We start from the raw sequence: 230,686 nt of genomic DNA on the forward strand, positions 1-230,686 counted from the left end.
CCAACAACCACAGCCAACAACCACAGCCAACAACCACAGCCAACAACCACAGCCAACAACCACAGCCAACAACCACAGCCAACAACCACAGCCAACAACCACAGCCAACAACCACAGCCAACAACCATAGCTAACAACATAGCTAACAACCATAGCTAACAACCATAGCTAACAACCATAGCTAACAACCATAGCTAACAATAAGGGGAGTTGGGATAATAAATAAAAAGTATATAGAAAAATATAATATGCAGCAAATTGCTTATTTGTGCGTTGGGGGGATAATCATTTACACTGTAAATACACCAGGAGGATAGTTTTGTGTCTGAGGTGAAATTGGAATTTACACTGTAAAGTGATAAAAGGAAAAGTCTATTTACAGTGTAAATAGACTTCATCTGTGGTTTGAATTTACAGTGTAAATGATTTATGCAGGTTGAGTGTGTTTATCCGTGATAAATCCTTGATAGCCACCAACAAATAATTCAGATAGCCGCTCTAATTGAGTTTCTGTTTCTACTCGTGTTGCGATCACTTTAATATTAAGACTGTGTGCAGTTCTACAAATTGAAGATAATACAGTTGATTTAGTTTGATCATTCAGTTGGTGGGTGTAGACGTAATCGATTTTTACGTAATTAGGTTGTAATTCTTTTAGGTAGGTTAAAGATTGAAAATTACGACCGTAGTTATCAATACCAAAACCAAACCCGTATTTACGAATAATAGAGCATAAAATACCAGCCGCATCTGTATGCCTGATACAGCTTATTTCTTGAATTTCAAAAAATAACCGAGAGCTGAGTAATGTGTTTTTTTGTAATAAATTATCTAACCACCTAATAAAGCTTGGATCGTTAATACAGCTGTTGGTGATATTTATGGCGAAAGGACCACTTGTCCTATCGCCATTTAATTTATTTATGATCGTAACAATAACGTGTCTGTCAAACCAACTACCTATTTTTAAGTCTTCTATCGCACCTAAGAACATACCTGCTGAATAGTAGTTATTGTTTTTCTTAATGGCGGTAAATACTTCATAATGATAATTGATACCATTTGATAGGGTGGCTGGTTGATATTTGTAAGTAAATAAGTCTTCACTGATGGCTTCTTCAAGTAATGCTTTCCATTGTTGCTTACCTAATGTGGTTTGATTATTTATATCTTTGATTATTGCCACTGATTCATGAGGCATTATTTTGGCTTGAGTTAATGCATTATCTAGCTGGGTTAATATCTGACTTGGCGTACTTTTGTTGTTATTGAAGACTAAACCAATAGCAACATTGTCATTAATGGTGTTAGTACTTAAGTCATTAAAGACGTTTATTAATGATTTACTATAAAGCGTAAGTTTTTCAATGGATATATTAGGGATAAGAACTGCAAATTCATCTTTAGATAAGCGAGCAAGTGTTGCATCGTTAAAGATTAAAACTTCATTTAATCGTGTTGCTATTGTTTTGACTAATTCATCACCTTGTTTGAAACCTTCATTTTGATAGCACTCATTAATTAAATCTGTTTGAATTAATCCTAAACCACCTTTATGTGATTCATTCAGCCATGAACTGAGTTGATGAATAAAGAAACTACGGTTCCCAAGCCCTGAAATAGTATCAAGATAAGCTTGTTGCCTTAATTTCATTGCTTCATCTGCTTGGTTTTTAAAGTTTGTGTCTAATTGATAACAAATTTTATTAAAAGATCGCACAATAATGGCTAAATCTGATTCATTCGGTATTGATAGTGGTGCTTGATTTAAATTATCTATTGTTTTAGCGCGGGCAGTTAACCGAGCTAATGCCGAGAAGTTCTTTAAACAAATAACATAAACTAACAAACTTGAGATAAGCGCAATCAGTATATTTGATAATACGGTTCGCGTGCTTATTTGCCATAATTGTTGGTAATTAAGTATGGGTTGTACTGTTATTGTTAATAAACCAAGCGATTGCTTTTCATGTTCAATTATTCGTTGTTCCGTATGGGATGGAATCGTAAAAATATATTGAAACCAAGCTGGTGAATGAATCGGCGATATAACGTTATCTTGACGGATAAGTTGGCGCGCATCGGCAGATGTCAGGTTTATTTGGCTATAGCTATCATTTGAAAACAGATGATTAACAATGGCTAATAATTTTTTTTCTTGAGTATTTGACATCATTGGAACATTTAGCTTTGTAAGAGCTTGAGGTAGTATAACTAAGGCTCTATTAATATCTGTTTGTGATGCGACGATATGTTGATGTTTTAATGTGGAATAGCTTGAATAAAGTTGTTGTGCAGTCACTGCGCTAACAACTGAGCAAACTAACACGGTTAGGCTAATAACTTGTCGTTTGAAAAGTGTCATAATTTGAGCACCAAAAAAAAGTTAAGTGCAGCACTCAGCGAGTAAACAGTTGATAAAGAGATGCTGAATAAGAAGATATCTATTTGATATAATTTATCAAAACTAATCGATATGCAGTTGATTGTTTGTCAACTAAAGTTCTTTTTCGCTAAATGTGTCTATTTCTTTATGCAATAAATATCCGTTTGCAATCTAGAAGTGTTTTTTGTTCAATTATTTATGATGACGTAACGATTTATTATTAAGTATTTTAAAGTAGGAGAGAGAAAATGGACTTAAGTGATATTCGCCGAGAATATACCAAAGGTGGTTTACGTCGCGATGATTTACCAACTGACCCCCTCGATTTATTTAATAAGTGGCTTCAACAAGCTGTTGCTGCCAACTTACCTGATCCGACTGCAATGACGATTGCGACGGTAAATGCTGACGGTCAACCATTTCAACGGATTGTTTTATTAAAAGATGTCGATAATGAAGGTTTCATATTCTATACAAATTTAAGTAGCCGTAAGGCTGAACAATTGCATCTAAATAATAGAATCAGTTTACATTTTCCCTGGCATATACTTGAGCGCCAAGTCCACGTTACTGGCTATGTAGAGCAACTATCAACACTTGAAGTAATGAAGTATTTTTCAAGTCGTCCAAAAGAAAGTCAAATAGCCGCTTGGGCGAGTAAACAAAGCTCTCGTTTGTCTGCACGTCAGGCTTTAGAAGGTAAGTTTTTTGAATTAAAGCAGAAGTTTTCGGCGGGGGAAGTTCCTCTTCCTAGTTTCTGGGGCGGATATAGAGTTAAATTCCAAACGATTGAATTTTGGCAAGGTGGTAAACATCGTTTACATGACCGTTTCATATATTCCCGTCATCAAGATAATGATTGGAATATTGAACGTTTAGCGCCATAAGCTAATGAATTAGCAGAGTAATCTATACTCTGCTAATTTTATTAATATTCACGTAATATGATAGATTGTTGTGTCTTCAACATACTTTCTGGAATATGAGAACCAAAGCCAGCATCAAGCGCTAATTCAATTAACTCACCTTTTGAATTAGCATTGAATTTATCTCGTAGGCGAACAACATAGTTTTCTACTGTTTTTACGGCTAATTGTAATGTTTTAGAGATATATTGTGGTTTCTTACCGTACAGCAGTAAAAATAACACTTCTGATTCGCGGGTATTCAATAAAATATTTACGGGGTGATGATTGAAATGATGACTTTTTTCTTGCTGCTTAATCGCGTCAGTTCGACAGAGCCAATGTCCAATTTCAAGTAGAGATGTATCTTTTAGTTCTATGCCTGAGAAAATGGTACCAATAATTTTATTATTATTGTCTCGCCATGCCGTTTTTGTAAATAAATGTGCTCGCCAAGACCCATCCGCATAAGGATGTATATCAAGAATGCGTAACCGTTTTTCGGTCGTCATTACTTGCAAGTCTTGTTGCTGAAAGATATATGCATATTTAGCGCTTAAATGGGGGATATCAAAATCCGTGAAGCCAATACAATCAAGTGGGTTTTTAAATCCTATGATTTTGGAGTATTCCTCATTTACATAAACAAAAACTGAATTTATATCTTTACAACCCCAACAACCAGGTAATTGGTTTAATATATCTAATGAGGGGTGAGTACTGTGAGTGTCCATTTCTTATGAGCTTTATGTCTATTATTAATAGTAATTTTCGTTAATTGTAATGAGTTTATTACATTGGGTAAATCTATATAGTATGTAATGCTCAATTTATAAGCGAAAATTTATTGAATAAAAAAAAGCCGATCATAGAGATCGGCAAAAACAAGACGTTGACTCCTAAGAGTATAATCCTGTACGACGTGTAGAAGAGATAATCAATAAGTGTTGTAATTTGATATCACATATTACAACCCTTATCGATTTTATCCTTACGGATAATTATTAATATCTCCCCAGTGCTGGGTGAAATATTAATGTAGCAACTATATCTAAGCCGTTGATAACAAAATAGGGGGGAAATCACCCGTTGACATTTGTTAATTGTATTGATACGCGTCCGTGATTGTATGTTATTTAAGTCATTTGAGGGGGCCAAATGAGCTTTTTACCAAAGCCTAAACTATTGTCAGTCATCTTCAGCATCGTCAATTTTATTTCCCAAATTGGTGCTGAAATAAATTTTGCTGTAGGAAAAATATTGTAATAAAGATTCTTTGCTCGCTTTTCTTCTTTATTTGTTAGTTTTTCTATATAACCTTTAAATTGGATACCTTTTATATCAATTATATTCTTTGGCTGAGGTGCTATTGTGCCAACGATATTCTTATTTAGTATCATTAATTGACTGTGATGGCTTTCTTCACTTGTCATAATAAATAGAGACATTTTATTTGAATCAAAAATATAATAACAATGAGCACACCATAAGTCAGACGGACTATTTGTGCATAGCGTTAATAAATAATTATTTTTTATAAAATCACATATATGTTTGGTTTCATTCACTATATACCTCGGCCTATTGATTAAATTAAAATATTAGGAAAAAGAAATATTTTTTAATTTATTTACACTAATAAAAATGAATAATTATACATAATTGACTTTATCGTTTATTTCACCAGAGGGCAATAATCCTTCTTCTCCGTGAATGGAACGATGATCAAGGCTTTGATAAGTGTTTTGAAGGAAGATTGTGTTTGTTTTTCTTAACGTATTGTTTATTAAAGATTTATTATTATGTTTATGTGGCACTAGTGTCAATAAATGACTATTTTACAATGTGCTAATCATATATTGAACGGGTTATTTTAATTGAAGTAACATTCTCCGTAAAAAATCCCATCTTGATCATCGTTCTGTTGCTGAGGTTATGAGCTTTTTCTTAAAAATAAGACAATGAATGACTAATGAGACAATAAAATCATAAGTAATAAAGTTGTTATTTAAGAAATAAGAGGCAAAATTATGTTGAAGTATCTACGTGATTTTTCTGTTTTTTTTATATTAAATATAACCAGTTATACTGTTTTAGCATCAATTTCTCATGATGTGGTTTTAACAAAAACCGTTACCAATATTACGCAGCAGAGTGAAGCATCAACATTGATTGATGCCAAGCCTGGTGATGTAATTGAATACAATATTTATGTCGCTAACAGTACCTATAGTGCTATTTCTAATATTAATATTTCTGCTTCTGTCCCTCATTTTACCACTTTAGCTACTGCTATTGATTGCAATGATGGCAATTTACCGTCTGCGCTAAGTTGCCAAATCTCGACGCCTGATGGTGTTAATGATTATGGATATCAAGGCGGCATTATTTGGCAATTATCTGGCAAGCTTGAGGCTGGTGTTACGGCTCATGTCAGCTATCAAGTAACGATTAAATAATTGAGCCTCTGTTATTTACCGTATAGCAAATTATGTTCTCGTTATAGCGTATGATTATCAATAAAGTGCTGTAATATTTGTAGGCTATTCGGTGAATGGGCTTGTTCTGCAACTAAAAAATCATAAATAGCATTTTCATGGTCAGCAATTAAATTAAATAATTCGTGGTATTGTTGAGCATTATCAGCTTGCTGTTGATAGCGTTGCTGGTAAGGGGCAACCCAAACAACCATCGTATCAATGAGTGCCGTCCATGGCAGGTGAATCCATTTATTAGCATCCTCTATACCTTGTTGTGCCATCTTTTGATCGTAATCTGGACATGTTATCCCTAAAGGTATTAATGCAAGTTTCAGTTCTTTAGCTGTTATAATTTCAACCTCTAATAAAGCCTGCCATTTGTTGTTATGGCGAGGGTCACTATACTGTTCAATAAATGTGGTAAAAAAACTAATACCATAAAGCTCACCTAAGTAAGCATTGTGTAACTGATTAAGTGTCATAGTTAATCCATTATGATGAGAATTTTATCTATAATATGCTGTTTTGTGGTGAATGTTGAGTATCAAGGAGATGAGATATGGCGTTGAGTATTTTTCCATCTTGGATTGGCGGTTATGAAATTAAGCAACATATTACTAATCCTAATATAGAAGTGGGTGATTATAGTTACTATTCAGGTTACTACCATCAACATCATTTTGAAGATCAATGCGTTCATTATTTGCTAGGGGATAAATCAAGTAATGAAGTATGGCAATCGGGTATTTTTGGTGAAGTCGATAAGCTTATTATTGGCCGTTTTTGTTCAATTGCCAGTGGGGTTGTTATTATGATGGCTGGGAATCAAGGTCATCGACATGATTGGATCTCATCATTTCCATTTGATTTTGCAGAATTTGGTGATGGGGTAAAAAGTGGCTTTGAACGAGCGGGAAATACTGTTATTGGTAATGATGTTTGGCTTGGCGCTGAATGCGTGATTATGCCGGGTGTTACTATTGGTGATGGGGCCGTGATTGGAACACGAGCAGTGATCACTAAAGATGTCGAACCATATTCGATTGTTGTTGGTAATCCAGGACGGTGCGTTAAAAAACGATTCACCTCATCACACATCAAGCAACTACTTGAAATGCAGTGGTGGTATTGGTCACAAACACAATTGAAAGCAGCAATGGCGATAATGTGTAGTGCTGATATCGATCGTCTTTACGATTATTATATAACAATGGATAACCCGTCAATAGATGAATAATTTGTTATTCATTATTAAAAAAGCGAATTTGTTTGTGATCGGTAATGTTTTCTTACTATTTAGTATTCGCTGCGAGAATGCATAACTGATAACATTATTTTCATTAAGTCTATACTCTCTTCCAATTGAAATAATGTTGCTTAATATGATGCTTATTTGAACTTTTTGATTGATATGTCACATATTACTCCTAGTGAAAGCTTGGAATATGAAAAAATTCACATGTGACATTCAACTTAATTTGATTAAATGGTGCGGATTTATGCGAATTAAATCGATTTTTAGTCTTTAAATTGATCTAAACCAGTAAAATTTAAATTTTTAAGTGGTTTTTGAAACAAAAGTTGAGACATTAAAAAAAAATTGAGTAGTATGGGTTATAACATACTTACTGAGTTGAATGATTATTACGCGCATTGAACTGAGTAAATATAAAACTGGATGTTGTTAATAAATCCGAAATTCGCCCTTAAATATTCTGATGAGATAACCATGAGCAATTCTTTAGTTCTTGTAATCAATTCTGGTAGTTCTTCACTTAAATTTGCATTGATTGATACGGTAACCGGTGAAGCTACGTTAAGTGGTCTTGGTGAGTGTTTTAATCTTCCTGAAGCCGTTGTTAGTTGGAAAGTGAACGGTGAAAAGCAAGAATTCAAACTTAATGGCCTTAACGGGCATCATCAACAAGCAATTGATCGTATTGTTGCTTTAGTTGATGAACTTGGTATGAAAGACGACATCGTAACAATTGGTCACCGTGTGGTACATGGTGGAACTAAATTCAATTGTACTGTTCATGTTGATGATCAAGTCATGGCTGATATTGAAGCGTTGAGCGATTTAGCTCCGTTACATAATCCTGCCCATGTATTAGGTATGCGAGCAGCAGCAAAAGCTTTTCCAACATTGTCACAGTTTGCAGTGTTTGATACCGCTTTCCACCAGACGATGCCAGAAAAAGCATACACCTATGCAATTTCTAAAGAAGTGTGTCAGCAATATAATATTCGTCGTTATGGTGCACATGGTACAAGCCACTATTACGTTACTCGTGAAGCGGCAAAACGCATAAATAAACCTGTTGAAGCATCAAGCTTTATTTCAGTTCACCTTGGTAATGGCGCATCTGTATGTGTGGTTAAAAATGGTGAGAGTATTGATACTTCAATGGGTTTCACCCCGCTTGCTGGTCTTATGATGGGAACGCGTTGTGGTGATATTGATCCAAGTATTCTTGAGTATTTATTGAAGAAAGGTTGGACGCAAGAGCGTTTACATGAAGAACTAGTGAGTAACTCTGGTTTCTTAGGGGTTTCAGGTTTAACCAGCGATTGTCGTGGCATTATTGAAGCGATGGAAGCGGGTAATCATGACGCTAAACTTGCGTTTGAAGTTTTCTGTTACCGTGCGGCAAAATACATTGCTTCATACATGGTTGCATTAGATGAATTAGACGGCATTATCTTTACTGGTGGTATTGGTGAAAACTCTTTACCTGTACGCCGTGAAATTATGCGTTTATTGAAAATTTTTGGATACCGTGAAGACGTTGCTGGTAATGAAGCTGCACGTTTTGGCGCTGAAGGTATTATTAGTCAGGAAAATACACCATTAGCAATGGTGATTCCGACCAATGAAGAGTTTGTGATTGCACAGCAATCGCTAGCACTGCTAAATGCTGAAGCATAAGTAGTTGCAAACCACCTTAGACGGAACGCTAAGGTGATATTCTGAAGTGGAACGCAGAATATAGTGAACAGGAAAACGGCTTTGGGCATATGCTCAAAGCCGTTTTACCTTGTAATGAGCATATTCATGCTCTAGTTTTTAATTCATAAATGTAAAAAGAGAAACAAATAAAAGAAAGATCAATTGTGACTATGATCACAAACATGACGGGTTTTCATCGTATACAGTGAGGGAATATTTTATGCGTTGGATAGCTGCTAATGAAACAATCTTCTTCAACATATCCTAATAACAAAGACACAACAACATCAGCGACAAGTGCTTGCACTACAATTTTAGTGGGTAATCAAGTCACCATCGATGGATCTTTTATTATTGCTCGTAATGAGGATCATGAAGCGATCAACGCTAAACTCTTTAATTTTCATCCAGCTGAAGCCTTACAACGTCAAGATTTCCATTCCATCGGATCTATGGGGAATAATTTCACCTATCCAGCAGCTAAAAATGCGCTGCAATATACTTCAAACTCTGATTTTGATACCAATGGTACTAGTTTTGGTGCGGCTGGATTTAATTCTGCTGGCGTTGGTATGACAGCAACGGAAACGGTGTTTAATAATGCACAAGTGTTAGCCATTGATCCCTATGTTATTGCCACCGGTATTGGTGAAGATGCGATTGTGAATGTTATCTTGCCGCGAGTACATAGTGCGCAAGAAGGTGTAGCTTTACTTGGTCATATTATTGAAACGCAAGGTACTGCTGAGGGGTTTGGCGTTGCGTTTGTTGATAAAGAGGGTATTTGGTATTTAGAAACCGGTAGTGGGCATCATTGGATGGCGGCTAAAATTCCAGCAGATAAATATTTTGTTTCTGCTAATCAAGGTCGATTAGTTGATTATATTGCCGATCATCCCGATTTTATGGCTTCTGCTGGGTTAGTTGAATTCGCTAAAAAACACCAATTACCGTCGGCTGAAAATCGTGGTGTCTTTAATTTTCATTGTGCTTATTCTCAAGATATTGAGCATGATAAAACATATAATTACCCACGGGTATGGACATTACAACACCTCTATACTGATGGTCTAACAACTAAAATAGATCAAGGCGCAACGTTTCCTGTTTATTTAACACCTAAGTATAAACTGAGTGTATATGATGTCATGCTAGGTTTACGTAACCACTATCAGGCGACGGATCATGACGCTTATGCTCATTGTAATCCTAATGATTCTTACCGTCCGATAGCTGTTTTTCGTACTGAGCATTCTCACGTATTACACGTTCGGCCCCAGTTACCCATTGCGATTGGTGAGGTACAATATATAGCTTATGGAATGACGGCACTTAGTGTGTATTTACCTTTTTATCAAGGCATGACATCTGTACCTGAAGTACTCACGATTGGTGAAAATACAGCAGATAGCCATTCTGCATATTGGAAGTTCCGTAAACTACAAACATTAGCAATGATGGATTGGAATAAGTTTGCCCCTGTTGTGCAGCAGGCTTACCATGATTTCGAGCAACAAACAGCCCATAAACAGCAACTGATGGAAGCTGAATATCTAGCGTTGTATGTTCTTCATCCTCAACAAGCAATTGAACGTATTAATACTTTTGAACATGAAATATTAGCATTAGCGCTAGCATTGACAGAAGAATTAACCAATGAATTGTTTACGTTATTAACGATTGAAACGGATAAGTTATATAATTTTTCTGGGGCGTAATAAACACAGAGACATAATTTAAAAGACCACTGTCATTCATAATGAAGTGGTCTTTTAGGTTAATGTTAACGTCTAAATAGGCCGTTAAATATTAGCAATCGCGATTTGCTCATCACACCAGCGATAAGTTATGTCGAGCGTTGTTGTTTGGCACCCTTGGCATTCTTGACTACAGATTTTCATCATTTCACAACGTTCTATTTTTCCTCTTTTAATTAAATCATCAAGTAAAATTAATAGCCATTGTGGTTCACTGTCAAATTGCTGGCTGAGTTGAGTCAGTGAAATAATCCTTGCTGTTCGCACGGCATTTCTTACTGCAATTAAGGATACCATTAGTGACAGCCTCCACTTTTATGTTGTGGGACTGTGGTTGGAATTGACATTTGCCAGTCAACTTTGTGACTTAAATAACGAATCCCAATAATGAAGCTAGTGACGAGTAATATTGCAAAAACTACCCAACCGATGGTGGCGATTGGATGTGCCATAAAGGTCGCGCTTTGGTAAAAACTGATAGCTAATGCATAAGCCACTGCGATTCCCCAGAAAGTAGAAAACCAAGCCCAGTTGCGTCCAATTTCTTTAGCAATAACCCCGATGGTTGATACGCAAGGTACATATAATAAAACAAAGATTAAATATGCGTACGCACCGACCATAGATCCAAATTGATGCTGCATTTGCCCCATAGCTGTTGTATTCATCGTGCCATCAGCTTCACTGGCTTTGATCGGGTTTTTCAATGTGGTTAATGAAAAACTATTCACGACACCATTAATAGTATCTTGCCATGCGGTTTTTAATTCTGCGGATAAATTGAAAGATTGGGAACCGTTAATAAGCTGCTTATTGGCTAATTCAGCGCTATAAAGGGTGTTAAGTGTACCAACAACGACTTCTTTAGCTAAGAAGCCTGTTAATAAGCCAACACTTGCAGGCCAATTTTGTTGGTTGACACCAAGTGGCGATAACACGGGTGTGACCCAACGACCAATATCTGATAATGCAGATTGTTGCTGTTGTCCAGGTTCAATAACTCGACCAGAAAATGTAATGCTATTGAGTGCCATCACAATCATACAAATGGGAATAATTAGTCGACATGCTTTGACTAAAAAGCCACGAAGACGGCTCCAGCTATGGATTAAGGTCGTTTTAACACTAGGCACATGGTACGTTGGTAATTCCATGATAAAAGGTGATGGTTCGCCGGTTAATAACGTTTTCTTTAATATAAAACCCGTTAGTACTGCCACTAAAATACCTAACAAGTAGAGTGAGAACACGATCAAGCTGCCCATACCTTGAAAAAAAGCAGCAGAAAAAACGCCAAAAATAGCCAGTCGAGCACCACAAGACATAAAAGGCGCCATCATTGAGGTGAGAATACGGTCTCTTGGTGTTTCAAGCGTACGCGAAGCCATGATTGATGGAATATTACAACCAAAGCCAACAATGAGTGGCACAAATGATTTACCGGGTAAGCCTATTGACTGCATCAAACGGTCGATAACAAAAGCCGCTCGCGCCATATATCCACTGTCTTCTAATACAGAAAGATATAAGAACATTAACCCTATTTGAGGGATAAAAGGCATTACAGTATTGATACCGCCGCCAAGTCCCTGTGATAAAATGGCTGTTAGCCAAATAGGCAAACCGAGATATTGGCATAGCCACGCTGTACCGTGAATGAAGATTGCAGCTGAACCTTGATCAAAAATAGGTTGGAGCCCTCCACCTATATTAATTGCAAACCAAAACATTAAATACATGACGAACAAAAAGATCGGTAACCCTAAATAACGATTCAACACTATTGAATCGATCCATTGAGTTAATTTGTGTTGAGTCGCTTGTTCATGGGAAGCACATTGATTGACGAGAGTAGCGACAGTTTGATAGCGAGAGTCGGCAATTAATAAATCAGCATGTTCATGGTATGTTTGATAAAGTGTATGTTGGTAGTGTGTTACACGATTTGGAATATTCGTATTAATTACATGATGTTGTGCTGAAATATCTGATTCTAGTAATCTTAATGCCAACCATTCTTTATTGTTATCTGCAATTAATGTATCAGGGATATCGGCTGCTAATTGTGTGATAGTTTGATGTAACGGTGCTGGAAACTCTGTTTTAAATTGAGATAACTGAGGCGTAATAAGTTGTTTTTCTATTGCTGCTTTTAATGGCTCGATACCTTTATTTTTATTGGCAATTAAACTAACTACAGGGCAACCAAGTTGAGCGGATAATTTTTCACTATCAATAACAATATTTTTTTGACGGGCAATGTCTAGCATATTAAGTACAACCAGACAGGGCACATTCATTTCAAGTAATTGTAATGTCAGATAAAGGTTTCGCTCAATATTAGCGGCATCAACAATATTAACCACAAGATCTGCTTCACCACTTAAAATATATTCACACCCAATTTGTTCATCAAGTGATCCTTGTTCATCAAAGGAACTCATAGAATAAATACCCGGTAAATCTACCACCGTGATAGTTTGGTTGTGGTAGTGATAAACACCTTCTTTTTTATCAACGGTTACACCCGCCCAATTACCTGTACGTTGTCTTGAACCAGTTAAAATGTTAAATAATGTGGTTTTACCGCAGTTTGGGTTTCCCAATAAGGCAATACTATTTGCCATTATTATTTCTCCGAACAGAATATGATAATAGAAAGAAATCACTAATTAAATGTGAGATTAAAAGTATATTAATGTTATTAATTTTATAATGAATTATAAATGTAAATAAAAATCAATTACATTTATATCGGGCTTGATAGCTATCGTCAAATATTATTTTTTATTAGTGAGTAAGTCTGTAATTTTAATTATTACCATTTAACAATAGTGTTAACTTTTATATATTAATCATAAGTTTATTTTAATGATATTTTATTGTTAGTACGAGAAACTATATGCTTCTTAATAACAAGTAAGTGTAATTATATCGATAGTTAGAATATTTATCTGTTGATATTTAAGGCTGTTGTAAATGGAAATGGTAACCTAAAATTACATTATTGAAGTGTCATGATGACTCGCCTTTAAGATAAGTCTTATGACTTCAGAAAATCACTCTTTAAGATAAATGGCCAATAAATGACTCAAATGTTATTTTTTATCATTATCTTTGTGATCTGATTAATATTTGGTAGCGGTTATATGCTACTGAAAACGAGAGTTCTGGTTTATTATCACTGTGTTTATAATCAGTATGTGAAATGTTTATATGTGGTTTGAAAGCAAGAAAAAAGCAGCTGTTGTGGATAAAGAAAAATTAATTTCTGAACTTCACGAACTTGTTTTAAAGCAATATAGTCAACATGATATTAAGTTAATAAAAAACATAACGTCAAAAGGTGGTATTGAGCTACATTTTGCTGTTGCTGGTGAAGATGTACTTCAGATGAGTATTGAATCATCTAATGTTTAATTTTTTATCACTAAAATCAGCCATAAGATATTTATGGCTGTATATATAATTTTTTGCTCTATTGTGTTGATTGTATATTTATATCGGTCGAAATTATCTCTCTTTTTATACTCAGTAACGGGTTTGTTACAATGTATTTAGATTGAATTAGTTATTCTTCTTCTATCTATGTTAATTGTCAGTGCTTAAATATTACAGTGCTATGTTAATAATTATTAATTGTATTGTGGGTATCATTATTAGTGTTGACGCTTTTATATAAAAGGGGGAGAATATTTTAACTTAATACTGCGCGTGGTATTCCTGTGCATGTTAAGGCAATTAAAGCATAAAAAAGCCGAGCCGATAATTCGGCTCGACATTTAGTATTATTTTTATATCGTTAAATGAATTCGATATAAGGTGAGTTAAAGTTAGTTAAATTAGGGAATATTGATAGTATTTGTGCTTCAGATAAACCAAGCCAACGGCATAATGAAGCATTGACTTGGTCTGCTGCAATTGTTGGAATAATACGACCATTATTATAATTATGCTGGCTATCGGCGGTTAATTGCGGCCATTCACCATAAACAGCTTTACCACGCACGGCACCTCCCGTTACGATTTGATGTCCCGCCCAACCATGATCAGTACCACTGGCATTTGCTTGTAAACGGCGACCAAAATCAGACATGGTGACACACGTCACTTGATCATTAAGGCCAGAATCTATCATATCAGTGTTAAAAGCACTTAATGCATCACTGACTTGTTTCAGCAGTTTAGGATGATCCCGTTGTTGGAATTGATGAGTATCAAAGCCATTTAGACCAACAAAGAACACTTGCTGTTGTTGGTGCATATCGTCACGTGCTTTAATCAGACGACTTACCATACTGAGTTGTTGAGCTAAATCAGATTCAGGGTAAGTTTCGCTATTAGGGTGTTTGGATAGAATCGTTTTAATGGCTTCATTTTCAGAAACATTACGAGACATTGCACTCGCATAGTTGCGCATATAAATGTTGTCATATTGACGTTGTGTGAAGTGAGAGAAATACCCGTCAAGGCGCTGTTCTTCATTCCAGCCTGAGTATGTTCCTGCACCTTTACCATTAATAACTGTTTGTTGCGATTTTTTGTTTCGTAGTAATTTTTGACCTTGGTTTACTGAAATTAGGGGGGATAAACTGCCAGTAGCACCAAGCATATCCATCATTTTTCCAGCCCAACCATAAGCATCACCTAGGTTTTCAGCACCCAATTGCCATAGATCTTGTTGTTGGTTATGTGCCATCAAAAATTGTGGCAATGTGACACGGCGATTACTTATATCATCGCGAGTTGTTGGTTGAACTAACTGACCAGAGTTAATAATGGCTGCTGCATTACCTGATGCAAATAATGGTAATAACGACGTCATATTATTATTAATACTTAGTGGTATACCATTAGTCGTGGTTAGATTTAGATCACTTAACTGATCTTTATTTAACTTCATTTTTGGTCGAGCAGCTTGGTAATCCTGATAAGCAGCACATCCAGGCGTTGGTACGATCATATTATAGGCATCATTACCACCCAAGAGAAAGACACAAACTAATGCTTTATTCGTATTCTCTGATGATTGACTGTTGTTTGTTGGTATTATTGATGATGCCAGTACTGATGTAGACAAAGTAGTTGCACTAACAACGGCCGTGGTTTTTAAAAAATGTCGACGTGATAATTTCATTTTAATTAGCCTTCACAAAAGAATTCAGGAGCCGTTGTTGCAATGTATATAGCATTAAGATAGCGGGTTTTGAGCTGGTAAGGCGCAGAGTGGCTTGATAACGTTTTATACATATAGTTTTGAAGGCTTTTTGACATTAGACCGCCAAAAAAACGTTCATTAATTAGTGCAACATATTCAGTGGTGCCCATTGAAATGTCATGAAAATCAGTTCGATCCCAGTGCCATTCTTTATAGTCAGTTTTGTTCCATTTTAAGAGGTTGTACCATATTCTATTATGCGTTTTGCGCATAATGTCAGCGGTTATAATGGTAAACTCAGGAGCGGTAAGACCTAAGTCAGCAATTTCACCTTGAGGGGCATCTGTTGGTTTATAAAAATTAAACACCGTTTCAGCACTCAATGCTGCTTGACCATAAGTTACTTCAGCCCATTGGGTGTCCCACCAATGATCTCCTGCAGCCTGCATGTTAAGCGCACGTAATTGGTTCGCAACCACAATTAAGGGTTCTTTTAGTAAGCCAAAATGTTGATGTTCACCTTGGGTTCCCTGTCCAGCAGCATTGGCTAAGCCAGCAAAAACGTCAGGATCGGTTAATACTGCTTTAATTGTTGCTTGTAAATCGCCACGAATGCCGTTGCCATTATCAATAAAGACTTCAGCTATACGCTTTATATAATTACGATTGGGGTTACTGGTTACAAATCGTTTAATCAGGTGTGTCGCAATAAATGCAGGGGTATTATTGTGGTTAAACAGCATATCAACTACCGCATCAAGATCTTGATGGATATCTTGTCCTGCAGGGAAATGTGTGCCCATAACGATTTTTTCATCCATATCATGTTGGCTATTATCTGCCAACATTGGATTGATCCAGTCATGTTGCCAATGAGGATAATTGATATACCAGCCACAAAGTAGACGTGACATGTTTTCAACATCATCTTGATCATAAGTGGGAATTTTATTGCCATTATTATCAAGAATCGGCTCACCATAATTATTAAGCTGCCATAATCCTATGGTGAATAATTGCATGCATTCACGTGGAAAATTTTCATCAGGAAAAGTATTGTTTTTGGGATCGTGTTTTTTACTGCCTGATAATGTTAAATATCGACCCATCATTGGGCTAATTGTAACGGCTTTAAATAAATCACGAAAATTACCAAATGCATGTGTAACCAGCATATCGTAATAATTCGCTAAGCCATCATTTACCGATCCAACCCCATGGGAAGAGACAACAAATAATTGACTTAATGCATAAGCCATACGTTGACGAAGTTGATCTTCACCTGTAACTGTACATTGCCACCATATACCTTGGCGCATGTCGTCTTGTGGATGACTGTAACTTGTCGTGTTAAAAAGGGCTTTCAGTTTTGGTAAATGATAAGTAGGCGGTATTGAAAATTGGTCATCAAACCAAGCATCAAAGCCATTTTTTTGGAGTTGATCTATTTGTCCTTTTTTAGGCCCGAACGAACCACGATAAAGAAATTTTGCGCATTGACGGCGGTCAGCGCTGTATATTCTAGTGTCTGTCATAATTATTCCAGTTGATACTTATTTTGTATCAATCTTATTAGTGAAGTATATGGATTCTTTCGAGATGATAATACTATATATATTTCACTAAGGAATGGATGCCTTTAAATGCTGACATATAACTGACTTTTTGTACTAATATATGGGCGGATATTAATGGTTACTATAAGTAGATCTTAAAATTAGTGCTGTTGATCATTTTTTATTTATATTTTAGGTAGGTGCTCTAATGCTTATGCAAAAGGGTTTGTTTTATATTAGTTCCTTATTAACTAAATTATTAATTAGAATAATAGCTCTATTTGTCTTTTTATGAATAATAAAAAACCCTCATAATTTATTTAATTATAAGGGTTTTTTAATGTCATTAATATTATTAATGTGCAGCAGGTTGCTGTGCTAGTTTTCTTATTTTAATTTCTTCAAATAAAGCAACAAGTGCCATTAATACACAACAAGCAATTGCAGCAGCTTTAATTGCCGCAAAGGTACCAGTCCAACCATCAAGGCCAAAGAAAGGGTTACCTTCAGCAATATAGCCAAGACCAATTTTTGCAAATGAGTCACCAATTAGGTAAGCAAACGTACCTTTAACCCCGTCAGCTGCCGCTAGGCCTTGTTTTGGTACAAAACCGATTGCTGCAACACCAATAAGAAGTTGAGGTGCAAATACTAAGAAACCTAAAGCAAATAGTGATGCTTTATAAGCAAAAATAGAGTCTGCGTGTTGGTAGTAACCTAGAGTAAATACAATACCGATCAAAGCAACACAAGATACAGCGCCACGACGACCATTAAATAAGTCTGACAGTAAGCCCCATAAACAGGTACCGACTAATGCTCCAATTTCAAACATGGTAAAGCCGGAGTTTGCAACATCTTTAGAGAAACCTAAAATTTGGTGTGCGTAAACTGTTGACCATTGGTCGATACCGCTACGTACGATATAAAGGAAGACGTTTGCAAAACAAAGGATCCAGATAACTTTATTAAAGAGAACATATTTCTTAAAAATTTCCATTTTAGTTAATTTGTTTTCTTTAACTGCATTATCTTCTTCTGAAATTGGTTCTTCGAAAATTTCTTCTACAGTACCTAAACCATAAGCTTCAGGGCTATCGTTGCCCATAAAGAAGCCGATGATCGCAATAATGATAGCGATAACGGCAGGGAAGATGAACATCCCTTTTACATCGCCACCAAAAAAGTAATCAGCACCAAACATAGCTACAGCGGCTGCTAATGCACCACCTGCGTTATGTGAGATGTTCCAGAAGCCAACACCTAGACCACGACGATTACGTGGAGTCCAGTTAGTAATAGTCACTACTGAGTTTGAACCACCACCTGACTGGAAAAAGCCTGATGCCGCATAAAGGATGGTCATCATAATAAATTGGCTAGAACTTGGTCCCATGACTAAGCCCATACCCAGAATACAAAAACCTGATAATAGGAGACCTAAAGGAAGAATGTTTTTTGCATTCTTACCGCCAGACCAATAGTTTAAAACTGTTTTACCAACACCATAAGTGATTGAAAATCCAAGGCCGATAGTACCAAGCTGAGTTAAACTCATGCCGTAGTCAGAAATCATATCATTCTGGGCAATATTGAAGTTTTTACGGACCAAATACATGGCCATATAACTAACGAAAACTACTAAATAGGACTTTAGAAAAGGAGAAAACCATAGTTTACGACGTTCTTTTGGCGATAGGTCAAGCGTGGGTTTGCGGACTCGTTGAAGTATTGATAATTCCATCGGTTGAATCTCGTTAGGGCTTAAATCAGATTTGTACTGAATAAGACAAATCACTATGGCGAGACCATACCGATGATACACTTAAATGGATTAAGAATTTTTCCTAGTTTTTTAATGGAATTTTAAATCTCAAAGTTAGATCACGTTTTTTGATATTTACAGTGAAATCTTTGGTTGCATTTTTGGTGTGGCAATGAAGGGTTATTTAACTCTTTCATTATGATTGTGTTTTTATAGAAATCAATAAAATAATATTAATTTATTGAAAATAGTATGGGGTAAAATAATTATAGTTAATTAGATTGTAACTGAATTATTTTTCTTCTTTTCTGTTTTAAACTAGAAAAATAATATTGATAATAAAATTAAAAACACAGTGCAAATAAAATTATCAATAATTTAAATGAAAATTCAATTTATAGTAGAGGATGGTTGGTTGTTATTTTTTTTAAAATACTAGGGTATTGATTGTCTTTGTAAATATAAAAAGAGAGCGCTTATTGTTAGTGATCTTTGATAAAGATCACATCTTTAAATTTGCCTATTTTCGATTTATCTACCATAGTTTAATTAACCTGAACTGAGATATATTATCGAGCTTACGGAGGAAAGAAGCTGTTTTCATCTAACTTAGGGATTCAGGTTCCGGTTGTTATTAGTAGACCTATTCAACCCGTTATTAATAGCAATCAAGTTGCAACGCGTAACAGTAAGTGAAATACGTAAAAGCTTCTAAGGTAACACTCTTAGTTGTTAACAATTTGGATAGCAATACCGTAAAAATCTTGCTTCTTCGTCAAAATATCGGTCCATACATAGTTATCGGACACGCCAAGCTCAACGTAATGAGTGACGAAGCGTAACAAACTTGATGTGCTGTGTAAGTACATTAAGTGCAACATCCCAGCCGCACTTGTATAGTGCGGCTTTTTTATTTTCTGTCGTTTATTGTTGAAAATATTATGGTATTGATATTTAAATATAAATTACTGTTATCCACAAAAAAAGTGGGTAACTATTTTATGTTAGTTAATCATGACTGTTATTGTTGCAATGTCATATTGAGTAAAGATCTGGCCTTAGTAGCTGAAGCGGCGGCAATAAAAGTGCATAGTAACTAAACAGTCGTGTGCTAATTGACGTAATATTGAATAAGGAATTTTAGATGTTAACGATGATTGATATTGGCATTGATAATGCGGTTGCTTTTACGTTATCAGGTAAAGTAACAGAAGATGATATGAAACGTGTGTTAATGGATGCAGAGGCGAAAACAGTCGATCATGGTGGAATTGTGATCTATGAAGAAATTGAAAGCTTTTCTGGAATTGAGTTAGCGGCAATTGTCGAGGAATTGAAATATCTTGTTCATGCTGGCATGAAACATATTAAGCAAGTTGCTGTGGTTGCTGATGCGAGTTGGATTGAAAAAGTGGTTAAGGTTGAAGATGCACTATTTAGTGATATCGACATTCAATACTTTACTTTTGCTGAAAAACCACAAGCGATCACGTTCTTGCAGTTACAATAAATCATATGTAACTAAAAATCCCCCTTGGTATCAGTAGTCAAAACACTTATGACAGTACCAAGGGATCTTGTTATAAACGTTTAAAAATCAATGAAGTATTAATGCCACCAAAGGCAAAGTTATTACTCATGATATAGCGACAATCAATATTTCTACCTTGACCTTGAATATAATCAAGCTCACCACAGCGTGGATCTGGAGTGTCTAGGTTGAGGGTTGGATTAAACCAGCCATTGTTCATCATTTCTATGCTTAGCCATGCTTCAATTGCACCACAGGCACCAAGTGTATGACCAAAATAACTTTTTAAGCTACTGATCGGGGTTTTATTGCTAAATATATTGGCTGTTGCTTGGCTTTCTGCAATGTCACCTTTTTCTGTTGCTGTACCATGCGCTGAAATATAACCGATATCTTGTGGTTGTAGTTGTGCTTGCTCTAAGGCCATTGCCATACATTGTTGCATGGTTTGTTGTTGTGGCTGGGTTATATGGGTTGCATCACAATTGGTTGCAAATCCAACCACTTCAGCAAAAATTGTGGCACCTCGATTGACTGCATGTTGGTATTCTTCTAATACGAGAGAGCCGGCCCCTTCACCAATGACTAATCCATCACGATCAGCATCGTATGGACGAGGGGTCATTTTAGGAGCCTTATTTTTAAGGCTGGTTGCAAAGAGGGTATCAAATACGGCTGATTCTGTTGGACATAATTCTTCTGCACCACCCGCAACCATCACGGTTTGATAGCCATGTTTGATCGCTTCATAAGCATAACCAATCGCTTGACTGCCAGAAGTACAGGCACTACTGGTCGGAATCACACGTCCTCGTAATTCAAAAAATAAGCCCACATTCACTGCTGTCGTGTGTGGCATCATTTGAACATAAGTGGTTGCAGTGATCTCTTTGGTGGTTTTTTCGTTAAGCATCGTGCCAAATGCACCAATAGCAGGAGTGCTACCAATGGATGAGCCGTATGCAATACCTGTACTGCCATTGGTGAGAATCGAATCACCAATTAAACCAGATTGAATGAGGGCATTTTCACTGGCGACTGTTGCTAGTTTTGATACTCGGCCCATTGCTCGTAGTTGTTTGCGGGTATAATGCTTAGGCACCTCAAAATCGGCAATTGGAGCAGCAAGTTTAGTATTTAAGCCATCATAGTCAGCGTAATCATCCATATAGATCACTGCATTTTGACCTTCACGCAATTTTTTCTCGATGGTTAACCAATCGTGTCCCAGTGCAGTGATGCCTGCCATTCCGGTGATAACAACGCGACGGTTCATACTAAACCTCCATTAATAGAAATAACTTGGCGGGTAACATAAGCCGCAATATCAGACATTAAATAACTGACTAATCCTGCGACTTCTTGTGGATCGCCCATACGACGTAAAGGCACTTGTGGTAATGCATGCTGTTTGACTTCTTCTGCAACCATGCCGGTGTCTATTAAGCCTGGAGCAACACAGTTAACAGTGATTTTACGTTTAGCAAGTTCAAGCGCGAGTGATTTTGAAGCGCCAATAATACCAGCTTTAGCCGCACTGTAATTGGTTTGTCCACGATTACCCGTCATTCCTGATACTGAAGACAGCGTTACAATGCGACCACCTTGGCGCAGTTGTACCATTGGCATCACACATGGATGAAGCACATTATAAAAACTATCAAGATTAGTATGAATAACGCCATCCCATTCTTGTTCTGTCATGGCTGGGAAAGCCGTATCGTGGGTAATGCCTGCATTACTGACCACACCATAGTATGCACCATGAAGTGCTATATCTTGTTCAAGATGTAGACGGCATTGTTGGCGATCACTGATATCAAACTGAATGATTCGCCCCTGACCACCGGCATTAATAATGCTTGTAAGGGTTGATTCTGCACCTGCTTGATCACGCATATAATGTACAGCAATAGTAAATCCATCTTGTGCAAGTTGGATGGCGATAGCACGCCCAATACCTTTACTTGCTCCCGTTACCAGTACTTGTCGGGTCATGAGTTACTCCTATTTATTTAGTGGTAAGCAGGGTTGTTATCTTTTCTGGGGAGGGAAGATACGCATTGAGTTGACTGCTGGCAATGGTTTGCTGTTGATTGACGATAGTACAACTAAAAACAGCCATATTATCATCTTGAATTAAGCGTTCTGCATAAATATCAAGCACACAGCCTTTATCAAATTGTGGCCACTCACTGTGATAACGGCGGCAACCTAATAAAAATCCAATCGGGGCGGGTTTGCCTTGTTGCCATGCATGATAACCCGCCCAAGCTGCAATAGTTTGGGCCATTAATTCAATACCCACATAACCGGCAATACCTTGGCGCTGGTTATCAAAAAAGAGATCATCTGATTTGATTGTGACTTGGCAATGCACATTTTCTACCCCAACACTGATTAAATCATCAATTAATATCATTGGAGTATCATGAGGCAGTAATTGTGCCAATGGAGGAGTATTAGTCATTAACATATCCAAAAATTAAACTGATGTTATTGCCACCAAAAGCAAAGGAGTTACTGAGGACTGCCGATGTTATTAGAGGTTGAGATCGTTTTACGAGTGTAATCGGCAGTTGTGGATCTTGGCAATCATCATTGATTTGTACAGGTAACGGTAACTGGTAAGCCAGAATATACCAACAAATAGCTGCTTCTACAGCACTGGCGGCACCAAGTGTATGTCCCGTTAAAGGTTTGGTTGAACTGACCATAACGTGGTGACCAAATACTCGCGCAATGGCTTTTGCTTCCATAGCATCATTCAACGGTGTTGCGGTGCCATGAGCATTAATATAACCAATATCATTTGGTGTTAACCCTGCATCCGTTAATGCATTTTGCATTGCGATTTCTGCGCCATGACCATCTGGGTGTGGGGCTGAAATATGATATGCATCAGAGCTATCGCCGCCGCCTAGAAAAGCAATATTTGATTGTTTTTTGATTGATAATTGCTGTTTTTTATCCTCTTCAGCAGGTGTGAGTGCTAACAACATAAAAGCTGCAGCTTCACCAATATTAATCCCATCTCGATTCATACTAAAAGGATTACAACGTTTAGAAGAGAGCGCATCTAAACCATGAAAACCATTAAGTGTTAGGCGGCATAAGGTATCTGCACCACCAACAATGACGGCATCGGCTAGTCCAGATTTGAGGAGGCGTTTAGCCGATAAAAAGCTACGGCCACTGGAAGAACAAGCGGTTGATATGGTGTAAACCAATCCGGTTAAACCAAAATAATCAGCAATGAATTGCCCCGTATTCGCTGGTTCTTGTTGATGATAATGATAATCCTCAGGCAAGTGGCCTTGTGCTGCTAATTGTTCTAATGCGTGTTCGCCATCACTGATCCCTGAGGTTGTTGTACCAATGATCACGGCGATACGATCAGCGCCATATTGGATAATCGCTTGCTGTATTTGGGAGCTTATTTGTTGTAATGCTGACAGTGCAAGACGATTGTTAGCCGTATTTTGATGTGGATATTGTTGCTCATTTATGGCAGCTAATGGGGCTGTTACTTGGCCAATAACCGTTTCACTGCCATCATTAAGCCAACCAGAAATTGTGCGCATGTCTGGGCTAGATCCTTGCACTAAACTATGCTGGATTTGTTCAGGTGTTGCCCCGAGTGCAGAATGAAAACCACAGCCGCGAATATAGACTGGGGTTGTGGTTTGATTATTTTTCATAAAATCTCATACCGAGGTTATTGACGCTGATAGTGTAATGTTTTTATGGTGATGGTGTAATTAGGCTGGTAATGGGTAAACGTAATCGTTCCCGTTAATTGATGGATGTTTTGATAATTAATTTCAGCCACTACGACACCCTTATTGTTGATAAGTTGACGTTGGTGTGAGGTTTGTTTTAATTGCCAGCCTATGTGTTGTAACGGTTGTTGCCATGCATCAAGTGGCCATAAGGTGATCATCATATTGAACAATACTTGTTTAGGATCGGGTAGAGTAGAGCCTAAGCCTGGCATCACATACGTTGTAATATGTTGGTCAGTATAATCTAAACTCAGAATCCGTGAGCCCCATGATGAAAACCCGGCAAGAGCTAATGCTTGTGGCGTAACTTGTAATTGCACGGGTAACTGATGGCTGGTTTGTTGCCATGTTGCAGTGATCAATTGACTAGCGGTGAGCGAATAGCCTAATTGCGCTGGGGTTGGTAAGGTCACTAAGGTATTGGGCGCAATATTGACTTGATTTGGTTGTGGCACCTGTATGGTTGTACACCCTGAGACTAATAATACGCTCAGTAACCCTATTAGCCCGTGATAACTAAGACGATGAAGGCAGTAATGTTGCATGTTATTTGGCTCCTCTATGTGATGTTGTGTTTGATATGGCTGAGGATGCTGGTGTCATAGCTAATGGGGCTAATAACCATGCAATAATAATCCCTGTGAGAACGGTAATACCAAAACTATGAATAGCTTGAGTGGCACTTAATGCTAATAGTCCAAACGAGAGTACCGTGGTTAATGCCGATAATGTGATAGCCAATAAGGTTGAACGACGATGGTGATTGTTGTCAGTGGATTTTAATTCTGCAAAAAAGAGACTGTAATCAATTCCTATCCCCAAAATTAAGATCAGTGCCAGTAAATTAAACAAGTTTAATGGTGTTCCACTAATACTAGTGATTGCAATACCTGCACATGCTGCTATCAATGATGGCGTGATCATTTGTAGCCCTTTTTTAAGCCCATAGCGCCATCCTAATAATAAGAAAATTGCGATGGTTGCTGCAATTAATAGCTCAGTGACTCGTTGTCGGTATTGTCCAAAAAGATGTGATACTTCATCGGCTTTATTGAGGTAGCTAAGTTGGCTATCTTGCGCGACCAATTGTTTGATGACATCAAGTTGATTGACACCAGAAAGCAAAATAACCGCACCGTATACAGACGATTGTGCTGATTGAATCTGACCAAGCCAAGTAAAGCGTAGTGGTTTAGATACTGGTGATGCTAAATATTCAGCAATCGTTAACGGCTGAAAGGTGGCGCTAAATTGTGGTGGGTGACTTAATTTGATTTTTTTATCTAGCTCTGGACCTTGCTGTTGATATAAGTGTTTCACTAACTCAAAATTGTGTTGTTGAGTTGCAATTGACGGTAAGTAATGCCCGATACTTTGGTAGCTATCAAGTTTGTGAGTCGTTACTAAGGTATTGAGTTGCTGGTCGACAATCGCTAATTTAGTTAATAGATCTTGTGCTGTTTTAGCTTTAACTAATAGCATTTGTTGGCCACTGCTAACTCCCGTGATCGCTTTAATGGTTGTTTCTTGTTGCTTGAGTTGTGCTGGTAGTGCTTGAAGCTGGCGAATATCATCATCATAGCGAATATGAAATAGTCCTAGAATAGAAACGACAGCCAATATTGATGGTATGCACCAGCGCACAAACGGTTGTTGCCACAGTTGTAACCATACATTGAGTAATTGCCGACAAGGTAAAGGTCGTGGTGAACACGGTTTTGCGGCTAAAGTGGGATACCAACACACGACGGTTGCATAAGCGGCAGTAAGCCCAATTGCTGAAAACAGTGACAATTGTTGTAACCCAGGGAAAGGTGCAACTAACATGCCGAGATAACCAATCAAGCTGGTGATTAGCCCTAAACTAATCGCTACAAAAATATGTTTGAGCCCTTGGTGTGGATCCCAATCATTTGCTGCGGCTAATCTATCAGTGAGATAGTGAAAAGCATAGTCAATCGAGACTCCAATCAGGCTAGCACCAAACACTAAACTAAATAAGTGTACTTTACCAAAAATGGCGACAGTACCGACAAATGCCGCAACCAAACCACAGCTGATTGACAATAATGCTAACACTAAAGGTAATGGGCTTCGGTAGATGACTACTAATAAAATAATGATCCCTAACAACGACCCTAAGCCGATAGTACTGATTTCTTTTTCAGCGCTTTGTGTGCCATGCGCCGCATAAAAAATAACGCCAGTATGCAAGATATCTACTTTATTTGTTGCGGTAGAATAGTCGTTAATGATCTGCTGTTGTAATTGGTTAAGTGCGGGTAATTGGTGTTGCAATTTAATACTGTACGGCGAGCCTGCGAGTTCAGCCGTGATCAATACGTAATGACGCTGCTGATATTTTGTAGTTAAAAAACCGTGATCAAGATTGAAATGACCACTTTGAGCGCTTAATTGAGTTAAATAATCACGAAATAATAAAAAAGGATCATGTTCAAGCTCTGCACCCGTAACGCCAGAAAACGGATTATACAGTGCCTGTAATACTTGGGTTATTTGTTGTTGAGGCTGCTGTGTTAACCGTTGTTGTTGTTGTGGCGTTAACAGCTGAAACCGTTTGGGGTAATAAAATTGCGCCCATGCTTGTTGTTGGCTATGACTCATTTTTGCATTAATAGTTGTAAACAAGCCTAGTTGAGTTAGCTGGTGACTAAATTGTTGTGCTGCTGTCAGCATGGTATCGCGACTTGAGCTGCCCACTAAAAATACCACCTTATTGCTCATGCTGGTGGCGATATGATCAAAAGCTTGTTGTGCTGCTGGATCTTGGTCATTTTGTGGTAACAAAGCCAAAATATTCGTTTCGATTGGCAACTGCTTATGCGCTGTTAATTGATAACCGAAGCTAACAACTAACAACAGCATAATGAATAACCATAAACGGCTAAGTTTAGAATTGGAAAACACGTTGTTCTTCTGTGGTTAATGTTGATGGTGTTGTACGTTGATGACTAAATGTAATCACAGTTTTATCACCACGAATTTCAGCCAAAGTAAGTTGATTGATAAATTTCCCCCCTTGTAGTGTGATGGTGGAGAAGACTTTATTTAAAGGAGCCTGCTTGGGGGTTAATACCAATTGCCACTTATTCTTCTGATCCGTTGTTGGTGTTAAGGTCGTCATGGCTAAATTAAATTGTTGATCTAATGTTGACGTATCACCGTTAAACAGTGCCAGAAATATATGGCTAAAATAAAATACCATGGGATTTTTATCCGCAGTCATAACCTGCGGAGGTTGATCATCAAATTGTTGACTGAGTTTATCTTGGGTTAGCACTAATGATACTGCCATTGGGGCTGTTTGATGCCACCATAAGCCGTGGTTAGCGGCAATAATAAACGTACCATTAGATATTAGTGGTTGGTTAAACATCGCCATGGTTCGACTTTGATTAAAATCACCACGAACAATTTTGGTGGTAGAAAGGGTTTGTTGAAGATCGCTTAATGTCATGGCTTGTGCTGATAAACTGGTTAGAGCTAATAACAGACACAATATCGTACCTTGAGTATGTTTTTTTAAACGAGTGAATATTAATAAATTAGTGCTCATCATGCCAAGCCTTTATTTTATCAGTAAAAATAGAAGGAGAGGCTAAGCGCATTTCTCCTGTTTCTATGCTAACAGCCACTTGCATTGTGTATGCTTTTGTCATTCGAGCATTGGTTTGTGCATCATAAATAACATAATCAACCCGAAGTCGGTTTTCCCATTCAGTAAGGGTGGCTGTAATACGAATACGATGATCAAAAGGCACCGGCTTAACGTATTTTACCCGCGTATCAATAATCGGCCACAGATAACCAGAAGCTTGCATTTGGTGATAGCTATAATCAATTTTCTCCATTAATAAACGTCGAACTTCTTCAAAAAAACGGAAGTAGTTACCGTGATAGATAACCCCCATTGGATCGGCATCTTGAAAAGCCGTGGTTAAGGTAAGTTCTGCGGTTAATAATGCCGGTGAAGTATCTTGACGCATAAATGATGTCATCCGTATGAGTACAATGATAAACCAGAGGCCTTAAACAGTGCTCAAGGCCTCTGATGATCAAATCTGAGTTAACAGATCGTTAGCGATCAATATAATGACCAATGTTGTTGTTGGATGCGGCTGATAAAAAGACGCAAGTCGTGCTCTAACGGACGGTCTTCAGTTACAAATTTAAATTCAGCCAATACCGCTTGTTGCATTGCTTGTAGTGCTGGGCTGATGTTGGTATCTGTTAGTTGTTGATCGCGCTTACGTAATTCAATTGCTTGGGTTGCCGCCAATAAGGATGCCGCTGTTACTTGTTCTGTCAGTTGTAATACTCGTAAACAATCACGAGAAGCAATTGTTCCCATACTGACTTTGTCTTGGTTATGACATTCTGTTGAGCGAGAGAACACACTAGCTGGCATGGTGTGTTTTAGTGCTTCTGCTGTCCAGGCTGAAATACCAATTTGAACCGCTTTAAAGCCATGATTTATCGGTTTACGCTCGCCGGTTGCTCCGGTTAGGTTAAACGGCAGTCCATTATTGAACTTGTAATCCATTAATTGTGCCATTTGGCGATCAAGTAAATCAGCAATATTAGCCACCGCTGTTTTTAGCGTATCCATAGCCATTGCAATATGACCCCCGTAAAAATGCCCACCGTGAAGGACACGTTCGTTATCACCATCAATAATAGGATTATCATTGGCGCTATTAAGTTCATTTTCAATCATCTGGCGTAGCCATGGCAAACTGTCTTGCAAAACCCCAATCACATGAGGTGCACAACGTAGAGAGTAACGATCTTGTAAGCGATCACTGTTACGTGGTGGACGCTCTGCTTGCAGATCTGAGCGCAACCAACTTGCAATTTGTTGTTGACCTGGATGGGGTTTGACGGCAAATAAAGCTTCATCGAAATGGAAACCATTACCTTGAATACCAACCGAGACCATTGCAGTAATTTTGGTCGCCAATTGCGCTAAATATTCTGCACGTTTATAAGCAATACAAGCCAACGCTGTCATCACTGAAGTACCATTCATCAACGCTAAACCTTCTTTCGGCTTGAGTTTAATTGGTGTGATGCCTAGCTCTTTAAATACATCGGCAGTAGGGCATATTTTTCCTTGATAAATAACTTCACGCTCACCAATTAATGCTGCGGCAAGGTATGATAATGGCGTTAAATCCCCACTGGCACCCACTGAACCTTCTTGAGGAATTCGAGGGCTAATATCATGATTGATGAGAGTCACAATTTGGTTGAGTAATGGATGACCAACACCGGATACCCCTTGGGATAGTGAACATAGTCGGGTTGCCAGCACGGCACGTGCTTGTTGACGATCAAGATCTTCGCCTAAACCACAACCATGAAAACGGGTAAGATTTAGGGGAAGATCATCGACAAGGTGAGTTGGAATCGCCACCGTGCAAGAGTCACCATAGCCTGTGGTTACACCGTAAATAACCCCTTCTTCTTTTAATAGTCGTTCTAGAAAGGCAACGCCTCGATCTATTTTGCTAGTAAAGGCACTCTCTGTGTTCATTTCAGCAGTGGCACCTTGGCTAATGGCGACCACATCTTCAATAGTGAGTCTGTCTGCACCAAAGCGAATGGTTTGTTGCGGTGTTGTCTGCGAATTATTTGTCATCTTTTTTTCCACTAAGCTGCCAAAAGTTAAAAAAGTTATACCACTGTAATGGTGCTTGTAAGGTGTAGTGCTCAAGGCGGATAGCATAGTGCTCAACAACCGTTTGTAAATCGGCATTACGAGTGGCGCGTGGCAAAGTTATTTGCTCACTGAACAGTTCAAAATATACATTAAAATGAGGGGTGGCTTGGCTGTCATCACGTAACCCAAATAATAGGTAAACAGGGGTTTTAAGTACAGATGCTAGTATAAAAGGACCTTGTGGAAACGGTGCTTTTTCCCCAAGAAAATTTGCCCAACTGACTCGTGTTTCATTAGCAACGGAGGTGCGATCGCCAACGATAACTACCCATTCACCACGTTCAACTTTTTGCTGAAGCATGATTGCAGTATCGGCGCCGAGTTGATTAACATGAATTAGATTGAGATTTGAGTCTGGATTAACGGCTTTAAGAACACTATTAAAATGTGCCGCGTGCTCAGTAAATACTAATGCATTAATTTTAATATTTTTATGCCGTTGACTGAGTGCTCGACATAATTCTAAATTACCCAAATGCGCGCCAAGGATCACCACGCCTTGATTACTGGCAACAATATTATCAAAGTGATGTTGACCATGAATGGTGAGGTTATCAGCATTATAATCGCCTTTCCAAGCGGCTAACTTATCGAGTGTTGTGTGTCCAAACGACAATAAGTGCTGATAGGGGGTTAGATTTTCAGGTAATGACAATTGTTGCTGCGCGGCAAAATGTTGTAGTTGCTGTAAATACTGTGTGGATGCCTGACGGGCTGTCTTACTGGTTAAATAATAATAACCAATTACCGGTTTTAATAACTGATTAACGACTTTGCGCCCTAATAAACGATAGATAGCCAATAACAGTTTGATTCCTAATACGGTGCCGCGCTCACTTCGGCTTGACCAGTGCTGTGAGTGAGATTGATGCCGTTTTAATAATCGAGGAATACGTGGCAGCATGCCTAAAAATAATTTGGTGTGCATCCAACTAATTTTGATGTTATCCCATAGGGCATCAAAATGTGAAATACCGCCTTCAGGATAGATAACTTTTGTATCAATAAACTTAATATCGCCGTTATTCCAATAGAATCGCACCATGATTTCAGTATCAAACGCCATTCGATGGCTGAAATTATAGTGGTTTAAGACTTGTATAATGGGATCTATGGGGTAGCAACGAAAACCACACATACTGTCTTTGATAGTAAATGATAGGGTTTCGATCCAGACCCAAAAATGAGTAATATAACGTCCATATAAGCGTGATTTAGGAACTGAATCATCGTAAATCGGCTTGCCAGAAATAAGTGCCGTTGAATACTGATGTGCTGTAACCAATAATTCATTAACAGCGGTTAAGTCATGCTGGCCATCTGCATCTATTTGAATGGCATGGCTATAATTTTGTTTTGCCGCATGTTTAATAGCAGCCATTACTGCATAACCTTTGCCCTTGTTGTGGGGTAAGGTGATGACTTCAACTAAGGGATTTTGTGATAGCTGCGTTAGAATATCTTTAGTTATAGCATCACTGCCATCATCAACCACAATAATGGGATAAGCAAAAGTTTGTAATGCATCAATGATAGCTGGCACAGTGTGACCATGATTATAACAAGGAATAATAAAACATGGATGGAACCAACTCATGCGGCTATCCCCATGGTTATTTTACCTGAAGAGTGAATGATGGTTTCATTCTCCGGAGTGAGCGAGCTAAAGTTAAAGTGTAATTTTTGTTTATCAGCAACCCACTCTAATGTCAGAGTGATCGTTGTATTGGGTAAAATAGGTTGTTGGAATTTAATGACATCCATGCCTTTAAATTCAGTCGGCATATCACTGAAATAATGGCTTGCAAAGTGAACTGCCCAATCAATTTGACTGACTCCCGGTAATAGCGCAAATGTTGAAAAATGGCCTTTAAAATCATCTAAATCATGATCGACACATAAGGTAATAACCGCATGATGATCAACAATATGGCTGCTAAGTAAGGTTGGTGCTTTTCTGTTCATTAGTCATTATTACTTATTAGTTATGGTCATTAAATAGGTGTTCAAGGTCGCGAATAAGACGTTTACCTTGGCTATTTAATGGAATCTCTGCAATGGGACGAAAACGGCGGGGAATCGCTATCGGTTCTATCCATTGGCGTAATTGCTGTCGTAATAGTAACCAAAATTTCCCTTTCCCAATCTGATTAAGCTGTTCCATACCCGAAGTTGTAAGTGTGATCACCGCGGCGATATGTAATCGTTGTTGTTGCTCTAGCGGGAATACGGCGGCTTCATCAATCCATGGCAATTGGCATAAACGTTGTTCAATTTCAGTTAATGATATGCGTTTTTCTTCTATTTTGATTATGCGGTCTGTTCGGCCTTTAAGTTCAAAGTGATCATTGTCAATGAGTACGCAGTGATCACAGGTTTGATACCAGTGCAGAGGATCAACAAAAGGAGAGCATATTTTTAAACACTGTTCTGCATTTAGAGCTATATTAACTACCGTAAATCGTTGCCATGGTGTTGTTGATTGTTGTTGTTGGCGATAACCAATGCCTCCTGTTTCGGTACTGCCGAATACTTCAAAAGGAAGTTTGCCAAGTAATTGTTGGCAATGTTGAGCCGCTGCTAATGCTAATGGTCCCCCCGAAGAAAAAATAGCGTTATAGGGAGCTGAGGTTACATCAGTATGTAAGCGCTTTAATAATGCAGGGCTACTGATTAAGACTTTATTGGGTGCAGCTTGTGCCACCACTTGCTCTGGATAGTCGAGATTAAAACAATCAAAACTACGACCACGGCATAACGGCCATAACACTCGAAATAGTAGACCATAAATATGTTGATGAGAGACGGTGCTACAAATGTGGCTCTGTTGTAATTGCGCACCCCAAATAGCCTCAAGTTGTGCAATTTCGTTATCCAGTAAATCTAACGTTTTGACAATAGCTTTGGGTATGCCACTTGAACCGGAAGTAAACAATGTCAGTTCGGTATCAGCAAGGGCTAATGGTGGAAAGACCATGTGAGATAATGATATTTGTTCTTGAGTATTGAGCAAGGAGCCAATATTGATGGTAGTCACTGATGAAGGAATGTGTAGTTCCTCATCATGTAGCAAGATATCAAAATGAGTATTTAATTCAGCCAGTGCTGCGGGCTGATGATTACTGGGTAAAATAAGTTGTTTTTTAGCATAAATTACCGCCATAAATGCAACTGCAAACAAATAGCTGTCGTGGCAACAAAGTGCAAAACGCGGCTGTTCAATTATGGCTAATTGTTGGCTTAAACTAAAAACATGGGCTCGAAATTGAGGCCATGAATATTGTTTTGTGCCATTAAATGCCACGTGAGTGAGATGATGAGTAGGGCGCTGCATTAAGGTCGATAATGATGTTAACGTCGAGGGTGTTATTGCTGTATGCATAGCCGTTCTCGTGTGCTATTAATGAAAGTTTGTGCTTACTTACTGTTGGTGTTTTTGTCTAAACCATTGCCGACATAGCCATTCGATTCCAAACAAACTGCCAGCAAAAATATAGCTAATAAAGCCATTATAAAATGTCCAGATATGTAATGGCATAAAACAGGTTATGAATGCAATTGCTCCATTGATAATAAAAAACACACACCAGATTTTAGTGACATTGCGAGTATAGCGTACGCCACTTGGTGGTAGGTTAGGTTCTTGCAGGCGTGCTAATCGCTCAATTAAGCTTTGCTGTTGCCACAAGCTACTGCTGAACAGTCCTAGCATCAATATATTGACGATAACAGGGTAATAGAGCAATAGTCCTTGCTGGCGAAACAATGTCCCTAACAGGATCAACGTAATACCAACGCCACCACTTAACCAGCCAATATATTTTAGCTCTTTGAGTTGCGTCTGCTTGGCTGCAATAATGCGAACAATAAAAAATACCGCCAGTAAAGCGCCAACCGTGGTTATTCCCCAACGGTTAATACCGTAATAAACAGCCATGGGATAAGCTATTAGGGCTAAGGCTGACAGTATAGTTAGCAGACGCATCACCATTATTCAGCCTTGAGTAAATCAGCAACCGCTATAACGACATCATTAACCGTACGAACATTTTTAAATTCATCAGGCTGGATTTTTTTGCCCGTGAAGTTTTGTAAACGTACAACCAGATCAACTGCATCAATGCTATCGAGATCAAGGTCTTGATAAAGGTGTGAGTCTAAATGGATATCGTTAGCATCGAGTTCAAACAGCTCAACTAAAAGTGTTTGAACTTGGTCAAAAATCTGGTCGTTATTAATTTGAGTCATAATGATTACGCTTTGTTCTGTGAGATGTAATGAGCAAGGTTAGCCACTGACGCGAAATGTTGGCGCGTATTGGTGTCATCTGCATCAATAACAATATTGTATGTTTTCTTAATTGCCAGCCCAAGCTCTAAAGCATCGATAGAATCGAGGCCAAGTCCATCATTAAAAAGTGGTGCATTGGTGTCGATGTCATCAACGCTAATATCTTCTAAATTTAATACATCGATAATCAATGTTTTTAATTCTGTATATAGTTGTTCCATATTACCTGCTTGTTATTAATGGTTAACGACAGCATAAATAGTTGTCACACATGAGTTGGAAAAATAGCATGGGTTAAATATTGATTTAATTGCCGAGCTGCTGCTGTTGACGATCGGTTTTGGTTTAAAAATGACGCTGTATTAATTTCGTCTTTTATTTCAATTAAAAATAATGGCTTATGATTCGGTACTTGATACCATTTTTGCTGCTTAGTTAAAAAACTGGGTGTAACAGTAATGTGCACAACCCGAATATTAACCTGACTGCGAACGGCTATTTGTGCTGCTCCACGCTGTAACTTTGGCGTTGTTAAGGGCGTAGTGCGTGTGCCTTCAGGAAAGACCAATAACACATTCCCTTGCTGTAAGCGCTGATTACATGTCTCTAACAATAATTCTGGATCTTTATTGGGAATATACCCCGCAGCTTTAACAATACCTTTAATAAAAGGGTTATGCCAGATTGTTGCCTTCACTAAGCAATCACACTGGGGTAATTGTGATGCTAATAAAACATAGTCAATCAGGCTGGGGTGGTTAGCAACAATTAAACATTGTTTATCTGCTTGAAGTGCTGCTAAATTTTCAAAGCGATAATCAATAACACCTAAAAAACGCATCGTACGACAGAAAAAATTAAAGGTACGTTGAATTGTCGTTTGTACTTTGATCTCTCGTTGTTGTTGCGGTGTTAGTAAAGTAATGACCGGAAAGACGATAAAAGTCAGTACCAGAGCACCTAATCCGAATAAGCTGAAACATCCAGCAGTTGCAATAATACGCCAGCTCTTATTGAGTCGTTGTGGTATTGAGAGTGTTTTCATTATTGATGCTGCCATTGCCACTGTTGTTTTTGCGCATTAATAAACCATTGGCTATCTTTATTAGCAAGATGTTTGATAACAGTGAGTGTCTGCGGATAACAATCGACACCATGATGATGTTCACAGATAGCGGGTGACATTGGTTGCCAGCATAGTTGGCTATTGTTGCCGTAAGATATCACCATTGCTAATGCAAAAAGTGGGTATTGATATTGTTCAAATTGTTGGTATTCATTTGGTAGAGGTTGATCATAATCAACCACCAGAACACGATGATCTGGATGCTCATTGAGGTAACATGCAACTTCAATCAATGCCATATGAAGAGTATTTTCACCACCGGTAAGTGATGTAACGGCAAGAGGTTGTTTGGTCGCAATAGTATATAAGCCTGCCGCGGTATTATGTACCGACTGTGAGAAAGCAATCGGTGATGCATCATCACCGTTGATAATGTCTTTAATTAAATTAACGGTGCGGTGTAATTCCCCATGACGGCTGGAAAAAACAATATAATCAACCGCCGTTTTCTCAGTGATCGTCATTGCTGCTTGAAGCGCTAATTTACTTATAGGGCTCATACGTCGACGTATCATTGGCGGGATTTTATCTGCTGCTGGTGGTTGAGCATGTAATAATTGAGGGTGGTTAGCCCATGCTTGTTCGTCTTCTTGTAAGACTAAACCAGGAGTAAGTGCAATCCAGTGGTCAATATTGAAGTGAATTGTATTCATAAGCTCCACATAAACAACAAAACAATCAGAATGATGAGTATAAATAAAGATAACTATTGATAAAGTTTATCATTAAATCAAGCAGATAACTGTGTATTTTATGATCACATATTTAATATTTTAGAATTTATTGATATTTATATTAGTCGTTTTTCTTAGGTTACTGATATATGTGTAATTATTAATATTGTTTGTTTTAAAACAGTGTCTATCAAAAGCGGCTAGTTAGAATAACCGTTGAATTTCCTTCTCCTTAATTACAGGTGTCGCGTGAGTCACTTTACTAAAGATCTATATAATGCATTAGCTGCAAAAACGGAAGCTCAAAAATTGGCTTTTTCGCCGATTGTTTTTCATACCGCACGTACGTTACGCGATTTAAATATACTACAGGTATTGGATAATGCAGGCAAAGATGGGCTAAATGCCCTACAAATTGCAGCAGCAACACAAGTCTCTGAATATGGTGTAAAAGTATTATTAGATATGGCGCTTAGTGCTCATATTGTGATTTGGCAACAGAATAAATACTGCTTAGCTAACCTTGGCTATTTTCTATTACATGATGGCATGACCAATGCCAATATGGATTTTACCGCTGATGTTTGTTATGCCGCAATGATGCACCTAACAGATTCTATTCAACAAGGAAAACCAGCAGGGCTTAAAGAATTAGGGGATTGGTCAACTATCTATCAAGGATTATCGCAATTGCCTGAACAAGCCAAACAAAGTTGGTTTGCATTTGATCATTTTTATTCTGATCGTTCATTTCCGTTGTTACTCGACAAAGTATTTACTCACCCACCAAAGCGAATCTTTGATATTGGTGGTAATACTGGCAAATGGGCATTGCAGTGTTGCCAGTACAATAAAGATGTAGAAATGACGATCATTGATTTGCCTCAGCAGATTGCTGTCGCTCTTGAAAATGCTAAACAGGCTGGATTTTCCGATCGTATTAAGGGATATCCTGTTGATATGCTTGATCGCACTCAAGCATTACCACAAGGTGCTGATGTGTGGTGGATGAGTCAATTTTTAGATTGTTTCTCCCCGATGGAAATTTTAAGTATTTTACGTCGAGTAAGACAAGCAATGAGTCATGATGCCAAAGTTTATATTCTTGAATTATTCTGGGATGCGCAACGCTATGAGGCTGCATCTTATTGCTTAAATGCCACTTCGTTATATTTTACTTGTTTAGCGAATGGTAATAGTCGATTTTATCGTAGTGAAGATTTTCTAGAGTTAGTGACAGAAGCCGGCTTTATCGTTGTTGAACGTGAAGATGATATTGGCTTAGGTCATACGTTGCTCACGCTACAAGCAGGACAAATTTAGCGAAAGGTAAGGGTAGCAATTGTGAAGCAGAAACAGCGTACGCAAGTGGTTATTATTGGTGCTGGCCCTTCAGGTTCAGTTGCTGCAGCGTTATTACATCAGCAAAATATTGATGTCATTGTTGTAGAAAAAAGTACTTTTCCTCGGTTTTCAATTGGTGAAAGTTTATTACCTGCCTGTATGGAAGTGATTGAACAAGCAAAAATGTTGGATGCTGTTACTGCCGCAGGATTTCAATATAAAGATGGGGCTGCATTTCGTTATCAAGATCGCTATACCGCATTTAATTTTAACGATAAATTCACGTCTGGTATTGGGACAACCTATCAAGTCCAGCGTGGGGATTTTGATAAGGTTTTAGCTGATGAAGCTGTTGTTCAAGGTGTTGAAATTCGCTATCAACATACTGTGGACGCCATTGAATGTTTAGCTAATAAGTCAGTGCTTACTATCATGGATGAGCAGCAACAAAAATACACAATAGATGCTGATTTTGTATTAGATGCCAGTGGTTTTGGGCGTGTACTACCGCGATTGTTGGGATTGGAAAAGCCTTCACATTTACCCTCAAGGCAGGCGATATTTTGTCATATAACCGATCATATTGATGCTGACCTCTGCTTGGTTGAATATGACCGCAACAAGATTTTAATTTCAGTGCACCCTCACTCGGCTGATGTTTGGTATTGGTTGATCCCCTTTAGTAATGGCACTTGTTCATTAGGGGTCGTTGCTCCACCGCATTGGTTAGCAAAATACGGTGGTGATCCACTTATGGTATTAAAGCAGTTAGTCATTGAAGAGCCAGGGCTTGCGAATGTGTTAGCACATGCTGAATATCCTCAAGTGGCTTCTACTATTGGTGGTTATTCTGCTAATGTGACGCAATTGGCTACGTCAAATTATGCCTTATTAGGCAATGCTGGGGAGTTTTTAGATCCGGTCTTTTCTTCTGGCGTGACCATTGCGATGAAATCAGCGCAATTAGCGGCTGGGGTGTTGGGACGTGCTTTTGCTGGCGAGAATATCGATTGGCAACGTGATTATGCCGAGCCTTTGATGTTAGGCGTTGATACGTTTAGAACTTACGTTGAAGGGTGGTATTCAGGTGAGTTACAAACCGTTATTTTTCATCCCACCCCTGACCCTAAAATTAAGCAAATGATTTGTGCCATTTTAGCGGGCTATGCTTGGGATACTCATAATCCTTTTGTTGCGCAATCACAGCGTAGATTAGCGGTTGTTGCTGCTATATGTGCTGATAATATTAAATAGTGTTACAAGCCGCTACATGTCAGTTTTTAAAGGTCAATGTAGCGGCTTTTTATCTGTGTTTATTAGCGAACCATATCAAGATACAGGTTTTCAACTTTAGTACGTGCCCACTCAGTTTTACGTAAGAATTTGAGGCTTGATTTGATACTTGGATCATCATTAAAGCAACGAATGTTAATTCGAGCTCCTAGTTCATTCCATCCATAATGCTCGACAAGCTCTATCAATACTTTTTCTAAGGTAATGCCGTGTAGTGGGTTATTTTTTTGTGTCATGGTATATGCCGTCTGAGTGACTAATTTAAAATATTGAGTTATTCGCTGTTAGTGTAACTGACAATGGCCTGATCACCCAGCGTCGTTTTAAGAGTCTTTGGTGCTGGCGAAACGAAAGGATGGTAACTTCAATATAGAGCAAGTGTGCTAATACTGTCTTTAAGTGAATCAAAATATTTTTATTAATAACCAGTCTTATTCAATCGCATTATTAATTGTAAATACCCAAATAACGCCAGCTTATATTTAAAAGAGTATGGGTTCGTCTTTTAATATGGTGCTTATTATACAGTAGGAGCAATATTTTGTACTCCGCCATTGGTGGCAAAATAAAGCGTCAACTTAAGTGATTTAATAAGATTGTAATAATTTAATTGGCGGTTGTTTATTTATGCCATTGATTTTTTTTCTTCTTTGTAGAGCACATTTTTGGCAGCCGCTGCCTGCCAAATGGTTGGTTGGTAATTGACAAAATTGGCCATGAATACTGCAAATAATAATGCCTTTCGTTCGCATGTTTTGATATTCAAACAATGAATAGTTATACCGATTACCATGAATTTTTTTTGCATCAACGATAAATTGTTTTGTGGTTTTTTTATGGCTGTTTTTTGCACATTTTGGACAGCCACTTCCGCGTAAATGTGCATCTGCACGTTGAGTGAAAATACCATGAATAAGACAAGTTATGTCTATTTTTTGAAGTGCGCTGGTATAGTTTATATTTGAATATTGATAACGATGAAGGTGAATAGTATTGGCTTTTTCAATGTAGACAGCTTGTGAGTAATGATACGACGAAACACATTTAGGACATCCTTTTCCTGCAAGATGTGCATTAGGACTTTGTGTAAAGTTACCATGAATACGACAGTGAATGATCCCCTTCTGTAAAGTTCCACTATATATAAATTCCCCATAGGTATATTTGCCACCATGAAGTACCGTAGATCGGCTAATAAAGGTTTGAATGTCCATTTTTAACTTACCAGAACAAGCAGGACAGCCATGCCCTGCAAGATGAACATCCGGCCTTTGTTCAAAATTCCCATGGATAGGGCAAGTAATAATACTTTTCGTTTTGGCGTTTATATAATCAAAAAAAGCATAACTATACCGTTGCTGGTGGCGATTTTTTGCTTTTTCAATAAAAAGAATATTCTTGTTTTTCATTATATTTTAGTTTCTAAATGGTATTTTTTTGATTGTTTTTTGTTACTAAAATGATTTTTTAAATAGTGGTTACTTTTTCTAATTTAAATAAGTAATTATGTAATGGCAGAGAAAACAACGTAATTTTCAATCAGCTATGTTAGTTAACTAATATTCCTATCTGTAAAAATAAGTTAAAGATTATTAATGGTTAATTATGCGGATTTTGCACATTATAATGTAAATGTTAGGTTGCAACATCAACTACCAAAAATGGTAATCATTGTTTGCATTTATTTTAATGGCTATCGCAAAATTGTTCACGTAGATTTCATAACACATTCGGTAGGCCTAAACGTATTGAAAAATAAGCCTATTAGTGAAAATGCTTATTATATATAACTGGGTTTTATATATTTAAGTAAGTGCAAAATTAATGTTTTATTGTGATATGAAAATATTTGAAATATATATTCAGTTTTTATACAGGCTCAATGTGTAGCCTGATATAAACAGAAAATAATTAATTATTTTATATTTTCTGTAATAAACATTGCAAAACTAAGGAGTCATAATAATTACGATACAGTCGGTGTAGAGGATTTAAATATGAAAGCAGACTCAGGTTGTAACGATATTATTTCTGCAGCAAAAAGCATATTACTCGGACAGTTAATACTTGGATTTTTATTTATAATATTAATTTGTATTACAAAAAATACGTTTGGTGTGAAATCTGCAATTATAGGTGTGGCGATTGCGGTTATTCCTTCATTGCTCGGACTTGGTAGTGCGGCATATAAATTGAAGATGAATAGAGACATTAGTATCAGATATTTAGCCAAGCTTAACTCATTAGTTAAATGGGTTTATACCGCGTTAATGATACTCGCTGTGGTTCGTTTTATACCCGTCGATAACAAAATTATGCTATTGGCGTATAGCGTTACATTTTTAGGGTGCTTTTTAACTCCGATACTTAACAAACCTCAATTTAGGATGACGTAAGGTGGAATCAGTAACTACCGCTCACGATTATATTGAGCACCATCTAACATTCTTCACTGTGGGTAAGGGTTTTTGGAGCATTAACATTGACTCCATGCTCATGGTTTGGTTGTTAGGTTTACTGTTTATCGGTGTCTTTCGATATGTTGCTTCACGAGGAACCAGTGGTGTTCCGGGTAAGTTGCAATGTTTCATTGAGATCACTTATGAATTTGTAAATGACCTTGTTAAGGAAATTTTTCAAACTAAAGATAAGTTAATAGGGCCATTGGCTTTAACTATTTTTGTTTGGGTTTTCTTAATGAATACCATTGACTTACTACCGGTTGATTTTATTCCAGCACTTGCTCGTCTACTTGGTTTTGAGCATTTCCGTGAATTACCTTCAGCGGACGTCAATGTGCCGATGTCGATGGCGCTTGGTGTATTTATGTTAATCATAATTTATACACTAAAAGCAAAAGGACTTAGTGGCTTTATTAAAGAACTCACTACACAACCTTTTGAAAGTCCATGGCTTTACCCTGTGAATTTAGTTTTGGAGTTAGTGACATTAATATCAAAACCAATTTCTCTCGGTCTTCGGTTGTTCGGCAACATGTACGCAGGTGAAATGATTTTCATCCTAATAGCATTGATGCCGTGGTGGATGCAGTGGGCACTTAGCGTTCCATGGGCATTATTCCACATTCTTATTGTGTTCCTTCAAGCCTTTATCTTCATGGTACTAACCGTTGTGTACCTTGCGATGGCAACAGAAGAACATTAATAAACTAAGTTCGATTTACGTTTTAACTATTTAATAATTTTGGAGTCATTCATGGATATTGTAAGTGCAGTTCTTTATGTTGCTGGTGCACTACTGATTGGTTTGGGCGCTGCAGGTGCGGCGGCTGGTATTGGTAACTTAGCAGGTAAATATCTTGAAGGTGTTGCACGTCAACCTGATCTTATGCCGATGTTACGTACGCAGTTCTTTATCATGATGGGTCTTGTCGATGCGGTTCCTATGATTGGTGTTGGTATTGGTCTTTACATCATCTTTGCTGTGGCTTAATAGCTAAAACTACCGTTATTTATCATAACGTTATTTAAATAGTGAGGATGGTATGAATTTAAATGCAACCATGCTTGGTCAAGCAATCTCCTTTGTGATTTTTGTTTGGTTATGTATGAAATATGTCTGGCCGCCGCTTACTGCGCTAATAGAACAACGCCAGCGTGATATTGCAGATGGGCTTATTCATACTGAAAACGCAGCGAAAGAACTTGATATCGCAAAAGCGAATGGTGCCAAAGTTCTTGAAGATGCGAAGAAAAGTGCGAGTGAGTTAGTTGAGCAAGGTAATAAGCGTCGAGCACAAATTATCGAAGATGCCCATGCAGAAGGCGAGAAAGAGAAAGCCCGTCTTGTAGCGCAAGGTCAAGCAGAGTTAGAAAGCGAACGTAATCGCATTCGTCAGGAACTACGTGCTGAAATGTCCGATATGGTCATTGAAACAGCAGAGAAACTGATTAATCGCAATTTGGATACTGATGCTAACCGCGATCTCGTTAATAAACTTATCACGGATATGTAAGCGGAGAGCACATTATGTCAGATCCACTAACCATTGCTCAGCCCTATGCCAAAGCTGCATTTGATTATGCAGTTGCTAATCAGGCATTGGAACAATGGGAGCAAATGTTGACCATCGCAGCAACGGTTGCTAGTCAACCAATCATTGCTCAACAGATTGAAGACAGTGAACAGTTTGGTGCTAACGATTCAGCAGCGTTTACTGACATGTTCTTGGGCGTTTGTGAAGGTCTACTGGATGAACATGGCCAGAATCTGATCAAAGTAATGGCTGAGAATGGACGTCTAAATGTGATCGTTCAGGTTGTTGAATTGTTTCGTGAGCTTAAAGATGATTATGAACGCATGGTTACTGCGCATGTCACCACAACTGAGCCATTAAGCATTCAACAACAAGCCAATTTAGTACAGGCGCTGCAGAAAAAATTAAATCGTAGTGTTGAGCTTGATTGCCACATCGATGAAACGCTAATAGGCGGCATACTGATCAACGCTGGAGAACTGGTGATTGACGGTACGCTTAAAAGCTCTATCAACCGACTCGCAACGAGCCTTCAGGCGTAATAGGTAATAGATATGCAACTAAACTCGAACGAAATTAGCGATTTAATTAGACAACGAATCGCAACCTTCAACGTGACAAGTCAAGCACGTAACGAAGGGACTATCGTCTCTGTAAGCGACGGTATTATTAATATCAATGGTCTTGCTGATGTTATGCAAGGTGAGATGATTGAACTTCCTGGCAACCGTTATGCGTTAGCACTTAACTTAGAGCGTCACTCTGTAGGTGCGGTAGTGATGGGCCCTTATGCTGACCTTGCAGAAGGCATGAAAGTAACAGGTACAGGTCGTATTCTTGAAGTTCCTGTAGGTAAAGGTTTATTAGGGCGTGTAGTTAATACCCTTGGCCAACCTATTGATGGTAAAGGCGCTATTGATAATGACGGTTTCGCACCGGTAGAAATCATTGCTCCAGGTGTTATTGACCGTAAATCGGTTGATCAGCCTATTCAAACAGGCTACAAAGCAGTTGATGCAATGGTACCAATCGGCCGTGGTCAACGTGAACTTATTATCGGTGACCGTCAAACAGGTAAAACAGCGATGGCGATTGATGCCATTATCAACCAGAAAGATTCTGGTATTTATTCTGTTTATGTTGCGATTGGTCAAAAAGCGTCAACTATTGCGAACGTAGTGCGTAAATTAGAAGAAAATGGCGCCCTACAAAATACTATCATCGTGGTTGCTTCTGCTTCAGAAGCTGCAGCACTACAGTACCTAGCACCGTATGCTGGTTGTACGATGGGTGAATATTTCCGCGACCGCGGTGAAGATGCACTAATTGTCTATGATGATTTGTCAAAACAAGCAGTAGCTTACCGCCAAATTTCACTATTGCTTAAGCGTCCACCAGGCCGTGAAGCCTTCCCTGGTGATGTTTTCTACCTTCACTCACGTCTACTAGAGCGTGCATCACGTGTAAATGCTAACTATGTTGAGCGTTTCACTAATGGTGAAGTAACAGGTAAAACTGGTTCATTAACTGCGCTGCCAATTATCGAAACTCAAGCAGGTGACGTATCAGCATTCGTACCCACTAACGTAATTTCGATTACTGATGGTCAGATCTTCTTGCAGACTAACTTGTTTAATGCCGGTTTACGTCCAGCGGTAGATCCTGGTATTTCAGTATCGCGTGTAGGTGGTGCAGCTCAGACTAAAATCATCAAGAAGCTGTCAGGCGGTATTCGTACCGCACTCGCACAGTACCGTGAATTGGCAGCATTTGCTCAGTTCTCATCTGATCTTGATGATGCAACACGTAAGCAGCTTGATCATGGTGAAAAAGTAACGGAATTGATGAAGCAAAAGCAATATGCACCGATGTCAGTTGCGGAGCAAGCACTTGCTATTTTCTCTGCTGAGAAAGGGTATTTAAACAACGTTGAGTTATCTCAAATTGGTGTGTTTGAAGAGGCATTAATGGCGTTTGCTAAGAGCCAACATGCTGAGTTGCTTGCATCAATTAATGAATCAGGTAATTACAACGATGATATCGAAGCAAGTCTGCATCAGCTTCTAAAAACATTCGTTGATACGCAGTCGTACTAAGTAACGAGAATACTTTCCGTCCAAACGACGCAGTATGAATGTAGATAGGAGCTAACCATGGCAAATGCAAAAGAGATCCGCACTAAAATCGCTAGCGTACAAAATACGCAAAAGATCACTAGTGCAATGCAAATGGTTGCCGCAAGTAAGATGCGTAAAGTTCAACATAACATGGAAGCTACCCGCCCTTACGCAGAGAATATGCGTAAGGTGATCGGACACTTAACTTCCGGTTCGTTGGAATATAAGCATCCCTATCTTGAAGAGCGTGAAGTAAAACGAGTCGCTTACATCATTATTTCCTCAGACCGAGGATTATGTGGTGGTTTGAACATTAATTTGTTCAAGAAAGCCATGGCCGATATGCGCCAATGGCGAGATCAAGGGGTTGATGTAGATACCACCTTGATCGGTTCAAAAGCAATTTCGTTTTTTCATCGCTTCGGCAACGTAATTGCACAAACATCAGGTATTGGTGATGAGCCAAAATTAGAAGATATTTTAGGCCCGGTTAATGCCATGTTGGAGTTTTTCGACGAAGGCAAAATTGACCGCTTGTTCCTGGTTTACAACCAATTTGTAAACACCATGGTGCAAATGCCAAAGGTAACCCAGCTGTTACCTAACCCGGAACTTGAAGAGACTGCATCTGAAGATGCGAATAAAGCAAGTCGCTGGGATTATATCTATGAACCTGATCCTAAACCGATCCTCAATGAATTGATGCTTCGTTATATCGAATCACAAGTCTACCAAGGCACCGTTGAGAGTATCGCTTGTGAGCAAGCAGCACGAATGGTTGCAATGAAAGCTGCAACAGATAATGCGGGTGAGCTGATTAATGATCTTCAGCTTGTATATAACAAAGCCCGTCAAGCAGCAATTACCCAAGAGCTAAGTGAAATCGTAGCTGGGGCACAAGCCGTTTAAACAGAATTTTAAGGACATCAAATGAGTATTGGTAAGATTGTCAAAGTCATCGGCGCTGTCGTTGACGTTGAATTTGATCAAGATAGCGTGCCTCGAGTATATGATGCGCTTACCTTAAGTGATAGTGAGCATGCAGCATTAGTATTAGAAGTGCAGCAGCAAATTGGTAGCGGTGTTGTTCGTTGTATTGCAATGGGTTCATCAGACGGTCTTCGTCGTGGTTTAGAAGTGGTTAATACTAATGCGCCAATTTCTGTACCGGTAGGTGAAGAGACCCTCGGCCGTATCATGAACGTATTGGGTACCCCAATCGATGAGTGTGGTGAAATCGGTGAAAAGAAAAAATATGCTATTCACCGTGCTGCACCTTCATATGAAGATCAATCAAACAGCTCTGAATTACTAGAAACTGGCGTTAAGGTAATTGACCTTATTTGTCCGTTTGCGAAAGGCGGTAAAGTGGGTTTGTTTGGTGGTGCGGGTGTAGGTAAGACCGTTAACATGATGGAGCTTATCAACAACATCGCCAAAGCACACTCAGGTCTATCAGTATTTACCGGTGTCGGCGAACGTACTCGTGAAGGTAATGACTTCTACTTCGAGATGAAAGAAGCCGGAGTGCTTGATAAAGTTGCCATGGTTTACGGTCAGATGAATGAGCCCCCAGGTAACCGTCTACGTGTAGCGCTAACTGGTTTAACTATCGCAGAAAGTTTCCGTGATGAAGGCCGTGATGTTCTTTTATTTATCGATAACATCTACCGTTACACACTTGCGGGAACGGAAGTATCTGCATTGTTAGGCCGTATGCCATCAGCGGTAGGTTACCAACCAACATTGGCTGAAGAAATGGGTGTACTACAAGAGCGTATTACCTCAACTAAAACAGGTTCTATCACCTCTATTCAAGCGGTATATGTACCAGCCGATGACTTGACTGACCCATCACCAGCAACAACCTTTGCTCACTTAGATGCAACCGTTGTACTGTCTCGTAATATCGCTGCATTGGGCCTATACCCTGCGATTGACCCATTGGATTCAACTTCACGTCAGCTTGATCCATTGGTTGTTGGTCAGGAGCACTATGATGTTGCTCGTGGTGTGCAGACAGTACTTCAGCGTTATAAAGAATTAAAAGATATTATCGCTATCCTTGGTATGGATGAGCTATCTGAAGAAGATAAGCAAACCGTATCGCGTGCACGTAAGATTGAACGTTTCTTAACGCAGCCTTACCACGTAGCGGAAGTATTTACCGGTCAAAAAGGTATTTTCGTTTCTCTTAAAGAGACTATCGCAGGCTTTAAAGGCTTATTAAGCGGCGAGTATGATGACATTCCAGAACAAGCATTCTTGTACTGTGGTGGCATTGAAAATGTACTTGAAAAAGCGAAAACCTTATAAGGCTTGAGGAGGCATTATGGCTATTGGCGTTACCGAGAACACGTTCCAGCTTAATATCGTAAGTGCTGAAGGACCGTTGTTCTCTGGTCCAGCTCACGCGCTGGCAGTTTCAGGCTCCGATGGTGAGTTGGGTATTCGCCCTGGTCACTCTCCTTTATTGAGCCGACTAAAACCTGGTGTAGCAAGCTTTGTCACAAATCTGAAGGATCCCGAAGAAATCCTTTATATTTCTGGCGGTATAGTTGAAGTTCAGCCCAACGTAGTAACTGTACTTGCCGATACGGCAATGCATGGGAAGGACATCGATCAAGCCCGCGCTGATGAAGCTCGTCGCGCCGCCGAAGAAAACATCAACAAGCATGCTGATGATGTTAACTTCGCAATGGCGGAAATGGATCTGGCAAAAGCAATGGCACAATTACGTGCGGTTGAATTGACCCAGAAACAGATGCGTCGTTAAATCAGTTGGAATAAAACGCTAACCGTGTGTTATGGCTAAATCACCATAGCGATAACATGTGGTTATTGTCTTATGCTTACTGGTTCCCGTCTCTATAGGTCTCCAGCCTAATACCAAGGGACAAAGTAATAGATATACAGGATGTTATTTATTATTGGTGAACGTAAGTTTACCGTCACTATCTAAAGCCCCTGCTCTGTACCGAGAGCTGGGGCTTTTTTTGTGTTTTTTAATGTTTGAGCGTGAATTGATGTTTCATAGATCTTGTTTAATAGTAGAGGATTATTTTTTTCTAAATCGTAATAACATTTTAGACAAAAGAATAAAAAATCTTTATTCGTTAATAATTTTATAGCGTCAATTTTTATTACACATAAGAATTTCAAATCCATATGTTCATTTAACACCGAATCAGGCTCAGTAATTGTTGCTACTGCTTCAAAGCCAAGGGAGAGTGCTAATTTTAAAAAATAGTCAGTACGAACATAAGAAAAGACATATTTTAGGCTGTCATTTTTAATAAGAGTATCAAATAAGCATAAGGAACATAGTCTATAAAAATCTCTAGTTGATGATATTTGTTCTAATAATAAAATGCTATTTATTTCACCATCAATGTTTTTTTTATATAATTGACTCCAACTATCACAATGACCATAAGTAAATATTTCGTTATTTGTATATAAATGTATAAAAAAAGCTTGCACTTGATTATCTAAATACCAAGTTCCTACATTGATTGGCCATTTATCGATTAGAGAAAGATACCCAATGTCTTGTTTTTCTAAAAAATCAGTTATATTTTTACCAAGATTATGTTTTTTATTTGAAAAATCAAAAGATATTTTTTTTGAGTTATTTAAACTATTTATTTCCTTATATCTATTAAGTTCTATTCCAAATCTAATGTTCATTGATTTTTCTATTTTGGTCTTTATATTAAAATCATTAATTGAATATATATAGGGTACAAGTAGCTTTAGCTTTCGCATAATTCTTACTTTTTTTTCCAACGAAGGTGAGGTTTTTTCATTCTCCCAACGACTTAAAGTAACCACATCTAATTTAGATAAAAAATCATCATTTAACGTTAGTATGTCAACAAGATCATTTTGAGATAACTCATTGTCATTTCTGTGTTTTTTTATAAGCGTAATAAAATTATCTTGCACTTTTTACCTCTAACATAAGATAAGCATAGTATTAACATAAGTAATATTAATGCTAATTACATGTGAAAATCAAATGTTTTAGTTATAATTTATAGCATTAAATTATCTCTTAAATTAAGGATGCTATTACGATGCGATATGCATAAGGGTAAGGTGTGTTTACTAACTCTAATGGTTGATTTTATATGTGTAGTCAAAAAATTGTAATAACAAAAGATACTATAATTGATGGTCTGAGTAATAATTTTTTCACTAATAATTATCAACCAATTTATAATGTAGAGGATAACTCATTAAATGGTGTTGAAGTTTTATTAAGATATAAAAGCCCATGTTTAGGGGATGTCAGCCCTGATATTTTTATCGCAAGTGCAGAACGAGATAATTTAATTAGTGAACTTTTTTTCTTTTCAGCTAATCAAGCGATAAAGGATTTAACCTATAACAATAGGCTAAAAAAAATATCTATTAATATTTCTCCAAGTACATTAAATGTTCCTTACCTATACCAGTGGTTAGATAATAAATGTAAAGAAAACTGTATTCCAAACAAAAATATAACGTTAGAAATAACAGAAAATGTTGAGTATATTGAAACAAAAACATCATTAGAAAATATTGAAAAATTAAATTTTCTCGGATTCGGCCTTTCTATAGATGATTTTGGTACTGGATATTCTTCTTTGTCTCGGTTAAGAGCCATACCATTCACTGAGCTGAAAATAGATAAAATGTTTATTGAAAACATTACTACAAATTATTCAGATAGAAAAATAATAGAGCATTTAGTTGATTTAACACAAAGCATGGGGTTACAAACGGTTGCTGAAGGTATAGAAAATTTAGAAACCTATCGCATAGTTAAAGAGTTGGGTGTAAATTTATGCCAGGGTTATTTCTTTCATAAACCAATGGCTATAGATGATATTTTAAATGTATCAATCTAGCTATATTTCAATGCTCAATTGAAAAACAAAACAGAGTTAGACTTTTAGCTTTAAGTCGTTTTTAAGTTGCCAAGTAAAACTGTACACCTTTATAGGTGTTTACATTAAGCTGCTGCTTCCATCATTACTGGAAATAAGTAGTTGTTATAACTATGACTCCGCTTGATACTGCAATATATTTGAGCATGTCCCTTTCTGCTTCTGCATAATTATTTGGGCATCTACTCTGTTTTGAAACTTCTCAAAAATCGTTCCATTGGGGCATTATCCCAACAATTTCCTCGTCGACTCATATTTTGAGTTAATTGGTATTTCCACAATGTTTACTTGAATTGAAGGCTGGTGTAATGACAACCTTGATCTGAATGAAATATCACATTTTATAGTCGGCCACGGCTTTCATAAGCCATTTGAAGAGAAATCACTGTTTGGGCTATCTGAGTTATGCTCAACCCACATTATTCGAGCAAATAGATCCATAACAGCGGTTAAATATAGCTATTTATTACCCGCCCAAACGTACGTCACATCGCCACACCAAACTTGATTTGCCGCTTTAACATTAAATTTTCTATTTAATAAGTTCGGGGCTATTTTAGAGACGTCATCAGATATTTTATATTTATGTTTATTCGGCTGGTTACTTATAATACTGGGCTCTTTCATTAAGCTAGTAGCTTTATAATACCCTCTTGGATTAGCTGGTCAGCTATTGTCCTTGCACCCGCAGAGCCTCTACTACGAGGTATTTCAAATAGCTTACATCATGGTTTTTTTCATTATGTACGCCATTTTAATTTTAAGAGTATTTTATCTTATTTAGGTGTACAAGTTCATTAAGCCATAACATTTATTAAAATTAGTAAATGTAAAACAGTGTAACTTTTATCTCATTTTAGATGAGGGGAGGTATTGCTCTGTTGTTGTTTTTATAATATATCTAATCTAAAAGTTAATGATAAATGAAAAATAAAAAGTGCTAAGTATATAATACTTAGCACTTTTTTATAGTTTCTATCATATTTACCACAACGTATGTAATTCAAATGACAACCATTTTTGAAAATGGCTTATTATGTATGGTTAATATTTTAAGTGTTAATTAATTTAACATTTGAAGTCGTCTATCTGAGCTAATAATTGAGGGGTTGTAATTTTCAATTCAGTGCGACTTTGTAAGCAAAAGAACAAGAAGTCTTTATTTGATAATAACTTAATGGCATCTATTTTAATTACTGTTGTGTGCTTTAAAATAACTTCATTGCAGGGGGGGGGGGCTGATAAATCACCTATGGTAGTAATTATATCCCCACCAATAGCTAAAAATAACTTTAAATAAAACTTAGTATTTGCAAATGCAAATACATAGTCAATATGGTTGTTATTTAAAAGTGTATTGAATGCACTTAATAAGCATAATTTGTAAAAAATTCTCGTTGAAGTTACCTGCTCAAGAAGAATGATTGAATTTATATTATTGTAATTGTAATTGTAATTGTTATATATGTTTTCGTTAACAAATGCATGAATGAAAAATGCTTCTGTTTTCTTATTTAAAAACCAGTGTCCAATACTTAATGTTGGGGAAGGATCTATGTTGATAATTTCTATAGTTTCAGGCATTAAATATTTTTCTATATGCGCATGTAAGTTTTTCTTATCTGAAATGTGCTCAAATTGTATATTCTGTGTTGTATCGATTCCGTTGAGTTTTTTATATCGCTCATATTCAATTCCAAAACGGATGTTAAGTGATGCATCTATCTTAGTAGTTTTGTCAAATCCACGTATACTATCTATATATTGAGTGAGCAGGTTAAGTGTTCTCATAATATTCATTTTTTTTTCAATCGATGGTACGGTTTTACCATTCTCCCAGCGGCTTAATGTAACCGTATCTAATTTTAGTAAAAAATTATTAGATGAAATAAACATATCGACAAAATCATTTTGAGATAAATTATTATCAATTCTATATTGTTTAAGTAAACTTTTGAAATTATCTTTCATACCCGACTATATCTTAAGATGATTAAAAAGGCGCTTAGGATGCTATGAGTGCATATAAAAATCAAATGTTTTATTAGATAATATTATTTAATATTTTCGATTGGATATTTTTTATCTATATAACGTAATGTGATTTTTATTTTTACCTAATTAATAATAGCATCAGTTATTTGATGTGTTTTAATATGCTATTACTATAGGGCTTGTTTTTTGAGAAAATAAAAAAGAATTTTGTTTGTTGTTGATTTCTTTGTTTTTTATCAATGTACTGAGTGTTTTTTAATAAGAGTTGAATAGTTGAATTATGTTTATAAAAATAATGTAGTATATAATATGTATCTTATTGGTATGGTTTTATAATAGTAGATTAATATATAAATGAAGATAAGGATTTATGGGGTGATTTCTTTGAGGTTAATTATTATGTGTGTCAAAGGCATCATTATTAATAAATTATACTTTAAATGAACTTATTGAATAATTAGTATCCGCAATTTTTATCGTTGAGTATATTTGTCGTTACATTAGATAAATATGTGCTATATATTTTTGTAATGATATTATAGTCATAAATCATAGCTGTATATGTAATAAAAAAGCATGAACAAATTCAGGTTTGTAATGCTATTTATTTGTTATTTTGTTGAAATTTATAGAAATAAAGAGATAGATATTGCAACACAATAGATGTTGTAAAAATGATAATAATATATTATCGTTAGTGATGATAGATATTACCACTTAATATAAATACTATAAAGGTAATGCAATTAAGTTGCGAAATGAATATTTAGACTAATAAATATTCATCTAAAGAAAAATCCGAGAATATTTATATTCTCGGATTTTTTTATGGATATATTTAATATTATTAATGACTGAAATACCGTCTGATTTATTACTTTTAGAGTTAATGGGTGACGTTTACGCATCTTAATTGAATATAACGATGAGAGGGGGTGATGGGGCGGGCAATGATATGTTACAAATAGATATGGTATGAATAATTCGGCACGTTCAAGAGCTATGACAGCTGAGCTGATGAAAAATTGTGATTAATTTAAAAATGCTATGAATGTTAGCAGTGATGTGGACTTTGAATGAGTTGCTGCTCTTAGTTTGAAAGATTCAATGGAATCTTTTATTGGTGGAGTCTCTGAACTAAGTCTACTTGGCTAATTCTATTCAAATTTTGTTCAAAAAATGAATTTAACTAACACCAGTCATCAGTACGAATACTAAATTAATCATCTGCCATGCATAGTAATCGTCGGTCTCATTTATAATTTTATTAGTTATCAAGTGTTAGGATTTAGTTTAAATGGCAGTTCATTGGTATCATATTTTTATTTCCTTGGTTTTTTATTTAAATTTTTCTATAAATAAAAAAGCCGTTCACTTTAAGTGAACGGCATATAAAAATATATTTCAATAGGTTATGGGATTATTTTAAGTAAAATGGGATAATATCACATTTCGCTTATAAGTTAATTTTTTGACCAACATGATGGGAAAGTGTACGTTTCTGGAACAAAGGCTGATTGTTGAAGAAAAGTAGTCGTAGTAGTTGATTGATTTACATATGTTGTAACCTTTGGATCTGCATTTGCATACCCTAATCCGTAGTTTCCTACATATTCGGTTCTACCATCCTGTTTCCACATCCATTCAACAAAATCTTTTGCAGGATAGTATTCAGGTGATGGTATTAGAAATGCTACACGAGTTGCAGTTCCGCGCTGTGGTTTGATATTATCAGCACCAACTACCCAATTGTCTCTCCCATCGACTTTAAGTTTAGACATTGCATCACAAACAAGTTTCAATTTTTCTAACCAATTTTTTCTAGTACTATATGTTGTATCCTTGTCACCCCATCTTATTGTTTGAAATTTAGTTACGCCTTTTCCAACTTGCTTGCTTCCAAGGGAGTGTATCTGTTTTTCTTTCATACCTAATATGGTTAACATATTATTTGATAACGCAGTTGAGAATGCTTCAGTACCACTGGCATCATACCCCTTTCTTGGGTGTAATACTAAAATACAACTTAATTCATCGGCTACTGGTGGAGTAACTGATAGAGGGCATAGCGAAACTCCTAAAATAAGTTTAGTTTTAGTGCTTGGTGCAATTATATCTGATATCTCTAGTGTTGCAGCAATAGCATACGCATTACTTTTTTTTGTCACAGTAATGGTATTACCGCTAATTGATACTGATAAATATGTTGAAGCTAAGGTTGGATCAATTAATATGCCATCAACACTTAAAGCTTCAAATTTGTACGTTAGATTATAATCATCGTCCGGAAGGAAAATGGAATCACCTGCTGTTTTTGACGTAATATAAATTTTTGTTGGTGTGTTAAATAATCCACTATAGTAAGGGTCCAAAAATTCCCATCCATGAGCAGTAAGATCATTCGTACATGAAAAATAACCGTCAGAAACAGATGCTGTACTGCCTGTTTCAAGGCTTATTGCATTAGCATCATGGGTTAAGTATTTGATGCCACTATGCCAACGATAATCAGTTTGGAATATTGGCATATCCGCTAATACATTGGTTCGCATCGCCTTTAATTCAGCAAGTGATGCTAATTTCATTCCTTTTGTTTTACAGTAAGCTTCTGCCAAATCTTTGCTGAAAGTTGGATATAAACCAGTGTAACCAGTAAATCCTAGCTCTTTATAGGAATCAGTATAAACGCCATCAATTACTGATAATTGGTTGAAAGTTAATGGGGGAGTGAAAGTAAGGTTCTGAACACTATCAACTATTGATTTATATTCATTAACATCAAATGTTAATAGACCAATGCCATACCCACCATTATGATCTGAAACTATATAAGTAATAACTTCTTTTCCTGATGAACCTGGTGTATAGAGGAAAGAGTGAGGAGAATCAATAATTACTCTTCCTGTTATTGATTTTGTGTCAATTAGTTGAATATCATCTCCATCAGGATCAGATATATAAGACGATATATCAATAGGAATATCAACTTCTCTTCTATCTAAAGCATCTATTCTTTGATCTAGTGCTATTGGACTATGGTTACTTTCTTGACCTATGGCGATATAAATAATACCTGGTCTTGCTATGTTTTTAATCGAATCAATTTCAGTGTAGAAAATTCTTACCGTACCAGTTGTTGCCGCAGGAGCTTGATATTTTATTGATGATGCATCTACACCTGCAATCATACCTATATCTGAAGAGCCTGTATCACCAATTAAATAGACAGATGTTGGATCAATCTCAAAACCAGATTCAATTAATAAATCTTTACTATTTAAAGTTAATAAACCACCTTCTATTACAGTACGTGAAACGGGAGGAAGAAAGTCTCCTCGAGTATAATCTTTTGTTACAACAACTTGAACGATAGCTTCGCTTGTTCCTTTATATTGTGATGATGCTGGTTTCACATTATATTTAAAGCGACAAACATTTTCGCTATCAGTTGTGGTGACCTTAAATGTTAAACCTTCTATATCATTTTCATTGAAAGAACACTTATTATCAATACTTTCAACACTTTCTATTATTAAACTTTGGTTATTTTCTGCCGTTACTTTGTTTCTAAGATCTACAACTTGTGTATTTTTTATTGGAGCAAAAGTTAGTAAGTCCTGAGCATTTATTGCGACAATTTCTTGTGGCAATTGTTCTTCATTTTCACCACCACACCCTATAAGGAATAGTGGTAATAAAATAAAAATTAAGCACTTTTTTATATTAAACATGTAGCCTCACTTATAAATAAAGCTGATTCAAAAAAGAGTGAACGGAAATCTGTTCCCGTTAGTATAAATAAGTCTTAAATTATTATTTATACATTAAATATCATCATGGTTAACGAAACATTAAATAGATGCTGGCGCGATTATAATTAAACCTATCGATCCTTATTAATAGCAATTTTTAATCCCTATTTTTTTAAATGCTATTAATTCTGTTTCTTATTGATATTAATATGTGATTCATCGGTTACATGGTGTAACTGAATAATTAAAACGTTTAATAATATAAGACGTTTAACGGAGTTAGTCTCAATGAATAAATTATTATTAGCAACAGTGTTGGCAGCGACATTTGGTTTCTCTGCAGTATCTCAAGCGGCTGTACCAGCTACTATTCCAGCAGCAACAGCACCTACACCAGCAGCTGGTGATGTTTCATCTGCTTTTCTTGAGTGGAGCGGTTTTGCTAAGGTTATTCCTGGTAACGACATCGTAATTACTGGTGCTCGTTCTGGTGCTGTTGAAGACGGTGTTCTAACTGTTAAAGGCGATGGTACGTTTGAGACAAAAACACCTATCATTCTAGAGTCTCGTTTGTACTGGGATCAAGGTTCAGGTTCTAAAACGGCTGGCGATTTATTCGCTACAAACTGGACAGTGGATGCTGATGGTATCACTGCTACTTGGGGTGCGAACTCTACAGCAGGTATGGATATTAAAATGACTGATATTGCATCAGGTACAGAGCTAACGTCTAAAGCTGGTGCTAACGGAGTTTCAACTGTTACTCTAAGTGTAAACAGTGTATCGCCTGTAACTTCAGCTACGCCTCTGAACTTGCTTGAGCCTCTAGTTGTAAACGCTAATGTTCTAGCTACAGTAGCATAATATAATATTAAGATTAGGCATCATAGATGTCTAATCTTTTATTTTATCCAGCTGGTTAATGATTTTCAGGAGTGTCTTTTGTCTAAAGAAATGTTAATAGTGTTAATGTGCACTTTTTTTGCTAGTAATTGTTTTGCTAAGACTGAATTTCCTGTTGATTTTCTACTCCAAGCTGATGTAACACCATCTGCCGCAGGGTTTAAAATTAAATCAGTTGTGATATCGCCAAATAATTTTACTGTTATTTATGATGAAAGTCATGAACGTTTCCACGATATTAATTCTACATTAACTGTTAATACTGATATACCTTCAAGTCGACTTGAAAGTTTTTATTATGATATTAATCTTGTGGAAAACAATGCTTCTTGTTTACTACATAATGGGAAAACTATTTATTATGAACCGCCAGTATTAGCTATGACTAATAATGTGGGGGATCTCGTCGAAGTGAATAGTCGCAACCCGTTATTATGGCAAGAGTTTGATGATGTTGTGTCTGGAACACAAGCTAGTGTAAAAAAAATTAATCTTTCCTTTTCAAAAATACCTGTCACTGATTTTATTAATAATTATAAATATTGTGAAGGTAAAATGACGCTAATGGTTGGGCTATCGATATGAGAGAAAGTCATCTAGTATTAACTGTCTTTTTTTTATGCCTATACTCATCTGTGGCATATTCTGATGATTTGAAATATGACAACATCCCTGATGAATTTAAGGAAATGTTTAATGAGGAGAACAAAGTTGTAAAAGTTGTTTTTCCTTCTGGTGATTTTGGAAAACAAGCGTTAATTAGTTCATATAACAAAGTACGGTTGAATAAAAACGATAAGTTAGCAATTGATAATTTCAAAAAGCTATTGAAAAATAATAATATTAAAGAAAAATATGTAAGTAAGATATTATCTGATTTGCTATCTAACGAAGGGATAATGAATACAAATGAGTGTCAAGGAATACCAAGCTCTTGTATTGTATCTACAGATAGCTATGCTTTTTTCTATAATATTGACTCTAATATATTAAGAGTGTTTCTTTCTGAAAATATACTTAAAGAAAAAAAATCAAAAGTAGTATATGCATCAAATATAAATAATAATAATGCATTGATTAATAGTTCTTCTGTTTTTATTAATCAGTATGATGATGATACATCTTTAAATATATCAGATAATTTTGTTCAAGGATTTAAATATGGATATTTACGTTCTGATTTTAATATCAATACTAATAATGATGATGTATTTGATCTCAATGAATTATCTTATAGTGTAAATAAAGATAATACTGAATTAAAAGCTGGATATTTTTCAGATAATAATTCAATGAATGCAACAGATGTAATAGAGTCATTTACAGATTCTGATACTGTTGATATTTCTTTTGGCTCATCACGAAATCTGCTTATAAAATCGAATCAAGCATATAAGAAAGTTAATATTTATGTACCTTCTGCTGGGTTATTATCCATACAAAAAAACGGTACGTATATTAAACAGTATGCGGTAAAAGCAGGACAGCAAGAAATTTCATATAACGATTTACCCTCTGGTGTTTATGAAATTAGAGTTACAGTTAAATCAGGGAGTAATACATTCTTTGATAAAACATATAATATATATAATATAAAGTCAGCAATGTTATCAAAAGGCGATTTTGATTATCGTGTTCAGGTTGGTATGTTAGCTAATGGAGAGAATAATGAAGGGTACAACAATGATTATGATTCTCATAATGATGAATACGATGATGATTATAATGACTCTATTTATTCATCAGCTAAACTAGCATACGGATTATCTGATGGTTTGATTCTATCTGGAGCTATCACGTTATCAGAAAAGAATGATGTTATATTTCAGTCTGCGGTTGATTATACGTTCATTAATGGTTCTCAAGTTACCTATAATAATAAAATTTATAGTGAGGGATCTAATTTAAATTCTGTTAATTTATATTCATCATGGATTAATATAGGTTATGAGGAATATCATTTTGATGAAGATGATAAACTTGCTTGTTTTACTGAAAGTTGTAGCTCTCGAACCAATATTAATATAAATAAGTCCATGTTGTTAACTGGTTCTTTATCGACAGGATTGTACTATAATTATTATAAATATGAAGAAGGTAGCAATACATCTATAACTAATAACTATAATTATAATTATAATTCATCTAATAATTTTGATTTTGATATAACGTATAACAAAAATGATGGTAGAGTTAGTAGATATAACCAATTTGATGATGAATTTCAATTTAATTTCAGATATACAATAAATTTTGATAATAATAGCCAATTGTCTTTTAATACTAGTGCACAAGAAGATCAATTTAATGATTTTACTTCTGAATTTGATACTGGAGATTTATTACCTGACGATAATATTTCTTTTTCAGCATTAGCTAGGACTGCATTTGTAAAAGATAGAGATCAAACTAATGATACATCTTTAGATATTATGGGTGATTATCAAAATAATAATTTTGATGCGAATTATTATGGCTCTATATCAACAACAGGAACTATTCAGCAAAATATTGCATTTAATAATACTCAGGTAATTAATTCTGATGGTATTGATTTTACAAGAGAACGATCAGAAGCTTATCTTAAGTTAGATATTAAAAAATCAGATGATATTAAAGATAATGACACATATGGTATTCTTACTATTGAGCAAGATAATCGTCGTAAATATGATGTTAAGATTAATCAGAATAATAAAATCGTACCGCTAAAGTCATATTCTCAATATGACAATAAAATTGATACTGAATCATCATCTTTAGAAAATACAGGTAAGAATAGATCCAGCTTTTTTATTCATCCTGGTAGTGTAATGACGACTAATATGAATTTAACTAAAATTGTTTCTTTTGTTAGTGGTTTTAAAGATATTATTGATAAAGATATTTTAGACGTTGAATGTGTTGGTGAGGGTTGTGTTGATGTTGAAAATATTGACGGTAACATTTTTAAAATTGCAGTTAGATCTGGACAGCCTTTTGTTTTAAAGAATAAAGAAAAAGTATTAACTTGTTTAACACCTCAAGTTCGCGATATTAGTGTATTAAATATAGGTATGAATTACTGTATTCCAGAGGATAATGATCAACTGTTAGTTATAAATGATCCTCTAACTGGAAAAGACATGCGTTATGTTTATTTAGGTATATTTGAAACTAAAAATAAATGGCGATATGCATCTTTAGATAAGGATAATCAATACAATATTATTGAGAAGAAATTTGGAGATGATAAGAACTTGGTTTATGTATCTTATGATCAGGAACAAATAGTAAGTAATGATATAAAAGAAAAATTATCAGACATCATGTTAACGGCTGACGTACCGAAAGATACAATTTCGAATTATGTATTATTATTAAACCAGGATTGGAATTAGAAATGAAAAAATTGATATTATTAGTGTTATTATTTCCTTCAATATCACATGCAATTGCTATTGATACGATGCTAAAAGTTTCTGATGAACATGGTGCAGGCGTTTATACAGTTACAAATAATCAAGCTGATCCTGCATTTGTTAATGTTAAGTTGTCTAAGGTTGAAGTTAAAAGTGGCAAGGTGGTTAAGACACCTTATACTAAATCTAATTTATTAGAGTGGGATGCAACATTAACTCAAAATAAATTTATCCTTGACCCATTAATGGCGAAAAAAGTAGGTGTGAGAGCATTATGTGCTGAAGGCTGTAATCCTGATCACGATACTGTTTTTGCTGTTCAATTTACACCGACACCTTATTCTAAAAATGGGAAAATGAAAGGTGTTGCTATAAGTTATGGCTATGAAAGCATATTTGTTATTCCTGCTAAGAATAAAAAAATATCATATTCAATTGAAAAAAAGAATGAATATGCGCTACTTAAAAACACAAGTAATACAACTTTAGAAGTATTTTTTAATCAATGTTCTGCTATGTTTAAAGCAGATTGCAGTACTAAAGTTATTATGCTTCCAGGGAAAATAAGAAAACTATTATTACCTAAAAATGCAAGAAAAGGCATGATTGATGTATTTATTTCATCAATTGATGATACTTTTTATAAAAAAGAGGTTGTTGCAAATGATAAGAAAGTTATTTTTAATAAAGTTATTAAATAATAAAAAACTTTTATTATTAATAGCGATGTATTCTTCAAATTGTTTTTCTTTTATTCTCGATGGTGAACTGACAGGTAGCGATCTTAAATTTAAAAATGTGGTTTCTAGTGTTTCCTCTGCTAGTTATAAAACATTAGCTAGCTGGGAGCCTGAAACTAACTTATTACCAGCAACTTCTTGGTCACCGGGGTTTAAATACGAGAGTAAAAATATCAGCTTGGTAGGGCCTAGTGGTGTAAAAGTCAATATCAGTGATGCAATTACGATTGTTGGCCTTGAATATAAAGCAAGCAATACATTAAAGGAGGACACTTTAAAATCACCAATAACTAAATGTGATTCGTTTGGAATTAGTGGTAGTACTACTTTTGTTGTTAATTCAACGGGTTCTACTGTATGTTCTGGTTCTGTTTTAAAAAGTAATAATGCAATGCCTTATCATTTTATTCGGCCTATATTATCTATCGATAAAACGAAAATAATTGATGCTTTTGATAATTTACCTACAGCAGATAGACGAGAAGGTATATATAGTTTTAATTTTGGATTTACATATCCTTATGGTTTTGTTATGCCTTTATCTGGAGTCCAGACGTGGCAAAATAAATTTAAAAACTTAGTGATTAATATAAATTACAAACCGGGCTATTTGATGGATGTTCGATTAGAAAAGCCTGGTATACACAAGTTTGATTTTGATATTAGTAAAACAGACAGTGCTTTTCTCGAAGGGATTGCAATGTTTAATGTTATTGCAACGGGGTCTTTTTCTACTGGGTTAGTCTTAAATATACCTACGGGTAATGATTTTAATTTAAAGCATATTAACGGAAAGTTAGGTGCTGCAGATATTCCATTAAATATTGTTTGTCCTAAATGTGATGTTCAAGAGCTAGTAAAAGATGGTAAAGAGCAAGTATCAACGACTAAAATTAAAGTTAGCGGCTCTAAAGTTAAATTACCAATTTTAGTTAAAATAAAAAAAGAAAGGCAAGATGTGGCCCTTGGACGATATTATGGTAATTTTACATTTACTTTTGGGTTAGATATATAATTAAGTTTATTTTTATTTAAATACGACTAGTAGATATTGTTCTCTATGAATTATTTATAGTTAATACTTTCAAATGAATAACTTTTAGGTAACGGTGTGTCAATAAAAAAGCATCAATTAAGAAAGCGGGTAAATAAAAGATTCCAAGCGGCCTATGATACGCATGGGTATTTATCGTTATGTTCTATTATTAATTCAAATTTACAGAAAAAAAGAAAGCAAAAAAATACTATAAAGCCTAAGAAAATATATGCTTTTAAGCAATATGAAGAAAATAGGATACATATTAAATTATTACCTCAACAACTAAATATTGCAATCTATAAGAAAGCATCAAATAGTTGATGGTAATAGTTGTGAACAACCAAGCCACAATAGGCAATATATCGCCTATTGTGGCTTGGTTATTTATTGGAAAATATATATTAATTTTATAGAGTTAAATTTTAAAATACCTCGCGACACAATGCATTAAGGCTATTGTTTACAAATAAGTCAATAAAAGTAATTTGCTATTAATAAAATCATCAATTGTGAGGGCTAAATCACAGTTATGAATGATAAAAGATAGTTTATGAGTATATATGTAACATTAGTCGGTAAAATCCTTTAAATAGCCACACATATAACAAGGCTAACTAAAGGATCATACTTATGAAAAAACGCTATATTGCTCTAATTGCTGTTATCGGCATTATTATTGGTTGGATAACCTTAGGGGGTACACAAGCTGTACTTCATGCAACCTCTAGCACTGAATTTTGTGTGTCGTGCCATACGATGCAAAAACCACTCGCTGAATATCAAGGTTCCGTTCACTTCAGTAATCAAAAAGGCATTCGTGCAGAATGTGCAGACTGTCATATTCCTAAAGATCCTATTGATTATTTAATTACCAAGGTTCGAGCTTCTAAAGACATCTATCATGAATTTGTTACCGGTAAAATTGATACAGATGCCAAATATGAAGATCATCGCTTAGCAATGGCTGAAACAGTATGGGGACAAATGCGTGAAAATGATTCAGCTACTTGTCGTTCTTGTCATAGTCTTGATGCGATGGAAACCTATGACCAATCAGCAAGTGCACAGAAAATGCATTTATATGGTAAAGAAAATAATCAAACCTGTATTGACTGTCATAAAGGTGTTGCCCACTTTGCACCGCAAGCTACGTTAGATACCTCCGCTTTTGATCACCTTTTTGACATGGCTAAAAATACTAAAGCAGACGCAGTAAAAGTTTATCCAATTGAAACCATTAAAATGGCTGATCTTGCGACGATTAATCCAACCGTTGAATTAACCACTGTCACGCATAAAGATAACCAGCGTACGGTTATGGTTTCTGGTTACCAAATGAAAGGTGCAGAATCTGTTATCTACATGGGTGAGGGTCAACGTTCAATTATCGCGACCTTAACGGATGCGGGTATTAAAGCATTAAAATTGGGTGAGGCTAAAACTGACGCTTACGGTAATCAATGGCGTAGTGCTGAACTAACGGGCACAATTGATGCTCCTGTTCTTGCTTCTAATCAACCGTTATGGGATTACGCAGAAGAATTGGATAACGTTTACTGTGCAACTTGCCACGCTAAAATTCCAGCGAATCACTTCACTGTTAACTCTTGGGGCCCTGTTGCAAAAAGCATGGGTGCACGTACAGATATTTCTGAACTAAACCTTGAGATCTTAACTAAATTCTTCCAAAACCACGCGAAAGACGTGGCAACTCATCAATAAGGGAGTGGTGACTATGACAACTATTACTCGTCGCGGCTTTTTAAAAGGCGCAAGTGCATCTGCTGGTGCATTAGCGATCACCTCTATAGCTCCATTATCGGTTAATGCTACTACGCTTGGCCGTACTGATTCATTGGTGCTAACTGCTGGTCGTATGGGGCCTTTGCTTTGTGAAGTTAAAGATGGCCAATTGGTATCGACTAAAAATGGATTAGCACAAACAGTGCCCAACAGCTTGCAACAAACGGGGCCTTCTCAGGTTTATACTAAAGCGCGTGTTAAGTACCCAATGGTGCGTAAAGGCTATTTAGCAAACCCAAGTGCTCCTCAAGGTGTACGCGGTAGCGATGAATTTGTGCAAGTATCATGGGATGAGGCTTATAAGCTGATCCATGAGCAACATATGCGTATTCGTAAAGCTTATGGCCCTGAGTCTATCTTTGCTGGTTCTTATGGCTGGCGTTCAAGTGGTGTCTTGCACAAAGCGCAAACATTACTTCAGCGTTATATGAGTATGTCGGGTGGTTATGCGGGTCACTTAGGCGACTATTCTACGGGTGCGGCTCAAGTTATTATGCCGCACGTTGTTGGCTCGATTGAAGTTTATGAACAACAAACTACTTACCCTGTAATTCTAGAAAACAGTAAAGTGGTTGTATTGTGGGGTTTGAATCCTATCAATACGTTAAAAATTGCATGGTCTTCAAGTGATGGTCAAGGTCTTGAATTTTTCCATCAACTTAAGAAATCAGGCAAAACTGTTATTATCATTGATCCAATGCGTTCAGAAACCGCTGAATTTTTTGGTGATAAAGCCCAATGGATTGCACCTAACCCGCAATCAGATGTGGCAATGATGATGGGTATTGCTTATCAGTTGATCAAAACACAACAACACGATACTGAATTCCTTGCTAAATACACCGTAGGCTTTGAGCAATTTGAAGCCTACCTCATGGGTAAAGAAGACGGCATCGAGAAAACACCACAATGGGCTGAAGCTATTTGTGGCGTTCCTGCAAAACAAATGGAGCTTCTGGCTAAAATTTTCAAAGAAAACCGCACCATGCTTATGGCTGGCTGGGGTATGCAACGCCAGCAACACGGTGAGCAACGTCATTGGATGCTAACGGTACTTGCTTCTATGCTTGGTCAAGTTGGCTTACCTGGCGGTGGTTTTGGTTATTCATACCATTATTCTAATGGTGGTAATCCAACCCGTGACGCTGGTGTATTACCTGCAATGTCGCCATCTCTAGGAACAAGTTCTGCAGGTGGTAATGATTGGGCTGTTCAAGGTTCGGTTACAGCTTTCCCTGTCGCGCGTATTGTTGAGTGTTTGGAAAAGCCGGGTACAGAGTACCAACATAATGGCCATACTCTAACGTTCCCTGAATTAAAGATGATCTGGTGGGCGGGCGGTGCAAACTTTACTCATCACCAAGATACCAACCGATTGATTAAAGCATGGCAAAAACCTGAATTGATCGTTATTTCAGAACCATACTGGACAGCGGCAGCTAAACATGCGGATATCGTGCTACCTATTACGACTTCATTTGAACGTAATGATCTGACGATGACAGGTGATTACTCTAATCAGCATCTTGTGCCGATGAAGCAAGTGGTTGAGCCACAAAACGAAGCGCGTAGTGATTTAGATGTATTTGCTGATATGGCAGAACACCTAAAGCCCGGCGGTCGAAATGTGTATATGGAAAACAAAACGGAGATGGAATGGCTGCGTGATTTCTATAAAACTGCTCAAAAAGGTGGCCGTAACGCACGTATTCCAATGATGAATTTCTCGAAGTTTTGGGAAGCGAATAAGCTTATTGAAATGAAGTGGAACGCGAAGAACGCTGAGTTTGTACGGTTTGGTGATTTCCGTAAAGATCCCATCATGAACCCACTAGGCACACCAAGTGGTAAAATTGAGATCTTCTCTAAAACGATTGAAAGCTTTAAGTTAGATGATTGTCCTCCACACCCAGTATGGATGGAGCCAACCGAGTGGATGTTTAATTACAATGATGGTGAATTGCAGTTAATGACATCACACTCAGCACATCGCTTACATAGCCAATTTAACTATGCTGATCTTCGTAAACAATATGCGGTACAGAACCGTGAACCTATTACGATCCATCCGGAAGATGCAAAAGCCCGTGGTATTAAAGATGGCGACTTAGTGCGCGCCTACAACCAACGTGGCCAAGTTTTGGTTGGTGCTTTTGTTTCTGATGGTATTAAAAAAGGCAGCGTATGTATCCACGAAGGTGCATGGCCTGATTTAGATCCTAAGACGGGTATGTGTAAAAATGGTGGACCAAACGTATTAACGATGGATATTCCAACATCACGTTTAGGTAATGGTAACTGCGGTAACTCTGGTGTGGTCAAAATTGAAAAATTCACAGGTGTTGCTCCAACATTAACTGCTTTTACACCACCAAAAAACGGTTAAAAATATAAGACGAATTAAAAGGCTGAATATAAAATATTCAGCCTTTTTTATACCTAATAAAAAATAATGTAAAGTAGGAGTGAGCTATCCTAAAAAGTATTATTATATACTGTTATAATTGAGTGGTTAATTATATTTAATTAATGGCAAATTCTTTTCGATATTATATATGATAATCTTATGATTCAAATTGAATTGATTTACTTAAGTGAGGTGGATTTATACGATGGATGCTTTTCCTAAGTATTATATTTGCATGTTATTGGAAAGGTTTTTTTTGAAATTTATAATGGTATTTTTAATCTGAACGAGCCATACTTAATATATAATTTAACGACAAAAAATATATACATGTATAGCGCTCTGATTAGTATATTCATTATTAATATTTTATTGGGTTTTTTTTATTGGTTTAAAAGAATAAATGATAGCCAGTATGAACTATTAGGAATGGCTATTTTTCCTTATAGCTTCTTTATTATATTGGGTTTAAAAAAGATCAAATCATATATTGTTAATAATCGAGATCTATTAAAGTAGTATCATTCTTATTGATGAAGTTAAAATTTTATCAATAACCCTGCCTAATCAATAGGCAGGATTATAAAGAAAATTAAAACAAATTTAGACCAAAGGCTGTTTTAATATCGGTTAAGACTTGTTGCGTTTGTTGATTAGCATGTTCGGTTCCTGCTTTTAGGACTTCAATGAGATAATCTTGGTTATTTAAATAATCACTACGACGTTTGCGTATTGGTGATATTAGGTCTTGTAAACATTGTTCTAAGATTTTCTTGGTTGTTCCATCACCTAAACCTCCTTGGCGATATTGCTGCTTTAACGTTTCAACATAAGCCCCATCTGGATGGAAAGCATCAAGGTAGGTGAATACAATATTACCTTCAACGCAGCCAGGATCTTCAACACGGAGATGATTAGGATCGGTATACATTGATTTTACTGCTTGTGAAATCGTCTTACTATCAGCACCTAATGTGATGGTATTACCCATTGATTTAGACATTTTATTTTTACCGTCAGTACTTGGTAAGCGAGCGACTTTGCTTAATAGCGGTTGACATTCCACTAAAATATTCTTACCTGCAATAGTATTTATTTTTCTAACAATTTCATTGGTTTGTTCAAGCATTGGTAATTGGTCATCACCGACAGGGATTAAGCTTGCGCGAAATGCTGTAATATCAGCTGCTTGAGATATTGGGTAAGTTAAAAATCCAGCAGGAATAGAACGGCCGAAGGCTTTAGACTGAATTTCACTTTTAACGGTAGGGTTACGTTCTAAACGTGCAATCGAAACAATGTTGGAGTAATACATGGTTAATTCAGCGAGAGCAGGAATCGCTGATTGTAGACAAATAGTGGTAAGTTTAGGATCAATGCCAACCGCTAAATAATCAGCGACAACATTAAGAATATTGTCTGCGACCTTTTGTGGATTATGGCCGTTGTCAGTAAGACCTTGCATATCTGCCACTAAAATATTTTGTTGATATTGATGCTGTAATTGAACGCGTTGTTGTAATGATCCAACGTAATGGCCAAGGTGAAGTTGACCTGTTGCACGGTCACCTGTAAGAATAATCGGTTGATGTTGATCTGGTGTGATGGATGCCTGAGTGTTCATGTGTTTCTCCGAAAAAGTGTGGGGCCGGAGAGGTGAGGAAATACGGATAAGATTAGGCGTATTCATTTGCAACCTTCCGGCGACAAAATGAAATAGAAATAAAAAGATAACTCTATATCAGCGCCGCTCTATGAAGAGCGCCACCAAAAGAAAAGGGGTGAGATAGTACGTGTTATCTTTTTCATGCAATGAACGTATCAAAATAAAGCAAATGAAACAAGTGGTTTCACTGGATAAATAAATGACGTTTTTTATTGATTGTAAATCTAACTTATTTGGTTGTTGAACGTAATGAATGGCTAACAATGGTTCTCTATATAAAGATATTTTTGTTATGGAGCAGACTGATAGTTGATGGTTATGACTTTATCGATGAGTTCTATTTATTTTAATGTGTCTGTTGGCATTCCTTTGCTCGTAGTTTTAGGATCACATTAAAAACCAGCCTCGGCGCTCTTTGCGGTAGATAATACCTTGAGATTCTAATTGTAATAGTGCCTGCTTTACAGTTAATCGGCTGGCATTAAAAATATCACTTAACTCTCGCTCTGATGGTAATCGTTTTGATTGGGTTGCAAATAAACCGCGATCAATTTGTTGAAGTATAGTGTCACAAATTATTGAGAGTTGTGATGGTTGTTGTCTACTCATTGTTGCCTTTGGTTATCATTGTTAATACGGTGCTTAATAACCAATAGCATAGCAATGGTATGTCATTATTGTGTCATTACAGTTGAGGTTATTTGTTGTACCAACGGAATAAATCTCGTATGAACACTATTATTTATTCTAAATAGACGGTCTATTCATTCAGGTTATGCGTTTATTTTTATTATTAATGTTATATATGTTTTTTTTGCAATAGTGATAATACAAATAGCGGCACTATTAAATGACTATGAATACAATATTAGTATCGGCATGAATTCATACGGCGAACAAGCAGTAACGGCTATGGGGACTAAATTTAGAGTTAATGAGAGTATCACTGTTGGATTAACATCTTATTATGATTCCAACATGATTTGGTGCGTCTGTCGGTGCTAATTGGTCTTTAACTAACATCATTCTTCATCGTAATTATAAGAATTAATGGATAATTTGTGTTTAATTTTTTTCGATTAAAAACATTTAGTTACGATTAGCGTCTTTGAATAAGATATCCGCTAAAGTAATGGTTATTACTTATAATAATGGTTACTAGGTGAGGTATTGTCTTTTCATTATAATTATATAAATAGATTGTATTTTTTATTAACAAAAAAGAGGGTTATTTTCACACTTGATGATTGTTTTTTTATCAATCAAAATGATAAATGAGAGGTTATTTAAATTAATTTGCATTAAAAAATAACAAATATTGCTTAATTATTAGTTAATGCACCCATAATAAATAGTATTTTATATTTTATTTTTGATCTTTACATATAAAATAAATCTAAATATTTGCATGAAAAAGCTATTTTCATTATTTTTTGTTTTTGTCTAATGTGATGATTTAAAAGGTAAATACTGGTGTTTTTTAATTTGTTTTACCTTCGAAGAAGAAACAATTCAGCCCTTGGTGCATAATAACGATTAATTACACCTAGAAAATAAATTTCATTTTTGGTTGTGATATATGTTTATATACTGCCAACTTTAATACTGATATTCGTCTGAATTAAGACAATAAGCATTGTTGATTTTAACATGAATCAAAAAATAGAGATTCAACCGCAAAATACGATCCAGAGTTATATTGATGAAATATCAACAAGTAACTTAGTTACTAGTAAATATTCAATGTCAATGACACGTGTGCAATGGCGAATTTGGTTATTAGCAACATTTGGTAAGTTTTTTGAGGGTATGATCGTTTTTATGATGGGGTTAACCCTACCATTATTAACCCTACAATTTCATTTAACAGAGCTACAGAAAGGTATAATTAGTTCCTCGATTCTGTTTGGTATTTTAATTGGAGCAAGTGCTCTGGGTGGGCTATCTGATCTTTATGGACGTAAGAAAATGTTCATTATTGAGATGGCTTTACTCTCTATCTGCTTGATAGGTATGGCGACAAGTCACTCTTATTTAAGTCTTTTAGTATTTAACTTTGGCATTGGCTTGGCTTTAGGATGTGACTATCCTACGGCGCACTTAATGATATCTGAAAGTATTCCATCCAAAAACCGTGGTAAGTTGGTTTTGGGTGCGTTTGCGTTTCAGTCTATTGGTGTTTTGTTTGGTATTTTAACCGGTATTTTTGTATTGACGTATGTTAACGACATCAATGCATGGCGTTTAATGTATATTATTGCTTTGATTCCATCATTAGCGATTACGATTGCACGTTTCTTTATTCCTGAAAGTGCGCATTGGCTTTTGTCTAAAAATCGTAAAGCTGACGCTGAAACATCACTTAAGCGGTTATTACATCGTTCGCAACAGTCGTCAATGCCAATTGTAGATACACCGTGTGACGAGGTTGAATTAACCTCTTGGTTACATGGATACAAACGGTTATTTAAAGAAAAATATCGCGCCAAAACAATTTTGGCATCGGTCCCTTGGTTTATTCAAGATCTTGGTACCTATGGTATTGGTATTTTTACGCCAGTGATTCTTGCGTCAGTGCTTGATCCTCATAAAGCAACTGGGGGCGATGCACTACATAACACGATTGCTAATACAATTTATTTAGCAAAAGGTACTGCTGTTATTGACTGCTTGTTAATTGTTGGCGTTATCTGTGCGATTATTTTTTCTGAATCTGTTGGCCGCATGAAGCTTCAGATTTATGGTTTTATTGGTTGCGCTATTGGTTTGTTGTGTGCAGCAATTTCAGTGAAATTGCATGGTGATTATCAAATGTACATGTTGTTTTTAGGTTTTATGTTATTTAATTTCATGAATAATTTAGGACCTAATGCACAAACCTATTTGATATCGGGTGAAGTTTTTCCAGTAAAAATCAGAGCTAAAGGGGCCGGTTTTGCTGCATCAATTGCTAAATTTGGTGCTATTTTAACGGCTTTCTTATTTCCGATTCTATTACATGGAATTGGTGTGTTTACGCTCTTATTGTGTTTAGTGGTCACGTCATTGCTTGGCGCATGGGTAACACATAAGTACCGTTTTGAAACATCAGGCAGAAATATTGAAAGTATGTAAACACTGATATCATCCTATTTATTTTAAAGCATCAGCCAATGGCTGGTGCTTTTTTTATATTTATACATTGCTGATGGTTACTACAAGCTGTATGAATAACCATCAATCTTTATGTTTTATTTATATTCTGTGCTTGAAAATATACCCTAACTTTATATTACCCTTGTTAATCTGCTCGCCTTATTAAATGAAACAAGGCTTTATGTATTGCTGTTATAAAAAGCATGCATATATGTAACATGTTATGCAAAATCAAAAACAGTCATTATTAGTACTTACGTGCTTATCTGTTGGGATTGTATATGGTGATATTGGTACTAGTCCATTATATGCATTTAAAGCGATGTTTAGTGGCTCACATGCGCTAATTATTGATTCTGCCAATGTGTTTGGTGTGCTATCGCTTGTCTTTTGGACGTTTGTTATTACTGTCTCTATCAAATATTTGGCTGTTGTTACGCGAGCGTCTAAGCGTGGTGAAGGGGGAGTGTTAACGTTAACGGCATTAGCACATAGTGCAGCCCCTGAGTATAGTAAAAAAATCATTATCTTTTTAGGCATGCTTGCCGCTGGTTTTTTCTTTGGTGAAGCCATCATTACACCTGCGATGTCGGTGCTCTCTGCGGTTGAGGGAATTACCGTTATTAATCATGATTTACAACCGCTGATCATTCCGATTGCCATTACTATTATCTGTGCTCTATTTGCGATTCAAAAATATGGCTCCGGCAGTATTGGACGTTTGTTTGCGCCTGTCATGCTGTTATGGTTTAGCTGTATAGGCATACTTGGATTTATCAGCATTGTTGCTCATCCTCAAATTCTATTAGCATTAAATCCATGGTATGCATTAACGTTTGTGATTAACCATGGTATCGAGACACTTTTTACTTTAGGTGTGGTCGTGCTGGCAGTTACTGGAGTTGAGGCGCTTTATGCTGATATGGGGCATTTTGGGATTAAGTCTATTCGTCTTGCTTGGTTTTTTATTGTGATGCCGTGTCTAGTGTTAAATTACTTTGGCCAAGGGGCATTAGTGCTGGCGAATGCGAGTACTGCTTCAAATCCTTTCTTTTTACTTGCGCCAACATTACTACGTCTACCGTTAATTATATTAGCGACGTTCGCAACAGTAATCGCTTCTCAAGCTGTGATTTCCGGGATTTATTCTTTGACTCGCCAAGCGGTACATTTAGGTTATTTGCCTCCAATGCGAATTTACCATACTTCGCATCAAGCACAGGGACAGATTTACGTACCATTAGCTAATTTATTATTGTTTATTCTTGTTATTACAGTGGTATTGGCCTTTGGTAGTTCTGAACGCTTAGCCGCAGCTTATGGTATTGCTGTAACTGCAACCATGTTGATTTCATCGATATTTACGTTAGTTGTTGCGCGTCATTTGTGGCAGTGGTCGCGGTTGATGACACTACAATATGGATTATTGATGCTGACTTATGATGCTTTATTATTTATAGCGACATCATTAAAGTTTATGGATGGCGGCTGGCTACCATTAACGATTGGTTCAATGGTGTTTATATTGATGGTGATTTGGTATTTAGAACGGCAGCGGTTGGGATCACTTTTAAAACAGCCATTATCAGCAGAAGCAATGGTAAGTGAACTTGAGCAAAAGCCGTGGACACGAGCTTCAGGAACGGCGGTTTATTTTTCACGAAATGAAGCTCAGGTTCCGTCATCATTAATCAATAATCTGAAATATAATGAGGTTTTACACCAACGGAATGTGTTATTAACATTTAAATATCCAGATCAACCACGAGTGCATCCTTTAAAACGGATGGAAGTGACACAGTTATCGGCAACTTTCTGGCAAATGATTGTCTATGTTGGGTATCAAGAATCACCGGATATTGAACAAATTTATACGGTTTCTCGTAGTAATGGTTTTACGTTACATTCGACGGATACATTATTTTTTATGTCATCAGAGCGAATAAAAGTAAAACCAACTTCATGGTGGCATGATACAAAAGCGCGGTTATTTATTTTGTTAAGTCGTAATGCGTTACGTACGTCAGAGCGATTACATGTACCGTCTGATAGATTGATTGAAATTGGTGTTCATGTGGAAATTTAGTTATGTAAAGAATAATAACGCTTATCTTTATAATTGATTAATAAAGATAAGCGTTTGGTTGTGTGTCATATAAGATTGAATTGAGATTGTGAAATAATGAGAAATAAATGAATAACGCGTTGTCATGGTTTGATGTAGCAAAAGCCAGTGTTTTATTATTATTGTATATATTAGTGACGTATTTTGGGGTCGCGTTTCGCGATGTTATTATTGAAACTGATACTGCAATGTTATTGCTATTATTAAATATTATCAGTGGTTTTTTGCTTCGAAAGCGAATGGCATATGTTATCACCGCGGCGAGTATTGTTGCTTTTCATTTCTTTGTGTTACCGGAACATAATTCATTTAAGTTTCAAAACTACCAACATATTATTACTTTTTCGGTGATGGCATTTAGTGGTGTGTTTGCAGTTCGAATAACACAGTCGCAGCAACAAAAAATACGAGAAAATAAAATTTTACGTGCTGAGCTGAACAGTAATTATAATTTAGCCTCTGTACTTGCGGCATTAAATGAAAGTCATGCTATTGCTAAGGCATCGATTATTCATCTCGAACAGCATTTACATATGCGGGCTCAGATATGGTTATTCTCACCGCAACTACACTGCTTAACCACACATGAAAAGATCAGTGACATATTCTATCAACCCTTAGTTGAACGTTTTATAAGCCGTCAACAACAACACGTTGAATATATTTCTCCTACCTTGAGTCTACATCCATTAGATGATCAATCTGGCATGTTTGGTGTGTTAGTGATTGAGTCATTATCAGAGCAAGTCTTTAATCCTATTTTGAGTACATTGATCAGTTTGTCGCTAGCCAGATCAGAAGCAAATGCGGCGTTAACTGTAGCGAAAGAAGCCACACAGTTAGAGCAAATGCGCAATACATTACTCGCGGCGGTATCTCATGATTTAAAAACCCCATTAGGGGCTATCATTGGTTCTGCTACGACATTAAGCGATACAACATTGCATTTACCCCAACAAACCCAACACGAGCTTTTACAATCGATCGCAGAAGAGGGTTATAGCTTAAATCGCAGTTTAACTAAGCTGCTTGATATTAGTCGTTATAGTATTAAAACATTAATCCCTAAGTGTGACTGGGTGGAGCCTGAAGAAGTGATTGGTAGTGCAATTAAGCGTGTTGAACAGGTCATCAAATCACATTCTATTAAATTAAGTGGCGATACTATTTTAGTCTCACTTGATTACACCTTAATTGAGCAGATTATTGCTAATCTTATTGAAAATGCGGCAAAATATAGCCCTGCTGGAAGTATAATTGATATTAAAACCGATTATCGGCGAGGGCATTTTATTATTGAAATTGCGGATCGTGGGTGTGGTGTTGCTCCTGTAGATCGACTACGTATTTTTGAACGCTTTTATCGCTCCGAGCAAGTCAAAGTAAAAGGGACAGGTTTAGGCTTGGCTATTTGTCAGTTAATTGTTGCCGCTCATAATGGCGAGATTAGCGTATTATCACGATCGGGTGGTGGTAGCCTCTTTGTGGTTAAAATTCCTTGTGAAAAATATGAGTTAACGGATATTTATGAGTAATGATAGTAAGATTTTAATCATTGAAGATGAAGCACCTATTCGTCGATTTCTTGATATTTTAACCACAGGACATGGTTATCAGGTTAAAACGGTTGAGACAGCACAGGAAGGTCTGAAACAAATCACGACTTGGAATCCACATCTACTATTATTAGATCTTGGGTTGCCAGACGCTGATGGGCTCGACTTTACTAAAGAATTGCGTTTATGGACTGAAATACCGATCATTGTTATTTCTGCCCGTGATAAAGAAGCAGATAAAGTACTCGCTTTAGATGCTGGTGCGAATGATTATTTAACTAAGCCATTTGGTAGTGAAGAGTTACTGGCGCGAATACGAGTTGCATTGCGAATGAACGCCACTATGAGTGCTGAGGATGTGATTCAATATCAGTTTGGTGACGTTATCTTGAATGTTGCCATGCAAACGGTGACACGGTTTGATGAATCAATTAAGTTAACACCTAAGGAATATAAGATACTAACCTTGTTAGCTAAGAACATGGGTAAGGTGTTAACCCATAAGCAAATACTAAAAGAAGTGTGGGGCGGTAATTATACTGAACATGCGCATTATGTTCGAATTCATATAGCGCAATTACGCCATAAAATAGAAGCGTCACCCGCGCAACCACAATATATCATTACTGAAAATGGGGTCGGTTATCGCCTTATTAATGATGATTAAGTGGGTTAAATAACACTAACAGTATTTTATTTATAAAAATTTTATATTTACCCTAATAATCCTTACATAAACATTAGATTAAAATTTATACCATCAAATTAGCCCGACTAATTGAGGATAATAATGTGTTTATTGAAGTGAAAATTGCTCTTGCTGTGGTTTTTTTTGTATGGATGTTAACCCGTAGTCTTTACAACAAAGCGACGTGGTTACAATTGACCATTGTTGGTTTACAGATATTTTCAGTGCTACTTTTACTTGAATTATCTATTACCCATTATTTCCCTGAATTTATGGAAGCTAAATGGTTGATTGGTATCTTTTTTGCCGCTGTTTTTGTTATTGCCGCTGCTAAAGAACGTTACCTATCTAAAAATGAACAACAAGAGATTAATTAAAATGAGTGAAATTAGTATTGGTAAGTTACTGATCGTTGCTGTGATTTTTATTTTATTGTTTGGTACTAAGAAGTTGCGTACATGGGGCAGTGATTTAGGTTGCGCAGTAGCGATGTAACGCTCTTAATTTTACCAGCTTGACCTTCCCCTCGATGTAACCTTTATGATGCAACTCAAGCATCGTTAATAGTGAATAGAGGTCAAGATGAGCTGTTGTAATAAAGCCCCAAAAGGCGGGGCAAGCTTGGGGTTATTATTGAAGTTTATTGCTGCGATTTTTGTATTGTTGTTAATTGCATCTTATTGGCAATAAGGTCAAACGAATGAAACCTTCAATCGTTATACAACCTCATCATCGTTGTTGCTATATCATAGGCTCCAATGTGAGTATTGAAGCGATGTTAGCCATATTGAAGGCCAACCAATATATTCGATCTGCGAAAGTGAGTTCATCGCATAAATTGCAGTTGATTTATGATTTTAGATATATTGAATTTCAGCAAATATTGACCATTATCAGCACTGTTGGTGTTAATTATAAGAATGGCTTTTTTCAGCGGTTAAAATATCAACTTTATAGTGATGCCGATCTACAGGCACGTGATAATCTAAAAATTACGCCGTTTTGTTGTGATAAAGTCGCGATTAGGCGCGAAAATCTTTAATACTGAATAAAAGTAATCATCGTGATTGATCAACAAATTCAAGTGATATCTTATTGATTAGTTTCTTTGTATAACAAACATATCATTTTTACGTTTTTTAACTATCAATATGGTTAAAAATGCGGCTGTTCACATTTTTATAAAGTGGTTGGATATACACTTAATTTTATATTATGGCTTTATCATTACGAATAACAGTCGTTATGGTTATCTGTGATCATAAAGTGTGTGGGCTATTGTTGTTATACACGGAGATAGAATATGACTATCGGTAAGTACCTCAGATGGAAAGATTCGCAAGGGAAAGTGTTTCGTCCTGTGTCATTAACGGGCACCGAGTTACTCAATGATCGCACTTTAAATAAAAGTACGGCTTTTACTCAAGAAGAGCGCGATGCTTTTCAATTGACGGGATTATTACCCCCGCGAGTACAAACGTTTGATGATCAACTTAACCGTGTCTATGACGGCTTTAGCAGTGCTTCCACTGATATTGAAAAATACCTCTTTTTACGCTCACTTCAAGATCGTAATGAAACCCTTTTTTATGCGTTACTCTCACGTCATGTAGAAGAAATGACCCCCATCATTTATACCCCAACGGTAGGTAAAGCTTGCCAAGAATTTAGCCATCGCTATCAAAAAGCGCGTGGGCTATATATTACCGAAGAAAACGTAAGTGCAATGGGTGAGATGTCTCGTCATTTTATGGGCAAAGATATCAAAATTATTGTTGTAACTGATAGCCAAGGTATTTTAGGTATTGGCGATCAGGGGGTTGGCGGTATGGGGATCCCGATTGGTAAGTTATCACTTTATACTTTAGGGGCAGGGATCCACCCCGCACATTGTTTACCGATAGTATTAGATGTCGGTACTGATAACCAAGAGTTGCTTGATGATCCTATGTATTTGGGTATTTCACGTAAACGTCTTCGTGGTGATGCCTATAAACGCTTTATTAAAACATTCGTACAACAAGTTAAACGCCATTTTCCAAAAGCAGTATTGCAATGGGAAGATTTTAGTAAAGCCAATGCGTTTGATAATCTGAGTGATTATGAAGACAGCTTGCCGTCGTTTAATGATGATATTCAAGGTACGGGCTCAGTTGTATTAGCGGGTATTTTAGGGGCATGTAAGATAAAGCAAGAGCGCTTAGTGGATCAAACTTATGTGATCTATGGAGCTGGCGCTGGTGGCGTGGGGGTTGCTGATCAGATTTATGCTGGGCTACTAAAAGAAGGCTGTACTCATCATTCTGCGCGAGCGAAAATTTTTATTCTCGACTCTCAAGGTGTGGTGTTTGATGATCGTGATGGTTTAGATGATTATAAACGTCGTTATGCTAAATCACGTTCAATTTCTGCTGGGTGGCATGCCGCTGAGTTGGGTAAAATAAGTTTAACCGAGCTTATTAATAATCATCCTGTCACGGTATTATTAGGTGCAAGTGGTATTGGTGGCGCGTTTATGGCGGAACATATTCAAAAGATGATGGAATACACACCACGACCGATTATATTCCCACTCTCTAATCCTACTGCTAATTGTGAGGCTATCCCTGAAGCGATTTATCATTGGAGTGATGGACAAGCGATCGTTGCAACGGGCAGCCCGTTCTCTGATGTTGAATATAATGGCCATCAATACCGTATTGGACAAGGCAATAATGTATTTATTTTCCCTGGGGTCGGATTAGCGTCGATTGTGTCGCAAACGGAAAAAATCACTCAAGATATGTTTACTACGGCATCTTATGCACTTGCTGAGTGTGTGAGTGATGAAGATATTGCCAGAGGTTGTATTTACCCTCGTATTAGTGCGTTGAAAGCAGTGTCTGTTCATGTGGCTCATTCAATTTTAACTCAGATGCAAGCAACGGATGCTTGTTGCCATTTACGAGATAAAGATTTGAAGCAAGCATTATCTGAGCATATGTGGGAACCGGTATACTTACCTTATCGACGCGTATAAGCACGTTATTTTATAAAATATTCAGATAAAGAAAGCCATATTCATGATTGGATATGGCTTTTTTATTTTATAAATCATTATATTAGTGTTTTTATGTTATTTGGGGCTTATCCGTTGTTATATCTCATGGCTTTATTATTTTATCGAAACGTTTCGATGGTGAGACTGTGAGCCAAATAGATATTTTGGGTCTTTTATTTGCGTTGAAAGCGATCATTCTCACACCTTATCTATTTCGCACTGGTGAAATTACTGAGGCCGTTTATTATTCACATCGAAACGTTTCGATGTGTTTTTCTGTCACTTAAAAATATCAATTCTAAGACAGAAAATTTGAGCGGTATAACGTGTAACGAGAAGGTCTACCAAATGAAAAAAACGACGCTAATTAATGCAGAGCTTTCATACCTTGTGGCAACACTAGGACACACAGATGAAATTACTATTTGTGATGCAGGCTTACCGATACCTCAACATGTAAAACGCATCGATCTTGCGTTAACTCATGGCGTACCAAGTTTTCTTGATACAGTGAAAGTAATGTTATCTGAATCACAAATTGAAGGGGTTATTATGGCCGCTGAGTTTGCTGAAATCAGTCCTGAACATCATCAAGCATTGTTAGCTATTTTAGATCAAGAAAGTACAACAACAGCTAAGCCGATTCATATTTCATATTTATCTCATGAGGAATTTAAGCAACGTACAGCGCAAAGCCGTGCGGTTGTGAGAACAGGAGAATATACACCGTATGCCAATGTTATTTTCCAAACCGGTGTCGTTTTTTAAATTATTGGGGCAGTGATCCTCGTTTATTTGTTTAACGTAACTAGAAGATATTTGATATGAAAAAGATAGCGGTTATTGGTTCGACCAATGTTGATTTAATTACTTATGGTGATCGTGTTGCTAAATGTGGTGAAACACTTGAAGCCGCCGCTTTTGCTATTGGTAATGGTGGTAAAGGTGCTAACCAAGCGGTTGCTGCGGCTAAATTGGGCGCACAAGTATTAATGGTATCAAAAGTGGGTGATGACCAATTTGCAGCAATGAGTTTAGCAAATTATCGCAGCCAACACATAGATACAAAATTTGTGACGAGTGTGAGTGGTGTTAGCACCGGCGTTGCGCCTATTTTTGTTAATACAACCACATCACAAAATTCTATTTTAATTGTAAAAGGGGCAAACAATTACCTGACTCCGGCAGATATCGATAGCGCAGAGACGGAATTAAAAACTGTCGATATGATTGTATTGCAACTAGAAGTACCTTTAGAAACGGTTTATTACGCAATTGATTTTGGTCAAAAACACAACATCACTGTTTTACTTAATCCCGCGCCAGCCATTCCTGAATTATCTCTAGAATATGTTTGTAAATGTGATTTTTTTGTACCGAATGAAACTGAACTTGAAATATTAACGGGTAAACCGGTTTCAACGATTGAAGAGATCAATCAAGCCGCGAATATGTTATTTGAACATGGTTTAAAGAATTTGATTGTGACGATGGGATCGCGAGGTTCACTGTGGATATCTAAGACGGGTGAGTATCTTGCTAAACCAATTAACGTGAATGCGGTTGATACATCAGGTGCAGGAGACGCGTTTATCGGTTGTTTTTCACATTTCTTTACTCAAACAGGGGATGTGACATCAGCATTGGAAAAGGCATCTATTTTTGCGGGGCTTTCCGTTACCGAAAAAGGGACGCAGTCCTCTTATCCTTCGATTGAAAGATTTAACGCTTATCAAGCAAACGAAATCTAAAACCAAGAAAAATCATGCTCTTTGATTAGAGTGATTATTTATGGAAGATAAATTATGTTTATTAAGAATAATACAATTCAACATGCTGATGGTTTTTTAAATAGAACACCGATATTCCAATTTTTATTATTATCATCAGTTTTTGCGCTTTGGTCTGCGGCGGCTGCTCTGAACGATGTATTGATTACACAATTTAAATCAATTTTTGATCTGTCTAATTTTGCTTCCGCACTAGTACAGTCAGCGTTTTATGGCGCTTACTTTTTAGTGGCTATTCCAGCCTCGATGGTTGTGAAAAAAACCTCTTATAAATTAGCGATTTTATTAGGTTTAGCATTGTATATTTTTGGCTGTTTGATGTTCTTCCCTGCATCTCATGCCGGTACATATACCATGTTCTTAGCCGCAATTTTTTGTATTGCGATTGGACTATCGTTCCTTGAAACATCATGTAATACCTACTCTGCAATGATTGGTGAGCCTGAGCGTGCAACATTACGTTTAAACGTTTCTCATACGATCAATGCGATGGGCTACATTATTGGTTTATTACTGGGTAAACATTTAATTTTCCAAGAAGGTGTTGATGTTGGTCATATGATGGCAACGTTAACTGGTCCTGAACTTGAAGCATTTAAATACCAAGTATTACAACAAACATTAGAACCGTACAAATGGCTAGTCGGTGTGATAGCAACTATCGCTATCTTAATTGCGATTACTGAATACCCTAACTGTAAAGCAGCGACAGACAGTAAAGATAATCAGCCATCGTTTGGTGAGACATTGTCTTACTTAATGGGCAATAAACGTTTCTTTAAAGGTATTGCGACTCAGTTTGCTTATGTTGGTATGCAGGTAGCAGTATGGTCATTCACCATTCGTTTGGCGTTAGAGTTAGATCATAATATGGTTGAGCATGATGCGGCTAACTACTTATTGTATGCCTTCATTATGTACTTCTTAGGTAAGTTATTAGCAAACTACTTATTCACTAAAACGGCACAAGAAAATGTATTAATGGGCTACTCAGCAATCGGCTTTCTTTGCTTGATGTATGTCACCTTTATTCCTAATTTCAGCGCTGTTTGGGTTGCAGTGGGTACGTCAGCCTTGTTTGCACCTTGCTGGGCTACAATTTTTGCTTCTACCTTACAATCTGTTGATACACGTTACACAGAAACAGCGGGTGGTTTTGTGGTGATGTCTATTATCGGTGGTGCGGCTATTCCTGTGATTCAAGGTCTACTTGCCGATAATATTGGTCTACAGTCTTCTTTCATTGTAAGTGCATTGTGTTTTGCTGTGGTATTTGTTTACTTCATGAATGAGAAGAAATACAAACAACAATTCAATTTTGTGGCTGCTAAAGCGTAATGTTCTGTTATGACCACTCACTCATGGGTGGTCAGTTTTGGGAGGAATTAAATATGTTTACCTTACCGTTATATAAAGAAAATTTCACGAAACAGAGAACCTTGATCGCTCAGTCTGAACATTTTGAGATCCATAGCTTTCTATATAATTCAGGTGTGCATGCTGTTGAAATTAAAAATGCAAAAGGGCATTTAGTCGTATTACCGTTTATGGGACAGATGATTTGGGATGCCCAGTTTTTGAATACTGATTTGTGCATGAAAAATATGTTCTCTGAACCAAAGTTTGCCAAAACAGTCGTTGAAACTTATGGGTGTTTTGCTTTTCATGCTGGCATGATTCGTATGGGGTGCCCATCGCCACAAGATGATCATGTATTACATGGCGAAATGCCTTGCGCAACAATGGATACTGCGTGGTTAGAAATTGATAATGATAGTGTTGTTATCAAAGGCTCTTATGAATATGTAATGGGATTTGGCGATCATTACTTAGCGACGCCTTCAGTACAGTTGAATAAAGATGCCAGCCTCTTTGATATTAATATGGTGGTGAAAAACCTTGCCTCTGTGAATATGCCGTTGCAGTATATGTGTCACATTAACGCCACATATGTTGAAAATGCAGTGATGACGCAGAATATTCCAGACAGTGCTTTAATGTTACGTGAAAGTGTACCTGCGCACGTACAACCGACATCACAGTGGTTGGCATATAACGAAGGTTTGAAAACATCAGCACCGATTTCAATATTAGATCAACCAGAAATGCATGATCCTGAAGTGGTGTATTGCATGGATGATATTGCTCGTTATGTTGATAAAGCCGTATTTAAGATGCAGATTGATGCTGATAAGTACCTGCAAACTGAGTTTAATACCCTCGACTTTAATTGTGCGACGCGATGGTTATTGTGCAGTGGTGATCAACAAGTTGCGGCATTTGCATTGCCTGCAACCTGTCGACCTGAAGGTTTCTTAGCGGCTAAAGAGAAGGGTACTTTGATTTATCTTCAACCGAATGAAGAGCGTTGTTTTAGCGTACGTACGGGTATTTGCCAATCGTTCTAAATCGTTATCAATGAGAGTTTACTCTCTCCTAAATGTTATTTAACGATGATAAGAGAGAGTAAAATGGATGCTTTTGATTTTTATTTTAACAGTTTATTTAACTAAAAATTAAAATCATCCATTTTTGTTATGTTCTACTAGAAAGGCTCATAAAGAGTCGAGGAAAATCCTATGAATAAGTTAGTGGTATTAGGTAGTGTTAACGCTGACCATGTTCTGCAAGTCCCTTCTTTTCCACGCCCAGGCGAGACGCTTCACGGTCGTAATTATCAAGTTATTCCTGGGGGAAAAGGGGCTAACCAAGCGGTGGCTGCTGCGCGTTTACATGCAGATATCGGCTTTATTGCTTGTGTAGGAGATGATTCATTTGGAATCAATATTCGTGAAAACTTCCGCATGGATGGCATTGATATTACGGCCGTAAAAATGGAGCCGAATTGCCCCACTGGTATTGCAATGATTCAAGTCTCTGATTGTGGTGAGAACAGTATTTGTCTTTCTGCTGAAGCGAACGCAAAGTTAACAGCTAGTGCAATTGAAGCTGATTTAGATCGTATTCGTGATGCTGATTATTTATTGATGCAATTAGAAACGCCGTTATGTGGCATTGAAAAAGCGGCGCAAGTTGCTAAAGACGCAAATACTATTGTGATCTTAAATCCGGCACCAGCGCGCGTATTGTCTGATGAATTATTAGCATGTGTGGATATGATCACCCCCAATGAAACCGAAGCTGAAGTGTTGACTGGGGTAACGGTTATTGATGCTGAAAGTGCACAACAAGCGGCGAATATTCTGCATGCAAAGGGAATTAAAACGGCAATGATTACCCTTGGCGCTAAAGGTGTATGGCTAAGTCAGGATGGACGTGGAGATATTATTGCAGGCTTTAACGTTGAAGTGACTGATACAACGGCGGCGGGTGATACGTTTAACGGTGCATTCGTGACTGGTTTGTTAGATGGTTTAGCTTTAGAATCAGCAATCAAATTTGCTCATGCAGCGGCGGCTATTTCCGTAACTCGTTTTGGTGCTCAAACATCAATTCCAACCCGTAAAGAGGTTGAAGATTTTCTCGCCCAGCAATAAGTAAACGTAATTACTCACCAAGGATCAATAACATGGCTACGATGAAAGATATCGCAAAATTAGCTGGGGTTTCTACATCCACGGTGAGCCATGTTATTAATAAAACTCGCTTTGTTAGTGATGAAATATCAGAGCGGGTTAATAACGCGGCAAAAGAACTGCATTATAACGGGCCATCAGTGTTGGCACGTAGTTTTAAAGTTAATCGCACTAAAACATTTGGCATGTTGGTGACAACATCAACTAATCCATTTTTTGGTGAAGTCGTCAAAGGTGTTGAGCGTAGTTGTTATCAAAATGGGTATAGCCTTATTTTGTGTAATACCGAAGGTGATCACCAACGGATGCGTGAATCTATCAATACCTTATTACAAAAGCGGGTTGATGGGTTGATCTTAATGTGTTCATCATTAGAAGGTGAACGTATTGATGTCTTTGAACAATATCCTGATATTCCCGTTGTAGTCATGGATTGGGGACCGATGTTGTTTACTAGCGACAAGATTCAAGATAATTCTCTACGGGGCGGCTATATGGCAACCCAATATTTGATTGAATCAGGTCATGTTGATATTGGTTGTATAACCGGACCATTGATTAGACATCAAGCTCAAATGCGTTATGAAGGTTATAAACGAGCGATGAATGAGGCGGGTTTAACCTTTCATGCTGAGTGGATCATTGAATCCGATTTTGAATGTGAAGGTGGCTATGATGCCTTTATGAAAATGAAGCAACATGGTGTGCTACCAAGTGCTATTTTTGTCTCTAATGACATGATGGCATTAGGGGTGATGAATGCGGCTAATGAGTGTGATATTCGTGTTCCTGATGATTTATCTGTGATTGGTTATGATGACATTCATATTGCTAAATTTATGTCGCCAGCGTTGACGACTATTCACCAACCAAAGTATCGCTTGGGGCAGGCCGCGGTTGAAACCTTATTAACCCGTTTAGATCATCAGGCAAGTGCAACACAAGTGATTCAAATTGAGCCTACATTAGTGACTCGAAACAGTGTCAAAATAGTCAATTAGAATAAGTAATAGCTTCGACTTTATCAAGCTAATAATAAGTGAGTAGATTACCGTTAGATGATAAGTTTCCCCGCTTGTCATCTTTTTTTTATCTTACATAGCATGATGTTATCTCAATAGATTATAATTTAACTATCGCTATTTTTTTAGATAGCGCTGAGATTTAAAATAGCATACTCAATAAGCGGTACTTTGAGAGAGGCGAGATAATCTATGCGCAAAGTAGATGATTCACTTGCAGTCTGGTTACAGGCGTTTAATCATGAATTAGCCGCTACAATGATTGCGGGTGTTGAATTTAGTACGATCAATGTACGAGCAGGGCTAGCGACCATAACTCGAACATACATTACTGAGATACCACATATAGATATGGTCGTTGATGACATTATCGAACATGTTCCTATTCGTGTTTACCACCCTCAACCTCAAGTAGCCTTACCTGTATTGGTGTATTTACATGGTGGTGGACATGTTGCGGGCAGCCTTGATGTTTATGACCCTATTTGCCGTAAATTAGCCTTAGCTTGCCAGTATATTATTGTGGCGATTGACTATCGTCTAGCTCCCGAATATCCCTATCCCGCTGCGATTAATGATGTGCGATTGTGCTTACAACATCTTTTTTCACGACTTAATAATATGGCGGTTAATTATATTCCCTACCTTGCTATTGGCGGTGATTCTGCTGGTGGCGCTCTGGCGGCAACCGTGTGTGCTATCGTACAAAATGACGAGGTACACATTAGTAAACAAGTGCTTATATATCCTAGCCTTGATTATACATTGTCTTCACCTTCGGTGATGATGAATGGTAATGATTATTTTCTTCAGATAAATAAAGTGCGATGGTATTTCGATCAATACTTTCAAAATAACCAAAATCGATACTCGGCATCACCATTATGGCTACCAGTATGTGCGAATTTCCCTGAAACATTAGTGATTACGACTGAGTTTTGTCCGTTACGGGATGAAGGCATTACTTATTATAATAAATTACGTCAGCAAGGTATTGAGGCGCAACATTATCATGTATCTGATATGGTACATGCGTTTTTAAATTTAGAAAATGTGGTACCACAGCATTGTCGGCAATTGTATACCGTCATGGGGCAATTTCTAACAGCAGAGAGAGGCATGATAAAAAGCCGTAAATAAATGAATTAATTACGGCTTAGTGGTTGGGTAATAGTTGCTTCATTATTCAAATATTGACTCTAGTAATAAATATAAACCGCGTAGTAAATCCATCTAACACCTTCCATAGTTTGGCTATATTTCATCATTTTCTTCTTATCCAGAATAGTGTGATTGCGAAGTAAGTCAATGGCTGTTGCTGTAAAAAAGTGCATATTGTGAATCTTAATCACGATTTGTTATTAATGAGTAACAACGGGTGTTTTAAACTGTATTTTTTGAATACTATTAGGTTATCAATAAAATACATAAGGATAGCCAATGATTCCTCGTCTTAAACGTTTAGCAAGCGCATTTGAACCGTTTATGTTGTTAATGGGTATCGTAGGGCCTTTAGCAACATTACCGCAGTTGTTTAAGTTGTTCTTTTCTCATACAGAACACGCATTGGGATTATCATTAACCACATGGGTACTTTATGCCCTGTTAGCAGCATTATGGGCTGTATATGGCTTTGTTCATAAAAACCCCCCGATTTGGGTTGGGAATAGCTTGGGGTTTTTAATGGATATGGCAATGGTGATTGGTATCTTTTGGCATACTGGCGGCACGTTTTAAGGCTATGTACGATTGTTGTATGTAGTTTGTTTACCAATGGTCATTGCTTTCATTCTTACATATATTCAGCTTTCAGTTGTGATATTGTGGCTAAAACTGAAGTTATGATCATTTTTTAACCGAAAAAGAGTGATGATGACGCTTTATTGCTTTCATTTTGTCCGGTACCGTAATTAAACGAAAATTAATAACGGAAGGATAAAGGAATAATGAAACATGCTAATTTAGCGGTATCTATTGCCGTAGCGTTATCGACATTGATTGTACCTACCTTTGTATTTGCTCAACCTAACTCTGCTTTGATTGTTAGCCATCAACAATCACAATCGCTGGTGGAATATCAAGCATTGCGCCAACGTTGGGCGGCGAGCTTTCTTGGTGATGCCACTATTCCCTTTGATGAAACTTTAAAACAAACTGTTATTACAACTAATAATGCTGCTAATCGATATTGGTCATCAATGTTAACCGCATCGACACGGACGAGTCTGTGGAGTGATGTGGTATTAGATGATCAAACTGATGTAGGTAAAAAGGTTTTAGGGGCTAATCTTCGAACCTCTTACCAGCGGCTATTTAGTATGGCAAAAGCTTATCGTTTACGTGATGGGTCGCTTCAAAATAATTCAGCGTTATTAAATGCGGTTATCGATGGAATGACATTTCTAAATCAACATTATTATAAAGTTGGTGCTAAAGAATGGGGTAATTGGTGGCACTGGGAGCTTGGTACGCCCAAAGATATACATAATACTTTAGTGTTGTTATATGACCAATTACCGCTGCAACTAATTACCGCTCATACTCAAGCAACCCGTTATTTTACGCCAGAGGCAACCCATTTAGGTGCTGGGCCTGGTGCTGATGTGTCAAGTAATCCTCATTACCGTTTATCAACAGGGGGTAACCGCACTGATAATACTCAAGTAGTTATTTTGCGTGGTATTTTGGATAACAATAGTGCTGAAATAGAAGCCGCTATTGCTGCTTTATCACCTGTATTGGCGGAAGTGACAACCAGTGATGGCTTTTATAGTGACGGTAGCTTTTTACAGCATTATGATATTGCTTATAACGGTACTTACGGCAATGTGTTACTTAATGGCCTCGGTGCACAATTAGATTTGGTTGCGGGATCACCTTGGCAAGCTACTGATCCTGTGCTTAAAAATATTTATCCAATTATTTTTAAAAGTTACGCGCCATTATTAGAGCGTGGCACCATGATGGAGTTTGTGAACGGTCGTGCTATATCTCGGCCAACAGAGCAAGGTCATCAGGTTGGGCATTTAGTGATTGCTTCACTGTTACATTATCTTGATGGTGCTGATCCACAAACAAAATTGCGGTTACAAGATTTAATTAAAACTCAAATTATTCAAGATACTTCCCTCGACTTTTTTACCTCGATTAATCACGTTGGAAATTACCAAAAAGCAAAACTATTAGTGGCTGATTCCAGTATTAATGGTGAGCAACAGTTACAAGGTTTCTTTAACTATCCAGCGATGGACAGAGTTGTCTATCGTGGTAATGATTGGAGCTTTAGTTTAGCGATGCACTCAAGTCGGTTAGGTAATTTTGAGTGTATGAATAATGAAAACAAACAAGGATGGTTTACTGGCGATGGCATGGGCTATCTCTACAATGGTCAGCTTGATCATTATCAGAATTATTGGCCAGCAGTAAACCGTTACCGCTTAGAAGGGACAACCGTCGATAATCAATTGATGTCTGATTGTGGTGGTCAGCGAAATCAAATTCGAGGTGGTCGTCAAACACAAATGGATTGGGTTGGCTCGGTGCGTTTTGATGATATTGGTGCTGCTGGAATGATGTTTAGTAATTGGAGTAACACGTTAACAGCTAAAAAGTCATGGTTTATGTTTGAAGATGAGATCGTAATGTTAGGCTCTGATATTAAATCAACTATTCAAGCTGATATTACCACCACAGTAATGAATCGAAAGTTGGCTGATAGGGGAAGTAGTACGTTATATGTTAATGGTAAGCGTTGGCAACCGCAGTTAAATCAATTATTGAAATTACGAACATTAACCCTTAGTAATGATGAACTTGATGATAGTGATATTAGCTATGTATTTCTAAAGCCAACAACGGTTACTGTTGATCAACAGCTAAGGACAGGAGACTGGAGTGATATTGGAACGCGCAGTGGACAAGTGAGTGCTAACTTTGTTTCTGCTGAAATAGCGCAAACTTCGACAAATGATCACTATGCATACGTCGTTATGCCTAATGCTAATAAAGACGATGTTCAGGATTTTATTGATGAAATGCCAATTAAAGTTCGTCGTAATGATAATTTAGCCCATATTATCATTCATAAAGATGAAGAGGTAACAGCGGCTAACGTCTGGACAGAACAAGGCGTTATGATCACCAAGCAAATCACGGCATTTTCAAAAATGGCACTAATAATTGAAAAAGATGATCGTGAATTAGAGATTGCAGTTAGTGATCCATTACAGACGCAGACAACGTTACATATGAAGTTAACAAAGCCTGTTCAAGTTGAAAGTGATGCAGAGCAACGATTACAACTTGATAGTCAAGGTAACCTGATGATCAATGTAGAAGGATTAGTTGGTCAAAGCTACCACTTCGCGCTGAAAGTCGTCTCCGCTGATTAATTATTCTGTCATTAATATCGCCGTTGTTAAGTTGCAGATATTGCTACTTAGTAACGGCGTTTTTTTCGCTTACCATTTCATAAGATAAAAACACTTGCGTTATCTTTCATTTTTATTCGTTTGTGATCTTTGCCGCTTTAATCTTTCGTTTTCTTTCGTATCATGGGTTGTCAGCATTTCGAAAGTATTTAAAAAGGTTAACTATGGCGCTGTCTTCATTTCATTCTCAACAAGCACGTTTCCATATGATGGCTAAGCCAACCAGTTACCGTTGTAACTTAAAATGTGATTATTGCTTCTATTTAGAAAAAGAAACGGTTGTGGGTAATGTCAATGATAATCGTTGTGGTTCTGCTGTAAGTGCTCCAGATTCAAGCTCGACGATTTCAAGTAGTGATCAAATGTCAGATGCCACTCTTAAACGGTATGTTCGACATTATATTGCAAGTCAAAATAGTACTGATATCGACTTTTCGTGGCAGGGTGGTGAACCCACACTCGCTGGACTGGATTTTTACCGTAACGTGGTTAAATACCAAGCTCAATATGGCGTTGGTAAGAATATTACCAATAGTTTTCAAACTAATGCGGTTGCTATTAATCGCCAGTGGGCGCAATTTTTTGCCAAACATAAGTTTCTGATTGGTGTTTCAGTTGATGGCACACCAGAAGTACATGATAAATATCGTATTTCAGTCAACGGTAAACCAACTTTTGAGCGAGTTAAAAAAGCCATTGAATTACTTTTAGAATATAAAGTTGAATTTAATATTCTTACGGTTATCAATGATCAAAATTGGAACAAAGGCCGTGAGACTTACCGCTTTTTAACTTCATTAGGCGCCCGCCACTTACAGTTCATCCCTATTGTTGAAGTACAGACACAATATCAAGCCAATAGCAGCGGTCATTATTCACCCCAAAAAGACGCACTATTAACCCATTTTTCTGTGCCTGCAGAGGGTTATGGTCAGTTTATGAGTGAAGTGTTTGATGAGTGGTTACAGCACGATGTTGGCACTGTGTTTGTACGTATGTTTGACAGTATTTTAGCGACATGGCTTGGTTATCCAGCCTCTGTTTGTGTGCAATCAAAAGAATGTGGTCAAGCAATGGTAATAGAAGCCAATGGTGATATTTATTCATGTGATCACTATGTATATCCCGCTAATAAACTAGGCAATATTGCCACCACCGAACTGGTTAAGTTAGCTACCAGTAAACAACAACAGCGTTTTGGGAGTGCTAAATCGCAAAAGTTGCCTCAACAATGTCAGCAATGTGAGGTTCATGGGTTGTGTTATGGCGGTTGCCCTAAGCATCGGCTAGTTAGTGTGGTGGGGGAAAAACATAAACAAAATTATCTGTGTGGTTCCTATAAGCAGATTTTTCGCCATACCGCACCTGCAATGCACATGATGAGTCAGGCGATTCAACAAGGTGGAACGGCAGCAGATGCTTTGCCTTATTTAGCACAATTACGCTCAGCATAAAATTGATTATTAAATTGAATTTTAAGACGTATTGCTGTGTGTTACAGCATTATATTACAAGGAGTATACAATGAATCTGTCCTCGACGAAGAAGACGGTAATTGCGAGTTTTGTGGCCGCGGCTTGCATGGCCTCTTCTGCTGTAGCAAATGCAGCCCCAACAACAGCCACAGCAAAACAACCCAATGTATTATTAGTGGTTATGGATGATTTGGGGACAGGTCAATTAGATTTTGCATTAGACAGTTTGAACAAAAAAACCTTAGCTGAACGGCCTGTGCCAGTTCGCTATCAAGGTGATTTTGATAAGATGGTCGATGCCGCTAAACGTGCGATGCCAACGGTGGCGAGTTTAGCGCAACAAGGCGTGAAAATGACCAATGCTTTTGTGGCTCATCCTGTTTGTGGTCCTTCGCGCGCAGGTATTTTTACCGGTCGTTACCCAACTAGCTTTGGCACTTACAGTAATGATGATGCACTTCAAGGTGTGCCATTAGATATCAAATTACTTCCCGCTCTATTTCAAGAAAATGGCTACAATACTGCCAATATTGGTAAGTGGCATAATTCAAAAATAAGCAGTAAAAATGCCGTTGCCGATAATAATAAAACTCGTGACTATCACGATAATCAGATCCCTGTAACACCAACAGAATATTCACCTGAGAATCGCGGTTTTGATTATTCCTACAGTTTTTACGCCTCTGGTGCCGCATTATGGAACTCACCTGCGATTTATCAAAATGGTAAAAATATTCCAGCACCGGGTTATTTAACCCATAACCTGACCAATGAAGCACTGCAATTTATTGAACAAAGTGGTGATAAGCCATTCTTTATTAACCTTGCCTTTAGTGTGCCGCATATTCCATTAGAAGAAGCGTCACCCGCGAAATATATGGAGCGTTTTAATACCGGTAATGTTGAAGCGGATAAATATTTTGCGGCGATCAATGCTGCTGATGAAGGGCTTGGACAAATTGTTGAATTGCTGAAGAAGAAGGGTGAATTAGACAATACATTGATTTTCTTCTTATCTGATAATGGCGCGGTACATGAATCACCGATGCCAATGAATGGTATGGATCGTGGCTATAAAGGCCAGATGTATAACGGTGGCGTGCGTGTACCGTTTGTGGCTTATTGGCCAAAGCATATTCCAGCGGGTGGCACCAATAATACCTTAATTTCAGCGTTAGATATTCTGCCAACGGCTCTAAGTGCTGCTGGGATTGCGATTCCAGAAGAGATGAAGGTTGACGGTAAAAATATTTTGCCTGTACTTGAAGGAAAAACAACACAGTCTCCACACCAATACATTTACTGGGCAGGCCCTGGCGCGAAACATTACAGTGAAGAAAATGATGCATTTTGGCATGGTTACTGGAAGTGGATCACTTATGAGTCAAATGACATTCCTAGCAATCCAAATCTAGAGAAGCTATCAAAAGGTTCATGGGCAATTCGTGATCAAGAATGGGCATTGTATTTCTATGATGATGGCTCCAATAAAGTGAAATTATTCAATGACAAGCTTGATCCAAGTGAATCAAAAGATCTTGCTCAGCAATATCCACAAAAAGTGAAGCAAATGAAACAAGCTTTTTATGAGTGGATCAAAGATAAGCCAAAACCAGTTGCATGGGGACAAGATCGTTACCAAGTGCTAACGGAATCAGCAAAAGGTTAATCACGCATCACCCACTATCGCACTGCAATTATGTTGATGTTATATCAACATGGCTGTAGTGCGTTATTGTTCATGGAGGATAACAATGATACATGATACTCAAGCGGCTATTTCACTTTCTGAATCGGCGTTAAATACCCCCGCCGATGTTACAGAGCCATTACCTTATGTAGCAAAACAAATTCAAGCAACTGAACGCCCCATTATTCCTTATGAGCATCCAACACCGGCAATGTATTTGACGTTATTTAAACAGCGACTTGTGCGTTTAAAAATGAAAGCGGCGACTTACTCTGATCATGATGCTGCAGTGGCGGCCTGTTTTACTAATGATGCGCTGAGTATTGAGAACAAATGCCAATATTTGGTGCGTTATGTTGCACAAGCGTTTGATCATTATGCGGTATGGGACTATAGCCATGCTTATTATCCGGGGCGCCCTAGCCAGCAAAGTGCACGTACCGATGCGATGGAAGGCACGAGTCGAGTGTTACCTACAATAGCTGCATGGGTCAGCCAGCATGGTTCGCAGCCGCTAGAGGGGCTAAATGGTCAGCCATTAGACCTTGTTGCAATGTTACGTAATGCTTTTTTAGCAGGAACCGACCCCCAGCATGCGGGATATTGGGGGGAATTGCATGACTATGATCAGCGTATTTGTGAAAGTGCTGATTTAGCGTTAGCGCTATGGTTGAGTCGTGACCATGTTTGGCAACCAATGAACACGGCTGAGCAGACCCAAATTATTACGTGGTTTAAACAAGTTAACCATTGTCAAACGGTTGATAATAATTGGCACCTTTTTCCGTTGACGGTGCAATTTGTCATTAAGGCATTAACGGGTGAAGACACTATTGCACAGGATAAATACCAACGCATTAAAGCGTTTCATGTGGGTGATGGCTGGTTCCGTGATGGTGCGAAAGGGAATTATGATTATTACAACGCGTGGGGATTTCATTACTCACTCTATTGGCTCGATCAAATAGATTCAAGTTTTGATAGCGGATTTATTCATCAAGCTCTTGCGGATTTTGTCAGTCAATATCGCTATTTATTTACCGCAGAAGGCCTGCCTTTTTTTGGCCGCAGTGCCTGTTATCGTCTTGCCGCCACCGCACCTCTGATTATGGCTATAGATCAACACAGTGAAGCTATTACTGCTGGTGAAGCTCAACGCGCCTTTGCTACTAGTTTGGAATATTTTATTGGCCATGGTGCAATGCAACATGGCGCGCCAACACAAGGGCTGTTTGATGATGATACTCGATTAGTTGATAACTACAGTGGCCCAGCAAGCAGTTTCTGGTCATTGCGAGCATTGAATATTGCATTATTTTGTGGAGATCGATGTGGCTTGTGGCAAGCAGATCCACAACCATTACCCATTGAACAAAGTAATTTTAATGTGGAATTTAAGGCGATTAATGCACAAGTCATTGGCGTTTTCGAAACGAAAGAGGTGGTAGTGATATTTAAAAATGATTATATCACCGAACAAAATCCATTATCTCGTCGTTTAGAGACCCAATCAGCCCGTTCTTACTGGCTAGAAACTATTTTAGGACGAGCGGAAAGGCCGAAGAATAACTTATTGCGTAAAGGCATTACCTGTTATTCATCCAAAATGTCTCATTTCTTTTAATTTCATTTTGTTATTTATTTTCGATTTGAAAGTGTTTATGTGATTCAGATCTTTTTATTTGTTTTTGTTTTCGAATATTATCTAAATCGAAAGTTAACGGAAGGTTTGGGGTTTTTATGTTTTTGGTTTCTTCGCGTGAAATGCTGTTGAAAGCGCAGCTAGGCGGTTATGCCGTTCCTGCTTTTAATATTCATAATCTTGAGACAATTCAAGTTGTACTTGAAACAGCGGCTGAGATGCGTTCTCCCGTTATTCTTGCTGGCACGCCTGGAACTTATTCTTACGCGGGCACTGATTATTTGGTGGGTATTTGTCTTAAAGCGGCAAATATTTATCAAACGCCAATTGCGCTACATATGGATCATCATGAGTCGTTCAGTGATATTCGTACTAAAGTAGAAGCAGGTATTAAATCAGCGATGATTGATGGTTCGCATCATAGCTTTGAAGGCAATATTGATCTCACCCGTAAAGTCGTGCAATTTTGTCATGGTTGGGATTGTTCTGTTGAAGCAGAGCTAGGTCGTTTAGGTGGCCAGGAAGATGATCTTATTGTTGAAGATAAAGATGCACTTTACACCGATCCTGATGCTGCGGTTGAATTTATTAATGCGACAGGCATTGATTCATTAGCGATTGCTATTGGTACTGCTCACGGTATGTATAAAGAGCAACCGCGATTAGATTTTGATCGTCTTGGCATTATTCGTAGTAAAACGGATACACCATTAGTGCTTCATGGCGCTTCAGGTGTGCCAGATGCTGATGTACGTCGTTGTATCGAACTCGGTATTACGAAGGTGAATGTTGCGACTGAACTTAAAATCGCCTTTGCTGATGCTGTAAAACAATACTTTATTGAGCACCCTGAAGCGAATGACCCACGTCATTATATTATTCCGGGTAAAGCAGCAATGAAGAAAATTATTCAAGATAAAATTCGCGTATGTGGTAGCGAAGGAAAAGCGTAATTAGCCACAGACTATAACCTCTCGCCAGGGATGACACAATGTAATGCCATTTCCCCCTTAAGCTGATCAGCTTTATTTGGCATTACATTTATAACTTTGAGTGATGATGTTTTTTGGCCATGATTGATTTTCATATCTCATCGTCATGGCCTTTTTTCTGATAGCGAATAATGGTTAATAGGTGAGGAAAAATGACATTTCCAACTTCAGCAATAAAGCGCAATATTGCCATTTTAGGTGAGTGCATGATTGAGCTGAGTGGTGCGCCTTTTGCAACTCAGCAACAAAGTTTCGGTGGCGATACGCTTAATACTGCGATTTATCTTTCTCGATTGCTTCCTCAAAGTTCCCCTAGTTATGTCACCGCATTAGGCATTGATAATTATAGTAACGCCATGATTGATGCATGGCAGCATGAAGGCATTGATTGCCGTTTTGTGATGCGTGAGCGCGATAAATTACCCGGCATGTACGCCATTGAAATTGATGCCGAAGGAGAGCGTAGCTTTCATTATTGGCGCAATGATTCCGCTGCACGCTATATGTGTGAACATGCTCAGTTTTCGCAGATTATGGCACAATTAAAAGACTATGATTTGATCTACCTCTCAGGGATCTCTTTGGCTATTTTGCCTGAACATGGCAAAATTAAGCTCGTTGAAGCCCTTGAAAAATTAAAAGCTTCAGGTTGTAAAATTGCGGTTGATTCAAATTATCGGCCACGATTATGGAATGGTGTGACCCATGCAAAAACATGGTTATCAGAATTGTATCGCTTGGCTGATATTGCGTTAGTTACCGCTGATGATGAAGATTTATTACGAGGCGAACTGGATACTCCCGCAGACATTATTGCTGATCGCTTGCACCGTTTAGGGGTTAGCCAAGTGGTGGTGAAGTTAGGCAGTAAAGGCGCGATGTGGTCACAAGCAGGTCAAAAAGGCTTGGTTGATGGTAATAAAATTGATGCTGTCATCGATACAACAGCCGCAGGGGATTCTTTTAATGCAGCTTATTTAGCGGCATGGGCCAAAGGTATGCCAATGATTGCTTGCTGTCAGTGGGGAAATAATCTTGCCGCTCAAGTAATTCAGTATCGCGGTGCCGTTATTCCTCTGCAATGTACCCAATATTTAACGGATTTAATGAGTAGTAATTATGATGACAAATGAATGGATTGATCGTTTGCGTGCATTGCGAGTTATGCCTGTCATTCAAATTGAACATGCAGCAGATGCTGTGCCTCTTGCTAAAATATTAGTTGAAAATGGTTTGCCTGCTGCTGAAATTACCTTTCGTACCGTAGCTGCCGCGGAATCTATTCGCTTAATTCGCACTGCTTATCCTGAGATAGTGTTATGTGCAGGCACTGTTTTAACGGTTGAACAAGTTAATGCAGCTATTGAGGCGGGGGCTGATTTTGTTATTAGCCCTGGGTTTAATCCAACCACGGTGAAATATTGCCTAGCCAATAATATCAAAATGATCCCTGGGGTGAATAATCCAAGCTTGGTTGAGCAAGCATTAGAATTAGGTGTGAGCGCACTGAAGTTCTTTCCTGCTGAAGCTTCTGGTGGTGTGAACATGCTTAAATCATTAGTTGGGCCTTATAGTCAGGTTCAGTTAATGCCAACGGGCGGTGTGACACCGCTTAATTTGGGTGAGTATTTAGCTATTCCACAAGTAATCGCTTGTGGTGGAACATGGATTGCACCAACCAAGGCAATTACTAATCATGACTGGGAGCTGATTGCCGGTAATGTACGTGAAGTGTGTGCAATGATTGCTCAGCTGAAGGCATAGGGATTGATGATGGCAGAAGTAAAACACGTGGCAGTACTGCTTGCTGATGGTTTTGAAGAAGGCGAAGCGGTGGTTTTTATCGATATTATGCGCCGTTTGGATATTAAAGTGGATGTATTATCTTGCATGAAAACCACAGCGCTTAATACTTACTTTGAAACTAAAATCAGCGCCGATTATGTGTTAACAGATAAATTTGATAAGACTTATGATGCGGTTATGATGCCTGGTGGACCACAAGGAACTGATAATTTATCCGCTAACGCCAATGTTATTGCTTTTTTAAAGCGTCATATTGAAGCCAATAAGTATATTTGTGCATTATGCTCATCTGGCGCCAAAGTACTTGCTGCGCATCATTTATTACAAGGTCGTACATATACTACCGGTGATAAGTTGGCGGAAAAGTTTGATGATGGTGAGTTTATTAAACAGAAAGTGGTTGTTGATGGGCAGTTTATTACTGGGCGTGGTTTGGGGGTGAGTTTTGAATTTGCCTTTACAGTGGCACGTTATTTATTAGCTGATAACCATGAAAAAGTTGATTGGCAAGCAAACCATATTTATTTTGATCACTGGCCGTTAAATAACGCATAGTGCTATAGTGATAATTATAGAGAGAAAGTAGTAAGCCTAGTTAAGTTAAATAACTAGGCTTTTATATATTTAGCGGAAACTTTTTAAATAACCATCTGATAATAAATTTATTAAAGATAGGTTACAATTGAAGGGACATATATTAATGTGCTTTTAATTGACGAATTATCTCTACCGCAACAGCCTGTGCTGATGCTGGATTTTGGCCTGTGATAAGATTGCCATCGACCACAATATAGCTCTGCCAATCAGGGCCCTGGCTATAATGTGCCCCTTGGCCAGTTAACATATCTTCCAGCAAAAAAGGAACCACAGTACTTAATCCAACCGCGTCTTCTTCACTATTACTAAAACCTGTGACATTTTTACCCGCGATAAGTGGGCTGCCATCAGCATTTTTAGGTGCTTTTAATGCTGCGGGGCCATGACAAACAAGGCCTGTTGGTTTGTGGTGTTGATAACTTGATTCAATAATATGTTTTGATGCCGCATTTTGCGATAAATCCCATAATGGTCCATGTCCACCAGGATAAAATACAGCGTCATAATCAGTTGGATCGATAGTTGATAAGAGTAAGGTGTTGGCTAACTGTTTGATTGCATTTGAATCATTTTTAAATCGAATAACTGATTCTGTTTGCATCTCTGCGGTATCACTTTTGGGATCGATAGGCACTTGTCCACCTAAAGGCGAGGCAAGAGTCACTGTATCGCTATTATCTTTAAATAGATAAAAAGGGACGGTAAATTCATCTAACCATAGGCCTGTTTTTGCTGTGGTTGTACCTAAATTTTGATGAGATGTTAATACGATTAAGATATTCATATTAGTTTAAGCCCTCGTTTAATCATTGAGATTAAAAATACATAATTTAATGCCTGTATTAGTTATAGGCTTAAATAATGTGGCTCACAAGCGTAATAATTACTCTTTTTATCAATATTATATCTAAGGAAAAATAATAAATAATGGCTTGAACATTAGCATTATTATAATTGTAGTGCAGTCAATGTTTTTAATCGTAGATATTATTAAGGGGATAAACAAAAAGGCCACTAAAGTGACCTTTTTGTGAAGAAATGAAAGACTATAATTAGTCAGCCATTTCCGCATTGTGGTAAACGTTTTGTACGTCATCACAATCGTTTAGTGCATCAAGGAATTTTTCAAACATTGCAATGTCGTCACCAGCCAATTCAGTCATTGTCTGTGGTACGAAAGCAATTTCTTCTGAATCAATGATAACGTCAGCCATTGTTGCAGCAAGTGCGTTTTTCACTTTAAAGAATTCAGTATGTGGAGCGTAAACAGTGATCTCGCCATCTTCACAAGTGATGTCAGTAACGTCTACGTCTTCCATCATTAGATTTTCAAGAACAACTTCTTCGTCAGTACCTTTAAATTCAAACACAGCTTGGTGTTCAAACATGTGGCCAACAGTGCCTGGGCTACCGATTTTTGCATTGTTTTTAACGAATGCTTGACGAACGTCCATGAAAGTACGGTTGTTGTTGTCTGTTAGACAGTCAACGATAACCATGCAGTTGCCTGGGCCAAAACCTTCGTAACGTGCAGTTGAGTAATCTTCACCGCCGCCGCCTTTTGCTTTATCAATTGCTTTTTCAATAACGTGGCTTGGTACCTGATCTTTTTTCGCTTTTTCGATAAGACGACGAAGCGCTAGGTTACTATCAGGATCCGGACTACCGTTCTTAGCACAAACGTAGATCTCTTTACCATACTTTGAGTAAACCTTGATCTTAGCGCCTTGGGTTTTTGCCATAGACAATTTGCGTACTTCGAACTTTCTTCCCATGAGGAATCACTCTCTTTTACTGTTTTAAACGGTCAATTATGCAAATATTTTACCAGCACCCCTTTATTCTGGCTAGTTAGATCTGTATTTATGCTAAGTAAAGACGTTTTTTTTATTTTTACGTTGAAATATTAAACCAACTTAAAAAAGAGTAATCGGAATACTTATTTTTGGAGCTAAAGATTTCAAATATAGTTTAATTTCTCGTAAGGTAATAAAACAAAGCAAATAAATCCTATATTTTCTTACAATATAAGAATTCCTCTTGTTGTTCGCGCTATAATTGGTTACAAATAATCATCACACAAATTAGAGATAACTTACCTGTGACTCATTCACTAAGCGCTAATGAAAAATTGTTACAAGTGCTGGTTCATATTGCGGCGTCAAATGTACCGCTTCAAGCACAGCAACTCAGTACCGAAATGGAAATGCCGATAAGTAGTTTATATCGCTATTTAGCGTTGCTTCGTGATTGGAATTTAATTGAAGAGAATCATGGGCGTAATACTTATAGTGCGGGTCCTGCTGCGTTACAACTGCAACGTAATTTTGAAATGAATTCACCATTACCTGATGGTGTAAGACCGATTTTAAAACGATTACAGCAGCAAACTGGTGAGATGTCAGCGTATATGGTTGCCGTAGGTTTTAATGCACTCTGTGTTGATAGTATCGATAGCCCTTATGCGTTGCGTTGTAGTTATGAAAAAGGCCAAAGCCAGCCATTGATTCGTGGTGCATCAGCTAAAGTTATTTTGGCTTACTTACCGTTAGCTCGCCAATTAACGATTTTAGAGCATTATGATATTACCGAACAAACACAGATAGATACGTGGATTGCTGAATTAGATCTTATTAAACAAGATGGTTTTGCAATCAGTACATCCGAAATTGATGCGGGTGTTTCTGGTGTGAGTGCACCGGTATTTGTTGGTAATAAAGTTGTCGGTGCGGTTAGTGTTATGGCGCTAGCAGAGCGTATAAATAGCCGTAAAAATAAAATTGTAATGAGTGTATTACAAGCAGCAAGAGCATTACCACCACAACACTAGCCTGTGTTGTTTGTGCAATGAAAGAGAGGGAAGATTGGCGTATGTTAGTTGATCAATTAAAAAAGTTATTTAAAAATGAGCCTCAAAAACCGATGGCATACCATCGTAAACATACGCTCATCAGCCCTTATGTCCAGCAATACCAGCCCGGTATTATGCTTGTTGGTGTCATTTCTGATCTGAGTCTTGATTGGGGACGTGGCTTACAAGGCGCGAAAGAAGGTCCTGCAAGTATTCGACGGATATTGCCTTACACCCATGCTCAAACAAAATTACCTTTTTATGATGCGGGTGATATAGAACAAAACAATAATGATCATAGTTTTGCTGCCGTTAGCCAACGACAGCACCAATTATTATTGCGTTGCTTACGTGATGGTCATTTTCCTGTTGTGCTCGGTGGTGGGCATGAAATCTCTATTGCTAGTTATCAAGCACTGTCTGATTTCAGTACCGAAGTAAAATCAGCCCCCGTGATGATTACTGAAGATCAGCAACCACAATTGTTACCGCAACGAGTGGGCGTGATTAATTTTGATGCGCATTTTGAACTAAGACCATCATTATCGTTACGGGCGGGATCTGCGTTTCATGCTGCATGGTGTTATAGCAAAGAACAACAGCGCAGTTTTGATTTTCTTGGTCTTGGTATTTGTGATCATGCTAATTCACAAGCAATGTTTAAATTGGCAGAAGATCTCGGTTGTCAGTGGCTACTTGATAATCAAATGACGACGCGTAATAAAAAACATGTTCAAGCACAATTAGATAGCTTTATTGATAGTGTTGATTGTATTCAATTGAGTATCGATCTTGATGTATTTTCTTCCTCGATTGCTCCTGGTGCGAATATGACGCGTATGCATGGTGTTAGCTTATCAATGGTGGAGTGGGCAATTAAATATATTATGGCGAGTGGCAAAGTTAAAATTGTTGATATTGCAGAGTTGAATCCAGAATATGATTACGATAATCAGACTGCAAAATTGGCGACTAAACTGATTCAAACCATTGTTCATTTTGTTTAACGCATTTTTATATATGAGTAACAGCATGAAAATGATGATTTTATGATCATAAAGATGCTCTTTTGATGGCTTTGGTTGAATAGTAATACAAAAGTCATTAATTATAATGTTTTTATAAAAAAAGCCTTTACAGCCACCGTGATGATAGGTATTATTCGCGGCATTGGAGAGATGGCTGAGCGGTTGAAAGCACTGGTCTTGAAAACCAGCATACGTTTATAGCGTATCTAGGGTTCAAATCCCTATCTCTCCGCCACATTCTAGAAATTTGATTTAATCGAGTTTCATACAGAATTGGAGCGGTAGTTCAGTTGGTTAGAATACCGGCCTGTCACGCCGGGGGTCGCGGGTTCGAGTCCCGTCCGCTCCGCCAACACAACGAATCCTCGTCAGAAATGACGGGGATTTTTTGCATCTGGAGTTTCAAAATCTAGATAATAAATGTTAGATGCGATAAATGACGGCATAAGTGTCAATATCGGCCTGTCACGCTGGGGGGCGCGCTGATTTTCGGAATGGCAAGTCCCGTCCGCTCCGCCAACACAACGAATCCTCGTCAGAAATGTGAGGATTTTTTGCATCTGGAGTTTCAAAATCTAGATAATAAATGTTAGATGCGATAAATGACGGCATAAGTGTTAATATCGGCCTGTCACGCTGGGGGGCGCGCTGATTTTCGGAATGGCAAGTTCACGTCCGCTTCACAACACAACGAATCCTCGTCAGAAATGTGAGGATTTTTTGCATCTGTTCTATGCTAAATAATTGTGGGTTATTACCCGTGATCTATTCGTCACGTGTTTGAGCATTAAAGACGGCAGTGAATATACGTTAAAACTCAACAAAAACAGTCACTTTACGACGCGCGGGCAGTAGATTCCCTATCTCGTTCGTAACCTCACTGTAGGGAATGACGGGTGGTTGTTCGTCACCTCGCTGTCGAGAATGACATAAGGTTAGTTAGTCGTGAATCAAACAACTACTTATTCACCGCTAAATACGCGCCTGCCGCGATCATAATGCTACCCGCTGTTTTATTTAACCGTTGCTGTGCGATGGGTGTCTTAATCACTTTAGCTAATCGTGAAGCGCCATAAGCAACTAACATAATGGCTGACATCAAGGCAATGGATGACAAAACAGAAATTAGAATGATATCAGTGCTGTTTAAACGGGTTAAATCAATAAACGTCGGTAAAAAAGACACATAGAACAAAATAACTTTTGGATTAGAGGCTGAAATCAAAAAGCCATGACCAAAACTGGCTAAAGGTGCTTGCTGTGGCTGTTGCTCAGTATCTGATTGTTGGTTTTGTGATAAAGCCGTCAACATTTTATAGCCGAGGTAAATTAAATAACCTGCGCCTAAATAACGAATAATCACAAACACTTCTGACCAATTGTCAGCGATAGTCGCTAAACCAAAGCAGGCTAATTGTAAATAAAGCAGGTCACTTGCTACCATCCCTAATGCCATCATGATGCATTGACGAGGACCTTCGACCATTGCTTTGGCGAGAATAGCAAATACACCAGGCCCGGGAGTAATAGCAAAAATAAAAATAGCAAAAAAGAAGGCAATTGCAGCTTCTAGTGACATCATATCATCCTTGTAAATGCGCTTTTTTCGAATGCTATCATGCAAACAATGTTTTGCCTTTAAATTTTTACACATTAATAGTTACAATGAAAAACATAATTAAGTCATTGTGTTTATTATTTTTTATTTATTTGAAAATGCTGTGCTACGATAATAATTCTTATTTTTAATCTCATCATTATTATTAAAATGCTGTTTTTTGCTTTTTTAATAGCCAAACAACACATAAAACATGGTTTTTTGGGGCGATTAGTTTCAGAATGTCGAGCTTATTGCATTAGCAAATCTTAAGAGTATCACTGCGTGGTTCTCTGTCTATAAGTCTTCAGAGGGAAAAGTTCTTGGATAAGCCTAAAATTATATGTGTAGAAGGTAATATTGGTGCTGGTAAATCGACCTTACTCCCTCAATTAGCTGTCGCCTTAAATGCAACTGCCATTTTAGAACCAGTAGATTCTGATCCTGAATTTCAACATTTATTAGGTGAATTTACTTGTGATCCATTTAACGTCGAGGCTCGCAGTAATTTTCAGTGCTACATCACGGCTCAACGTGCTGAACTTTTGAATAATTTGAATCCTCAAGGTGTCTATATTATTGAGCGTTCTTTACTTAGTGATTTAGTCTTTACTCATGCTTGTATTGCTAATTACAACAGCACGGCTGAAGATATTGCTAAGCATATGGCGTGCTATCAGCATTTGATCAGTCAAATCAATCAATACCCAACCATTGATTATTGTATTTATTTAAAAACCGATCCTGAAGTGGCTTATAGCCGTATGCGTCAGCGTGGACGTGCAGAGGAAATGGGATTAGATATTGGTTATATTAGTGATATTGATGCATTTCATGATGCTGTATTACCACAAGCATGTCGTAAGATGGGAACGACGTTAATTCATATTGATTGGAATACACCACTTGCTGTTGCTGATCTATTACCACAATTGAATGCTGCTGGTTTAGATATGAACTAATGTCACTGAGTAGTGATATAACACTAGAGAGGCTACAGTTAACTATTAACTGTAGCCTTTTTTGTGATTAGCTTTTTAGCATCTGCCAATATTTTTGGTAAATATTAACAGCGTCACCTACATCATCAGTGAACTCACCGTGGTCAACTTGTGCGTCAGTTGGGAAAATCATCGGGTCATTTTGTAATTCAGTCGGTAAAAACTGTTTGGCTTGTTTATTTGGGGCAGGGAAGCCTAGCTCTTCAACAATTTTTGCCTGATTTTCAGGACGCATAAAGAAGTCGATAAATTTAAATGCGAGATCTTTATGCTCACTACCTTTAGGGACGATAAAGTTATCCATCCATAAAATAGCGCCTTCGGTTGGATAAACAAATTTAAGCTCTGGCATTTCTTTTTGTGCCATAAAAGCATTACCGTTCCATTGCATTCCTACCATTGCTTCCCCGGTAACATAAGGAACATGAGGAGCATCAGAATTATAAACGACAACGTTTGAGCGTAATTGACGTAATTTCTCGTAAGCTTGCTTAATTTCTGCTTCATTGGTGCTATTAATACTATGACCTTGTGCCCGCAGTGCCATACCGAACACATCTCGAACATCATCAAGTAACATCACTTGTTGTTTGAAATTGGTGTTCCATAAATCTTTCCAGCTCGTTACCTGATCGGATGTGATTACTTCTGCATTGTAGCTAATCCCCGTGACACCCCATACATAAGGTAAAGAGTAATCATTGTTGGGATCAAATGGTTGTTTCATTAGACCAGAATAGATGTCATTTAAGTGATGCATTTTGCTTTTATCTATTTTTGCAAGCATGCCTTCACGGGCCATTTTTTCAATAAAATACGTTGAAGCAAATGCAACATCATAGCCTTTACTATCAAGTAGCTTGAGCTTGGTATACATCGATTCATTATTATCAAACGTAGAGTAATTGACGGTGACATCATATTCTTTTTCAAAGGCTTTGATTACATCTGTTGGCATATACTCAGCCCAGTTGTAAACGTTAAGCACATCATTTGCTGCCGAAACATTAAATGCTGAAAGTGCGAATGCTAGTGTGGTCACCCCTTTGAATATTTTCTTCATGTTATTAATTCCTAATTGACCAGGTAAGTCAGATCTGAGCGCGGATATTAGACAGAAGTTTGTTTGTGTCAAAAACAATCAAGCTAAATTATGAACTAAGTCACAGTAATAAATTGCTTGTGAAGCATCAAGACTCGTGACATTATCCGCGCGATTTTTAACCTGTATTTTTTTTGTGGGCAATTGGAATGTCAATCAACAGTCAATATATCGATAGTTACTACCAAGCAACCGTTAATGCGTTACCTGAACAACCCCTACTAGATCAAGCAATTGAAGCTGATGTATGTATTATTGGTGGTGGTATGACAGGATTAAACGCCGCGATTGAATTACGTCAGAAAGGATTCTCTGTTGTGGTGCTTGAATCACAACGCTTAGCATGGGGAGGGTCTGGGCGTAATGGAGGTCAGTGTTTAGTGGGTTATTGCCTAGGGTTACGTGAAGTTGATGAAACATACGGACCTGAGTGGGGTAAACAACTGTGGGATCTCTCTTGTGAAGCGGTTGATATTGCTCGTGATCGCATCGAGAAATTTAATATTGATTGTGATTTTCAACAGGGTTATATCGAACTGGCGTTGAAGAAAAGCCAAGAAACAGAACTAAAATCTTGGTATGACTTAAAACAGAGCCGTTATGATTATCCAAGTGCTAGCTGGTGGGACAAAGATAAAGTCAATCAAGTGGCACACACTGAGCGTTATTTAGGTGGCTTATATGATTCAAACAGTGCTCACATGCACCCATTGAATTACACCTTAGGTTTAGCACAAGCAGCGTTAAGCTTAGGTGCGACTATTTTTGAGAATACGCCAGCAATAAAATTGGACAAAGGCAATCCGCATATTATCCATACGCCAAAAGGTCAGGTTAAAGCCAAACAAGTTTTATTAGCTTGTAATGCGTATCTTGAAGGATTACATCGTAAAGCACAAAGCGTTGTACTGCCTGTTGTATCTTACATTGGTGTGACAGAGCAATTGGGCGATCGTCAACCTATCAGTAATATGATGGCAATGTCAGATTTAAATAACAGCCTTGATTATTACCGCCCAACACCGGATGGTCGTATTTTGTTTGGTGGTGTCAATCATCCATTCAACGGCGAGTACAGTGATTCAAGTGAGCGTTTACGCCAGCGCATGATTACTGTTTTTCCACAACTTGCTGACGTGAAGATGGAATACCATTGGGGCGGATTGTTTGCAGTTACTCGTTCTTATATGCCGCAAATCGATCATCTAGGCAATGATATCTATGTTGCTCATGGCTATACCGGTCACGGTGTAGGATTAACTAATATTGCAGGTAAGGTTGTTGCTGAAGCAATGGCAGGTACTGCTGAGCGCTTTGATGTGTTCGCTAAAATTAAACATGGTTGGATTCCAACCCCTGAAGTTTTACGCAAACCGGCACTAGCAATGGCTATCTGGAAAGCACGATTAGAAGACTCACTGGGTAAATGATTAAAATTTAGTTGCAATAAAATACAAAAAAGTAAGTTTATTTGCTATCTTGGTGCGGTTAATAGTGAATTATTTGCTTATTTAAACCAATCAGAGAGAGTCTTATGATCGAGCGTCAAGAAACAAAAGCCCGTATGAGTCGTGTTGTTAAGCACAATGGTACTATTTATCTTTGTGGTCAGGTTTGTGCTGATGCAACTAAAGACATTACCGAGCAGACACAGACGATGCTTGATAAAGTTGAAGTGTTGCTTGAACAAGCGGGCAGTGATAAAGAGCATATGTTATCAGCGACTATTTATATTAAAGATATGAGTTTGTTCGCTGAGATGAATGCGGTGTGGGACAATTGGGTACCTGCCGGCTATGCTCCTGCTCGTGCATGTGTTGAAGCAAGCATGGCACGTGATGTTTTATTAGTTGAAATCTCTGTGATTGCAGCTGAAAAATAAAATCATACCGAGTTATATTTATTAAGGTCGACAGTGTGTCGACCTTTTTTTATGTGTAAATAAATGATAAAGAGCCATTTTAGTATAAAAAACATTCGGTTGATCTTTTAAATTAAACTTTAGCTTTACACCATTCATTAACCTCGTTATCATGCGCGGCATTGGAGAGATGGCTGAGCGGTTGAAAGCACTGGTCTTGAAAACCAGCATACGTTTATAGCGTATCTAGGGTTCAAATCCCTATCTCTCCGCCATATTCTAGAAATTTGATTTAATCGAATTTCATACAGAATTGGAGCGGTAGTTCAGTTGGTTAGAATACCGGCCTGTCACGCCGGGGGTCGCGGGTTCGAGTCCCGTCCGCTCCGCCAACACAACGAATCCTCGTCAGAAATGACGGGGATTTTTTGCATCTAATGTATCTAAATTCTAATCAATAGAACGTAATATCCCTTTGCTTATGATTGCGACCCGTCACGCTAGGGGGGCGCGCTGATTTTCGGAATGGCAAGTTCACGTCCGCTGCACAATACAACGAATCCTCGTCAGAAATGTGAGGATTTTTGTATGTAGAATAATCAGATTTTAGGCAATGATACAAATTGCTTATTTTTTATATTTACAGTAGATCTGTCTCTGTTGCGGTTATCTTGCTCTTCTAATATTTAATTTATTTATATAATATATTGATAAAAAAATAATATAATAAGAGATGTTGTTTGTATTTGAAATAATACACAGTTAGATGAATTATATTATAAGACTATAATTTTTAATTGAATTAATATTGTATAACTTATCTGAGTTGCTGTGATAAGTGAAAATTATTCTATGTTTTCATGAATAAGAGTAATATAGTAGTTTTATTATATTAATAACAATTATATAAACAATTAATTTTTTTGTTATATATGAAAGAATTACTTATTATTAAGTTAAACATATAAAATTGAATTATATTATTTGTTTGTTTTATCTTGGTATAATTTATATAATAAATTATAGTCAATTTTTATATTTTAAAAATCCCCAAGGATAATCAATGATTCAACGAGTTATAGCATACGTTTATAAGAGAACCTTATTTAGAGTTTATCGTTCTTATGTAAATGATAAACATAAGAAAAAGTTAACGAATGAAAATTTTAGTATTATTTCCAATAACTGTATTGGTGGTATTACTTGTAGCGATTTAGATCAACCATTTAACTCACCTACTGTTGATTGTTTCTTTTATTCTAGCTGTTATATTAAATTTTGCCAGAATCTAAAATACTATTTTTCACAAGAACTTGTTGAGGTTCCTGAATCAAAGTATGCGGGTAAATGTAACTATGTTGTTGCGCATCTAGATGATATTGAAATTCACTTTATCCATGATCAAGATTTTTCATTAGCAAAAGAAAAGTGGGATCGCCGTAAGCAACGTGTTAACTTTGATAACTTATTCTTTACTATGTCTGATCGTGATCTATGCGATGAGAGCGATGTTGATGCTTTTTTGAATATAGATAAAGATCGTGCAATTTTCTTCTCAGCACAAAACCGTTCAAATGCGAATAACTTTATTTATTGTTATGATGAAAAAGGTGAAATTACAACACCTCTTTTTGCTATGTATCGTACTTTTGAAAAATACTTTAATATGGTTGAATGGCTTAATACGGGAAGTGTTAAAGCTGGTGAAAAATAACATAATATATAATAAGTACTAAATCTATTATTAGATTTAGTACTTAAATTTAAAAATACTATTTATTATTGCCATTTTATTAGTTGTTTATTATTCCAATTATCATCAAGTGTTGCATAGTGTTGTTCTAATACATGACGCTTTATTTTTAATGTTGGTGTTAAAATACCATTATCAATACTCCATGGTTCTTTGATCATCAATACACCTTTTATTTTTTGATGTGATTCAAGCTCAGTATTAATTTTTTCAATAATCGATTGGAGTTTTTTCTCATAACGCGATTGATCAAATTGAGTATAATTGTGGGCGATAGCTAATAAAATAGGTGCGGCCATTCCCGATCCAATTAAACAGACCATCTCAAAATTACCTAAATCCATTAAACGTTTTTCAATAGGGACCGGTGAAACAAATTTGCCTTTCGCTGTTTTAAATGTGTCTTTTTTACGACCTTGAATCGTTAAATAACCATCGCTGTCTACATCGCCGATATCACCAGTATATAACCAGCCGTCATTGTCAAAACTTTCTTGGGTTGCTTGTGGATTGTTATAGTAACCACTAAATAAGCCTTTACTACGAACTAAAATCTCTTTATCTGCTGCAATTTTTAATTCAATACCGGGACCTGCACGACCGACAGTACCAATTTTATCACTACGATAAGGATGATTAAGGGTGCTATAAGCAAATGATTCGGTCATTCCCCATGCTTCGGTAATATTAAGTCCAATACTTTCATACCAAGATAATAAGCCAGCAGATACGGGAGCAGAACCACAGCCGAGCACCCGTGCTTGATCGAGTCCTAATCCTTGCGCTAATTTACGTTTAATGAATGTCGAGATGAATGGGATTTTAAGTAGAATATTTAATTTAGGTTGTGGCAGTTTATCTTGGATCCGTTGTTGGAATAAGGTCCATAAACGAGGTACAGATACAAATATAGTCGGTTTGTGCATTTTTACATCGTCGATAAATGTATCGAGAGATTCAGGAAATGCGACCTGTAACCCTGACATAATTGAAGAGCCAAAGATATACACACGTTCGGTTATGTGTGCTAGTGGCAAGTAAGAAAATAGGCGTTCATTACTTTCTAAACCAATATGTTCAATAATTTTGTGTGATGACCATACAAATGCACCATAAGTTAACATTGCACCTTTAGGCATGCCTGATGTGCCTGAAGTGTAAACAATCGACATTAAATCTGTATCATGATGTGTTCGACGTTCAGTCGTTGGTGAATATTGTTCAATAAGGTCATCGAATTGATACTGACATGTCGGTGTGCCAGGGTAAGAAAAGGCAATTGTTGGTAGGCTAGCGTGGTTAGTTATGACGTTATTGATAACGGTTGGGCTGTCTAATTTTCCTATAATGACTAACGCTGCATCACTATGATCAATACAATGAGTAATGGTGTCAGCCCCCGCGGTAGGAAAGATAGGGACACTAACATAACCACCTAACATCATGGCTAGATCACAAATAAACCACTCGGCACAATTTTTAGAAATCAGCGCAATACGATCACCGGGCTGAATGCCCAGTTGCTGAAATGCAGTAACAAGCCGTAGTGCTTTATCAGCAACACTTGCGTAAGTGTAATTTACAAATTTACGATTAATAATTTGCTTTAAATAAACATCGTCAGGACACTCATTGGCCCATTTGATGATCATATCAGCAGGTGTTTGCAATTGAGCCATAAGCACTCCGATTGATAAATGGACCGAAATTCACCGTGTTACTATAATGTTAAATTTAAGCTGTTATATTTACTATAGTCAAGAGTGTATATACTAGTTAATTAGTCTTATATAGCCTTACAAGACGAGAAAATAAAGCTAAGAATTTGAATAATAACACTTTGATGAGTTGTATAAATAACTGGGCGTTGGACTTACTCAATTTAGGTGTCTTATGTGACATGAATAAATTGAGTAAGGATATTAGAAGAGAACAATGGTAATTAAGCGGAAATATAACCTTGGGCTTGGGTGTATAATTGTTGATATAACGCTGTATTCTTATCTTGAGTATGACAAATAGATAATAAATCCTCAATAAAATAGCCAACAGCTCGCCACTCAATAGCGGTAATTTTTTGTTGTTGTTCTGAGGATAAATCATCATAAATAGATGCAGCCCCAAAATCACCCACTAAAATATTAGCATTGTCGTCAACTAATACGTTATGTGTGTAAATATCACCATGAGCCACGCCTTGTGTCTGCATATGGCTAATTACATCGACCATTTGTACAATAATTTTCATGATTGCTTCAATTGACAGTGTAAATTCAGTTGGAAATGTATCGCGAGTGCATGTAGTTAAAGTAGGTGGTAATCCAAGATTATGATAATGGGCTGGAATTAATGCCATTATCAATGCGAGATAATCGGGTTCGCTAACTTGAGCTAATGATGCCACTAAATTGGGGTGTGAGCCTGTTTTTAAACATGCATTTAATTCATCTTGCGGGTAACCATCTGAAGTGACTTGGCCTTTAAATACTTTAACCGCAATGTCGTTATCTAGTTGATGTGGGTTAGATCGCCATTGAGCTAAAGAGATAACTCCAGAAGCCCCTTGTCCTAATATTTTTTCTAGTTGGTAATCATTTGAGGCAACATCAGGCAGTGAATTAGTAACCTGTTGATAACGATTGAAATGATTACCAGAAAAAGCAAGCCATGCTAATTTGGGTAAATCTAATAGTTGATCTGGAAAGGCGGTTAATGCATTTGCGGATAATCGAATTAATTGTAAGTTAACTAATCGCTTCATTGAGAGTGGTAGCGCTGTTAGAGCGTTACCTGCAAGTGCCAGTTTTTGTAAATGGATACAATCGCCGAGTGCTTCAGGTAAGGCTGTGATTTTATTATCGGTTAAGATTAGCCAGCGTAATTTTTTAGGAAGTGCACTTGCTTCAACAGTAGTGATCTGATTTGATTTAAAGCCGATCATTTCTAAATTAGAACAAGAGCCTAAAATCGTGGGTAATGCTGTAAAGCAGTTATTAGAAATAAAAATAATGCGTAATTTAGTTAGCTGGCTGAAACTATCAGGTAAATGGCTTAATTGATTGTTGGTTAGATCTAACACTTCTAAGCTGTTTGCAAGCGTGAGAATCTCTTCAGGAAAGTGAGTCAGTTGTTCGCTTAAAGCTAAATGAGTGACACCTTCAAGTTGGCCTGAGCGTAATTGTTCTAAAGTCTGCAAAATCGTCTCATTTTTAAATAGGTATAATTTATAATGCTATTGTAAAGATTTTAAAGGGTTAGATCACGACTACTGTATAAGTTTACGAAATCATGAAAATTGACGTATAAATTGATGGTTGTTTAAGCAATAATTCGAGTAAACTGATACTATTCAGCCATAGAGCATGGTTAGTTATCGGTAAATTACCGCAATGTTATGCGTGTAGAAAAATTATCATTGAGGGTAGTGTGCTAAAGAACGTTATTTGTCCAGTAATGCTAGTGTTAACATCAATCAGTTGCGCACGCGCAGAGCCGTTATATATTCCATCATCAACTTATTCATTATATCCACCAACAGGCAGTCGTACTGTTAGTGATGTTATGAACCGTTATTCGCCTTTTGTTGAGCCACGACTGAAACGGTATTTTGATAATGTTGGGTTAACTTATCCGCCGCAAAACATTGCTTTATTTGCGATGAAACAAGAGCAAAGCGTTGAGCTGTGGGCGAAAGAAAAGGGTAAATGGTCTTACGTAAAACATTATGATATACAAAAAATGAGTGGTCATATGGGGCCGAAAATGCGTGAAGGCGATAAACAAGTACCTGAAGGCGTTTATCAAGTGTCATTACTTAACCCTAATAGCCGTTATCATTTATCAATGAAGCTCAATTATCCTAACGCATTTGATCGAAAGTATGCGCAACTAGAAGGACGTACTGCACCGGGGAGTAATATTTTTATTCACGGTAAAGAATCCTCTATAGGTTGCTTGGCTATGGGAGATTACGCGATTGAAGAATTGTTTTTATTAGCTGAAAGGACGGGTATTAATAATATCGAAGTACTGATAAGCCCACACGATCCTCGAAAAGGTAAATTGCTCGCTGCAAACACGCAACCATATTGGACTAAAATTTTATATCGTGATATTGAACAACACGCGAGAAAATTTAATCGTTAATTATGCCGCTTTGCCCTAGTTAAGCGAAAAACATTTTGTAATACTACAGCGAACCAATATTCTTGACATGATTATATCGTGTTAAGGGTATTATCGTTGCATAAAATGATTAGAACAGAGCCAACGCATTATGCCCAAGCGTAGTAAAGAAGACACAGAGATCACTATTCAGACCATCATGGATGCTGTGATTGAGCAAATATTGACCTTAGGTTACGATAAAATGTCGTATACCACCTTGAGTAACCAAACGGGTATATCAAGAACAGGCATTAGTCATCACTTTCCTAAGAAGCAAGATTTTGCTCATGCACTTGATAGTCGCATCTACCATCTCTTTGTTGATAAGTTGGATTTAACTGGGGATTTGCAGGCATTTGCAACAAGTTGGTCTGCTGCATTAGATGATGAAAGTTTTCGCGCTATTTTACGATTATTGTTCCATCATATCTCCTCTGCTGAAACATCTCATGAATTTGCTCATCGTGGCATTGAACGTTTGTTTATGCTTTGTGAGCAACGTTACGGCAAAGAAAGTATTGGTGAACTAGAGTGTTTATTAGGACGCTCATTAATTCGTTTAGCACGTTAATTATTGCTTATTGAATAACTGTGATTATTTGACTAAATATTAATAGCCCACTTTTTGTGGGCTATTTTATTTGTAGTTAAAACGGACATTATTATTTGTGCTGAATAGATAGATAATTAAAATAACGTAATCATTTCATTATCTGTTAAAATTTATCATTTTAGAGTATGTACTCTATATTTGCGCATTGGCTGGAAAGAGGTTAAAGGTTAATACATGAAGATTAGGCCATTGATGGTGAAGCAACTCGCGATTGTATTATTAGCTATCGTCCCAACGGTACACGCTGCCCCCGTTAGTTTTAATGATGCATGGCATACTGTTGTTACGACAAATGATGGCTTAGCGGCTGATCGAGCCAGTGTTGAACAAGCACAATATATGCAAGATGCAGCTCGAGATATGTATTTACCTAAGGTTACCATAGGGGCTAATTATACTCGTTTAGATCATGATATTAAATTGTCGCCATCCGATCTTTTTGGTAGTACTTCAGCTTCACAGACTGAAATTGGTCAAGTGATCAATAATATTATATCTAATTCACAATTAAACTCGGCGTTGACATCTAATATTTCTGATCGTGATGTATTTACCAGCTCGATTCGTGCTATCTGGCCAATATTTACTGGTGGTCGAATTAATGCGGCACAAGATATTGCTGAAGGAAAAACAGACCAAGCAAAATACATGTTAGCCATGCAGCAACAAGCAAAGTTTGAAGACTTATCCCGTTTTTATTTTGGGGTAGTATTAGCAAAAAATGTATTACAAACCCGTACTGAAGTAGCGAGTGGCTTACAACGTCATTATGAAGATGCCATAAAGTTGGAACAGCAAGGTCAAATTGCGCGAGTTGAACGGTTACAAGCGCAAGCCGCTTATGATAAAGCTAAAGTCGAACAACAGAAGTCTTTACGTGATTTAGAAATCGCACAAGTAGCGCTAACGCAGCTATTAAAACAAACTACGCCTGCAATGCCATCAACCGGGTTGTTTATTAATCATTCATTACCACCGATGTCTGCTTTTGTTGATAAAACCTTAGCGACGTATCCCGGCTTACATATTTTGGATGCTAAACGTAAGCAAGCGGGAGGCTTGATAGATGTTGAACAAGGCAAATATTACCCTGAAGTGTATTTATATGGTGATTATAACTTGCATGACAGTGGTAGTTTAGCCGCAACACTGGCTCCTGATTGGGCTGTAGGGGTTGGGGTGAGTGTGCCACTGATTGATAACTCTGGTCGTTCAGGGAAATTAAGTGCAGCGCATTCAATGGTGACACAAGTTAATCACTTACAAGCGCAAGCACAGCAAGATCTAACGGTATTAGTTGAAAAAACGTACCGTGAAGCGAAACAAGCATTAGAAGAATATAACGGTCTTGCATCTAGCTTAGCACTGGCGAATGAAAATAGTGTCTTGCGAGAAAAAGCGTTTGGCCAAGGATTATCAACGTCATTAGATGTCGTCGATGCCGAGTTATTTGTTGCCAGTATTAAAACGCAACGGTTAGCGGCAGCTTATCAATATGTCGCGAGTCTAACGCGCTTACTTGCTATCAGTGGCGAGATGAATACATTCAAAAATTATCAGCAATATCAAGGGATCGAGGTTAAATTATAATGAGTAAGTTAAAAGCAATTGCAGTGGCGGTGCCTGTTATCGCAGTGGTTGGATGGCTCGGTTATACCTTCTGGCATGCTTACCAACCTCAACCCGAACGTATGCAAGGTCAAATTGAAGCCCAGCAATATAATATCGCCTCTAAAGTACCGGGGCGTATTGACAAAGTTTTAGTACGTAAGGGTGATGAAGTACAACCTGGACAGTTGATTTTTACTATTTTAAGCCCTGAAATTGATGCTAAATTAGAACAAGCACAAGCGGGCGAACAAGCTGCGGGAGCATTAGCTCAAGAAGCAGAAAATGGCGCTCGTATTCAACAAATTGCGGCGGCAAAAGATCAGTGGGGTAAAGCAAAAGCGGCGGCGGCACTGATGCAAAAAACTTATGTTCGTATAAATAACCTATATAAAGATGGTGTATTAGCAGAACAAAAGCGTGACGAAGTGTATACCCAATGGCAAGCGGCTCAATATACAGAAAGTGCTGCTTTCCAGATGTATCAAATGGCTAAAGAAGGCGCGCGTGTTGAAACTAAACGAGCAGCTCAAGAAAAAGTAAAAATGGCAGCAGGCGCTGTTGCTGAAGTTCAAGCTTATGTTGCTGATACAAAAGTAAGTAGCTGGCATAAAGGTGAAGTATCACAAGTACTATTACATGATGGAGAATTAGCACCACAAGGTTTCCCCGTGGTTAATATTATTGATATTAGCGATGCTTGGGCTGTATTTAATGTTCGTGAAGATAAATTAAAAGATTACCAACAAGGTAAAACCTTTAACGTGACTATTCCTGCACTAGGAGATAAAAGCTATCAACTGAAAGTGACCCATGTAGCGGTTATGGGTGACTTTGCGACGTGGCGTGCAACCGACACCGCGAAAGGTTTTGATATGCGAACGTTTGAAGTTGAAGCTCGTCCAACTCAACCTATTCAAGGGTTACGAGTTGGTATGAGTGTGATTGTTGAGTAATGATATGGTTGTCTATTCAGCAATAAAGAACGAGTGGCATACTATTTGGCAAGATAAATGGTTGCGAGCGTTAGTTATTTGGCTTCCTGGATTGTTATTTTTGACGATGTGGGCGATTTTTGCGACGGGTATAGCACGTAATTTACCTGTTGGTATTGTGGATCTTGATCATAGCCAAATGTCACGCCAGTTAACGCGTTATATTGATGCCAGCCCAAGTATGGCCGTGACACGCCAGTTTACCGATGATCACACAGCCAGTGCTGTAATGCGGGCTAATGACATTTATGCGATGGTGGTGATCCCAGATAACTATGAAAAAGACGTTAAGTTGGGACAAGCTCCCCAAATTACCACTTTTTATAATGGTCAATTTATCTTAATTGGTAAAGTTATTAGCTCGGCAATGCTGCAAGTTGAAGGCACCTATAATGCTGGTGTTGAGGCAATGAGGAACATGAGTTCTGGCGCGTCAGTGCCATTACAAGCATTAGGTCAAGCGGTGCCTATTCGTGCTCAGATAACCCCCTTATTTAATAGTAATAGCCATTATGGTCAATTTTTAGTTTCAGCGATTATTCCGTCTATTTGGCAAATTCTAATTGTAGCGACGACTGTGTTGGCATTAGTACATGAGGCTCGTGGCCAAGGATTATGGCGTTGGTTAGCACATACTCCGTGTCAAAAATTATTAGGTAAGTTACTTGCTTATTCTGGTTTGTTTTTAATTCAAGGTGTGCTGTTTTTATGGTGGATGTATGTTGCGCTTGATTGGCCAATGCATGGTCAATGGGGAATATTGATTGTCGCGCAGCTATTTATGGTGTTTGCTTGTCAAAGTATGGGGAGCTTGATTTATTTTGTAGCAATGGAAGCGCCACGGGCAATGAGCTTTGTTGCCGCTTATACTGCACCTGCGTTTGCCTTTATGGGGATCACCTTTCCTGCTACTGATATGCCGATTATTGCTAAAATGTGGCGTGGATTGCTACCCGTTAGCCATTATATTGAAGTGCAATTACAGCAAGTTGATTATGGTAGTGGTTGGTATCAAGCTTTCCATCAATTGGCGATATTAAGTAGCTTTATTTGTGCTTTATTTTTAGCGATGGGATTAATGTTAGTTCGCCGTAAAAAAGCATTGGCGACCATCGGCACTGTCGTGGGAGATCATCATGAGTTGGGGTGATTTATTTAAACATGAATTAAAAGCTATTTTCAGTAATTTTTCATTGGTATTTACTGTCTTTGGTGGGGTGGTGTTTTATTCATTTTTATACCCATTACCGTATATTAATGAATTACCACGAGAACAACGGGTGGCAGTGGTTAATCTTGATCATAGCCAAATGAGTCGTGAGTTAATTAGAATGGCGAATGCCACGCCACAAGTTCATATTACACAACATCTTGGCAGTATTCATGCTGCGACAGTTGCGCTAGAAGATCGGCAAGTGGATGGTATTTTGGTGATCCCTGAACATTTTTATCGTGATGTGATGATGGGAACCAGCCCAACATTGGCTTATGCTGGTAATGCTGCCTTATTCTTAGTTTATGGTACGGTAGTTGAAGGCTTAAATGATGCCGGCAATGGCTTAGCCATTAAAGCCAAAATAAACCGTATGATGTTGACCGGAGATGGTGCAGTTGAGGCAACTCAGCATGTGACAGCCATGAAGCTTAATATGCGGCCAGTATTTAATGTCACCATGGGCTACATCAATTATGTTGTACCTGCCGTTTTTGTGTTGATTCTACATCAAACCTTATTAATTGGTGTTGGAATGATGGGAGCAACAGAGAATGAAGCGCGCGCTGCGGGTAAAACAGGATATTGGGCGCACTATCCTATTTGGATGGTAATGACGGTACGCGCATGTTTATTTTGTTTGATTTATTTACCTTTAGTGATGTATTACTTTGGTTTTAGTTATGTTTATTACGGTGTGAATCGGTTGGCATCAATAGGTGACTTGATCATGATGACGATCCCATTTTTATTAGCCGTTATCATGCTTGGTATGGTATTGGGCCAATTATTGCCACGTTGTGAATTAGTCACATTAGTTGTACTTCTGAGCTCGTTACCACTGGTATTTAGTGCTGGATTTATTTGGCCACCGTCAGCGATACCTACAGCGATTAACTATATTGCGCAATTAGCGCCTTCTACGGCGGCAATCAATGGTTTCCTTGGACTTAATCAACTTGGCGCGACGTTTGCTCAAGAAATCGATCGCTGGGGCCAGTTATGGCTACAGTTTATTGGTTTTGCAGGGATCAGCTATTGGCTGATGCGACGTTCACGGTGAATAATTAAATAATAAAAAAGAGCATTTAGGTGCTCTTTTTTTTGCATTTAAATGTACGCTGTTTTATATTGGCGCTAGTTGCGTAAATAAGATGTGGCAAATGTTAAATTTACAGCCACACTTAGTAAGCAGAACGAGACTTTAATAGTAGGAGGTTGTCTTGAGTCATAAATCGATGACGAATAAAAAAGTAATGGTCGCTGTGGCAATGGTATTGTCATTCGGTGTTGTAGGCTGTGCTCAAAACCCTTATGGCGATGCTTATAATGTTGATGAAGCTCGTACTATGCAAACGGTTTCGACTGGAACAATTACCAAACTAGATGCCGTCACAATGAATTCTGATGGTGAAAGCACGATTGGTACACTTGCCGGTGCTGCTGTCGGCGGTATTTTAGGATCTAAAATTGGTGGTGGTTCAGGCTCTGATATTGCAGCCATTGGTGGTGCACTTGCTGGTGGTGCGTTAGGTAGTAGCGCTGGTGATGCGATTGGTAAACGCCAAGGTGTCAATATTGTCATCAAACTTGATAGTGGACGTACTGTTGCTGTTGTGCAACAAGTTGATCCTAATATGATCTTTAAAGTTGGACAACGCGTCGATCTTTATCAGCAAGGGCGTACAACACGAGTTGTTCCTGCCAATTAATTTGACCGCATGATTAATAAAAAGGCAGTGAAGACTGCCTTTTTTATTGGCTATTATTTAATAATATTATTTTAGATCTTGTGGTTTGTTATTCTGCTGGCGAGAATGTTGCTCTAGTTAGTGTTTCATGTTGATTTATGATCGTTAAATTAGTCTTTTTTTAACTAAAAAAAGTCGTTTTTAGCAAATTATTATGCTGTCAGTCATGATTTGGTCTTCATGAGTTGCTGTTGTTTTCATATATTTGATTTTATATTCTATAAAATTTAAATTTATTAGGTTTTTATCTGGTCGGATAAGTTTATGTATTAATGTTGCAAATGAATATTCCAAAGACTAAATAATGAACGAATAATTAAATTGTAACTAATTGTGTCGAAGAGTAGGCTGTGCGCTCTCTAAAAAACCTCTTTGAACGATACATATTTAATGAATAATCCTAAGCTCGATGCGACTTATAAACGCCTTCGTTGGCAAATAATTATCACGACTTTCTTAACCTATACAGTGATGTATATTTCAAGAAAAGCGTTTGCTGCTGCGGCACCGTTGTTAATGAAAGATCTTGGCATGACCGTAGTTCAGTTTGGTTTAGCCTCATCGATTTATTATATTCTATACGGCCTTTCAAAATTTAGTTCAGGCCTTCTTGCCGATAGAATTAACCCTCGTTTATTTTTAGCTCCAGTACTTGTTGTTATTGCCATTATTAACGTTGGTATTGGTATGACGAACAGTGTCACTATGCTGTTAGTGTTGTACTGTTCTACGGCTATTGTTCAAGGTTGTGGTTTTCCACCTATTGCGAAAGCGATCAGCCAATGGTATTCAAAATCTGAACGTGGAGGTTGGTATTCACTTTGGAATACTTCGCATAATGTTGGCGGCGCATTAGCACCATTAATTGCCTCTGCTGTGATTGCTTACACAGGTAACTGGCGTTATGCGTTTTATGTACCAGCGGCTATTACTGCCGTACAAGCTTTGATTGCCGCTATCTTGATGCGCGGTAAGCCTGAAAATTATGGTTTACCTAACGTTGGTGTATGGCGTAATGATGCGAAACAACTAGAAATAAATGAGCGTTCTGAAGCTGGATTATCAATGTGGGTAATGTTTCAACGCTACATTTTAACTAACCCAATTATTTGGTTAGCGATTGGTGGTGATTTATGTATCTACGTTATTCGTACTGTTTCAAGTGACTGGGTAAGTGTTTACTTCGTTGATGTGCTGCATTGGGATTTGGTTAAGTCTAATTCTTTAGTGGCTTGGTTTGAAGTCGGCGGTATTGTTGGTGGCTTAACCTCTGGTATCATCTCCGATAAATTCTTTGGTGCCGATCGTTGGAAAACAATTTTAATCTATAGCTTTGTGTTGATTGGCGGTATGGTAGGTGTTGCTCTAACTATCCATATGAGTTACTTACTTGTAGCGCTATGCTTCTTCATTATTGGTGCTGGTATTTATGCGCCACAGATGCTATTTGCTTTAGGTATTATTGAAGCGTCACATGCCGATGGTGCTGGTGCGGCAACGGGTCTTAAAGGTGGTGTAACTTATATTGGTGCAGCGCTTGCTGGTGCGCCGATTGCAATGATTGAAACAGCTTACTCATGGAATGGCGTGTTTACATTGTTAGCGGCTATTGCAGTAACATTAGTTGTGTTAATTTGCGTTATTATTCGTGTTGATAGTAAACGTCTACCTATGTAATCTTTTGATTTTATGGGTAATAAAAAAGCGACCATCATGGTCGCTTTTTTTGTATCTCGATATTAGTAATAATAAATGATGAAAAATTTATACTGCAGATTATCGAATAGAGTTCAACATAAAATCCATTACAGGATCTATATCGGCATCGATATCCAATGCTTTTGGCATAAAGCTTGGCGTATTTAAAATACCACGCTCAATCAGTTCATCAAGTAACGGTTTAAATTCAAACCCTGTTTTACCAATAAATAATGAGGTTAGGTCTTCTGTTTGGTACGCATGAATGGCATCTTTTAAGCCACGTAAGTAAAGGAAGTCTTTTGTAAAACCACCACCACGATAAGCACGAGCTGTAATGGTAAAGGCTTCATCATCACATACATCATAATCATGACGTAAACTATTAAAACAATCGTTAAAACTGTCGCCATTAACCATCATTTCAACTGCAACCACACGTAACGCCAATGTTTTTAGACGATGAAGTGGAAAGTTGCCAGATAAATGCTCACATAAAATCGCTAGGCCTTCTTGAGTATGGGTATTACCTGGTAAGCCTAGTTGTAAAATTTTAAGTGGTTGTCTTTCAGCATTAACTGAAGTAACAAGGTGAACACCTAATTCATGGTGGATCAACGCATCTAAATCATCTTGGGTAAAGCGACTATTTGGATTAACTTTAATCACTTTGCCACTTACCATTGCACGGGCAATTAATTGCTTTGATGATACTACTTTGCAAGGGATGTCATATTCAGCAGCCGCGATTTTAAAGGCTTCGATTGCTTCTTTAGCACTGATATTTGCAGGTTGTTGATCTTTATATTCACATGCATGAAGAATAAATTTCGCATTAGCAATATCACGCTCATCAGGTTGCCCGTAATAGCGCAATGAATTGTATAAAAATTCATCAGTGCCAATGCTGCATAGCAAATCAATACGTACAGCTAACTGATCGATAACTTTACGGTACATTTTTTGTACGTCAGCATCACGAATAGTTTCAACGGGTAAGCGATAAAGCTGCTCGCGGAATTTATACGGATCCAAATCCAGTTGACGGTAAGTAAACTGTGGCTGATAACTGTATGGCTTATTTAAAAAACGTCTTTTTTCTTGCTTTAGGTTAGTTGGGTTAATATAGCTTAAAGTATTGATACCTCTTGCTATTTTATACAGCTGACGGTCAAGGTTTAGCACTTCTTTTGAAAGGTTAGATGCTAATACATCACTACCAGTAAGCCCTTTAGCTTTAGTGCGTTTAGTGATAGTGAACGCTGCATGTTCAGTGATCACTGTCTTCATCGATTCATTCAATTTTTCAATCACGAGTGGGTAGGCTTCGCCTCCTTCTTCGTTCATGAAAATCTTTTTCACCTCAATCGGCATAATTAAGGTGTTTTTGAAGTGTTGCTTAATAAAAGCGGCTTGGTAGCCTAAACCTTTAAAAATATCATTCTCAAGTGCATTGACATCAATATTAGGTAGCTCAACATTGTTAAGCCCTTCTAATAGAACATCAATTTCTTTACGCCAGCGACGACGGTTAACCTGCATCGTGCCCACATTAAATGTCGGTGTTGCAGTATCAATGCGTTGATAATTGTACGAATGAATATCATAAATTAGGCATAGTCCAAATTGCAGCTCTAACGTCTCTACTAAACACTGTAGAATACGGTAGTAACTTTGGTGCTTAGCCAAGGTTATTTCGCGTTCAGCATCACTAAGAGGCGCTAGCCAAACATTTTTACCCCATGCGTCATCATAGATGCAACTTTCAGGTGCACGATTGAGATCATACTCATATCGTGAATCTTCACCTTGCAATACAATCGGTAATGAAGAAATAAAATCACCAGTAAAGGGATCTTCTTCAAAATAGCGTTCTTCTTCAGTCAATGCACACTGTGATTGCAATGACTGACGTAGTTTATGACCGTTATGGATCGCTGTTGCGATATAAGGTTGATACTCACTGATGCGAATCATTAAGCTACCATCATCGAGATGGGCTTCAAATGGCGTAAGAGTGCGGATTTTTTCTAAAATTTCTAACTCAGTAAGCTGCATCTGCAATTACCTTCCGAAAATCGTTTTTGCGAGTGATGCCAACCTCTTTTGCCATTACTACGCTTTCTACAAAATCGAGCACATTACGCTGTAATTTCACACGGTTTAAGCGATTAATACGGGTAATGCCGCCAGGGCTTAATACATTAACTTCAACTAATTTGCCGTTAATTACGTCTAAACCAACGAAGTAAAGGCCATCACGTACTAACTTAGGACCAATGTGCTTACAAAGGGCAAGTTCTTGCTTGGTTAATACGTGTTTTACTTCGCGACCACCGGCATGAATATTTGAGCGTACATCGCCTTCTGCAGGGATACGACGCATAGCACCGATAGGTTCACCATTAAGTAGCATGATACGTACATCGCCTTGCTCAGCGCCTTCAATGTAGTCTTGAAGAATAACGTAGTTTTGATCATCACCAATGTAGAAATCTAATAGTGATTTAACGCTTGATTTAGCGCTCTTTTCAATCAAGATAACGCCTTTACCGCCGTAACCATTTAACGGTTTAAGAATCATGCGTTCTTGTGGTGATTCATCAAGAACACGTTCAAGGTAATCACGGTTTTTAGACACGTGAGTAACAGGAATAAATTCTTTGTTTGGATCGGGTAATGAAGCGGTATAAAGTTTGTTATTAGCTACACGTAGGCCATCAATATCGTTAACGATAAAGGTGTGGTCGCGCACTGAATCAAGGAAGTTCAGTGCCATGGTGTCTAACGGTGGGTTAGCACGCATAAAAATAACGTCAAAGCCCGCTAATGGTAGTTCGGCGTTATTAAATTCAGCTTTGCGGTAGAAGCTTGGAATATTGTTTGAGACTTCACCTTTTTTTAATACGTTACAGAAAGCAATTGCCATACTGTCGCGCATGGTTAAGTTACTCGGTGTTGTAATTGCAACCGTGTGACCGCGGCTTGCGGCTTCGTGAATCAAACGTAAAGTAGAGTCGTTTTCTGCTTCAACGCGTTCCCACGGATACATAACAAAACAAATTTTCATAGCTATACCAAAAAGTGGCCTGTTAAATTATTGCACAGGCTAATATAAAGAAATAAGCCATCACACAGAGTGGGATGGCTTCATTTTGTTGGCGATTGTCTTGAAAATCCGTTTCTAAAAGTATTACTTAATAATCGAGATCGTTATCAGTGCCACTATCGCTATCATCATCTTCACCGAAAGAGCCTGTCGTATGTGCTCGTTGTGAAACACATAATGTATAACTACGTGTTTTATGACTGGTGTGGTTTAGGTATTTGAGCCAACATTTACCAAATTCAGACACTGCTTGTTGTTGGCCTTGAACTTCAGCTAAAAACTGAACTTCAGACTCATCAATAGGTTGGGTAGTGCCATCAAATAGCGCTCGCATAGAACGTCCATAGTTTTCTAATACGCTGGCTTCACTAATAGTAAAAACACCCGAGCGGTTAAAGCCGCGTGGGAAATTTTTATCGTCGTAAAATTTACCTTCACTTCTCATTCATAAAGTCCTTGATGTGATTTGCGCTGATATTTATCCAGACTTGCAAAGTTGTAAATCAATTATTTTTTATTGTTATGATGAAAATATTTGATTAATATTCAGCGATAATAGGTTGTACTATTCTATTAGGTATTAACATTGAATTTATTCGCTATATAATGCGCGATTTATACCGTTTCTTTTTTATTTAACCTACTCTTATTATTGAGAATTTTTCCGTGGATACTGAATTACTTAAAACGTTCTTGGAAGTTACCAAAACACGTCACTTTGGTCGTGCTGCAGATAACTTATATTTGACCCAATCTGCAGTTAGCTTTCGTATCCGCCAGCTTGAGTCACAATTAGGTAACCCACTATTTTCTCGTCAGCGTGGAAATGTGCATCTTACTGCTGCTGGTGAGCGTTTACAGCCTTATGCAGAAGCAATTTTGCAAACGTGGGGGCGAGCGAAACAAGATGTAGCGTTAACTGATAGTCTAAATACCCAGTTGGCGATTGGTGCCTCGCCTTTATTTTGGGAATTTGATGGTATCTCAGTTTGGATTAATCGTATTTATGCCACCGTACCCGGCCTTGCTTTACGTTTAGAGTCTGTAAAACGAGAAGGTATGGCAAAACGATTGTTTGATAAAAGTATTGATTTGTTCATTACCAGTGAACCACCTAAAATTGAAAACTTACATGTTCAAAAAGTACGTGACTATCAATTACAGTTAGTGACTCACCAACCTAATTGTAATATGCATAGTGTGCGTGACATGCCTTTAATCTATCTTGATTGGGGAACGCGTTTTTCGGTGGAACACAGTCGCATACCTGAATTACAGCGTACGCCTGTACTGCATACCCATTCATGCAAAATGGCACTCGATTATCTTTTGGCAAATGGTGGGGTTGGATATTTTCCTTCGCTTATTGTCTCAAGTAACGCTGATTTGGGTAAATTGTATGTTGTTGAAGACGCACCAATTATGGAGCAGAGTCTTTATTTAGTATGGCGCGAAGGTAGTGAAAAAGAAGCATTAATTAATGCAATTGTCGATGTTCCGTTTCAGAATGTGATCGAAAGCATTTGATTTGAATTATTTGTCATTACCAGTAAAATAACTTGTTGTACGGGAGCGATTTCCTGAATTAGTCTAAGAAAAAATACTGCTAGGGTAAGAAACAATGAACTATGGACCGGATTGTCTGTCATGTTTTTTGCATCAACTTAGCACTGTTTTGTCACAATAGAACATTACAATTGCCAGTGTTCTATTTTAATAATTATCTACTCTGGATGTAGTTCAGGAAACGCAAATGGCTAAGTTAAACCAAAAATTTCACAAAGGCAGCAAATCAAAATTCAATTCTGAATTTGCAGATGATTTTCAGGATTTAGATCTGCAATCTCGTGGTAAGAAGAAACGTCGTGTGACTCGTTCGCGTTTCGATAGTCCGGAGTACAGCGATTTCGATTATTAATAGTGATGTGTAATTCACGATAAAAGATCGGCAATTAAGCATTAAAAAAGGCGTACCTAGAAGGGTACGCCTTTTTGTTATGTAATAGTGTCACAAATTATATACTGTTGTGATAACTATAATAACTAGCAGTTATGATGTGCTTTTTTGCTCACTTAACGTAGCATAACGGTGCAGCAATTCAGTTAATACACTGACCCAACCAAACGCATTATCTGGTGCATTGACTAAGATTTTTTCTACTTCAGCACAGTGTTGTTCTAATGTTATCGCTTCTTCTAGCTGAAAAGATATCGCATAAAAATGCCATAATAATAAACGGATCATGCGCTCACTATTTTGTTTAGCATTATCAGAATCAGAAAATGCAACATTCACTTCTCCCAAGGCAATTGCGGTCATTCGTAACATCGCATCAAACTGGGTTGATTTTAAACGCTCGTCACTGTCGATTTCTTCTTGATCAAAGGTAAATATTTCCTGCATTACATCTTCTGGTACCATACGACCGATTACGCGAAGGCTAAATTCTTCTAATTCATGTCGCGGCATGGTTAAAAGGCAGTTTAAAGTATAATCACGTTGCATATAATTTCTCGCAGATACCACGACGCCGATCAGGATTGATCATGGGCGAATAAATAAAGAAGCGTATTTTGGAGTATTTATGTCTAAAAGGCTAATAAAACCCAAGCTGATAGATTAGCGCCGAAATATCTGACAACGTGATGACAACCAAATTTACACATTAAGTTATAATAATTTCATTTAAAATCAGTGTGCAGACACTGGTATCATTTAGCGAATGCTTTACCAATATACGTTGGCTACCACCGTGAATTATAAGGTGGTAATGACGAACTTATTACATTGAACAGGCTTATGACGTCAAATAATCAACAAGCACCTTCTCAAGTGCCTCAAACAAAGAAAAAACGCAGTGTTGTTGTGCGAACCTTAATTGGTGCTGCATTAATTGGTACTGCTGGTATGGCTTATTTAGGTTATAACTTAAACCAACAAATTAGCGCTAAGTTTGCAGGTCAATTATGGCAATTGCCTTCTGTTGTTTATGCGCGTGAAATGGCATTACAGCCTGGTGCGCCGATAACATACAATACCTTGGTAAATGAACTTAAAGTATTAGGATATCAAAAGGTTGCGCACCCAGATCAAAGTGGTGAATACGCAGCTAACGGTTGGAAAGTTGATTTTGTCCGTCGACCATTCAATTTTAAAGAAGGGCCGGAAGGGGCGCGTCATGTTTCGGTGTCGTTTAATAATGACAGCATTACTCGCATCATGGATTTAGATTCTAATCGTGAATTAGGCTTTTTGCACATAGATCCTAAAATGTTAGGGATGCTAGAAGCCCATTCAGATGAACAGCGTATTTATTTACCTGAAGATAAAATGCCTAAATTGTTGGTCGCAGGATTGATTGATACAGAAGATCGTCATTTCTATGAACATGATGGTATTTCATTAGTGGGTATCGCACGCGCCTTTGTTGCCAATATTAAAGCGGGTCACACTGTTCAAGGTGGTAGTACGCTAACGCAGCAATTAGCTAAAAATATGTTTTTAAGCAGTCAGCGTTCATTTTGGCGTAAATTCAAAGAAGCTTACATGGCGATCATTATTGATACTCGCTATGGCAAACAAGAAGTCCTTGATGCCTATATGAACCAAGTATATCTGGCTCAGTTTGGTGGTCATGGTATTCATGGTTTTGCTTTAGCATCACGTTATTATTTTGACCGACCATTATCTGAGTTACGGGTTGATCAACTTGCTCTATTAATTGGCATGGTAAAAGGGCCAACTTATTATAACCCTTGGCGTCATCCAGAGCGCGCTAAAGAACGTCGTAATATTGTCTTGGGCCTGATGAACAAAGATGGCGAAATCAGTGATAAAGTATATCAAGCTTCGATTAAGCTGCCGCTTGATATTCAGAAAAAAGGCCAACTGGCTAAACGTCAACCTGCTTATTTTGATCAAATTAAAACGGAACTTGAGCAAAAAGCAGGAACAGCGTTTGAAGCCGGTAAAGGATTACGGATCTTTACCTCGCTTGATCCTCAATCACAAAAATTAGCGGAAGAAGCTGTTGCTAAAGTTATGCCTGAAGTGCAAAAACGCGCAGGTAAAGACTTACAAACCGCAGTGGTTATTGTTGATCGTACTACAGGTGAAATTCGTGCGATGATCGGTGGAGATAAACCTGGATTTGCAGGTTATAATCGCGCAATAAATGCTCAGCGCCAAGTGGGATCCGTTATTAAACCTGCTTTGTATCTCAGTGCGTTGGAAAATCCAGCGCAGTTTAGCCTTGCAACGTCCTTAAAAGATCAACCGCTATCGATCAAAATGCATGATGGTGCCACTTGGAGTCCACGTAACTACGATCGTAAATACCGTGGTGAAGTGCCATTATTTGTTGCGTTGGCGAAATCGTACAATGTGCCCACTGTAAATCTGGGTATGGCAGTTGGTGTTGATAAAGTCACCGATACGTTAACCAAATTAGGTATTCCACGAGAAGATATCCCTCAAGTGCCTTCCTTATTCCTTGGTTCTATTAGTTTGTCACCGTTAGACGTTGCACAAATGTACCAAGGTATTGGTAATGAAGGCTATTTAGCACCATTAACGGCGTTAAATGCGGTAGTCGATGAATCGGGTAAGGTGCTATATCAAAACTGGCCAAAAGCGGCTGAAGTTGTTCCGCCACAAGCGGCATGGCTAACGATGTTTGCACTACAAGATACCGTTAAGTTTGGCACGGCTCATTCATTGAATAAACTGTTTCCAAATACTCATTTAGCGGGTAAGACGGGTACCACAAATAATGGCCGTGATAGCTGGTATGTGGGTATTGATGGCCGTGAAGTCGTTACTGTTTGGATGGGACGCGATGATAATAAGAGTACCCATTTAACGGGGGCGAGTGGTGCCTTACGTCTCTATACTAACTATATTCAACACCGTAAGCCTGAGCCATTATTGTTGCGTCAACCTGCAAATATTGAAGCTGAAAAATATAATATTGCCGCTGATGGTGAGTATATTCCAAGTTGTGCAGGTAAAACACGAATGCCTATTTGGGACCCACATGGTGATCTTAAACAAAATTGCCAAGTTGAAAAAGTAAAACATAAAGTTGAAGGTTTTTTCAATAATTTGTTTAACTGGTAATTAGTACTTACTACCAATAAGCCTCCAGTTATGGAGGCTTTTTCATATATAGAGGGTTCGTGTTTTAACGATTGATTCGGTAGAATGTTCGCTTGCAATATAAAATGAGTAACCGTGATGCGCTTTTTAAAATCGTCAATACACACTGATTTAACCAAGCTTGATCTTCAATCACCTACGTTGAGAATATATCATCGCCAAGCAACACGTGCGATTGTACTCAATGGTGATAATATTTTGATGTTATACACCGCACGTTATCATGATTACACGCTACCCGGAGGTGGCATTGATGCTGGGGAAGATCAGATTCAAGGATTAAGTCGAGAATTAGCTGAAGAAACGGGTGCGATGAATGTGCGCAATATTAAGCCGTTTGGGTTATATGAAGAGTTTAGACCTTGGCATAAAGCTGAATATGATATTGTTCATATGGAATCATTTTGTTATACCTGCTCGATTGATGAACAATTAGGTAAAACACAATTAGAAGATTATGAGCAGAAAAATGGTATGAGACCGGTATGGATTAATATTTTTGATGCCATTGCTCATAATGAACACACCATGCAGTTTTCTGATAAAAAGGGGATGTCAATTGAGCGCGAAACATTTTTATTAAAACGTATTGTTGCTGAATTGTTATCCGTATCAATAATCTAATAGTTAGCAAGACCCACAATCATTGTTTTTTTGTTGTGGGCCTAAATATAAACTTATTTGTTTTCAACACGCTTAAAGGTCACAGTGTGATTATCTGAGCTTAAAATCAGGGTATTATTATTAACTAAAAAATTAGATGGGCCTGTTAGCATTTGTTTTACAAAACCATCAACGGTTGCTTGCTCTGTTTGAATACACATTTTTTGAGTTGAAACTAAATTTTTGGTCGTAATATCCTGAGCCGTTACGCGTATTTTACCTGTTAATGTATTACAGCCAGAATAGCTAACATTAAGATTCTTATTAATAATTAGCTGTGGCTTAGTTGTTAATGCATCGATAGGTTGAGTATAACCATCAATAGAACTTACAGCCCAAGTATTGATAAGATCAGTTGTCGTTTTAGGTGAATTCGCACAACCTGTTAATAGGGTTGTGATAAATAGCGTTGTTAGTAACGTTTTTTTCATGGAGATTCTCTTAATCTTATTGACGAGGTGTACCGTAAGGTATTGAGATTTTATTTGTTTTCTATATTGATAATCAGCGTATAGAGGAAAAAAGTGTGGTGATTATCTATTGTTTGTTATATCCGTTTGCTATCAATGAAAAAAACGGACGTTAAGTGTGACAAAGATCGCTAAAAATGTAAATGTTCAGCTGTTAAATAATAGGATAATAATCGAGTAAATATCTACATGGTATTTATTATTTTTAATATGGTAGATTATCTGTTGCGAGTATTTTTAGGGGCTATTTTCTTTTTAGTTGCTGTTATTTAAGTTATTTATGTCATTATCGGGGGCTTTATGTTTCAAAAACAACATCTTGTGCAATTGGCTAATATGAAAATGCCTTTTGGTAAATATGCAGGTCGAGTATTAATTGATTTGCCGGATGAATATTTGTTGTGGTTTCAAAAGCAGGGGTTTCCCGAAGGGCAGTTGGGTACACTAATGGCATTGGCACTTGAATTTAAAATAGAAGGATTAGAATCTGTTATTCGTCCTTTAAGGCAGGTTTAGTCAGGTGTTGGAATGTAGTCATCGTCATGTTCATAATATTGTAATCACAGCTATTATTAGTGCTGTACTCTCAGGGTGCGCACAACCTAAAACAGTTAGCTCATTAACATTTCTTGATCCTAATTTTAAGCGCTGTGTTATTGCGCAAGGCAAAGAAAATATTCAACAGATCACTTCTTTAAGATGTAGCCATTTCAATATACGAGATGCGCGAGAAATACGTTATTTAACGGATCTAAATAGCTTGGATTTATCATCAAATCAATTGACTTATCTTGATGTTAGCCATAATCATCAATTACAACTATTGAGTGTTGAACATAATAAATTGAGCCATTTGAATTTGACGGATAATCCTCAATTAAAAATTGTTAATGTTAGTTTTAATCATTTAAAAACAATAGATGTGAGTGATAATCCGTTACTCATGTACTTAAATTATGATCAAACGTTGGTTAATGATGTTGATATTAGCCATAATCCTCGTTTACTTGCTCCCTTTAATACTATCAATGTGCCCAATGGGCCGACAATAATGGCAGAATAATAATGTTAAAAGCAATTCATCATGTCGCAATCATTTGTAGTGATTATGCGCGCTCAAAAGTATTTTATTCACAATTATTACAACTAGAAATTATCTGTGAAACGTACCGTGAAGAGCGGGATTCATATAAATTAGATTTAAAGTTACCCGATAATAGTCAAATAGAATTATTTTCATTTAATGGTGCTCCGCAACGTCCGAGTTACCCTGAAGCGCAAGGGTTACGTCATTTAGCATTTGCTGTTGATGATATCACCGCGACCGTACATTATTTGCAGACGAACGGGGTTGATGTTGAACCTATTCGTATTGATGAATTAACCAATAAAGCATTCACTTTTTTTAATGATCCTGATGGCTTGCCGCTAGAGTTGTATCAAATCTAATAAACATACTCGTGAATAAATCATTGTGTATCGATATTAATATTAATGACATCTTTAACTAACAACTATATGCATGAGTGTGTATAGTTGTTAATAGTTATCGATGATCAGGGATGAAATAGATGCGTAGGATTATTTTTAATCAGAAAGGTGGAGTAGGTAAATCAAGTATTACTGTTAATTTAGCTGCAATTAGTGCAGCTAAGGGATATAAAACATTAGTAATAGATCTTGATGTACAAGGTAATAGTAGTGCCTATTTAGGGGTTGATATAAACCATCCTAACGATAAAACGATTGCTGAATTATTAAATCAAACAGCATCTTGGTTCGCGATGTCGACACCTGCTCGTGATTATCCTCAAGCAACTGCATATGAAAACTTATTTATTATTCCATCGAGTCCTAAACTTGATAAATTAGAAGTGGAACTTGAACGACGTTATAAGATTTATAAGTTGCGCGAAGTACTTGATGCATTGGCCGATGATTTTGATCGTATATATATTGATACTCCACCGAATTTAAATTTCTATACCAAGTCAGGTTTAATTGCAGCAAATAAGTTATTAATTCCTTTTGATTGTGATAATTTCTCTCAGCAAGCTTTAATTAAGGTCATGGATAATCTAGCAGAATTACGTGATGATCATAATCGTGATTTAGTGTTAGAAGGTATTATCGTGAATATGTTCAATGCACAGGCAAAGTTTCCCCGCCAAATTATTGAAGAGATTAAAATGTTGGGCTTTCCTATTTTAGAACCATATTTACCTCAATCCATAAAAATGAAAGAGTCACACTACCAGCAATGTCCAATGTTACATTTTGATCCTAAGCATAAATTAACTCAACAGTTTATTGCATTGTATGATGGACTAGAAGCAACAGTAGCGTTAGAGAATAAATGATGAAATCGTCTAAATGGTAATTCAACGTTGAATTACCATTTAGTGATAATATCACTGGTTATGGAAAAGCACGTGCATATTCTTCCATAAAATCGCGACGAATATCTTGTTCAAGGTGGGTTGCACGTTCTGTTGGGCAAAACAACATAAAATGTACAATTTGTTCACCTGTGGTTGAGCTGCTGATATGTATATGAGGCTCAGACCCAGGTAGATCGACACCTGCATGTTTTTCTATGACACTATTATAACGGCGAGCCACATCAATAAAATCTTCACTGTGATGATCGATTTTAGCGATAATTATGGGTAATAACGGATAAAGATTAACGAAGTCTTTCACTACAATTGAAAAGTTATGATAAACATAGCGTTTCATAAAGTTGAGGTTTTTTACGGGATAAGTGAAAAACATGCTGTTTGGTAGAGTGGCTGTTTTACCCGTGTAATGGTATTGCCCATGATGAAGATCTATTTCTTGAATCACTGTTGCCATCATATTGTGTTCAATGACTTCTCCACAAATTTTTCCTACCTCTATCCAATCACCAATGCGAAATGAACGAGAGCTAGCTCGCTGAATAGATCCTGTAAAACACAATATTATTTCTTTAGACGCGACAACAATAGCAACCGCAATTGCTGTAACAGATAGTGCAAATTCATTTATTTCTGAGCGCCATAAGATGAATAAAACCACTAATGTTAAAATAAATGTGCCGTTTTTAGTACGTGACATCCATTTACGTTGAGTTTCAGTCACAAAAAATTCATCACCGCGTACTTGTGATAAAATAATTCGGCGAATAAGAGTAATGACGGTGATTATTAATGCAGTAAATAGCAGTTTATTGGTCAATAAATAAGTGAATATTTCAGTAATTATATCCATATCAATTCCCTGATATTAATTATGTTAATTAGTAATGTAAATACGTTATTATATATTGGTGTTTTAATTCAATATTTATAGCTTATTTTGTCAAATATTTATTATTTAAATAAAACTCATAATATCATGTGTATAGATATTTATGTAATTAATGAGTGTGAGAAATACAGTTTAAAGCGTGTTTTTTATTTTAATTCACTCTAAAATACTTAAATTTATAAAATATTATTATGTAAGACTTAATTATATTCTTCTTTTCCTGTAATATCCAAAAAGATATACACATTGTCTATTTATCTGTTTATTTTACTATAGGGTATCAAATGAGTTCCACATTACTTTCTTTTCTTCTTGCGTCTTCTATTGTACATCCTGCCATTTATTCTTTCTCTAATAATGATGTTAATAATTCAGTAAATGATAGCAATGTAATAAAAATTTATCCTAAATCAAGTGATGAAATATTAACGAATCCGGGTATCGGTTTTACTGATTTTCAACGAATAGTAAGTAACCAACCAACTAATCCTTTTTATGAAGGAGCACCTGTTCTTTCTTATCCCGATACAAGTACTGTATATTATCGTTTTTATTGGGATCAACTAACAAAATCAGATAATCCGAATCTCAATGAAGCCATGCTTCAAAGAAAGATTGATAATGTGTTACAAATAGCGGCATCAGTAAATAAAAAAGTTGTTATTCGCTTTATGGCTCTACGAGGTAAAGGCGATCCTATTTATGACGCTGATGTAAATAAAGACAGTAGTGGTATACCTTGTTGGTTAGTTCAAGAGTTATACGGCCATGGTTTAAACGGAACCAGCTGTCATTTATCAGACAAAGAAGCAGTATATATGTTTAAAAATCCTTGGTTTCTTCATCGAACCCAAGAATTTTTATCTGCATTAGGTAAGCGTTATGATAATAATAAAACATTATTACGTATTGATGTCGGAATGGTGGGTACATGGGGAGAATGGCATTTATATGGCTATGCGCCAAAGAATAGTGCAAGTGTTGGACTTCCAGATAATGGATATAAATTTAAAGATCTTCAACCTTATATTAATGCCATTATAACCTCTTTTCCACATACACCTAAACTTATGTTAGGCACTAATAAAGGTGATTTTCTTAGTTATGCAACGGTTAATGGGATGGGGTGGCGAGTAGATTGTTTAGGTGATTGGACTAAAGGTTGGAATCACATGGAAAATGGTTATCCAACAATGATTTCTCATATGACTGATACGTCAACCAATAGTCATCCTGACGTCTATTTTAATCAACGTTGGAAAAAAGCTGCGGTTGATTTTGAAATCTGCCAAGGATCATTGCAGGATTGGCACAATATCAATAATCCTCGACACCTTACATATAATCAGGTGCAAAAAACATTTGATTTTGCTTTAAAACAGCACGCATCATTAATTAACGCAAAATCAGCAGCTATTCCTGATGAATATCAACCATTGGTTAAACGATTTTTAAATAAACTAGGTTATCGATACCAATTAAACCAATTAGATGTAAATGATATTGTGCATACTGATGATTATTTGCAATTAAAGTCAACATGGCAAAATTTAGGGGTTGCTCCTAGTTATACCAATTACCCTGTAACTTGGCGTTTACGATCTGCAAATGGTAATATTATTGCTTATTATACTTCTAAGGCGAATATTGTTAATTGGCTTCCTGCCGATAATGATGATGATAAAAGCCCGATTTATATAGTGAACGAGAAGTTTAAAATTACTAATATCCCTAAAGGAAAGTATTTTCTTGATGTTGGTTTAGTGGACAAAAATAGCCATAAAGCGAAGATAAGTTTGGCAATTGATACCAAACTTACTGACGATAATGGGCAATATTATATTGCTAATAAAGAGCACTACAGTTCTTATATTCAACAATATGTGCCTAGTGATGATGGCCAATACGTACCTGATAATCGTGGTCAATACGTACCCGATAATCGTGGTCAATATAAGCCTAATAATGATCGACAAAAGATGGTTCATGCTAGCCACTTATATGCTATTCGCCATACTAAAACTAATTTATCTCAAAAGTTCAATACACGTGACATGACTATTGATAAACATAGCGAACCATATATTGAGCAGCAGAATTCGATAGGTCGCTGGAATGAGATAACAGTGATAAATATTATTTAATATGTGATTTTTACGGCTTATAGTATTATAAAAAACCTAAATTATTTAATAGTTTAGGTTTTTATATGTAAATTATCTGAAAGAATTTTGATATTATTACATATATAAATATTACTGAGTGAAGGGCAATAAAAATGCATATATTTACAGACCGCAAGCATATTATTATTGATACTCGATCATCTGATGAATTCTTAGATCATCATATAGAGGGTAGTGTCTTTGTTGGATTCAGTGGGGGAAATTTTAAACATTGGTTAGAATTATTATTACCTGATAAAAATGCAGATATTGAGGTTATTGCTACTGTTACAGATGCTAACAAGGTTATGACGACAGTTAATGAGCTTGGTTATAGTAACGCTAAATTAATGGAGCTACATTCTGCAGATGGTATGTTGGATCATATTTCAACGGATGAATTTAAAGAAATAAAACAGAATAATGATTCTGCTGTGCTTGATGTTAGAGAAGCGGATGAGTATTCACAAGGCTCTGTAGCTAATGCGGAGAAATTACCTTTATCTGAGATTCTTCAAGGCCAGCTTCCAAAGCAAGATAAACAATATATTGTCCATTGTGGAAGCGGCTATCGTTCTGTTATTGCGATATCGTTATTAAAGTTACTTGGGCGATGTAAATTGATTAATTTAGATGGTGGCTATCAACAATTGATGGCAAAAAAATAAGATGCAATTAGAGAAAAGGCAGCACTATTGATATAGTCCTGCCTTTTTTTATTGGTTACTTTTTATTGCTATTATCGACCAAGAAATGCATAACCTGTGGTAAATGCCGCTTCTTGGAACTGACGTAAACCTGTTGCACGGAAATCAATAGCCATAGGGTTACGCTTTAGTTTTTCTTTGATATCTGCATTAGACATAAAGTTAACATCAAGATCTTCAATTAACTGAATAGCAGATTCAAGCTTAAAGCCGACAGAACTTCCTGCAAATTTTCCGCGTGTTTCGCGTGTACGAATCACAACTTTCTCTACTTTATAGTCATCAAGTAGTTTTTTAAATGCAAATTGGAAATCTCTCATTTTTTGGTTATCAAGAGAATTATCCATAATGAACTTTTGAGTACGGCATTCTGGAATACCGATCATTCCGCCCTCTAAAGTGAGTAGGCAAATAATAGCTTCGTTGCTACGTAGTTCAACTGAACAAATTTTCATGTTTATACCTGAATCATAATATTTTGGTCGTTATTGTAGGCTAAAAAGCGGTGAGCTGTTAGTTATGTGGTGATTTTTTATTGATATTGTTGTTGAAACTTAAATTTGTACTCTTAGCAACGCTAACAACAACCCTGTCGTTAGCGTTGTTATTGCATTTTAGTTGCGCTTAACAGGCTTGTAAGCACAACCTGCTGCTTGGTACGTTTCTTTATCTGTAATTTCAAATGTAGTATAGAAGAACCAAGCAATAAAACGTAGCATTTCATCGCCATCATTCATTACCCATTCGGCAAACTCTTCAGGTTCGCCTTGGTCATTTTCTTGACTAAAAACGTGGTAAATACGTTTTTCACCGTCGATTTCCGCTAGACTAAAGTGGCCTATTAATGCTGTCGCAGCTTCAGCAACTTCAGGTTCTTCATTGCTTGCTAGCATTTCAAGGATTGTTGATACGGAATCAAGTTGTGCTAATTCTTTTACCAGTGTTTCAAATTCTTCTTGTTGCATGTTGTTATCTCATAATTACACTATGACGAGTATCATAACCTTAATTGTAAATAGAACCAAAATGTTCAACTTGCGTTAAGTACATACGCATATCAAATTCGAGTTGGTGGTATTGCGGTTCCATGTGACAGCAAAGTTGATAAAAGGCTTTGTTATGATCTTTTTCTTTTAAGTGTGCCAATTCATGTACAACAATCATCCGTAAAAAAGGCAGTGGAGCCTCTTTAAAGATGGTAGCGATTCTGATTTCATGTTTGGCTTTGAGTTTATTGCCATGTACACGTGAAATAAAGGTATGTAGGCCTAATGCATGATTAATCACATTGATTTTATTGTCATATCCGACTTTGCTAATGGGGGCCGATTTTTTCAAATACTGATTTTTTAATTCAATAACATAATCATAAAGGGCTTTTTCTGTTTTAATGGTATGCGATGCAGGGTAACGGTTAAGTAACAATGTCTTGAGTTGGTCCTTATCAATTAATTGCTGAACTTGATCCACGAGATGAGTTGGATAACCTTGGAGATATTTGAGTTGTTGCATGACCGATAGTACTCTTAACCAAAAGGTTTATGCTATAAGTAGCTAACTATCGAGGCAACTTTATTCTTGGGTAAACTGAGATAAAAATACTTGATGCTTGATAATTAACATGACTTTCAATTATAAAGGATGAGTCATTGTGTTCTTGAAAATTCCCCCACCCATCTTTGTTGTTATCGCATTACTTGCCATATATGGATGTAAGTTGTTTTTGCCATTATGGCAGTTTAAGACACTTTGGATAATCGTTATCCCATTAATTATCATTATGATGACTATTGGTTTTTCATCTGTATTAGCACTATCAAAAGCAGATACAACGATCAGTCCTTTTACACCAGAAAAAACAACTCGGCTTGTTACGCGAGGTATATATCAATATAGCCGTAACCCAATGTATCTTAGTTTATTATTATTGCTTATTGTGGCGGTGTTTATCAGTGGGGAATTATCCTCATTTTTTGTGGTGATAACCTTTGTATTAGTGATTAATCACTATCAGATTAAGCCTGAAGAAAAAGCACTAATGCATCTGTTTGGTGATGAGTATCGTAACTATTATCTACACGTCAGGCGTTGGTTATAGAGACTGATCTTATTTATGCCTTTACCATCTTGCTTATTTGCATACACTGTCTAGCAAGTAATAATAAGATGATTGTTATTATGAGAGATAATATTAAGTTTAAATGAATGAGGCTGTACATGAGTAAAGCAAAAATTGGTATCGTAACGGTGAGTGATCGCGCGAGTGCTGGTATTTATGAAGATATCTCAGGGCAAGCAATCATCGACACACTGAATGCTTATCTGACTTCTGCGTGGGAACCTGTTTATCAAGTTATTCCTGATGAACAAGATGTGATTGAGCATACTTTGATTGATCTGGCAGATAACCATAATTGTAGTTTAATTGTAACGACAGGTGGTACTGGCCCTGCAAAACGCGATGTTACGCCTGAAGCGACAGAAGCGGTATGTGATCGAATGATGCCTGGTTTTGGTGAGTTAATGCGTGCTGAATCGTTGAAATTTGTACCTACAGCCATTTTATCTCGTCAAACAGCGGGTCTTAGAGGCGATAGTTTAATTATTAACTTACCTGGAAAGCCTAAATCTATTCGTGAATGTTTAGATGCCGTTTTTCCTGCAGTGCCGTACTGTATTGATTTGATGGAAGGCCCATTCCTCGTTTGTGATGAAAATGTAATTACCCCTTTTCGTCCCAAGCAAAAGTAAAGATATAAAATGCTAAAGAGAGCGACATATTGATGTCGCTTTTTTATTGATCGCTATCAACTAACCTCTTTACTATGTTAAAAAGATAATTTGTATGTAGATCACGAAAACAGATAGTGAGTCTTTATTTATAATACCGTATTTAAGATATAAAAAGAAAAACCTCTCGGGATGTGGTGTTTTTTTATATATTTTTCAATCACTTATGATGAGTGATTAATATCGAATAATATTTGTTAGTTATTTGTTGTTATAAATGTTGATTTATTTGTTTTCTTCGCGAATTGTTTTTTTTTGTTATTTGTAATATTCTCACGCAAAATTTTACTGCTAATTTCATATAAGTGTTACTGCGTGGGTTTGAATATGGATGTTAAACAAAGTTGGGGTTTTATTTCTGCCTCTTTAGGCGTGATCTCTCTTTTATGGGGGGCGGTTTCATTAAGTGGTATTGTTGGTCAAGAGCATGTATTTACTGAAATGGGATCATTTCTAACCATGACAGGATCTGATTTGTATAATAGTACTTACACTGAAAATATGCTGGCAGCAGAACGTCATAAAAATTTCATAGTATTACTAGCGGGGATTGTAATGGCTATTATTGGCTCGTTATTAATGAGAATGCGTTTGTTTAAGTTCTAATTAACTTTTCAGTCATGGTTATTATTTAATAAGTATGGCTGATACTTTAATATGATTCATTTCATGTTATTCCTTTAATGCATTTGTTATATAAGTACTAACAGTAGCACATCGTTATGTTAGGTAAGGTATTTGTATAAAAGTTGGTGATCTAAAGAAAAGGCAATATTGTTTTTTAGTGTGTTATACCTGCAAAACCACCGATTCTTTATTACTTTTTGATATAAAAAAAAAGTTAAAAATAGCCTGTTATAACAAATATATTGTTTTTTTTTATAAATTTTTTTTTAATCACCTTTTAATTGTACGGTGTTTTATTTATATGGTTAATGACTCGCGTGTAAGTTATTGTTTTAAAGTATTATTTTTTTGTCTTAAAATGTTAACGCTTAAATATCTCTAAGGTGTATTTATTTATCATAAAAGTGACAAAAAGTTGACGATTTGGAGGGTTTTTACAGTACACTTATATAGTAGAAGTAAATATTTAAACGCGTAAATATTTAAATACGTAATTGTTCGAAAACAATGGGAATGACATCGCTCATTATGAAATTAGTAGTGCTAGAGGCTAGTTTAATCGATGAAAATACAAGCTATAAAAATAGCGGATGATGGTTATGCTGTATTAATAAAAGCCAGTGATTTTATACTGCTCAATATTACATTAACATTTCTTATTTCTTTACATGGTGTTAGTGAAACAGCTATTGGTTTGGCTGCTAGTTTTCTTTTTTCTGTCATTTTTTTACTGATAGGAGAATACAGTGGGTTATATAAAAAATATGTCCGTCAGGATTACTCTTATACGGTACTAAAAACGTTATTTACCTTTTTATTGTCATTTTTAATATGGCGAATGTTGTGCCAGCAGTTGAATTCGTTTGAAGGTAGTAATGACACACATTTAAATACTGCTATTGTTTGGCAATGGATTTTTTTATCTGTTAGTTGTGTGATTATTGTTAAGTGCTTAGTTATTTATATAATTAGTGAATTTTTGAAACGAAATTCACATGTTAGACGAATTGCTATATTAGGAATGACCAAAGGCGGCATTGCGATTGAACATGCATTAAGAAAAGACATTCGCTATCAGAAATTTGAAATTTCATATTTTGATGATCGTAATGTGAGCCGATTTGGTTATTTATCAAAATCAGAGCTTCATGGAAATGTAGACCAATTGGTACAGTTAGCTAAAAGTGGTGAGATTGATGAGGTTTACATTGCTTTACCTATGGTCGCTAAGAGTCGTATTCAGAACTATTTAAAATTACTGTCTGACACGATTGTTGAAACGTATATTGTTCCTGACTTATATACTTATGATTTAAATGTAAGTCAGATCCGTACTATTGGTAATGTTCAAACCTTTAGTGTTTTTGGTTCTCCATTTGAAGGTATGGGGGCGGTATTGAAACGCATTGAAGATATTATTATTAGTAGTGTGATTATTTTATTAATTTCACCGGTATTAATTGCTGTTGCTATTGGTGTTAAGCGTAGTTCTCCTGGGCCCGTTCTATTTAAACAAGATCGTTATGGCTTAGGTGGTAAAAAAATCCGAGTCTGGAAATTTCGTTCTATGGGTGTAATGGAAAATGACGCGGTTGTAACACAAGCAACGAAAAATGATCCGCGTGTAACTAAATTCGGTGCATTTATACGTCGAACATCATTAGATGAATTACCACAATTTTTTAATGTACTTCAAGGAAGTATGTCGATTGTTGGCCCTCGACCACATGCGGTTGCGCATAATGAAGAATATAGAGTTCTTGTTGATAAATATATGCTACGTCATAAGGTTAAACCAGGTATTACTGGTCTTGCTCAAATTAAGGGGTTTCGTGGTGAGACTGATACGCTAGATAAAATGGAAATGCGTGTTAAGTACGACCTACAATATATTCAAAAGTGGAGTCTTTCGCTGGATCTAAAGATTATCTTTCTTACGATATTTAAAGGATTTGTCAGCGAGACAGCGTACTAAATTATGCATTTATTTAAGACGAAGAATGTTCATTTATTGCTAGTAGGTTGCGTTTGCGCAACCTACAGTTTTGCAGCGAGTGCTGATAGTACTTTTCAAGACTCTAAGCACATAGATCCTTTTTTAGGTTTAGAATTTTCTTCATCAATCAACGCGGGCTATGGTTTTGATGATAACGTCTTGCATCAGCGCGATAGTAATATTTTTAGTTCTGATTATTATGCGTTAAAACCGACTTTTAGTATTGTGGGTCAGCGTAATACCAAAAATTTTGGGTTTTATTATTTAGGTGACTACCGAAATTACACTAATAACGTAGTGAAAAGTAATAGTTATGATGACCATCAACTTAATGGCGAGTTTAATTGGGAATTAGGTATTCGGCATCACTTATCTGTGACGGGAAGTTATAGTAAAAATCATGAAGCGCTAGGTACTGGCGTAACAAAAGGTTTTTTCTTTGATAACGATACATCAAAATCTGATATAGCGACATTTAATGCTTTTAATATTACGCATGATATTGGTCGAACCGATAAAAAAATAGATACTCAATATACCTATGGTGCCAAAGGTGCCAAGGGAAATATTATTGTTGATTTATCACAAGTTCGTACTAATTATAAGATTCTAAATAGTTATCAATCGGCGTTTAAAAATTATTTAGAAAATGAAAATGTTACAGAAAATGATGCTCGACTTATTTTTAGGCATCAATATACAGACAGAACACGTTTTGATTATACCTTGATGTATAAAGATTTTAATTATCTTGATCATGAACGTAATAATAATGAGTTGATTGGTGCTTTTTCTGTACTTAGTCAGTTAACAGGAAAGTCAAAAATAGAAGCAACAGTGTCTAAAGTGCAAAAGAAAATGCAAAGCACGAATTTTTCTGGTGTAAATTGGAATGTTTCTTATAAATGGCAACCTGTTGATTATTCAACAGTAATGTTAAAAACCTTAAGTGAAGTCAAAGAGCCTGATAATACTGGCGATTTTGTACAATCATTTCAAAATAGCATTAGTTGGAAGCATCAATTTTTAGGGCATATAACAAGTTTATTATCTTATAAACATACCTCTGATAAGTATCATATTCGAAAACGAACTGATCGATATGATGATGTAGCGTTAAGCTTACACTACTTATTTAGACCTAAAATCGAATTTATTTTCGATTATCAATATACATTATTTCATACTGATAATAGTACTGATCCGGTGTTCATTGATGGAAATACTTATGAGAGACGATTAGGTTATGAGCAAAATCAATTTGGTTTATCAGTCAAAGTGGCGATTTAAAATGAAGAAAATAGTGTCTATTATTTGGATATTAACCGTTAGTTTATTTATGAGCACTACTGTATCAGCTGCACCAAAAATAACAGGTAATGATTATTTACTTGGTGCTGGTGATCAGATTCAGATTTTAGTTTATAACGAAGCTGATTTATCGATGAAATTAAAAATAGATGAAAGTGGCAATATTATTTATCCTTTGATAGGTAAGTTGCAACTTGCAGGAAAGACACCTGATCAAGTCGCCCTAGATATTCGTGACCGATTAAAAAATGGTTATATTAATAACCCAATGGTGACTGTTTCTATGCTTGAATTCCGTCCTATGTATGTTTCAGGTGAAGTTAAAACACCTGGAAGTTATGAATATCAACCAGGACTTACGTTAGAAAAAGCCATTGCAGTTGCTGGTGGTTTTACTGATCGTGCAGATCGTAGTGACATTGATATTCGCCGTTCAAATGGTCAACTGTTGAAAAATGTTACGGTAACTCAAGCTGTCTATCCTGGTGATACAGTTATTATAGATCAAAGCTTTTTCTAGATTAGGGTAGTTATAAATGAGTTCATTATTCGTTGAAGATGGAAGCAAATTGGAAAGTACAATTGACTTTTCACGCTTACTTAAATCGACAAAAAAAAATTGGTGGAAAATCTTAGCTTTTACTATTTTGGTTACAGGGATAGCAACCCCATTCATTTTAAAATTGACACCAAAATATGAAGCTTACGCAACAGTATTGCTAAAAGCTGAATTGACCAATCCAACAACATTTGAAAAAGTGGTTGATTTTGATTCTACACGTAAAGAATATTATGAGACTCAATACCAGTTATTGAAATCTCGTCGTGTAATCTCACAGGTAGTTGATGATTTAAAGCTTTATCAAAATCCTGAGTTTATAGGTAAAAAACCAGTAAAAGATGACACTTTAGCAAAACAAAAAGAACGTAGTATTCAATATGTACTTACACATATGACAATATCACCAGTGCGTAAAACGCAGTTAGTTGAAGTGGGTTTCGAATCAACAACCGCGAAAGATGCCGCAGCTGTTGCAAATGATATTGTAAAAGTGTTTGTTAACTATTCTGTTGAAGATAATCGTGATGCGAGCTTAAATGTTTCTTCGTTACTTGAAACAGAAGTTAACGATTTAAATCATCAATTGAAAGCAAAAGAAGCAAAACTAAATGCTTTCTTGAAAAAAGAAGGGTTAATTACCTTCCGCGGTGTTGATGGTTTCCAGACTGAGCAGTTGTCATTATTGACTGATAGTTTAGCTACAGCAACAGCGCAACGTGTGAATTTAGAAGCGCTTTATAAAACTGTTTCAAGTTATCAAAAACAAGGTTTTAATGCCTTAGCCGCGATTCCTGATGTTTCTCGTCATCCGCAGATGGAAAATCTACGTCAGATGATTATTGAGCAGAAAACACAGCTGGCTGATCTTGAAAACCGTTATGGGCCTAAATATGAGAAAGTAATTCAAGCCCGTTCACAACTTGTTGTTCTTCAAGGTCAAGCAAGTAAGTTGATTAACCAAATAGCTGAAGGTATCAAAGAGCAATATCAAGCATCAGTTATTAAGCAAAATCAATTACAAGCTGCAGTTGATAAACGTACTAATGCATTCCAGCTATTAGGTGAAAAAAAGACACAATATAACAATATGATGGATGATATTAGTCAAACACGTACGTTATATAATCAACTGCTACAACGTCAAAATGAAACGCAAGTGAGTGGTCAGTTCTCTGAGCCGACAGCAAAAGCGATTGATAGTGCTATTGTGCCATTAAAGCCGACAAAGCCTAATAAGAAGCTGCTGATTGTTGTTGTTGCTATTATGTCATTGCTTATTGCGGTTCTTTTCGTGATTATCATGGCAGCTCTCAATAATAAAGTCATGTCGATTAACGAAATAAAACGCCGCTTAGGGCTTGATGTTGTTGGGGAAATTAAATCTTATCCTCAAGCTGTTACGCCTAAAGCAGTGCTGGATAACAGCGCTCAATTCTCGACGTTAGATGAAGCGTCATTAGGAATTCGTAGTCAATTATTGCTATTAAACACTGATGCTAAAATGTTAGCAGTAACATCAGCAACCTCTCAAGAAGGTAAGTCGCTAGTTGCGACATTAGCAGCTAAAGCGTTGGCCATTGATACCAAAGTGCTATTAATTGATATGGATTTACGCCATCGTAATATCACTAAATCGTTAGGTTATGCTGATAGTAAAGGTTTAACTGATATTTTGTATCATAATATCGCAACTAATGACGCTATTGTTAACCATCATGGGATTGATATTTTAGCTGTTGGTAGTGATACGACACGTTCTCCATTAGTTGTATTGACGCATCAGAAATTAGCCGCTTTATGTACAGAATTACGCCAATGTTATGATTATATTATTATAGATACACCTGCAGTTACTGACGCTAAAGATGCTATTTTGATTAGTCAGTTTACCGATTCGGTATTATTTGTGGTGGCATCAAATGAGAATAGCGCTAACGTTTCACTATCAGCGTTAAAGCAACTTAAGCAATACAAAGCAACAGTACTTGGTTGTGTGCTTAATAAAGTGAATACGAAACTGCTTGAATCTAATGAAAATATAACGACAACTTTGTCAAAGGATGTTCTTTTATGAGTTTAATCAAAGGTGCCTCTACAATAGGAGGCGCTTCCGTTATCTCACAATTGATAGGTGCGTTTACCATCCTATTTATGTCATACCGTTTTGGTATGTCAGATGTAGGTAATTACGCACTTACATTTAGTATTATTATGATTGGTGCTCAAATTGCACTGTATGGTTCGCATTTTTTGTTGCCAAAAGTTGATCAACAAGACATAGGCAAAGCCGTGGTGTTTTGCATGTTGCAATCCTGGGGAACAAGTGCAGTTTATATTTATATTGTCAGTCATTTCTTTTCGCTACCATTTTTTGCGATTTATGTTTTAACTGCCAGTTATTCAATGATGATTATTTCTGAGTATGTTTTCTTACGAAATAAAATTTTTAGTAAGTTGGCTATTCAGCGTATATCAGTTACTTCTGTTGTCTTTTTGGCACTATTAGTATCATGGAAAATTGAATATTTTTATTATATATGGGCTTGTGCGCACTTATGCTTGATTGGTTATTGGCTATATAAGTGTTTGGATTTTAGTATGTTTTCTATATCTGACTTCTTACCAACAACCCAAGTTCGATTTTTCATTAAGCACTGGAATCATTTATCACGAGTCGGCACTGCCGAAGTTGTGGCAAACGCAAGTCTACAGCTACCGACGGTGTTAATTAACTATTGGTTTAGTCCATTGGTTGCTGGTTACTTTGCGGTTGTGAATCGCTTTTGTTTATCACCAGTGCTTATTCTTGGCCAATCAGTACGAAATTATACGTTTTCTAAATGGTCTGAAGATTTTCGTAATAAAATTTTCAATTATTCTGAATTTAAACAGGTACGGTTATTTTTAGTGGCGATAGCCTCAGTAACTGTAGCTGGTATTTATTTTGTTTATCCATGGTTAACACAACATGTATTGGGCGAACAATGGGTACAGTCAGTTGAAACATCACGTCTAATGCTGCCTTACGTATTTGCAATGCTTGCGTTTGTACCAATGACAGTGATCGAATTGATTTTTGGCGCACCCAATTATTTCTTACGTATTCAGTGTGAGCAATTAGCGATAGTAATATTAGCTTTTGTGATCATGCCATTTATTTATAAAAGCTATGTGATTTCATTGTTAGCCTTTACTGTGCTAACAGCGGGACGATATTTTATGATTTATATTAAAATAAACAAACATGCGATTATTTTACGAGATAAAGGCGTAGTATAAATGAATACAGGTTTTTTCTTTCAAGCTTATGTATTTATTACACTAATTTTTAGTGGGACAGCACAATATTTTACCGATATTGATGCTTTTCTATGGCTGCCGTTTATTATGACAATGGTGATGGTAGTATTGGTGCCATTACAAACACGTTATAATTATGAGCCGCTAGATCAGCTTGAAACGACAATTCTCGTACTTTTTACTGGTTTTTTTGTGTTAGTGATAACCAGTACTTTGATGCAGGAAGGACTAAAAACCACCATTGCAGGTATTAAAAATGGCTTAGGTATATCATTACTATTACCTTGTTTAATATTGGGTTTTTGTCGTGAATCGCAACTGTACCGTATTTGTCAAAAATTATATTGGGTGTTTTATGCTCAAATTCCATTTGTTGTTTATCAAGCTTTGATTGTTGTTCCTGCGCGAGTAGCTTTTGAAGGTAAGATGGATTCATGGGATTCTGTTGTGGGTACGTTTGGCGGTAGTATGGTCGCCGGTGGTAATGGTGCTTCAATGGGACTATTTACTCTGCTTATTATGATGATGAAGCTGTCGGAATATAAGCATGGGGTAGCAAAACTATGGTCATTAGCGCTACATATTGCTATTGGCTTTATTATTTGTGTGGTTGCCGAAGTTAAATTTGTAACCTTATTAGCACCGTTCTTCTTATTGTATGTATACATAAAATCAAGTTATGTAAAAGAAGTGAGAGTTATCGATTTTAAAACGATTCTATTGTCTATCGTGGGCATTTTTATCTTATTGTCGTTAATAATTACAATCTTATCATTAGGATATACCAGTAAATACCAGTCACATTCGATGAGTATTTTTGATATTTTTCTACAAAATATTGGTTATATTTTTGATCCGACAGTTATCGTAGCCGGTCTTGATGGTAACTTAGATGAGTTAGGACGTGTAACGGCATTGGCATTTTGGTCTCATCACTCTGATATTCACGGTCTTGTTAATCAGTTATTTGGTTATGGTTTAAATAGTTCAAATGCTGGCGGCACTGATCCAGGTTATATTGCAATGCTATTTGAATTGAGTTTAGGTTCAACCGCATTAGCGATTTTCTTGTGGGAAATCGGTCTGGTTGGTACTGGATTATTATTAGCGATAGTATTTCTGATAATAAAAGGGTCAAAGCCTAGGCCATTATTCTCGACTAAGGACTTATCAATAGCAGATATTAACTTGTTATCTTATCAGCCCGCTTTTATAGGGTTTATTATTGCAGGTTTGATTACGTTACCTTATTCACCGCTGCTTGCGTTGATACCGGTATTTCAATTTCAGTTTTATTTTGTGTTAGGTGCCATCATGATTATTCGAAAAGCGACCCTAACAAAAACAAAAGGTTTAGTATGCTTGAATTAATTAAAAAAGAGTTAGCATTAAACCCAGGTTTAACCTCTAAGTTTTTTATTGTTAACTTTCGATTAGCTTCTTTATTTTATACTCCAGGAATAATGAAAAAAATATTCATTATTAACGTTATTATTCTTAAATTACTCAAGTTTATTTGTGGGCTTGATATATCACCCAAAACAAAAATTGGTGCTGGGTTTATTTTGTTTCATCCGCAGAATATTGTTATTAATGCAGACAGTGTATTAGGTGACAATGTGATGCTGAAACACAATGTCACGATTGGTAATAAAATCGATCCTGTGACGGGCCAACATGTATCACCTGTTATTGGTAATAATGTTGAATTAAGCCCCGGTGTCGTTGTGCTTGGTAATGTCAGTATTGGTGATAATTCAATTATTGGTGCTGGGGCAATTGTAGTGAAGAGTATACCTAAAAATGCAATCGCAGTAGGTAATCCTGCTGTTGTTATTAAAAAAATAAGCGAGAAGTAGCGGATGAACACGAAAATTAATGTCATCAATTTTGTACCTGAAGAGCTACCATCTTATCGTCCAGATGTTGATGTTTTATATTCTAAAGAGCTACCTAAAAAGGGTGTGAATACCACTATTGTCGGTATGCCTAAAACTGAAACTGTTAATATTCATACAGAGGGTAGTACCTTAAAAACGAGTAAAAAAACAACTAATCGCCATTTAGATTCAATAGTTTATTTCTTTAATGCTGCAAAGTTAGCTTTTAGCGCAAAAAAAGATGGTTTTCAATTAGTTCAAGTGCGTGACATGGTTTGGGTGGGCTTAATTTGTTTAGTGATCGCTAAATTAATCAAGCTACCTTATACCTATTGGGTGTCGTTTTTATATGCTGAAAGTCGCACTATGCGTGCGAAAGATCAGACTGAAAATATACCTAGCTGGAAGCGTCCTATTATTTTAGTACGTGGTTTGCTTGAGGAGTTTATTCTTTATCGTATTATTTTACCTCATTCAGATCGTGTCTATGTCCAAAGTGACTTCATGCTTAATTACATTAAAAATAAAGGCATCGAACAAAGCAATATGATGGTTGTTCCAATGGGTGTTGATTTTGATAAGATCGATGACTTTGCTAATACGGATGCCATAAAAATACCTAAATGGGGTGATGCTCCTGTTATTGGTTATCTTGGTAGTCTTGATCGACTTCGTAAACTTGACGTTATTATTGAAGCATTTAAAGAAGCTAAGGTTACTGTGCCAGATCTTAAATTACTTTTTGTTGGTGATTCTGAAGTGATGAAAGATCGCGAGTTTTTACAACAAACAGCTGATGATATGGGATTGAGTGATGATTTTCATATTACGGGTTGGGTACAAACAGAGCAGGCGTGGGCATATCTTAAAGGTGTTGATATGGTGATTGGTTTTATGAATCGCGGATTGTTGTTAGATGTATCAACACCGACTAAGGCTATGGAATATATGGCACTTAAAAAAGCCATGATTTGTAATGATTCACCGGATCAGCAATTTGTTATTGAACAATCTGGCTGTGGACGAGTGACTGATGGAACGAGCCAATCCTATGCTGCTGCAATGGTTGAATTAGCACAGCATCCAATGACACAAACAGAGTTAGATGCTGGATATAATTATATTAAAAATAACCGTTCTTACGCGTTTATTGGTGAGCAAGTTGCTGCTGATATTAAGAATGTCGTTAATCAAAAAAATTCATAATGGCTGGTAATTCAATGAAAGTTCTATTTGTTAATAAATTTTTCTTCCCACATGGTGGCGCTGAGACTGTTTTCTTTCAAGAACGCGATATGGTGCAAGAAGCAGGATATCAAGTTATTGATTTTTCAATGAAGCATGAAAAGAATATTCCATCAGATTATGCGGATTTTTTTGTTGATAATGTTGATTACCATGGTAAACATTCTATTTTTGATAATATTAAAGTTGCAGTGAACTTTGTACATAATCAATATGCATGTGATCAATTTGAAAAGCTAATTAAAGCTGAGCGACCTGATATTGTTCATTTCCATAATATTTATCATCAAATCACACCATCAGTGATCAAGATTGCACGAAAATTAGGTTGTAAAACAGTATTAACTGCGCATGATTATAAGTCTGTTTGCCCCAATTACAGCATGCTTGCTGCTGGGGAGAATATTGACTTAGATTGGATCACCGGTAGTAATATTAATCTCTTTAAATACCAGTGGCAGGATGGTTCATGGCCACGCAGTGTATTACTATCATTAGAAGCATTATATCATCGTACAATGAAGAGCTATGAAGCGTTAGATGCTTTTATTGCCCCTTGTGAATTTATGAAATCGATGATCTTACGTCAAATTCCATCAGCAAATGTTGATGTAATTGTTAATGGTATTGATGCATCAACCACAGATATTGGTAACGATGGAGGTTACTTTTTATTTTGTGGTCGGTTAACTCAAGAGAAAGGCATTGTGACGTTGGCACAAGCACATAGCCAACTTAAAGGTAATACACCGCTTAAAGTTTTAGGCACTGGACCGATGCTTGATCATATTAAACAACATTTTGATAATGTTGAGTTATTAGGTTTTCAAACCGGGGATGCATTAACGGAAATTATTAAAAATGCAAAAGCAGTCATTGTGCCATCTGAGTGGAATGAAAACTGCTCTATGTCAGTGTTAGAAGCGATGAGCTACGGTAAGCCTGTTATTGGCGCTAATATTGGTGGTATTCCTGAGCAGGTGTTAGATGGTGAAACTGGCTATCTATTTACGTCTGGTGATGCTGATGATCTTGCTGCTAAAATGCAGTTATTAGCCGATGATGAAGCATTAGTCGCTACAATGGGACAAAAAGGTCGCGCGCGATTATTAGAGAAATATTCATTAGATGTACATAAAAGAGAGTTGATTAAATTATACCAATCACTTTTAGCTAGCTAATTTCCACTAATAATAAAATGTCAGTTAATAGCTGGCATTTTACATTTAAGAGTTTGTATTGTGAATAAATCTATTTTAGTTTTGGGTACGCGCGGTATACCCAATGTACCTGGTGGTGTTGAATCTCATTGTCAGTCGTTGTATCCGTTATTAGTTAAAAAATATGATCTAGATATAACAGTGACTGCACGTAAACCTTATGTACCTTATACTGAAAGTGTATATGAAGGGGTTAAGTTAAAAGCTTTACCTACCGTAACGAATAAATCTTTAGAGGCTCCTCTACACTCTTTTTTAGCGGCTTTTTATGCGATTAAAGAAGGTGCTGATATTGTACATGTACATGCCATTGGGTCTGGTTTAGTTATTCCATTGTTACGATTATTTAATAAAAAAGTCATATTTACACATCATAGCCAAAATTATGATCACCAAAAATGGGGTAAGTTAGCTAAGTTTATTCTTCGTCTTGGTGAAAAATGGGCGATGAAATATTCAACAGAGGTGATTGTTATCTCTGATTTTATGCAAAATTTGATGAATGAAAAATATGGTCGTAGTGATACTCATTTGATTTTTAATGGTGTTAATCCACCACAATTACCCGAACAAAATAAAATCAATGATTATTTATCAAAGTATGATCTTGAACCACGAGATTATATTATTGCTGTAGGCCGTTTTTCTCAAGAAAAAGGCTTAGATGTTTTACTTGAAGCTTATAAGCTTAGCGGAATCAAAAAAAAATTAGTCTTAGTCGGTGATAGTGATCACGTAACAGAATACAGCTATAAACTAAAGAATACAGCAAGGGAGATGGATAACGTTGTATTAACGGGATTCTTATCCGGAGAGGAATTACATAGTATTTTCTCACAAGCTGATACTTTCGTGCTTCCTTCATTTAGTGAAGGGCTGCCTATTGCTTTATTAGAAGCTATGTCTTTTTCATTACCCGCTATTGTTAGTGATATTCCTGCGAATAAGGCAGTTCATTTACCTGAACAGTGTTACTTTAAATGTGGTGATAGCCAAGACTTAGCGAATATGCTTATTGCTGGAATTAATCAGCCTCTTGTCTCGTATGCAGAATACCTAAAATACTACGATTGGAATTTAATTTCAGAACAAACGTTTGGTGTGTACCAACAAGCAATAATGAAAAAGTAAGAACTGTATATGAATTGTAATACTGGTTACACTCAACAAGAAAATTCTATAAAAGATCGGTTTTTTAATTCAATGCCTGATGATGTTCTATCGTCTTTTACATTAGAACAGAAACAAGAAATAGAAAAATCGATTGTTAGAAATACCTCTGGCAGTGATCACTGTATAGATTTAAGACCTGTTATTGGTTTTGGTAAATGGCGTTATTATACTGTTTTTATTGTTGGTAAAGATCGTCGTTATCAGACGCGAAAGAGATCATCATTATCTCTATTAGTTAAATCGTTGCTTATTTTATTTGGCTGTATTAGTTTATTTATGTTTGCAATATTAACAATGTATTTAATTAAGTCTGCACTAGGAATTGATATTTTCAAACATTTTTCTTTTGGTGTTTGGGATGCATTTAGAAATACATTCATTAAATAAATGACACTAATAAGTGTTTGATTCTATTTAACGCTTGATATCACATTCTATTTATATTGATTTTTTAGAGTATAATTAATTTGTTAAAATAAAGGAGCATCAAATGTTAATATTTGATGCTCCTTTATTATCATTATGGTTATTGAAAAGTAGTTATCTGGTCGGGTAATATCAATGCTATGAGTTACTATTAAGTAATATTCATTATTGAATAATAAAATTCATTAATGAATACCATTTTTTATAAGATTTGTTAGTGATCGAAAGTGATATTACTGCATTATGTGTATTTGGTTTTACTAACCCAACTTCTAGTGTGTATTTTCCTGATTTTATGTTTTTAGGTAATGTAAATGTATTCGTTTGTGTATAAACGGGGGGAGCGCTATTGAGTGTTGTTGCGGGAAGCCAGGTTGTAATATTATTCTTCGTATTAAAATAGGCAATTACTTTATGGTTGTTATTTACGATTCGCCATACGATGGGGTAGTTATTATAACTGGGAGCAACACCAATATTTTCCCAAAATGATGTTATTGTAATTAAGCTATTTGGTGTAAAATGGCTATCAAGTATTATTTTATTAATAATAAATCGGTAACCTATTTTTTTTAAAAAAGTATTAAGTAATGGTTGATATTTTTCTGGAATAGGGCTTGATTTTAAATTTAATAATGATGCATGTAATGTGAGCGCTGTTGTAAAGGTTTGTTCAACTTTTTTTTGAGTATAAAGAGTTGGTTGTTGAGCCCATTTTTTCATCGTATAACAAATTTCAAAATCGACTGGGGCTTTTTTCCAACGCGATAAGAACAGCGGATCATTAAACTTTTCAGTGGTACGATTATTGGTAGATGTTTTTCCTTCTATATGACGTAATGTTTGAGGATAGCCATCTTGCATATGATTCCATCCTTTAGCCCAATCACCTAGACAATCTGCTCGCCAACCTAAGCCATGTTTTGTGGCATAACTCGCGAAATCATCATCAGGTGAACCAAGATCGATAGATAACATTTTATTAGGAAACGCTTTCCGCATCATCTCTATATAGGGTGTCAACTCGGATGTAGTGTAACCAATGTGACCCAATGTTGGGCGTTTTCCTGCGTAATGTGTTGCAAGATGCCATTCGCCCCATGTGCCGACTAAGCCAACATCTAGGCGTAATATATCAGGATTATGATCATAGCGCTTACCCATAGCAGTGATAAATTGTTGTAGTTTTTGTTTGAATATCGGGTTGTTATAATTAACAATAAAACTATTATTGTTAGTGCAGATATGATGTGTCTGTGGATCTAATTGTTTTTTTAACCAACAAGGAATTCCAAGTATTTTTTTACCTTTTTGTGATGAGTTTGAGTAATAGGTTTCATTTAATCCTGCTAAGGTCATAAATCGGATCACTATTTTTTTATTTTCTTTTTTTGCCGCTTGAATTGTATCGTCGATAAGCTTGTAGTTATATTTACCTCGCTGTGGTTCTAATTGTTCCCAATACCAGCGAAAGTAAACCACAGAAGTTTTAGGATAACTGGGTATATTCCAATTTGGGTTATCTCTGATATCAATGGTTTGATGATCTGTAATACCAATATCAGGATTAACTAATATTTCATGACTCACTGTGGGTTGGTATGTAATTGTCATTGCTTGTACAAAAGATGGTAAAAATAAGCTAAAAAAACACAAAGAAATGTGGTGTTTATTTACTATTGTCATGGTATATAACCTTAGTTCAATTATAAAATATATTGTATAAATATATTTTTTACAAATAGTCAAATAAATAAATGTATATTTTATAGTATTGATATCTTTATAATTCAGTATATATTTTATTTATATTTATTGTGTTATATTTATTGTGTTATTAATGTGAATGTACTGTATATTAATAATAGATAAAAATATTTTTCATGTATTTATCACTGTTCATATTAACGTTACGTGAAAGCATTTAAGGAATCAAATTAAATGGTGTTGTTAAATAAATTTACTAATCAAGATTTTTGGCGTATTGGATTGATTAGAGAGCATCCATTAGATGTGATTATCAATGGGTTAAATGCTTATGATATTCATTGGTTTAATTTTACAGATAAAGATTTTGAAGCTGATCCTTTTGTGTTTACATTAAACAATAAAGATTATATTGCTTATGAAATTTTTGATTATTCTCATGGTAATGGGAAAATTGAATGTGTTGATTTCGATGGTAAGCGTTATAATTTTTTTGAAGATGTGAATAAAATTGTAGGACATAAATCATTTCCTTTTACGTTTGAAGAGGAAAATGAATTATATTCTATTATTGAAACGTCAGATTTGAATGAAATGTCATTGTATAAATTTAATGGCATTAAATTTGAGAAGGTAAAAACGTTGCTTAATGATGGTAAATATATTGATACCTGTATAAAAAAAGTTGATGATGTATTTTACTTATTTACCTCTACTTCAGACGAACCTTTTAAGCAAAAGTTATTTTGTGCAGATACTTTATTAGGTGATTATCAACCTCATCCTTGTTCTCCTATCGCTAATGATAAAGCTTTTGGTCGTAATGGGGGGCCGATTGTTGATCGCGATAATAATTATTACCGTGTTTGTCAAAACTGCGCCGTAACCTATGGTGGCAGCTTAAAAGTGATGCATATTACGAAGCTATCAAAAACTGCTTATGCAGAAGAATTTTTCAAAGATGTAATGCCAGTTGCTCCATTTTCTGATGGCATTCATACATTGTCATACTGGGGCAATATGACCGTTATTGACTCAAAAAATATTTTATCTAAATATAGTAATATTTATAGAAAAATTAATTACTTAGCTATGGTTAAGTTTGGAAAGGAAATTCCTTATTTTAGTAAATAAAGAGTATTTACAGGCTTAAGATGCCTAAACGAGAAAGCGCCATATTCATTATGAATAGGCGCTTTTTAGTGCTTATTATTTGATATTTATCGTATCAATATGATGCCAGTTATCATCAAGTATCCCATCAATGGCCAGTTTAATTTTAGCCGTTGTTGTGGAGGGTTCAACGAGGGCAACATCTAGCTGATAGTTGCCGAGTTTAATATTCGCGGGTAGATAAAAGGTATTCGTTTGTTTATACGTTGGTGCGCTAGCATCACGGTTTTCTGCGGGTAACCATGTGCGAATATCGTTGTCGGTTGAAAAATAGGTGACAACATGATTATCAACGTTACGTAAACGCCACATTACAGGATAGTTATTATAGCTAGGCGCAACGCCCGTATTCTGCCATTTTGAAATAATTGTTATAGGTGATGATGGCATAAAACGGCTACTTATTTCAACGGATGAAAGTTCAAATCGATAGCCGAGTTTCTTAATGAAATCATCAACAAGATCTTTATAGATCGTCGGTACATTGCCTGACTTTAGATTAAATAAAGAAGCATGTGAATCGAGGGCAAAGTCAAATGTCTTTTTAACATTATCAAGTGTATAAATCTTTTTATTTTGTGCCCAATAATCAAGGTCTTGGCAAACTTCAAAATCAACGGGTGCTTGTTTCCAACGATTAAGGAAATAGGGATCAGCATGCTTATTCGTATTATGACCATTGCCTTGTATGTGTTCAATGGTATTTGGATAGCCTTGTTCCATATGATTCCAATCGGGTTGCCAGTCTCCAATACAATCGGCACGCCAGCCAATACCAAGTTTGGTTGCATAGCTAGTAATATCATCATCAGTTGATGTCAAATCAATAGAAAGTTGTTTGTTTGGAAACGCATTCTGCATTAATTTAATATAGGGGATTAAATCTTTTGTACCATACCCATGGTGACCTAGCGTTGGCTGTTGATAACCCATTTGTGATGCTAGGTTCCATTCTCCCCAAGTACCAATTAAACCGATATCTAAACGTAATATATTCTTATTCTTGTTATAGCGTTCTCCCATCGCAGTAATGAACTGTTGTAAGTTATTTTTTAAGATAGGATTTTTATAATCGACCACAAAGTGATTGTTGTCTGCGCAATCAGCCCCTGTTGTATTATTATCTATTTGTTTTTTTACCCAGCAAGGGACTCCTAGTATTTTTTTTCCTTCATTAGGGGATGGATTGTAATAAACTTCATCTTTTCCTGCCATTGTCATAAATCGGATAACTGTTTTTTTACCTAATGCGGCAGCTTGATTAATTGTGTCGTCAATGAGTTGAAAATTATATTGACCTTTTTTGGGTTCCAATTCTTCCCAATACCAACGGAAATAAACCACAGAGGTTTCTGGGTGGCTTGGCTTGTTCCACCATGGATCACCATGAATATTAAATGATTGATGATCAGTAATACCAATATCAGGATTGATTAATATATTGTCGATGATTGTTGGTGTGCTTGTTTGGATTATTTCTTGTGCTATCGTCATATTAGCTAAAGGTAAAGTTGTCAATGTTAGTAAGCAAATTTTCGCTAATAGGTTGATTGATTGGGAAGGCATCTTGAAAGTAATTGATTTTTTAGTATTTGTTAGCATAATTATTCATCCGTAGAATGTTAAATAATTAAACATAGTTAATATGTATTATTGTTGTGTGGACTATGCCAAAAAAAGACTAATAGAGAAGGATTATTATCGGAATCGGAATCACACTTTTCAATAATGATAATTTTATTTGTGGGGGAAGTGTTACTGTTATGTTGGATATGGTTATTAAATTAACGTTTTCTGGGTATTGTTATTGGTTTTTTATATGTTTAAAACTGAAGTGTGGGGGCAATATATCGCTTCCAAATCAGATAGATAAGAAGCGATAATGCAATATTATTGAATATTGGTTGCCGACGCCGGCGTATGATCAACGTAAGCTTTAGTTCCCCACAATGGCACTGTTGACAAACTGTGTTTATAACTACCGGTTGTTGTTTTGGTTGAATATGATAAATACATCAATGTTTCTGATTGAGGATCATAAATTCGACGTATTTTCATTGATTTAAAAAAGATACTTTTAGATTTTTTAAATACCACTTCACCTGATTTTGATTTATCAATATTGGCGATCATTTCAGGTGTTATCTCACCTGTTTGGCGGCATGAAATAGAAGAATCAGAAGGATCAGCTAGACTTAAATCTGCTTCAATACTTGCTATATGACATGTAACGCCAGGAACTATTGGGTCGACTAATGTATTTAATTTAATGTCTTTAGTAGTAAACATTCCTAAAGAAACATCGCCTACTTCATTATCCGAGCATCCACTTAGTGTTAATGCGACAGCAAGAGAACTTGCGGCTATTAAAAATTTTTTCATACAGACTCCCTGTTAAATGAATAATCTCACTTAAAATTTTAATTTGTTATTATTACGCTAAGTTATACGCGAAATTTTGATCCTTTTCATTATACACTTTTCAAAAAACATGTTTGTCATCAACAGATCAGTCTCGGCAAAGCGTAGTGAAAATAAATATCATAAATTTATGGGTAAGGTTGTTTGTGATTTAAGTGCATGATAATTAGCTGTTATTATACTTTTTTTCTTATGCGCTAAAATCAGAAATGTTACTTTAATGATAACTTTTATTAAAAATAGTCTTTTCAATTGCTAAAATTACACATAGGATGAATGTAGCAATATTGTTATTATAATAATTATCAACGGATGATTATTACTGATTATGAGGAGGATATGATGTCAAATATTCTTGCGTTTCCAGTAAAAGAACAGCCTCGCGATCGTACGCCGTTAGAATTAATTGTTGAACAGGAATTGTTAGATTTAGGTGCAGATAGTTACATGGTCGACATTATTATCGAGCGAATGGAAAAATTTTTAGCGCTTGCTTCGTTTGAGTTTGATTTGAAAATGAAAGTATCTAAAAATTGCTTAGATGAAATGAATCAAAATGTGTTTCCTGTTATTTCGAATATGCAGGAATCAATGCGAAACACAATGAATGATATGTTAACTGAGCGTGTGTTACATGAAATTCGATTATACAATTTAGAACAACACGCAGTTAAATAAGAGATACTTCTATTTGCTAGTCTTCTGTTCGATTCGATAAATTCATCATTATGCCGCTGGTTTATTATTATGATCACAGCGGCTCTTTATTAATTTTTGGATCCTAATTGCCAAATTTTTTCGGCACGGCTGCCTATTCCCCAAAAACTTAATGCTAATATCGCAAAAAAGAGTGCTTTGTGTAATGTATCCCAGAAGTATTCAAAATAACGGCTATAGAGACACAGTAACAAAAAGATAATGCCAAACGCGCGTATTAAAGCATTGTTGTTTTTAATTCCGTAAAAAATGGCGCCTATAGTGATAAAAAGCATTGCTACACTCCAGCCCCAGAGCTCGATCTGTTTCACATGAGACCAAGCTCGTAAACTGTCATAGTTACCAAAAATAGTTAGCATCCATAGTGCATTAAAGAAATAAATTAACCCAACAAATAGTGTGGCTTCTTTTGCAAAGTAAAATCGGCTATGAGGCTTAAAAATCGTACTTAATCCGACAATTAATATTCCCACAAAAATAAACCGTAATGGAATGTTCATTCCCCAAAAGAGGAAGTGATCTTGTGCAAGATAAGATGTTTCAGTTAGCACCCATAATCCAATCCCGAATAAAGCAAATAACCACACTAAAACAGAACGAAGTTGAAGCCCGATTACCGTATAAGCTATCGTAGGGATGAGTATAAAAATACTTTCACGCCAATGTAGCACTAAAGTGGTATGACTAAGAAATCCACTCGCGACTGCCGTTATAAGTACGCCAAAAAAGAACATGGCTTCATTACTGACTGTTTTTTCTGGATGACGTTGGCGACGTCTAACGCCAAAGAAAAATAATAGTCCAGCAAGTATTGTACTCAGTAGCGTTAATACACTTGCTGGTGTGTTGATGATACGTGAGATTAAGGCAATCAGATAATCATCGGCCACCAATAAGATCACCGAAAGAATAAAGCAGGCAATAGCAATCCAAAAGGAATAGACCGCGAGGAGTTTCCAATCAAAAGTAATAACGTGGTAACTTTGGCGCAATTGCTGCGCCTGTTGATCATCAATTAGGTGCTGTTGCTGCCATTGAGCTATCGTTTCACTAAGCAGTTGTCCTTGACGCTTATTAACTTTAATGTCCATATCGGTTCCAGATAGTATCGAGGTTATTTTTGTATGCCAATAGTGAAATATTATAAGGTTGGTAATAAGGATAGACACTGGCGACATAGGCAAGCATTGGCTGTATCAGTGAGTGTTTGGCGAGGTTCAATTTCAAAGCACCAGCAGGTCGCTTTTCCTGCTTGAATATCGCATTGTGCGGGCTGTTGGCATTGTGGGCACTGATGGGTTGGTGTTATGGCTTTTATTTGTGCCATGATTGCTAGTTGTTGAGGTTCTGGATAAGCTATCCAGTGGCTGATTTCTGTCATTGTCCGTAAGCAGCCACTGCAAATACCAGCATTATTTTTACATTTAGCGACACAAGGTGATTTCACGATTAAAACTCAGTAATAAGTAACGTTCAGTTATGAGTATGCTAACGATTAATAACTGTAAATGCTACTTTCACCCTAATGATCATCTCGTGAATGGCTCTTCATATTATTCTCTTTGTTATGACGCTGCTTGTTTTAGTACCTCATAGATCGCAATATTATCTTGTGAGATATGATGACTAGGAATGGTAAGAGAGGGAACATGTTTCATGCCAATTTTGATCATGACATTTTCAGGGCCTGATACTGTTTTTAAATGTCGGCCATAAAGATGTTGTAAATTGAGTTTATTAAACCCAAATTCTTTTATGCGCTCAACTGCTTCTGTACAATAGCCATTGCCCCAGAAAGGGACACCAATCCAATAACCTAGCTGTGCGCTATGCTGGCTAATATTTTCTAATCCTGCACAGCCGATAAGTTGGTGATTACTTTTTAGAGTGATAGCAAAAATAGCGGACTGGTGACTATGCCAACCTGCTAAATGTTTACCTATCCACTTTCCTGCCATACCATCAGAATAAGGATGTGGGACACTAATTGTACCATTAGCGATATCAACATTGCCGGCTAGTAGTTGGATCTTGGTCGCGTCAGATAATTCTAAAGGACGTAGAATTAAGCGCTCAGTCGTTAGTAGTGGTTGATTTTTAGTCATAGAATATACTCACAAACATGGCTAGATATGACTATTAATCAATAAATACATATTAATTTATAGGGCTAGGATCAATTATTGAGTGGGTAACTGGTTTAAAAAGTAAGATCTGTGGAGTCACACCGCATTATTATCAAGAGTTAGATCTTTGGGTTAACATTAGTTGAAGGATCTTTAGCGATAGCTTGATTGATCAGTTGAGGATTGGTTTCACTAAAATGAATTAACTTTACCAATGCTAATTTAATGAAGCGATGAATATGTTGCTTGATCAGCCACCCTGTACCAATAAATTTAGGTGAGAAGGTCATGTGGTATTGAATTTTAGTTTGCTCTGTATTGATACTGATAAATTTAATCCAGCTGCCATGTTCAGCAATAGGGGCACCAGTGATAATTTTATAATGAAGATGTTCATTTTCTTTAAAGTCAATAATCTGCTCTTGATAAGTAAAAAAGCCGTTGTTTACTTCACGAATAGCGCCAATGCCATTGTTATGCGGTTTACCTGCACGTAGTAAGATGTAATTAGCATTAAAAAAACGGTGTAGTTGCTCATGATCTGAAAGTAAGGCAAACAATACATTTTTAGGCGCATTAGCTGTAAGTTCAATAGAGATACTGTGTATTGTCATTATGCTTTCCCAAACCTGAAACCTTTTCGCACTATTAAGCATAGATGTTTGAATGATATTTGCATTCTAATAATGCTTAAAAACCGAAAAATAAGTGTTGTAGGCAGTTTTTAAGTAAAGAGGGGGGAAATATTCAATCTTAAAAAAGAATTGTTAGATAAAGTAAAAATAAAAGTAGGTTATTTTTACCTTGTTTAGCAAGGTGTTAGCCTTTATTTAATCATATAATTAATAAAAGAAAGAGATATCTCACAAAAAAACAGATGAGAAGAGTTGTCAAAAAGTAAAAATATAATTATATTAACTGTGTTGATATAGATCGTTAGGTGAAAGTTATTTTAAAAATCAGAAAGTCTTAGTTTATATTCTTTCCTAAATTACCCTCCACGAAGTCTTATCACAGTAATATTTATTCACAATGGAACTTGTTCTTAGAAGTTGTTGTCATAAATAGATACGCAAATGATGTTGTTCATAATAATTCAATTAATGTGTCATTATAACGTCATATAATATTGGTTAAGTAGAACACGAATAGTCGAGTAAGAACGGTATTAATATATAGTGATATCAACCTTGCTCATAGGGAAAAAATGAGAGGTTTATAATGAAAACACGCAGTCGTAGACAGTGGTTTTACCATAAAAATCAAACAACTAAAGCTATTAAAGCTTAGGTTTGAAACAAACATTTCTTTATAGGTGATAAAGGAATGAATACACTTAATTATCCTCTAATTAAGTGTTTGTTGAAGATTGTTCATAACAAATATCAACGGCCAAAGTGGCCAGAAATACAGATTTACGTTACAACATTTCTGGCTAACTTATACTTCCTTTAAATATTAATGCTGATATTAATTTTTCCATACCCAAGCAATCGATTGCTTTGGCATTAAGTAAATTGTTCTTACTCATATATATGCAATTTTTATTGTTATCTATATAACGATCCGCCAATAATAATATCGCTTGGAAGATATTGGAGTGGCATATTGCCAATATAAATATTACCGTCGACGACCAACTTATTCGGCAATGTTAGAATTTTGCTATTTTGAAGCAATAAATCACCTTTTACATAAAGGTTATCTGGTAATTTTTTCAATTGGGTATGAGCAACACTAAGATCGCCGAGTACTCGTAAACCAAAGTTAAGTTCTTTAATTTTAGAATAAGCAAGATTGATATAGCCATCAACATTGAGGGCTAAAGGTAAGTGCTCAATATTGCTATAAGCTAAATTAAGATTCCCTTTTACAATAAGGCGTAAAGGCAACATGTTAATGCGGCTATTCTCGAGATTAAGGTTACCATTAACGGTTAAAGGATCGGGTAAGCGAATATTGCCACTGTCTTTTAATGAAATATTGCCATAGCTATCTTTATAATTGAGTAAATGGATCTGCGTCAATGCCATTGTTGGTTGTGCTATCACCAGACATAGCACACATAAAAATCGTTTAACAATATACATATAAATAAACCTAGGCTTTGTAATAATAAATACCAAAACATATCGGCACCTAAGTGGAATTCTTTAATGTGAAGCTGCACTGATGCTAATAGGTTATTGCCGTTTTTGTTTGTCTCTCTATTCAATGTATAATCAGCGCCCATTTGGTTATATAGAGGGATCTGTGATGAATAAAGTTGTATTACTCGAGCGTATTCAGCAACAGTTAGAACAGACATTACAAATAGCGACTGAAGCTGCAATGCGAGCTTACAATACTGCTACAGATGATGAAAATGTAGCTGAAAATAAATATGATACCTTTGCATTAGAAGCCTCGTATCTTGCTCATGGTCAGGCACAGCGGGTGGCTGAATGCAAAGATGATATTAGTGCGTACCAGCACTTATTTGCCTCAATGCCTATACAACAAGATACTGTCGTCGTTGGCCATTTAGTTACTTTAGAAGACTATGACGGTAATGTGAAACACGTATTTTTAGGCCCTGCGGCTGGTGGGTTAAAGTTTACGATTGATGGACAAAATGTGATTATTGTTACACCTACATCACCCTTTGGTGAAGCATTACTTGGACGTAATATCGATGAAGAAGTTGATATCCATATAAGTAATAACGTCATATGGTTTGATGTGATCAGTATTAAATAGTGTTATCAATATTTATTGGAACTGATCACGCTGACGTTGATAATAATAATATAAATGCTCAATGAATAACTTCACTTTCGTTGGTTGTTGTTTGGTATAAGGATATACCGCATAAATGCCTAATGATTTAGCAACATAAGGTGCCAATACTTCAACTAATGTGCCTTGAGCTAAATCTTGAGCCACTAATACTTTTGGCACGTAAACTAAGCCTTGACCATGTAATGCCGCTCCGCGCAATGCCGAAGCGTTATTGGTGGTAAAATTGCCATGAACATGGATGGTATGGGGACCTAAATTGTCGTTGACGAGCCAAGCATTTGCCCCTGTTTCTTGGAAGCTATAGCCTAAGCAATTATGATGACTTAATTGTTCTGTATTGGTGGGGGTTCCTCGTCGAGCAAGGTAACATGGTGCACCACATATAACCCAACGCGCTTCAACTAATTGGCGTGCAATAAAGCTAGAATCAGGCATTGCGCCTGTACGAATAGCTAAATCAAACCCTTCTTGTACCAAGTCAACAAAACGATTATCAAGATCCATTTCAATATGAATATCGGGATATTTCTCACTAAAAGCGGCTATCGCCTCTGGCAAAATAAGTTCACCAGAGATAGTAGGCACCGTTAATCGAATAGTACCCGTTAAACTTTCACCCAAACCATTCATAGCATCATTGGCATTTTGAACGGCGTTATACACTTCTCTGGCATGGTGATAAAACACTTTACCAGCTTCTGTTAGTGTCAATTTACGGGTGGTACGGTAAATGAGCTGTACACCTAACGCAGTTTCTAACCCTGTTATACGCTTACTGACGACGGACTTAGTTAAACCGATGTGATCTGCCGCTTTACAAAATGATCCAGTTTCAATCAGATGATAGAACAGTAATAAATTTTTAGTGGTTTGCATTAGTATAGTTTTTGCAACATAGATGTGAATTAATCAATATATATCAACTATACCTATAGCAGTAAAATTATTCATCCTTTATTAAAATAGTAAGCATGATAGATATGCTTAACAATAATTACATGGAGCAATGATGCAGCCTGTTTATACGGATTTGATAGAACAATTACGCCAGCAAATTGATGAAAAAAGAATTATTACCGATCCAACATTACTGTTTGCTTATGGTACTGATGCCAGTTTTTACCGTTTGTTACCGCAATTAGTTCTACAGCTTGATACGCTTGATGAAGTTATTTTTGCCGTTAAAACGTGTTATGAACGTAAAATTGCTGTTACTTTTCGTGCTGCCGGTACGAGCCTTTCCGGTCAAGCTCAATCAGATTCGGTGTTAATTACATTAACGCGTCGGTGGCGTGATTATAAAGTACTGAATGATGGGGCTCAAATCTGGTTGCAACCGGGAATTATTGGTGCTGAGGCAAATACTATTTTAGCGCCATTTGGACGTAAAATTGGCCCGGATCCTGGCTCTATTAATAGTTGTAAAATCGGTGGTATTGTTGCCAATAATGCATCTGGAATGTGCTGTGGTACTTCACAAAATAGTTACCGTACGGTTGCTGGAATGACGGTGGTATTGGCTGATGGTACGTTACTTAATACGTTAGATCTCAACAGTATTGCTGCATTTAAAAAAAGCCATGCTGAGATGATCTCAGAATTAATGTTATTGGTGAGTGAATGTCAGGCTAACCGTGTTTTAGCTGATAAGATCCGCCATAAATACCGCTTAAAAAATACCACGGGTTACAGTTTAAATGCGCTGGTGGATTTTGATGATCCCATTGATGTGTTACAGCACTTATTTGTTGGCTCCGAAGGGACATTAGGTTTTATTGCGGATGTCACTTACAACACAGTAGTAAACCATGCTTTTAAAGCATCAGGTTTGTTTGTCTTTGCTGACATCGAACAAACATGCCTTGCTGTAAGCCAATTGAGTAAAACCCGTGTCGCAGCGGTAGAGCTAATGGATAATCGTTCATTGGCATCTGTGGCAGAAAAACCCGGTATGCCACGCTTTATTGCTCAACTGGGTCTTGATGGCAACACTGAAGCGGCGGCGCTATTAATTGAGTTGCATGCTGAAGATGAACAAGATTTAGGTCTTCAAAGTGATGGAATACAACAGATAATCAATGCATTTTCGCCAATTGAACAAGTGAATTTTAGTCGTGATACTAAAGTTTGTGAGCAATTATGGGGTATTCGTAAAGAGCTGTTTCCTGCTGTTGGCGCTGTACGAGAAAGTGGTACTACAGTAATAATTGAAGATGTTGCCTTTCCTATTGCTCAATTGGCACCCGCTGTACGTGATTTACAAACACTGTTCGTACAATTTGAATATCATGAAGCCATTATTTTTGGTCATGCTTTAGCGGGTAATTTGCATTTTGTTTTCACGCAGTCATTTGATACACAGGCTGAAATTGAACGTTACAGCGCTTTTATGGATGCTGTGGCTCAATTGGTTGCTGTTGATTACCAAGGTTCATTAAAAGCAGAACATGGTACTGGCCGTAATATGGCGCCTTTTATTGAACTTGAATGGGGAAATGACGGTTATCAGTTAATGCTCGCAATTAAAGGTATTTTTGATACGCAGGGTATTTTAAATCCTGGCGTGATCATTAACGCGGATAAAAAATCACATATTAAAAATTTGAAAGCCATGCCCGTTGCTGATGAACTTATTGATAAATGCGTGGAATGTGGTTTTTGTGAGCCTGTGTGCCCTTCGCGTAATTTATCATTAACACCACGTCAGCGTAATACTGTGTTTCGTGAAATATCACGCTTACGGCGTAGTGATGAGGATCCTGCTCGTTTAGCGGCGATGGAAAAAACCTACCGTTACTATGGGCTCGATACGTGTGCTGCGACAGGATTGTGTGCAGAGCGTTGTCCTGTTGGTATTAATACGGGTGATTTAGTTCGAAAATTACGTCAGAACCATACGGAAAAAGCAAAGAAAATAGCATCGTGGACAGGAAACCATTTTGCAACGGTAACAGCGTCAGCGAAGGCTGGATTAACTGTTGCGAATAAGATGCATACCCTATTAGGTACCAATAGAATGCATAAGCTCACGCAAAAGGTTTATCAACTATCAGGCCATAAAATTCCACAATGGACCGTACATTTACCGTTGCCAGCTACAAAAATAGTTGCTCCAATTATTAGTGGTATCACCAAAGAGCGGATAGTGTATTTCCCAAGTTGTGCAGCTCGAAATATGGGGGTTGAAGCACAAGCAAAGGATAAACGCCCATTAGCTGAAGTTACGATATCGTTATTGGAAAAAGCGGGTTATGAGGTTATTTTTCCAGCTAATTTAAATAATCAATGTTGTGGCATGCCTTATACAAGTAAAGGCTTTCCCGAAACAGCACACCTTAAAGCGCAACAACTGGAGCAAGCGCTGTGGGCAGCTTCAGAACAAGGCCAATATCCAATTTTGATGGATACCAGTCCATGTGCTAGCGCCAGTAAACAACATTTACGTAAAGAATTGATTATTTATGAACCGTTTAAGTTTGTTGCTGAATTTGTTTTACCAAGATTAAAAATCATACCGCAGCCAGAGCCTGTAATGTTACATATTACCTGTACTTCTCGACGTCAAGGTCTAGCGCCTCTGATTGAACAAGTGACTAAAGCATGTGCATTAAATGTTATTATTCCCGATGATATTAGTTGTTGTGGTTTTGCTGGAGACAAAGGTTTTACTAAACCTGAACTTAATGCAAGTGCTCTTGCACCGTTAAAGGCACAGGTACCACAAGGATGTAGTGAAGGGTATTCAAATAGTCGAACTTGTGAAATTGGACTATCAGAGCACAGTGGTATTGAATATCGTTCCATTTTATATTTAGTGGATAAAGTAAGTCGCTTACGTTAAATACTGTATGGTTTATTGGTGTGAAAATATTCAAACATAATTGATAATAAAGCCCTATTTTTTTAGGGTTTTTGTTTTTAAATTTGTTCAAAATATATCGAGATAGATAATATTTCATTTTAATGGCAGAGATTAGTGTCAAAATGTTTAAAAAACAACCATAAATAAAAGTGGTTATTAAGTTTTTATATTTAAAGTCACCTTCTTTCGATAATTAAAATCTCTATTATTAAGGCTATTTAGCGAAGTAAAATCACTATTTTAATGCATTTACTCTAAATCATATTAAATAAGCCGTAAAAATCAGTATCATTGTGGTTGTTTGTGCTGTGGTTCACTGTTTTCTGCACTTGAAAGCCTTGGTGTGCAAGCTTATTATTTTATAGCTTATAGATAGTACTTATTTTTAGCGCGATACTGGTAGTTATATTAAGACTATCAGTATGTATGCATGATGAATATAAGAAACATTTTAAGCGAAAATAATTCTTATCATCTAGACTCAAATTTAGCTAACTTTTAGCTAAATAGGATAAATCCATGGCAACGACAGATACGGCTCAAGTAGAACAATCAAACGCAACAAAAAAAACAAATAAGTTTCGAAATATTATTATTTTTATTGTTATTGCTGCCGGTTTAGGTACCGCAGGATATTTTTATATCCGTCATCAAAAATTATATCCAAGTACTGATGATGCTTATATTCATGCCAACATTCTTTATGTTGCACCACAAATCAGCGGCAAAGTTCTTAATGTTAATGTTGAAAACTATCAGCATGTTACTGAAGGGGACTTACTGGTTAAGATTGATCCTGCTCCTTATGAAATTGAGCTAGAACAAGCGAAAGCTGCTTATGAAGTGGCAACACAACAAAATAAAGCCACTGATGATGCAATTTTAGCGGCAAGTGCTAATGTACGTGCAGCTGATGCGAACTTGGTTGATATTCAAAAAAGCTATCATCGTGTAATGGATTTAGTGAATCGTAAAGTATTACCTGCACAACAAGGTGATGATATAAAAGCCAAGTTGGCGGGTGCTCAAACCTCACTTGAAGCCGCGCGTGCAAAAATGTCGCAATTGATTAACCAACAAGGTGCGAAAGGTAATGAAGCCCCACAAGTTAAGCAAGCAGCGGCGGCCTTAAGCCAAGCAACATTAAACCTTTCTTATACTAATATCTATGCGCCATACGATGGTGAGCTAGGTAAGGTCAGTGTTCGTCCTGGTAGTGTTGTCTCTCCTGGTTTGGCGATGATGCCATTAATTGAAGATAACACTGCATGGCTACAAGCTAACTACAAAGAGAAAGATATTGGCTTATTAAAAGTGGGTATGACTGCAAAGGTTACATTAGATATGTATCCCGATGTAACTTATCAAGGACAAATCGAGGCTCTTTCTCCTGCCAGTGGTTCATCTTTCTCATTATTACCCGCTGAAAATGCAACGGGTAACTGGGTGAAAGTACCACAGCGTTTCCCTGTGCGTGTGAAGTTTATTGATTTGAAAAATAAGCCATTATTGCGCGTTGGTGCGAGTGCAAATGTTACTATTGATACTCAATCAGAGACTAACTAATGAGTGGGTCAGTTACACCAGCTAACCGTTTATGGATCACCTTAGCCGTTATGTTATCAGCGATCATGGTATTGCTGGATATGACGATTGCCAACGTTGCTTTACCGCATATGATGGGGGCACTAGGGGTTACGTCTGAACAGGTGACATGGGTACTTACTTCTTACTCAATGGCTGAAGCTATTTTTATTCCCCTTGCGAGTTATTTTGCGCTTAAATTTGGGGTACGTAGATTATTAATTATTTCTGTCATCGGTTTTGTCGTTACTTCAGCTTTATGTGGCCAAGCTGATAGTCTTACTGAAATGGTTACCTTTCGAATCATGCAAGGTGCATTTGGTGCGTCAGTTATTCCATTGGCACAATCGACAATGGTGCAAATTTACCCTGCAGATCAACGCGGTAAAGCCATGGCATTATTTAGCGTTGGTATTTTATTAGGTCCTATTTTAGGGCCTACTGTTGGTGGTATTATCACTGAAAATATGGATTGGCGCTGGATTTTCTACGTTAACGTCCCTATTGGCGCATTGTGTCTGACGCTAGTTTATCTGTTTGTTAAAATTGAAGATAAAGGCGAGTCAAAATTAGACTGGCCGTTAGTTATTGGTATGGCTATTGGTATCGGCTTATTGCAGATGGTGCTTGATAGAGGTAATGAAGAAGGATGGTTTGAGTCTAACTTTATTCTGTTTTCATTGATCATCAGTGCAATTGCTTGGGTATTCTTTATTGTGCGTTCATTGCGTACAAAAGGGGATGTTGCACCGATGTGGCTATTAAAAGACCGTAATCTTGCCGTGTCATGTTTGATCATGGCTGGCTTTTCTATGGGATTATTTGGTATTACCCAACTTCAACCAATGATGTTAGAACAGTTATTACATTATCCAGTAGAAACGACAGGATTTGTGATGGCTCCGCGTGGGTTAGCTTCAGCCATTGTGTTACTTGTTATGGCACAATACATGGATCGATTAGATCCTCGAATGCTGGTGGCTGTAGGGCTTGGTTTTAATATCTTTGGTACTTATTTAATGATGCGGTACTCAATGGATATTAATTTCTATTGGGTTCTTGTGCCGTCAATTATTCAAGGAATGGGGATGGGATTGGTGTTTGCACCGCTGAGTCAAATGGCATATCGCACAATTGAGCAAAAATATGCTGTTGGTGGTGCGGTAATGTTTAATTTATGCCGAACCATTGGTAGTTCATTTGGTATATCAATCGTAAACACCTATTTCAGCCGTACTCAACAACGGGAGTGGCATGCATTAGGCGCTGATATTACGGCAACCAATCCAATATTGCAGCAACAAGCAATGCAGCATCATACTACGGTGACTGATCCTAACTTTATTGCACAAGTGGGTGTGCTATTACATCAACAATCGACACTACTGGCATTTGTCTATACGTTTGGTTTCTTGATGTTTTCTTATGTTGCATTATTACCATTGTTAGCATTATATCGATTTAAAAAAAATGCGGTTAATGGGAATTAAAAAGCATTCTATTTATAGGATAATTAGCTAATACCGAGAGAGAATATAAAGGCCTAGATTAGGTCTTTGTATTCACTAAAATTTAATGATAATTCATTGATTTTATTAACACTGTTATTATTTATAATGAGATAAAAGTATTGTTTTTGATAGCAATGCTTTTTTTTTAAGCGGTCATAAAACCTCACCTATAAAAAACTTTACAAATACAATGTTTAATGAGATTATGCCTTTACTCTGTAGCTAGAGTTATTGAACGAGAATTAAGTTAAAGAAAAACCTTAGAAGCATCTTCGTTATTGTTGTGTAAATTAGTGTTTCCCTTCGCTTTTCATCGTCATTTTTAATAACCCAAGTTACAGTGCATCGCATTTTGCGATAATTTTAAAGTATTTATATAAGGGACACATCATGTCTAACAAATCAACTGGTCTAGTAAAGTGGTTTAACGAAGAGAAAGGTTTTGGTTTCATTACTCAAGACAACGGCGGTGCTGACGTATTCGTTCACTTCCGTGCAATCGCTTCTGAAGGCTTCAAAACTCTTGCTGAAGGCCAGAAAGTGTCTTTTGAAGTAGAGCAAGGCCAAAAAGGTCTTCAAGCTGCAAACGTTGTAGCTCTATAATTTTATAGTTAATCTATAAAGTTTGATAAAAGCGTAAATAACTCTGTTATTTGCGCTTTTGTAGTTTCTGGGGCTTGTTTTTAAATATCTTCGCGTTAATCTTTCTGCTAACGCATAATCGACTGCATTATCCGCTAATACCTTACCTTTCTTTATTTACATTAATTGATTAATTATCATCTAGTCATAATGTTAATTACTTCTGATTAAAATTGACTAATCGTCCATCATAAGCACAAATAATACTAATTACTTCTTTCTTAAAGATCTGTGGGCATTGATAGTTTGTTTTTAACGATCGCATTTCATTGCGTATATTAGATTCAAATTCTGGAGGATAAACAACATTAATTGATAATGATAAGCCAGTGATTGTTTGGTGAGTCAGATGAAGGTTTTTCCAATATGTCATGCTGTTCCTTATTAAATCCAATGTCTTTATTTAAATGGTATGACATTCTGTATGTGAATGATAGCAGTATTTAGCATGATAAATGTAAACAGGTCGATATTCTGTATAGGGGATAATCTAAGCGGGTTAGGTAATATAAATTGCTAATAATAGAAGGATGTTAGGAGTATAAGATATAGAAAGACTCTTTAATCCATTGAAGCTACTGTTAGTATTAAAGTAGCTTCAATGGGAAATTATCTTTTATCGAGCATTAGTTGGCGCGATAAGACGAGCCTTGCCAATAACGTGAGCAAGGATGTTATAACCCGCTAATGCTGGAGATGCATTTTCAGGTAGTTTGATATTGGCTGTATTTAAGGCATAAACCGTAATTTGGTAATTATGTGGTTTTGCTTTTGGTGGAGGACATGCACCGCCAAAACCTTTAAAACCAAAGTCATTAGTTACCATACTTGCACCTTTGGGTAAGTTTTTACCACCAACGGCCCCGGCACCTTCTGCTAATGAATGGATATTGGCCGGAATGTTGATTACACTCCAGTGCCACCAACCACTTCCTGTTGGCGCATCAGGATCATACATTGTTACAGCAAAGCTTTTTGTGCCAGCAGGGATATCAGTCCAACTTAATTGTGGTGATTCATTCTTACCAGTACAACCCCATTGATTAAATAGCTGAGAATTACTTAATGTTTGATCATTAGTAATATTTTGACTGGTTAATGTCATTGCAGCCTGTGACATAAAAGATGGTAGGGTAAAAAGCAGCGCCACAGCAAGCGTCTTAATCTTCATAGTAGTACCTATGGGTTAGTTAAAACTAATGTTATTTTAATGTGTCATCATTATCTAACAATCAGTAAACGTTATGGTGAAATATCTTATACGTATAATGTGTTATTTATTACAATAGCTCAAATCAATAAAACTGTACCAATAGTTGAGAAAAAATCACTTAAGGATTCAATGTGAGATCACTTCCCCCATTAAAAGGTATTATTTATTTTGAAGCTTCTGCAAGACTACATAGCTTTAAATTAGCAGCAGAAGAATTATTTGTAACACCAGGTGCTGTGAGTCATCAGATTCAGACACTTGAAGCATTTATTGGTCAAAAATTATTTATTCGCCAACATAGGGGAATTAAATTAACCAATGCTGGTGTGCGTTATTTCAATCGTATTGGTTTGATTTTAAAAGATTTAGATCAGGCAACGACAGATATTGGTTTCGTGACAAAAAAACAAAAAATAACAATAGCGATTCCGCCAACATTATTAAATAAGTGGTTATTACCACGAATTGATTACGCATATCTGAGTGAAAATGATATTTCGGTTGTCTTTATTGATACCATTGAAATGTTAGACTTAAATAAAGAAAATATTGATATTTCAATTCGTTATAGTATTGAAAAACCAAATGAAAAATACTGCCGATTGTTATTTCAGGAACAAATGATTGCTGTTTGTGCACCTGACTATACTGATAAGCCTTTAAGTTACTTGTCAGCAGAATTATTATCAACGAGTACTTTGATTGAAACGACGAATAGACTAATTCAATGGGATTTAATTTTAGCGAATAATAATATTAAATTAGACCCTAATCAAAGTAAGATATATTTTCAAAATTCAATGCATGCCATTGAAGCAGCAATACAAGGAATAGGTGTTGCTTTTATAAACCGTATTTTTGTTGAATCGTATTTAAAACAAGGCATTCTTATTGAAGCTATTGATATGGGTGTTATGCAGGATAATATTCCTAGTTATTACTTGGTGAGTAACTATGAAAAAATGCAAAATCCAGCAACTCAACTTCTTTATCAAGAAATTGAGTCATATATTAATGATGATATTGTGACAGGTGCTGTTTGATATGTCTTAACTGTAAATAATAAATAATTTATTCAGTATGCATTGCGGTATCTGTAATTGCATCATCATTTTCAATATCTTCAAGCAGTGATCTTAATTGTAAGATTGCTTGTGCTAGCGAGTATTTATTATTACAGACTAATGACTGAATCTGTTGTTGGTAATCAGATAACTGTCTCATTATTTGTCCTTATAAACATCAGTTGTTAATGTTGTACTGTATTTTTCACCAAGTAGTGAATCACGAGCTGCAGACCATGCGTTGGCATAGCACATGGCTAATGTCGCTTTATCGCTACTTATTATAGGTCCTTTATCAATGGTAGCTTTTTGGCTAGAGCATTGATTATCAATTTGTTTACTGTATTTATCGCCTTGATTTGTAAAATTATAAACTTGATTCTTTGCACTTTTTGTTGCTTGTTGTAAACAAAGAATAAGACCTTGTTCATCATAATTCTGGTTACTGACACATGATTGCACAACAATAGAATTCGTTGCATTTGCTGCTGCTGAAAATAGAGCACCAACAGTAAGGGTGACTAAAATTGTTTTTTTCATGAAGGGGTGCATTAGATCTACTCTATCATTATTTAGGTTTTATAATAAATAGTATACCTTAGTCATATATAGTAAATATATAAAATAGCTATTAAGCTTTTATCTTTGTAACTGATAAAAAATTATTAGATTTAGGTTAAATTTTTGTAATTAATTGTTGTTAATGGGATAAAAATAGATTTATTATGTAATCTGTAAATAATAGAAAATACTCAAGGATGATGTATGAAAGAAGTAGTATTTGAAAATGATGTTGTTCGGCTTTATTTGAATGATATATCGTTTAAACCTTTGCTAACAAAAAACGACGAAATTCTTTATAGTCGTAAATCCTTATTGGGTGATGAGCAGGCTAAACGTGTGCTTATCGAATCTAATTTACGTCTTGTTGTTAGCTTAGCTAAAAAATATCGAGCTTCTACTTTGTTATTGAGTGATTTAATTGATGAAGGAAATATTGGTTTAATTACGGCTGTCGAAAAATTTGATCCAGAAAAAGGATTTCGATTTTCTACTTATGCATCGTGGTGGATTAAACAGACAATTGAACGGGCAATTCATAATCAAAGTCGTACTATTCGATTGCCAGTACATGTGTCAAAAGAAGTGAATACGATCTTACGCGCCCATCGTGATTTAATGGCTAAAAATAATAATGAGCCATCACCAGAAGATATTGCTGATTATTTAGAGCGTGATGTGAATGACATAACTTTATTAATAACAAATAATCAGCATGTTTTATCATTTGAACAGACATTGAATGAAGATGATCATAATTCGTTATCGTCTTTTGTTGCAGATGAACATGCGAATGTAGATAAAGTAATAGAGCGTAGTGATATGCAAAAGATCACTAAAAAAATGTTATATACATTAACTGAACGTGATCGTGAAATTATTTGTCGTCGGTTTGGATTATTAGGTTATGAACCGCAAACATTACAAGAAGTTGCTGATGCAGTAGGATTAACGCGAGAGCGGATTCGACAATTACAAATAAAAAATCTTATGCGGTTAAAGCGCGCTTTAGTGAATGACAATTATGATGTGGAAATGCTGTTTTCAGTATCTGCGTAAAAACAATTGTTGCTAATCCTAGTATAAAAGAGGTGACGTTTGTCATCTTTTTTATTATGGATGTATTGATCATAAATACAGAGTTATGCTCCATATCTGTAGATTGCACTTTATATTGATAGGCATATTATAACGTTACATCCTTAGTGATAAAGTCATTATCATTCATAAGTTTAGGAGTATTGTTATGCCAACTACCGATGAAGCATGTGAACATTCAGAATTACTTAATGCATTAATCTCTAGGCAATCATTATTATCTACCAATAGAATGCAATATATTGTTTATGCAGCGGCACTTGCTACTCAGAATAAAAAAGTATTACAAACGATTCAACATCTTGTTGGTGATATCACGCTTAATCAGCGTCAAGATATTCATCATGCTGTGGTTAGAATGGCAGCGACTAATGCTTACTATATGGCGATGCATAGTATTGATTTAAAATCTGAAATGACGAATGCAATGCAATTAGCGCCTTTAAAAGAATTAGATGTCGAAGATATAACAAGTTATTATTATGCCTGTATTGCCGCTTGTTTAGTAAATAATGGTTACAGCTGTTTGAACAATCATATTACATTATTACGTTCTTGTGATGAGTCGGACGATTCTATCAATATGGCATTAAGGCTCACAGCATCTGTACTCACTATGTGCCAATCAAGTTTTAATAATGATTACTTCTTAGATAACTGATTGATTTGAAAGTAGATGATTATTATAGATATAAAAAAACCGCTAATAAATTAGCGGTTTTTTTGAATGTGGCGGAGAGATAGGGATTTGAACCCTAGATACGCTATAAACGTATGCCGGTTTTCAAGACCGGTGCTTTCAACCACTCAGCCATCTCTCCATGCCGCGAATAATACGGCTATATGTGTGTTATGTAAATATATTTATTCATTATTCAAGTTTGATTGAATAATGAATAAACAATAATACTATTATCTGTACTCTTTTATGATTTTATCTCAATGTATTTATTTTATAAAATAATAAGTTAAGTTATTAATCGAAGAAAATTAGTCTTATCGGTTGATGTAATAATCAACAATCGTATGGTATTATCCTCTAAATTTTTAGCATTATTCCAGTATATATATGGATATACGTTAAATATTAATATTAGATCACCATTAATCGTTAATGGTATGTTGAGAGATAGTGTTGTGATTGATTTATTGAAAGATATATTGGGATGGACATCGGTGGTGTTTTATATCTTAATCACTATATTTAACACCATGAAAGTTACCCGTTATGCCGCTTTTGCTTCTGCAACAAACGATACAATATGGTCAATTTTAATGGGGTGGTGGCCGAAAGTTATTCTCAATTTATCGGTTACAGCAATTAATTTATATCGATATTTTAAAGATTTTACTCAAACAGCAAAAATCATTATTCAATTGTTAGCAACAGTTATGGTGATAGGCATATCATATATTGTCTATGTTGCTGTTAATGCTTTTATTGCTGAACCCACACTGGCTGTAGGATTACAGTTTGTTGATTTAGGGGTAATTGTCATTGCTTTATATATGACTGAATTGAAAAAATACCGCAGATTAATGTTGCTATCTGGTTTTGTAGGTATGGTCGGTTATTTTGGTAACCCTCAGATGATGATAATTAAAGCATTAGTTATTCTAATTATGAGCTATAAACTATTTACAACTCGAAATGATACTCCAGAACAACAAGCCGCCGAAAATAAATGAATTCAGAAGAAAAAGCAGGTTACTCTTCAATTATTTATTGATATAAAAAACGCTCATTGTTAATACAACGAGCGTTTTTTTGAACATTAACTTAATTAAGTTATGTCTGAATTAGATTTCGAAGCTTGCGAGTGCATCGCCATTATCTAATAATTGTTGTAGTGCTTTAGGTGTACGGCCTTGGCCTGTCCACGTTTTCTCATCACCATTTTCATCAACAAACTTGTATTTAGCTGGACGAGAAGCTCGCTTTTTCTTGGTTTTTGGTGTGTCACCAATTAATGCAATTAATTCTTCCGGTGTAATGCCTTCAGCTGCAAGCATATCGCGGTACTTTTGCAGTTTTGCTTCTTGTTCTTTATTTTCAGCTTTAGCTGCTTCTTCTTCCACACGACGTTCTTCAACGACTTGGGTGAACTTTTGTAGACCTTCTTGTAGATCTTCAATAGACATTTCACGCGCTTGAGCTCTTAAAGAGCGTAGATTTAAAAGAGTTTCAATCATGTTATTAATTCTAAATAAAAGTAATTTTGCCTATTGTACTTAACTTTTATAATAAGACACTAAAAATAGTCACCATAGTTGTAACTAAATCTCATTTTTTCTTTTTTAATTGTCATTTTTACTTCTTTTTTATTTAAAGTATAAAATAAGAAGCAATTGACTGTCGTATTATCATTAGTTACACAATAAGAGAAATAGCCGAGACTAATTGATAGTCATTATAATAACGGTGCTTGAATTATACTTTAATGCCATCTGTACTATAAAATAATCGATAAATATTTAATGAGTTATTGATTGTTAAAAACCGATAGCTTCAATTGTTTATGTAACATTAATTTCATATCTAGTCCCTTATACATAAGGTTATGTAGCATATAATTTTATTATCACCATGCTTTTTATTAGCAAGTAAGCTGTTTATTTGTTTCAACTTGTAACGTGAAAGTGTTTTTTTTGATTGTTAATTCATCAAAGAGGTCATATTCGCTCAAAAAATTCATTACATTAAGTAGAATAAAAAAAATTCATCGTTACCATTACTGATGTTATTTGTATGATTAGTGTTAAAAGAACATCATATGTGTAACTTTTCATGGATGATATATAGCAGTAAGGATATCGTTTGAATACATTACGTAAAAACTTCGAATTAATTGATAAGCCCACATTCTTTGGGGCATTAGCAATGTTGATTTCAGTGGTTGTGCCACTCCTTTTATTTCCAAAAGAAGGCGCGGAGTGGATTGCTGTTGCAAAAACCTTCATGACTGACCAACTGGGATTTTTATATTTAGCGCTGGGTATGGCTGCCTTTTTCTTTATGATTTATATTGTTTTTTCTGATATTGGTCAAATTAAATTAGGTGATGCAGATGAAGCGCCTGAATTTAAAACCGCATCATGGGCGGCAATGCTTTTCTGTGGTGGTATCGGTGCCAGTATTTTGTACTGGGGTGCTATTGAGTGGGCTTATTATTATCAAAGTCCACCATTTCAATTGCAACCAGGAAGTGAAGAAGCTGTTCGTTGGGCCGCAACTTACGGTGTTTTCCACTGGGGTCCTATTGCATGGTGTATTTACCTTGTACCAGCAGTGCCAATTGCGTATTTCTTCTATGTACGTAAGCAACCAGTCTTGAAAGTTTCAGCAGCGTTAATGCCTGTTATTGGTGAAGCGCGTAGCCATGGTTGGATTGGTAAAGTTATTGATGTGTTATTTATTTTTGGATTATTAGGTGGTGGTGCTACAACATTAGGTTTGGCCGCACCGTTGATTACTGAAGGTGCACATTATCTCTTTGGCACGCCTAAGACGACAGAAACACAGATTATCGTATTGCTTATCTGTACCTGTATTTTTGGATACTCTGCTTATGCTGGTATGGAAAAAGGCATCAAAGTTCTGAGTAACATTAACTTTTGGGGAGCATTAGGCTTACTTGCCTTTATTCTTGCTGTTGGTCCAACGATTTTCATGTTAGAAACGGGCCTCGATTCATTGGGACGTATGCTATCTAACTTCTTCATCATGGCAACTTGGGCAGAACCTTTCGGTGGTTATGGTACGTTTGAAGATACACACTTCCCACAAGATTGGACTATTTTCTACTGGGCATGGTGGCTAGTCTTCGCACCAAGTATGGGTCTATTTATTGCCCGAATTTCTCGTGGTCGTACAATTAAGCAGATGGTTACAGGCTCGATCTTCTTCGGTTCGATGGGTTGCTTCCTCTTCTTTATGGTATTGGGTAATTATGGCTTATCATTACAATTATCTGGTGCACTTGACGTGGTTGGTATTTTAAATGCAGATGGCGCAACTAAAGCTATCTTCTCTATTCTTGAACAACTGCCGTTCAGTACCATTGTTATTGCTGTATTTACCTTGCTATGTTTAATTTTCACAGCAACAACGTTTGACTCTATTTCGTATATTCTTGCTTCTGTGGTTCAAAATGATGTAACAGAAGAGCCTATGCGTTGGAACCGTTTATTTTGGGCTTTTGCAATGTCGTTCATGCCATCAGTGCTGATGTTTATGGGTGGACTTGCAACGTTACAAACAGCCGCAATTGTGGGTGGATTACCACTGTTATTTATTACTGTTATGTTAATGATATCTGCTGTAAAAGCGGCCTCACTAGATTTAAGAAACCAAGATGGTTATGAAGATCCAGTCATTAATATCGAAGAACTGCCTGATGTTGATCCATGGTCAACCGAAGGTATGGCACTTGCAAAATTTGAACAATTAAAAGATATAGCGATTGAAGCAGCAAACACTGAGCGTGATGCGCTGAATGCAATCTGGAAAATTAAGAAAACAATTCGTGCCCAAGCATTAGCAAGTGGTGATAGTGGTATTGATTCTGGTGATGTACCTCAAGAGTTAGCAGAAGAGCTGCATCGATTAACAGCAGAAGCGATGGCAGCGAAAGAAGCGAAACTTGAAGCATCAGAATTGGCTCAAGAAGCACGAATTATGTTTAACGAGATCATGAAACAAAAAGAAGAAATGTCAGATATAGAAGTACAAAAAGCATAACTTACTATTAATTAAGATATAAATTAATATAAGGCGATCTTCGGATCGCCTTTTTTTGTGTTTTTAAATAAATACAAATAGCAATTATTTATATATGGTTAATAGAAATAATCACTTTCCCCATGATTGTAATGTCAGCTTGAGCAACTGCAATGGAAGATTGACCGTAGTGCAATACTAGCTGATTGCCGGGCAAACGTTGAATATCATTAATCGACATAAGGTTATCAATTGTGATCAGATAGCTACCACTAATAGGTAAAGTATCATTTTGGTCGATGATCATTGTCGTTGAAGCTGTTTGTAGCGCCATGAAATGATGTGGTTCAGTCTGTGATTGCTTAAGTAATATTGGATCAAAAGATAAGGCTGGCAGAGCGGTGAGTTCACCTGATTTCAATTGATAATGCGGTAATGTTAAAGCATGAGAATCTAAATATTGTTCTGATTTACTCATTTCAGGAAATGCGTCACCTTCATTTAATAATAACCACCTTAGTGATACTCCTGTCGCAAGGTGAGATCGAATAGCAATTTCAAATGGGGTGGTTTCTCGAGAATGCCATGTTGATACAGTGCCGCGTGGGATACCAAAAACATCAGCAAGATTTTGATATTCATCAATGTTTAATAATGAGCATAATTTAGATGTAACAGCTTTTCCACCAAGATATGGATAAGTAGAAATAATAGGAATATGAGATTTAGGTGTCATATTAGGTTTCATTTTGGACTCTCAACCTTATCAAGGTAATGGTAATAACAACAGATTAAGCCTCTAATACCGACAATAACACGCATGAGTGATACTGTGTGCATAGTGTTTGTCTAATGTTTTTTTTATTAATTATACATTTAGTTTATGTGTTGGTATGTAAATTTACCAATATGCCGTCATCAATAAAACTTATTGCATATTATTTCACGGTTTTTTGTCATATTTGACCCGTTTATCATCACTATGTCGTTATCGGTATCAGTTCTCGTATATTAATTATTTCTAGTGATGTAATAGTTAAACTTATACGTCCTAAAAGCAAGAAAATGCCGTATAGCCTTTACAATCGTTAACTATATTAAAAGTACTTTAGTACTGATGGTTATATTCAGTATTAAAGCGGAACGTATAACGTTCCGCATAAGTTTAGATTGTTAGCATTTGATGAAGCTCTTTCACTTTTTCGGGTGGCATTGTTTTAACTAATGCAATAACGAGTTCATTTACATTTTTTGCTGATGGACTAATGGTGTGGCTAAAGCCAAGGGACATAACAAAAGTATGTCCACATTCTGGATCTGAGCACGAACAATATAAGTCTGCTGCTGCATTTGAGAACCAGTTTGTTTTGTTAATACGTGCTTTTTCGCCACACTGAGTACAATGAATACGCATAGCCATTTGAATTACCTGCTTAATATGTAAGGCAAAAATTCAAGAATCATTTATATAAACAATGTCATTACCCATAAAGAGCCAAATCATGGTGAGCATTTAGCTCGACATAGATAAGCTTAAATTTTCACTTTTATAGGAATGATAGTGTTACCTACCGTAATTAACGTCGATCTGCTGTTTTTCAGTTAATGAGATGTCAGTTAATTACTTAATTCTGTCATAAAACCCTTTCTTTTATCTCAAATGGCAAACTGAAATTCGGATATATTCGGATTTACGCTATGTTCCGACATCATCATAACGACAAATGATGCATCAATAATTCAAATGAGCAATAATCACTGCATCAAGTAAAACGCTGGAGTAATTTGAAATATCAATATTGAGACTTACATCGTTGGAGATAGATGTAGGGGGATGTTCCTCATTTACTCTGAATAAACAAGGAATTATAAGGTGTATGAGTTATCGGATTGGTTAGTAAATAAAATGATATTTGTGGTTTATCTTATCATTGGCTATTTTCAATTTATGACAATAGAAGCTTGGTCTTTGATTATTTCACTCAGTATGGGAATGTTCGCTTTATCGTTGAACTATTGGCATAAGAAAGTTATGCAACAAATAGCGAGGGAAAAAGGAATATTCATTCATGAGTAAATTAAAGCCAATTTTATGCTCAATTACTGCAGTTATAGCACTTCTTGGTGATGGCGGAGTAGGAAATAGTACATTACCAATAGGAAATGTTGTTATTGCTGGAGAAAGCCAAGGAAAATTAAAATTAACATATAAAGGATTAAAATTAATAGGAGATTATGAAGGTTGCCGGTTGGATGCTTATCGTTGTCCTGCTGGTTATAAAACAAATGGTGTTGGTAATATCCATAATATAAAAAAAGACATTATAGATAATAAACAAGTAGCAAAAGACTGGGTGTCAAATATACAACAAGCAGAATCTTGCCTTAATAATATTCTAGGTAATAATAAAGTAACATCAGGGCAATATGACGCATTAACATCCTTTATTTTCAATACTGGCTGTAAACGATTTTTAAGAAATAAAGATCTTACAGAAACAAAAATATCATTATATGTTAAAAATGGGAAATTACCTTTAGCTTGTATGCAATTATCTCGTTGGGTTTATGGTGGAGGGAAAAAATTAAAAGGCTTGGTTAAACGGCGGATGTCAGAATATTCACGGTGTATTGAATAGGACGTTTATCTATGAGGTTATTATTGGCATTAATCATCTTCTTATTATTAGTGAAATTTGAATATATGGATCGTGAAATAAATTCACTAATTGTAGATAGAGATAATATTCTATTAATTAATAAATCAAACACTGAAAATTTGAAATTATTAGCAGACCAAAACAAGCAGAATAATGACTTATTTCTGCAACGGGAACAGCGGAAAGAAAAACAACAAGGAGAACTTATTGTTACTACGGAATCTTTGCGTAAGTTACTGTATAAAAAGGAACAATTTAATCATCATTGGCCTGATGATATTATTGAGTGGTTGCAGCTCCCGTATTGAGCCTACACGTGTAGATATTATTTATCTATTGCCTGAACCGTGGTTAGTTACGGCATGTAATAAACCTAAATTAATTGGGAAAACACCAGCTGAGACTATTTCAGAAGATCTTCCGCGATTAAAAAACGCACTGTCTAATTGTGCAAAACAAGTAGATGATTATCTTCGATGGTATAAAAAAACAAAAAAACAAAAAACAAAAATTAATTAATCATATAAAAATAAGAGATATTAAAATGACAGTTGTAATTAATGAAAGCATCGTATTAAATAATGAAAATTACCTTACCGCTATTATTGATAGTAGCTTTGATATTAATAGTTTTCCTACTGACTGTACAACTGCGCGATTAGGTGGTTCATCACAGCCTAATCTTCCATCATGGGCGGCTTACGGTAATATGTTGTCATTGGTATCACCAAAATCAGATACAACTGTTCAAATTTTAAGTGGCTATAATAATAAAGATATTGGTTTTCGAAGTGGTAATAAAAATACTCTTCCTAGTCGTGATTTTGTGAAGTTTTATCATGAGAATAATGTACCAACAGCAAAACAAGTAGGGGCTGCAGTTGCTTTAACCGATGGCCTATCTGGCTTCGTTTATAATATGCACTCTGATGGTACCTGGGTAGAAGCTGTTAGTGATGCGCCTCGTGATAATAAAGGCTATGTGCGCAAAAATGGTGAGTGGGAAGAATTTACCACAGTTCCAAGTATTGGTGGTGGACTAAATAAATCATTATGGGTAGAAGCAAGTACAATTGGTATTATTTATAATGATGCTAAAAAAGCCGCGGCCAATGCATTAATTCTAAAAAACTTAGTTGCTGAACAAATCGTACGATTAGCATTTACTGATAATGTTTATTTTGATACTACCGCAGGTGAAATTGTTATTCGTTATGGCTTAGAATTCCATGGGTGTTTAAATAAGAAAATTTATTGGGCTAGTTCACCAATTGGTATTGATGGTAATGATTGTTTAAATGCAATGAGTATGCCTAACGTTGTAGATATGCCCTATTACTGTGAAACTAATTGTCATCATGTAACGACAGGTAAACTTAATTTTATCGCAGGTGATGGCTGGGGGGGGTATCGCGGAATTATTTCACGTGATTGTAGCTACGATGGTAGTTTCCGTTATAAATTTATTGGCAAAGAACAACACCCTATAACAGGAAATCCAAATTCATCAACATACACTTTCCAAGGTGATTATGCGGGGTTTGGTGAGGTTATCTTTGATAATTTAACGTTAACTAATTCACATCATTTGGCATTTTTAGGTGCGAATCAATTTCCTTATGAGCGTATTGTTTTCCGTAATGTGGTGATGCGTAATTGTAGTCGAGGTTTATATTCTGGTGGTATCACTAATACTAATCCATGGTATTTAGATGTTCAAAAAGCGATGCGAAATCTTGTCGTTGAAGGTCTTGATTGGGAAAATGATGCTGATTTTTGGGCGGGTGAAGATAATAACTCAAGCGCATATGTTACCCCCGTATTATGGGAAGGAAATAGATTAATTTTTACGAATGCACGTATTCGTAGTGTTAAAATTCGTTCACATAAAAATAATAAAACGGCTCAAGCTGTATACCCTGTTTATCTTGGTGGTATTCGTGTTGAAATGCATGATTGTGAGACTATCAATATGTATAACTTCAAGTCTGATGGTAGTAATAATACCTGTATTTTCTTGAAAAAAGTTCGCAACGCGTTAATTCATAATATCGAGTATCGTTTTGAAGAAAATTTCTTTAGTACGATGAAGAGTAAATTCAATGTAACGCCTGATAATACACAGGGTACATTTATTGCATATTCGCCAGAACCAGGTATTCCTTGGAATGATAGTGTGAATTATGGCAGTGAGCCAGCTGAATCAATTGTTATCCGTAATGCAAAGTGTTGGTTACCTAAACTATTGCGTACTCCTGAAGTGTCGACGCAGATTGTGGGAAGTTATGAAATAACGGGTTGTGATTTTGAATCACCAGATAATGGTTATAACAGTAATGGCAAGATTTCTGGCGCATTTACATTCCTCACTGTAAATTGGTGGGATAACAGTCAATATCGCAGTGATAACCAAATGGTGAACCGTCGTGCAATATTTAAAGATAACCGTGTTTACACACCAAATAATACCGCGGGTAAGTTAGCTTATATTAGTATTCGTGATAATCGACAAGATCGTATTGGTAACTATGTTATTGATATTAGTGGCAACGATATTACAGCAAATAGCCTTAAAGAATTACAATTAACATGTGCAGCAGGTGATCAATTTAAACCTAAAGATTGTATAATTAACCAAATTACATTAAATAACCGTGTGCATATTGTGGATTCGGCACAAAATAATGTTAAGCCTCGTCATGATGTTTTTGTTACAGGAAATAAAGTACCAAAAGTTATACTGTTAGACCTTGGCGGCAATCATACTTCAACCGCAAAGAACGCATTATTAGGCCGTATTCAACAGAATATATTTGGTGCTGATATGACAACTGGAAAATTTAATTTATCATATGCAGAGCTATTAGGAGCAACGCCTGCTATAACTGTCATGAATGCAACTCGTCCAAGTAATGGTTGTTTAGAGAATAAAATGCATCATTATAACGGTACAATGACAACTAAAGATGGTTGCTTTGATTTTTCGACCCGTATTGAAATTAGCAATGTTAATGTAGAAGCGGAAACATGTACTATTGGCTATTTCCATCCGACCACAAAGTTATGGACTCTGGCACAGTGGAATGCAACCAAGAATGACGGTAGCTTTGAAATTTTATTGAATAGCAGAGATCGTTTTGGTAATTATACTGATAAAACACCATTAAAAGCTCGTATTGGTCGTCAGTCAAATGCATTAACACTCTTACTGTATCCTAATTATGGTAATAGTGATTATTCTTCAGCATTGAATATGGAATTAAATATTAATCATTATTAATATAATTAAGCTAAAATAAATATTGTCAAGAGACACATTGTATAATGTGTCTCTTTTTATTTGTTACTTTAAGATTGTCTTATTATAGCAATAACATTTATTGATGATGTTAATTGTTTTTTATGAATTATTGTTAATATTAATACAGCACAGTAGTATTTAATAATAACTTTCGTTATATTGAATCTACTTTTATAATAAATAATAAGCTATAAATTTTTATAGCGGTATTTAATTACTTATAATTATAGGTTTTAGTTAAGCTATAGAACTCAACTTTATATATATGTATTTATTATGAATTGAGGTGATGTTTATATACAATAATAGTAGGCAGTTTAATGAGTAAAGAAGATTCAATTAGTGATCATAAAGGTATTTCTCGCCGTTCTTTTCTAAGAAATACGACAATGATAGCAGGGGGAGCAACGGCTGGCATGTTTATCCCTGGTGCTATTGATAAAGTTAATGCATTAGATTTGATGAAAAACTCAAATCAACCAGAAGTGATTATTACGGCTAAAGGTCGTGCACTAATAGCAAAAATGCAAGCAGAAAAGAAAATTTTACTAATTGATTCCATGATTTTTGCTTTTAAGTCAAAGAGAGGAAAAGCGCCTACAGAAAATGAACAGTTACAACCTAATGAAATTGTTCATAATGCTAAAATTCAACAACAAATTCGATTATCAGAGGATGCCATAGCGTTGTCTACGACATTAGACAGTGATGTTGGTCCATTTGAATTTAATTGGAGCTGCTTATATTGTAGTGAATATGACACTATTATTGCTGTTACCTATCCGAAATTAACAACAAAAACGGTTGATGGCCCAGGCGCAAAGGGCAATATTTTAATTCGATCATTTATTTTAAATTATAAAAACATAGCTGATATTACGAATAGTGCAGTTATAGATGCTAGCCCTAATTTTATGGCACATCAGCGATTAGGTATTGTTGAAAACTCAGCGTTGCAGGCCATTATTGATCAACAAGGTCAAGATTGGTTTATTAAAAATGCTTTTATGGTATTACCTGTTGAGGGTGTATATAAAATCATGGCTGGTGTGGCTTATATTTCTGGGCATCGAATTGAATTAGAAAACAATCGTGTTATTGATGCTACTAATAAACCATTTTATATCTATGTTGATGTTTATAAAAATAATAATGACATTGATGGGTTAGATACGAAATTTAATATTATTGTTTCAAGTAAAGATTTAAAGAATTACATTAATACAGATGGTGTTCATCATTATTATTGTAAACTTTGTCAAGTTATGGCTGATGGTTCGGTGAGTGATTTACGCCCTCAAACGACCGTGGTAGATAAGGGGTGGGCAGAAGCACAAGATCATCAAGCTATAGAAAGTGTTTCTGGTCTTAAAATATACCCGCTTAGTCGTAATTTAGCTGTTGGTGATACCATTCCTGAAGGATATAACGGCTTACGTATAAAGAACAAAATTTACCGTGTTATTTGCCATGGTAAAGTGAATGAAATTGATTCTAATGCGACCTTTGTCATTGTAAATAAAGATAAATATTTCTTACAACCTTGTATTGAAGGCCAAAGCTTTTATTCTATCGATAATCTTGAGCATTATGCACCTCTTTCTGATTGGGGTGATAAAATTAATTATGCCGCAGAAATTTGTCGTAAAGGTGGGCTTATTTTATGGATTCCAAATAAAGTTTACCGATTTAATAAAACGATTGAATTTAAAGATCTTAATGTTCAATGGGATGGCACTTTAGAGCTTTGCAGTAATGTTGTTGGTGTCGTTTTAAAATATAATGTTAATTTGTCTGGTAATCCTTTTATTATTCGTTCTCGTTCGCTTGATCATTTTGATCAAGCCATGGTAATGCTGACATCATCATCAGAGAAAGTTAATGGTAAATGGAAGACTAAAGGTTGTGTTGAAAATAAAATTAATCAATTAAATATTCTTAATGGTTGGATTGATTATCATGGTCACAGTAATGGTAAAGTTTTGGATAAAACCAAACTTACTGGCCGTGGACTAGTATTATTAGCGGGAAGTTGGACCGCAGGATTAACAACTAAACGTTCCCATGAGTATGTTTGGCGTAATTTTGTTTCAGATGTCTATGTTGATGGTTTTGAACAGCCTTATGTATTACAAGGGGTAATTGATAATATTACGCCAAATCGTTGGATCACTTGGGTTAATGGCAATAAATTACATAATTTATGTGCTCGTCGATTTAAGCAAGGCTTCGTTGTTCAATCGCCATTATTACGTCCCAATGGAAAAATTGGTGGTGAAGTTGCAGGTAATACGTGTGCCAGTCTTGATTTTCAGTGGTCGCGAGAAGGGTCTCAGTCTTTTCTTGTTTGTGAAGGGCGTAATAATAAATTTGAATTAATGGGTTGGGATGCTCCCGAAACTGCGACGAAGACTATCCAATTTTTACGGGCTAAAACGAATACATTTCCACCGGGTTACGGTGAGGCATCAGGTAATATTGTTGAGCTTTATGGCTCAACTCTAGGTAAATTAAATGGTAGTGATTTATCACCATTAGTATATGAATCTAACCCCGGTTTAAATACATTTATAACTGAAAGTTATATTGCACGTAATATTATGCCTGAATTATCACCACCAACCGTAGGTTCAGCGTTAACTAACAGTTATATACCTAAGGTTGATAACTTTTTAGCGTTTATTAATAACCGTCCTCGGTGTCGAGTGGCGTTATTTAAAAATGGAGAGTTACAGCCAAAGGTTGATCTTACACCAATGTTTGATTTTAATCCTGAATCAGCGGTACGACTTACGGTAGAGAAAGGCGATGAGTATCAAGTTGTAATATCATTAGATGGATCTATTAATCATTTTAATATGGTGGGTAGTACACTTGGCTACAATAATCTATCGTCAGGTGTCATTGATATTAATTTACGTGATCGACATAAAAAATCAGTCTATTCTTCTCGCCAACCATTGAAAACAGCCAATGTTACTGGTTTTATTCATGCTGCTAATATTAAGACCTTGGTGATAACGTATAGTGGTTTTGAAAAAGCAGGTAAATTAAATATTAGTGCATTATACGGTCAAACGTATAACCGTAATGCGTCGCAAGGCTTTATGACTGCTGATGGTTCATGCTGGATGCAAGACGATATTAAAATAAACAAACCTGGTGCAGGGGTTGTTGTTCGTGATGAAGTTAATGGCCAACTTTATCGTATTGCGATTGCAAATGGTGAATTGAAATTAGAACCTGTAAAAAAGTAATAATATAATGTACTCAAGCCGCTCTATTAAGGGCGGTTTTTGATATTTATATCCTATCTCTTATCGTAAATTTATTCCTTTCTTATAAAAGCTAAAGCATATTATTTTAAACTAGATGCCATCATTTAATGAGAAAAATGTAGGATTGATGAATTGTTTGCCTATAGCGAATATATAAATGTGATATTGAGCTCAAAAAATTCGTCATTAGCCTAATAACAATAAAAACTACGATGCAATAAATAGCATAAATCTGCTTTTATATGTATATTTCTTATGGTTATTACAAATAAGGTTTATACATGAATATTAAATCTATTACTCTCGCAATTAGTGCGTTGTTATGCAGTTATTCGGCGACTAGTTTGGCTGCTTTAAACGCATCAACTGACGCGACGCAGCAACTTGAGCAAATGAAAACACGTGTATTGCAACGAATTATTGAAGCGCAAAAGCTGATCAATGATCCTGCTAATATTGAAATCCGCAATGGACAACGTTTTCTAAAATATAACGGCTATTTATACCCAATTACAGTCAACAACTTACCTTCTTTTATGCCTTTTGTTGATGGTTTTGATTATGCAGATCGTTCCGCTGAGGCTATGTTTGATTTTATTCAAATGCCATGGAAGTTAGTCAACCAAATGGATGGCGTTTATATTTATAATGATCAATTTGGTTATACCTATTTAGAACAATGGGATAAAGATAAACAATGTAATGTTCAATATCTTGTGGGTGATAAAGATTTAGTTAGTACGGCTTCAAAAGATTGTTTGCCCTATAACGCAGCTTTAATTGATGCTTACGGCTTTATTGATGAACAACCTATTACTAATCATCTTAGTGGTGATTTTGCTGCACAAATACGTTTTATTCAAAACCAAACTGCAGAACCTTTTGGTAATAATGAAAAAGAACAACAACGGATTGTCTCTCAACGTGAAGCTTTACTTGTTGTCACTCCGATGGCTAACGATGAACCTAAAAGCGTTGAACTGAAAATATTCCAAGATGGCGTGTTACTAGAAACGCGTCAAATGACGAATCCTTTACAAACTTTAGAATCAGATCGTGCTAATCACGATGATCGTAAAGATGTAGTGTATTCTAAACGCTCATTTACGACCATATTACCATGGCACTGGGTTGAAAAAGGGTTAAGTTTACAGTTTTCAACTTATAGTGGTTTAAGTGGCGAATTAACGGCAGATCGAATTGATTTTGCAGCTCCTGCTCATCTTGATTTACCTATGATTCGAATTGGTATGTTAACTGAGCCGCCAGCAGCAAAACCATTAGAACTACAAACTGCACATTACGGCTCAGAGCTTTTCCAACGGTTTCCATTAGCGTCAATGACGATCAGTAATTACTTACCGATTAAGTTAGATAAAGTGGTGATGTCTAATGGTGATATCAAAACCCAATACAGTGACTATGCTTCTCCCGGCATTCATAGCGGTGATATGCGAGAAGATATAACGAAGTCGTTAATTCAACTTGGTATTGCCAATGCAAATTATGGCGTAGCCAGTTCAGGTCCTAGTCAATGGCAAGCTGATAATTACCCTGCTATTGTTATTGGTCACTCTGTTGGTCGTTATAAAAATGACAAAGGTGATATTGGTGATTATACCCATGGTTTGTCTGGCGGTAATGGCATGGTACTGCTTGCGGATACTACGGGAAATGAAGTCACCCATGAGATTGGACATGCCTTGAGTATGGGTCATTATCCTGGTGGTCACGTTAATGCAACCCATGGTGCAACCACAGGGTGGGGCTATGATGCCTATCGCGGTTACATGGCAGATAACCTTAATTGGTGGTCAAAAGTTGATGGTGAATATGGTTATGGCGATATTATGGTTACGCCATATAAAACCCATTATGGCTATGGTGCAGATCCTATGGGTGGCGGTGGTTTTGACTCATCAACGTCCAGCTATCCATTATTTACCGGCTATTCATCAAAGCGTATTCAACACTATTTAGAGACTAAAGATTATCTTGATACGACAGTGACAAGTGGTTACAGCCATTGGAATGCGGTCGAACAACAATTTGAGCCTGTATTAACAACCACTAAATTAAAGCCAATCGCGCAAGGGGTTGATGTAATGACGGTGGTGGGTTTTTATGACCCACAACAGATCAATACCAGCTATGTCTATCCTGCATTATATGGCAGCTCAGGTAATGTGTATGAGTTACCTCAACCGGTTGCTGGGCAATGTTGGGCAACGGTGACTTATGGTGATAATTCACAGCAGGTTATTGGTCTTGATGGTAGTCGTAAAAATAGTAGCTTAAGTAATAAGTTGCATTTTAACTTAGCACGAGATCGTAATCCACAGACAGTAACCGTGGAATGTCCACAAATAAGCTTAGAAACAATTGTTCGTGACGAATTATTAACTCAATTTTCTCAAGACCGTTTTTATGCTTGGGGTGAGAATAATCGTAGGGGGGAAATCGGTGATGTGTTTGAATATCATCGTAATGGCCGTGTTGAACTTTTTGAATTGAAAAAGCAACATTATTGGTATTTCCCTGGTGCTGGTGAATCTAACAGTGAGTGGGCGTTTGTAGGCTATCTTGATCAATTTATTACCGATAAACAGCCAGACGTAAACTTTGATGAATTAGGTCGTGTTACCGTTGATACTCGTACGTTTGCGATTAATACTAAATACCCTGCGAAAGCGGTCACAATTGGTAAAGGTCAAGGATATGATTTAGCGATTGAATCTCAAAAATCATTAGCTGAACAAAGTGACCTAGCACATCTTGATTTTGAAACTATGCCTTTATTTGATCAATGGGTTGCCGATCGTTATGGTAATGGTGAATTAAATAATGGTGTTACACATAAACGTCAGCGTGCAGGTGCTGTTTATGTTCATGTTAATACAGAACTTAATACCCGTGATTATTTCTTAATGAAAACAGTCACCGCGGGAGAGTTCCCTACGGACCATCGCAGTAATAATGATTGGAAATATTTAGGTTCAGCGGAATCTTATGTTAATTTTGATTTCAACCCACTGATATTAAATCGTGACATGGTATCGAATGTTGAACGTATTCAGCATTACTTTAAGCAGTCAGCTTTATTTACTTGGGATCAACGTACAATCACGACTTGGAATAGCTCAAATAGCGCGGTGTTCATTAATCCAACCGCTGAGGGTATTAATGAATACTTTATTCAAAGAACACCAGCTCAAGGTGGTGAGTTCCCAACCAATAAAGCGTCAAATCGTGATTGGATTTATGTAGCGGATGATAATTCGCTGAATCAATTGGTGCTGGAAATGAGTACCAACCAAGCGGTATTTGAGCAATTAGCACTTGATTGGTATAAACAAGACAGTTTTGGTAACTGGGGTGATAATGGTAAAAAAGGGAATGTCGGTGATATTTATACCTATGATTTCCGTGATGGTAAAACCCATTATTACCGTTTAAAGACAACCCACTATGGCTATTTCCCATGGCCGTCAGACCAAGATCCTAGCAATGGTAATTGGCACTATATTGGTCATTACTAAGCATAATCAGTACTAATTAATGATGTTTTAAAGCCGTATTTAACCTTGTGTTATTTACGGCTTTTTTATTGATGGTGCAACAAGGTGTCGTCAAATGTTAAACTGTCACTCATTTCATTTAATGATCACAAAAGGTAGTGTAATGAATCCAATTATTGCGTTGTTGAAAGAGAATAATATTAGTGATGAGCAGATCAGCAGTATTTTCCAAACGCTGACTCAAAATCCTCTAGCAGCAATGGCAACCATTAGCCAGCTAGGTTTACCGCAAGACAAACTACAAATGCTAATGGCACAAGTAATGCAAAACCCGGTATTAATTAAAGAAGCGGTTGAAGAACTAGGTTTGGATTTTTCAAAAGTAGAAGCTGCTAAAGAACAACTACAAAAATAAGTTTACTGATAACAGCATATTTAAGGCCGTATAAAACCCGTATATTCAGTGGTTTAAGCGGCCTTTTTTATCGCTGTGATATCAATACCACTATTAGGAAAGCCATTATGCTTCCACATTCAATCGTTGAACAGCTACGTTATGGTCGAGTTACAGGGCAAGATTATTTTTTTCGAAGCGGTATTGAAAAAGCGCCAATAGATCAAGTGCAGGTAACAGTATTAGGATGTGTTGGGGATGAACAAGCAGAGCGCTTTCATGGTGGTTTAGAACGAGCCGTGTTGCAGTTTGATTGTGATCATTATGCTCAGTTATCCCTCTTATTTCCTAAATCAGTGCCATTATTTAACAATGGCGGCTATGGGGAAAATTTAGTCGTAGCGGGTATGAATGAACATAATATCTGTATTGGCGATAAGGTTGCTGTTGGTTCAGTGATATTACAAGTGACACAACCAAGGCAACCGTGTTTTAAGCTTAATCATCGTTTTAAAGAACCCACGATTGCACGTTATTCACAACATAATAGTAAAACAGGTTGGTTTTATCGTGTTCTGCAAGAGGGGGAAATTACTCGTAATGATGAAATAGAGGTGATTGAACGTCCTTATCCACAATGGACTATTGCTCGTGTGCAGCATTATCTTTATGCCGAAATGGATAATTTAGCCGCCACTACAGAACTTGCGTCATTACCGACATTAGGGATCGAGGTGAAAAGTGTTTTCCAACGTCGTTTAGCAACGAACGAGATTGAAAATTGGCATTCACGCCTTGAAGGACTAATTAAATTAGAAATGCGAGTGGTCAAAATTATCGTTCAATCAGCGGCAGTGAAACGCTTTTATTTGAGTCGTACCGATCTTGGTGCTTTGCCTCCGTTTAATGTCGGTGCACACGTCACCGTTAAGTTACCCAATGGCTTAAAATGTGCTTATGCGCTGTGTGACTCTGCAATTGAAGGAGTCTATCAAATTGAGGTTCAACGGGCATGCGACAACCAAGGTGGTTCGCAATACATGCATGAGCAGGTAAATATTGGTGATGTATTATCAGTTTATGAACCTGTGAACGAAAAATAGTGATCAAAGAAGACTCTGTCGCTGAAGTTGTCGAAACAGAGTATAGGTGATGATGTTATATTAGATTAATCTAAATTAGAATTACCTAATATCCTCTTTAGCGTAAGATAAAGGCTCTATTATGGTGATTGGATAATAAATAATGCATCTTGATGAAATGAAACAACGAGCGACAGAGGTTTCTGAACTTTTAAAAATAATGTCCCATCCTGAAAGGTTGATCGTACTTTGTCAGTTAATAGATGGAGAAATGAGCGCCAATCAATTGCAGCTTAACTCGACATTAAGTCAATCCGCTTTTTCACAACATTTGGCTGTGCTGAGAAAAAATGACATCGTCACTATTCGTAAAGAAGCGCAATCGGTTTTTTATTCTTTAGCTGATCAGCGTATTACAGCACTTATAACCAGTTTCCATGATATTTTTTGTGATCAAGATTAAGGTGAGGTGAGTATGACTTTTCAAATACCTTGGCAATCATTTTTGGGTGGCATGTTACTTGGATTATCTGCGGTGATATTGATGCTGTTTATTGGTAGGGCCGCAGGAATCAGTGGCATTATTAATGGTGTGATTAAGCAAGAAAAACAAGAATTAGGGTGGAAAATTGCATTTTTAGTCGGAATGGTTTTAAGCGTATTTATTCTATCCCCCTTGGGCGTAACGTTGCCGACGATTAGTGAACAGAATATAGGTATTGTTTTAATTGCGGGTTTATTGGTTGGCTTTGGTACGCGATTAGGTAATGGATGCACCAGTGGTCATGGTATTGTTGGCATGGGACGTTTTTCTAAACGTTCAATTTATGCAACCTGCGTGTTTATGATGTCAGCCATTATTGTTGTATTTATTCGTCGTTTATTAGGTGATTTATAATGGGCAGCTTAAAGATAAACCGTATTGTTGTTGGTGCTATTGCCGGTGTTCTGTTTGGGTCTGGAATGATTATTTCAGAAATGGTTAACCCTCATAAAGTGATCGCTTTTTTAGACATTTTTGGTCAATGGGATCCAAGCCTTGTTTTTGTGATGCTAGGAGCTCTGCTCGTGTTTGCACCTTGTTATCATCTGCTGATAAAAAAACGTAAAACAGCCATCAATGGTGATGCAATAGCGCCTAAAAATAGTAATAAGATTGATGCTAAATTAACGGTGGGCGCCATTGTCTTTGGTATTGGTTGGGGGTTGGCTGGTTTTTGTCCAGGCCCTGCAATCACTAATTTAGGTGGTGGTAATTATGCTGTCTTTGTTTTTGTTGCTGCTATGATTTTAGGTATGGTTATTGCCAATAAATATTTAACATTAAGATCTTAGTGAATGAGCGATCTTGCTTTTTTACTTTAATAATATAAAGGGAAGATGATGAAAAAGTGGATGACATTAGTTATTGCAATCATATTGGGAGGCGGTGTTTTTTATACAGTAGCACGTACAGAAGCGCCTATAACATTAGCAGAGCTTGCAACTCAACCTCAGCAATGGCAAGTCAAAGTACCTGATACAACTGCGAGTATTACGTTAAATTCAGTCAAAAAATTACAGCAACAACCTTATCTTATGGGTGAATATCAAACACTTGATGGTGCTGATAATGTGACTATTTACCTTAATGCTAATCAGGCTGTCCAACAAGGTAAATATATTGCGACATCTTTTGTAACCACGAATTCGGGTAGTGGTACATTTTACTATTTATCCGTATTTGAACAGCACAATAAAAAACTTGATAATTTGACCAATATTTTTATTGGTGATCGAATTAATATCGAAAAAATCACTATTGTTAGTAATAATCCGCTAATGATTAAAATTGATTATAAAACCCATGGTGAAAACACACCTTATGCTTTACCAGCAGACGTTGCTAAATCACAAATATATCAATTAAAGGATAATCAATTAATATTGCAACAATAAATTGTTTCGTGATTTATTAGTCGTTTGATAGATCTATAAGTCTATTATTTAAAATAAAAAGGTCACATCAAAGTGACCTCTAGTTATGAAAGCTATTTACATATTTTATATGTGGTTGTAAGGCTTCATATTAATCATCCACCACTTCTATTGTTTTATGCTGAGCACCAAGATACGTGCCTTCATCAATTTTGTAGCGTAAAGTTTCATTACAATGAGGGCATTCAAACTCTTCATTAGGCTCGATACACTCATCTTCAATCCAATCCCAACCAAGATGTTTCTCGCAAGAGGGGCAATGCATAATGTTATCCTTTTTTACTCACTCTAAGGTCTTAAACCCTATTCATTTAAATACAGCTCAGCCATGCCATCGAGCTTACTTTTCACTTCTTGCCAGTTGGGCATTACGCTGGTTAATAAGCGCCAGAAGTTTTCGCTGTGGTTGTATTCTGCAATGTGGCAAAGCTCATGTAAGATCACGTAATCAATACACTCTTTAGGGGCTTTGATCAGGTGAGGGTTGAGCATTAATGTACCTTTTGCTGAGCAGCTTCCCCATTGTTTGCGCATTGGCATAATACGAAATGACGGAATGCCTTTCACCCATGTCGCTTGTGGCAGAAGTTCAGCCAAACGTTGATGAAAAACCCGTTCTGCTTTAACGCTATACCAACCTGAAACTAAGGCTTTTACTAGCTTGGGCTTATCATCATTAAAACGATTAAGGGTAACCAACAGCTTGCCTCGATCCATCTTCACGTTGGAAATGGCTTCTCGGTCTTCAACTACCTTCAATACATAGCGACGACCCAAATAGAATTGCATCTCACCACTAACGTAATGTTTGGTTTGAACATATTCTAAATGAGAGCGAAATTCTTTCAGTGCATCCCAAATCCAACGTGCTTGGTGCATAACCGCTTCGTGAATAGCCGATTTCTCGGCATCTTCAGGGGCGGTGACGGCAATACGGCAATCAGGATGAACGCGAATAGTGACCTTCTTTTTTTTACCTTCAGCAAAGGTTTTACGAATAACCTCGTAGGTAACAGCTTCATCACCATAGATGAAGCTGTATTCCTCAATGCTATTTTCTTTGCTGTCTCTCTTGTTACTAATGGATGCCATTAATGGTGACCTGCTAATCCCAGTCGAGTGATTTGAATAACATCCGTGATCAGTGTTTGTGCTTTATCAATCCCTAAATCATTAAACAGTAATGGTAATAGACCTAATCGAATTTGGTTTTCAATCTCAGCAGGGTTAATGGAATATTCACTCACCGCTTTGCGTACAATCGTATCGATATCCAGTGCATATTGAATGCATTGCTCTTCGGATAAAAGCGATGGCTCATCTCGCTCTGTTAGGAACAAACCATGCTTTAAAAATAAACCAAAGTAGGCTTGAACATGACGTTTGATTTTTGGATCAAGTTCAGCAAAGCGATCTTTAGGCATTCCCGCTATATCACGATCTTTGACCTGTTGCTCGAAATCAGCAAACAAAAGGTATTGTTTTACTGGGCTATCAAACATCTCTTTGGTTTGGGCTATTGCTTTTTTTAATAGGTTAGAGAAATACTCTTGTGCATAAGGATCATCGGCTAAGTCTTGCTCAATCATCTTGGTAACACGACCTGTGATAACGTCTTTTTTGTTATTCGCTTCATCATCGGTCATTTGCTCAGGTTTGGCATCTTTACCCATGTTGCCAACCAAGTACGCACCTTCAGGCTCTTTAATCTCAACACCACCAATGTGTTTGTCTAACATTGCACGAATACTGTCGGCATACTCATCGTAATCAACGGTTTCTTCTGCATCTTCACGAACTTGTTTGCGCAGTTGAGACAACCTTTTTAAGGTTTGTTTATACAACTCACGCTTACTATCAAAGCTCTTATCATTGAAGTAATTTGCTGACTGTAACGCGACCTTTAAACAGTTGGCAAAGACTGTTAGCGCATCATAGAAGTCATTACGTAGCTTTAGATTAGTATCGGTTAGTTGACCATCAATGGTATCAATTTTAGGGGCTAATACCTGACGCAGTGCCTGACCGTCTTGCTTGTTATTAACGCTCGCAAAAATAGACCATAATGCATCGTATAAACCCGGTAGTTTTTTATACTCGGTGTCCATACGGTTATATAAGCCTTTAAGATCGTCAATATCAAAGCCACCTTGAGTACGCTCTGCCAAGTTTTGATACTTTTCAATGGTGGCATCGAGTTCACGTAAAATACCGCGATAATCAATCAGGTAACCAAACTGCTTTTTCGCATGTAAGCGGTTAACACGGGCAATGGCTTGAATGAGGTTATGCTGTTTTAACGGTTTATCGATGTATAACACTGTGTTTTTGGGTTCATCAAAGCCGGTTAATAACTTATCGACCACGATTATAATGTCGGGGCCTTCATCTTCTGCAAATTCTGCAATGATGTGTTTGGTATAGGCTTTCTCGTCTGACCAACCTTTATCGATGACATTAGTTTTCCACCAATTTTGCACAATATCAGTACTTTCACTGTCAACGTTATCGTGTCCTTCACGAGTATCAGGCGGCGACATCGCAACCACAGAGGTAACTTTGCCGATTTTATCTAACAGCATCTTGTAGCGGATCGCAGAGGCTTTAGAATCACACGCCAATTGACCTTTTAAGCCTTGGTTTTTGAAATTCTGAAAGTGATCCGAGATATCATAAGCAATTAACTCTAAACGACCTTCGGTTTGATAAACCTGACCTTTTTGAGAAAATTTACGTTTTAAGTCAGCACGTTGTTTTTCAGATAAGTCTTTAGTGATCCGTTCAAACCATGCATCAATGGCTTTATCGTTAGTGCTGAGATCAGGAATACGCTCTTCATAGAGTAATGGGGTAACGGTGCCGTCTTCTACCGCTTGTTGCATGGTGTAAGAGTGGATGATTTTACCGAATTTATTCTCGGTCTTATCGTCTTGCAGTAGCGGTGTACCCGTAAAACCAATGTAAGCCGCTTTAGGTAGGGCTTGTAACATACGGATATTGTTTTCACCGTTTTGGCTGCGGTGACCTTCATCGACAAGTACAATAATATCGGGGCTATCGTTGTAGCATTCTGGTAGGTGAATTGCTGTACCAAACTTGTTGATAATCGAGAAGATAATACGCTCGTTACCTTTACCAATTTGTTCCGCAAGGCGTTTGCCTGTGGTTGCCATTGCCGCGGTTTTATCTTTATCAGACAGGGCGCCACCTGACTTAAAGGTGCTAGCCAGTTGATCTTCTAAGTCCACACGGTCGGTAACAATAATCACGCGACATTTAGCGAGTTCTTTTAACCAAATAAGGGCTTTGGATAAAAACACCATCGTGAATGATTTGCCAGAGCCTGTGGTATGCCAAATAACACCACCGTTACGTGCGCCCTTTCTTGCACCAGGTAAAGAGTCATCAAAAGAGGTGATGCGTTCCACTAAGGCTTTAATGCCAAACACTTGCTGATAACGCGCAACGATCTTGCCTGCTTTTTTATCAAACAGGGTAAATAGGCGCATCATTTCTAATAGACGATCATGATGAAGTAGTGATACCAACAAGCGATCTTGATCGGTTACCACTAAATCACCGCCAGCGATTAACGATAAATATTCATCTTTTAATGCAGATGGTCGATGGTTAAAGATCGCATTCAGTTGTACGTCATTCAGTGGAGTGTTCTTGAGGCGTTCAACCGTGCCTTCGGTAATTTCTTCTTCTTGCCACTTCGCCCAGAACTTGCTTGGTGTACCACATGTTGCGTAGCGCCCATCATGCCCATTAACTGACATCACCAACTGACTGTAAGCAAAGAGGATTGGAATAAAGTCTTGCTTTTGATTTCGAATCGTTTGAGAGATACCTTCGTCAATAGTGGGCTTCCCTGTCTTTGACGAATTAGGACGTTTTGCTTCAATCACTACCCACGGCAAACCATTAACAAAACATACAATATCGGGTGTGTAGTAGGTTGTTCCTTGAGTATTGTCTACGTCCATCTCTTCGGTGAAATGAAATTGATTGTTTTCAGGTGTTTCCCAATCAATGATTTGGATGGTTGGGCTGGCTTTTTTACCGTCCACAAACTCAGTCACACCAATGCCATAAGTTAACGCGTTATAAAGCTTTTCATTGGCCGCTTTTAGCCCTTCATTCATTGCAGGATTGCTAAGCTCTTGCACGATTTTATCAATGGCTGATTCAGATAAATGGCGTTCTTTACCCATGAATGAATAGGTTTTAAAGCTCAGAACCTTGCGTAATACCGATGGCAGAATAACGGTGGTTTTGTTGCCACGCATAGCCATGCATTCACTCGGTGGAATGAACTGATAACCAAGGTTAGTAAGCAAAGTTAATGCTGGGATTTTTGCGCTTTGTTCTTCTTTGAAATTGGGTAAATGAGGGTTAGTCATTGTCAGTCTGTCCTTGTTGCGCCAATAATTGTTGGCGTTCTTTTTCTAATTGGTGACGCAGTTCTTCTTCGCTCGGCAGTTCTAACATGTATTTCGAGGCAAACAGATGCTCACTGTCATTCAGCACCGAATACTTAGCAACGGTGCGGTTGTTGTCAGTACACAGAATTAAGCCAATGGTCGGGTTATCGTCACTACGGCGTTTTTTCTCTTCATACATGCGAACATACATATCCATTTGCCCTACATCTTGATGGCTGAGTTTATGCATTTTAAGATCAATAAGCAGGAAGCATTTCAAATGGAAGTTGTAGAACACCAAGTCAATAAAAAAGTCACCATCCTCAGTGACAATACGCTGTTGGCGTTCAACAAACGCAAACCCTTTACCTAGTTCAAGCAAGAATTTTTGTAAGTTATCAATCAGAGCTTGTTCAAGTTCACTTTCTTGTAATGAAACGCTCGGTAACCCTAGAAAGTCAAAGATGTAAGGATCTCGTAGATAGTCTTTTACCGTTAATGCCAGCGCGGTCGTTTTGTGGTTGGCTTCATCGATAACGGGTTGCAAATCTTGTTGTTTAGCTTGCGTTGATAGTAATCGCTCATAATATAACGCACCGATTTGGCGCTCTAATGCACGAGCCGACCATGCTTGGCTAATGGCTTCGTTCATATACCATTGACGTGCGAGTGGATTATCGATTCGCAATAGACTGCGATAATGGGTCCAACTCAATTCGTGACGCACTGCGTCACAATTTGGATAAGCCAAATAAAACAAACGCATATTACGCAGGTTAGAGCTATCAAACCCTTTGCCAAATTCTTTAGTGAGTGAGGCGGATAATGCTTTCAGCGTTCCTTTACCATATTCAGCGCGAGTTTGCCCTTGTTGTTCGTCTTCAACAATCAAGCGACCAATTTGCCAATAGGTTTGCACCATTGCGCTATTTACCGCGAGAGCAACCTGTTTACGGCCTGCGGTCAATAATGTGCGAATATTATCAAGCAATGGGGTTGAAGATGGCAAAGAGGGTGTCGTCATGTGTCATGTCCTTTGTTTCAATGGATACAGTAAACCTATCTGAACGATAGGGCTTGAACACACAAGCCCTGTGATTATTCGCGTTAAGATGACAGGGAGACGCGACGCTTACCTGTTAACAACTGCTGCATCAATGCCTTTTTCTCTTGCTTCAAGTGTGCAAGTTTGGCTTCTAACAACTCGATGTCTTTATCGGCAGCGGTAAGGACTGAGGCGATTTTTTGTTGTTCATCTATCGTAGGATGTTTAATTGGCATTTTTTGAAACATTGGTAAACGTAATGATTTTACTGTAGAACCAACAGCTTGTGATAAAAAATAATAACGAGTAAACCCGATATAATAATACAAAAATTTACCTACTGATTTTTCAAAATTCATAATCGCATAGGTTCTTTGGTGCAAGTCAAATTTACCTTTGAAATGCTTAGGCACAAAGTCTTGTCCTTCACCAGCTACGATTACGGCTTCTGAATCAAAAAGATATCGACTACTTCTTCTTATATCTTCTGAACGATCAAAAAATGTGTATTCTGCATCTAGTGACGAGTCTTCTCGATTAGAGTTACCTGTAGTAATTTGACTAATTTCACCCAACAAAACCTCTTCCCAATCTCCCTCAAACGCTTTACCCGTTTCAGGATCAACCAAACGCTTCTTACCCGTCAACAACTGCTGCATTAAGGCTTTTTTCTGCTGCTTGCTGGCATCAATCAGCTTTTCTGTGGTTGCAATACCGCGATCCCATGTAGAAAGGATTTGAGCAATTTTGCGTTGTTCTGGGATTGGGGGGACTGGTGTTGGTAATTCTTTACATATTTGAATAGTTAAGTTTTGTTGCCCAGACGTTTTTTTAGAACGAGATTGTAACCATTGTTGTGCAAGTTCACTCTGCAAGAAACTCAAAAAATATCGATTATCTATTTGCTGAGGTTTGCATCTGTATATAAGAACAGCTTGATTCATATTGTACTCAGGGTACTGGTTATCAAGCATTGCAATTTTGCCTAATGGCGGTCCAACAATGTTCATTAAAATATCATTAGGGTAAGCAACTGAGCGTGAAAGAAAACCATGATGTGAATTCTCAGTAACAAATAGCATCTCAGATTTTGAGTTTAAACTTCCATGAAAACCTAAGTTGTTAACTCGCAAAAATGGAATATTACTATCTTCAACAATCTCACTTTTAGGAGGAGTTGTTCCTTTTGTGATTTTTTCTGTAACTTCATCAGCACTAGCAACCAGCCAATCTAAAGGAAAGTTACCGAGGCCAGTTACATGTTGAAATCCATTAGGCACCATAACCCAACTCCTTCAGGTAACCCGCCATCTCAAGCTCAAGATCTGCTAACTCAGTTTGTAGTGCTAAACGCTCACTGCGCACTGCCATCAAATCAATTTCCGCTTCTTCTTCAAAGGTATCGACGTAACGTGGAATGTTAAGGTTGTAGTCGTTCTCGGCAATCTCTTCTAATGTCGCTAGGTAAGCGTACTTATCCACGCTTTGACGCGCTTTGTAGGTATCAACAATTTTTTGAATGTTATCGCTCGTTAATACGTTCTGGTTCTTGCCCGATTTAAACTCACGCGAGGCATCAATAAACAGCACCTTGTTGTCTGTTTTGTGCTTTTTGAACAACAGAATAGCGGCTGGAATGCCTGTACCAAAGAACAGTTTTTCAGGTAAGCCAATTACGGTATCTAATAGATTTTCATCAATCAGCTGTTTACGGATTTTACCTTCAGAAGATGCACGGAATAGCACCCCATGAGGCACAACCACACCCATTCTGCCGCCCTTGCTTGTTGGAGTAGCAGGCTTTAGGGTTTCAATCATGTGCGAGATGAATGCGTAGTCGCCTTTGGTTTTTGGTGGCACACCACGACGGAAACGACCAAAGTGATCGCTTTCTGCGTCTTCATGACCCCACTTATCTAACGAGAATGGTGGGTTAGCGGTTACGACATCAAAGTGCAGTAAGCCACCGTTGGCATCTTGCAGCTTAGGGTTACGAATGGTGTCGCCCCATTCAATGCGGTGGTTGTCTTCGCCATGCAGGAACATGTTCATTTTAGCTAGTGACCACGTTGAGCCAATCGCTTCTTGACCAAACAAAGCGTATTGCTTCGAGCCGCCAAAGTTCTTTTGAATTTGCTTACCACACTTCATCAATAGCGAGCCTGAACCACAAGCAGGATCGCAAATCTCATCGCCTTGTTGTGGCTCAAGAATGATAGACAGTAGATCCGATACTTCTGGCGGGGTATAGAATTCACCTGCCGATTTACCACTGCTTGCCGCAAAGTGCTTGATTAAAAACTCATACGCATTACCGATAACATCCAATGAACCGACACGACTAGGGCGTAGGTTAAGGGTTGGCTTACCAAAGTCTTCCAGTAGGTGACGTAGAATGTCGTTCTTTTGCTTTTCATCACCCAGCTTATCGGTGTTAAAGCTGATGTCTTGGAACACGCCTTTTAGCTTGGTGCCGTTTTCTTCTTCAATCGCATGTAAGGCTTGGTCGATACGAGAGCCATTACCTGCTTCAAAGCGATGCTCATACAGATCCCAAAATGTTGAGCCTGTTGGAATTTTGAAAGATTGGCTCGCCAGCATCGCTTCAATCATGGCTTGATTGTCACCAAACTGCGCTGTTAGCTCTTCGACTTTGTCTTGGCGCACATCTGAGATGTACTTTAAGAACAACATAGTCAATACGAAGTCTTTGTAGATTGAGGGATCAACCGTACCACGGAAGGTGTCGCAGGCACTCCATACCGTTTTATTGATGTCGTCTTGGTTGATTGGGGTAGTTGGCATTTAGTTATTCTCTAATAGCGTTAAATTGTTTTAATTAATAGTTCAGCAATGCGCTTAAATGAGGCAAAGCAGTTCCGCCAGAAAAGACCCGTTGATGAGAATCTATGATGAGTTTTTCAAGTTGTGCTAGTAGTGCCACAACCCAATAGTCTTTCTCAATTATGGCTGGGTTTCCGATCGCTAAGGCATCGGAAATCTCAAGAAACGGCTGTTTCAGTTTATTCATGGTTAATTTGGAGAGTGTATAACACGGCTACCCACTACCAGTTTTCGATTAAACTGTTTTGAGTTCCATGAGTAATTGATGGATGAAGGGATTTGAGTGTTTTCACCCGATAAGCTTTGAAGAGACGGACTATCGATCTCAAAGTCTACACCTTTCATCTTAAGGATTTCTCGCATAAGCGCATCCGTCCCACCTGGATGAGTTGGCATTGGCTTACCCGTTAAACTATTCATTCGTGATTTGGTGTAAAGGCCATAGCCGATTTTCATTAATTCGCCTTGATTTACTAATTGTTTCAAAGCGCGACCGACTTGATCATAACAAGCCACACCTTCAAAGTTTTTACGTTCAAAAACATAACGTCTTGAACGTTTTATCTTTTGATAAATACGATCAGTTGTAGTCATTTGAACCTCCATACTCTGACTTGCAGTGAGTATAACTTACAGACGTATTTTAAGGAATAAATACGACATTAAATACATTAATATTTCCGCCATATGTATGTTATTTATATGCTTTTATATTTATCACCTAAAGGTGACATGTGATTTAACTTTATGTCGACATGCTTTATGAGTCTATCTTTTCTGAAATATTAAGAGCATCGTCAATCTCTACTCCTAAATATCGAACAGTATTATCCAACTTCATATGGCCAAGTAACAGCTGTACAGCACGTATGTTTTTAGTTTTTGCGTAGATGAGAGTTGCTTTTGTTCTGCGCATTGAATGCGTTCCGGGATCTATTCACCGCGAGCTTGATCCCCAAAGACACCAACAAAAACATGTCAGAATTCGACTACAATCAATGACTCTACAACGCGCGGATAATAGATTCCCTATCGCCCTCGCGGGCATTCACTGTAGGGAATGACGGGGTGGGGTAGACATTCACTATACAGAATAACGGATTGGGGCGAACGTCACTGTAAGCAATGGCGAATTGGAACAAACATTCACTCAGCCAATTACCCGTCATCCCGGAAGGTGAGGCACGAAGCTATCCGGGATCTATTCACCGTGAGCTTGATCCCCAAAGACACCAACAAAAACATGTCAGAATTCGACTATAATCAATGATTCTACAACGCGTGGGTGGTAGATTCCCTATCGCCCTCGCGGGCATTCACTGTAGGGAATGACGGTTGTTGTTAAAAAAGAACAAAAAAAAGCCAGAGTAAGATCATTATCTTTCTCTGGCTTTATATAGCTTTATAAGGCTGTTTCAATACTATTTGTTGAAACAACCATAAGTTGATATTCAATATTTTCATATAAATCAATTTTTTAATAAAAATACAACCATATGTTGATATTATTCAAAACAACCATAAGTTGATATTTTCATAGGTTTATTACTAATTATGAAGATTGGTTGTAAGAAAGTTACTTACATCTTTTTTACTGTTTAAGTATATTTATGGCATTAGTATTGAATATTGTAAGATTCTCGCTGTGGTTGAAACAATTCTGATACTAGGGGGATGAGCTAGTATCAGTGACTAACTTAAATGAGACAATTATGAGTTAGCTAACTCACTTGTGGACAAAAGCTTGTTAGAGTGCCTGCTCTATTTCGGCAAGCAGGCATTAGGAAAAGTAAGGGTAATGTTATGTCTGACTTTTCAACATTACCCAATATTTACTTATATAAGGTGGCTTGGGCTTGTCCAACACTTTGAATAGATGTCGGCTGTGCGACACATACCCTTATCTGTTATATTTTTATACATGATCTGATATTATTTCGTTAATTCCACCAAAATAGTCATCATACAATGTCTCAGGGATTAGTTTTCTTAAATACATATCGCGCCAAAAGATATTGACTATATATTCAGGTTCCTCATCCCATTCCATATGACCATTCCAATTATCCATTGCGATAGTGCCTATCGCATGAATCCTTAGGCCCGACCTAGAGTTGAAATAATTCTGTAGAGAATTAGATCTTGAACGCTCTTGTTGGAACTCAGACAACATTGAATCTTTATCATAAGTCTCTAGACACCAATCTGGTTCATATTTCATTCCAAGTTGGGCACGTAGATGCTGCGCATATTCCTCACCTAGGTGACTAACGTGATTATTCTTTACACAAACACTCCATACATCTATTTTTGACTCATCGTACAAACCAGATTCCTGACCTAAAATACCAAGGTTGAACAAATTTGAACCACAATGACATTTACGAACATAGTTTGAAGAAAAAGCATCGTAATAAGCGATTAAATCATAGAACTCATGAAGAAAGTCTTTTATTAACTCAAACTCATTTCTAATAACTACAATATTTTCGAAGCTATCCTTTGCTTTATTTGACCAGTTGTAACTACCTGTTATAAGTATTTCATCATCAACTATGCAGAACTTGTTATGCATTAGAGATGAAGACAATCGAGTATCTATTGCATACGTTTTATATTTGTTAGAAAGAGGAACTCCATGGCGTAAATTTGTTGAATTATTATCATATACTAGCTCTACATTTACTCCTCTATTTGCCAAATCCTCTAAAATTGGCGTATATATTTTACCACTTATCCAAGCAACACATATTTTCACTGAATACTTTGAAGATCTAAGAACTCTAATAATTTTATCTTCAATATCTTCAAAATAGGCTTCAACTGCCATTTTGACTCCTTCACAGATTAAAACACAGCCTTGTTAAGGGATGATCAACGCAATACAAAAGCCACCGCATCCGACCTTAAACACCGAAACTAATGGATAGTGAAAATGCCACGCATTGCGAACCACTCTTAAACATATTTTTAGTTGAATTGTTTCACCGCTCTGCACTTGGGAAACGTTGAACACCCCCAAAACTGTTTACCTATATTTTCACCACGCTTGGTTTCACGCAGCACCATTTCTGAGCCGCAACGGGGGCAATGATTTAATTTTTCTTTTGATAAAACAACTTCTTTGACATGTTTACGATGCTTTAAATCCGTAATGAGTCCACGCCTTAACTTTATCTGGTCTATGGATTTAACTAATCGGATATAATCCTTATCAGAGAACACTACCTCTTTAAATTGCTGGATATATTGGATACTTCCGCGAGCATAGGTAACGTTTGGAGGCATTTCAGTTTTAAAAGTACTGTCACCAATAAAAACAATAACTGAATGTAGGTGTTCTTCACTGCAATCTAGTAAGGTTTCAAGCATTTTAATGTGTTTGTAGTTCTGATGCATTGGGTTTTGAAATTTAGATGAATGGCGATAAATCTTTTGTGTCCACTGCTTCTGGCGAGCCGAGCCAAATATCCAACCTTTCATATTCTTAGTTTCAACGACGAAAATGCCATATTTAGAAACTACAATATGGTCGACTTGAGTTGTACCATTGTTAGTAGGCAACGTTACGTCTTTTATTAGCGTGTAATCAGAATCTGGTAATTTGGACAAAAGACGATTTACGAGAAACTCACCAAATATACCTTTTAGCCATCTACTTTTGAAAATGCAAAAAATGAGCAGTAAAGGCACTAAATACCAAATTTGCTCAAGCACATTAAGAAATGCTTCAAAAAAATTCACGGATTTTTCCTATTCAACTATAAATGTATTAACAATAATTCTTATTTAAAAGCTGCTTGCTGACTAAAAACGTGGGTAATCATATAAAGGATTTGGATGAAGATTTATGACACTGGCAGCATTTTATTACTTAGGTGGAATTATTTGAAGAAAACGACAACGAGATGACCTCTAATTAACCAACTTGATTAAGTTAATTATTAGGCTAACCCAAAATCATATTAGTTCGATTATAAATAAGACAACGACAGAATCCTTCGGTATTTAAACCGTCAACCTCCCTCGGTAATCACATATGTAAGCTAGCTCGATGTTGGACAAAAGTGGGTTAGAGTATAGGCTCTAACGTGCGAGATTTGGATTAGACAAAGTATCTTGAAACCTTAGCCGTTTGCTAGGCATTTCCCATGTAGTTACACGAACCAATTTCACGCGATAACAGCCCATAGCCTTTAGCTTCATAAACTTCAAAAACCGCGCGTACTACAAAAAGAGGAATAACCAGTTCTTCTTTTAGAACTTTGCCATTAAGCCACTGACCAACGGGGCATTCGTCTACAGTTTTGACCAATCTTTCCATAGTTTTGCTATCGCCGGCGATGGCGCACATATAGAGAATGAATGACGGATCAATTAGATTTATACCCAAAGGAATCCTCGACCCTAGAAAGTTATTTTGAGATACGTAACCTGATTTAGTTAAGGCGGCAAGTGGCCGCGAATACTTTACATAAAAATCATCGTCAAAATCGAGATTTACAGAGTCACACGTAACTAATTGAGCATAAATTAGCTTTGATACCTCTTGGATATCTTCATGAAGATAGCTAATTGGGTCTTCGAGTTTTTTAATTCGCTTAGACAACGCCATACTATCAAGTTCAGCTTGGAACTGAACAAGGGATGCTGCGCCCGGGAAGTTAACACCGGCAACCCTTACTATCTTGCAGAACCAATCTATCGATTTACTCATTTTTCCCCCTGATGCCTAACGCTGCGTTGAGCGGTGAACAACGCAACCACCCGACCTAAACCATTGTTCCGTAATTATTAAAGTCGATTTAAACCAAAAATACCAAGTGTTATGAATTAGTTTTTAAGCGCTTTGTTATGCGTTCTTTACCGCGTCAAAGAGACTTCTTTCACTATCTGACAAAGGGACTTCAGACCATTTGGGTGCTATGGCATTTTTGTATTCTTTTGGAAGCTCATCTATTAAGCAATATAACCATGCTAACTTGAGTTCTTCTCTACTCATTTCATTCACAAACTGTGCTATTAATTTGCGTTCAATTTTAAGAAGACTGCGCTTCCATTGAGCCATCTCATTTAAGTTTGAGTTCTTTAAAATGTCATCAACTGTTGCCTTTCCATCTCTGGTTAGTTGTGAAACAGCGCCAGGCCACAGCCATTTTAAAAACTCATAGCCTTTGTTAGTGTAACCACCGCTATGAGCAGATTTATAGGTTCTCATCAATCGCACATGATCTTCGATTGTATATTTAGACTTGCTATTCTTATGCTGCCAAATCGTATATATGACACCATAAAGGGCTATTAAAACTGCAGCTGTACCACCGGAAAATGACCCCAAATTTGCCCATGATGAAGTATCATCAGGAACTCCGAACTTAGATAGGTAAGTACCGAATGTAAGAAGGATTATCGAAAGTAGTACAGCTATATGTTTGAACAATTTATTTTATCCTCTGATGCGCATAACATTCTTAATAACAGGCAGTCTCGTTTTTCTGCCTGCCCGACTTTCGAATAATTTATCATAAACCTACTAATGAACAGTGCCTTATTGGACCTTCCAGCGACAAAACGAGGCTAAACGCTCAATAAAAAATGCCTCTTTCCATACTCGAACGACATTCAAAACTTAATAACTTAGGTAGATGTACAGAAAAGAAAGTAAATCAGTCATAAACTTGATACTAAGTTTTATAGGAAAAACTCACACTCTTAGATTTTTTAGGATATTTAATCTAACTCACTTTGGGGCATAAACGAGTTACAAAATTTACGTTGAAAAACCTGAAGTAGGATAGGGGGGTGAATTGTATTAGGTAAATGGGGTTAATCTTTAGAAAATAAGCATCACACTCGAAAGTATATCAATCAGTTTTGTACTTGAGTGTGATGCGAGGAAAAATATACCCTTAATTATCTACTTATTCAGCAGTATATTGATCTTGAACTCGTATAAATGTGGCTCGTTTTTTATCAGCTACTTTTCAGTAGTAATGGGGATTATAATCCTCAATCGCAATTAAAACAAACAGCCTCTTGGCTGTTTGTGGATATAACTACAATGTTAATGATAAATGTATCTACCTATTCGGCAGTACACCACTGCTCATGATATTGGAATGCTTTGTTAGAGTTATCAGCTGCCTACTCGGCAGTACACGATCTTATGATGTTACCTATAGCCGATTGGGAGTTATCAGCTGCCTACTCGGCAGTACACTGTAGCTTATTTAAATATAGCTATTTATTATCAGAAGGTTAGATAAAAAACCAATAAGAGCCCCTAAATTTTTGCTAGATTATAAAACCCATAAAATCAATAAATTAGGAATAGTCAAAATAAAAGGGTTAAATTATGGGGACAGATTGTAATGTGTGTGCTGTGTTTGCTAATCCATAGCTACTAAAAATAGGTATATTATTGATGCTGACTTCATTAGTTCTTTGAATGTTTAATCTAAATCCATACCCTTTACTTTTACTTTCTTCTGCTAATGAATGATAGTGTCCAATATCGCATTGTTTGTAAATGTTATACTTCTTGTTATCAAAAACCTCACCTCTATTATGCGCTCTTTTAGCAAGCCTCTTTATCTTTCGATGAAAACCAGCCGCTGACGATTTGTCGATCTTTTGATAACGCTTAAAACAGGCAAAGTTACATTCAATTGGAACAATTAATGTTTTTGATATATTGAAGTAACCAAGATCTTGCATTTCTTTAAAGTAATTTTGAGTGAGTAAGTAATCTAATGTCATTTTTTCGATGCTTACAAATGAAATTCGATCTCCTACTGTCTCATTACACCAGTTTGGAAAAGAAACGCCAATAGAACGAGTATCATAACGGTAGCTAAAACCATGTAATATATTGATACACTTAGCTGCTAGAAATTCATTATTGCAATTAGTAGGAACAAATCGAATCGTTTTATAGTACCAATCCATGGTCTATTCTCCTTTATGCTGGCATAACCCGCCTTTGATAAGGTTAGCCATTAAAAAGTGCAGTTCATTTATTGTTTTTTGCGGTATTTTTTTTCTATTTTTTAATAAAGCTATATATTTTTCAGACTGCTCCAATAAAGAAAAGAGATCTTGATGAGTCGAGGGGTGGCGATAGCAAGTTACATCTTGTTGGTGTACACCGAATCTCCCTATACGAATAGGTTCTTCAGCATTAGGGTACCAATCATCAATCATAAAAATACCAGCTCCTGCTTTATAACAGCCTATAATAGGGCTTTTTTGTCCGTTGATTGATGTATGTTGAAATATACGGCTAGATTGATGTTTTTTTTCTTTCTTATCTTTTTCAATAAATGTTTGGCTTGGGTAAAGTTCAGCATTCGTTGGTAGAGTTAATTGTGCTTTTATCTCGAAAATAGTGAGACCATTTTGGGAGGAGAAAGCATTGATGATGAGGTGTTTTAATTCTTGCCATTTGGGATCAGATAGACAGTCATTATAAGTACTGTAATTTGTTCTAATATCTTCGAAAATGACGGGATTATTTTTCCAAGGCCAAGGTTTAATTTCAATATTTAATTGGTACGCTTTTTTCGTGTTTTTCCACAACCATTTTCCTTGACAAATATTGATTAGAAACCGACCTGCGAGTTCATCCCAACCGATTTTTGACTCATATAATTTAACCAGCTCAATCAAAGTGTTTTTAACTTCAGGCTCGCTACACTTGTAAGGTTTGCGAAGCTCTGAAGAGAATGAAACTGAAAAAACGCATTCAATATGCTCTGCGCCAAAGGGAACACTACAGAAATCCATATGATGAGGGTTTCCCTGTGCAAGAGCTTCAGGTGTAGCCGTTTTTTTAGGGTTTCCTTTAGTATCGTAAGCGCGTGATGCGGTTTCCATTTGACCAAGTGCTGTTCGGCTCATAAAAGACAAAGGGGCTTTGTTTCCATCTGGCCAAATGGTAAAAAAGCAAACATCGCTGGGATGGATTGAACGTTCATAAGCAAGACTAATAGGGATCTTCATTATTCATATTCCTTGTCTCTATTGTAGTGTAGTGTGGCTTGTTAATTTGGTTCCAAAACAAATCATGTAAATTTGTATCTTCTTTAATAGTTATTGGTTTGATGAGTCCAATGATAGGCTCAGCAAACACATGGTTGTAGTCTCTGAGGGAAAAAGGGCGTTCTGTCGGCTTTTCTAGGTAATGATACCCAACACAAGTTGGGGTTATATTTTGCGATGCTTTTATCTGTTGAATAATGTTTTCAAAGGAATCAATTTCCGCTTTGTATAAGGATAGCCATTGTCCTTGAAAAGTGGGTATTTGTTTAACCAAATCCTTAAAGCTAGAAGATACTTGTATCGTCTTTATGTCATCTATACTTATTCTTGCGCAGCCTCCAGCAAGTCGTTTGGGCAATGCATACAATATCTTGCTTTGGTTGAGGTTAGTAAGATTATTTATTTTGAGAACTAAACTAAATTTTAGATCACAATACCATTCATCATGAGTTGCTGGAGGAGATATATTATCTTTTGATTTTTCTACACTCTCCCTAGTCATTCCTCTTTTTTGTAAGTGAAACGTATGAATACAGATAGCAAATGACTTAACTTTGAAGTTTGGAAATACCTTTTGTATATTTCTCTCAAATGCATGAATAAAACCAAAAAATGCGGTTAAAGAGGGTATTCCAATAGTGATAGATGAGTTTAAAGCGGATGCACCACAAACAGAAATCTGAGGCAAAAGAAGATATTGATTATCAAAGTTCTCATTAGGTGAAGTATAAGGTTGCTGTGTGTTTGATCTATTTTCAATTAAGGTAAATAGAAATCTAGTTGTTTTTGGATCGTAGGCAAATTGTCTTAAGGATTTTGTATTTGATAGATCAAAATTTAGTTTATGCACAAGATCTAAGTTATTATCTTTTATCGATTTTTTTTGTAATGATAACCACCGAGATATCATTTCTGTGATTGTGATTTTTAGTGTTTTTAACTTTTGTTGCTTTTGAGTGTGAGGCATCAGCCAGTTTGAATAATCAAAATAGTCGTAGAAAGCTTGTATTGCATCTTTAGTTAACCAATATGAATCGGGTGATATTTGACAATGTTTGACATCTTCAAAGCTTATAGTATGACTTAACATGCGTAATGCTCCACCGCAGGTCATCGGAAGTACACCCATATTTGAAGCTCGGCTATAACGGGTAGTTTTACTTAACCAATAATGTTTATGAAGAGACTGATAGCATGAACTCTGCATTGTTTGAGAGGTAGCAGGGGATAGAGATAAGTAAGAGTTATTCCCATCTGGTAATGAAATCTGTCGAACAGAATTAGCACCTAGGTGTACTTCAATACAAGAATTTGGAATTTTCTCAAGTTGTTTTGCTACGTACTTGCGTGTTTTTTGATAACAACCCAGTTTTGTTAAACGATCCCAGAGGGGATGCTGCTCATCTGCAAGTAATACGCCCAAGCAACAAATTTTGCCGTTCAAGATAAATTCACTGGTTAAAAAATTAGCGATACTGACATCCTTTGAATCATTCGCGTAAGGCAAAGTTTTTTGTTTTAATTTTGAAGATGAGAGGAAGTACTTAGGTATTTCACCTATTGGATCAGCTCTAATTATTCCAGTTGCTTTTATCTCGGGAAATTTAACATTGTGGCTTTGGCGAAATTTCATTGTATTAATACAACGTGACCACCAGTTGTTATCTTTTAATTTTTTCCTACAGTTTTCTCTATCGGTCAAAATTTGCTTTGCGTCTACTTTTGCGGTTAGGTTGGTTAAAATGATGAGAGCAATATCTTCGTTGTCTGTGATATCAATATTTGGACTCAGTGGACGAAAAGCTCTTTTGAATTCAACATTTATATCTGATGACGATGAATTAATAATTTCAGCTAGTGTACTCATTGACTACCCCGAAATGATAAATGTTCGATTAAACTCATCAGTTTGAAATTCAGCTAACCAAAGACAATAAACATCCCCTAGGTGAAACAGGTAATCAGTGAAACTTAATGGTTTATTTGGTTTAGCTTTCCGGCTGGTTTTTAAAAATCGTTGGTCGACCATTAATACAATTTGCTCGCGCGAACAATTAAGAAATATCGAGACTTCTAAAGCATTCATTTTTAGATTCGCAAGTAGTCCATTGTCACGCCATAAATTATTATCTATAAATCTCAATAACTCGTTAAGTACAATATTGTACTTTAAATTCCTTTCAGGTAATCGAATACAGCTAAAGAACAAATCTCCCAGTAAATCTTTTAGCTTCAAATTATCATGATGAATAATTGAATGTTCTAAATTAAATTCGATTTTTTGTTGTATTAAATGATGAAAGGATTCTGGCCAACGATGCCAAAAGTCAATGAAGGAAGCCCCATCAAACTCTTTTTGAGTAAGGTGAGCCCACCAATGTATTAGACCCCAACGATAGCTCTGAGGCAAATCAGGCAGTTGTTCGATAGTCTTACCTGCAAGCCAAGCAGAAGTTTTGTTTTCGGCACTATCTGGTTGTTGTTGGTTTGGATTAAGATACGTATCACATTCTCTGCAAAGTCCATTTAGACCAGCTATTCGATAATCATAATCTGCGCCACATGCGCACTTATATGTTAATAGAGCATTATGTTTGTGGCAGTGATTGTAACCGTTGAAATGCCATAAATAATGTCCAAAACCTTCCTCATATAAACATCTTGGGCAACATGGAATAGTATTTTTTCGTAATAATGAACGAGGAATAACCTCACTACCTCGTACTAGAGCGGTTGTTGATGGTGAATATATTAGCGATGTTCTATTTATTGCTAAAGACAGTATCTCAGTTTGCTCATTAAAAGTCATAAGGGCTATTTTGTGCAGTGCTGCTACTCTTGAACCATGATTATTTTTGGACGAATAAGGGTTAATTGTTTTTATATCAGTAGGGAAAGCCTCAAATCTATCGTGGTTTTCATCTTGTAAATACCGTTTTGTTACAATGAGGAACCGATGGATATCTTCATAGCCATTATTGTTTGCAACTCTGATGAAAAAACTTTCCAAACTTTCATCTGAATGTGGTTCTGGTCTTTGTAGAAACATGGCTTTCCTTCCTGTTAATACTCAACAACTCTTATAAAGTTAAAAGAAATTAATATGTAATGAGTTTAGTAGATCACCCATAAATAAAAGCACTGATTACGCGAGTGTGGTATTGGCCTAGAGTAAGCGCTGAATGTGGAGTTTGAATATCATTACTTTCAGCAATAAACGCATTTTCATCGTTCTCCCAGTCTATCGTATAGCAATGATCCTCCACTTCGGTATCGATATTCGTTGAATATTGAGTATGTTCTTGGTTTCGTTCACTGTAATAACTATCGTTAAACATCGTTATTCTGGAACAGCTTTCAGGAATATCTATTTCAATTTGTTCTGCAAACCGTACCAGATTACTTTCAGCAAAAGTGTATAGCCACGCATCTTGATTTGCGGGGTTTGTCGTTCGTAATATTCGGCCTAAAACTTGGCGAAAGTATAACTCTGTTCGAATATTACTAAGATAACAACAGACCTGAAGTCTTGGAATATCAGTACCTTCACTAATCATGCCAATACTAACTATCCATTGAGTGGCGCTGTACTTAAAAGACTCAATTATGTTATTTGAGTGTTTGTCTTTATAAGTGACAAGCACACAAGTTTGGTTGAATTGTTGTTTTAATATTTGAATGATTTTTTGAGCGTGTATGATTGAAGCTGCTACGATTAAACCTCCAGCTTTTACTGATATTTGTCTGATCGTTTTAAGCTTATTAACTGCCAACTCAATGATTGTATTTAGAGCATCATTATTATTAAGTACACAAGAATAATGTGTATTACTATTTTCTAGAAGTGCATTGATGGAGCTAAAGTGTTCAGGCTCAGTGCTACTCTGCAATGAAATCTTATCGCTATCGATTAAAGTAATATTTGGTCGTCGACAAACACCATCATTCACTGCTTGTTTTAAAGAATATTGATAGTTACAAATCACCTTATCTTCAGGATCAGTATAAGATAGTAAACTAATAGGTAGCTCATCAGAACGCCAAGGTGTTCCTGTTAACGCCAGTGTATACAAAACTGCATGTTGAATGTCATGTACTAAGCTTTGCCCCCAACTATTGTTGTCAGAGCCTTCATTGCCCCCACAGTGATGAATTTCATCAAAGACACACAATACACGGCGGCGAGATATCGTTTTCCAAAAATCATGATGAAGGTATTGCATCGATTGGTAAGTCATAGAACACCCAAGCGTTGCTACTTGACCTGTGAATGTACAATCTAATATATCTGCGAATGTTTTTTGAATGTCTAAGGCAACCGTTTTTGATGGTGAAAAGCAAATAACAAGATCAATCATATTATTATCAAATAATGCCTTTGCTAAATAGGCTGCCATGCGTGTTTTTCCTGCCCCAGGGGTTGCTTGAGCCAGAAAATGACGATGTCCATTTTTATAATAATCAATAGCATTAGAAATACACTCACTTTGCCAGAGTCGAAGCATCTTAAGTCCTTAGAGTTATTGATATGATAGTACGTTAGATATTGCTCGAATTTGCCCAACAATTGCTGCTGCGTTTTCTTTCGCTTCAGAGTGTAACTTCAATGCTAGAGAGGCTGTCTCTGGAAATTGTTCGATCATCGCTTGGTATTGTTCAGTCTCAGCAAGTTTTATGGATAATTCAGCTTCCATTGTGGCCTTTTGCGTTTTCAGGCTCTTGATACAACCATCTGACATAGTGCCTATATTATTGGTTTGATAGTTCACTGCATGTTGGTTTTTTCGTGGTTTTTTAGTTGTAAATTTAATTAAGTGGTAGTCATCACACTTTTTATATTTTTTACCATGTCTGACACCTGTTGAGGTAAGCACTCCTTTATCTTCTAATTCTGTTAAGTGCCGTGAAGCAAAAAGCCTAGTAGTATTTGGATTTTTATAGTGTGGGAATAAGTGCGTCAGCAGATCACGAATCGTCGTAGTTTTAAATGGCTCATCAGTAACTTCGTTCAAAGCCATAAGAATATCAGAATGTATTTTTACTAAATCGGTCATAGCAAGTGTTTAATAAATAGTTTTGCGGATTATAGTCCGTGGTAACATAATCATCAATAATAGATAGTCTTTCATTTTAGGTATTCCATAAAATGAAAGACTTAGCAAAACTCTTTGGTGCAAATTTGCGCTCAAAACGTCGTGATAAAGGCGTATCACAAGATCAATTAGCATTATTGGCAGATATAGACAGAAGCTATATCGGTCGAATTGAGCGTGGTGAGGTCAACATAACGTTGGAAAAGGTATATCAACTCGCAGTAGTACTTGAATGTGATGTTAAAGACTTACTTCCCTAAAAGATGGCAGCATTAAATCTATTACTTTTGATTTAAGATATGACAGGATCGCTTGGTGATCACATCGAGCTGACTTCCATGGCTAGCTCAAAATTTCCCCATTCCTATTTAGTGCTTTTACTCGTTCATATTACATTAACGTGATTTTGGATTAGTTTTATTTACTGTATATCTAACCAAATTAAACAAAGCATGGTGTTTTTACCGCTTGAATTCAGTTTTTAATAAGACTGATTAAATACATTTCTTACTTTTCACATCCTCTCATAAAGCGTTCGGCGTGAAAAAGTGTTATCAACTTCATGATATATAAAAATTATATCGAGTATGATATGGGTTTTATATGAGTATATTTTGCGCAAAAGTAAGAATGCTTATTAATATACTGTTATGTTTAATCAGTGCCAAAATCGCACACGGTCATATCTAAGAAGTTATGTTAATAGATAATGAATTTACTATCAGAGAAGGATTACTTCTCCACAAAAATATCTCACCATTAAGTGAACAGCATCTTGATGAGTTAAAGCACGTTCAAAACCTAGATGTCACTGGGTTCACAGAGGCTGATGTTCGAGGTGAAATAATTGATCCAATAATAAGGGTATTAGGATATAAAAAAGGTCAATTTTCATCTGTTGATAGAGAAAAGCACATCCGTTTTCTTGGGAAAACACATAAATATATCGATTATAGTTTTACTTTGTGGAGAGAGAACTTCTGGATTATTGAAGCAAAGAAACCATTAAAGGGAGATAGATTTGGGTATGATGAATTAAGCCAAGCAACAGAATACTCAATTCATCCAGAAATTAATGCATCTGTAATTGTCTTATGTGATGGCTTGAAGTTAGAGATATTCGATAGAGAGGAAGATCTCGAAACTCCTGTAATTTCATTTAAGATCAAGAATCTTTTAGAAAACATCGATTATCTAAGGAAAATATTAGAACCCATGCAGATTTGGTTCTTTTATAAAAGAAGGGTCCTAAAATCCATAGACAAGGCTTTTGAGTCAGAATTCAATCAGCAAAGAGTAAATGAGTTCTTAGATATTATCGAAAACAGATTTAGAGAAAAAAGAGGTCAAATTCTCAAAAATTTCCAGTCAGCTGAATTTACAGAGAAGGATTCTGCGGTTGAAGTGTCAAATGCAAGCATAGATGACATCATTGATGTACATTTTTTCTTTTCTCAACCGAGATCAACAATGTACTCAATGAACAAGGTTTTAATTGATCATTGTCTTAAAATGAGAAGCTTCGATGTAATATACAAGGTATTCCCTGATCATTATAGAGATGCGAATGATGCATATTACTCAAATGCTTTAAGTTTTTTAATTCTGCTTGAAATGGAAACAAACACCTTAAATTGGTCTCCATCATGGTTAGTTGGTGAGGGAGATAAAACAGTAGAGTCCACTATAAAGGGATTAATCAGTCACACCTTGAATTTCTTTGAAAATGATGAAGCAAGAAAAATCATCCTACTTGCATCATCAGCATTTAGGCGTTTATTCAAGGTATTGTCTATTGTTAGTCCTCAACTCAATCAAGGAAGTGAATTACAACACTTATTAACGAGAGCCAATGAATCTGAATTCTCATGGAACCAGATATTATCTTCCCCAAAAAGAAATATAATTATCGATATAGATAGGCTTAGTCTTTTGGCAACAGATAGGTTTGTTTCAGATTTTACTTCCGATAAGTACAAATTCAACTCAGCTTTGGCAAAGCAACAATTATCACAGGTTTGGCATTTAGAAAAAATGCTTCTTGAGAGTACGCCAAATTATCGCCAACTTCTTCGAGAGAAAGACTTGGGAGAATTACACCCAACGGAAGCTTCTTCTGTAGTCTCTGACAATTTAGGACATAACTGTTTATGCGTCATAAAAATGAGCGAAAAGTGGAAAAAATATACTCTAGAAAATCACATGGATGAAGTGATAGCACTATCTAAAAATGGCTCTTGGGCAGCCAAAGAAATGCTCGAGGGTAAAGAAATTCCTGATAACTCATCGAGAAAAACTATTGAGCTCTCAGATCGCTTTTTCCTTGGCAACGATAAGCTACAGGGTTCATTGAAAACGCTCTATGGATACTCATGAGCCGAGACAAGAAACATAACAAGAAAATCCAGGTGACGCCTACGGCGCACTTGATTTAGGCGTTATCCTTACTTTTCCTAATATCTAGTCACCAAAATAGAACAAACAGTTAACTAACTGTTGTTCATCTATGAGTTAGCTTAATGGCTAGCTCGAATTTGCTCCATTGTTTGCTAGCGCTCATAAGTCATCACCCATCAAGAAGGCGAGTTTGCCATAGCTGGACTAATGGAACGCAAATCAAATGACACATGGCTCTATGTGCAGTTGGTTTGCAAACTTTTCGTAGCGATGCATGTTTTCACTACTAAGGAGAAGTTTTCTCTTTTTAATGAGCTCAATCATGCATGTTCGATGTGAATTATGATGTTATACAATGGCTTGTTGAAGTGGCTAAGTTACCTGTGGCATTCTATCAAGAATGTAAAACGAGAATTGATCATATAAAGTTGTTAGGTTAATCAATAATTTGGGAAACTCATGACAGGATTAGAAATACTCGGAGCATTAGGGGCACTTTCTGCCTGTATAGGTGTGCTCAAGCCTGTGGTAGATCGCCAAGATGATTTACAAACTATTGCAGTAGAAAAACTTAATGAAGCTGTTACTGAGACAGAGGGTTATTTTTATACTCAAAATGGGAAAGCTCAAATAGAGCACACATTAAACAGAGTTTGGAACTCAGCTTCTATAGCTTTGGATCGGGCGGGTTACCCTGAAATGTCTAGACTTGCGCAAATCAAAGGTACTTACTGGTTAAACCCAAATAACTGGGATGATGAGACTATCCGTGAATCTGGCATTCAACTCAGCGAAATGCGCAGAAAGTTAAATGAAGCGTTGGAGCAAAATTAACCTAACAAGGCACTAAACTCGACACTCCAACGCTTGGCATTTTTGCTTCGCAAAAGTCTATGCCAAGGTCTTGTGCGGGTTAGTTTGGCGTTAGGGCTTTCAAACCGCGTTAAGATAAAAATAAAATGGACGTAATTAAATGAAAATTCTTGGGATTAGGGTTGAACCAAAAAAAACAACATTTGTTGTTATTAACTGTGAAGGAGATAACTTTACAATTATCAATAATGAATGTATTAAAGTTCCAGCAGCACTGGATTTTCCTGAAAAGTTGAAATATATAAGAAGCTGCGTTTTGGATATTTTAAGAGAGTATACAATAAGTATTGCTGGCATAAGAATAGCTGAGAGTAATTCTCAAAACTTAGATGTAACTAGGCTTCATATCGAAGGTGTCATACAAGAGGCGTTTGCTAGTAGTAGCGTTGACAAGTATTTCACAGGTAGAAAAACATCTATTGCATCTAGATTAAATATGAAACCTAAGCAGTTAGAATTGATTATTAAAGGTAATAATGGTTATGAATTGTTAGGTCACTGGGAGTTGCTAAAAAATAATAATGCAAGAGAGGCTGCATTAGTTGCAATGGGGGCTTTAGCATAATGTATCCATATCAGAAAGCACAAGTATCTTTTAAAAAGATTGAAGAGATTGGGCAAGAAGGACAAAACTCAAAAGTTTATCGTGTTCATGATGAATATCTCGATGCTGAAATGGTCATAAAAGAAGTCGAGAAAAACGATAACTTCTCTGCTGCTGATTATTTTTCAGAAGCCAGAACTTTATATCGTAGTAGCCATCCATATGTTGTACAGGTTAGTTACGCCTGTGAAGATGCTAAAAAAATATATGTGGCGTCACCATATTATAAAAATGGTTCACTTAAGCGCCTTATGTCGACAAGGTTTTTAACGACAAAGGAAATTATTCGTTATTCAACACATATTCTTAACGGCTTACATAATGTTCATTCGAAAGGATTAATTCATTTTGATATTAAGCCTGATAATGTTCTGATTTCCGATCGCAATGAAGCATTGCTGGCAGATTTCGGATTGACAAAAGTTATGGATAAAGAAGGTGTAGCGAAACAACCTAAGTTATACATTAAGCAATTTCCTCCAGAGGTATTTGGAAATCGAGAATGTGAGTTTGACAATAGGTTTGATATCTATCAAGTTGGTTTGACTATGTACAGAATGTGCGTAGGTGATCAAGCTTTTGATGAACAATTTTCTGTTTACCAGACAGGCCCGCAGTTTGGTCAAGATGTAATATCGGGTAAGTTTCCAGACCGTAAAGCATATCCATTGCACATACCTACAAAATTACAACGAACCATAAATAAATGCTTAAAAGTTAATCCAGGAGATCGCTTTGGATCAGCTGTTGAAGTAGTAAACGCTCTTGCTGATATTGATGGTTCTATACTACACTGGGAGTATAAACCAACTGAGACTCACCAAGTATGGGAGTCAAATGTTGATGGTGTCACTAAGACGATAAGTGTATGTAATGAAAGGAAATCAAAAGCTTACCGTAAAACAGGGTCGTCAGAGCCGAGAAGAATTACGGCATATTGTAAGGACGACATTACTGATACGGATATCATTAGGTTTTTAAATGATGAAAAAGAAATGCGAAAAAAGTAGTCAATTTTTAACTAGAGCAAGATTAGTTAATGACACTCGAAAGTCTCTTTCTCGCGATAAGTTACCAGAGCCAACGGAAGACATGTTTGACTGTCTTTTAGGCTTTAAGCCGGGAGCAAGAGACTTCATTGACCTCTCCAAAACAGTTAAGCCCTAACAAAACAATCAAAGTGATGCGTTACATTCGGCATTATTGATATGGCTAGCCCCGTGTTTACGGTGCTAGCCTGTTCTTTATTTTGGTTGCCGTGCTCACTAGGACCGTGCCGACGTAGCGAAATCGGACCGAGCGTTTGGGTTAGCAAAAATGCGCTTGCAATACCAGATCTAATCCATCATCTGCTTGATGCGCAAAACCGCTAACTCAGAAATGTCCAGAATCTTCTCAGAGGGCACTCCTTAACTCAGGAGTGCCCCGTTACGAGTTAATGCGACCTAAATTTAGTTCTTGAATGTCCATATTTGCGATACTTTAACTAATCGAGGCAAAAAGAAAGGCCTGGCCCCATTATTTGCCACTTCTCTACTTACGTCACTCGGTCTTACCAATAGCGGTAACTCACTTTGGTCGAAATGATCGATGGATTACCTCCGTATAGGAAACCTTGGTAGGCAAAAGACAAGACTTGACTCCACGACTTCCCATTTCCTTCGACAGTATGAAGAACTAGTTGAGTATGAGTATTATCAATTATACTCATACTATTACTATACAGAAAAATAAGTACAGATAACCAAAGAGGATGGCGTTAATAACTAAATGTTGGCGCTGTTTTCATCCCATATAGCCCCACCTCTTAATATCGAATTTAGTGTTATACCTCTTCATTTAATCTGCCATGCATATTTCTTTAAATATTACATAAGATTTTATGGTTTGATAGCAAGTATTGTTTATTTTCGGTAAGTTTATAGCGGCTCTCTATATTACATGTTATATGAATATAGAGGGTAACTAGTATTTAGCTATTTACTTGAAATAACAGACAAATTAATACCTGTAGTTTCCTTTATATAGTTCTCGGCTGAGCCAATGATACTAAGAACGTCATTATTAGTTTTTATCTTTGAAATTGCTGGTTGGACTATGTACATAGAGTACTTTGAGATGCAATATTTTGACATTTTTTTATATTTAACTAATAGATCAAGGGTTCCTTTATCGATACGTGAAGACTTTTGTTGTTGTAACCGATTCTTCTCCCTACTTATCAACCGTTCGAACAATTTTTCTTCACAGTTAACCCATTTTACGCTTTTGACAGCTTGTCCTGATACTTGATATACATCGTCTACTCTCGCGCCTGGTAATGATCCTTTTGAGCAATACTTACAATGGTAAAAATCAATTATAAGTTGTTCATCTTGCGTATTCTTAATTGCTACTATATCTGCAACCTCACCAGACCCATCATCATCAAAGACAATGTCATATTGATCCTTAATGGTTTGAATTGTTTTATATTGTATTGAGTTGCTTATTTTAATATCTCGTTGTGATTCTACGGAGATATCAATCCCTTTCCAATCCCAAACCTCGATTTTTTCGATATCATAGGGGAATGCAAAAGTTTCTTCACAGTAATGTCTCAATGTACCTTCGATAATTGATGTATCAGAAAGGAATATTATAGGTGGATTATCCGAAAAATAGGATTCTAATGATTGTGTTTTCGTTCCTATTCTTATTTTTATTTTTTCACTACCACTTACAATAAATCCACCTTCATTGTTTAATGACATTTTGAAATTGTAGATTTCATGATCTGATTTTAATATGAAATCGAATTCGTTATTGCCGAGAATATTGTCTTTTTTGATTTCTAGTTGATAATTAATAATCGACTGGTGATTGTCGTTAATTAATAAATCTATCCGACTTTCATTTTTTCTAAGTATATCTTCAGGCCAATCAATATTTATTGCTTGAATTTTAGGGTAGGTTTTTAATTCTTCTGACTGCATTGCGGTTTTCATTATTTCATTGGTGTTGATAGTCTCATCTAAAATCTTTGAACCTATTTTTTTACACCATTTTATCCACACATCGATTGAGTCACTATCCATTGCCCATACTTTACCCTTATGAGAACAGCCAATAGTAACCATTTTCCCTTCTTCATAACCTTTTCCAAATATATTAGATTTTCTAGCTCTTTGTGCCTCTAATTCTGGAATGGCTTCTTTAGTGTTAGTCCCTGTGTACATGATAAAGCGTAAATCGCTCTTATCTTTATTTAAACCAATATTTTGAAAGCGTAATCGTTTGACACGCCCCAAAACCCTGAACATGTTTTCACCCGTTAATTTCACCGCATCTTTGGCTACTAACTCAACAAGCCTTTTGACATTTCCGTCGGTACTTGAAGAGTGTACATATACCAAATTGGTTTTTTTATCATAAAAAATTATATACAAATCCCAACTAACATCATTGATTTGTTGAGAGTTTGACCATGGAACAGATAACATTGTCTTGACGGAAAATATAAGTGTATCTTTATTTTTACTAATGGTTGAGTCTGTGATTTCATGGTTTTTATCTTGAAACTTAATGAATTGATCAGGTTTCCATTTTGAATTGGTTACTCTAAACACCTGAGTGCTAATTTTAGGGCTTATCCCTTGTTCTAAAAGATTACTACCTTTTGAATCAAAGTTCTGCCTGAATTCTTGATATTCCTTTTCGCTACTAACTTTTTTCGTTCCAATTTTCTGAATAATATCATTCCAATCAGAGTCTTCACTATACAGCTCTTCAAGAGTGTTATTCACCTTAGCATCAGCTATATTGGCTACAAACTTTGCATTGCCTAAGCCAGTAAATTTCCGAGTAAATCGTCCTGTAAATTGAAGCATTATATTTATGCTTTTGTGAATATCATGTAACGCACAAACTTTAAGTTGAGGAAGGTCAAATCCTTCCCCAAGCATATCAACACATACAATAATTGAGTGTTTTAAATTTTTAATATCATCCAGTATCTCTTTTTTATTTTTTGTTTTACTATTAATAACTATTGGATTCAAATCTGTGTACTTCTCATAGTGTTGAAATACTTTCTTGGATCTTTCTATTGTGGACACCCGTGCCATTAATATGTGATTCAGGCCATTTTCTCTATCTTTTCGAAGGAGTGAAACAGCTTTTTTTGCAATTTTCTTGTCAGAAAAATCATCAACAAACTCTTTAATTGGATGAAATTCAATAGGCTTAAAGTAACCATCTTTTTGTGCTTGTTTAATCGGATAGTTAAAAATGATTTTGCCGTCTACTCGATTTTTATCTGATCGAAATGGTGTAGCTGTAAATTGAAATATTGGTTTCCCTTTAAATATTTCTTTAACTCGATTCCATGTGCTCGCAACTACATGATGTGCTTCATCTACTATCAGGTGTGAACATAGATTACTTAAACTCTTTATATCATCATTACTATAGTTAGCTAACGAACTTGCTGTCGCGATAATTACGTTTGCATCTTTAAATGAATCTATTTCTTTGGAGTCTACCATCCCTTGCTTTACGGCCATTACTTTTGGATTTAAGACCAAATATGTTACTAATCCTAGCTCCCTTAATAACCCGAGAGAAACAAATTTTTCTACGGTTTGCTTGCGTAGTGCATCAGATGGAACAATAACTAAAGTACGTTTAAATTTTCCAGCTACAACCATAGATAATATTGTTTCTGTTTTTCCTGTCCCTGTTGGCATTACGACTGTGGCTGTTGATCGTTCATCTGAACGAATGTGAGCTAGTGCTGCGTATATTCCTCCAATTTGAGGTGAGCGCAGGCCTGCGATATTGTCAGATTCTTCTACAAAATTAAAATTATTACGCAACCAAGATTCATGAACATCGTCGGCCGTTAGCATAGAAGTGTTATCTTGCAATAGTGATTGCCAAATCAGCTCATTCTTGCCAAAAGTTACAATTTCTCGACTAGGTTCTTCACTCATACTCATATTTTGTCATCCAATATAGTTTAGCGCATCACTATTGATCTAATAATCAATAGGGTGCATATAAGTAAAACCATCGTAACTGATGATTTATATTCTAACTAGATAAAATTCAGAGATTTAAGAACTATGGATGAAAAAGCACTGATGGCGTCACAACCATCACACCAAGCCCCTGCACGCTTATAGCCCTGCATAAGACAAAACTAATGGGGTCAATTTTTGCCTTTTGCTTAACTATGTTTTCTATACCTGAAGTAATCAGAAAATACAGTGTGTTCTATAGATCGTAACAAGCTTTTGTCCATTTCCTTCCAACTACAATCGTGATGACCAAATGAAGAAGGAGGTCATCATGGTAGTTTTCAACAAAACAAAACAAAACGAAGTGGCGTCAAAAAGCCTTTTCAGCTTGAGGAAATTTGGCGGATCAGAACCAGACTAGAGATTGAAAATAGTTTGATGCAGCTTGTGCTACTTAACTTAGCTATTGATAGCAAACTTAGAGCGAGTGACTTGCTCTCGCTCAGGGTTTGCGATGTATCTTCGCAAGATAGGATATTTAGTCGTGTTAAGCATATTCAGCGAAAAACAGACATTGAAGTTCAATTTGAAATAACGACAAGAACTCAAAAAAGTCTAATGAGATGGATTTTGATTTCTTCGTTAAACGCCAGCGATTTTCTTTTTCCAAGCCAAAGACGAAAGCAACAATCAATTAGCTATTCGTACTATAGATACCTAGTCAGAAAGTGGGCGTCAGATCTTGGGTTGGATTCTAACCTGTATGGCACTCATTCAATGAGGCGAACAAAAGCTACATTGGTCTATGCAAAAACGAAAAATATTCGAGTGGTGCAACTTTTACTGGGACATACAAAGGTAGATAACACGATTCGCTATCTTGGTGTTGAATTAGAAGATGCATTATTACTTTCAGAAGGTACTGATTGTTAGTGAAAGGAACCCTATTTCTTAGGGTTCCAATTAGCTACTATTCTGACAAGCTGTTGCCCCAAATTCATTTAGAGCTAATGCTCATCACACCTTCAGAAGACCGTACTTGCCCCAATTTTTATAATGAATCATTATGTGCTTAGTTGACTAATTGCTAGGTTGCCTTAAGTCTAGGGATATGGTGTCTATTTACTTTTATCCGATAAACCTTTGGCGATCTAGCAGCCCAGATGCTTAGGATACCCAAAGTGCATATTTCAAAAGTTAGAATTGAAAACTTCCGCAATTTTCGTGAATTGGAAATAAAAACAGATAGAAACATGGTGATTGTGGGAGAAAATAAAGTTGGCAAAAGTAATTTCCTCTTCTCTCTCAGACTTGTTTTAGACCCCTCATTATCTGACCTAGACCGATTCCTAAGTCTGGATGACTTTTGGGATGGATTAGGAGGAGACAAGTTAGGAAGTACAATAAAGATATCCTTAGAAATTAGCGGAATTGACCAATCACCAACGACCTTAGCCGCTTTGGCTGATGGCTTAATTGACATAACAACCCACACAGCGAAAATAACCTATGTTTATCAACCTAAAAGCGGGGTGACGATAAACTCTCTTAATGATTACGAGTACAATATATACCTTGGAAATACTGAAGATATTCCTATAAATCGTTCCCTGCGTCGCTGCATACAAATGGAACTATTTCATGCACTGCGGGATTGTGAAAGGGAGTTGAGTAACAGTAAGAGAACGCCTTTAAGAACATTTTTGGAACATGTCGGTGATAACCTTACTGAAGCACAAAAGGCTTCAATCCTAGCTGGATTTGAACAAACGCAAATGGCACTTTCTGGTGTTCCAGATTTAGGACAAATAGAACAGAGTATCAACTCTATGCTCCAAACAATGGTTGGAACCAGACACGTATCTCCTGTTCAGTTGAAACTAGCTCCGCAAGACATCAACAAACTAATTAAGTCTCTCCAATTGCTGGTTGATGCAGGAACTCGGGCAATCAATCAATCTAGTACTGGTAGCTCCAACATACTATTCTTGACGTTAAAGCTACTCGAGCTTCAGCACTCAATGAGTATTGGTGAACAAGAGTTTACTTTCTTAGCAATTGAAGAACCTGAAGCCCACCTTCACCCTCATGTTCAAAGATTACTGTTTGAGTATTTCTACAACTCAGAGGCAAACTTAAACACCCTCCTTACAACACACTCACCACATATCGCAAGCTCAGCTCCAATTAATTCTCTGATCGTACTAAAAGAGTCAATGGACGGGGTTATGCCCTCAACAAAAGGACATTCTTTGGTTAACTCTGCACTATCTCCTGAAGATATAGAGGACATGAGTAGATACTTAACCGTTACACGGGGGGAGGTTCTATTCGCTCGTGGTGTAATTTTAGTTGAAGGAGATGCTGAGGAGTTTTTGTTCCCTGAGCTAGCAAGAAAGTTAGGGTATGAGTTGGACAAGAAAGGAATATCTATATGCTCAGTGGCCGGAACAAACTTTGATCCGTACGTAAAGTTCCTGTTGAGTATCGGTACACCTTTCGTAGTTATAACCGATCGCGATCCACTAGAGCTAGAAGTACCATTAGGCGTCACTAGAATAGATAAGTTACTGGGTATTATCTTACAAAATCACACACTGAACAGTGCTGAAGCAACAATCTTGGCTCAGGGGCGAGTTAACGGAATCTTTACCAACACTCAAACGTTGGAAACTGAATTGGTAAGCTCTCAGAACATGAAAAATACAGTGTGTGATATTTTACTGGAAGAGCATGGCTCTCGCCCGCAAGTAGGCCCAATAATCACTTCGTGGAGGCAAAACACTTCACCTATAGATACGAACGCTATGCTTCGGTACATCAGTGAAATAGGTAAAGGAAGGTTCGCTAAGCGTTTGAGTAACCGACTACCTGAAGGGCAATGTCCAGAATACATAGCTGCTGCTTTCGAGTACATTTATGAACGCACATAATATCCCCAGTAAATACAAAGAAGAAGCAGAAGAACTGAACACATTAGGTCAAAGAGATGTGTTCGATTCGACTGCTAATTGCGCAGTCATGGCTGGCCCAGGTAGTGGAAAGACGAAAACACTTGTCTTAAAAGTTGCCAAAATCATAGATGAAGATATCTCAAATTATGAGAGAGTTTCTTGTATTACTTATAGTCGACAGTGTTGCAAAGAGCTTCACAACCGTTTTAAAAAAATCGGATTATCTTCTAGTGAGAAATTGTATATTGGCACCGTACACAGTTTTTGCCTGAGTCAAATTGTTGCTCCATTAGCACATTTGACTGACTCAACATTACCTACATCTTATAGTGTAGCTACCGAAGATCAGAGAAATGAAGCCTTTAACTTAGCTAAAGAACTGGTTGGGGAAAGAGTTCGATATTACAGCCAAAGTTTCATGGCAAGCTATCGTATGACGCACCTAGAAAGAGGGCCAACATTTAGCACGGCTGATTCCAATTGCGCAAATTTAATAGAGGTCTATGAGAGGCTTTTAAGAGAAAGATGTCTAGTAGATTTTGATGACTTAATACTCGTTAGTAGGCGCCTTATTCTTGAACACAGCTGGATTCGAGATATTTTAAAAGCCAAATTCCCTGTTATTGTTATTGATGAGTATCAGGATCTGGGTAAGCCTTTGCATGACATGGTTATCGCTCTTGCCGAGCATGGTATACGAATTATCGCTGTTGGAGATATAGACCAGTCTATATATGGATTTACAGGAGCTCACCCTGAACTCCTTGAGCATTTAAGTGAACGTGATGATTTCGAAAAAGTTGAGATGAAACTTAACTATAGATCGGCACAAAACATCGTTAGCTTATCGGATGGGTTTGTTAGCCAAGCAAAGGGAGTAATAGCCCATCACCAAGATAGAGTTGCAAGCATTACTTGTCATCTATGCCCAGATGGTATTGAGCAACAAATTGAACAAGCTTTAACGCAAGCTTTGACTATCGCTTCTGAAACGTCGGATAGAGCACTTAGTGATATAGCGATTTTGTATCCCGATGCAAACACAGGAGATCTTGTTGCAGCTCAAGCCTCACGGTTAGGCATTGTTTATAACCGTACAGACAACAATGCTCCTTACAGAAAGAATCCACTTACAAATTTTATTGAAGACTGTGCCTCATGGGTTAGTTACGACTGGCGAGCAACATCAAACAAAATCTTGTTATCAGAGTTAATCTCGACATTGATTAGTTTCGTGAAAAGCGACATTGATGACATAGATGCTTTAGTTCAAGGCTTTGTATCCTATCTATGGACAGTAAGAGGCAATGTGGAAGAAAGCCCTGCTTATAGCTTTGTTACCGAGCTAGTTAGTATTTGCTTTCCTTTTTCAGCGTCTCCATCCCACATGTCAGATGATTTTAAAGAAGTAGGAAAGATGACTCAGGCACTATCAAGTGAAGGCGTATTGCAGAATGTAAGCCTTACAGTGTTGGGTAATAACAGAGAGAAGTCTAACAAGTTAAATTTGATCACTTATCATTCATGCAAAGGTTGTGAATACGATATTGTTATTGCTATAGGTCTAGATAATGGTGTTTTTCCTAAATTGAAGTGGGATCAAGGTACTTACCAGTGGTGCTACCCAGATGATAGGGAGATGCAAGAAAGGAGGCGACTTTTTTTCG

Annotated in this window: 202 protein-coding genes, 5 tRNA genes and 4 pseudogenes (1 of these 211 cut by a window edge); 124 read left to right on the forward strand and 87 right to left on the reverse strand. The window is 36.8% G+C overall.

The window, feature by feature from the left end; all coding sequences use genetic code 11:
• Positions 1-427 precede the first annotated feature (427 nt).
• The gene (locus CZ809_RS00005; RefSeq protein WP_080155411.1) at positions 428-2,365 is read right to left on the reverse strand and encodes a bifunctional diguanylate cyclase/phosphodiesterase; all 1,938 of its coding nucleotides are present in this window, start codon (positions 2,363-2,365) and stop codon (positions 428-430) included.
• Positions 2,366-2,634: 269 nt separating this feature from the next.
• Between CZ809_RS00005 and pdxH the strand changes: the two genes are divergently transcribed.
• Positions 2,635-3,273: a pyridoxamine 5'-phosphate oxidase gene (gene pdxH / locus CZ809_RS00010; protein ID WP_080155412.1), complete on the forward strand. Its 639-nt coding sequence runs from the start codon at positions 2,635-2,637 to the stop codon at positions 3,271-3,273.
• Positions 3,274-3,314: 41 nt separating this feature from the next.
• Here pdxH and CZ809_RS00015 read toward each other — a convergent pair whose 3' ends face one another.
• Positions 3,315-4,025 carry a helix-turn-helix transcriptional regulator gene (locus CZ809_RS00015; protein ID WP_080155413.1) on the reverse strand — a complete coding sequence of 237 codons (711 nt, stop codon included), beginning with the start codon at positions 4,023-4,025 and terminating at the stop codon, positions 3,315-3,317.
• A gap of 402 nt (positions 4,026-4,427) precedes the next feature.
• Positions 4,428-4,859 carry a YhbP family protein gene (locus CZ809_RS00020; protein ID WP_080155414.1) on the reverse strand — a complete coding sequence of 144 codons (432 nt, stop codon included), beginning with the start codon at positions 4,857-4,859 and terminating at the stop codon, positions 4,428-4,430.
• Between the two features lie 462 nt (positions 4,860-5,321).
• Between CZ809_RS00020 and CZ809_RS00025 the strand changes: the two genes are divergently transcribed.
• Positions 5,322-5,750, forward strand: a complete 429-nt coding sequence (locus CZ809_RS00025; RefSeq protein ID WP_080155415.1) for a hypothetical protein — start codon at positions 5,322-5,324, stop codon at positions 5,748-5,750.
• Positions 5,751-5,791: 41 nt separating this feature from the next.
• Here the strand turns inward: CZ809_RS00025 and CZ809_RS00030 are convergent, their stop codons facing one another.
• Positions 5,792-6,253 carry a hypothetical protein gene (locus tag CZ809_RS00030; RefSeq protein ID WP_080155416.1) on the reverse strand — a complete coding sequence of 154 codons (462 nt, stop codon included), beginning with the start codon at positions 6,251-6,253 and terminating at the stop codon, positions 5,792-5,794.
• Positions 6,254-6,330: 77 nt separating this feature from the next.
• Here CZ809_RS00030 and CZ809_RS00035 point away from each other — a divergent pair, with 77 nt between their 5' ends.
• The 3 genes from CZ809_RS00035 to CZ809_RS00045 all read left to right on the forward strand — a co-directional run bounded on the left by CZ809_RS00035 (position 6,331) and on the right by CZ809_RS00045 (position 10,439).
• On the forward strand, positions 6,331-7,008 hold the full coding sequence (locus tag CZ809_RS00035) for a CatB-related O-acetyltransferase (protein ID WP_080155417.1): 678 nt from the start codon (positions 6,331-6,333) through the stop codon (positions 7,006-7,008).
• A 492-nt stretch (positions 7,009-7,500) separates the two neighbouring features.
• Complete coding sequence (locus CZ809_RS00040; protein ID WP_080155418.1) at positions 7,501-8,700, forward strand: acetate/propionate family kinase; 1,200 nt, start codon at positions 7,501-7,503, stop codon at positions 8,698-8,700.
• A 260-nt stretch (positions 8,701-8,960) separates the two neighbouring features.
• The gene (locus CZ809_RS00045) at positions 8,961-10,439 is read left to right on the forward strand and encodes a C69 family dipeptidase (protein ID WP_080155419.1); all 1,479 of its coding nucleotides are present in this window, start codon (positions 8,961-8,963) and stop codon (positions 10,437-10,439) included.
• 84 nt (positions 10,440-10,523) lie between these two features.
• Here CZ809_RS00045 and CZ809_RS00050 read toward each other — a convergent pair whose 3' ends face one another.
• A complete protein-coding gene (locus CZ809_RS00050) occupies positions 10,524-10,775 on the reverse strand; it encodes a FeoC-like transcriptional regulator (protein ID WP_080155420.1) in 252 nt (83 codons plus the stop codon).
• Positions 10,775-13,105, reverse strand: a complete 2,331-nt coding sequence (gene feoB, locus CZ809_RS00055; protein WP_080155421.1) for a Fe(2+) transporter permease subunit FeoB — start codon at positions 13,103-13,105, stop codon at positions 10,775-10,777. The genes CZ809_RS00050 and feoB overlap by 1 nt, the downstream gene beginning before the upstream one ends.
• 589 nt (positions 13,106-13,694) lie before the next feature.
• On the opposite strand from feoB, the gene CZ809_RS00060 reads away from it, so the two are divergent.
• Positions 13,695-13,898: a hypothetical protein gene (locus tag CZ809_RS00060; protein WP_080155422.1), complete on the forward strand. Its 204-nt coding sequence runs from the start codon at positions 13,695-13,697 to the stop codon at positions 13,896-13,898.
• Positions 13,899-14,280: 382 nt separating this feature from the next.
• Here CZ809_RS00060 and CZ809_RS00065 read toward each other — a convergent pair whose 3' ends face one another.
• The 3 genes from CZ809_RS00065 to uhpT form a co-directional block, all read right to left on the reverse strand.
• Positions 14,281-15,615, reverse strand: a complete 1,335-nt coding sequence (locus CZ809_RS00065; protein WP_080155423.1) for a DUF1501 domain-containing protein — start codon at positions 15,613-15,615, stop codon at positions 14,281-14,283.
• Between the two features lie 5 nt (positions 15,616-15,620).
• Positions 15,621-17,171, reverse strand: coding sequence for a DUF1800 domain-containing protein (locus tag CZ809_RS00070; RefSeq protein ID WP_080155424.1), 1,551 nt, complete (start codon positions 17,169-17,171; stop codon positions 15,621-15,623).
• A 376-nt stretch (positions 17,172-17,547) separates the two neighbouring features.
• The gene (gene uhpT / locus CZ809_RS00075; protein WP_080155425.1) at positions 17,548-18,936 is read right to left on the reverse strand and encodes a hexose-6-phosphate:phosphate antiporter UhpT; all 1,389 of its coding nucleotides are present in this window, start codon (positions 18,934-18,936) and stop codon (positions 17,548-17,550) included.
• Between the two features lie 1,165 nt (positions 18,937-20,101).
• Between uhpT and CZ809_RS00080 the strand changes: the two genes are divergently transcribed.
• Positions 20,102-20,467, forward strand: coding sequence for a SpoIIAA family protein (locus tag CZ809_RS00080; protein ID WP_080155426.1), 366 nt, complete (start codon positions 20,102-20,104; stop codon positions 20,465-20,467).
• Positions 20,468-20,537: 70 nt separating this feature from the next.
• Here the strand turns inward: CZ809_RS00080 and CZ809_RS00085 are convergent, their stop codons facing one another.
• The 17 genes from CZ809_RS00085 to CZ809_RS00165 form a co-directional block, all read right to left on the reverse strand.
• The gene (locus tag CZ809_RS00085; RefSeq protein WP_080155427.1) at positions 20,538-21,764 is read right to left on the reverse strand and encodes a beta-ketoacyl-ACP synthase; all 1,227 of its coding nucleotides are present in this window, start codon (positions 21,762-21,764) and stop codon (positions 20,538-20,540) included.
• Positions 21,761-22,486: a 3-ketoacyl-ACP reductase FabG2 gene (locus CZ809_RS00090; RefSeq protein WP_080155428.1), complete on the reverse strand. Its 726-nt coding sequence runs from the start codon at positions 22,484-22,486 to the stop codon at positions 21,761-21,763. The genes CZ809_RS00085 and CZ809_RS00090 overlap by 4 nt, the downstream gene beginning before the upstream one ends.
• A 13-nt stretch (positions 22,487-22,499) precedes the next feature.
• The gene (locus CZ809_RS00095) at positions 22,500-22,958 is read right to left on the reverse strand and encodes a hotdog family protein (RefSeq protein WP_080155429.1); all 459 of its coding nucleotides are present in this window, start codon (positions 22,956-22,958) and stop codon (positions 22,500-22,502) included.
• On the reverse strand, positions 22,951-24,189 hold the full coding sequence (locus CZ809_RS00100) for a beta-ketoacyl-[acyl-carrier-protein] synthase family protein (protein ID WP_080155430.1): 1,239 nt from the start codon (positions 24,187-24,189) through the stop codon (positions 22,951-22,953). The genes CZ809_RS00095 and CZ809_RS00100 overlap by 8 nt, the downstream gene beginning before the upstream one ends.
• A 17-nt stretch (positions 24,190-24,206) precedes the next feature.
• Positions 24,207-24,818, reverse strand: coding sequence for a DUF3261 domain-containing protein (locus CZ809_RS00105; protein ID WP_080155431.1), 612 nt, complete (start codon positions 24,816-24,818; stop codon positions 24,207-24,209).
• Between the two features lies 1 nt (position 24,819).
• Positions 24,820-27,159 (reverse strand): MMPL family transporter, encoded by a 2,340-nt coding sequence (locus CZ809_RS00110; protein WP_306341411.1) that lies wholly within the window; start codon positions 27,157-27,159, stop codon positions 24,820-24,822.
• A 25-nt stretch (positions 27,160-27,184) separates the two neighbouring features.
• Positions 27,185-27,850, reverse strand: coding sequence for an outer membrane lipoprotein carrier protein LolA (locus CZ809_RS00115; RefSeq protein ID WP_080155433.1), 666 nt, complete (start codon positions 27,848-27,850; stop codon positions 27,185-27,187).
• Complete coding sequence (locus CZ809_RS00120; RefSeq protein ID WP_080155434.1) at positions 27,840-28,280, reverse strand: acyl-CoA thioesterase; 441 nt, start codon at positions 28,278-28,280, stop codon at positions 27,840-27,842. Before CZ809_RS00120 ends, CZ809_RS00115 begins: the two co-directional genes overlap by 11 nt.
• A gap of 98 nt (positions 28,281-28,378) precedes the next feature.
• Positions 28,379-29,935, reverse strand: coding sequence for an HAL/PAL/TAL family ammonia-lyase (locus tag CZ809_RS00125; RefSeq protein WP_080155435.1), 1,557 nt, complete (start codon positions 29,933-29,935; stop codon positions 28,379-28,381).
• Positions 29,925-31,613 carry a glycosyltransferase family 2 protein gene (locus tag CZ809_RS00130; RefSeq protein ID WP_080155436.1) on the reverse strand — a complete coding sequence of 563 codons (1,689 nt, stop codon included), beginning with the start codon at positions 31,611-31,613 and terminating at the stop codon, positions 29,925-29,927. The genes CZ809_RS00125 and CZ809_RS00130 overlap by 11 nt, the downstream gene beginning before the upstream one ends.
• A complete protein-coding gene (locus tag CZ809_RS00135) occupies positions 31,610-31,981 on the reverse strand; it encodes an ApeI family dehydratase (RefSeq protein ID WP_080155437.1) in 372 nt (123 codons plus the stop codon). The genes CZ809_RS00130 and CZ809_RS00135 overlap by 4 nt, the downstream gene beginning before the upstream one ends.
• Positions 31,982-31,997: 16 nt before the next feature.
• Positions 31,998-33,398 (reverse strand): AMP-binding protein, encoded by a 1,401-nt coding sequence (locus tag CZ809_RS00140; protein WP_080155438.1) that lies wholly within the window; start codon positions 33,396-33,398, stop codon positions 31,998-32,000.
• A 39-nt stretch (positions 33,399-33,437) separates the two neighbouring features.
• The gene (locus CZ809_RS00145; protein ID WP_080156504.1) at positions 33,438-34,001 is read right to left on the reverse strand and encodes a COG4648 family protein; all 564 of its coding nucleotides are present in this window, start codon (positions 33,999-34,001) and stop codon (positions 33,438-33,440) included.
• A gap of 5 nt (positions 34,002-34,006) precedes the next feature.
• A complete protein-coding gene (locus CZ809_RS00150; protein WP_080155439.1) occupies positions 34,007-34,264 on the reverse strand; it encodes an acyl carrier protein in 258 nt (85 codons plus the stop codon).
• 5 nt (positions 34,265-34,269) lie between these two features.
• Positions 34,270-34,527 (reverse strand): phosphopantetheine-binding protein, encoded by a 258-nt coding sequence (locus CZ809_RS00155; protein WP_080155440.1) that lies wholly within the window; start codon positions 34,525-34,527, stop codon positions 34,270-34,272.
• Between the two features lie 44 nt (positions 34,528-34,571).
• Positions 34,572-35,351, reverse strand: a complete 780-nt coding sequence (locus CZ809_RS00160) for a lysophospholipid acyltransferase family protein (protein WP_162841585.1) — start codon at positions 35,349-35,351, stop codon at positions 34,572-34,574.
• Entirely contained in the window at positions 35,351-36,085 is a 735-nt protein-coding gene (locus CZ809_RS00165) for a beta-ketoacyl synthase chain length factor (RefSeq protein WP_080155442.1), read from the reverse strand. The genes CZ809_RS00160 and CZ809_RS00165 overlap by 1 nt, the downstream gene beginning before the upstream one ends.
• Positions 36,086-36,355: 270 nt before the next feature.
• Here CZ809_RS00165 and CZ809_RS00170 point away from each other — a divergent pair, with 270 nt between their 5' ends.
• Complete coding sequence (locus CZ809_RS00170) at positions 36,356-37,429, forward strand: methyltransferase (protein WP_080155443.1); 1,074 nt, start codon at positions 36,356-36,358, stop codon at positions 37,427-37,429.
• 21 nt (positions 37,430-37,450) lie between these two features.
• A complete protein-coding gene (locus CZ809_RS00175; RefSeq protein ID WP_144396124.1) occupies positions 37,451-38,704 on the forward strand; it encodes an NAD(P)/FAD-dependent oxidoreductase in 1,254 nt (417 codons plus the stop codon).
• Positions 38,705-38,766: 62 nt separating this feature from the next.
• Here CZ809_RS00175 and CZ809_RS00180 read toward each other — a convergent pair whose 3' ends face one another.
• On the reverse strand, positions 38,767-38,979 hold the full coding sequence (locus CZ809_RS00180; protein ID WP_065167185.1) for a VF530 family protein: 213 nt from the start codon (positions 38,977-38,979) through the stop codon (positions 38,767-38,769).
• A 351-nt stretch (positions 38,980-39,330) separates the two neighbouring features.
• Positions 39,331-40,152, reverse strand: coding sequence for a DUF723 domain-containing protein (locus CZ809_RS00185; protein WP_080155445.1), 822 nt, complete (start codon positions 40,150-40,152; stop codon positions 39,331-39,333).
• A gap of 588 nt (positions 40,153-40,740) precedes the next feature.
• Between CZ809_RS00185 and CZ809_RS00195 the strand changes: the two genes are divergently transcribed.
• The 9 genes from CZ809_RS00195 to CZ809_RS00235 are packed head-to-tail and all read left to right on the forward strand — an operon-like array spanning position 40,741 to position 47,633.
• Positions 40,741-41,139: a hypothetical protein gene (locus CZ809_RS00195; RefSeq protein ID WP_080155447.1), complete on the forward strand. Its 399-nt coding sequence runs from the start codon at positions 40,741-40,743 to the stop codon at positions 41,137-41,139.
• Between the two features lies 1 nt (position 41,140).
• On the forward strand, positions 41,141-41,908 hold the full coding sequence (atpB, locus tag CZ809_RS00200; protein WP_080155448.1) for a F0F1 ATP synthase subunit A: 768 nt from the start codon (positions 41,141-41,143) through the stop codon (positions 41,906-41,908).
• A gap of 51 nt (positions 41,909-41,959) precedes the next feature.
• Positions 41,960-42,196, forward strand: coding sequence for a F0F1 ATP synthase subunit C (atpE, locus tag CZ809_RS00205; protein ID WP_036791577.1), 237 nt, complete (start codon positions 41,960-41,962; stop codon positions 42,194-42,196).
• A 52-nt stretch (positions 42,197-42,248) separates the two neighbouring features.
• Entirely contained in the window at positions 42,249-42,719 is a 471-nt protein-coding gene (gene atpF / locus CZ809_RS00210; protein WP_080155449.1) for a F0F1 ATP synthase subunit B, read from the forward strand.
• A 14-nt stretch (positions 42,720-42,733) separates the two neighbouring features.
• On the forward strand, positions 42,734-43,282 hold the full coding sequence (locus CZ809_RS00215; RefSeq protein WP_080155450.1) for a F0F1 ATP synthase subunit delta: 549 nt from the start codon (positions 42,734-42,736) through the stop codon (positions 43,280-43,282).
• Between the two features lie 12 nt (positions 43,283-43,294).
• On the forward strand, positions 43,295-44,836 hold the full coding sequence (gene atpA / locus CZ809_RS00220; protein ID WP_080155451.1) for a F0F1 ATP synthase subunit alpha: 1,542 nt from the start codon (positions 43,295-43,297) through the stop codon (positions 44,834-44,836).
• Positions 44,837-44,893: 57 nt separating this feature from the next.
• Positions 44,894-45,766 carry a F0F1 ATP synthase subunit gamma gene (gene atpG, locus CZ809_RS00225; RefSeq protein ID WP_080155452.1) on the forward strand — a complete coding sequence of 291 codons (873 nt, stop codon included), beginning with the start codon at positions 44,894-44,896 and terminating at the stop codon, positions 45,764-45,766.
• A gap of 21 nt (positions 45,767-45,787) precedes the next feature.
• Complete coding sequence (atpD, locus tag CZ809_RS00230; protein WP_080155453.1) at positions 45,788-47,173, forward strand: F0F1 ATP synthase subunit beta; 1,386 nt, start codon at positions 45,788-45,790, stop codon at positions 47,171-47,173.
• A gap of 16 nt (positions 47,174-47,189) precedes the next feature.
• Positions 47,190-47,633 carry a F0F1 ATP synthase subunit epsilon gene (locus tag CZ809_RS00235; protein ID WP_080155454.1) on the forward strand — a complete coding sequence of 148 codons (444 nt, stop codon included), beginning with the start codon at positions 47,190-47,192 and terminating at the stop codon, positions 47,631-47,633.
• A 182-nt stretch (positions 47,634-47,815) separates the two neighbouring features.
• Here the strand turns inward: CZ809_RS00235 and CZ809_RS00240 are convergent, their stop codons facing one another.
• Positions 47,816-48,805: a helix-turn-helix transcriptional regulator gene (locus CZ809_RS00240; protein ID WP_080155455.1), complete on the reverse strand. Its 990-nt coding sequence runs from the start codon at positions 48,803-48,805 to the stop codon at positions 47,816-47,818.
• 185 nt (positions 48,806-48,990) lie between these two features.
• Between CZ809_RS00240 and CZ809_RS00245 the strand changes: the two genes are divergently transcribed.
• Positions 48,991-49,752, forward strand: coding sequence for an EAL domain-containing protein (locus tag CZ809_RS00245; RefSeq protein WP_080155456.1), 762 nt, complete (start codon positions 48,991-48,993; stop codon positions 49,750-49,752).
• A gap of 615 nt (positions 49,753-50,367) precedes the next feature.
• Here CZ809_RS00245 and CZ809_RS21575 read toward each other — a convergent pair.
• The 3 genes and pseudogenes from CZ809_RS21575 to CZ809_RS00255 form a co-directional block, all read right to left on the reverse strand.
• Positions 50,368-50,495: pseudogene (locus CZ809_RS21575) on the reverse strand (IS3 family transposase); the annotation flags it as partial.
• A 364-nt stretch (positions 50,496-50,859) separates the two neighbouring features.
• The gene (locus CZ809_RS00250) at positions 50,860-51,762 is read right to left on the reverse strand and encodes a helix-turn-helix transcriptional regulator (RefSeq protein ID WP_080155457.1); all 903 of its coding nucleotides are present in this window, start codon (positions 51,760-51,762) and stop codon (positions 50,860-50,862) included.
• A gap of 1,487 nt (positions 51,763-53,249) precedes the next feature.
• Entirely contained in the window at positions 53,250-55,517 is a 2,268-nt protein-coding gene (locus CZ809_RS00255) for an Ig-like domain-containing protein (RefSeq protein WP_080155458.1), read from the reverse strand.
• A gap of 309 nt (positions 55,518-55,826) precedes the next feature.
• On the opposite strand from CZ809_RS00255, the gene CZ809_RS00260 reads away from it, so the two are divergent.
• The 7 genes from CZ809_RS00260 to CZ809_RS00295 all read left to right on the forward strand — a co-directional run bounded on the left by CZ809_RS00260 (position 55,827) and on the right by CZ809_RS00295 (position 65,810).
• On the forward strand, positions 55,827-56,402 hold the full coding sequence (locus CZ809_RS00260; protein WP_080155459.1) for a hypothetical protein: 576 nt from the start codon (positions 55,827-55,829) through the stop codon (positions 56,400-56,402).
• A 78-nt stretch (positions 56,403-56,480) separates the two neighbouring features.
• Positions 56,481-57,026, forward strand: a complete 546-nt coding sequence (locus tag CZ809_RS00265; protein ID WP_144396125.1) for a hypothetical protein — start codon at positions 56,481-56,483, stop codon at positions 57,024-57,026.
• Positions 57,023-59,821, forward strand: coding sequence for a CS1-pili formation C-terminal domain-containing protein (locus tag CZ809_RS00270; protein WP_080155461.1), 2,799 nt, complete (start codon positions 57,023-57,025; stop codon positions 59,819-59,821). The genes CZ809_RS00265 and CZ809_RS00270 overlap by 4 nt, the downstream gene beginning before the upstream one ends.
• Positions 59,822-59,823: 2 nt before the next feature.
• Positions 59,824-60,543: a hypothetical protein gene (locus CZ809_RS00275; RefSeq protein WP_065194313.1), complete on the forward strand. Its 720-nt coding sequence runs from the start codon at positions 59,824-59,826 to the stop codon at positions 60,541-60,543.
• Positions 60,506-61,597, forward strand: coding sequence for a hypothetical protein (locus CZ809_RS00280; RefSeq protein WP_080155462.1), 1,092 nt, complete (start codon positions 60,506-60,508; stop codon positions 61,595-61,597). Before CZ809_RS00275 ends, CZ809_RS00280 begins: the two co-directional genes overlap by 38 nt.
• A gap of 654 nt (positions 61,598-62,251) precedes the next feature.
• A complete protein-coding gene (locus tag CZ809_RS00290; RefSeq protein ID WP_080155464.1) occupies positions 62,252-63,343 on the forward strand; it encodes a NapC/NirT family cytochrome c in 1,092 nt (363 codons plus the stop codon).
• 13 nt (positions 63,344-63,356) lie between these two features.
• A complete protein-coding gene (locus CZ809_RS00295) occupies positions 63,357-65,810 on the forward strand; it encodes a molybdopterin guanine dinucleotide-containing S/N-oxide reductase (protein ID WP_080155465.1) in 2,454 nt (817 codons plus the stop codon).
• A gap of 613 nt (positions 65,811-66,423) precedes the next feature.
• Here CZ809_RS00295 and trpS read toward each other — a convergent pair.
• Both trpS and CZ809_RS00310 read right to left on the reverse strand, forming a co-directional pair.
• A complete protein-coding gene (gene trpS / locus CZ809_RS00305; protein ID WP_080155467.1) occupies positions 66,424-67,455 on the reverse strand; it encodes a tryptophan--tRNA ligase in 1,032 nt (343 codons plus the stop codon).
• A gap of 429 nt (positions 67,456-67,884) precedes the next feature.
• Positions 67,885-68,106, reverse strand: a complete 222-nt coding sequence (locus CZ809_RS00310; protein WP_080155468.1) for a GntR family transcriptional regulator — start codon at positions 68,104-68,106, stop codon at positions 67,885-67,887.
• A 1,041-nt stretch (positions 68,107-69,147) separates the two neighbouring features.
• Between CZ809_RS00310 and CZ809_RS00315 the strand changes: the two genes are divergently transcribed.
• The 24 genes and pseudogenes from CZ809_RS00315 to CZ809_RS00430 all read left to right on the forward strand — a co-directional run bounded on the left by CZ809_RS00315 (position 69,148) and on the right by CZ809_RS00430 (position 96,979).
• Complete coding sequence (locus CZ809_RS00315; RefSeq protein WP_080155469.1) at positions 69,148-70,611, forward strand: MFS transporter; 1,464 nt, start codon at positions 69,148-69,150, stop codon at positions 70,609-70,611.
• Positions 70,612-70,855: 244 nt separating this feature from the next.
• Positions 70,856-72,718: a potassium transporter Kup gene (locus CZ809_RS00320; RefSeq protein WP_080155470.1), complete on the forward strand. Its 1,863-nt coding sequence runs from the start codon at positions 70,856-70,858 to the stop codon at positions 72,716-72,718.
• 107 nt (positions 72,719-72,825) lie between these two features.
• The gene (locus CZ809_RS00325) at positions 72,826-74,292 is read left to right on the forward strand and encodes an ATP-binding protein (RefSeq protein WP_080155471.1); all 1,467 of its coding nucleotides are present in this window, start codon (positions 72,826-72,828) and stop codon (positions 74,290-74,292) included.
• Positions 74,285-74,980 (forward strand): response regulator, encoded by a 696-nt coding sequence (locus tag CZ809_RS00330; RefSeq protein ID WP_080155472.1) that lies wholly within the window; start codon positions 74,285-74,287, stop codon positions 74,978-74,980. The genes CZ809_RS00325 and CZ809_RS00330 overlap by 8 nt, the downstream gene beginning before the upstream one ends.
• A gap of 125 nt (positions 74,981-75,105) precedes the next feature.
• Positions 75,106-75,378, forward strand: coding sequence for a hypothetical protein (locus CZ809_RS00335; protein ID WP_107275948.1), 273 nt, complete (start codon positions 75,106-75,108; stop codon positions 75,376-75,378).
• A gap of 1 nt (position 75,379) precedes the next feature.
• Positions 75,380-75,487, forward strand: a pseudogene (locus CZ809_RS00340) (twin-arginine translocase TatA/TatE family subunit); the annotation flags it as partial.
• A 214-nt stretch (positions 75,488-75,701) separates the two neighbouring features.
• Positions 75,702-76,043 (forward strand): hypothetical protein, encoded by a 342-nt coding sequence (locus CZ809_RS00345; RefSeq protein WP_080155474.1) that lies wholly within the window; start codon positions 75,702-75,704, stop codon positions 76,041-76,043.
• Between the two features lie 261 nt (positions 76,044-76,304).
• Positions 76,305-78,020, forward strand: a complete 1,716-nt coding sequence (locus tag CZ809_RS00350; RefSeq protein ID WP_080155475.1) for an NAD-dependent malic enzyme — start codon at positions 76,305-76,307, stop codon at positions 78,018-78,020.
• 369 nt (positions 78,021-78,389) lie between these two features.
• Positions 78,390-78,809 (forward strand): D-ribose pyranase, encoded by a 420-nt coding sequence (rbsD, locus tag CZ809_RS00355; RefSeq protein ID WP_080155476.1) that lies wholly within the window; start codon positions 78,390-78,392, stop codon positions 78,807-78,809.
• Positions 78,810-78,865: 56 nt separating this feature from the next.
• Positions 78,866-79,792 (forward strand): ribokinase, encoded by a 927-nt coding sequence (rbsK, locus tag CZ809_RS00360; RefSeq protein ID WP_080155477.1) that lies wholly within the window; start codon positions 78,866-78,868, stop codon positions 79,790-79,792.
• 54 nt (positions 79,793-79,846) lie between these two features.
• Entirely contained in the window at positions 79,847-81,169 is a 1,323-nt protein-coding gene (gene fucP / locus CZ809_RS00365) for an L-fucose:H+ symporter permease (RefSeq protein WP_080155478.1), read from the forward strand.
• A gap of 53 nt (positions 81,170-81,222) precedes the next feature.
• The gene (locus CZ809_RS00370; protein WP_080155479.1) at positions 81,223-82,239 is read left to right on the forward strand and encodes an aldose 1-epimerase family protein; all 1,017 of its coding nucleotides are present in this window, start codon (positions 81,223-81,225) and stop codon (positions 82,237-82,239) included.
• Between the two features lie 171 nt (positions 82,240-82,410).
• On the forward strand, positions 82,411-83,328 hold the full coding sequence (gene rbsK, locus CZ809_RS00375) for a ribokinase (protein ID WP_080155480.1): 918 nt from the start codon (positions 82,411-82,413) through the stop codon (positions 83,326-83,328).
• Positions 83,329-83,360: 32 nt separating this feature from the next.
• Complete coding sequence (locus CZ809_RS00380; RefSeq protein ID WP_080155481.1) at positions 83,361-84,368, forward strand: substrate-binding domain-containing protein; 1,008 nt, start codon at positions 83,361-83,363, stop codon at positions 84,366-84,368.
• Between the two features lie 213 nt (positions 84,369-84,581).
• Positions 84,582-85,529 (forward strand): alpha/beta hydrolase, encoded by a 948-nt coding sequence (locus tag CZ809_RS00385; RefSeq protein WP_080155482.1) that lies wholly within the window; start codon positions 84,582-84,584, stop codon positions 85,527-85,529.
• Positions 85,530-85,829: 300 nt separating this feature from the next.
• Complete coding sequence (locus CZ809_RS00390; protein WP_080155483.1) at positions 85,830-86,126, forward strand: SemiSWEET transporter; 297 nt, start codon at positions 85,830-85,832, stop codon at positions 86,124-86,126.
• A 209-nt stretch (positions 86,127-86,335) separates the two neighbouring features.
• Positions 86,336-88,780, forward strand: a complete 2,445-nt coding sequence (locus CZ809_RS00395; RefSeq protein WP_080155484.1) for a polysaccharide lyase 8 family protein — start codon at positions 86,336-86,338, stop codon at positions 88,778-88,780.
• Between the two features lie 203 nt (positions 88,781-88,983).
• Positions 88,984-90,273: an anaerobic sulfatase maturase gene (locus CZ809_RS00400; RefSeq protein WP_159447921.1), complete on the forward strand. Its 1,290-nt coding sequence runs from the start codon at positions 88,984-88,986 to the stop codon at positions 90,271-90,273.
• Between the two features lie 70 nt (positions 90,274-90,343).
• Positions 90,344-91,963 (forward strand): sulfatase family protein, encoded by a 1,620-nt coding sequence (locus CZ809_RS00405; RefSeq protein ID WP_080155485.1) that lies wholly within the window; start codon positions 90,344-90,346, stop codon positions 91,961-91,963.
• An 85-nt stretch (positions 91,964-92,048) separates the two neighbouring features.
• Positions 92,049-93,608: a DUF2264 domain-containing protein gene (locus CZ809_RS00410; protein ID WP_080155486.1), complete on the forward strand. Its 1,560-nt coding sequence runs from the start codon at positions 92,049-92,051 to the stop codon at positions 93,606-93,608.
• 116 nt (positions 93,609-93,724) lie between these two features.
• The gene (locus CZ809_RS00415) at positions 93,725-94,579 is read left to right on the forward strand and encodes a tagatose bisphosphate family class II aldolase (protein WP_045036245.1); all 855 of its coding nucleotides are present in this window, start codon (positions 93,725-93,727) and stop codon (positions 94,577-94,579) included.
• Between the two features lie 191 nt (positions 94,580-94,770).
• Positions 94,771-95,751, forward strand: coding sequence for a sugar kinase (locus CZ809_RS00420; protein ID WP_080155487.1), 981 nt, complete (start codon positions 94,771-94,773; stop codon positions 95,749-95,751).
• The gene (locus CZ809_RS00425) at positions 95,738-96,382 is read left to right on the forward strand and encodes a bifunctional 4-hydroxy-2-oxoglutarate aldolase/2-dehydro-3-deoxy-phosphogluconate aldolase (RefSeq protein WP_080155488.1); all 645 of its coding nucleotides are present in this window, start codon (positions 95,738-95,740) and stop codon (positions 96,380-96,382) included. The genes CZ809_RS00420 and CZ809_RS00425 overlap by 14 nt, the downstream gene beginning before the upstream one ends.
• A 9-nt stretch (positions 96,383-96,391) precedes the next feature.
• Positions 96,392-96,979: a DJ-1/PfpI family protein gene (locus CZ809_RS00430; RefSeq protein ID WP_080155489.1), complete on the forward strand. Its 588-nt coding sequence runs from the start codon at positions 96,392-96,394 to the stop codon at positions 96,977-96,979.
• Between the two features lie 142 nt (positions 96,980-97,121).
• Here the strand turns inward: CZ809_RS00430 and CZ809_RS00435 are convergent, their stop codons facing one another.
• Together CZ809_RS00435 and CZ809_RS00440 are read right to left on the reverse strand one after the other, a co-directional pair.
• Positions 97,122-97,805: a type 1 glutamine amidotransferase domain-containing protein gene (locus tag CZ809_RS00435; protein ID WP_080155490.1), complete on the reverse strand. Its 684-nt coding sequence runs from the start codon at positions 97,803-97,805 to the stop codon at positions 97,122-97,124.
• Positions 97,806-98,073: 268 nt separating this feature from the next.
• Positions 98,074-98,796, reverse strand: coding sequence for a YebC/PmpR family DNA-binding transcriptional regulator (locus tag CZ809_RS00440; RefSeq protein WP_080155491.1), 723 nt, complete (start codon positions 98,794-98,796; stop codon positions 98,074-98,076).
• A 326-nt stretch (positions 98,797-99,122) separates the two neighbouring features.
• Between CZ809_RS00440 and CZ809_RS00445 the strand changes: the two genes are divergently transcribed.
• The 4 genes from CZ809_RS00445 (at position 99,123) to CZ809_RS00460 (ending at position 101,252) form a co-directional block, all read left to right on the forward strand.
• Complete coding sequence (locus CZ809_RS00445; RefSeq protein WP_162841586.1) at positions 99,123-99,851, forward strand: IclR family transcriptional regulator; 729 nt, start codon at positions 99,123-99,125, stop codon at positions 99,849-99,851.
• Positions 99,852-99,892: 41 nt separating this feature from the next.
• The gene (locus CZ809_RS00450; RefSeq protein ID WP_080155493.1) at positions 99,893-100,879 is read left to right on the forward strand and encodes a formimidoylglutamase; all 987 of its coding nucleotides are present in this window, start codon (positions 99,893-99,895) and stop codon (positions 100,877-100,879) included.
• A gap of 165 nt (positions 100,880-101,044) precedes the next feature.
• A tRNA-Ser gene (locus tag CZ809_RS00455) sits at positions 101,045-101,135 on the forward strand.
• Between the two features lie 40 nt (positions 101,136-101,175).
• Positions 101,176-101,252 (forward strand) — tRNA-Asp (locus tag CZ809_RS00460).
• 606 nt (positions 101,253-101,858) lie between these two features.
• Here CZ809_RS00460 and CZ809_RS00465 read toward each other — a convergent pair.
• On the reverse strand, positions 101,859-102,479 hold the full coding sequence (locus CZ809_RS00465; RefSeq protein ID WP_080155494.1) for a LysE family translocator: 621 nt from the start codon (positions 102,477-102,479) through the stop codon (positions 101,859-101,861).
• 341 nt (positions 102,480-102,820) lie between these two features.
• Here CZ809_RS00465 and CZ809_RS00470 point away from each other — a divergent pair, with 341 nt between their 5' ends.
• Positions 102,821-103,459: a deoxynucleoside kinase gene (locus CZ809_RS00470; protein ID WP_158258924.1), complete on the forward strand. Its 639-nt coding sequence runs from the start codon at positions 102,821-102,823 to the stop codon at positions 103,457-103,459.
• 67 nt (positions 103,460-103,526) lie between these two features.
• On the opposite strand, the gene CZ809_RS00475 is transcribed toward CZ809_RS00470, so the two are convergent.
• Complete coding sequence (locus CZ809_RS00475) at positions 103,527-104,561, reverse strand: ABC transporter substrate-binding protein (protein WP_080155496.1); 1,035 nt, start codon at positions 104,559-104,561, stop codon at positions 103,527-103,529.
• Positions 104,562-104,749: 188 nt separating this feature from the next.
• Between CZ809_RS00475 and CZ809_RS00480 the strand changes: the two genes are divergently transcribed.
• From CZ809_RS00480 to CZ809_RS00500, 5 genes are all read left to right on the forward strand, one after another.
• Positions 104,750-106,030 (forward strand): NAD(P)/FAD-dependent oxidoreductase, encoded by a 1,281-nt coding sequence (locus tag CZ809_RS00480; protein WP_080155497.1) that lies wholly within the window; start codon positions 104,750-104,752, stop codon positions 106,028-106,030.
• Between the two features lie 104 nt (positions 106,031-106,134).
• Positions 106,135-106,482: a RidA family protein gene (locus tag CZ809_RS00485; protein WP_080155498.1), complete on the forward strand. Its 348-nt coding sequence runs from the start codon at positions 106,135-106,137 to the stop codon at positions 106,480-106,482.
• A 163-nt stretch (positions 106,483-106,645) separates the two neighbouring features.
• Positions 106,646-106,736: transfer RNA gene (locus CZ809_RS00490), tRNA-Ser, on the forward strand.
• 40 nt (positions 106,737-106,776) lie between these two features.
• Positions 106,777-106,853: transfer RNA gene (locus tag CZ809_RS00495), tRNA-Asp, on the forward strand.
• Between the two features lie 671 nt (positions 106,854-107,524).
• Positions 107,525-108,175: a DUF1919 domain-containing protein gene (locus tag CZ809_RS00500; RefSeq protein WP_080155499.1), complete on the forward strand. Its 651-nt coding sequence runs from the start codon at positions 107,525-107,527 to the stop codon at positions 108,173-108,175.
• Positions 108,176-108,240: 65 nt separating this feature from the next.
• On the opposite strand, the gene CZ809_RS00505 is transcribed toward CZ809_RS00500, so the two are convergent.
• Together CZ809_RS00505 and CZ809_RS00510 are read right to left on the reverse strand one after the other, a co-directional pair.
• Positions 108,241-109,866 (reverse strand): AMP-binding protein, encoded by a 1,626-nt coding sequence (locus CZ809_RS00505; RefSeq protein ID WP_210434267.1) that lies wholly within the window; start codon positions 109,864-109,866, stop codon positions 108,241-108,243.
• A 290-nt stretch (positions 109,867-110,156) separates the two neighbouring features.
• Positions 110,157-111,410 carry a leucine-rich repeat-containing protein kinase family protein gene (locus CZ809_RS00510; protein ID WP_080155501.1) on the reverse strand — a complete coding sequence of 418 codons (1,254 nt, stop codon included), beginning with the start codon at positions 111,408-111,410 and terminating at the stop codon, positions 110,157-110,159.
• Between the two features lie 230 nt (positions 111,411-111,640).
• Between CZ809_RS00510 and CZ809_RS00515 the strand changes: the two genes are divergently transcribed.
• The 8 genes from CZ809_RS00515 to CZ809_RS00550 all read left to right on the forward strand — a co-directional run bounded on the left by CZ809_RS00515 (position 111,641) and on the right by CZ809_RS00550 (position 120,238).
• Positions 111,641-112,360 (forward strand): L,D-transpeptidase family protein, encoded by a 720-nt coding sequence (locus tag CZ809_RS00515; protein ID WP_080155502.1) that lies wholly within the window; start codon positions 111,641-111,643, stop codon positions 112,358-112,360.
• Between the two features lie 130 nt (positions 112,361-112,490).
• Positions 112,491-112,952 (forward strand): TetR family transcriptional regulator, encoded by a 462-nt coding sequence (locus CZ809_RS00520; protein ID WP_080155503.1) that lies wholly within the window; start codon positions 112,491-112,493, stop codon positions 112,950-112,952.
• A 216-nt stretch (positions 112,953-113,168) separates the two neighbouring features.
• Positions 113,169-114,584 carry a TolC family protein gene (locus CZ809_RS00525; RefSeq protein ID WP_080155504.1) on the forward strand — a complete coding sequence of 472 codons (1,416 nt, stop codon included), beginning with the start codon at positions 113,169-113,171 and terminating at the stop codon, positions 114,582-114,584.
• Positions 114,584-115,558, forward strand: a complete 975-nt coding sequence (locus CZ809_RS00530) for an HlyD family secretion protein (RefSeq protein ID WP_080155505.1) — start codon at positions 114,584-114,586, stop codon at positions 115,556-115,558. The genes CZ809_RS00525 and CZ809_RS00530 overlap by 1 nt, the downstream gene beginning before the upstream one ends.
• 4 nt (positions 115,559-115,562) lie before the next feature.
• Complete coding sequence (locus CZ809_RS00535; RefSeq protein WP_080156507.1) at positions 115,563-116,747, forward strand: ABC transporter permease; 1,185 nt, start codon at positions 115,563-115,565, stop codon at positions 116,745-116,747.
• Positions 116,734-117,873, forward strand: coding sequence for an ABC transporter permease (locus CZ809_RS00540; protein ID WP_080155506.1), 1,140 nt, complete (start codon positions 116,734-116,736; stop codon positions 117,871-117,873). The genes CZ809_RS00535 and CZ809_RS00540 overlap by 14 nt, the downstream gene beginning before the upstream one ends.
• A 175-nt stretch (positions 117,874-118,048) precedes the next feature.
• Positions 118,049-118,522, forward strand: a complete 474-nt coding sequence (locus tag CZ809_RS00545; protein WP_080155507.1) for an outer membrane lipoprotein — start codon at positions 118,049-118,051, stop codon at positions 118,520-118,522.
• 429 nt (positions 118,523-118,951) lie between these two features.
• Positions 118,952-120,238: an MFS transporter gene (locus tag CZ809_RS00550; protein ID WP_080155508.1), complete on the forward strand. Its 1,287-nt coding sequence runs from the start codon at positions 118,952-118,954 to the stop codon at positions 120,236-120,238.
• 99 nt (positions 120,239-120,337) lie between these two features.
• Here CZ809_RS00550 and CZ809_RS00555 read toward each other — a convergent pair whose 3' ends face one another.
• The 3 genes from CZ809_RS00555 to CZ809_RS00565 all read right to left on the reverse strand — a co-directional run bounded on the left by CZ809_RS00555 (position 120,338) and on the right by CZ809_RS00565 (position 123,813).
• Positions 120,338-122,317: a flavohemoglobin expression-modulating QEGLA motif protein gene (locus CZ809_RS00555; protein ID WP_080155509.1), complete on the reverse strand. Its 1,980-nt coding sequence runs from the start codon at positions 122,315-122,317 to the stop codon at positions 120,338-120,340.
• Positions 122,304-123,329 (reverse strand): glutathione synthase, encoded by a 1,026-nt coding sequence (gene gshB, locus CZ809_RS00560; RefSeq protein WP_080155510.1) that lies wholly within the window; start codon positions 123,327-123,329, stop codon positions 122,304-122,306. The genes CZ809_RS00555 and gshB overlap by 14 nt, the downstream gene beginning before the upstream one ends.
• 127 nt (positions 123,330-123,456) lie before the next feature.
• Positions 123,457-123,813 carry a MaoP family protein gene (locus tag CZ809_RS00565; protein WP_080155511.1) on the reverse strand — a complete coding sequence of 119 codons (357 nt, stop codon included), beginning with the start codon at positions 123,811-123,813 and terminating at the stop codon, positions 123,457-123,459.
• A 221-nt stretch (positions 123,814-124,034) separates the two neighbouring features.
• Between CZ809_RS00565 and hdfR the strand changes: the two genes are divergently transcribed.
• Entirely contained in the window at positions 124,035-124,895 is an 861-nt protein-coding gene (gene hdfR / locus CZ809_RS00570; RefSeq protein WP_080155512.1) for an HTH-type transcriptional regulator HdfR, read from the forward strand.
• 226 nt (positions 124,896-125,121) lie between these two features.
• The gene (locus CZ809_RS21220) at positions 125,122-125,286 is read left to right on the forward strand and encodes a hypothetical protein (protein WP_162836320.1); all 165 of its coding nucleotides are present in this window, start codon (positions 125,122-125,124) and stop codon (positions 125,284-125,286) included.
• Positions 125,287-125,418: 132 nt separating this feature from the next.
• Here the strand turns inward: CZ809_RS21220 and CZ809_RS00575 are convergent, their stop codons facing one another.
• Positions 125,419-125,874, reverse strand: coding sequence for an exoribonuclease R (locus CZ809_RS00575; RefSeq protein WP_080155513.1), 456 nt, complete (start codon positions 125,872-125,874; stop codon positions 125,419-125,421).
• 294 nt (positions 125,875-126,168) lie between these two features.
• Here CZ809_RS00575 and mrcB point away from each other — a divergent pair, with 294 nt between their 5' ends.
• Together mrcB and CZ809_RS00585 are read left to right on the forward strand one after the other, a co-directional pair.
• Positions 126,169-128,487 carry a penicillin-binding protein 1B gene (gene mrcB / locus CZ809_RS00580; RefSeq protein WP_080155514.1) on the forward strand — a complete coding sequence of 773 codons (2,319 nt, stop codon included), beginning with the start codon at positions 126,169-126,171 and terminating at the stop codon, positions 128,485-128,487.
• A gap of 117 nt (positions 128,488-128,604) precedes the next feature.
• Positions 128,605-129,150, forward strand: coding sequence for an NUDIX hydrolase (locus CZ809_RS00585; RefSeq protein WP_080155515.1), 546 nt, complete (start codon positions 128,605-128,607; stop codon positions 129,148-129,150).
• 53 nt (positions 129,151-129,203) lie between these two features.
• Here the strand turns inward: CZ809_RS00585 and CZ809_RS00590 are convergent, their stop codons facing one another.
• The gene (locus CZ809_RS00590) at positions 129,204-129,620 is read right to left on the reverse strand and encodes an META domain-containing protein (protein WP_080155516.1); all 417 of its coding nucleotides are present in this window, start codon (positions 129,618-129,620) and stop codon (positions 129,204-129,206) included.
• A gap of 339 nt (positions 129,621-129,959) precedes the next feature.
• Between CZ809_RS00590 and CZ809_RS00595 the strand changes: the two genes are divergently transcribed.
• The 4 genes from CZ809_RS00595 (at position 129,960) to CZ809_RS00610 (ending at position 132,019) form a co-directional block, all read left to right on the forward strand.
• Positions 129,960-130,175, forward strand: coding sequence for a DUF3820 family protein (locus CZ809_RS00595; protein ID WP_080155517.1), 216 nt, complete (start codon positions 129,960-129,962; stop codon positions 130,173-130,175).
• 4 nt (positions 130,176-130,179) lie between these two features.
• Positions 130,180-130,722, forward strand: coding sequence for a leucine-rich repeat domain-containing protein (locus tag CZ809_RS00600; RefSeq protein WP_235865751.1), 543 nt, complete (start codon positions 130,180-130,182; stop codon positions 130,720-130,722).
• A gap of 2 nt (positions 130,723-130,724) precedes the next feature.
• Entirely contained in the window at positions 130,725-131,108 is a 384-nt protein-coding gene (gene gloA2 / locus CZ809_RS00605) for an SMU1112c/YaeR family gloxylase I-like metalloprotein (protein WP_080155518.1), read from the forward strand.
• A gap of 122 nt (positions 131,109-131,230) precedes the next feature.
• The gene (locus tag CZ809_RS00610) at positions 131,231-132,019 is read left to right on the forward strand and encodes a ParA family protein (protein WP_080155519.1); all 789 of its coding nucleotides are present in this window, start codon (positions 131,231-131,233) and stop codon (positions 132,017-132,019) included.
• Between the two features lie 58 nt (positions 132,020-132,077).
• On the opposite strand, the gene CZ809_RS00615 is transcribed toward CZ809_RS00610, so the two are convergent.
• A complete protein-coding gene (locus CZ809_RS00615; protein WP_080155520.1) occupies positions 132,078-132,911 on the reverse strand; it encodes a mechanosensitive ion channel family protein in 834 nt (277 codons plus the stop codon).
• Between the two features lie 323 nt (positions 132,912-133,234).
• Between CZ809_RS00615 and CZ809_RS00620 the strand changes: the two genes are divergently transcribed.
• Both CZ809_RS00620 and CZ809_RS00625 read left to right on the forward strand, forming a co-directional pair.
• Positions 133,235-135,094: a DUF4832 domain-containing protein gene (locus CZ809_RS00620; protein WP_080155521.1), complete on the forward strand. Its 1,860-nt coding sequence runs from the start codon at positions 133,235-133,237 to the stop codon at positions 135,092-135,094.
• Positions 135,095-135,228: 134 nt separating this feature from the next.
• Positions 135,229-135,783, forward strand: a complete 555-nt coding sequence (locus tag CZ809_RS00625; protein ID WP_080155522.1) for a rhodanese-like domain-containing protein — start codon at positions 135,229-135,231, stop codon at positions 135,781-135,783.
• Between the two features lie 71 nt (positions 135,784-135,854).
• On the opposite strand, the gene CZ809_RS00630 is transcribed toward CZ809_RS00625, so the two are convergent.
• The 3 genes from CZ809_RS00630 to CZ809_RS00640 all read right to left on the reverse strand — a co-directional run bounded on the left by CZ809_RS00630 (position 135,855) and on the right by CZ809_RS00640 (position 137,334).
• Positions 135,855-136,277 (reverse strand): DUF3010 family protein, encoded by a 423-nt coding sequence (locus CZ809_RS00630; protein WP_080155523.1) that lies wholly within the window; start codon positions 136,275-136,277, stop codon positions 135,855-135,857.
• A 159-nt stretch (positions 136,278-136,436) separates the two neighbouring features.
• Positions 136,437-136,787 carry a hypothetical protein gene (locus tag CZ809_RS00635; RefSeq protein WP_080155524.1) on the reverse strand — a complete coding sequence of 117 codons (351 nt, stop codon included), beginning with the start codon at positions 136,785-136,787 and terminating at the stop codon, positions 136,437-136,439.
• 40 nt (positions 136,788-136,827) lie between these two features.
• Entirely contained in the window at positions 136,828-137,334 is a 507-nt protein-coding gene (locus tag CZ809_RS00640) for a M48 metallopeptidase family protein (RefSeq protein WP_080155525.1), read from the reverse strand.
• 139 nt (positions 137,335-137,473) lie between these two features.
• On the opposite strand from CZ809_RS00640, the gene CZ809_RS00645 reads away from it, so the two are divergent.
• From CZ809_RS00645 to CZ809_RS00710, 14 genes are all read left to right on the forward strand, one after another.
• Positions 137,474-137,920, forward strand: coding sequence for a methyltransferase family protein (locus CZ809_RS00645; RefSeq protein WP_080155526.1), 447 nt, complete (start codon positions 137,474-137,476; stop codon positions 137,918-137,920).
• A 119-nt stretch (positions 137,921-138,039) separates the two neighbouring features.
• Positions 138,040-138,573, forward strand: a complete 534-nt coding sequence (gene mog / locus CZ809_RS00650) for a molybdopterin adenylyltransferase (protein WP_080155527.1) — start codon at positions 138,040-138,042, stop codon at positions 138,571-138,573.
• Positions 138,574-138,939: 366 nt separating this feature from the next.
• A complete protein-coding gene (locus tag CZ809_RS00655) occupies positions 138,940-139,218 on the forward strand; it encodes a molybdenum cofactor biosynthesis protein (RefSeq protein WP_080155528.1) in 279 nt (92 codons plus the stop codon).
• Positions 139,219-139,801: 583 nt separating this feature from the next.
• A complete protein-coding gene (locus tag CZ809_RS00660) occupies positions 139,802-141,214 on the forward strand; it encodes an undecaprenyl-phosphate glucose phosphotransferase (RefSeq protein WP_080155529.1) in 1,413 nt (470 codons plus the stop codon).
• A gap of 3 nt (positions 141,215-141,217) precedes the next feature.
• Entirely contained in the window at positions 141,218-142,525 is a 1,308-nt protein-coding gene (locus tag CZ809_RS00665; RefSeq protein ID WP_080155530.1) for an outer membrane beta-barrel protein, read from the forward strand.
• A gap of 1 nt (position 142,526) precedes the next feature.
• Positions 142,527-143,066 (forward strand): polysaccharide biosynthesis/export family protein, encoded by a 540-nt coding sequence (locus CZ809_RS00670; protein ID WP_080155531.1) that lies wholly within the window; start codon positions 142,527-142,529, stop codon positions 143,064-143,066.
• Between the two features lie 16 nt (positions 143,067-143,082).
• On the forward strand, positions 143,083-145,182 hold the full coding sequence (locus CZ809_RS00675; protein ID WP_080155532.1) for a GumC family protein: 2,100 nt from the start codon (positions 143,083-143,085) through the stop codon (positions 145,180-145,182).
• Positions 145,179-146,387: a lipopolysaccharide biosynthesis protein gene (locus tag CZ809_RS00680; protein WP_080155533.1), complete on the forward strand. Its 1,209-nt coding sequence runs from the start codon at positions 145,179-145,181 to the stop codon at positions 146,385-146,387. The genes CZ809_RS00675 and CZ809_RS00680 overlap by 4 nt, the downstream gene beginning before the upstream one ends.
• A complete protein-coding gene (locus CZ809_RS00685) occupies positions 146,388-147,779 on the forward strand; it encodes a capsular biosynthesis protein (protein ID WP_080155534.1) in 1,392 nt (463 codons plus the stop codon). It abuts the gene before it with no gap.
• Positions 147,767-148,267, forward strand: a complete 501-nt coding sequence (locus CZ809_RS21460; RefSeq protein ID WP_080155535.1) for a serine O-acetyltransferase — start codon at positions 147,767-147,769, stop codon at positions 148,265-148,267. The genes CZ809_RS00685 and CZ809_RS21460 overlap by 13 nt, the downstream gene beginning before the upstream one ends.
• 3 nt (positions 148,268-148,270) lie before the next feature.
• A complete protein-coding gene (locus CZ809_RS00695; RefSeq protein ID WP_080155536.1) occupies positions 148,271-149,494 on the forward strand; it encodes a glycosyltransferase in 1,224 nt (407 codons plus the stop codon).
• A 14-nt stretch (positions 149,495-149,508) separates the two neighbouring features.
• Positions 149,509-150,714 carry a glycosyltransferase family 4 protein gene (locus CZ809_RS00700; protein ID WP_080156509.1) on the forward strand — a complete coding sequence of 402 codons (1,206 nt, stop codon included), beginning with the start codon at positions 149,509-149,511 and terminating at the stop codon, positions 150,712-150,714.
• A gap of 60 nt (positions 150,715-150,774) precedes the next feature.
• Entirely contained in the window at positions 150,775-151,884 is a 1,110-nt protein-coding gene (locus tag CZ809_RS00705; protein WP_080155537.1) for a glycosyltransferase family 4 protein, read from the forward strand.
• A 9-nt stretch (positions 151,885-151,893) separates the two neighbouring features.
• Positions 151,894-152,313, forward strand: a complete 420-nt coding sequence (locus CZ809_RS00710) for a hypothetical protein (protein WP_080155538.1) — start codon at positions 151,894-151,896, stop codon at positions 152,311-152,313.
• A gap of 204 nt (positions 152,314-152,517) precedes the next feature.
• Here the strand turns inward: CZ809_RS00710 and CZ809_RS00715 are convergent, their stop codons facing one another.
• Entirely contained in the window at positions 152,518-154,038 is a 1,521-nt protein-coding gene (locus CZ809_RS00715) for a DUF4832 domain-containing protein (RefSeq protein ID WP_080155539.1), read from the reverse strand.
• Positions 154,039-154,293: 255 nt separating this feature from the next.
• Between CZ809_RS00715 and CZ809_RS00720 the strand changes: the two genes are divergently transcribed.
• The gene (locus CZ809_RS00720) at positions 154,294-155,193 is read left to right on the forward strand and encodes a glucosamine inositolphosphorylceramide transferase family protein (RefSeq protein WP_080155540.1); all 900 of its coding nucleotides are present in this window, start codon (positions 154,294-154,296) and stop codon (positions 155,191-155,193) included.
• Between the two features lie 75 nt (positions 155,194-155,268).
• Here CZ809_RS00720 and CZ809_RS00725 read toward each other — a convergent pair whose 3' ends face one another.
• Positions 155,269-156,834 (reverse strand): DUF4832 domain-containing protein, encoded by a 1,566-nt coding sequence (locus CZ809_RS00725; protein WP_144396126.1) that lies wholly within the window; start codon positions 156,832-156,834, stop codon positions 155,269-155,271.
• A gap of 288 nt (positions 156,835-157,122) precedes the next feature.
• On the reverse strand, positions 157,123-157,614 hold the full coding sequence (locus CZ809_RS00730) for a CreA family protein (RefSeq protein ID WP_080155541.1): 492 nt from the start codon (positions 157,612-157,614) through the stop codon (positions 157,123-157,125).
• 381 nt (positions 157,615-157,995) lie between these two features.
• Here CZ809_RS00730 and CZ809_RS00735 point away from each other — a divergent pair, with 381 nt between their 5' ends.
• The gene (locus CZ809_RS00735; protein WP_080155542.1) at positions 157,996-158,331 is read left to right on the forward strand and encodes a hypothetical protein; all 336 of its coding nucleotides are present in this window, start codon (positions 157,996-157,998) and stop codon (positions 158,329-158,331) included.
• A gap of 89 nt (positions 158,332-158,420) precedes the next feature.
• Here CZ809_RS00735 and CZ809_RS00740 read toward each other — a convergent pair whose 3' ends face one another.
• From CZ809_RS00740 to CZ809_RS00760, 5 genes are all read right to left on the reverse strand, one after another.
• Complete coding sequence (locus CZ809_RS00740; protein ID WP_080155543.1) at positions 158,421-159,461, reverse strand: DUF2157 domain-containing protein; 1,041 nt, start codon at positions 159,459-159,461, stop codon at positions 158,421-158,423.
• Positions 159,462-159,511: 50 nt separating this feature from the next.
• The gene (locus CZ809_RS00745) at positions 159,512-159,817 is read right to left on the reverse strand and encodes a DUF1289 domain-containing protein (protein ID WP_080155544.1); all 306 of its coding nucleotides are present in this window, start codon (positions 159,815-159,817) and stop codon (positions 159,512-159,514) included.
• A 118-nt stretch (positions 159,818-159,935) separates the two neighbouring features.
• Positions 159,936-160,475, reverse strand: a complete 540-nt coding sequence (locus tag CZ809_RS00750; protein ID WP_080155545.1) for a GNAT family N-acetyltransferase — start codon at positions 160,473-160,475, stop codon at positions 159,936-159,938.
• A gap of 140 nt (positions 160,476-160,615) precedes the next feature.
• Entirely contained in the window at positions 160,616-161,110 is a 495-nt protein-coding gene (locus CZ809_RS00755) for an SRPBCC family protein (RefSeq protein ID WP_235865752.1), read from the reverse strand.
• Between the two features lie 936 nt (positions 161,111-162,046).
• Positions 162,047-162,586, reverse strand: coding sequence for a hypothetical protein (locus CZ809_RS00760; RefSeq protein WP_144396127.1), 540 nt, complete (start codon positions 162,584-162,586; stop codon positions 162,047-162,049).
• 166 nt (positions 162,587-162,752) lie between these two features.
• Between CZ809_RS00760 and CZ809_RS00765 the strand changes: the two genes are divergently transcribed.
• On the forward strand, positions 162,753-163,235 hold the full coding sequence (locus CZ809_RS00765; protein WP_080155546.1) for a GreA/GreB family elongation factor: 483 nt from the start codon (positions 162,753-162,755) through the stop codon (positions 163,233-163,235).
• Between the two features lie 12 nt (positions 163,236-163,247).
• On the opposite strand, the gene CZ809_RS00770 is transcribed toward CZ809_RS00765, so the two are convergent.
• The gene (locus CZ809_RS00770; protein WP_080155547.1) at positions 163,248-164,153 is read right to left on the reverse strand and encodes a LysR family transcriptional regulator; all 906 of its coding nucleotides are present in this window, start codon (positions 164,151-164,153) and stop codon (positions 163,248-163,250) included.
• Between the two features lie 130 nt (positions 164,154-164,283).
• Between CZ809_RS00770 and CZ809_RS00775 the strand changes: the two genes are divergently transcribed.
• The 4 genes from CZ809_RS00775 (at position 164,284) to cspE (ending at position 170,837) form a co-directional block, all read left to right on the forward strand.
• Positions 164,284-167,118: an FAD-binding and (Fe-S)-binding domain-containing protein gene (locus CZ809_RS00775; RefSeq protein WP_210434256.1), complete on the forward strand. Its 2,835-nt coding sequence runs from the start codon at positions 164,284-164,286 to the stop codon at positions 167,116-167,118.
• A 540-nt stretch (positions 167,119-167,658) separates the two neighbouring features.
• Complete coding sequence (locus CZ809_RS00780; protein ID WP_080155549.1) at positions 167,659-168,705, forward strand: HlyD family secretion protein; 1,047 nt, start codon at positions 167,659-167,661, stop codon at positions 168,703-168,705.
• Positions 168,705-170,213, forward strand: a complete 1,509-nt coding sequence (locus CZ809_RS00785; protein ID WP_080155550.1) for a DHA2 family efflux MFS transporter permease subunit — start codon at positions 168,705-168,707, stop codon at positions 170,211-170,213. Before CZ809_RS00780 ends, CZ809_RS00785 begins: the two co-directional genes overlap by 1 nt.
• Before the next feature lie 411 nt (positions 170,214-170,624).
• Positions 170,625-170,837 carry a transcription antiterminator/RNA stability regulator CspE gene (cspE, locus tag CZ809_RS00790; protein ID WP_036791338.1) on the forward strand — a complete coding sequence of 71 codons (213 nt, stop codon included), beginning with the start codon at positions 170,625-170,627 and terminating at the stop codon, positions 170,835-170,837.
• A gap of 196 nt (positions 170,838-171,033) precedes the next feature.
• Here the strand turns inward: cspE and CZ809_RS00795 are convergent, their stop codons facing one another.
• Positions 171,034-171,249, reverse strand: coding sequence for a hypothetical protein (locus CZ809_RS00795; protein ID WP_080155551.1), 216 nt, complete (start codon positions 171,247-171,249; stop codon positions 171,034-171,036).
• A 243-nt stretch (positions 171,250-171,492) separates the two neighbouring features.
• Positions 171,493-172,047, reverse strand: a complete 555-nt coding sequence (locus tag CZ809_RS00800; RefSeq protein ID WP_080155552.1) for a YbhB/YbcL family Raf kinase inhibitor-like protein — start codon at positions 172,045-172,047, stop codon at positions 171,493-171,495.
• 173 nt (positions 172,048-172,220) lie between these two features.
• Between CZ809_RS00800 and CZ809_RS00805 the strand changes: the two genes are divergently transcribed.
• A complete protein-coding gene (locus CZ809_RS00805; protein ID WP_080155553.1) occupies positions 172,221-173,132 on the forward strand; it encodes a LysR family transcriptional regulator in 912 nt (303 codons plus the stop codon).
• 28 nt (positions 173,133-173,160) lie between these two features.
• On the opposite strand, the gene CZ809_RS21085 is transcribed toward CZ809_RS00805, so the two are convergent.
• Both CZ809_RS21085 and CZ809_RS00810 read right to left on the reverse strand, forming a co-directional pair.
• Positions 173,161-173,313 (reverse strand): hypothetical protein, encoded by a 153-nt coding sequence (locus tag CZ809_RS21085; protein WP_158258923.1) that lies wholly within the window; start codon positions 173,311-173,313, stop codon positions 173,161-173,163.
• The gene (locus CZ809_RS00810; RefSeq protein ID WP_235865753.1) at positions 173,313-173,693 is read right to left on the reverse strand and encodes a hypothetical protein; all 381 of its coding nucleotides are present in this window, start codon (positions 173,691-173,693) and stop codon (positions 173,313-173,315) included. The genes CZ809_RS21085 and CZ809_RS00810 overlap by 1 nt, the downstream gene beginning before the upstream one ends.
• A gap of 225 nt (positions 173,694-173,918) precedes the next feature.
• Between CZ809_RS00810 and rpoS the strand changes: the two genes are divergently transcribed.
• Both rpoS and CZ809_RS00820 read left to right on the forward strand, forming a co-directional pair.
• Positions 173,919-174,773: an RNA polymerase sigma factor RpoS gene (gene rpoS, locus CZ809_RS00815; protein ID WP_080155555.1), complete on the forward strand. Its 855-nt coding sequence runs from the start codon at positions 173,919-173,921 to the stop codon at positions 174,771-174,773.
• Between the two features lie 187 nt (positions 174,774-174,960).
• Positions 174,961-175,473, forward strand: a complete 513-nt coding sequence (locus CZ809_RS00820) for a hypothetical protein (protein ID WP_080155556.1) — start codon at positions 174,961-174,963, stop codon at positions 175,471-175,473.
• Positions 175,474-175,542: 69 nt separating this feature from the next.
• On the opposite strand, the gene CZ809_RS00825 is transcribed toward CZ809_RS00820, so the two are convergent.
• Positions 175,543-175,633 (reverse strand) — tRNA-Ser (locus tag CZ809_RS00825).
• Between the two features lie 298 nt (positions 175,634-175,931).
• Between CZ809_RS00825 and CZ809_RS00830 the strand changes: the two genes are divergently transcribed.
• Positions 175,932-176,501, forward strand: a complete 570-nt coding sequence (locus tag CZ809_RS00830) for a hypothetical protein (protein WP_080156512.1) — start codon at positions 175,932-175,934, stop codon at positions 176,499-176,501.
• A 111-nt stretch (positions 176,502-176,612) separates the two neighbouring features.
• Here CZ809_RS00830 and CZ809_RS00835 read toward each other — a convergent pair whose 3' ends face one another.
• A complete protein-coding gene (locus CZ809_RS00835) occupies positions 176,613-177,014 on the reverse strand; it encodes an H-NS family histone-like protein (protein WP_210434268.1) in 402 nt (133 codons plus the stop codon).
• 616 nt (positions 177,015-177,630) lie between these two features.
• Here CZ809_RS00835 and CZ809_RS00840 point away from each other — a divergent pair.
• On the forward strand, positions 177,631-179,553 hold the full coding sequence (locus CZ809_RS00840; protein WP_080155558.1) for a BCCT family transporter: 1,923 nt from the start codon (positions 177,631-177,633) through the stop codon (positions 179,551-179,553).
• A gap of 88 nt (positions 179,554-179,641) precedes the next feature.
• Here the strand turns inward: CZ809_RS00840 and CZ809_RS00845 are convergent, their stop codons facing one another.
• Together CZ809_RS00845 and CZ809_RS00850 are read right to left on the reverse strand one after the other, a co-directional pair.
• A complete protein-coding gene (locus CZ809_RS00845; protein WP_080155559.1) occupies positions 179,642-180,280 on the reverse strand; it encodes a phage repressor protein CI in 639 nt (212 codons plus the stop codon).
• Between the two features lie 417 nt (positions 180,281-180,697).
• A complete protein-coding gene (locus CZ809_RS00850) occupies positions 180,698-180,946 on the reverse strand; it encodes an Ogr/Delta-like zinc finger protein (RefSeq protein WP_036792931.1) in 249 nt (82 codons plus the stop codon).
• Positions 180,947-181,601: 655 nt separating this feature from the next.
• On the opposite strand from CZ809_RS00850, the gene CZ809_RS00860 reads away from it, so the two are divergent.
• From CZ809_RS00860 to CZ809_RS00915, 12 genes are all read left to right on the forward strand, one after another.
• Complete coding sequence (locus tag CZ809_RS00860; RefSeq protein ID WP_080155561.1) at positions 181,602-182,171, forward strand: lysozyme; 570 nt, start codon at positions 181,602-181,604, stop codon at positions 182,169-182,171.
• Between the two features lie 11 nt (positions 182,172-182,182).
• Entirely contained in the window at positions 182,183-182,500 is a 318-nt protein-coding gene (locus CZ809_RS00865) for a hypothetical protein (protein ID WP_080155562.1), read from the forward strand.
• Positions 182,466-182,711 carry an Rz1-like lysis system protein LysC gene (gene lysC, locus CZ809_RS21580; protein WP_080155563.1) on the forward strand — a complete coding sequence of 82 codons (246 nt, stop codon included), beginning with the start codon at positions 182,466-182,468 and terminating at the stop codon, positions 182,709-182,711. Before CZ809_RS00865 ends, lysC begins: the two co-directional genes overlap by 35 nt.
• Positions 182,712-182,736: 25 nt before the next feature.
• A complete protein-coding gene (locus CZ809_RS00875) occupies positions 182,737-185,472 on the forward strand; it encodes a hypothetical protein (RefSeq protein ID WP_080155564.1) in 2,736 nt (911 codons plus the stop codon).
• Positions 185,473-185,813: 341 nt separating this feature from the next.
• Positions 185,814-188,750 (forward strand): phage tail-collar fiber domain-containing protein, encoded by a 2,937-nt coding sequence (locus CZ809_RS00880; protein WP_080155565.1) that lies wholly within the window; start codon positions 185,814-185,816, stop codon positions 188,748-188,750.
• Positions 188,751-189,052: 302 nt separating this feature from the next.
• Complete coding sequence (locus CZ809_RS00885; RefSeq protein ID WP_080155566.1) at positions 189,053-192,310, forward strand: M66 family metalloprotease; 3,258 nt, start codon at positions 189,053-189,055, stop codon at positions 192,308-192,310.
• 142 nt (positions 192,311-192,452) lie between these two features.
• Entirely contained in the window at positions 192,453-192,704 is a 252-nt protein-coding gene (locus CZ809_RS00890; protein WP_080156513.1) for a DUF2999 family protein, read from the forward strand.
• Positions 192,705-192,811: 107 nt separating this feature from the next.
• Positions 192,812-193,786 carry an MOSC domain-containing protein gene (locus CZ809_RS00895; protein ID WP_080155567.1) on the forward strand — a complete coding sequence of 325 codons (975 nt, stop codon included), beginning with the start codon at positions 192,812-192,814 and terminating at the stop codon, positions 193,784-193,786.
• Positions 193,787-193,928: 142 nt separating this feature from the next.
• Positions 193,929-194,228: an ArsR/SmtB family transcription factor gene (locus CZ809_RS00900; RefSeq protein ID WP_080155568.1), complete on the forward strand. Its 300-nt coding sequence runs from the start codon at positions 193,929-193,931 to the stop codon at positions 194,226-194,228.
• Between the two features lie 12 nt (positions 194,229-194,240).
• Positions 194,241-194,663: a YeeE/YedE family protein gene (locus CZ809_RS00905; RefSeq protein WP_080155569.1), complete on the forward strand. Its 423-nt coding sequence runs from the start codon at positions 194,241-194,243 to the stop codon at positions 194,661-194,663.
• A complete protein-coding gene (locus CZ809_RS00910; protein ID WP_080155570.1) occupies positions 194,663-195,100 on the forward strand; it encodes a YeeE/YedE family protein in 438 nt (145 codons plus the stop codon). The genes CZ809_RS00905 and CZ809_RS00910 overlap by 1 nt, the downstream gene beginning before the upstream one ends.
• A gap of 48 nt (positions 195,101-195,148) precedes the next feature.
• Positions 195,149-195,703, forward strand: coding sequence for a hypothetical protein (locus tag CZ809_RS00915; protein ID WP_080155571.1), 555 nt, complete (start codon positions 195,149-195,151; stop codon positions 195,701-195,703).
• Positions 195,704-195,833: 130 nt separating this feature from the next.
• Here CZ809_RS00915 and CZ809_RS21225 read toward each other — a convergent pair whose 3' ends face one another.
• The 19 genes and pseudogenes from CZ809_RS21225 to CZ809_RS01010 all read right to left on the reverse strand — a co-directional run bounded on the left by CZ809_RS21225 (position 195,834) and on the right by CZ809_RS01010 (position 217,152).
• A complete protein-coding gene (locus tag CZ809_RS21225) occupies positions 195,834-196,007 on the reverse strand; it encodes a hypothetical protein (protein ID WP_162841587.1) in 174 nt (57 codons plus the stop codon).
• Positions 196,008-196,045: 38 nt separating this feature from the next.
• Positions 196,046-196,834 (reverse strand): M48 family metallopeptidase, encoded by a 789-nt coding sequence (locus CZ809_RS00920; protein WP_080155572.1) that lies wholly within the window; start codon positions 196,832-196,834, stop codon positions 196,046-196,048.
• Complete coding sequence (locus tag CZ809_RS00925; RefSeq protein ID WP_080155573.1) at positions 196,834-200,148, reverse strand: type I restriction endonuclease subunit R; 3,315 nt, start codon at positions 200,146-200,148, stop codon at positions 196,834-196,836. Before CZ809_RS00925 ends, CZ809_RS00920 begins: the two co-directional genes overlap by 1 nt.
• The gene (locus CZ809_RS00930; RefSeq protein ID WP_080155574.1) at positions 200,141-201,193 is read right to left on the reverse strand and encodes a PDDEXK nuclease domain-containing protein; all 1,053 of its coding nucleotides are present in this window, start codon (positions 201,191-201,193) and stop codon (positions 200,141-200,143) included. The genes CZ809_RS00925 and CZ809_RS00930 overlap by 8 nt, the downstream gene beginning before the upstream one ends.
• Positions 201,194-201,276: 83 nt before the next feature.
• Positions 201,277-202,497 carry a restriction endonuclease subunit S gene (locus CZ809_RS00935; protein ID WP_080155575.1) on the reverse strand — a complete coding sequence of 407 codons (1,221 nt, stop codon included), beginning with the start codon at positions 202,495-202,497 and terminating at the stop codon, positions 201,277-201,279.
• Positions 202,487-204,019, reverse strand: coding sequence for a type I restriction-modification system subunit M (locus tag CZ809_RS00940; protein WP_080155576.1), 1,533 nt, complete (start codon positions 204,017-204,019; stop codon positions 202,487-202,489). The genes CZ809_RS00935 and CZ809_RS00940 overlap by 11 nt, the downstream gene beginning before the upstream one ends.
• Before the next feature lie 64 nt (positions 204,020-204,083).
• Positions 204,084-204,245, reverse strand: a pseudogene (locus CZ809_RS21345) (nucleotidyl transferase AbiEii/AbiGii toxin family protein); the annotation flags it as partial.
• 2 nt (positions 204,246-204,247) lie between these two features.
• Positions 204,248-204,652 carry a DUF6088 family protein gene (locus tag CZ809_RS00950; protein WP_080155577.1) on the reverse strand — a complete coding sequence of 135 codons (405 nt, stop codon included), beginning with the start codon at positions 204,650-204,652 and terminating at the stop codon, positions 204,248-204,250.
• 166 nt (positions 204,653-204,818) lie between these two features.
• Positions 204,819-204,986 (reverse strand): annotated as a pseudogene (locus tag CZ809_RS00955) (integrase); the annotation flags it as partial.
• Between the two features lie 987 nt (positions 204,987-205,973).
• On the reverse strand, positions 205,974-206,888 hold the full coding sequence (locus CZ809_RS00960) for a phospholipase D-like domain-containing protein (RefSeq protein ID WP_080155578.1): 915 nt from the start codon (positions 206,886-206,888) through the stop codon (positions 205,974-205,976).
• Positions 206,889-207,028: 140 nt separating this feature from the next.
• Entirely contained in the window at positions 207,029-207,802 is a 774-nt protein-coding gene (locus CZ809_RS00970; RefSeq protein ID WP_080155579.1) for an NERD domain-containing protein, read from the reverse strand.
• A gap of 394 nt (positions 207,803-208,196) precedes the next feature.
• Positions 208,197-208,775 (reverse strand): hypothetical protein, encoded by a 579-nt coding sequence (locus tag CZ809_RS00975; RefSeq protein WP_080155580.1) that lies wholly within the window; start codon positions 208,773-208,775, stop codon positions 208,197-208,199.
• A gap of 135 nt (positions 208,776-208,910) precedes the next feature.
• Positions 208,911-209,498: a hypothetical protein gene (locus CZ809_RS00980; RefSeq protein WP_080155581.1), complete on the reverse strand. Its 588-nt coding sequence runs from the start codon at positions 209,496-209,498 to the stop codon at positions 208,911-208,913.
• A 908-nt stretch (positions 209,499-210,406) separates the two neighbouring features.
• On the reverse strand, positions 210,407-211,006 hold the full coding sequence (gene cas6f / locus CZ809_RS00985) for a type I-F CRISPR-associated endoribonuclease Cas6/Csy4 (RefSeq protein ID WP_080155582.1): 600 nt from the start codon (positions 211,004-211,006) through the stop codon (positions 210,407-210,409).
• 3 nt (positions 211,007-211,009) lie between these two features.
• Positions 211,010-212,059 carry a type I-F CRISPR-associated protein Csy3 gene (gene csy3, locus CZ809_RS00990; RefSeq protein ID WP_080155583.1) on the reverse strand — a complete coding sequence of 350 codons (1,050 nt, stop codon included), beginning with the start codon at positions 212,057-212,059 and terminating at the stop codon, positions 211,010-211,012.
• Positions 212,043-213,965, reverse strand: a complete 1,923-nt coding sequence (locus tag CZ809_RS00995) for a type I-F CRISPR-associated protein Csy2 (RefSeq protein WP_080155584.1) — start codon at positions 213,963-213,965, stop codon at positions 212,043-212,045. Before CZ809_RS00995 ends, csy3 begins: the two co-directional genes overlap by 17 nt.
• Positions 213,966-213,968: 3 nt before the next feature.
• Positions 213,969-215,147 carry a TniQ family protein gene (locus tag CZ809_RS01000; protein WP_080155585.1) on the reverse strand — a complete coding sequence of 393 codons (1,179 nt, stop codon included), beginning with the start codon at positions 215,145-215,147 and terminating at the stop codon, positions 213,969-213,971.
• A gap of 73 nt (positions 215,148-215,220) precedes the next feature.
• The gene (locus tag CZ809_RS01005) at positions 215,221-216,603 is read right to left on the reverse strand and encodes a DEAD/DEAH box helicase (protein WP_080155586.1); all 1,383 of its coding nucleotides are present in this window, start codon (positions 216,601-216,603) and stop codon (positions 215,221-215,223) included.
• Positions 216,604-216,618: 15 nt separating this feature from the next.
• Entirely contained in the window at positions 216,619-217,152 is a 534-nt protein-coding gene (locus CZ809_RS01010) for a VspR family transcription factor (protein ID WP_080155587.1), read from the reverse strand.
• 92 nt (positions 217,153-217,244) lie between these two features.
• Here CZ809_RS01010 and CZ809_RS01015 point away from each other — a divergent pair, with 92 nt between their 5' ends.
• The 5 genes from CZ809_RS01015 to CZ809_RS01035 all read left to right on the forward strand — a co-directional run bounded on the left by CZ809_RS01015 (position 217,245) and on the right by CZ809_RS01035 (position 222,075).
• Complete coding sequence (locus CZ809_RS01015) at positions 217,245-217,451, forward strand: helix-turn-helix domain-containing protein (protein ID WP_080155588.1); 207 nt, start codon at positions 217,245-217,247, stop codon at positions 217,449-217,451.
• A 436-nt stretch (positions 217,452-217,887) separates the two neighbouring features.
• Positions 217,888-219,567 (forward strand): type I restriction enzyme HsdR N-terminal domain-containing protein, encoded by a 1,680-nt coding sequence (locus tag CZ809_RS01020; protein WP_080155589.1) that lies wholly within the window; start codon positions 217,888-217,890, stop codon positions 219,565-219,567.
• A gap of 480 nt (positions 219,568-220,047) precedes the next feature.
• Positions 220,048-220,422 (forward strand): hypothetical protein, encoded by a 375-nt coding sequence (locus tag CZ809_RS01025; protein ID WP_080155590.1) that lies wholly within the window; start codon positions 220,048-220,050, stop codon positions 220,420-220,422.
• 139 nt (positions 220,423-220,561) lie between these two features.
• Complete coding sequence (locus CZ809_RS01030; protein ID WP_080155591.1) at positions 220,562-221,026, forward strand: hypothetical protein; 465 nt, start codon at positions 220,562-220,564, stop codon at positions 221,024-221,026.
• A complete protein-coding gene (locus tag CZ809_RS01035; RefSeq protein ID WP_080155592.1) occupies positions 221,026-222,075 on the forward strand; it encodes a serine/threonine-protein kinase in 1,050 nt (349 codons plus the stop codon). The genes CZ809_RS01030 and CZ809_RS01035 overlap by 1 nt, the downstream gene beginning before the upstream one ends.
• Here the strand turns inward: CZ809_RS01035 and CZ809_RS21465 are convergent, their stop codons facing one another.
• Both CZ809_RS21465 and CZ809_RS01045 read right to left on the reverse strand, forming a co-directional pair.
• A complete protein-coding gene (locus tag CZ809_RS21465; protein ID WP_268877575.1) occupies positions 222,076-222,204 on the reverse strand; it encodes a hypothetical protein in 129 nt (42 codons plus the stop codon).
• 837 nt (positions 222,205-223,041) lie between these two features.
• Positions 223,042-226,044 (reverse strand): DEAD/DEAH box helicase, encoded by a 3,003-nt coding sequence (locus CZ809_RS01045; RefSeq protein ID WP_080155594.1) that lies wholly within the window; start codon positions 226,042-226,044, stop codon positions 223,042-223,044.
• 417 nt (positions 226,045-226,461) lie between these two features.
• Here CZ809_RS01045 and CZ809_RS01050 point away from each other — a divergent pair, with 417 nt between their 5' ends.
• The 3 genes from CZ809_RS01050 to CZ809_RS01060 all read left to right on the forward strand — a co-directional run.
• Entirely contained in the window at positions 226,462-226,998 is a 537-nt protein-coding gene (locus CZ809_RS01050) for a tyrosine-type recombinase/integrase (RefSeq protein ID WP_080155595.1), read from the forward strand.
• Between the two features lie 248 nt (positions 226,999-227,246).
• Positions 227,247-228,998, forward strand: coding sequence for an ATP-dependent nuclease (locus CZ809_RS01055; protein ID WP_080155596.1), 1,752 nt, complete (start codon positions 227,247-227,249; stop codon positions 228,996-228,998).
• A protein-coding gene (locus tag CZ809_RS01060) for a UvrD-helicase domain-containing protein (protein ID WP_080155597.1) crosses the window boundary here: on the forward strand, positions 228,985-230,686 show its 5' portion. It continues 128 nt past the right edge of the window; only the first 1,702 of its 1,830 coding nucleotides appear in the window; its start codon is at positions 228,985-228,987; the stop codon falls past the right edge of the window. Before CZ809_RS01055 ends, CZ809_RS01060 begins: the two co-directional genes overlap by 14 nt.

Source organism: Photobacterium piscicola, assembly GCF_900166965.1.
Classification (GTDB): Bacteria; Pseudomonadota; Gammaproteobacteria; order Enterobacterales; family Vibrionaceae; genus Photobacterium; species Photobacterium piscicola.

Excerpts from the sequence above, each read along its gene's own strand:
- CZ809_RS00005 (WP_080155411.1), bottom strand. The coding sequence starts at position 2,365 with ATGACACTTTTCAAACGACAAGTTATTAGCCTAACCGTGTTAGTTTGC.
- pdxH (WP_080155412.1), top strand. The coding sequence starts at position 2,635 with ATGGACTTAAGTGATATTCGCCGAGAATATACCAAAGGTGGTTTACGT.
- CZ809_RS00015 (WP_080155413.1), bottom strand. The coding sequence starts at position 4,025 with ATGGACACTCACAGTACTCACCCCTCATTAGATATATTAAACCAATTA.
- CZ809_RS00025 (WP_080155415.1), top strand. The coding sequence starts at position 5,322 with ATGTTGAAGTATCTACGTGATTTTTCTGTTTTTTTTATATTAAATATA.
- CZ809_RS00030 (WP_080155416.1), bottom strand. The coding sequence starts at position 6,253 with ATGACACTTAATCAGTTACACAATGCTTACTTAGGTGAGCTTTATGGT.
- CZ809_RS00035 (WP_080155417.1), top strand. The coding sequence starts at position 6,331 with ATGGCGTTGAGTATTTTTCCATCTTGGATTGGCGGTTATGAAATTAAG.
- CZ809_RS00040 (WP_080155418.1), top strand. The coding sequence starts at position 7,501 with ATGAGCAATTCTTTAGTTCTTGTAATCAATTCTGGTAGTTCTTCACTT.
- CZ809_RS00045 (WP_080155419.1), top strand. The coding sequence starts at position 8,961 with ATGAAACAATCTTCTTCAACATATCCTAATAACAAAGACACAACAACA.
- CZ809_RS00050 (WP_080155420.1), bottom strand. The coding sequence starts at position 10,775 with ATGGTATCCTTAATTGCAGTAAGAAATGCCGTGCGAACAGCAAGGATT.
- feoB (WP_080155421.1), bottom strand. The coding sequence starts at position 13,105 with ATGGCAAATAGTATTGCCTTATTGGGAAACCCAAACTGCGGTAAAACC.
- CZ809_RS00060 (WP_080155422.1), top strand. The coding sequence starts at position 13,695 with ATGTGGTTTGAAAGCAAGAAAAAAGCAGCTGTTGTGGATAAAGAAAAA.
- CZ809_RS00065 (WP_080155423.1), bottom strand. The coding sequence starts at position 15,615 with ATGAAATTATCACGTCGACATTTTTTAAAAACCACGGCCGTTGTTAGT.
- CZ809_RS00070 (WP_080155424.1), bottom strand. The coding sequence starts at position 17,171 with ATGACAGACACTAGAATATACAGCGCTGACCGCCGTCAATGCGCAAAA.
- uhpT (WP_080155425.1), bottom strand. The coding sequence starts at position 18,936 with ATGGAATTATCAATACTTCAACGAGTCCGCAAACCCACGCTTGACCTA.
- CZ809_RS00080 (WP_080155426.1), top strand. The coding sequence starts at position 20,102 with ATGTTAACGATGATTGATATTGGCATTGATAATGCGGTTGCTTTTACG.
- CZ809_RS00085 (WP_080155427.1), bottom strand. The coding sequence starts at position 21,764 with ATGAACCGTCGCGTTGTTATCACCGGAATGGCAGGCATCACTGCACTG.
- CZ809_RS00090 (WP_080155428.1), bottom strand. The coding sequence starts at position 22,486 with ATGACCCGACAAGTACTGGTAACGGGAGCAAGTAAAGGTATTGGGCGT.
- CZ809_RS00095 (WP_080155429.1), bottom strand. The coding sequence starts at position 22,958 with ATGACTAATACTCCTCCATTGGCACAATTACTGCCTCATGATACTCCA.
- CZ809_RS00100 (WP_080155430.1), bottom strand. The coding sequence starts at position 24,189 with ATGAAAAATAATCAAACCACAACCCCAGTCTATATTCGCGGCTGTGGT.
- CZ809_RS00105 (WP_080155431.1), bottom strand. The coding sequence starts at position 24,818 with ATGCAACATTACTGCCTTCATCGTCTTAGTTATCACGGGCTAATAGGG.
- CZ809_RS00110 (WP_306341411.1), bottom strand. The coding sequence starts at position 27,159 with ATGCTGTTGTTAGTTGTTAGCTTCGGTTATCAATTAACAGCGCATAAG.
- CZ809_RS00115 (WP_080155433.1), bottom strand. The coding sequence starts at position 27,850 with ATGAGCACTAATTTATTAATATTCACTCGTTTAAAAAAACATACTCAA.
- CZ809_RS00120 (WP_080155434.1), bottom strand. The coding sequence starts at position 28,280 with ATGCGTCAAGATACTTCACCGGCATTATTAACCGCAGAACTTACCTTA.
- CZ809_RS00125 (WP_080155435.1), bottom strand. The coding sequence starts at position 29,935 with ATGACAAATAATTCGCAGACAACACCGCAACAAACCATTCGCTTTGGT.
- CZ809_RS00130 (WP_080155436.1), bottom strand. The coding sequence starts at position 31,613 with ATGAGTTGGTTCCATCCATGTTTTATTATTCCTTGTTATAATCATGGT.
- CZ809_RS00135 (WP_080155437.1), bottom strand. The coding sequence starts at position 31,981 with ATGAACAGAAAAGCACCAACCTTACTTAGCAGCCATATTGTTGATCAT.
- CZ809_RS00140 (WP_080155438.1), bottom strand. The coding sequence starts at position 33,398 with ATGCATACAGCAATAACACCCTCGACGTTAACATCATTATCGACCTTA.
- CZ809_RS00145 (WP_080156504.1), bottom strand. The coding sequence starts at position 34,001 with ATGCGTCTGCTAACTATACTGTCAGCCTTAGCCCTAATAGCTTATCCC.
- CZ809_RS00150 (WP_080155439.1), bottom strand. The coding sequence starts at position 34,264 with ATGACTCAAATTAATAACGACCAGATTTTTGACCAAGTTCAAACACTT.
- CZ809_RS00155 (WP_080155440.1), bottom strand. The coding sequence starts at position 34,527 with ATGGAACAACTATATACAGAATTAAAAACATTGATTATCGATGTATTA.
- CZ809_RS00160 (WP_162841585.1), bottom strand. The coding sequence starts at position 35,351 with ATGAAAACACTCTCAATACCACAACGACTCAATAAGAGCTGGCGTATT.
- CZ809_RS00165 (WP_080155442.1), bottom strand. The coding sequence starts at position 36,085 with ATGAATACAATTCACTTCAATATTGACCACTGGATTGCACTTACTCCT.
- CZ809_RS00180 (WP_065167185.1), bottom strand. The coding sequence starts at position 38,979 with ATGACACAAAAAAATAACCCACTACACGGCATTACCTTAGAAAAAGTA.
- CZ809_RS00185 (WP_080155445.1), bottom strand. The coding sequence starts at position 40,152 with ATGAAAAACAAGAATATTCTTTTTATTGAAAAAGCAAAAAATCGCCAC.
- CZ809_RS00195 (WP_080155447.1), top strand. The coding sequence starts at position 40,741 with ATGAAAGCAGACTCAGGTTGTAACGATATTATTTCTGCAGCAAAAAGC.
- atpE (WP_036791577.1), top strand. The coding sequence starts at position 41,960 with ATGGATATTGTAAGTGCAGTTCTTTATGTTGCTGGTGCACTACTGATT.
- atpF (WP_080155449.1), top strand. The coding sequence starts at position 42,249 with ATGAATTTAAATGCAACCATGCTTGGTCAAGCAATCTCCTTTGTGATT.
- CZ809_RS00215 (WP_080155450.1), top strand. The coding sequence starts at position 42,734 with ATGTCAGATCCACTAACCATTGCTCAGCCCTATGCCAAAGCTGCATTT.
- atpA (WP_080155451.1), top strand. The coding sequence starts at position 43,295 with ATGCAACTAAACTCGAACGAAATTAGCGATTTAATTAGACAACGAATC.
- atpG (WP_080155452.1), top strand. The coding sequence starts at position 44,894 with ATGGCAAATGCAAAAGAGATCCGCACTAAAATCGCTAGCGTACAAAAT.
- atpD (WP_080155453.1), top strand. The coding sequence starts at position 45,788 with ATGAGTATTGGTAAGATTGTCAAAGTCATCGGCGCTGTCGTTGACGTT.
- CZ809_RS00235 (WP_080155454.1), top strand. The coding sequence starts at position 47,190 with ATGGCTATTGGCGTTACCGAGAACACGTTCCAGCTTAATATCGTAAGT.
- CZ809_RS00245 (WP_080155456.1), top strand. The coding sequence starts at position 48,991 with ATGTGTAGTCAAAAAATTGTAATAACAAAAGATACTATAATTGATGGT.
- CZ809_RS00250 (WP_080155457.1), bottom strand. The coding sequence starts at position 51,762 with ATGAAAGATAATTTCAAAAGTTTACTTAAACAATATAGAATTGATAAT.
- CZ809_RS00255 (WP_080155458.1), bottom strand. The coding sequence starts at position 55,517 with ATGTTTAATATAAAAAAGTGCTTAATTTTTATTTTATTACCACTATTC.
- CZ809_RS00260 (WP_080155459.1), top strand. The coding sequence starts at position 55,827 with ATGAATAAATTATTATTAGCAACAGTGTTGGCAGCGACATTTGGTTTC.
- CZ809_RS00270 (WP_080155461.1), top strand. The coding sequence starts at position 57,023 with ATGAGAGAAAGTCATCTAGTATTAACTGTCTTTTTTTTATGCCTATAC.
- CZ809_RS00275 (WP_065194313.1), top strand. The coding sequence starts at position 59,824 with ATGAAAAAATTGATATTATTAGTGTTATTATTTCCTTCAATATCACAT.
- CZ809_RS00280 (WP_080155462.1), top strand. The coding sequence starts at position 60,506 with ATGATAAGAAAGTTATTTTTAATAAAGTTATTAAATAATAAAAAACTT.
- CZ809_RS00290 (WP_080155464.1), top strand. The coding sequence starts at position 62,252 with ATGAAAAAACGCTATATTGCTCTAATTGCTGTTATCGGCATTATTATT.
- CZ809_RS00295 (WP_080155465.1), top strand. The coding sequence starts at position 63,357 with ATGACAACTATTACTCGTCGCGGCTTTTTAAAAGGCGCAAGTGCATCT.
- trpS (WP_080155467.1), bottom strand. The coding sequence starts at position 67,455 with ATGAACACTCAGGCATCCATCACACCAGATCAACATCAACCGATTATT.
- CZ809_RS00310 (WP_080155468.1), bottom strand. The coding sequence starts at position 68,106 with ATGAGTAGACAACAACCATCACAACTCTCAATAATTTGTGACACTATA.
- CZ809_RS00315 (WP_080155469.1), top strand. The coding sequence starts at position 69,148 with ATGAATCAAAAAATAGAGATTCAACCGCAAAATACGATCCAGAGTTAT.
- CZ809_RS00320 (WP_080155470.1), top strand. The coding sequence starts at position 70,856 with ATGCAAAATCAAAAACAGTCATTATTAGTACTTACGTGCTTATCTGTT.
- CZ809_RS00325 (WP_080155471.1), top strand. The coding sequence starts at position 72,826 with ATGAATAACGCGTTGTCATGGTTTGATGTAGCAAAAGCCAGTGTTTTA.
- CZ809_RS00330 (WP_080155472.1), top strand. The coding sequence starts at position 74,285 with ATGAGTAATGATAGTAAGATTTTAATCATTGAAGATGAAGCACCTATT.
- CZ809_RS00345 (WP_080155474.1), top strand. The coding sequence starts at position 75,702 with ATGAAACCTTCAATCGTTATACAACCTCATCATCGTTGTTGCTATATC.
- CZ809_RS00350 (WP_080155475.1), top strand. The coding sequence starts at position 76,305 with ATGACTATCGGTAAGTACCTCAGATGGAAAGATTCGCAAGGGAAAGTG.
- rbsD (WP_080155476.1), top strand. The coding sequence starts at position 78,390 with ATGAAAAAAACGACGCTAATTAATGCAGAGCTTTCATACCTTGTGGCA.
- rbsK (WP_080155477.1), top strand. The coding sequence starts at position 78,866 with ATGAAAAAGATAGCGGTTATTGGTTCGACCAATGTTGATTTAATTACT.
- fucP (WP_080155478.1), top strand. The coding sequence starts at position 79,847 with ATGTTTATTAAGAATAATACAATTCAACATGCTGATGGTTTTTTAAAT.
- CZ809_RS00370 (WP_080155479.1), top strand. The coding sequence starts at position 81,223 with ATGTTTACCTTACCGTTATATAAAGAAAATTTCACGAAACAGAGAACC.
- rbsK (WP_080155480.1), top strand. The coding sequence starts at position 82,411 with ATGAATAAGTTAGTGGTATTAGGTAGTGTTAACGCTGACCATGTTCTG.
- CZ809_RS00380 (WP_080155481.1), top strand. The coding sequence starts at position 83,361 with ATGGCTACGATGAAAGATATCGCAAAATTAGCTGGGGTTTCTACATCC.
- CZ809_RS00385 (WP_080155482.1), top strand. The coding sequence starts at position 84,582 with ATGCGCAAAGTAGATGATTCACTTGCAGTCTGGTTACAGGCGTTTAAT.
- CZ809_RS00390 (WP_080155483.1), top strand. The coding sequence starts at position 85,830 with ATGATTCCTCGTCTTAAACGTTTAGCAAGCGCATTTGAACCGTTTATG.
- CZ809_RS00395 (WP_080155484.1), top strand. The coding sequence starts at position 86,336 with ATGAAACATGCTAATTTAGCGGTATCTATTGCCGTAGCGTTATCGACA.
- CZ809_RS00400 (WP_159447921.1), top strand. The coding sequence starts at position 88,984 with ATGGCGCTGTCTTCATTTCATTCTCAACAAGCACGTTTCCATATGATG.
- CZ809_RS00405 (WP_080155485.1), top strand. The coding sequence starts at position 90,344 with ATGAATCTGTCCTCGACGAAGAAGACGGTAATTGCGAGTTTTGTGGCC.
- CZ809_RS00410 (WP_080155486.1), top strand. The coding sequence starts at position 92,049 with ATGATACATGATACTCAAGCGGCTATTTCACTTTCTGAATCGGCGTTA.
- CZ809_RS00415 (WP_045036245.1), top strand. The coding sequence starts at position 93,725 with ATGTTTTTGGTTTCTTCGCGTGAAATGCTGTTGAAAGCGCAGCTAGGC.
- CZ809_RS00420 (WP_080155487.1), top strand. The coding sequence starts at position 94,771 with ATGACATTTCCAACTTCAGCAATAAAGCGCAATATTGCCATTTTAGGT.
- CZ809_RS00425 (WP_080155488.1), top strand. The coding sequence starts at position 95,738 with ATGATGACAAATGAATGGATTGATCGTTTGCGTGCATTGCGAGTTATG.
- CZ809_RS00430 (WP_080155489.1), top strand. The coding sequence starts at position 96,392 with ATGGCAGAAGTAAAACACGTGGCAGTACTGCTTGCTGATGGTTTTGAA.
- CZ809_RS00435 (WP_080155490.1), bottom strand. The coding sequence starts at position 97,805 with ATGAATATCTTAATCGTATTAACATCTCATCAAAATTTAGGTACAACC.
- CZ809_RS00440 (WP_080155491.1), bottom strand. The coding sequence starts at position 98,796 with ATGGGAAGAAAGTTCGAAGTACGCAAATTGTCTATGGCAAAAACCCAA.
- CZ809_RS00450 (WP_080155493.1), top strand. The coding sequence starts at position 99,893 with ATGTTAGTTGATCAATTAAAAAAGTTATTTAAAAATGAGCCTCAAAAA.
- CZ809_RS00465 (WP_080155494.1), bottom strand. The coding sequence starts at position 102,479 with ATGTCACTAGAAGCTGCAATTGCCTTCTTTTTTGCTATTTTTATTTTT.
- CZ809_RS00475 (WP_080155496.1), bottom strand. The coding sequence starts at position 104,561 with ATGAAGAAAATATTCAAAGGGGTGACCACACTAGCATTCGCACTTTCA.
- CZ809_RS00480 (WP_080155497.1), top strand. The coding sequence starts at position 104,750 with ATGTCAATCAACAGTCAATATATCGATAGTTACTACCAAGCAACCGTT.
- CZ809_RS00485 (WP_080155498.1), top strand. The coding sequence starts at position 106,135 with ATGATCGAGCGTCAAGAAACAAAAGCCCGTATGAGTCGTGTTGTTAAG.
- CZ809_RS00500 (WP_080155499.1), top strand. The coding sequence starts at position 107,525 with ATGATTCAACGAGTTATAGCATACGTTTATAAGAGAACCTTATTTAGA.
- CZ809_RS00505 (WP_210434267.1), bottom strand. The coding sequence starts at position 109,866 with ATGATCATCAAATGGGCCAATGAGTGTCCTGACGATGTTTATTTAAAG.
- CZ809_RS00520 (WP_080155503.1), top strand. The coding sequence starts at position 112,491 with ATGCCCAAGCGTAGTAAAGAAGACACAGAGATCACTATTCAGACCATC.
- CZ809_RS00525 (WP_080155504.1), top strand. The coding sequence starts at position 113,169 with ATGAAGATTAGGCCATTGATGGTGAAGCAACTCGCGATTGTATTATTA.
- CZ809_RS00530 (WP_080155505.1), top strand. The coding sequence starts at position 114,584 with ATGAGTAAGTTAAAAGCAATTGCAGTGGCGGTGCCTGTTATCGCAGTG.
- CZ809_RS00535 (WP_080156507.1), top strand. The coding sequence starts at position 115,563 with ATGGTTGTCTATTCAGCAATAAAGAACGAGTGGCATACTATTTGGCAA.
- CZ809_RS00540 (WP_080155506.1), top strand. The coding sequence starts at position 116,734 with ATGAGTTGGGGTGATTTATTTAAACATGAATTAAAAGCTATTTTCAGT.
- CZ809_RS00545 (WP_080155507.1), top strand. The coding sequence starts at position 118,049 with ATGACGAATAAAAAAGTAATGGTCGCTGTGGCAATGGTATTGTCATTC.
- CZ809_RS00550 (WP_080155508.1), top strand. The coding sequence starts at position 118,952 with ATGAATAATCCTAAGCTCGATGCGACTTATAAACGCCTTCGTTGGCAA.
- CZ809_RS00555 (WP_080155509.1), bottom strand. The coding sequence starts at position 122,317 with ATGCAGCTTACTGAGTTAGAAATTTTAGAAAAAATCCGCACTCTTACG.
- gshB (WP_080155510.1), bottom strand. The coding sequence starts at position 123,329 with ATGAAAATTTGTTTTGTTATGTATCCGTGGGAACGCGTTGAAGCAGAA.
- CZ809_RS00565 (WP_080155511.1), bottom strand. The coding sequence starts at position 123,813 with ATGAGAAGTGAAGGTAAATTTTACGACGATAAAAATTTCCCACGCGGC.
- CZ809_RS21220 (WP_162836320.1), top strand. The coding sequence starts at position 125,122 with ATGGCTAAGTTAAACCAAAAATTTCACAAAGGCAGCAAATCAAAATTC.
- CZ809_RS00575 (WP_080155513.1), bottom strand. The coding sequence starts at position 125,874 with ATGCAACGTGATTATACTTTAAACTGCCTTTTAACCATGCCGCGACAT.
- mrcB (WP_080155514.1), top strand. The coding sequence starts at position 126,169 with ATGACGTCAAATAATCAACAAGCACCTTCTCAAGTGCCTCAAACAAAG.
- CZ809_RS00585 (WP_080155515.1), top strand. The coding sequence starts at position 128,605 with ATGCGCTTTTTAAAATCGTCAATACACACTGATTTAACCAAGCTTGAT.
- CZ809_RS00590 (WP_080155516.1), bottom strand. The coding sequence starts at position 129,620 with ATGAAAAAAACGTTACTAACAACGCTATTTATCACAACCCTATTAACA.
- CZ809_RS00595 (WP_080155517.1), top strand. The coding sequence starts at position 129,960 with ATGTTTCAAAAACAACATCTTGTGCAATTGGCTAATATGAAAATGCCT.
- gloA2 (WP_080155518.1), top strand. The coding sequence starts at position 130,725 with ATGTTAAAAGCAATTCATCATGTCGCAATCATTTGTAGTGATTATGCG.
- CZ809_RS00610 (WP_080155519.1), top strand. The coding sequence starts at position 131,231 with ATGCGTAGGATTATTTTTAATCAGAAAGGTGGAGTAGGTAAATCAAGT.
- CZ809_RS00615 (WP_080155520.1), bottom strand. The coding sequence starts at position 132,911 with ATGGATATAATTACTGAAATATTCACTTATTTATTGACCAATAAACTG.
- CZ809_RS00620 (WP_080155521.1), top strand. The coding sequence starts at position 133,235 with ATGAGTTCCACATTACTTTCTTTTCTTCTTGCGTCTTCTATTGTACAT.
- CZ809_RS00625 (WP_080155522.1), top strand. The coding sequence starts at position 135,229 with ATGCATATATTTACAGACCGCAAGCATATTATTATTGATACTCGATCA.
- CZ809_RS00630 (WP_080155523.1), bottom strand. The coding sequence starts at position 136,277 with ATGAAAATTTGTTCAGTTGAACTACGTAGCAACGAAGCTATTATTTGC.
- CZ809_RS00635 (WP_080155524.1), bottom strand. The coding sequence starts at position 136,787 with ATGCAACAAGAAGAATTTGAAACACTGGTAAAAGAATTAGCACAACTT.
- CZ809_RS00640 (WP_080155525.1), bottom strand. The coding sequence starts at position 137,334 with ATGCAACAACTCAAATATCTCCAAGGTTATCCAACTCATCTCGTGGAT.
- mog (WP_080155527.1), top strand. The coding sequence starts at position 138,040 with ATGAGTAAAGCAAAAATTGGTATCGTAACGGTGAGTGATCGCGCGAGT.
- CZ809_RS00655 (WP_080155528.1), top strand. The coding sequence starts at position 138,940 with ATGGATGTTAAACAAAGTTGGGGTTTTATTTCTGCCTCTTTAGGCGTG.
- CZ809_RS00660 (WP_080155529.1), top strand. The coding sequence starts at position 139,802 with ATGAAAATACAAGCTATAAAAATAGCGGATGATGGTTATGCTGTATTA.
- CZ809_RS00665 (WP_080155530.1), top strand. The coding sequence starts at position 141,218 with ATGCATTTATTTAAGACGAAGAATGTTCATTTATTGCTAGTAGGTTGC.
- CZ809_RS00670 (WP_080155531.1), top strand. The coding sequence starts at position 142,527 with ATGAAGAAAATAGTGTCTATTATTTGGATATTAACCGTTAGTTTATTT.
- CZ809_RS00675 (WP_080155532.1), top strand. The coding sequence starts at position 143,083 with ATGAGTTCATTATTCGTTGAAGATGGAAGCAAATTGGAAAGTACAATT.
- CZ809_RS00680 (WP_080155533.1), top strand. The coding sequence starts at position 145,179 with ATGAGTTTAATCAAAGGTGCCTCTACAATAGGAGGCGCTTCCGTTATC.
- CZ809_RS00685 (WP_080155534.1), top strand. The coding sequence starts at position 146,388 with ATGAATACAGGTTTTTTCTTTCAAGCTTATGTATTTATTACACTAATT.
- CZ809_RS21460 (WP_080155535.1), top strand. The coding sequence starts at position 147,767 with ATGCTTGAATTAATTAAAAAAGAGTTAGCATTAAACCCAGGTTTAACC.
- CZ809_RS00695 (WP_080155536.1), top strand. The coding sequence starts at position 148,271 with ATGAACACGAAAATTAATGTCATCAATTTTGTACCTGAAGAGCTACCA.
- CZ809_RS00700 (WP_080156509.1), top strand. The coding sequence starts at position 149,509 with ATGAAAGTTCTATTTGTTAATAAATTTTTCTTCCCACATGGTGGCGCT.
- CZ809_RS00710 (WP_080155538.1), top strand. The coding sequence starts at position 151,894 with ATGAATTGTAATACTGGTTACACTCAACAAGAAAATTCTATAAAAGAT.
- CZ809_RS00715 (WP_080155539.1), bottom strand. The coding sequence starts at position 154,038 with ATGACAATAGTAAATAAACACCACATTTCTTTGTGTTTTTTTAGCTTA.
- CZ809_RS00720 (WP_080155540.1), top strand. The coding sequence starts at position 154,294 with ATGGTGTTGTTAAATAAATTTACTAATCAAGATTTTTGGCGTATTGGA.
- CZ809_RS00725 (WP_144396126.1), bottom strand. The coding sequence starts at position 156,834 with ATGCTAACAAATACTAAAAAATCAATTACTTTCAAGATGCCTTCCCAA.
- CZ809_RS00730 (WP_080155541.1), bottom strand. The coding sequence starts at position 157,614 with ATGAAAAAATTTTTAATAGCCGCAAGTTCTCTTGCTGTCGCATTAACA.
- CZ809_RS00735 (WP_080155542.1), top strand. The coding sequence starts at position 157,996 with ATGTCAAATATTCTTGCGTTTCCAGTAAAAGAACAGCCTCGCGATCGT.
- CZ809_RS00740 (WP_080155543.1), bottom strand. The coding sequence starts at position 159,461 with ATGGACATTAAAGTTAATAAGCGTCAAGGACAACTGCTTAGTGAAACG.
- CZ809_RS00750 (WP_080155545.1), bottom strand. The coding sequence starts at position 160,475 with ATGACTAAAAATCAACCACTACTAACGACTGAGCGCTTAATTCTACGT.
- CZ809_RS00755 (WP_235865752.1), bottom strand. The coding sequence starts at position 161,110 with ATGACAATACACAGTATCTCTATTGAACTTACAGCTAATGCGCCTAAA.
- CZ809_RS00760 (WP_144396127.1), bottom strand. The coding sequence starts at position 162,586 with ATGTATATTGTTAAACGATTTTTATGTGTGCTATGTCTGGTGATAGCA.
- CZ809_RS00765 (WP_080155546.1), top strand. The coding sequence starts at position 162,753 with ATGAATAAAGTTGTATTACTCGAGCGTATTCAGCAACAGTTAGAACAG.
- CZ809_RS00770 (WP_080155547.1), bottom strand. The coding sequence starts at position 164,153 with ATGCAAACCACTAAAAATTTATTACTGTTCTATCATCTGATTGAAACT.
- CZ809_RS00775 (WP_210434256.1), top strand. The coding sequence starts at position 164,284 with ATGATGCAGCCTGTTTATACGGATTTGATAGAACAATTACGCCAGCAA.
- CZ809_RS00780 (WP_080155549.1), top strand. The coding sequence starts at position 167,659 with ATGGCAACGACAGATACGGCTCAAGTAGAACAATCAAACGCAACAAAA.
- CZ809_RS00785 (WP_080155550.1), top strand. The coding sequence starts at position 168,705 with ATGAGTGGGTCAGTTACACCAGCTAACCGTTTATGGATCACCTTAGCC.
- cspE (WP_036791338.1), top strand. The coding sequence starts at position 170,625 with ATGTCTAACAAATCAACTGGTCTAGTAAAGTGGTTTAACGAAGAGAAA.
- CZ809_RS00795 (WP_080155551.1), bottom strand. The coding sequence starts at position 171,249 with ATGACATATTGGAAAAACCTTCATCTGACTCACCAAACAATCACTGGC.
- CZ809_RS00800 (WP_080155552.1), bottom strand. The coding sequence starts at position 172,047 with ATGAAGATTAAGACGCTTGCTGTGGCGCTGCTTTTTACCCTACCATCT.
- CZ809_RS21085 (WP_158258923.1), bottom strand. The coding sequence starts at position 173,313 with ATGAGACAGTTATCTGATTACCAACAACAGATTCAGTCATTAGTCTGT.
- CZ809_RS00810 (WP_235865753.1), bottom strand. The coding sequence starts at position 173,693 with ATGAAAAAAACAATTTTAGTCACCCTTACTGTTGGTGCTCTATTTTCA.
- rpoS (WP_080155555.1), top strand. The coding sequence starts at position 173,919 with ATGAAAGAAGTAGTATTTGAAAATGATGTTGTTCGGCTTTATTTGAAT.
- CZ809_RS00820 (WP_080155556.1), top strand. The coding sequence starts at position 174,961 with ATGCCAACTACCGATGAAGCATGTGAACATTCAGAATTACTTAATGCA.
- CZ809_RS00830 (WP_080156512.1), top strand. The coding sequence starts at position 175,932 with ATGTTGAGAGATAGTGTTGTGATTGATTTATTGAAAGATATATTGGGA.
- CZ809_RS00845 (WP_080155559.1), bottom strand. The coding sequence starts at position 180,280 with ATGAAACCTAATATGACACCTAAATCTCATATTCCTATTATTTCTACT.
- CZ809_RS00850 (WP_036792931.1), bottom strand. The coding sequence starts at position 180,946 with ATGCGTATTCATTGTACTCAGTGTGGCGAAAAAGCACGTATTAACAAA.
- CZ809_RS00860 (WP_080155561.1), top strand. The coding sequence starts at position 181,602 with ATGAGTAAATTAAAGCCAATTTTATGCTCAATTACTGCAGTTATAGCA.
- CZ809_RS00865 (WP_080155562.1), top strand. The coding sequence starts at position 182,183 with ATGAGGTTATTATTGGCATTAATCATCTTCTTATTATTAGTGAAATTT.
- lysC (WP_080155563.1), top strand. The coding sequence starts at position 182,466 with ATGATATTATTGAGTGGTTGCAGCTCCCGTATTGAGCCTACACGTGTA.
- CZ809_RS00875 (WP_080155564.1), top strand. The coding sequence starts at position 182,737 with ATGACAGTTGTAATTAATGAAAGCATCGTATTAAATAATGAAAATTAC.
- CZ809_RS00880 (WP_080155565.1), top strand. The coding sequence starts at position 185,814 with ATGAGTAAAGAAGATTCAATTAGTGATCATAAAGGTATTTCTCGCCGT.
- CZ809_RS00885 (WP_080155566.1), top strand. The coding sequence starts at position 189,053 with ATGAATATTAAATCTATTACTCTCGCAATTAGTGCGTTGTTATGCAGT.
- CZ809_RS00890 (WP_080156513.1), top strand. The coding sequence starts at position 192,453 with ATGAATCCAATTATTGCGTTGTTGAAAGAGAATAATATTAGTGATGAG.
- CZ809_RS00895 (WP_080155567.1), top strand. The coding sequence starts at position 192,812 with ATGCTTCCACATTCAATCGTTGAACAGCTACGTTATGGTCGAGTTACA.
- CZ809_RS00900 (WP_080155568.1), top strand. The coding sequence starts at position 193,929 with ATGCATCTTGATGAAATGAAACAACGAGCGACAGAGGTTTCTGAACTT.
- CZ809_RS00905 (WP_080155569.1), top strand. The coding sequence starts at position 194,241 with ATGACTTTTCAAATACCTTGGCAATCATTTTTGGGTGGCATGTTACTT.
- CZ809_RS00910 (WP_080155570.1), top strand. The coding sequence starts at position 194,663 with ATGGGCAGCTTAAAGATAAACCGTATTGTTGTTGGTGCTATTGCCGGT.
- CZ809_RS00915 (WP_080155571.1), top strand. The coding sequence starts at position 195,149 with ATGAAAAAGTGGATGACATTAGTTATTGCAATCATATTGGGAGGCGGT.
- CZ809_RS21225 (WP_162841587.1), bottom strand. The coding sequence starts at position 196,007 with ATGCATTGCCCCTCTTGCGAGAAACATCTTGGTTGGGATTGGATTGAA.
- CZ809_RS00920 (WP_080155572.1), bottom strand. The coding sequence starts at position 196,834 with ATGGCATCCATTAGTAACAAGAGAGACAGCAAAGAAAATAGCATTGAG.
- CZ809_RS00925 (WP_080155573.1), bottom strand. The coding sequence starts at position 200,148 with ATGACTAACCCTCATTTACCCAATTTCAAAGAAGAACAAAGCGCAAAA.
- CZ809_RS00930 (WP_080155574.1), bottom strand. The coding sequence starts at position 201,193 with ATGACGACACCCTCTTTGCCATCTTCAACCCCATTGCTTGATAATATT.
- CZ809_RS00935 (WP_080155575.1), bottom strand. The coding sequence starts at position 202,497 with ATGGTGCCTAATGGATTTCAACATGTAACTGGCCTCGGTAACTTTCCT.
- CZ809_RS00940 (WP_080155576.1), bottom strand. The coding sequence starts at position 204,019 with ATGCCAACTACCCCAATCAACCAAGACGACATCAATAAAACGGTATGG.
- CZ809_RS00950 (WP_080155577.1), bottom strand. The coding sequence starts at position 204,652 with ATGACTACAACTGATCGTATTTATCAAAAGATAAAACGTTCAAGACGT.
- CZ809_RS00960 (WP_080155578.1), bottom strand. The coding sequence starts at position 206,888 with ATGGCAGTTGAAGCCTATTTTGAAGATATTGAAGATAAAATTATTAGA.
- CZ809_RS00975 (WP_080155580.1), bottom strand. The coding sequence starts at position 208,775 with ATGAGTAAATCGATAGATTGGTTCTGCAAGATAGTAAGGGTTGCCGGT.
- cas6f (WP_080155582.1), bottom strand. The coding sequence starts at position 211,006 with ATGGATTGGTACTATAAAACGATTCGATTTGTTCCTACTAATTGCAAT.
- csy3 (WP_080155583.1), bottom strand. The coding sequence starts at position 212,059 with ATGAAGATCCCTATTAGTCTTGCTTATGAACGTTCAATCCATCCCAGC.
- CZ809_RS00995 (WP_080155584.1), bottom strand. The coding sequence starts at position 213,965 with ATGAGTACACTAGCTGAAATTATTAATTCATCGTCATCAGATATAAAT.
- CZ809_RS01000 (WP_080155585.1), bottom strand. The coding sequence starts at position 215,147 with ATGTTTCTACAAAGACCAGAACCACATTCAGATGAAAGTTTGGAAAGT.
- CZ809_RS01005 (WP_080155586.1), bottom strand. The coding sequence starts at position 216,603 with ATGCTTCGACTCTGGCAAAGTGAGTGTATTTCTAATGCTATTGATTAT.
- CZ809_RS01010 (WP_080155587.1), bottom strand. The coding sequence starts at position 217,152 with ATGACCGATTTAGTAAAAATACATTCTGATATTCTTATGGCTTTGAAC.
- CZ809_RS01015 (WP_080155588.1), top strand. The coding sequence starts at position 217,245 with ATGAAAGACTTAGCAAAACTCTTTGGTGCAAATTTGCGCTCAAAACGT.
- CZ809_RS01020 (WP_080155589.1), top strand. The coding sequence starts at position 217,888 with ATGTTAATAGATAATGAATTTACTATCAGAGAAGGATTACTTCTCCAC.
- CZ809_RS01025 (WP_080155590.1), top strand. The coding sequence starts at position 220,048 with ATGACAGGATTAGAAATACTCGGAGCATTAGGGGCACTTTCTGCCTGT.
- CZ809_RS01030 (WP_080155591.1), top strand. The coding sequence starts at position 220,562 with ATGAAAATTCTTGGGATTAGGGTTGAACCAAAAAAAACAACATTTGTT.
- CZ809_RS01035 (WP_080155592.1), top strand. The coding sequence starts at position 221,026 with ATGTATCCATATCAGAAAGCACAAGTATCTTTTAAAAAGATTGAAGAG.
- CZ809_RS21465 (WP_268877575.1), bottom strand. The coding sequence starts at position 222,204 with ATGAAGTCTCTTGCTCCCGGCTTAAAGCCTAAAAGACAGTCAAACATG.
- CZ809_RS01045 (WP_080155594.1), bottom strand. The coding sequence starts at position 226,044 with ATGAGTATGAGTGAAGAACCTAGTCGAGAAATTGTAACTTTTGGCAAG.